Origin of the sequence: Streptomyces sp. NRRL S-646 (assembly GCF_000720765.1) — a bacterium.
Classification (GTDB): Bacteria; Actinomycetota; Actinomycetes; order Streptomycetales; family Streptomycetaceae; genus Streptomyces.
This window is the reverse complement of sequence record NZ_JODC01000010.1, coordinates 229,404-460,089: the sequence shown is the minus strand read 5'-3', so window position 1 is coordinate 460,089 and position 230,686 is coordinate 229,404. Positions and strand designations below refer to the sequence as shown.

The following is a 230,686-nucleotide window of genomic DNA, read 5'->3' as shown; positions in this document are numbered from 1 at the left end:
CATAGTCCGCTAGGCGGACCAAGTGAACTGCAATGTCGAAGCAATCTTGGCGTAACCCTTGATGCGGCGAATCCGCCCCCCTATGGTGCCGCTCATCGGTCCTTTTGATCCGCACTGTGGACCAAGTGATCGAGGGTCGCCGCCCGCACCTCCGTGGCGATGGCCCGGTACGCACGAGACCGTGTGCTCGCACCCCAGGGCTCCTCGCCGTCGCGTCGCGTCTGTCCCCACCGCAGCCATCCCGGCGGTCCCGCCCCGCGTGACTCTCACGTGGCCGGCGGCCACCGGTCCAGCCCATACAACGGAGTGTGTGAGATGAGCAGTACTCAGCAGGCGACCCAGGCCGGTGACGCCGGCCTGGCGAAGCGGGCGGCGATTGCGAGCTTCATGGGAGCTGTCGTCGACTGGTACGACTTCTTCCTCTACGGCATCGTCGCGGGCCTCTTCTTCCCCGACCTGTTCTTCCCCGGCTCCTCCCCGGCTGTGGGCACCCTGGCGGCCTGGGCCACCTTCGGCGTCGGCTTCCTCTTCCGTCCGCTGGGCGGCATCGTCTTCGGCCACTTCGGGGACCGGCTCGGCCGCAAGCGGATGCTGGTCCTCACCATGCTGATCATGGGTACGGCCAGCACCCTGATCGGCGTTCTGCCCACCTATGCGCAGGCCGGGGTCTGGGCGCCCGCGCTGCTCGTGCTGCTGCGCGCCACGCAGGGCTTCGCGGTCGGCGGCGAGTGGGGCGGCGCCGCGCTCATGGCGGTGGAGAACGCGCCCCGCAAGTGGCGCTCCCTCTACAGCAGCGGAGTCCAGGTCGGCGCGTCCGTCGGCCTGCTGCTCGCCACGCTGATCACCAAGGTCATGTCGGGCACTGTCTCGGACGCCGCCTTCCGCTCCTGGGGCTGGCGGGTGCCCTTCCTGGTCAGTGCCGCCCTGGTGATCGTCGGCCTGATCGTCCGGGCTAGGGTCGAGGAGTCTCCGGTCTTCACCGAGCGGGTCGCCACGATGGCGGAGACCGCGCGACCGCGCGTCCCGCTGCTCAGCGCGGTCCGCTCCCATCCGACCGGCTTCTTCGCGATCATCGGGCTGCGCCTCGTGGAGCTGTTCACTTTCTACGGCGTGACGACCTTCGGCCTCGCGTACGGCACCGGCGAACTCGGTCTGAACCGCGACAGCCTGCTCAACGTCAACCTGGCCGTCGGCGGGCTCGCCGTACTGACCATCCCGGCCTTCGCCTACCTCGCCGATCGTTTCGGCCGCCGCCGGGTCTACTGCTGGGGCGCCCTTGCGGGTGCCGTGAGCGCGGTGCCGTACTTCTGGGCGATGGAGTCCGGATCGATGGTGCTGATCGTCGCCTGCGCGGTGCTGCTGGTGAACGTCGCGCACGACATGGCGGTCTCCGTCCAGCAGTCCCTGTTCACCGACATGTTCGGCCCGGAGTACCGCTACAGCGGCGCCGGCGTGGGCTACCAGCTCGCCAGCGCGATCGGCGGCGGTTTCACCCCGTTCATCGCCAGCTCCCTGGTGATCTGGGCGGGCGGCGGCTGGGGTCTGGTCGCGGGATACATCGCTCTCGGCTGTGCGGTCTCCTTCGTCGTCGCGCTGCGCATGCGGGGCGACGACGTGGCCGCCGGTGCGCCGGAGGGCGTACGAGACCACGCGGCGGCGGACGCGACCGCCTGACCGTCAAAGGTGCCCCCAACTCTTGTTGGGGGCACCTTTCGCGCCGTAGGGTGACCGCACAGCGGAATATTTGAACCGTCTAGTGGACCGCTTGGAGTTCTGGTGAAAGCAGCTGTCCTCACCGCACCGGACCGGATTGAGATCGTCGACGACCAGCCGGAGCCCCACTGCGGACCGTACGACGTCGTCGTGGACATGGACGGTGTCGGGCTGTGCGGTACCGACCTCGCCGTCTTCCACGGCAGGCGGCGGCCGCCGGCGATGCCATGGGTCATGGGCCACGAGGGCTTCGGCAGGATCGCCGCCGTGGGCACCGAGGTGCGCGACCGTCAGGTGGGCCAGAGCGTGGTCATCGAACCCAACTACGCCTGTCTGAAGTGCGCCGACTGCCTCACCGGCCTGACCTCGGCCTGCCCGCACCGGGCCATCGTCGGACTGAACACCCCGGGCGTCCTCGCCGAACGCGTGGCCCTGCCCGCGCACTTCTCCCATCCCGTCCCCGACGGTCTGACCGGCGCCGACCTCGCCGCTACCGAGCCGTACACGGTGGCACTGGCCGCCGTACGGCGCAGCGGCGTCACGGCAGCGGACCGCTGCCTGGTCGTCGGCGCCGGCGCCCAGGGGCTGCTGGTCTGCCTGATTCTGTCCCGCCTCGGCATCGAGCCGGTCGTCACCGAACCGCATCCGCAACGGCTCGCCCACGCCGAGCGGTTGGGCGCGACACACGACGACGGCCGCACCGGGTTCACCTATGTCTTCGAGACCTCCGGCCACGGACCCGCGCTGGGCCCTGCCGTGGAGCGCGCCGCCCCCGGTGCCACCGTCGTCCTGATCGGCCTCAATGCCCAGCATCTGCCGCTGACCACCGACGACGTGGTCCGCCGGCAGCTGGTGATCCGGGGGTCGATGATCTACGACCACCCCGGCGACTTCACCACCGCGATCGCCGAGCTGTCCGTGGCCCGCCCCGGAGCCGTCGTCGAGGCGTGCTTCCCGCTCGACGAGGCCCAGCAGGCGTTCGCCGGCGCCGCCGAACGCGCCGGGAAGACGTGGATCACGATCAGGGGCGACCAGGATGCGTAAGTCCATCGCGACCGTTTGCCTGAGCGGTTCGCTGACCGAGAAGCTGACCGCGGCCGCCCGCGCGGGCTTCGACGGCGTCGAGATCTTCGAGAACGACCTGCTGGCGAGCCTGCTCAGCCCCGAGGAGGTCCGCGCCCGCACCGCTGACCTGGGACTGGGTATCGACCTCTACCAGCCGATGCGGGACGTGGAGGCCGTTCCCGAGGAGGACTTCGTACGGAACCTGCGCCGCGCCGAGCGCAAGTTCGACGTGATGCGCAGGCTCGGGACCGACACGCTCCTGGTGTGCTCCAACGTCTCCCCGCATGCTCTGGACGACGACACCCTGGCGGCCGATCAGCTTGGCCGACTGGCCGATCTGGCCCAGGAGTTCGGCATCCGAGTCGCCTACGAGGCGCTCGCCTGGGGACGGCACGTCAGCACGTACGACCACGGCTGGCGCATCGTCGAACAGGCGGACCACCCCGCGCTCGGCGTCTGCCTGGACAGCTTCCACATCCTCTCCCGCGGCTCGGAACCGAAGGATCTCGAAGGCGTCGAAAACATCCCCGGCGAGAAGATCTTCTTCCTCCAGCTCGCCGACGCCCCGCTGATGGCCATGGACGTCCTGCAGTGGAGCCGCCACTACCGCTGCTTCCCCGGCCAGGGCGGCCTCGACGTGACCTCCCTCGTCCGCCATGTCGTGAACGCCGGGTACCGCGGCCCGCTCTCGCTGGAGGTCTTCAACGACGTGTTCCGCCAGGCGGACGCGGGCAGCACCGCCGTCGACGCGCTGCGCTCGCTGATCGCCCTGGAGGAGAGCGCGGGCATTGCCCCCCTCCCCGCCCTCGTCGTCCCGTCCGGCGTCGCCTTCGCCGAACTCGCCACCGCCGACCCGCAACCGGTGACCGAACTGCTGGCCGGGCTGGGCTTCCAACGGACCGGACGGCACGCCGGAAAGCCGGTCGAGCTGTGGGAACAGGGCAACGCCCGCATCCTCCTGAACCACGGCACCGACACCCCCCACTCTCGGCTTCGCTCGAGCGGGGACACCCCCATCGACGGCACGGCGCTGGCCGCCATCGGTCTTGAGACCCCCGACCCCCGCTCCGCCGCCGACCGCGCCGAGTCCCTGCTCGCCCCGGTGCTGCCCCGCCGCCGCCGCGAAGCGGACATCTCCCTGGACGCCGTCGCCGCCCCCGACGGAACCGAACTGTTCTTCTGCGCCACCCGGCGTCCCGAACACCCCGACTGGACAAGCGATTTCACTCCCACCGTCGGCTCGGCGGACGGCATCGTCACCGGCGTCGACCACGTGGCCCTGACCCAGCCCTGGCACCACTTCGACGAGGCAGTCCTCTTCCACCGCACCGTCCTCGGGCTGCGCCCGCACGAGAGCGTCGACCTCGCCGACCCCTACGGCCTCTTCCGCAGCCGCGCCCTGTCCGACGAGACCGGCGCCTTCCGTCTCGTCCTCAACCTTGCCCCCAGCCCGGCGGCGGAGACCCGGACCAGGGCCCAGCACATCGCCCTCGCCACCGACGACATCACCTCCGCCGTACGCCGCATCCGGGCCGCCGGAGCGGAACTGCTGGCGATCCCCGCCAACTACTACGACGATCTCGACGCCCGCTACGTGTTCGCCCCCGGTGAGTTGGACATGTACCGGGAACTCGACATCCTCTACGACCGTGACGAACACGGAGGCGAGTTCCGGCACTGCTACACGGCCACCGTGGGCCGCGTCTTCTTCGAGATCGTCCAGCGCACCGGCGGCTACCGCGGTTACGGCGCCGTCAACGCCCCCGTACGTCTGGCCGCACAGCGCCGATGACCGTGGCCTGTTGGGAAATGTCCCTCATACGATCCACAGCAGGCATGAACGCGATCCGAGACGCACGACCGACGACCTGGTAGTCGCGCTGCCTGCGGAGAGACGAGAAGGACCGCGTGCTCGTCGAGACTCCGGGACGCGAGAATGACGCCGTGCTCGCGGGCAGACGCATGGAGACCGAGTACCTTTCCGGGGTGGTGCGCCGTCGGCGTACCGGTCAGGGCGCGGTGTTGGAGATCACCGGCGATCCCGGGATCGGTAAGACGAGCCTGCTGGGCCTGCTGGCCCGACGTGCCGCCGCGGGGGGGGGAGCCCGAGTGATGCGGGCTCAGGGCTCGCAGGGGGCGGAACCGGGCCAGGTCGTCAGGGAGGTACTGGACGCCTTGGAAGTGCCGCGGTCTCGGGTCGCGAACGCGGGCGTCCACACGGGAAGCAGGAGTTCACTCCTCAACAACCAGATGGCTGCGAAGGTTTGCCGGGGCACCCCGGCCTTGTGCAGTTCGACCGGATCGCCGCGGACCGGCCAGACGGGCGCGGTCCGGCTCTGAGCCGGCCGGCGTCGGCGTAGGCAGGAGGATCGGCACGTGACGCCCAGCCCGTCAACGCGGCCACAGCCACCCGTCTCGACATGTGACGGGCAAGAGGGCAGCCCGCCACCTCGTGATGACGGGCCTTGAACAACAAGTGGGTTGGGGCAGCCAGCCCCGCTGGAGGGGCCGCGTTGTCGTAGCCGTGCGCCAAGATGACCAGTCATGGCCATCCATGAAGAGGAACCCCCTGACGCAGCGGACGACGACCTCGAAATCGAGCCTTGGCACGAGTCGGATCTGCTCCGGGATCTGGCCGCCCTGCGGTCGGTCTCCAACACGCAGCGCCGCGGCTACAAGCTCGAATCACTGCTGGAGCGGATGTTTCGACGGGCTCACTACCAGGTCGTGCACAATCCGAGGATGGCGCGCCCCCGGCAGACCGACTTCGCAGTCATCTCCCACAGCCGCCACTATCTCGTTGAAGCGAAGTGGGAGAGCCGACGCTCCGGTAGCAAGGTCATCGGTGAGGTCCGCACCCGACTGCGCCATCTTGACGGCACTGTTGTGGGCTTGCTCTTCACTATGTCCGGGATCACCGGGGAAGCGGACGGGGAGATCGTCAGAGACCGCAGGGATGGACTGGTCCTCGTCTTCGACAAGGTCGACATCCTCAGGGTTCTGAGGGACCCGCAAGAGTTGGACCGCCTTCTTCGCCTGAAACACGATGAACTCGTTGTCCACGGGCGTGTCCATCGCGGCGAAAAGGAGCGTGAGGCCGAGAAGGCCGCCCGCAGTTCGCGCAAGACGGCAGGGAAGCTGCCTAGGAGCCGCTACAGGCTGCTCAACGGCAGCGGGGACACGGAGCCATGGTTTTACGGAGCAGGAGGGTTCAGCCCCGGGGTCTTCTGCCTCGACCTGCCCGATGTCGACTGGGTGCCGGCTGCGGGAAGCGGCGTGTGCCTGGATATGCCAGTCACCGCATGGGGCCAGCCTGACCTCCTCCGCCTCCTTGACGCGCTGAACGAACTGGGGTGGATGGGAGAGCGGAGTCAATGGAGCATCCAGCAGCATGGCCGGAACTGGCATGGCTGTGGCGCCGATGGCTTTGCCGAGGCCCTCAAGAACTGGGAAGAACGGACCAGTGAGCTTGAAGATCCCCACCACAGCGAGGAGTTCGTCTACTTCGAAGTCTGTGACGGCGGCTTCTACACCGTGTCAGGCAGCATCTCCGCAGAAGAAACACGCCACGTCATGCGCTGCAATGTCTCCTTCCAGCTCATCGGAATACCGCTGGACCCTGGCTCGCTGCAGCAGCTCTACCGGCAGTTCGACGTCCCCAGCCGCGGCTACTTCCGTCCGCTGGTCGAACGGTCAGTCACCCGACAGCGATTCGACGGCCGCCTCCCGCTGCACGTGCTCGGGTACATCATCGAGCCCGCCGATCAACGCGGGGACGAGGAAGACTGGGTCGTCGGCCTCCTGGCGGTGAATCCCTTCTACGGCACTGACCTCCAGCCCCCCGACGATCTGGCAAGTGACCTGGACCGCACTGGCGTGATCGTATGCAACCTGCGCTCGTACCATCCCCTCAGCAAGCCGCAGGAGCGCTACGAACTGTGGTCGTACGAGCGGGCCAGGACTTCAGACGCCCACGCGCTGCGCATTGTCGCCGAGTGGTGGGAGTCCGAGGACGGCGACGAGCAGCGACCGGCGGTTGGGCGGGACGTTCGGCTCTACGCTCAGGAACTGGCCAACCAGGCACCCCCACTCACCCCCGAGCAGCGGGACCGCGTGCAAGCCCTGCTCCGGCGCAAGCCGACCGAGTCGAAGCCAATCGCCGCCTAGAAACGGCCCCCACCACGCCGGTGTTCCAGCACCAGACCGACAGGGGCCAGCCCATCCAGCACATGCCGAAGGCCCGGCTTCTCGCTCGCCAGCGACCGGGCCCCAACAAAAACTGAAGCCGCGGGCCACGTGCTCGCCGGCCGCCGCGGGTGTCTCGGGGAGCAGGGAGCGCCGGGTCTCGCCGCTGATGCTCGTGCTGGATGCGGCCTCGCCGCCGAGGAGGACCTTCACGTCGTACGTGCCGGGCGGCACGTCGAAATGGCAGTCGCCGGCAGTGCAGTTCTCGATACCGAGGGGCCGGTGCCCCTCGTGGGCCTGGGCCGGTGCGGCCACAAGGCCGGCGCTCAGTGTCAGCGCTGCCAGCAGGGCGAGGTTGAAACGTCTCATTCGCGTGTCCCTCCGAGAAACGACCGGACGACAAGGCCTGGCGGCAGGGACCGTACCGCTCTCCGCAAGCGCTTTCTAGCTTCTGGACCGATTTCACAAGATTGCCAACCTCCTGCGCGCGAAAGCCCTTTCGCGAAATCGATTCAACTGTCACCCTCACAACCACTCGCACCATCCCCACATGGCTTCCGGAGGAGGCACCCCCCATGTCCGAAACCGCGAACAGACCGGTCGGCCGCCGCACCTTCGTCCTCGGTTCCGCCGCTGCCGCCGGGACGGCCGCCCTCGCCGGGCCGCTCGCCGTCCCGGCGTCGGCCGCGAGCTTCGGCTACTCCGACGACGGGTCGAACTACGTCGTCGACACCGGCGCGAGCCTGGTCTTCAAGGTCAGCAAGACCAACGGCGACCTGACCTCGCTGGTCTACAAAGGCACCGAGTACCAGGGCTACGGCGGCAAGAACTCGCACATCGAGTCCGGCCTCGGCACCTCCACGGTGACCGTCAAACAGTCCGGTTCAACGATCCTGATCTCCGTCACCTACGGCACCCTCAAGCACTACTACGCGGCCCGCAGCGGCGAGAACAACGTCTACCTGTGGACCAACAAGGCCGACGACTCGGTCAGCGCCACCCGCTACATCGTGCGCGTCAAGGCCGGCATGTTCCTCAACGACGAGCCCGACTCGTACACCTACGCGCCGACCACCGTCGAGGCCTCGGACGTCTTCGAGAAGTCCGACGGCCAGACCCGCTCCAAGCACTACTCGAAGCTGCGCGTCGTCGACTACGACTACATCGGCTGGTCGACGGGGAGCGTCGGCCTGTACGTGGTCCGCTCCAACCACGAGAAGGCCTCCGGCGGCCCCTTCTACCGCTCCCTCCTGCGCCACCAGAGCGCCGACGGCGGCGGCCTGTACGAGATCCTCTACTACGGAGAGAACCAGACGGAGGCCCAGCGCTTCGGCCTCCAGGGCCCGTACGTCATCGCCTTCACGGACGGCGGCGCGCCCTCCTCCGGGCTGTACCACGCGAACCTCACGACCTCGTGGGCGGACTCGCTCGGCATCTCGGGATACGTCGCGGCGAGCGGCCGCGGCAAGGTCGCCGGCGTCGGGATCACCGGGCGGAACACGGCGTTCCCGTACACCGTCGGGCTCGCCAACTCGGCCGCCCAGTACTGGGGGTCGGCCCGCTCCTCGGACGGCTACTTCTCCATCCCGGGCGTGCTGCCGGGGACGTACACCCTGACCGTCTTCAAGGGTGAACTGGCCGTCTACACCAGCTCGGTGACGGTCACCGCGGGCGGTACGACCACCCTCAACACCATCGCGATCCCGTCCTCCAACGACCCCGGCAACGCGAGCGCGATCTGGCGGATCGGGGACTGGAACGGCTCGCCGAGCGGGTTCAAGAACGCGGACCTGATGACGTACGCGCACCCGTCCGACAGCCGGGCCGCGTCCTGGACCGGCAACGTCGTCATCGGCAGCGGCACCGAGACCTCGGCCTTCCCCTGCTACCTCTGGAAGGACGTCAACAGCGGCCTCCTCGTCTACTTCAAGCTGACCGCCGCGCAGGCCGCCGCCGCGCACACCCTGCGCATCGGCGTGACGACGGCCTACGCGAACGGCCGACCGCAGATCTCCGTCAACGACTGGACGTCGTCGATCCCCTCGCCGCCCTCCCAGCCGAGCACCCGGTCGCTGACCGTGGGCTCCTACCGGGGCAACAACTACACGTTCACCTACAGCGTGCCGGCGAGTGCCTGGCTCACGGACACCAGCCAGTACAACGTGCTGAAGATCAACGTGGTGAGCGGCTCGGGGACGACCTCCTTCCTCAGTGCGGGAACGTCAATCGATGCGATCGATCTGCTGATCTGACGTCAGGTCCCGCGCGTCCACTGCTGGTTGGTACCGCCATTGCAGGTGTACGTGATGATCGCGGCGGAGTTGGCGGTGGACGCGCCGGACACGTCCAGGCACTCGCCGCTCGCGCGGGACTTGACGTTGACGTAGGAGCCCGAGGTGGTCAGCGACCACTGCTGGGTGGTGGCCGCGCTGCTGCAGTTCTCCTGGGTGACCGTGCTCGCGTTCTCCTGCACGCACAGGGAGCTGTTCCTGACCACCAGCTGGTAGTAGCCGCTGCCCAGGGACTTGAACCAGTACTTCTGGTTGGTGCCGCCGTTGCAGTCGTACTGCTTGATCTGGGCACCCTGCCACAGCGACTGGCTGGTCACGTCGGCGCACTTGCTGCTGTGCCGCGCGATCAGCGTGTTGTACGTGGCGCTGGTGCCGGTGACGGTCCCGGCGGCCGTGTCGACGGTGACCTCCGGGGACCAGGACATGGACATCGAGGTGGAGCTCGGGAAGGTCAGCGGCAGCCAGACGTACCGGGAGTCGTTGACCGTACCGCCGAAGGAGTTGCCCCAGCGGTCGCCCATGTAGAGGTACGAGGTGCCCGAAGTGCCCTGGACGGGCAGGACGTACGCGGTCTGCGAGCCGTAGGCGGTGGAGTCGCCGACGTTCGTCATCGAGGTCCACGGGCCGGAGAGGCTGGTCGCGGTGGCGTACTGCTGCTGGTTGGGGTTCCAGCCGGTGGCGGCCGAAGTCAGCATGAAGTAGACGCCGTTGCGCTTGAAGAGGGCCGGGGCCTCGCGGTGGCCGCCCGGCCACGGGTTGGCGACCAGACCGGCGATGCCGGTGTAGTCGGCGGTGAGCTTGTAGATGTGCAGGTCGTAGTTCTCGTTGGCGGCCGAGACCATGTAAGCGGTTCCGTCGGTGTCGACGAAGGTCGTGATGTCCCGGGACATGTACTGCCCGAGCGGCTGGAAGCTTCCCTGGTAGGTGTAGTTCCCGTCGACGGTGTCGGAGACGGCGACGGCCGCGCGGGCCTGGCTGTAGTCGACGCCGTTCTCCTTGTGCATCCACATCACGAACTTGCCGGTGGAGGCGTTGTAGATGACTTTCGGGCGCTCGATGTAGGCGGTGCCCAGCTCGGAGGCGGACGACTGGGTCAGGACGTGGTTCGTGAACTCCCAGTTCTTCAGGTCGGTGGAGCGGTAGGCGTCCACGTACTTGAAGGTGTTGTCGCTGTTCCGGTCCTCGCCGAACCAGTAGTAGTACGAGCCGACCTTGATGACGCCGCCGCCGTGGGCGTGGACGGCGTTGCCCGAAGTGTCCGTGAACTGGACGCCGTTGGGGACGGTCTGGGCGGCGGCCAGCGCCGGGCCGGCGGTCGCGAGGGCGCCGAACAGGCCCAGGCAGAGGGCGAGCAGTACCGCGTACGCACGTCTCATCTCACGCACTCTCTTTCGCGGAGCCGGCGACCGTGTCGGCCACGGGGATGCCGAAGTGGGGGGTGCCGTCCGGGTTCCAGCCCAGCTTCTGGATCCGGGTGTGGCGGTTGGGGTCGTTCAGGGGGTCGCCGGTGATCTCCTTGTACTGGCGGGCGTGGTAGACGAGGACGTCACTGCGGCCGTCCTCGGCGACCGTGAAGCAGTTGTGGCCGGGGCCGTACTGCTTGGTGGAGTCGTTGCTGGTGAAGACCGGGGTCGGCGACTTGGACCAGTTGGCGGGGTCCATCAGGTCGGCGTTCGCGTCGACGGTCAGCAGGCCCATGCAGTAGTGGTAGTCGGTGGCGCTGGCCGAGTAGGAGAGGAAGAGGCGGCCGTTGCGGGCGAGGACCGCGGGGCCCTCGTTGACCTTGTAGCCGACCGTCTCCCAGTCGAACTCCGGGGTCGAGAGCCGCACTTGAGGACCCGTCAGGGTCCATGGGTTCGCCATCTTCGACAGCCAGAGAGCGGTGTTGTTGTCCATGCCGGGCTCGTGCTGGGCCCAGACGAGATAGCGGGTGCCGCGGTGGCTGAAGGTGGTGGCGTCCAGGGAGAAGGTCTCCCAGGCGGTCTTCACCTGGCCCTTCTCCACCCAGGTTCCCCTGAAGGGATCGGCGTTGGCGTTCTCCAGGACCCAGATGCGGATGTCCCAGATGCTCTCGGCGGGCGCGGAGGCGAAGTAGATGTACCACTTGCCGCCGATGCGGTGGATCTCCGGCGCCCAGATGTGCGCGCCCATCACACCCGTGGCGTGCTTGGTCCAGATCACGGACTCGGCGGCGGTCGCAAGCCCGTTCAGGGTGCGGGAGCGGCGCAGGACGATGCGGTCGTACTCGGGGACGGTGGCCGTGAAGTAGTAGTGGCCGTCGGCGTGGCGGTGGATGTAGGGGTCGGCACGCTGACGGACGAGGGGGTTCACGAACGGGGCCGCCTTCGGGGTCGGCGCGGCGGTGGCCACGGCGGGGGTGGCCGCCAGGGCGCCCGCGGCGAGGGCGGCTCCCTTCAGCATCAGGCGACGGCTGGGGAGTTGGGGCAGGTCGTTGTTGCGGCTCATGCGGCTGCCTCTCGACGGGGGACGTTCGAGGTAGCGAACACCATCTGTCATTACGAACGCCGAAAAGGTAAGGGTGTGGAACGAGGAGGTCAACGGGTCTGACGCGACTGACAGAGAGCGCTTTCGCCATTTCCGCCGCACCGCGGATTTTCTGTTATCCGCAGCCCTCCGCAGCCGTCTCCTCCGACGTGCGCAGCCATACCCACCAGACAGCAGCCGTCGCCGGAGCCCTCGCGGCGGTCGCCGCCCTGCTCTCCACCGCTCCCCCCGCCGCGGCCGCCGGTCCCCGTGACGTCACCGCCGATGTGCTCGCCGACCGGGACGTGACGCTCACCGGCGACACCGTGGTCACCGTGCCGTCCGGGACGACGACGTACGACGGAGTGTTCCGCGGCGAGGGCGCGCTCACCGTGCGCGGCGGCGGGACGCTGGTCCTCACCAAGGACAGCGACTTCACGCTCCCCAGGTCCCGTCAGCGGCAGGTGGTGAAGACGCAGGGCGGCAACCACCCGTACGTCACCACGGCCGACGCCGACCCGCCCGCGATCACCGTCGAGCGGGGCGCGACCCTGCAGTACGGCACCGGCGGGACGACCGGGCTGATCGGGCACTTCCCGTACAACACCCCGGCGTTCCGGCTCAACCAGGACAACATCCGGGTCGACGGCACGCTACGGCTGTCGCTGACGAGCGCCTACAACCTGGGCACGATCAGCGGCTCGGGCCTGATCACGCAGCCCCGCTTCCTCTGGGGCACCTGGGACCTGTCGGGCACCCACACCTTCTCCGGAGTGATCGACAACGGCACGCAGATGAACGCCGGACGCCCGGAGTACGCCACATCGCTGCCGAACGTGCGCAAGATCCTCAACCAGGGCACGTACACGGTCGACACCCCGCTGGGCCAGACCGTGACCATGGGCATGGACTTCTACCAGCGCGAGTACGGCAGTGACATCAACATCCAGTCCCGGCCGGGCAGCAAGGTGGTCCTGACCGGCCAGTACAGCTGGTCGAACCAGGGCGGCGACACCAACCCCTCACTCAGCGACCCGTCCCTGAACTGGACGCCCGCGCACAAGAACGTCAACAAGCGCGGCACCAACATCAAGGGCGCGAACGTCCAGTGGGGCAACGGCACGACCGACAAGATCTTCATGCCGGGCACGGCAGAGACCGTTTACATCAACCTGCTCGCGGCACGCTCCCGTTCGCTGCTCACCTTCGACTACGACGGGCCGGTGACGCTGGGCGCCCCCATCGGCGGCGGCAGGTTCCACGACACGCTCGCCGCGCCCGGCGCCGGGGACATCGTCATCAAGGGGACGAAGGGCAACGACGTGACCTTCGCCGCCGTCCAGTACTACAACGGCTCGACGACGGTCGAGAAGGGCGCGGTACTGCGACTGGGCAGCGGCAAGCGGGGCGGGGACGGCGGGCTCTACACCAAGGGTGACCTCTACAAGGTGGTCGACAACGGCTCGCTGGTGCTCAACAACACGGGCAAGGCCCTGGCCCTGTCCCGGATCAGCAGCAGCGGGTCGCTGACGCAGACCGGGCCCGCCACGGCGACTCTGACGGGAAGCGGGGTGACGTACACCGGCACGACGACGGTCAAGAAGGGCACCCTGGCGCTGCACTCCGGCGCAACCCTCGCCCGCAGCAAGACGATCAGACTCGGCTCGACGGGCTCGCGGCTCGACCCCGGGCCGTCCGGACTGCGCGTGGCGACCACGCTCACCGGCAAGGGCACCGTGAAGGGGGCGGTGACCAACGACGGTGTCGTGGCGGGCGGGGTCACGGTCTCCGGGAGCTACACGCAGAGCGCGAAGGGCGAACTCGTCCTGGGCGCCGAGCCGTTGAAGGTGAAGGGATCGTCGGTCCGACTGGCCGGAGACCTCGACCTGTCGGCCGCCGGAGCGAAGCCCTCCCGTGCGATCACCGTCATCGAGCACTCGGGGAAGTCGAAGACCACCGGTGCCTTCAGGGGGCTGAAGGACGGCACACGGCTGAAGCTGGCCGACATCACGTACCGGATCAGTTACCGCGGCGGCGACGGCAATGACGTCACCCTGACCGCGACCCACGGGAGCCCCTCCCCGGCCGCCGCCCACCCGGACAGGGCATCGTCCGGGGCGGCGGCAGCCGGCACCGCGAACAGCGCGAGCAGCGGCCTCGGTTGGTGGCCGTACGTGCTCGCGGCGGGGCTGCTCGCCGGGCTCGTGGTGCCCGCGGTCAAGCGCGGGCGGGGTGGGCAGCGGAGGGGTGGACGGCATGCGGCGCACGGTTAGCCGCCGCTTCACCGCCTCACACGGACAGCGCGGACGTCTCCCCCGCCGGTTCCCGCTTCCGCCCCTGTAGCCACACGTACACCGGAATCCCCGCGAACAGGAACAGCACGCCCTGGTATACGGCCGCGTAACCGGCGCCCGCGATCAGCCAGAACGAGAACGCGAAGGACAGGGCGGCGACGATCAGGTCGCGGGCGAGTCCGGCCGGGCGGACGAGCTCGCGGGTGCCCTGGGCCAGCCAGTACAGCTGCGCTGCGGCGGACAGAAGGTAGGGCACGCAGCCGGTGAAGGTCGTGATCAGGACGAGGACGCGGAAGGTGGTGTCGGGGCCCGCCGTGTAGTTCAGGGCGATCAGGAGCGTGCCGAGGACGGTGACGGCCCAGACCCCGAAGCCGGGCACCCCGCCCTTGCCGACCTTGGCGAACGGTGCCGGGAAGAGGCCGTCGCGCGCGGCGGCGTACGGCATCTGCGCGGCCATCAGGATCCAGCCGTTGAGGCAACCGGTGATCGAGGCGACGGCGACCAGGGCGATGGCCGTGCCGCCCCAGGAGCCACCGGTGACCGCGTTCACGGCGTCGGCGAAGGGGGCACCGGAGTTCACCAGCTTGTCGTGCGGGACGAGACCGAAGACGGCGACCGTGCCGAGGAGGTAGACGAGGGCGGAGCCCAGGGTGCCGAGGACGCTCGCGCGGCCGACGTTGCGCTCCGGGTTCTCCACCTCGCCCGCGCTGACCGCGGCGGACTCGACGCCGAGGAAGCTGTAGAGGAGCAGGGCGGCCGCGGCGGCGAGCGCGCCGGGCGTGCTCTCGCCGGAGGCGTTGAACGGGCCGAAGTTGTCCGCGTCGACGAAGAAGAGCCCGATCGTGGAGACGAGCAGCAGCGGCACGAACTTCAGGATCGTCGACACCAGCTGGACCGCACCGACCCAGCGGGTCCCGGCGAAGTTCGCGGCCGCCGGCAGCCACAGCGCGGCGAGCGCTACTACCGCTTCGAGGGCGTGGTTGCCGTGCAGGGGGATCAGGACGTCGACGTAGCCGACGACCGCGACGGCGAGGGCGGCGATGCTGACCCAGCACATCGTCCAGTACGACCAGGCCGACAGGAACCCGGCGAACGGGCCGAACGCGTCGCGCGGGTACACGTACAGCCCGCCGGTGACCGGGCTGCGCCGGGCCAGCTTCCCGAAGAGCAGGGCGAGCAGCACCGCGGCGACCGACAGCACGACGAACGCCAGCAGACTCACCGTGCCGTACGGGGCGACGGCGGCCGGCAGGGCGAAGATGCCGCCGCCGATGATGTTGCCCATCACGAGCGCGGTGGCGGCGGCCAGGCCGAAGGTGCGGCGGGGAGTCGGCTTCGCCGCGGGTTCGGTGGGCCCGGACGGGTCCGTGGCCTCGGCGGGGCTGGGCGCGGTCATGGCGGTTCCAGGGGAGGAGCGGGGACGGGGAAGGGCGTGATCGTAACCCGGCATCCCACATGGTGGGCAACCAGTTCATTTACTGGACACAATCGGCCTCTCACGGGCACGTCGACTAGCGTCAAGTCATGACCAGCAACACCACTCTCGCCGAAGCCCTCGCCGCCGGAACCGTCGTGCTCGACGGCGGCATGTCCAACCAGCTCGAGTCCGCCGGGCACGACCTGAGCGACGAACTGTGGTCGGCGCGGCTGCTCGCCGAGCGGCCAGAGGCGATCACCGAGGCCCACCTCGCGTACTACGAGGCGGGTGCGGACGTGGCGATCACGTCGAGCTACCAGGCCACGTTCGAGGGGTTCGCGGGGCGCGGGATCGGGCGGGAGAGGGCGGCCGAACTGCTGTCCCTGAGCGTCGAGTTGGCCCGTGAGGCGGCGCTGCAGGCGCAGGCGAAGGGGGTTGCGCGGCCGCTGTGGGTGGCCGCTTCCGTCGGCCCGTACGGGGCGATGCTCGCGGACGGCTCCGAGTACCGGGGGCGGTACGGGCTGAGCGTCGAGGAGCTGGAGCGGTTCCACCGGCCGCGGCTGGAGGTGCTGGCCACTGCACGTCCCGACGTGCTGGCGCTGGAGACGGTGCCGGATTCCGACGAGGCGGCTGCACTGCTGCGGGCGGTTCGCGGGCTGGGGGTGCCCGCGTGGCTCTCCTACTCCGTCGAGGGCGGACGGACTCGGGCCGGCCAGCCGCTGGAGGAGGCCTTCGGCCTTGCCGCCGATGTGGACGAGGTGATCGCTGTCGGCGTCAACTGCTGCGCGCCGGAGGATGTGGACGGAGCGGTTGCGACCGCGGCGCGCGTTACCGGCAAGCCGGTTGTTGTCTATCCCAACAGTGGGGAGGCTTGGGACGCGCAGGCGCGTGCCTGGAGGGGGCGCTCCTCGTTCACCTCCGAGCAGGTGACGGGCTGGCGGGCGTCGGGGGCGCGGCTGATCGGCGGGTGCTGCAGGGTTGGGCCGGAGGCCATTGCGGGGATCGCCGGTGTGCTGCGCGGCGGCGCGGGCTGAGCGGTTCGCCTTCCCGCCGTGGGGGTTTTCTTGTCTTGCGGCTGCAGCTTCGTTGTGGTTGTTCGCGCCCACGCGGCGGAGCCGCATATTGACACAGCCCCGCGCCCCTGAAGGGGCGCTTTCCCTCGCCGGTGGCAACCGGTTGCCGTAGTGTTTCCGCTGTTGTCTACGGGTGGGGGGTCGGGTGACGAGGAAGAGTGAGGACGCTAGCCGGAGCACGATCCGGGACGTGGCGGCCCGGGCCGGGGTGTCCGCGTCGACCGTGTCGCGGGTGCTCGGTGGGGTCTACCCCGTGAGTTCGGCGACCCGCACGCGCGTGATGCGGGCCGTGCGGGAGATGGACTACGTCGCCGACGCGCGGGCCAAGGCGGTCGCCGGGGTCGGGACGCCCACCCTTGCCTTCGTACTCGAGGACATCACCGGGCCCTCGTTCGCACACATGGCGTACGGCGTGGAGCGCGAGGCGACCCGGCTCGGCCATCTGTGCCTGGTGTGCAGCACGGAGGGGGATGTGCAGCACGAACTGGAGTTCGTGGAGATGATGCGGGCCCAGCGTGCCGCCTCCGTGATCCTGGTGGGCGGCGCCGCCGACACGGCCGAGTACCGCGAGCGCACCCGCCGCATGGCCGACTCCCTGGCGTCGGCGGGGTCGCGGCTGGTGCTGTGCGGACGGCCGCCGCTCGGGCCCGGCGCGCCCGTCACGGTCATCGAGTACGACAACGAGGGCGGCGCCCACGCCCTGGTCGCCCATGTGCTCTCCCAGGGCCACCGGCGGATTCTGTTCCTCGGCGGCAAACCGGACCACACCACGGCTCAGGGGCGGGAGCGCGGCTATCTCGCCGCCCATCGCGCCCGCGGCCTGGAGCCCGACCCGGCGCTGCTCCTGCACGGCGACTTCACCCGTGACGCGGGCCACCGGCTGATGCGCGAAGCCCTCAAGGACGGGCTGGAGTTCACGGCCGTGGTCGCCGCCACCGACATGGTCGCGGCCGGCGCCCTGACCGCTCTGCACGAGGCGGACCTGGACGTCCCGGGCGATGTCTCCCTGGCCGGCTACGACGACATCCCGTTCGCCCGTGACCTGCATCCCGCCCTGACCACGGTGCACGTCCCGTACGAGGAACTGGGCCGCCTCGCCGTCCGTACCGCCCTGGGCCGCACCCCGGACGCTCCGGACGAGCATCTGCTGCTGGGGACGCATGTGGTGGTGCGGGACTCGGTGGCGGCAGTGGAGCCGTAGCCGCTCCTGGTGGTCACTGTCGGCGGACCGAGCCGGGCAGCCGCAGCCGACGTACGACGGACCGCAGTTCCGTGCTGCGCATGGGCGAGCCGTCGACCCGGACCGATGCGGGTGCGGATGGCGGAGGCCTGAGGGCGTCGGCGGTCCACAGCGCGATTTCGGCGTCCCGCGGCCCGAAGACCGTGCGGGGCTCGCCCGCGTCGAAGATCCGCACCGGATGCCTGGCGTCCCAGGGCTCCCAGCCGGGGTTCCCGTCGGCCGCGAACCGCACCCACGCCGCGTGCATGGTGTCGGCCAGCTCCTGAGGCGCGCCCTCGCCGGCCAGTTTGCGTGACTCCGGTACGTCGCCGGTGTCGAAGACGAAGCCGAGCTCCAGGGCGTGGCAGGCGCCGAGGTCGGGGAGGCTGGAAGGCCAGGCGAACTCGTACACGTACGAGGTGTCGGGGCGGGCGTCGGCCAGCCGGTGCATGGGGAGGCGCAGCAGGTGGTCGGTGACCATCTGGCCGACGATCTCGGCGGTGCCGGCCTCGGGGTGCAGGGTGCGGTAGCCGCGGGGTACCTCGGTGTTGCAGTGGCAGCGGGCCATGGCACCGGCGAGGGCGACCGCGCCGAGCCGGTCGACGCGTTCCACGAGGCCGCCGGGGACGAGCCAGAGGCGGTACTCGTCGCTGGTCCAGCCCATCATCAGATCGACGCCCCGGGCCGCGTCGCCGTCGACCAGGGCCTCCAGGGGGTCGCGCGGCACGATGTCGCCGTCGACGACGATGCCGAAGGAGGGGCCGCCGAGCACCGGACTGCTGAGTTTGCCCACGTCGGCCTGGGTGCGCAGGAGCAGTTCACGGTCGACGTCGGCGAAGGCCGCGGCGGTGGCGGGGATCTTCAGGCGGGTCGCCATGCGGCGCACCATGCGCCGCACCTTGTCCCGTTCGAACGCCTCGGGCGGCCCGCTCTGCAGGACCGCCCGCCGTGCCAGCCCCTGCGCCTGCGGGGCGGCCAGCAGGGCGCCGATGCTGATCGCCCCCGCGGACTGGCCGGCGAGGGTGATGCGGTCGGGGTCGCCGCCGAAGGCCTCGATCGACTCGTGCACCCACTGCAGGGCGGCGAGCTGGTCGCGCAGGCCGGGGTTGGCGGGGGCGTCCGGAAACAGTCCGTAGCCCTCGACGCCCAGTCGGTAGTTGACCGAGACGAGGACGACGCCGTCCCGGGCGAAGTTCCGCCCGTCGTACACGGGAACCGCGGATGATCCCCTGGTCAGGGCGCCGCCGTGCAGCCACACCAGAACCGGGAGCCGGGCCCCGGGGCCCGGCTCCGGCGTCCACACGTTCAGATTGAGGCAGTCGTCACCAGGGACGACGGGGTCGGACAGGTACTTCTCGAAGGCCTCGGAGTACGGCGGCTTCGGCGGCGTCGGCCCGAACGCGCCCGCGTCGCGCACGCCGTCCCAGGGCTCGGGCGGCACGGGCGGCCGGAACCGGCGGGGGCCGAAGGGAGGTGCGGCGTACGGGACGCCCCGGAACACCGCGATTCCGTGCTCGTACCGGCCTCGTACGGCCCCGTACGGCGTGCTGACCACCGGGTCTGCCTGGACTGCTGCCGTCATACGACCATCAGCCTCCTCACCGCGCTCCTGCACCGGTAACACCAGAGCACCACAGATCCGCCCGGTATTCCGGTGCAGTGCGCGATTCGGCGACTACTTGGCGTACATCAGCGTGCCGAAGCCGAGCTGGTCGTAGCCGCCGCTGGTGGAACCGTAGCCACCTCCTCCGCCCTCGGGGGCGACGAGGTCGTAGTACATGGCCGAGATGCACTTGTCGTCGAGGTGCAGGCGCCGGTTGTAGTGGAAGTGGAGCATGGCCCACACCGGGCGGATCCGGCCGCGGGAGCCGGAGGAGATCACCGTCCGGGAGGACTGGGCGCAGTTCTGTCCGGTGCCCCAGGTGTAGGTGGTGTAGGGCACGTCCTGGCTGGCCCATGCCCATCATGGTGTGGCCCTGGTCGCGGCCGGACTCCCGCCACTGGCCGAGGTCGTAGCCGTCGGAGTCGGTGTAGGGGTACGGCACCGCGTGCGCGATGGAGCCGTTGCCGGCGCCGGACTTGAAGTAGGTGACCGCCTGGTTGAGCGGGTAGAAGACGCCCACCATCATCTCCTGGAAGGCCGCCAGGTCGAACCCGGCGTAGCCCCGCATGAGCTCGGCCGCCCGGCAGAACTCCCAGCCGTAGGCTGACCGCCGCTGAACGCCGCCACGTTCGAAGTTTCGAAAGCTCGGGACCTCGAAGACCTGCGAAGTCCGGCCTCTTCCCCACCTGATCCGGTGAACCTAGGGTAGGAAGCGCTTACCATTTCGCGCTGGTCGAAACTTTTCATGGCCCTCGGGCGGGCCGGAGAGGTGGTTCCCGATGGTCCGTACGGGGAGTGCGAGCACTGCGGTCGGGCCGACTCTGGCCGTCGTGGCCCGTGAGGCGGGTGTTTCCGTGCCGACCGCGTCCAAGGTGGTCAACGGCCGCGAGGACGTGGCGCCGGAGACGCGCCGCCGGGTGACGGAGGCGCTGGACCGGCTCGGCTATGTCCGCAGACCCCGGTTCGACGCGGCGAAGGCGCCGGGGCTGGTCGACCTGGTCGTGCACTCGCTGGACAGTTCCTGGTCGGGGGCGGTGCTGCACGGGGTGGAGGCGGCGGCGCATGACGCGGGCCTCGAGGTCGTGGTCTCGGCGGGCCTGACCAGGACGCGGTGCGGGCGGCCGGAGCGCGGCTGGCTGGACAAGCTCATCGCGCGCGGCTCGTCCGGGGTGCTGTTCAACCTGGCCGAGCTGACGGCCTCGCAGTACGCCTGGCTGGACCAGCACCGGATTCCGTACGTCCTGATCGACCCGGTCCTGGAGCCGCCGCCGGGCGTGGTGTCGGTGGGCGCCGCGAACTGGCAGGGCGGTGTGACGGCGACCGAGCATCTGCTGTCCCTGGGACACGAGCGGATTGCCGTCATCGCCGGTCACCAGCGCAAGATGTGCAGCAGCGCGCGGGTCGCCGGGTACCGTTCGGCACTCGCGTCGGCCGGGGTGCGGCACCGTCCGGAGTACGTCCGCCATGCCGGATTCGACGAGGCGATCGCCAGGCGCCGGATGCTGGACCTGCTCGACCTGCGCGAGCCGCCGACCGCGGTGTTCGTCTGCTCGGACCGTATGACGCTGGGTGTGTACGGGGCGCTGACCGAGCGGGGGCTGTCCGTACCGGACGACATCAGCGTGGTCGGCTTCGACGACCTGCCCGAGTCCCGCTGGATCAACCCCGCGCTCACGACCGTCCGCCAGCCCCTCTCCGAAATGGCGGCGACGGCCCTCCACCTGCTGGTCCGCATGATGGACGGTGACCGCCCGGAGGGCACCCGCACGGAGCTGTCGACGCGGCTGGTGGAACGGGAGAGCACGGCGCCTCCGCGCGCGTAGGGCACGCGGAGGCGCCGGTGGTCGCCACACGCCTCGGGCCGAGGTGCGGGCTAGTCCTTCCTCGTGAAGGTGCCGAGACCGCTCGTGTCGAGGTTCTCGACCCGGACCTTGTCGGCGTGTCCGCCCGAGCCGACGGTGAAGGTCACGCCGGACAGGCCGACGGCCATTTCGCCGGTGGTGCTGTAGCTGAAGGTGTCACCGTTGTAGTGGTGCAGGACGAACCGTTCCTTCTTGGGCCCGAGTTGCATGACGAGCTTGCCGCCCTGGTCGCTGACGGTCATCGGGCCGTAGTAGTCATTGGCGTACGTTCCGGTGTAGGCGCTGTTCGCCCTGGCGGGTGCGGGCGAGGCCGGCGGCTTGCTGTAGTCGACCTTCGAGCGTTCCCCCTGCAGGGTCTGCTGGAAGACCGGCCCGAGGAACTTCAGCCAGTCGACGGTCGGCCCGCCCGTCTGCGCGGTGTCCAGGAACGTGGCGGAGATCGCCTCGGGTACGCCGATGGGCTCGCCGTTCGTCAGGACGACGATGCCGAGCTTCTCCGAGGGCAACAACGCGACGTTGGTGGCCGCTCCCAGCGCGAAGCCGCCGGAGTGGCCGAGTTTCAGCCTGCCCTGGTCGTCGTAGCTCACGTTCCAGCCGAGCCCGTAGAACCCGGCCCTGCCCGCGGGCGAGTGCGGCGGCGCGGAGAGCATGTACGGCAGGTGGGTCTGATCCAGCGCGGCGGCGTCGACGACCTGCCGCCCCTCGAACTTGCCGTTGGCCAGTTGCAGGCGCAGCCACTTCGTCATGTCCCGGGCCGTGGAGCTGGCCCCGCCCGCCGGGCTCTGGGCGTCCGGTTGGCGCACGTGCTCGGCGCTCCAGGTGTCCCCGGTCTTCACATGCAGGGCGGCCTTGTTGCCCGCTTTCTCGTAGTCGGCGAAGGAAGAGCTGGTGGAGTCCATGCCGAGCGGCCGGTACAGCTTCTCGTCGGACAGCTTCTCCCAGCTGGTCCCGGCTGCTCGCGCGGTGGCGACGGCGGCTTCGGTCAGCCCGAAGTTGGTGTACGCGTAGTGGGCACGGAAGGGAGCCAGCGGTTCGTAGCGGAGGTGGTCCAGGATGTACGAGCGGTCGTAGCCGAGGTCCTCCAGCTGGTCTCCGGCGTGGTCGGGCAGTCCGCTGCGATGCGAGAACAGGTCGGCCAGCGTGACATGGCTGGTGACCCACGGGTCCTTCAGCTTGAAGCCGGGGCTGTGCTCGACGACCGGGTCGTCCCAAGCGACGGTCTTGTCACCCACGGCCGCGGCGACCACGGTGGACGCGACGGGCTTGGAGACCGAGGCGAGCTGGAAGACGGTGTCCGGTCCGACCCCGTCCTTCGTGCCGGCCTTCCGCAGGCCGAACCCCTTCAGATACACCACCTTGTCGTCGTAGACCACTCCCACGGCGATTCCGGGCACACCGGTGCGGTGCATGGCGTCCTTTACGACGCCGTCGAGCTGGCTCACCGCGGTCTCGACCTTGGCCCGAGTGAGCTGTGCCGGTGGCTGGGCGGGTGGGACGGTGGGCAGCGGCGACGTCCCGACGGCCGCGCGCCCGGCGACGGCGGTGTCGTCGGCATCGGATCCGGTGCAGCCGACGGCCAGGACCGCTACCAGGCCCAGTGCCGTGGCAGAGCGAAGCGATCGGGGACATGCACTGTCGAGTCGGGGCATGTCTTCCATGGGAGTCCCTCCCCCGGCGCCTGTCGCGCCGTGCGGGCCGTTCGGGGGATCCGGCACGCGCCGTCACGCGCGCCCGTTCAGGCCCGTTCTTCCCCGACAGCTCGGCCGACCGGCCACTGGCCGGCACGACGTGCTGCCGGGCAGCACAGTTCAAGCCAGGCCCGCCGCCGCCCAGTTGATCCCGCCCAGCAGATGGACGCAGAAGCCGGCGTCGTCGTACGCCTGCGCGGCATGTCCCAGGGCCGTGTAGAACTCCCGCCCGCCGCTTCCCTGCTCACGGCACCAGGCCGGCGGGTGGTCCTCGCCCATGCCGCCTTCCCCGTACGACGACTCGTCGGCCCCGCACGAGAATCCGTACCGTGCCACGCGAATTGGTCCGGAAGTCGTACCACTCGTCGATGAACTCCCAGACGGGGCCGTACTACGGGGAGTTGCTGGGCGCACTCGTACTCCGTGCAGGCCGCCGCATGCACGCCGACGAACCCCCCGCCCGCCTCCAGGTACGCGGCGAGCCTGTGCAGGTGGCGGGCCAACTCCCGGTGCGGGTGGGCCAGTACGGGAGGCAGACCGGGCCCGCGGACGCAGGACTCGCCGCTCGGCCTGCCGCCGTCGGCTGTGCCGCCACGCTCGGCGCCGCGGTCGTGAGCGGCCGGGCGCAGGCACGGGCACGGCACGACCAGTGGCGCCGTCAGCACCGCCGCGACGCGTACGCCGGTTGTCTCAGCGCGCTCCACGACCGCGGCATCGCCGTGGACGCGGTCCTCGGAGCGCCGCGAGCGGACACCCCGACCTCGCCGTCGTCGCCGAGAGGACACATCGCTTCGTCACGCCGGCCCGCGAGGTCCACCGCGCCGCCGAGGTCGTCGTCCTCGAAGGACCGGCCGCCCTGGCGGAGGTCGCCGTGCGCGTCACCCACGCCTCCGCCGACCTCTCGCTCGTCATGCGGCGGACGGCCGACGATGCCCGCGCGGGCGACACCGGCCGCAGGGAGCCGAGGACTCCGCCCTCGCCGAGGAACAGGAGCGGATCCTCTACCGGACGGTCAGGGGCTTCCGTCTCGAGGCCCGCGAGGTTGTCGGGAACACGGACTGCCGAGCGCGGACGACCGGCGAAGGCTGCCGCACAGGTGTTCCATCGCGGGCTCGGCGCCGCGTAGTCTCGGCTGCGATGGACCTCATCCCCGCGCATCTGGACCACCTGGTCCTCGCGACGCCCGAACTGGCCGCGACGGTCGCCGACTTCACCCGGCGTACCGGTGTGGCGCCCGCGCCCGGTGGCGCGCATGTCGGGCTCGGTACGCGCAACTTCCTGGTGTCGCTGGGCGGTTCGAGCTACCTGGAGATCATCGGGCCGGACCCTGAGCAGTCGGAGCCGGACGGTCCCCGACCGTTCACGGTCGACGAGCTGCCCTCCGCGCGGACGGTGACCTGGGCCATCAGCCCGCCCGACCTCGACGCGGCGGTCGAGGCCGCCCGCGCCCGGGGCTACGACCCCGGCTCGATCCGCCCGATGAGCCGCCGCCGGCCCGACGGCACGCTGCTGGAGTGGCGGCTGACCGACGGCGACACCCAGCACCCCTCCGGTCTGGTGCCCTTCCTCATCGACTGGGGGGCGTCGGTCCATCCGACGGCGACCGGGCTGCCCGTCACCCCGCTGCTGGAGTTGTCCGCGAGTGCTCCCGATCCCGACGAGATCCGCCCCCTGCTCTCCGCCGTCGACGCAGAACTCGCCCTGTCCGAGGGGCCGTTGGGGCTCACCTTCACCGTGGACACTCCGCGCGGGCCCGTCACGTTCGGGTGAGCGGCAGAAGCATTCAAGGTGTGGCCCGTACCGCCATCAGCAGCCCGCTCGCCCACGCCGGACGCACGCTGTGGAAGTCCTTGTGTCCCTCCAGTTCGGCCAACAGGCGTGCTACGGAGGCCTCGTGGCCCTCGGGCCGGCCCGATTACGGGTCGAGGTCGTCGATCAGGCAGACACCGCCCGGAGCCACCAGGCCCAGGGCCTGTTCCAGGTGCGTGAACTCGCCCAGCCAGATGTCGGCGAAGACGAGGTCGAAGCGCTCCCCTCTCGTACTCCTCCAGCCGGCTGCCGCCGTCCCCGGACACGACGATGACCCGCGGTTCCTCACCCAACTGCCGTCGCCCGACGGCCTGTAGAGCGGAGTCGAGTTCCACGGTGACCAGACGGCCATCGCGGTCCATACCGCTGAGGAGCAAGGCCGTGCCCTTCCCCACGCCGGTACCGAGCTCCAGGATCCTGCCCCCGGCCGGGGTCGCGGCGAGGGCCGCCAGAAGGCTTCCCGTGCGCTCTTCGCAGGACATGATGAACCCCTCGGAGGCGGACAGGGCGGCCGGCAGGCGGCTCGGAGTGCCGTCCATCCGGTCAGGATGCGAGGCACGCGTCCACCCCGGCAACATCGTTTCCCGCCCGCGCCACGGCTCCCGCCCGCCCTGTCCGATTCCTTCAAGACCGGCCGCCGGGGTGCTGCCTACGGTGACGGCATGACTCCACGATTCACCGTGGTCGGCCTGGTCGTCTCCGACATGGCCGCCTCGCTCGCCTTCTACCGTCGTCTCGGGCTCGTCTTCCCCGAGGGCTCGGAGGACCAGCCGCATGTCGAGGCCGAACTGCCCGGCGGGCTGACCCTAGCCCTGGACCCCGAGGAAACCGTCCGTTCCTTCTCCCCCGGGTGGCAGCCGCCGTCCGGCGGCGGCCGGATCTCGCTCGCCTTCCGGTGCGGGTCGCCCGCCGAGGTCGACTCCGTCTACGAGGACCTCGTGGGCGCCGGGTACCACGGCGAGCTGAAGCCGTGGGACGCCTTCTGGGGGATGCGGTACGCCGTCGTGCACGACCCGGACGGCAACGGCGTCGACCTGTTCGCGCAGCTACCCGCGGCCGAGTAGCTGCCCGAGCCGCAGCCCCGCCAACTCCTTCACGTCCCGGGCCAGATGGGCCTGGTCGGCGAACCCGGCCCGGGCCGCCGTCTCCGCGAACGGCACCCCTTCCCGGGCCAGCCCCAGCGCCCGCTGCAGCCGCAGCACTCGGGCCAGCATCTTGGGCCCGTAGCCGAAGGCGGCCAGGGAACGGCGGTGCAACTGGCGGGCGCCGAGGCCGAGTTCGTCCGCGGTGGCCGCGACCGGGCGGCCCTCGTCGAGGGCGGTCACCAGGTGCCGTAGCAGCGGGTCGGGGGGTTCGGCGTCGGCGGCCAGGCGCAGCGCCAACTCCTCCAGCCCGCTTTCCGGTTCGGCGGCGGCGTTCACGCGCGCCGTGAGGCGGCGGACCTCCGCCGCCGGACGCAGTTCGTCGAGCGGGACGCGCCGGTCGCGCAGCTCGTGCGCGGGCACGCCCAGGAGGGCGGGCGCGGTGCCGGGGTAGAAGCGGACGCCCACCCACACTCCGGGCTCGCCCGCGGTGACGTACGCGTGCGTGTCGGGCCCCGCGACCAGCAGCCGGCCCTGGTGCCACAGCAGGTCCATGCAGCCGTCGGGGAGCACCCGTCCGGCTCCCGCCTCGGACGGGGTGTTCGTCCACACGACGGCCCCGGTCAGCCGGGACGCCCTCTCCGTGTACACGTACGGAAGGCTACGCCGTCCGCGTCCGGTGCTCCTGCGGGCTCACGCCGTACACCCGCTTGAAGGCGCTGGACAGTGCGAACGCGCTGCCGTAGCCGACCTGGCGGGCGATCGCCTCCAGGGTGTCGTCGGTGTCGCGCAGCCGGTCGGCGGCCAGGGCGAGGCGTCGGCCGGTCAGGTATGTCATCGGGGGCTCGCCCACGAGGCCGGTGAAGCGGCGGGCGAGGGCCGCCCGGGAGACTCCCGCCTTGGCCGCGAGCGTGGCGACCGTCCAGGGGTGGGCGGGGTCGTCGTGGAGCAGCCGGACGACCCGGCCCACCACGGGGTCCGCCAGCGCCTGGTACCAGGCCGGTGCAGCCGCCTCCGGGCGGGCGAACCAGGCCCTGAGCGCGGCGATCACCAGCAGGTCGAGGAGGCGGTCCAGGACGACCTCCTGGCCCGGCTCGTCCCGCACGATCTCCTCCATGAGGAGCGGGGTGAGCGGGCAGTCCCAGACCTCGGGGGTGAGGGACAGCAGCGGCGGCAGGGCGTCCAGCAGCCGCCCGCTGACCTCGCCCTGCCACAGGTAGGTGCCGATCAGCATGACGGCCGAGCCGTCGAGCCGGTCGCCCCAGGTGCGCACGCCGAGGTCCATCACGCCGTTGAGGGAACGCCCGTCGGGGTAGCGGCACTCGGCACCCGGCAGGATCAGCGCCTGCGGCTGCGTCTCGGGGTCGTCGGCGCAGGTGTACGGGTCCGGGCCGCGGGCGATGGCGAGGTCGCCGGGCCGCAGCAGCACCCGCTCCCCCGCGTCCGACATGATCCACGCCTCGCCTCGGGCCATCAGCATGACGGTGAGCGGGGCGCGGTCCTCGATGCGCACGCACCAGGGCGGTTCGAAACACGCCCGGATCATGAAGGCGCCCCGCGCACGGGGTCCGTCGAGGAGACCTGCAAGGGGGTCCATGCCGTGAGCGTAGACGCCCGCGCATGGGAATGAGCCGTTCAGCGATGGGGTCCTGGGGCGTGCGGCCCTTGACTGGAGGCATGGCGGACAACGCAGCGAACACACAGGACATGACGGTTGTGGTGACCGGTGCCTCGGGGCGCACCGGGAGCCGCGTGGCGCAGGCGGCACGGGCGGCAGGGCTCGCAGTGCGGGCCGCCTCCCGAGCCCACGGTTTCGACTGGGAGGACCCGACGACCTGGGCCGAGGCACTGCGGGGCGCCGCCGCGGCGTACCTCATGTACCCGTCCGACGTCGGCGCCCCCGCGGCGACGGCGGGCGTCGGGGCGCTCTCCCGGGAGGCGGTCGGGCTCGGGGTGCGGCGGCTGGTGCTGCTGTCGGCGCGCGGCGAGACGCAGGCGCTGGCTACGGAGGAGGCGCTGAAGGCATCGGGGGCGGACTGGACGGTGATACGGGCCGCGTGGTTCGCGCAGAACTTCAGCGAGGGGCCGCTGGTGGAGGAGTTGCGCAGGGGGGAGCTGGTGTTTCCGGCGGGTGAGGTGCGGGAGCCTTTCGTCGATGTGCGGGACATCGCGGACGTCGTCGCGGCGGCGCTGACGTCCGGGGAGCGGTTTGTCGGACGGACGGTTGAGGTGACGGGGCCGAGGCTGCTGTCCTTCCGGGAGGCGGTCGCGGAGATTTCCGAGGCGAGCGGCAGGGAGCTCAAGTACACGCCGGTTCCGGCGCGCGCCTATGGAGAAGCACTGCCCGGGTTCGGGGTGCCGCCCGAGGAGGCGGAGTTCCTGGTGGAGGTGTTTGAGGGGCTGCTCGACGGGCGGAATGCGCATCTCACGGATGGTGTGCGTCAGGTTCTCGGCCGTGCGCCGCGTGATTTCGGGGAGTTCGTGAGGGACGCTGCCGCGGCGGGGGCGTGGAACGCTTGGCGGGGCGCACCGTAGAGGTACGGACTTCTGCGGAGTGCGGCTTGTGTGTGGCTGGTCGCGCCCATGCGGCGGAGCCGCATATCGGCTGTGACATCAGCCGCTGCCGCGGCGGGGCCCCGCGCCCCTTCGGGGCGCTTCACTGACCGTCGTGTTTGTGGTGCGGGTGGGTGCTCTTGACGTGCGTCCGCAGCCTCGACGTCACGTCCTCCGGCGGCAGGAAGCGGGACCAGCGTTCCGGGAACTCGGAGGGCATGTCCGGGTCGCCCGGGTCGGTCTCGTGGCCGGCGGCCGCGCGGGCCACGTGCTCGGCCAGCTGGGCCTCGCGCAGCCGCTCGTTCGCGGCGCGGGCCGCAGCGGTCGCGGCAGCCGGCCAGACCCGGTCGATCGCGGCGTTGACCGCGGCCCCGACGAGCACGGCGAACGCGGACACACCGATCCACAGCAGCACGGCGACGGGCGCGGCCAGCGAGCCGTAGATGGTGGGGCCCTCGACCGTGCTGGTCAGGTAGATGCGCAGCAGGAAGCTGCCGAGCACCCACATCGCGAGGGCGACCAAGGCGCCGGGCACGTCCTCGATCCACGGGGAGCGGACCGGCACGGACACGTGGTACAGCGTGGTCAGGAAGACGATGGACAGGACGATGACGACGGGCCAGTACAGGACCTGTACGACGGTCGTCGACCACGGCACGACGTTCACCACCGCGTCCGGCCCGGCCACCATCAGGGGCAGCGCGATCGAGCCGATCAGCAGCGCCACGATGAACAGCACGAAGGACACCAGGCGGGTCTTGACGATGCCCCGGACGCCGTCGAGGCCGTACATCACGGTGATGGTGTCGATGAAGACGTTCACGGCGCGGGAGCCCGACCACAGGGCGAACAGGAAGCCGATGGAGATGACGTCGGGCCGGCCGCCCTTCATGACGTCGTGCAGGATCGGCTGGGCGATCTCCGACACTCCCTTGTCGGACAGGACGGTGCGGGACGCCTCCAGAAGGTTGTTCTCCAGGCTGGCGATGGAGTCGGCGCCGGTCCAGGCGTCGACGTAGCCCAGCAGACCGATCATGCTCAGCAGCAGCGGTGGCACGGACAGCAGCGTGAAGAACGCGGCCTCGGCCGCGAGGCCCAGGATGCGGTACTCCATGCACGAGTTGACGGTGTCCTTGAGCAGCAGCCAGGCAGTCCTGCGCTTCGAGACGTTCCGATAGAGGGCACGCGCCCGGTGGAGACGCCCGGAGGGGCTCTGCGGCGATTCACTTGCTGACTGCACGACCTAACGGTATCCGCCGTGGCCGAGTGCACTCATCCCCCGGCCCGGCGGCCACCGGAGGGATACACCCCATTTTTCTGTCATGTCCGCGTTGGCCGGACTGTTCGGTGCCCATCCCGGGCTCCCGTGTAAACGGCACACGTCGTCAGCCTGATCGGCAAATCCAAGGGGTCCCGATCCCACCAATGACCGAAACACCATTGGTGGGATCCACGTGGATCACGCCATGCTGCCCTGCGCCCCTTTCACGCGACCACCTCATACACTTCCGCAACATTCTGAACTCGAATTCCACTGTTTCCCAATGTCATTGAATTCCGCCCGGTCGTGAACAGCGGGCAGAGTTCCGCCGTATTGATCTCGGGGGAATTCTCATGCCTGCTCCGCAGCCATTGATGCGTACACCACCAAAGCCCACCGAGGCCGCGCGGGCCGTCCCTGATCGCCCGGCAGCGGAATGTCCGCTCCCGGCAACAGCCCGGTCGGCGCCGGAACCGGGCGAGCGGCAAAAGTCGTAAAGCCTGTAAAACCTGCACGGAGCGCCTATGGTGGGAAATATCGACACCGGCACCGAAAATGTCCTGGCCGAGGTTCTGTCGGGTGTCGTCAGCAAGGAACACATACCGGTCGACAGCCACTTCTTCGACGATCTCGGCGCCAATTCCCTGACCATGGCCCACTTCTGCGCCCGCGTCAGGAAGCACCCGGATCTTCCGTCGGTGTCGATGAAGGACGTGTACGGCCATCCGACGATCCGCAGGCCGGCGGCGGCCCTCGACACCGCACCGGCTCCCGCCCCCGCGTCGGCCGGGATCGAGGCGCCCGCGCCCCTGCCCGGCAGCACCCCGCGCTTTTTCCTGTGCGGCGCGCTGCAGTTTCTGGTCTTCGCCACCTACTGCGCGCTCGCCGGAATCGTCATGGGCCGGGGCTACGAGTGGATCTCGGCCGTGGACGGGGTCGCCGACGTCTATCTCCGGTCGCTGGTCTTCGGGGCCGCGGTCTTCGTCGGCGCCTGTCTCCTCCCGATCGCCGCCAAGTGGCTGCTGGTCGGCCGCTGGAAGGAGACCGACTTCCCGGTCTGGAGCCTCGCCTACATCCGCTTCTGGACCGTCAAGGCGCTGCTGCACGCCAACCCGCTGATCCTGTCCGCACGTCGAGCAGACCGGCTCGAACTTCGGCACGGAGGTCCAGCACGAGACACCGCACCTGGTGACCGTGGGCAGCGGCACGATGGTCGCCGACGGCCTGTCGATCGTGAACGCCGACTTCTCCGGTACGTCCTTCCGCGTCTCGCGCGCGACGATCGGACCGCACAACTTCCTCGGGAACAACATCGTCTACCCCAGCGGCGGCCGCACCGGCGAGAACGTCCTGCTGGCGACGAAGGTGATGGTCCCGCTGGACGGCCACCTCCGCGAGGGCGTGGGTCTGCTGGGCTCGCCCGCCTTCGAGATCCCGCGCTCGGTGGAGCGCGACAGCCGCTTCGACCATCTGCGCGAGGGCGCGGAACTGCACCGCCGGCTGGCGGCGAAGAACCGCTACAACCTGCGCTCGATGGGCCTGTTCCTGTTCGTGCGCTGGCTGCACTGGTTCGCCCTCAGCGTGATCGGCTTCGCCGCCTTCGACCTGTACGGCGGTGGCGGCACCGTCGGCGGTCTGCTGATCGGCGCGTCCCTGATCGTGGGCCTGGCGTTCAGCACCGGCTACTACGTGCTGGTGGAGCGGCTGATCACCCGCTTCCGGCCGCTCGAGCCGCGGCTGGTGTCGATCTACGACCCGCACTTCTGGTGGGTGGAGCGTCTGTGGAAGGTGCCCGACAACCACCTCGTGGTGTTCAACGGGACACCGTTCAAGAGCTTCGTCTGGCGGCTGCTGGGCGTCCGCATCGGGCGCCGGGTCTTCGACGACGGCTGCTACCTCACCGACCGCACACTCACGGCGATCGGCGACGACTGCACGCTCGCCGCCCACACCAAGGTGCAGGCCCACTCGCAGGAGGACGGCACCTTCAAGTCCGACCACATCACCATCGGCGCCGGCTGCACGCTCGGCACCGGACCACTCGTGCACTACGGCGTCTCGATGGGTGACGGCGCCGTCCTCGCGCCCGACTCCTTCCTGATGAAGGGCGAGGAGATGCCGCCCGGGGCGCACTGGGGCGGGAACCCGGCGGTCGCTCCGCGGCACGCATGACAGCAACAGGGGGAACCGAACTCATGGAAACGATCCCGCGATGGACGCTCGACCCGGTCCCCGGCCTCGCGGAACACCAAGTCCCGCTGCCGGAAGGCACATCGGTACAGCCGCCCGACCTGGCGGCCGCGCACGCCAGGGTGCTGGCCGCACTGACCGGCGAACATGCGCCCGCTGGTTCTGGCAGTGGCGGCGTCGGGTGCGCATCGTCGCCGTCGACAGTGTCGGCTCGGTGAGTTTCGGCGGGGCACCGGGGCGCCGGATGATCCCGGGGCTCGGGACGAGCGTGCCGCCGGCGCTGCTCGACGAGTCGTACGTGGACCACCTGGTCCGCGTCGAGGAGAGCGACGCCGTCCTCGCCTGCCGCCGACTGGCCGCCCGCGGCTTCATGTTCGGCGGCTCCACGGGCACCGTGATCAGCGGCGCCGGCCAGTGGCTCGCCGAACACGGCCACCAGGGCCTCACCTCGGTGGCCATCGCCCCGGACCTCGGCGAGCGCTGTCTGGACACGGTGTACCGGGAGGGCTGGCCGGCGGGCGCGATCGAACACGAGGCGACACCGGCGATGGCACGGCCGGCATAGCTTCTTCGACGCCGGTCGGTTCTTCTTTCACGCCAGGCGGTGTCCTTTCACGCCGGTCGGCGTAATTCAGCCCGTCCGGCGTTTGAGGACGAGGCCGTTCAGGCCGATGGGGGGGTCCAGGGGGCACAGCCCCCTGGTGGCCCAGTACCCCCGCCGGGGGTACTTTCGCCGCATGGCAGGCACCACGCACACCGTGTCCAACCAACCCCCACCCCTGGCCGACTACGACCTCTTCGGCGCCGACCGTGCCCTCACCGCAGCCGTCGAACGGCACCTGGCCCCCGAGCTCCTCGACGAGGCACACGGCGACCTTGCCGCGCTCGGCCGCGCCTCCGGTTCCGCACAGTTGCAGGAGTGGGCGGTCCAGGCCAACGAGAACCCGCCCCGGCTGCGGACACACGACCGCCACGGCCACCGCATCGACGAGGTCGACTTCCACCCCGCCTGGCACCGCCTGCTCGGCAAGGGTGTCGCCGCGGGGCTGACCGCGGCCTGGGCCCGCCCCGGCGGTCATGTCCGCAGAGCCGCCGCGTTCCTGGTGTGGACACAGGTCGAGGCCGGGAACCTCTGCCCCCTGTCGATGACCCACGCCGCCGTCCCCGCCCTGCGCACCGACCCTGACCTCGCCGCCGAGTGGGAGCCGCGGCTCACTTCCATGGTCTACGACCGCGAGCTGCGGCCCGCCCGCCTCAAGGCCGGGGCGCTGTTCGGGATGGGCATGACGGAGAAGCAGGGCGGCAGCGACGTACGCGCCAACACGACGGCCGCACGGCCCCTCGCCGAGGAGGGAACCTACGAGCTCACCGGGCACAAGTGGTTCTGCTCGGCCCCGATGTCCGACGGGTTCCTGGTGCTCGCCCAGGCTCCGGACGGTCTCACCTGCTTCCTCGTGCCGCGCGTACTGGAGGACGGCTCCCGCAACGTCTTCCTGATCCAGCGGCTCAAGGACAAGCTCGGCAACCGCTCCAACGCCTCCAGCGAGGTCGAGTTCGACGGCACCTGGGCCCGCCGGGTCGGCGAGGAGGGGCGCGGGGTGCGGACCATCATCGACATGGTGGCGGCGACCCGCCTTGACTGCGTGCTGGGCTCGGCCGGCCTGATGCGGCAGGCGGTCGCGCAGGCCGTGCACCACTGCACGTACCGGGAGGCGTTCGGCGCGAAGCTGGTCGACAAGCCGCTGATGCGCAACGTCCTGGCCGACCTGGCGCTGGAGTCCGAGGCGGCGACCACCCTCGCGCTGCGTCTCGCCGCCGCCTGCGACGACGGGAGCGAGCACGAGCGGGCGCTGCTGCGGATCGCCGTACCGGCCGCCAAGTACTGGGTGACCAAGCGCTGTACGCCGGTGGCGGTCGAGGCCGCCGAGTGCCTGGGCGGCAACGGGTACGTCGAGGAGTCGGGGCTGCCGCGGCTGCTGCGCGAGTCGCCGCTCAACTCGATCTGGGAGGGGGCGGGCAATGTCCAGGCGCTGGATGTGCTGCGTGCCCTGCAGCGGGAGCCGCAGGCGCTCAACGCCTACCTCCAGGAGGTCGGAAAGGCCCGCGGTGCCGACCACCGCCTGGACGGCGCGATCAAGGACCTGTTGACCGAGCTGTCCGACCTGGACGGGATCGAGGCGCGGGCCCGGCGGCTGACGGAGCGGCTCGCGCTGGTGCTCCAGGGTTCGCTGCTCGTCCGGTTCGCCCCACCGGAGGTGGCCGACGCCTTCTGCGCCTCGCGACTGGGCGGCGACGGGGGCGCGGCCTTCGGGACACTGCCCCACACCCTGGACCTGGCGTCGGTGGTGGAACGGGCCCGGCCGGTGTCCTGAACTGCGCTTATGTCGTACGGGGGTGGTGCTGCGCCGACACGGCACCACCCCCGCCCAACCGGCCCGTTCGAGGCCACGAACGCCGCTCGGGACGGCGTTGCTCAATATTCAATCAAGCAGGAGCCGGTCCACCAGGGTTGCAAGGGGTTGCAACTTGCTGCTGTCTGCGGCTGGACTGGACCCGTCCGCCGGGAACGGACGGCACTATGAGACGGACAGTGCGGACGACTCCGGCTCCGTGGCCGAAACGCGACGAGAAACCGGTTGTCCCGAGCCCTTCTTCCGGGAGGCCAAGTGGTGCACCCGCCGACGGACGTGACGCAGCTCGCCGTGGTCGACACGGCGCGCGCGGCGCGGGTACTCAGCGAGGTCCGCGCCGCCCGGCTCTCCGGGCAGCGCACCCCCGTCGCGCCCCGTCCGGTGATCGAGCAGTCCTGGGGGCGCATGCTGCGCAGCGGCATCGACCCCGAACGCGACCACCGTTCCGGGCTGCTGCCCGCCGACGAGGTGCGGCGCCGCCGGGCGTCCACGACGCTGCGGCACGTCCTGCCGGTGCTGCGGGAGGGGCTGCTGTCGGTCGCGGACGTCGCCCACCACATCATGGTGGTCGCCGACGAGGACGGCCGGGTGCTGTGGCGCGAGGGCAGTTCGGCCGTGCTGCGCAAGGCGGACGGGCTCGGCTTCGAACTGGGCGCCGACTGGCGCGAGGACGTCGTCGGGACGAACGGCATCGGCACCCCGGCGGTGGTGCGCCGGCCCGTGCAGGTCTTCGCCTCCGAGCACTTCGTGCGCTCGCAGACCTCCTGGACCTGTACCGGCGCGCCCATCACCGACCCGCGCGACGGCCGGCTGATCGGTGTCGTGGACGTCAGCGGACCGCTGGAGACGATGCACCCGGCCACGCTCGCCTGGGTGGACTCGGTGGCCAAGCTCGCCGAGGCCCGGCTGCGCGAGCTGCATCTGACCTCTCTGGAGCGGCTGCGCGCGGTGGCCGCACCGGTGCTGGCCCGGGTGGGCGGCCGAGCCCTCGCGGTGGACCGGAACGGCTGGACCGCCGCGGTGACCGGGATGCCCTACACCAGCCGGATCGCCCTGCCCAAGTCCCTGACGGCGGGCCGCCGGTGGCTGCCGCCGCTCGGCCTGTGCTCGGTGGAGCCGCTGGCCGAGGGCTGGCTGGTCCGGGCCACGGACGAGCCGGTGCCGCGCGGCGCCACGCGTGTCGTGCTGGACCTGACGCAGCCGCGCCGCTGGTCCGTCACGGTGTCCGGGTCCGCGGGCTCCTGGAGCCATGAACTGAGCCCCCGGCACGCCGAGTTGCTGTATCTGCTCGCCCTGCACCGCGGCGGCCGCAGCGCGGCGGGCCTGGCCGAGGAGATGTTCGGCGACGGAGCCCGGACGGTGACGGTGCGCGCCGAGATGTCCCGAGTACGGCGCTATCTCGGCGGGTTGCTGGAACACCGGCCGTACCGCTTCGCGGAGGACGCGGAGGTCGAGCTGCTCCTGCCGGCCGACCCGCGCGATCTGCTGCCGCAGTCGACGGCACCGGCGGTGATCAACCTACGGCAGCCGGCCGATCTGCCCTGAGCGTGTCCGACACATGCCCCTGAGTGACCACACGGCCGTATCTTCCGCATATTTGCACGGTCTTCGTGCCCTACCGTGCCGGACTGCCGTAGCATCCCTCTACGGGCCACCCCACCTGCTCCTTTGGTCAACACACGGACCAATGACCGCAGTTGGCCCGCCTCGGGAGGACGTATGAAGCAACGTGGCCGACACCGCAGGCAGAAGCGGGGTCGTGCGCTGCGCGCCTTCCTCGCCGGAACCGCCCTCGCACTCACCGCCGCCGCCACCATGATCAGCGCCTCGCAGGCCACGGTCGGTGACAGGCCGGGAGCCCTGAAGGCGCTCGCCGCGTCCGACCGGACGGCCGGACTGCGGCTCCAGGAGCGCCTGGTGCCGCAGAGCACCCTCGACCGGCTCGCCGCCGCCATGGGCAGGCCCGTCGGCGTGAGCACCGTCCTCGACGACGCCGACCACTCCCTGCTGGGCGCGGCCGACTGTACGACCACGGAGCGCACAGCACTGCCCGTGGCGCCCGCGGCCACACGCGCGTACTGCTGGGACGCCGCCGACACCCGCGGCTGGCGGGCCGGGGCTGTCACCACCTCCGGGGACGCCGACGACGACGGCCACTGGGGCGCCCGTCGCGTGATCCTCTCCGGCTGGACCCACCAGGCGGGCAGGTCGGGGAAGCCCGGCCTCGCCCGGGTCGCCCTCGTCGACGCGAGCGACCCCGACCGCCTCACCTACGCCTGGGCGACCCTCGCCGTCCCGGTCGACGGCGGCCGCGACTACCGCGGGCTGGCCTCCCCCGTCTCCGGCATGGTCTGGTACCAGGGCAAGCTCCTGGTCACCGCCGCCGACGGGCTGTACGTGTACGACATGCACCGCATCCAGCGGGCCACCGTCGACAGCGGCGCGGTCGGCAGGGTGCGCGGCGGCTGGGCGGCGCAGGGCGCGCGGTACGTCCTGCCGGCCGTCGGCTCGTACCGGGTCACCGGTGGGAGCGCGCGTCCGGCGGCAATCTCGCTCGACCGCAGCACCGCCCCCGACAGCCTGGTGGCGAGCGAATGGGTCCCCGCGGACAGCGGACGGCACACCCGGCTGTGGCGCTATGCGTTCAGCAGCGACCCGGCCCGCGCCGGCCTGCTGGCCACCGACGCCGCGGGACACGCGGTCGCGACCGAGGCGTACGAGACGAAGACAGCAGGCGTCGGCGGCGTCCTGTCGTACGGCTCACAGTGGTACCTGGCCCGCGCGGCGGACACCGCGGACGGCCACGGCACCCTGTGGCGGCAGAACGCGCACGCGGCGAAGGCCACGCGGTGCGGCTCGGACGGGACGAACCGCTGCTGGACCGGACCCTCCGGGTCCCTCTCCTACTGGGAGGAGACCGGTGAGGTCTGGTCGGAGTCCGGGCGGATGCTTTATACGCTGCCGCTGAGCTCGATCGACAGAGCCCTGAGCTAGGCGCACGGGCCCCGTGGGATCGGCCGACGATCGCCTGCGGCGTCATCGTGGCTGGTCGCGCAGTTCCCCGCGCCCCTATCGGGGCGCGGTCAGGTGGACGGCGATCGACACAGCCGCCGGACGGATGATTCCCTGACCGCCATGACCAACATTCCCGTGACCACCTGGTCCCTGGAGCAGACCGCACCGACCGACCTGCTTCCGGCCGCCGCGCCGGAGGGAGACGTGCGGACCGTCCGTTCCGAGGTCCCCTCGCCCGAGTTCAGCCGATTCCTGTACGCGTCCGTCGGCGGCGACATCCGCTGGATCGACCGGCTGGGCTGGACGTACGCGCAGTGGCAGGAGCACCTGGACCGGCCGGGCGTGGAGACCTGGGTCGCATACGACCGGGGAACGCCCGCGGGATACGTGGAGCTGGACCCGCAGGACGACGGGGTCGTGGAGATCGTCTACTTCGGTCTGGTGCCCGCCTTCCGGGGCCGGCGCATCGGCGGACACCTGCTGTCGTACGGCGCCGCCCGCGCCTGGGACCTGGCGGAGCGCTGGCCCGCACTGGCGCAGACGAAGCGGGTCTGGCTGCATACATGCAGCCTGGACGGGGAGCACGCCATGGACAACTATCTGCGCCGGGGCTTCAAGCTCTTCGACACCAAGGTCGAGGAGGAGGCGGAGGTGGCGGCGCCTGGCCCGTGGCCCGGGGCATACCGCGCCTGACCTGCACGGACAAGACCGGCGGCAGCCGATGTGATCGACGACACCCTTGTCCCACATTCCGGGACAAGGATGTCCGCATCATGGACGAAGCTGGACTGTGTCCAGATTGCCATGACACGCTTCCGTCATGTCTGGAACTGGAATTGCCTTGGTGAGTCGGCGGCACGTCGACCTCGGCCGCATGTCCAGCGCCATCTGTCCGGCAAGCTGACGTAGCCCATCAGCGGCCTCCGGCCGCGGGTGCAGCACAGCCGACATCTCTTCCTCAGTCCGATCGCGCAACGACGCGCACGTATGCCCATGCGCCCGAACGCGCAGGTCAGAGCCGCTTTCCCGCCTGTCCCGAAGGACGTAGAACCATGGCCGCCACCCCGCAGAACCCTGCAGCCGCAGCGCCCCGCCGCAAGGTGAGCCGTCACCGCGGTGAGGGCCAGTGGGCCGCGGGGCACCACACCCCGCTCAACGGCAACGAGCAGTTCAAGAAGGACGACGACGGTCTCAATGTGCGGACACGCATTGAGACGATCTACTCCAAGCGGGGCTTCGACTCGATCGACCCGAACGACCTGCGCGGACGTATGCGCTGGTGGGGTCTGTACACCCAGCGCAAGCCCGGGATCGACGGCGGCAAGACCGCGATCCTGGAGCCGGAGGAGCTGGACGACAAGTACTTCATGCTGCGGGTGCGCATCGACGGCGGCCGCCTGACCACCCAGCAGCTGCGCGTGATCGGCGAGATCTCGGAGGAGTTCGCGCGCGGCAGCGCGGACATCACCGACCGGCAGAACATCCAGCTGCACTGGATCCGCATCGAGGACGTCCCGGAGATCTGGAACCGGCTGGAGGCCGTCGGGCTGTCCACGACCGAGGCCTGCGGCGACACCCCCCGCGTCATCATCGGCTCGCCGGTCGCCGGGATCGCCGAGGACGAGATCATCGACGGCACCTGGGCGGTCGACGAGATCCACGAGCGCTACATCGGCAGCAAGGAGTTCTCCAACCTGCCCCGCAAGTTCAAGACGGCGATCTCCGGCTCCCCGCTGCTCGACGTGGTCCACGAGATCAACGACATCGCGTTCGTCGGCGTCGAGCACCCCGAGCACGGCCCCGGCTTCGACCTGTGGGTCGGCGGCGGTCTGTCCACCAACCCGAAGCTCGGCGTCCGCCTCGGCGCCTGGGTGCCGCTGGAGGAGGTCCCGGAGGTGTGGGCCGGCGTGGTCGGCATCTTCCGCGACTGGGGCTACCGGCGCCTGCGCACCCGCGCCCGTCTGAAGTTCCTGGTCGCCGACTGGGGCCCGGAGAAGTTCCGCCAGGTCCTGGAGGACGACTACCTCAAGCGCAAGCTGGTCGACGGTCCCGCGCCCGCCGAGCCCTCGGGCCGCTGGCGCGACCACGTCGGTGTGCACCGGCAGAAGGACGGCCGGTTCTACGTCGGTTTCGCCCCGCGCGTCGGCCGCGTCGACGGCGCCACCCTCACGAAGATCGCCGAGGTCGCCGAGGCCCACGGCTCTGGCCGGGTGCGTACGACCGTCGAGCAGAAGATGATCGTCCTCGATGTCGAGGAGGCGCAGGTCGAGCCGCTGGTCGAGGCCCTGGAGGCGCTCGACCTCACGGCCAAGCCGTCCCCCTTCCGGCGCGGCACCATGGCCTGCACCGGTATCGAGTACTGCAAGCTCGCCATCGTCGAGACCAAGCAGCGTGGTTCGTCCCTGATCGACGAACTGGAGCGCCGCATCCCGGAGTTCGACGAGCCCATCACCATCAACATCAACGGCTGCCCGAACGCCTGCGCCCGTATCCAGGTGGCGGACATCGGTCTCAAGGGCCAGCTCGTCCTCAACGACCAGGGCGAGCAGGTCGAGGGCTACCAGGTGCACCTCGGCGGTGCGCTGGGCCTGGAGGCCGGGTTCGGCCGCAAGGTCCGCGGCCTGAAGGTCACGTCCGAGGAGCTGCCCGACTACGTCGAGCGTGTCCTCAAGCGGTTCCAGGCCGAGCGCGAGGACGGCGAGCGGTTCGCCGCCTGGGCCTCCCGTGCGTCCGAGGAGGCCCTCTCATGAGCGAGCGGGCCGCCCCCTTCTACTGCCCCTACTGCGGCGACGAGGACCTCCGTCCGTCCGAGCAGGGCCATGGCGCGTGGGAATGCGCCGCTTGCAACCGGGCTTTTCAGCTGAAGTTCCTCGGGCTGCTCGCCCGGGGTCTTCAGCACTCCGAAGCAGGGGGAGACGAAATATGACCGCGGTGCAGGAAGAACGGACGACCGAGGACCTGAAGGCGCTCGCCGAGCAGGCCGGCCGCGACCTGGAGGACGCCTCCGCGCTGGAGATCCTCCAGTGGGCGGCCGAGACCTTCGGCAAGCGCTTCTGCGTGACCTCGTCCATGGAGGACGCCGTCGTCGCACACCTCGCCTCGCGCGCGATGCCCGGCGTGGACGTGGTATTCCTCGACACCGGCTACCACTTTCCCGAGACGATCGGCACGAGGGACGCAGTGGAGGCGGTGATGGACGTCAACGTCATCACGCTCACCCCGCGCCAGACGGTCGCCGAGCAGGACGCGGAGTACGGCCCCAAGCTGCACGACCGCGACCCCGACCTGTGCTGCAAGCTGCGCAAGGTCCAGCCGCTGGAACAGGGCCTGAAGAACTATGTGGCCTGGGCGACCGGTCTGCGCCGCGACGAGTCCCCGACCCGGGCGAACACCCCGGTCGTCGGCTGGGACGAGAAGCGCCAGAAGATCAAGATCTCCCCGATCGCCCGCTGGACCCAGGACGACGTGGACGCCTACGTCGCCGAACACGGCGTACTGACCAACCCGCTGCTGATGGACGGCTACGCGTCCGTCGGCTGCGCGCCCTGCACCCGCCGCGTCCTGGAGGGCGAGGACGCGCGCGCGGGCCGCTGGGCGGGCAGCGCCAAGACCGAGTGCGGGCTGCACGGATGACCACGACGATTCAGGAGACGAACGTGACGACCGGAGCCACCGTCTGGCTCACGGGTCTGCCGAGTGCCGGCAAGACCACCATCGCGTACGAGCTGGCCGGCCGGCTGCGCGAGGAGGGCCACCTCGTCGAGGTGCTCGACGGCGACGAGATCCGCGAGTTCATCTCCGCGGGCCTCGGCTTCAGCCGCGAGGACCGGCACACCAACGTGCAGCGCATCGGCTTTCTCGCCGAACTGCTCGCCCGCAACGGCGTCAAGGCGCTCGTCCCGGTGATCGCGCCGTACGCGGACAGCCGCGAGGCAGTGCGCAAGCGCCACCAGGAGGGCGGGGCGGCGTACATCGAGGTGCACGTGGCCACTCCGGTCGAGGTGTGCTCCGTACGTGATGTGAAGGGTCTGTACGCCAAGCAGGCGGCCGGCGAGCTGACGGGGCTGACGGGTGTGGACGACCCGTACGAGGAGCCCGAGTCTCCCGACCTGCGCATCGAGTCGCAGGACCAGACCGTCCAGGAGTCCGCGGCCGCGGTCCACGCGCTGCTCACCGAAAGGGGACTGGCATGACGACGACCGTCGCTGCTGTCGAGGAGGGTACGGCGGCCCCGTACACCCTCTCGCACCTGGACGCGCTGGAGTCCGAGGCGGTGCACATCTTCCGCGAGGTGGCGGGCGAGTTCGAGCGGCCGGTGATCCTGTTCTCCGGCGGCAAGGACTCCATCGTCATGCTGCACCTGGCGCTGAAGGCCTTCGCGCCGGCCGCGGTTCCCTTCTCGCTGCTGCACGTGGACACCGGGCACAACTTCCCCGAGGTCCTGGAGTACCGCGACCGGACGGTGGCGAAGCACGGGCTGCGGCTGCATGTCGCGTCGGTGCAGGACTACATCGACCGCGGTGTGCTCAAGGAGCGCCCGGACGGGACCCGCAACCCGCTGCAGACGCTGCCGCTGACGGAGAAGATCCAGGCGGAGAGGTTCGACGCGGTCTTCGGCGGCGGACGCCGCGACGAGGAGAAGGCCCGGGCCAAGGAGCGGGTGTTCTCCCTGCGGGACGAGTTCTCGCAGTGGGACCCGCGCCGCCAGCGCCCCGAGCTGTGGAACCTGTACAACGGCCGACACGCACCCGGCGAGCACGTCCGCGTCTTCCCGCTGTCCAACTGGACCGAGCTGGACGTGTGGCAGTACATCGCCCGTGAGGGCATCGAGCTGCCGGACATCTACTTCGCGCACGAGCGCGAGGTGTTCGCCCGCAGCGGCATGTGGCTGACCGCGGGCGAGTGGGGCGGGCCCAAGGACGGCGAGACCGTCGAGAAGCGGCTCGTCCGGTACCGGACCGTCGGTGACATGTCCTGCACGGGTGCCGTCGACTCGGACGCCGTGACGCTGGAGCAGGTCATCACGGAGATCGCCGCCTCCCGGCTCACCGAGCGCGGCGCCACCCGCGCCGACGACAAGATGTCCGAGGCCGCGATGGAAGACCGTAAGCGCGAGGGGTACTTCTAAGCATGAGCACCACCACGGAACTCACCGAGACCACCCTTCTGCGGTTCGCGACCGCCGGTTCGGTCGACGACGGCAAGTCCACGCTCGTCGGCCGGCTGCTGCACGACTCCAAGTCGGTCCTGGTCGACCAGCTGGAGGCCGTCGAACGCGCCTCCGCGAGCCGCGGCCAGGACGCCCCGGACCTCGCGCTGCTGACGGACGGTCTGCGCGCCGAGCGCGAGCAGGGCATCACGATCGACGTGGCGTACCGCTACTTCGCCACGCCCCAGCGGCGGTTCATCCTCGCCGACACCCCCGGCCATGTGCAGTACACCCGCAACATGGTGACGGGTGCCTCCACCGCCGAGCTGACCGTGATCCTGGTCGACGCCCGCAACGGCGTCGTCGAGCAGACCCGGCGGCACGCCGCGATCGCGGCCCTGCTCCGCGTCCCGCACGTGGTGCTGGCGGTCAACAAGATGGACCTGGTCGAGTACCAGGAGTCGGTCTTCGCAGCGATCGCCGAGGAGTTCACGGCGTACGCGCTCGAGCTGGGCGTCCCGGAGATCACCGCGATCCCGATCTCGGCGCTCGCCGGTGACAACGTGGTGGAGCCGTCCGCGAACATGGACTGGTACGGCGGCCCGACCTTCCTGGAGCACCTGGAGACGGTCCCGGTCACCCACGACCTGAGCCACTGCCACGCGCGCCTTCCCGTGCAGTACGTGATCCGCCCGCAGACCGCCGACCACCCGGACTACCGGGGTTACGCGGGCCAGATCGCGGCCGGGTCCTTCCACGTCGGCGAGGCCGTCACGGTGCTCCCCTCGGGCCGTGCCTCCCGCATCTCCGGCATCGACCTGCTCGGCGAGCCGGTCGACGTCGCCTGGACCACCCAGTCGGTGACGATCCTCCTGGAGGACGACATCGACATCTCGCGCGGCGACCTGATCGTGCCCAGCAAGGACGCCCCGGCGACCACGCAGGACATCGAGGCGACCGTCTGCCACGTGGCGGACCAGGCGCTGACCATCAACCACCGGGTGCTGCTCAAGCACGGCACCCGCACGGTCAAGGCCATCGTCAAGGACATCCCGTCCCGGCTCACGCTCGACGACCTGTCCCTGCACCCGCACCCGGGACAGCTCGTCGCCAACGACATCGGCCGCGTGAAGATCCGCACGGCGGAACCGCTGCCGGTGGACTCCTACGCCGACTCGCGCCGCACCGGCTCCTTCATCCTCATCGACCCGAACGACGGCACCACGCTCACCGCGGGCATGGTCGGCGAGTCGTTCGCGTCCCCGGAGCCGGTCAAGGACGAGGCCGAGGACGACGGGTGGGACTTCTGACATGAGCTCCACCGATTACTTCTCCACGTTCGCGAAGGAGGGCGGCCGCGTCGGCAGCGGCGCTCTGGGCAGCGGGCAGGGCGGAGTGGCGCGATGTGTGCGTTGACGTACGCGCACTGCCTGCGCGCCCCGTCCCCCCACCCGACGTCCCGGAAGCGACGAAGACCTGCCGACCTCCCGGCCACGACCTGAAAGACCGTGACCGCCGGGCCTCCGAGAGGAACACCTCCCGTGCCTGTCAACCGCTCAACGTTCCTTCGCCGCGGCATCGCCGTAGTGACCGCACTTCCGCTCCTCACACTCGCCGCTTGCAGCTACGGGTCCAAGTCCACGAGCGACAACGCCAAGGAGAAGGTCGCCGCGGGGTCGTCGAAGATCGACGGTCTCGGCTCCGTCAAGATCGGCTACTTCGGCAACCTGACCCACGGCACCGCGCTCGTCGCCCGTCAGCAGGGCCTCTTCCAGAAGGAACTGGGCGCCACCAAGGCGGACTACCAGATCTTCAACGCCGGCCCCTCGGAGATCGAGGCCCTCAACTCGGGCTCCATCGACATCGGTTGGATCGGCCCGTCCCCGGCGATCAACGGTTACGTCAAGTCCAACGGCAAGGGCCTGAAGATCATCGGCGGTTCGGCCTCCGGCGGCGTGAAGCTCGTCGTGAACCCGAAGAAGATCAAGTCCCTGAAGGACGTCAAGGGCAAGAAGATCGCGACCCCGCAGCTCGGCAACACCCAGGACGTGGCGTTCCTCAACTGGGTCGCCGACCAGGGCTGGAAGGTCGACGCGAACACCGGCAAGGGCGATGTGTCGGTGGTCCGCACCGACAACAAGATCACCCCGGATGCATACGCGTCCGGCGCCATCGACGGTGCCTGGGTGCCGGAGCCGACCGCGTCCAAGCTGGTCGCAGAGGGCGGCAAGGTGCTGCTCGACGAGGCCTCGCTGTGGCCCGACAAGAAGTTCGTGATCACGAACATCGTCGTGCGACAGGCATTCCTCAAGGAGCACCCGAAGGCCGTCGAGGCCGTGCTGAAGGCATCGGTCGAGGCCAACAAGTGGATCAACGCCAACCCTGACAAGGCGAAGGCGGTGGCGAACCAGCGGCTGGAGGCCGACTCCGGCAAGGCGCTCAAGGCGAAGGTTTTGGACCCGGCCTGGAAGTCGATCCAGTTCACCAACGACCCGCTGGCCTCCACCCTCAACACCGAGGCGGAGCACGCCGTCAAGGCCGGTCTGCTGGAGAACCCCAGCCTGAAGGGCATCTACGACCTCACGATCCTCAACAAGGTCCTCAAGGCCGAGGGCGAGAGCACGGTGGACGACGCCGGTCTCGGCGCCAGCTGATACCCGCCCGATGAGTTCCCAGGAGGTGACGACCATGGCAACGACCACGACGCTCGCCAAGGCCGAGGAGTCGGTGGAGTACGCCGCTCGCCTTGAGCATGTCTCGAAGTCCTTCGCAGGACCGGGCGGGCAGCAGCTCGTCCTGGACGACATCAGCATCGATGTCGCACCAGGTGAGTTCGTCACCCTCCTGGGGGCCTCGGGCTGCGGCAAGTCCACCCTGCTGAACCTGGTGGCGGGCCTGGACCGGCCGACCGTCGGCTCCATCGCGACGGACGGCCGCCCGGCTTTGATGTTCCAGGAGCACGCCCTCTTCCCGTGGCTGACCGCGGGCAAGAACATCGAACTCGCCCTCAAACTCAGGGGAGTTCAGAAGAACGAGCGGCGCGAGAAGGCCGAGGAGCTGCTCGAACTCGTACGGCTGAAGGGCGCGCACGGCAAGCGCGTGCACGAGCTGTCGGGCGGTATGCGCCAGCGCGTGGCGCTGGCCCGCGCGCTCGCCCAGGAGAGCAACCTGCTGCTGATGGACGAGCCGTTCGCGGCCCTCGACGCCATCACGCGGGATGTGCTGCACGACGAGCTGACCCGCATCTGGGCGGAGACCGGCGTGTCCGTCCTCTTCGTCACGCACAACGTGCGTGAGGCAGTACGGCTCGCGCAGCGGGTCATCCTGCTGTCGTCCCGGCCGGGCCGGATCGCGCGCGAGTGGACGGTCGGAATTCCGCAGCCGCGGCGCATCGAGGACGCGCCCGTGGCCGAACTGTCCCTTGAGATCACCGATGTACTGCGTGGGGAGATCCGCCGTCATGGCCAGCACTGATACGACGCCGGCCCAGGACGCCGGAAGCGTCGAGGCGGGCCTCGACGCGCTGGAGACCAGGGCCACCGGCCGTACGCCCTTCAGCCAGACCTTCAAGAACAAGATCCTGCCGCCCATCATCGCCATCGCCGTGGTGCTGGTGGCCTGGACCCTGCTCTACCCGGTCGTCGACAACCCGTCGAAGCTGCCCTCTCCCGGCGATGTGTGGGCCGAGGTCGAGGACCAGTGGCTCAAGGGGACCCTGCTCGACTACATATGGGGCAGTGTCTCCCGCGGTCTGCTGGGCTTCCTGCTCGCACTGGTCATCGGTACGCCGTTGGGCCTGGTGGTGGCGCGGGTGAGGTTCGTTCGCGCGGCGATCGGCCCGATCCTCTCCGGCCTGCAGTCGCTGCCCTCGGTGGCCTGGGTCGCGCCGGCGGTGATCTGGCTGGGCCTGAACAACTCCGTGATGTTCACGGTGATCCTGCTGGGCGCCGTCCCCTCGATCGCCAACGGCCTGGTGTCGGGCGTCGACCAGGTGCCCCCGCTGTTCCTGCGCGCGGGCCGCACCCTCGGGGCGACGGGCCTGCGTGGCACGTGGCACATCGTGATGCCGGCGGCGCTGCCCGGCTATGTGGCCGGCCTGAAGCAGGGCTGGGCGTTCTCCTGGCGCTCGCTGATGGCCGCCGAGATCATCGCCCAGTCCCCGGACATGGGCATGGGTCTGGGCCAGCTGCTGGAGGTGGGCCGCACCAACAGCAGCATGGCGACGGTCTTCCTCGCCATCCTGCTCATCCTGTTCGTCGGCATAGCCATCGACCTGCTGATCTTCAGCCCGCTGGAGCGGTGGGTGCTGCGCAGCCGCGGTCTGCTGGTGAAGAGCTGAGTCCCATGCACCCTTCGAAGCCCGTCCTCCTCGTCATCGCCCACGGCAGCCGCGACCCGCGGCACGCCGCGACGGTGCACACGCTCGTACGCCGGGTGCGCTCGCTGCGCCCGGACGTACGGGTGGAGACGGGCTTCCTGGACTTCAACGTCCCCTCGGTGCACGGGGTGCTGGAGTCCCTGGCGGCGGAGGGCGTTCGTGACGTCGTAGCCCTCCCCCTGCTCCTGACACGCGCGTTCCACGCCAAGGCGGACATCCCGGCGGTCCTGCGAGACGCGCCGCCGCAGCTGCGGATCCGGCAGGCGGACGTCCTCGGCCCGTCGCCGCTGTTGCTGTCCGCACTGGAACGCCGTCTGTACGAGGCAGGGCTGAGCCCCGCCGACAAGTCCTCGACCGGGGTCGTGCTGGCCTCGGCGGGGTCCACCGACCCGGAGGCGATCGCGGTGATCGCAGAAATCGCGCGGGAGTGGCGGCACACCGGTTGGTGCGCCGTGCGGCCCGCGTTCGCCTCCGCATCCCTGCCGCGCACCGAGGACGCCGTCCGCGAACTCCGGGCGCTGGGCTGCAAGCAGGTGGCCGTGGCGCCGTACGTCCTGGCACCCGGTTTCCTGCCGGACCGCATCGCACGGGGCGCGGCACAGGCGGATGTCCTCGCCGACGTGCTGGGAGCGGCGCCGGAAGTCGCACGGGTGCTTCTGCACAGGTACGACGAGGCGTCCGCTCGTGCGCTGCTGCCGGTGCCGGCGAGCGCCTGAGGGACGACGGGGGCTAGTCGAAGGACAACCCGCCCGTTCGGGTGCGCTTCAGCTCGAAGAAGTCGGGGTCCGTCGCCAACACCCGGAAGCTGTCGAAGAGTTCGGCCGCTCGCGCGCCGCGCGGAATGGCCCGCAGTACGGGCCCGAACCACACCGTTCCGTCGACATGGATGGTGGGCGTGCCCACATAGCCGCCCGATTCCGACTCGGTGCCCGCCTCGTGGCTGCGGCGTACGGCCTCGTCGTACGACGGGTCGTGCGCGGCGGACGCGAGATCCGCGGGGAGGCCGAGTTCGGCGAGGGAATCGGTGATCACCGCGTCGAAGTCGTCCGTCTTGCATTCGTGGATACGGGTGCCGAAAGCCGTGTACATGTCACGCAGGACCTTCTCGCCGTGCCGCTCGGCTGCGGCCACTGCGACCCGTACCGGACCGATCGACTTGTCGACCAACTCCCGGTACCAGTCGGGGAGTTCATTGCCGAGGTTGTGCAGGTAGAGGCTCATCGCGTGGAAGCGGAGGTCGAGCGGGCGCTCGCGCTCGACCTCCAGGAGCCAGCGGGAGGTGATCCAGGCGAAGGGGCAGGCGGGGTCGAACCAGAAGTCGACTCGGGTGGGAGGGGCGGCGGGCGAGGTGTTCGTCATGAAGCCGACGCTAGTGGTCAGGTGGTGCAGTGTCCCGGCCCAATCCCAGGCTTGTTCACTGGCCCAATTCCGGGTCCCGTCCACTGGCGGCGAGCGCCCGGTCGAACACGGGCGCGTCGTCCGGCACCGTCACCGGGTCGGCGAAGCCGTCGTACTGCCGGTAGAGCTCGCCGTGCTTCTCGACCACCCCGAGGACGAAGCGGGCCGCGTCGTCCGAGACGTGGAACTTCTGGCCGGTGGCGGTGGCGACGTCCCAGCCGTGCACCGCCATCTCCTTGATGACCATCGAGGCGATCTCAGCGGCAGGCATCTTCGCCATGCCGAGGTCGACCTCGCCCTCCCACACCGCGGGGTCGGCCCAGGCCGCGACGGCGCGGTCCAGCTGGGCGGCGTAGGCGGCGGGCCAGTCGGGGTCGGCGGTGAAGTCGCGGCCGGTCAGCTCCTCGGGGAGCTGCTTGCGCAGGGCGCGGTGCTCCAGGCCGTGGGAGGTGTAGAGGACCCAGTGGTTGACCAGGGCACGGACGTCCCAGTCGTCGCAGTGGGTGGAATTGCCGAGCCGGTCCGCCGGGACGCCGCGCGCAACGCGCGCCGCCTCGGCGGCACACTCGGTCATGAACGTGTGCAGGTGCTTCGGGTCGTCGTCGTACGTCATGCACCACACGTTAGGAAGGGGCCGCTCAGGCTTCTTGAACAAACGCGACAGCCTCGTCGGCGAGGCGGACGAGGTCGCCGATCGGCATCGATCCGGGGGCCCGGTGCTCGTGCGCGAAGGTGTTCGCGAGCTGCTGGAGGAGGTCGTTGAGCGGGGTGGGTACGCCGTGCAGGCGGCCGAGGAGTGCGATCTCGCCGTTGAGGTAGTCGGCCTCGATGGTGCCGGTGCCGCGGGCTAGGGACTGCCAGGTGGAGCCGCCGCCACGTGGGGCGCCCTCCAGCGGGACCAGGTCCACCTTGTGGCCGCGCACCGCCTGCTGCTCCTCGACACTCGCGTACGCAATCCCGGCGGCGTCGAGCACGGCCTCGCCCTCGGCGCGCACGCGCGTCCGCAGCGCCGTCGCGGCCTCGGTGCCGTCGGCCGGCCCGCTCACCGCCATGACGGTGTTGTTGAGGTTGGTCAGCAGCTTGGCGTACTGCCAGCGCGCCACGTCCGGCACGACCGGTGCCTCGAAGAACCCCGTCTTCTCCAGGTCGGCGGCGACCAGCCGGGCTGTCTCGTCGGTGCCGTGCGGATGGCGGCCGAGGTGCAGGATGCCGGTGAGGGGAGCACAGGCCGCGAAGACGTGTCCCGGTTCGACGAAGGTCGCGGGCAGCCAGACGCAGACGCCGTACACCCGCCGGAAGACCCGCAGGGCGAGACGCTGGCCCTCCACCCCGTTCTGCGCACAGAACAACGGCAGCCGCTCGGCCGCCGTGCCGCCGCCTGCGACCGGTGCCGGACCCCAGGCATGCAGCGCGGTCACGGTGTCCTGGGTCTTCACGGCGAGGACGAGCACGTCGTCGGCCCTCAACTCGCCCAGTTCGCCCGGCCCTTCGACGGCCGGCAGCCGGTAGGTGTACGCGCCGTCCGGCACCTTCAGCCGCAGCCCGCCGTCCCGCAGCGCCGCGTGGTGCGCGCCCCGCGCGACCAGAACCACCTCGTGCCCCGCCTGCGCGAGACGCCCGCCGATCGAACCGCCGACAGCCCCTGCTCCGATAATGATGTAGCGCATGGGACGAGCCTCGCACAGTCGTGTGTACCAGCCATGAAGGGCCAGGGCGCGCGGTCACTCCGCGGTGAGCTCCACCAGTTTCATGACGGTGTTCCAGTTGCGGCTCGTGGCGATCAGGCCTTTGTTGATGCGGGGTTTGGCGAGGTGGACGGCGAGCTGGGAGCGGCCGAGGCCGTCCGGCGCGTACAGGTACAGCGCGCGGTCGCCGAGCCGGAACTCCTCCGGGAGGTACGCCTCACGGTCGATCTCCGCGAACCGTTCGGCGTCGACCGGCGCGGAGAAGTAGGTGACGTGGAGCTGTTTGGCCTCCAGTTCGGCCGCCGGGAACGGGCAGGCCTCGGCGACCGCCTTGAGGTAGGCGTGGTCGCGCACGATCACATCCACGGCGAAGCCGAAGTGCTTCTGGATCGCCTGCGCGAGTTCGGCGGCCAACGACTCCTCGTCACCGTGATCGCTGGCGAACACGGCCTGGCCGCTCTGCAGATGGGTGCGTACGCCGTCGTAGCCGAGGCCGTCCATCAGCTGCCGGAGTTCGGCCATCGGGAGCTTCTTCTTGCCGCCCACGTTGATCCCGCGCAGCAGCGCCGCATACGTCGTCGTCATGGCGCACACCATAAAGCGGCCGTCGTGCCCCGTGGGGGTGGGCACGACGGCCGCCGCGTCCGCGCGGGGCGGACTGCCCGAAACTCTGTCCGAACCCGGGGTCCGGATCAACCGATACACGCACCTGTGACTTGTTCAACAAGGTTTCGCAATAACCAGCAATGACAAAGAGGAGCGATGCCGACGGACCGGACACGGTCCTTGTCCCCGATCTTCATCCCTGATCTTCATCCCCGAGAACTCCCGATAGATGTAAGGGGCCGACGTCCTCCCCAGCGATGAGACAGCGGCGTACGAGGGGAGGACCCGCTCCCGCCGCACTTCACCGGGCAGCACGACGAGACGCTCTTATCCGGCGCATACCTTCGAAGCGAAAGGTGGCGGCAGGGGGCCGCGACCGTATACGAGGGGGCAAGCCCGTCATGGGGAACGGAGATTCACGGGTGCGGGGCATCGCCGCCCGGGCCGGCGGCTGGAGCGCCCGGCACCGATGGGCTGCCGTCGGCATCTGGGTGCTGTTCGTCGTCCTGGCGATGGGGCTCGGTTCGGCTGCCGGCCGGGTCGACGTCAAGGAGAGCGACCAGCTCAAGGGCGAGACACACACCGCCGCCAAGATCATCGAAGATGCGGGGATCAAGGAGCCGGCGAGCGAGACGGTCCTGATCCAGGCGAAGGGCGGCCGGCTCAAGGCCACCGACGCCGAGTTCAAGTCCGCCGTCGACGCAGTCGTGAAGGCCGTCGACGGGACCGGCAAGGTCACGGACGTGAAGTCGCCGTACGTCACGAACACGATCTCCAAGGACGGGCGCAGCGCGCTGGTGCAGTTCGACATGCGCGGCGACTCCGAGACCGCGTACGAGCGCGTGGAGCCGGTGCTGAAGGCCGTCGCGGGGGCGCAGAAGGAGCACGGGACGCTGCGGATCGAGGAGATCGGCAGCGCCAGCATGAACAAGACGTTCAAGGACGCGTTCGGCGACGACTTCAAGAAGGCCGAGCTCTCCGCGGTGCCGGTGGCTCTCGGCATTCTGCTCATCGCCTTCGGTGCGCTGGTGGCCGCGCTGCTGCCGGTGGCGCTGGCGATCACCGCGATCATGGCGACGATGGGTCTGATGGGTGTCGTCAGCCATGTGATGCCGATGAGCGACACCGCCAACTCCGTAATGCTGCTGGTCGGTCTGGCGGTCGGCGTCGACTACTGCCTGTTCTATCTGCGCCGTGAGCGCGAGGAGCGCGCGGCCGGGAGGGACGCGCAGACCGCTCTGCAGATCGCCGCCGCCACCAGCGGCCGGGCGATCGTCGTCTCCGGCATCACCGTGTGCGTGGCGATGGCGGGCATGCTGTTCACCGGGCTCGTCACGTTCCAGGGGATGGGTCTGGCCTCGCTGATCGTCGTGGCGGTCGCCATGGTCGGGTCGGTGACGGTGCTGCCCGCGCTGCTCTCGCTGCTGGGCGAGCGGGTCGAGAAGGGGCGGATTCCCTTCCTGCGCAAGGCGATGGAGCGTCGGGCCGCCCGCACGGGCGGGGAGAGCCGGTTCTGGACCGCGGTCCTGCGCGGTGTGCTCGCCAAGCCGCTGGTCTCCGTGCTCGTCGCGGCCGGTGCACTGCTGGCCATCGCGGCTCCGGCACTCGGCATGAAGACCCAGAACCTCACGCTGGACCAGGAGTTCGGCGACTCGCTGCCGATCGTGCAGACGTACAACCGGGTCAACGACGCCTTCCCGGGCGGCTCCGACCCGGCCGAGGTCGTCGTCAAGGCGAAGGACATCAACGCGCCCGAGGTGAAGTCCGCGCTCGCCGACTTCAAGGCGCGGGCGATCAGTTCGGGTGCCTCGCGCGGCCCGGTCGAGATCAAGCTGCACGATGCACAGAACATCGCCTACGTCTACGTCCCGCTGGTCGGCGGCTCCGACCTGGACAAGGCGGGCGCCAGCCTGGAGAAGCTGCGCGACGAGGTGCGGCCGGCCACGCTCGGCAAGGTCGACGGCGTCCAGGCGCCGATCACCGGACAGGTCGCCGGCTCGCAGGACTTCAACGACCAGCTCGGCGGCGCCGTGCTCCCGGTGTTCGCGTTCGTCGTGGTCTTCGCCTTCCTGCTGATGCTCCTGTCGTTCCGCTCGCTGACGGTCGCGATCACGTCGATCCTGCTCAACCTGCTGTCGGTGGGCGCGGCCTACGGCATCCTCGTCGCCGTATTCCAGCACGGCTGGGGTGCCTCGCTGGTGGGCGCGGAGGGTGTCGGCGCGATCATCACCTGGCTGCCGCTGTTCCTGTTCGTGATCCTGTTCGGGCTGAGCATGGACTACCACGTGTTCGTGGTCTCCCGGATCCGCGAGGCCCGGCTGCGCGGCCGTACGACCAGGGACGCGATCCAGCACGGTGTGGTCACCACGGCCGGTGTCGTCACCAGCGCCGCGGTCATCATGGTCGCCGTGTTCGCGATCTTCGGCACGCTGTCCATGCAGTCCATGAAGCAGATGGGCGTCGGCCTCGCGGCCGCGGTGCTCATCGACGCGACGATCATCCGGGGTGTGCTGCTCCCGGCGGTGATGGCGCTGCTGGGCGAGCGCAACTGGTATCTGCCGAGGTGGCTGCACCGGCTGCCGGACCTGACGCACGACGAGTCGGCGGAGGTCATCACGCACTCGGTGCGGCGCGACGAGGGTGAGCGACTGGGCGTCTGACCCCTACCGACCGAGGGCCCGCCGGCCACAGGGGAGCCGGCGGGCCCTCGCTCATGCCCGCTGCGCGTTCAGCTCGGCCTCGATCAGATCGGCCGCCCGCCGGGTGCCGCCCTCCTTCGCCATGTCGGCCTGGATCTCCTTCAGCCTGCGGGCGACCTCGGGATCGTCGACCAGAGCGAGGGCGGTCCTGCGCAGGGTGTCTGCGGTGGCCTCCACCGTGGGGACGTGTCGGGCGACGCCGAGGGCCTGCAGCATGTCCGCGTTGCCGAACTGGTCGACGGCCTGCGGTACGGCGATCATCGGTGTGGCGGTGGCCAGACCCTCCTGGCTGCCGCCCGCCCCGGCGTGGGTGACGAACAGGTCGGCCTGCCGAAGTACCGCCAACTGCGGCACCCAGGAACGCACTTCCACGTTCGCCGGTACGTCCCCGAGCGCCTCGGGGTCCACGCGCCTGCCGATCTGCAGGACGAGGTGCCAGTCGGGCAGGCCGCCGAACGCCTCGACACACTCCCGGTAGAAGCCGGGCCGGTCGGTGAAGGTCGAGCCCAACGACACCAGCGCCACCTTCTCGGCTCCGGCCGGCCGCTGCCAGTCGCCCTCCGCGGTGCGGTCGCCCTGGCAGGCGCCGACGAAGGTGTACCGGGTCTCGTCGACCCGGTCGGCGTTGGGCTGAAGCGCCTTGGGGATCAGGACGAGCGAGCGGTCGGGGTGGCCCGCGAAGTGGTCCGGGTGCTGTGTGATCCCGTTCTCCTCCAGCCAGGCCCGGAAGCGCGCGTAGTACGCCCGCCCCCGCTCGGTCCGCTTCGGCTCCGCCCACATCGGCTCGGCGACTTCCTTCTCGTACCCCTCCCAGGCGACGAGGTTCGGCGAGAGCGAGATCGCGGGGACGCCCCAGCGGTGGGCGAGGACGCGGGCCGGATACGCCGTGATGTCGTGCAGCACGAGGTCCGGTACGTCCCCGTCGTACGCCTCGGCCAGCTGCGGCAGCGCCTGGATCGCGTCTTCGAGGAACAGCTCGACGTGGTCCAGCAGTTCGCTCCCCCACGCCGCCGGGTCCGCGTCGGGCCCGGGCAGCGTGGAGTGCCACAGCTTCGGCTCGGCGCCGGTCTCGGCGACCTTCTCCGCGAACGCGGGCGGGATCGCATACGTGACTCGGTGTCCGCGGGCGACGAGCTCGCGGATCACCTCGAGGCTGGGGTTCACATGACCGTGGGCGGCGACGGAGAACATGGCGATGTGGGCGGGACGGGGTGTGCGGGTGGGAGTCGGGGTAGGCATGTCGCCGAAGGTAGACGAGACGATACGTCTCGTCCAATCATTTTGAAGGTCACCCGGCCAGCACCTCGTGCAGCCTCAGCCACCGCCCCGGTGCCACTTCCCCGACCAGCACCCGGGGATCCAGATCCGCCGCCCGGAAGGCGGCGTCCACCCGGCGCCTCGGATGTGCACGTCGCAACGAGGCGTGCAGCGAGCCGCCGATCCCCGAGAAACCCAGCTCGACGAGGCACCGCCAGCTGTCGTACGCGGCGGGTTCGAGCAGCGGGGTGCGGCGCCGTTCGATGCGTACGATCCCTGCGTCGACGCGGGGTACGGGCCTGAACCGTGTCCGGGCGACCCGGCCGACCAGCCGCCACTCGTGGCGGGGCCAGCTGCGGACGGTGAGCAAGGTCCAACTCCCGTAGTCGCCGGTGCGTTTGCGGGCGTACTCGAGCTGGGTGAGCAGGGTGGCATCGGTGAGAGCATGGGCCCGCAGGCACCATTCGACGATGGCGGCGGTGCGGGAGAAGGGCACGTTTCCGGCGACGGAGAACGGGGTGCGCGGGGGCCGCGCGGCGAGGAAGTCCCCGCCGATCACCCGCACATGGGCGGTGCCGGAGAACCGGGTACGCAGGACGGGGAGGAGCCGTCGGTCGATCTCGTACGCGCGCAGCTCACGGCAGCGCGGGGCCAGCCGTTCGGTCAACGCGCCTTTTCCTGCACCGACTTCGAGCAGCAGGGGTGCAGGTGCCTGCCGCCCGTGCGGGACGGCGAGCCGGGCGATGTGTTCGGCGGTGGCGCGGTCGGCGAGAAAGTTCTGCGAGAGCGCGCGGGAAACGGGGGTGGGGCGGGCCATGGCCTGCGGTCCTTGTCTTCCGTGAAGGGGGAGAGGGCAGCCGAAGGCCCTGACCGGAAGGCAAGAAAGGAAGAGAAAGAACGGGGGCGGATCGCACCGCGTGTGATCAGCGGGTGGGGCTCCCCGGGCCGGTCAGGGCTCCGAGGCCACGACGCATCCGGATGGAGTACGTGCAGCCCCGGCCGAGACCGGAGTTGATGATCGCGTTGTTCGCTGCCACGAACGGCACGCTAGGCGGACGGCCGTACGCCGGGCAACGGGTTTTCCGTGGCGGCCGCCCCGGCGGCTGTCAGCGCTGGTAGCGGGCGAGCACCAGGTTGCCGTCCTGCTCCAGCCGTCTGCGCAGTTCGTCGAGGCCGATCGCCCCGCTGTAGTACTCCTGGAACGCGGGCGTCGCCACCTTGTCCTTCCACTCGGGGTAGCCGCGGACGGACTGGGCGGGCGCCGGGCGGAGGTGGGCGGCCAGGGCGGTGCCGGTCGCCCAGCCGTTCTTGGCCGCGTGCAGGGCGGGGTCCTCGAGCGCCTGGGTGCCCGTCGGCAGCATCCAGTCCCCCAGCGCCAGCCGCACCATGTTCTTCGGCCGGAGCAGGTAGTCGACGAACTCGGCGGCCTCCTTCTTGTGCGGGCTGTCGTCGGCGATGGACAGGGTCTGCGGGCTGACGCCCTGGGTGAGTCCGTCGGTGCCGGCCGGGGCGGGCAGCACCTGCCAGTCGAAGCCCTTCGGCGCCTGCTGGACGATCTGCTGGCGGTAGGAGAAGCCGAGCGGCACCATCGCGTACTTGCCGCCGAAGAAGCCGGGCAGGGTGTCCGAGCCGCCGCTGCCCAGGGTGGTGGGCGAGGCGCTGCGGTCGGTGTTCGCCTGGTCGTGGATCGTCCGCGGCACCACCTGGTCGGCCGCCTCGAAGCGGACCGTGACCTTGCCGTCCGTACCCCGGTGGAAGAGCTGGCCGCCCGTCGACAGGGACAGGTTCAGAGTGGCTGAGACGGGCTCCTTGAGCGGCCAGGCGACACCGTATTTCCCGTCGCCGCTCAGCCTCTTCGTCACATTCCGGAACTCCGCCCAGCTCCATGGCCGTTCGGGCGTCGGTATCCGTACCCCCGACTTCTTCAGCCAGGTCGCGTTGGCGATGAGGACACGCGGCTCCTGGAGGAAGGGCACGCCGTAGATGCCGTCGCCGAAGGTCGCCGCCTGCCAGCTCCGCTGTGGGATGTCCGACTTGAGCCGCTGGGGCAGCAGGTCGGTCAGATCGGCGAGGTAGCCGCCGTAGGCGAAGTCCGCGAGGTCGTCCGAGGCGTCGTGGATGATGTCGGGTGCCTCGCCACCCTCGAAGGAGGTGAGGAGCTGGTCATGGACGCTGTCCCAACTCCCCTGCACATACTCGACCTTGATGTCCGAATGACTCGCGTTCCACTCCTTCACCAGCTCCTTGTTGGCCTCGACGGACTCCTGCTGCCAGGCCAGGGACTGGAAGCGGAGGGTGATCCGTCCGTTCGCCGGGCCTCCGCTGCCGCCGCTGCTGCAACCGGCCAGCAGCAGCGTGAGGACGAGGGCCAGAACACCTCCTGCGCGTCCCCTGAATCCGGTTCGGCTGCGCATCAGTTCTTCACCGCCCCGGTGAGCATGCCGCCCGTGATCCGCCGCTGGATGACCGCGAAGACGACCAGTGAGGGAAGGGTGGCGAGGAACGCGGCAGCGGCCAGCGGGCCTAGATCCGCGACGCCTTCTGCTCCGATGAAGTGGCTGAGCACGACCGGCAGGGTCTGTCTGTCCGGCGTTTTCAGCAGGACCAGCGCGAAGAAGAACTCGTTCCACGCGGTGACGAACGCGAACAGCCCCGTCGCCGCGATCCCGGGCGCGAGCAGCGGCGCCACCACCGACACCAGCGTCCGCACCCGCCCCGCCCCGTCGACCGCGGCCGCCTCCTCGACCTCGGCCGGCACCGCCCTGACATACCCGGCCAGCATCCACAGCGCGAACGGCAGCGCCCAGACCACGTACACCAGCGTCAGCCCCGCCGGCGAGTTGATCAGGCGCAGGTTCTTCAGCACGAGGAACAGCGGGATGATCACCAGGACCAGCGGAAACGCCTGGCTGACGACCACCCAGCCGGTGGCGGCCCGGGTCAGCGGAGTGCGGTGCCGGGCCATGACGTATGCCAGCGGGGTCGCGATCAGTACGGCGATCAGCGCCGCCCCGGCCGCCGCGAGCAGGGAGTTGAGCGCGGCGTGCAGCAGTGGCTGCTCGTCGAAGGCCTGGCGAAAGTTGTCCAGGGTGGGGTGCCGGGGGATCCAGGTGGGGTGCAGGCTCCCCAGCTCGCGCGGCGACTTGAAGGCGGTGGAGACCAGCCAGAGGAAGGGGAACGTGAGGAAGACGAGATAGGCGAGCAGGGCGGCGTACTGGCCGACGCGGGTGCCGGTCCTGGTCCTCATGTGTCGTCCCCTCCCCTGAGCCGGCCGGCCAGGAAGACGGCGAGGAGCACCGAGATCAAGGCGACCATGACGCATCCCATCGCCGCCGCGTACCCGAACTGCCCGTAGCGGAAGGCCTCTTCGTAGGCGAACAGCATGGGCAGCCGGGTGCGGCCGCCGGGCCCGCCGCCCGTCAGCACGTAGACCAGGGCGAAGGAGTTGAAGTTCCAGATCAGGTTGAGCGCGGTGATGGCGAGGGCGACCGGTCTGAGGGCGGGCCAGGTGACCGTGCGGAAGCGCCGCCAGGCACCCGCCCCGTCGACCGCCGCCGCCTCGTGCAGTTCCCGCGGGGTGTTCTGCAGCCCGGCCAGCAGCGCCACCGTGGTCTGCGGCATGCCCGCCCAGATGCCGACGACGATCACCGCGGGCAGGGCGGACCCGAGGCTGCTGAGCCAGTCCCGCCCGCCGCCGAGGCCGAGGTCGTGCAGGGTCTCGTTGAGGACGCCCGCGTCCGGGTTGTAGACCAGCCGCCACATGATGCCGACCACGACCTCGGGCATGGCCCACGGGACGATCGCGAGGGCCCGGGCGAGCCAGCGCAGCCGCAGGTCCTGGTTGAGCAGCAGGGCGAGGCCGAGCGCGAGCAGGAACTGCGGCACGGTCACACCGACCGCCCACACCAGCCCGATCCGGAACGACTCCCAGAACAGCGTGTCGTGCAGCAGGTCCTGGAAATTGAGACCCCCGATCCACTGGGTGGACCGGGTGCGGCCCGACTGGGCGTCGGTGAAGGCCAGCAGGATCCCGTAGAGCAGTGGTCCGACGCTCAGCACGAGGATCGGGAGCAGCGCGGGCAGCACCAGGAACCAGGCCCCGCGGTCGGGGAGCCGTCGGTCCCCGGCGGTGCGTGGCACGCCCTGCGCCGACCGCCTCGTCGCGGTCACCAATGTCACGTGATCGGCTCCTTTGCGCGGCTCGTGACGTTCGGACCCGGTGGGCCTTGGTCATGGTCGTGAAGGGGGTATGCACCGTCAAGGCAGTAGGCACACTGTCCGACCTGTGCGAATGCGAGACTGGGCCGGTGGGTGGCGCGATCTCGACGCCGTTCACCGATGCATACGCGGACGTGGGAGGAAGGCGATGGACGAGTCACGGGCGCGGGACGTACTGGCCGCGGCGCGGGTACTGCCCGGCCCGGCGCGGGACGCGCGGCTCCTCGCCCTGGGCGAGAACGCGGTGTTCGCCTCCGGCGACCTGGTCGTCAAGGTGGGCCGTGACGCCGAACTCCTGGACCGGGCGCGCCGCGAGCTGGACATCGCATTGTGGCTCGCCGAGGCGGGCGTGCCCGCGGTGCGGCCGGCGGAGCCCAAGCCACTGCTGGTCGAGGGGCACCCGGTGACGGTGTGGCACCGGATCCCGGATGCCGTACGGCCGGCCGAGCCCCGGGATTTGGCCGAACTGCTACGGGTCGTCCACGCACTGCCCACTCCCCCTGTCGATGCCTTCGAGCTGCCGCCCCGCGAGTTGCTGGGCGGTGTGGAACGCTGGCTGCGGCTCGCGGGCGACGCGATCGACCCCGCGGACGCGGCGTATCTGCGCGAGCGCCGCGACGGTTTTGCGGCGGCCGCCGCCGCGCTCACCCCTCATCTGCCGCCTGGGCCCATCCACGGCGATGCGCTGCCGCGCAATGTCCATGTCGGGCCGGACGGGCCCGTCCTGGTCGACCTGGAGACCTTCTCCGCGGACCTGCGCGAGCACGACCTGGTCGTCATGGCGCTCTCCCGCGACCGGTATGGCATGCCGGCCGAGGCCTACGACTCCTTCACCGAGGCGTACGGGTGGGATGTGCGGGAGTGGGAGGGCTGCGGTGTGCTGCGCGGTGCGCGCGAGACGGCGAGCTGTGCGTGGGTGGCTCAGCATGCGCCGAGCAACCCCGCGGCGCTCGCCGAGTTCGAGCGGCGGGTGGCGTCGTTGCGGGACGGGGACGAGACGGTGCGGTGGTATTCGTTCTGAGCGCCTAGTGGGCAGGGGCTTGTTGTTGTCGGGCGACTGCAGGCCCTATGTGGCTGGTCGCGCCCACGCGGCGGAGCCGCAAATCGACACGGCCCCGCGCCCCTTTGGGGCGCCTCCGGCGCCCGGCGGTCAGACCGGCTCGTCCGTCAGCTCCCGCAAAGGCCACGTCCCGTCCACCACCGCCGTCGCGTCCCCCTTGCCGCGCAGGAACTTCTGGAAGTCCGCCGCCCACTCCGCGTACCACTCGATCTGGCGGCGGTGCAGTTCCGCCGGGCCGAGGACTGCGATCTTGGGGTGGCGGGTGGCTATTGCGCAGGCCAGGCCGGCTGCGGCCAGGGCGTCGGCGGAGGCGTTGTGGGCGGCGTCGAGGGTGACGCCGTATTCCGTGCAGACCGCTTCGAGGTTGCGCTTGCCGCGGCGGTAGCGGTCGACCCAGCGGTCGATGGTGTACGGGTCGATGACCGGGGCGGGGTCGAGGCCGCCCAGTCGGTCGCGCAGGGACGGCAGTCCGTATCTGCGCAGTTCCGCGGAGAGCAGGCTCAGGTCGAAGGCCGCGTTGTAGGCGACGACCGGGACGCCCGTCTTCCAGAACGCCGCAAGGACGTCCGCGATGGCGTCCGCCACCTCGTCGGCCGGGCGGCCCTCGGCGGCCGCGCGTTCGTTGCTGATCCCGTGGACCGCCACGGCGTCCGCCGGGATCTCCACGCCCGGATCCGCCAGCCACTCCCGGCGCCCAAGGGGCTGTCCGCCCCTGACCTCGATCACGGCTCCCGTGACGATGCGCGCCTCACGCGGATCGGTCCCGGTCGTCTCCAGGTCGAAGCCGATCAGCAGCTCCCGGTGCCAGCCCATGCGTGGCCCCCCTTCTCGGTGGTGCTTTCCCCCAGTGGTCTCCACCTTCCCATGGGCCACTGACAATCCGAGGACCGCATTCCGCTTGGCCCCGGCGACAGTTCAGGACACAGGTCGCGAATCCGCCCAGGAGGTTTCGAACTCCTCGCGGTATGTCGGGAAGAGCCCGCTCTCGACTCCCTTGTCCATGTCGTCCGGCTTGACCACTCGGCTGCCGTTGCGCAGGACCAGCACCGGAGCCTCCATGCCGCGCGAGCGCCGCAGATAGGACTGGAGGACGGCGACGCCGTCCGAGCCGTCGCCGTCGACGAGGTAGGCGGTGAAGCGCGGGGTCTCGTCGTAGACCTGGATCTGGAAGGCGGCCGGGTCGCGCAGCCTGGACCGGACGCGACGCATGTGCAGGATGTTCATCTCGACCGCGCGGCTCAACTCGCCGCGCTTCATGCCGAGTTCGCGCTCGCGCCGTTTGACGGCGCTGGAGGCCGGGTTGAGGAACAGCAGCCGGACGCGGCAGCCCGCCTCGGCCAGACGCACCAGCCGGCGCCCGGAGAAGTTCTGCACGAGCAGGTTGAGGCCGATGCCGACGGCGTCGAGGCGGCGGGCGCCGCCGAAGATGTCCTCGGCCGGGAACTGGCGCAGCAGCCGCACCCGGTCGGGGTGCACGGCGACCACGTCCGCGTACCGGTCGCCGACCATTTCCTCCACCGCGTCCACGGGCAGCCGTCGGGCCGACGGCACGTCCCCGGCCGCGCCGAGGACGTCCAGCAGCTTCGCCGAGGCCCGCTCGGCCTGGCCCAGGACGGCCTCGGAAAGGGCCCGGTTGCGGGAGACGACGTTGCGGGTGACCTCGAGCTCGTCCAGGGCGAGTTCGACGTCGCGGCGGTCGTCGACGTACGGCTCGAAGCAGGGCCAGTGCTGCACCATCAGCTCGCGCAGCTGGGGCAGGGTGAGGAAGCTGAGCACGTTGTCGTCGGCCGGGTCGAGCAAGTAACCCTTGCGGCGGCTGACTTCGCGTACGGCGACCGCGCGCTGCACCCATTCCTGGCCGGCCGGACCGGCCGCGGCGACCACCCAGTCGTCGCCGTGGACGGGTTCGTAGATGGGCCGCAGAACAGCGGCCACGACCGCGCGCAGCCGCTGTTCGACGAGGTTCAGCCAGATGTAGGCCCGGCCGGCTCGCTGGGCGCGCGTACGCACCTCGCGCCAGGCGTCGGCATCCCAGTCCAGCTCCGGCCCGATGGAACTCGTCGCCATCGGCCGGGCCAGGGACACCGTGCCGGGCGGGACATCTGTGGAGTTCCCCTCGTGACCCTCGTCACCAGGGGGCAACTCCAGCCCTCCCGACCCCACCCGCGCACCGCCTTCCGCTCCCCCGAGCATCCCCGTGTCAACGATCAAGGAAGGGTACTCCGGGAGCAGTCAGCGGTGCAGCCGGATGGACAGGTCGATTCTCAACTGCCCTAGTGCCAGTGCCCGTTCTGACCGGCCAGGGCGGCCGGAGTGAGCGGATTCATAGCCGTGACGTCGCGCGGGGCGATGGAGAAGCCCTGCCAGTGGACCGGCATCGGCTGCTGGTCCTCGTCCCGGGCTATGTGGTGGAAGCCCACATTCACCCAGACTATGGGGTGGGTGAGAGTCTGCCCGTTGACCCATGTGTCGACGGACTTGCCGTGCCCGGCACCGCAGTTGAGCGGGTTGCCGCTGGCGTACTGCTCGCACTTGTTGTACTCGGTGAAGTACACGTCGTGCTTGGTGAAGCCGTGGCCCGGGTACTTCGCGGTCGGGCCCTGGACGATCTCGTACGAGCGCGGGTGGTCGTCCTTGTTCTTGCCGGCCGTGCTCACCACGCGCCACCAGCGCATGTCCTTGGTGTCGCCCGCGAGTTCCTTGGTGACCTTGGTGAGGGTCGTCTTGTTGGTCGGCGCCTGCTGGCCGTTGACCGGGGCGCTGACCTTCGAGTCGTACTGCTCGACCTTGGTCTTGGAGGAGCCGTCGAGGCCGAAGTCGAGCCGCCAGAAGACGTTGTGGCTGTGGCTGGTGGCATAGGCCTTGGCGCCCTTGCCGAGGGGCCAGCCGCGGCCGTCGCCGGCGTCGTAGTCGTCGGGCGAGAGGCTGCCGGTGGCGCCGGCGTTCATGCTCATCGTGCCGTCGTCCTGGAAGCGCCACTCGGTGATGTACTCGTACCAGCCGACCTTGTTGACCGTGTAGAGGAGCAGGTCCTTGCCCTGCGCCTGGTAGGTCTTGTTGGTGTCGGACAGCAGGTGGTAGGCGTGGCCGCGGGAACGGGTCGTGGCGCACAGGCCCTTGACGTTCTGCGACTCCGAGTAGAAGGGTTCGGCGACCTTGACCGACTTGATGGTGCCGCCCGGACACTCGGCGGGCGTGAGGTTCAGCAGGCCGTTGCCGAAGTTGTAGTCCGTGACGTCGTTGTACTCGACACTTCCGTCGTCGTACGGCACGTCGATCTGGGCGAGTTTGGCGCTGTTGAGGACCTTGATCGGCTGGGACTCGCCGGGCGGCTGGTAGGAGATGTCGTCCAGGATGACCCCGGACCTGCTCTCGAAGCGCCAGCACATCCGCCAGGTGGTGCCGGTGGAGAGCTTCTGCTCGATCTGGTAGGCCGCGCTGCACTGGGGGGCCGCGGCGGCGGTCGCCTCCTTGTGCTGGGCGAAGGCCGGTGCCGCTGCCGTGCCGCCGAGGGCGAGCCCGACCGCGAGCGGGCCCACCATGGCCCGCCTGCGCAGCGCGCTACGGCGGGCACGGCTGTCTCTGTTGACGTGCATGACGAAGTGACTCCCTTACAGGAGGAGCAAGTGTGAAAAGTGAACGGAGCCCGGTTCAGCCGAGCTTGACGACCTTGCGGGCGCTCAGGTCGATCACGAAGTCCCGGGTGTCGATCCAGGCGCCGTTCTTGACCTTCGGGAACAGCCGGGTGCAGCGGTGTTCGCCGCACTTGCCGAGCTCGGCCGGCTGCACGCCCGGGGTCGCCCGGAACACCATGCTGGTGAGCGTCAGCTGGTCAGGGGAGGTGAGCTCCTTGCCCGTGGCGTCCTTGTAGTCCGCCTTCAGGCCCGCGCCCAGCGGGTCGGCGATCAGCAGCCGGGCCGCCTCGGTCTGCTCGGCGACGCCGAGCGGCGGCTGGACGTCGTGCTGGGTGCTCGTCTCCTCGACCTTGCCGGTGTCCAGGTTGACGGTCTTGGTGACGACGCTGTCGTTCCGGTAGTCGTAGAACGTCACATCCGCGCGCCGGGGCGCGTTCGCGCTGTCCGGCTGGTCGGTGTCCGGCTCGGTCAGCTCCACGGTGAGGCGCTGCGGTCCGCGGGCGCCCTTGACGTTCTCACCGGTGTTCAGCAGTTGCTGGTTCAGCGCGATCTTCTCGACGCGCTTCGTCTCGTCGTCGGTCAGCGGGTCGAGACCCTTGCCCTTCTCGCCCTCGGCCGGCGCCTGCTCGACGACACCCGGAGCGGGCGTGCCGTTCGCCTGAGCCGCCTGCTGGGCCGCCTGCCCTCCCTTGGTTCCTCCCGAATCGTCGGCTCCCGCCGTCCCCGGCAGCGTGATCCCGACCATCACGGCAGTTCCGGCGACCGCTATGGCCGCACCGGCCACCATCTTGCCCAGATGGCGGTGCACTATCTTGCGCACATTTGCCCCCTACTCCCCCTTCATCCCCGGGAGTACTTTTCTGCCCCACTGATTGGCATACGGCGTTGACATACGGCGTATGCACAGGTCGATCGGTAAGAGGGACGTAAGTCATAGGTGGTTCCATCACTTTCGGGGACACTCGACGCCAAGGCGCCCCCTGGGGCGCGCTCCACCTGAAAGAGTCGTGTCCATGCAGGTCTGGCCTGGCGAGGCGTATCCGCTCGGTGCCACGTACGACGGCGCCGGCACCAATTTCGCGGTCTTCACGGAGGCCGCGGACCGAGTAGAGCTGTGTCTGCTGCACGACGACGGCTCGGAGACGGCGGTGGAACTGCGCGAGAGCGACGCATTCGTACGGCACGCGTACGTGCCCGGCATCATGCCGGGACAGCGCTACGGCTTCCGGGTGCACGGCCCGTACGCCCCAGAGCGCGGCCTGCGCTGCAACTCGGCGAAGCTGCTGCTCGACCCGTACGCGCGCGCGATCAGCGGCTCCATCCGCTGGGGCGAGGAGGTCTACGGCTACCACTTCGACGCGCCCGACAGGCGCAACGACCTGGACTCGGCGCCGCACACGATGACGTCGGTCGTGGTCAACCCGTACTTCGACTGGGGCGACGACCGGCGGCCGCGGCGCGGATACCACGAGACGGTGATCTACGAGGCTCATGTCAAGGGCCTCACCATGCAGCACCCGGGGCTGCCGGAAGAGCTGCGCGGCACCTACGCGGCGCTCGCGCACCCGGTGATCATCGAGCATCTGGTGGAGCTCGGCGTGACGACGCTGGAGCTGATGCCGGTGCACCAGTTCGTCAACGACCACCGGCTGGTCGACATGGGCCTGAACAACTACTGGGGCTACAACACGATCGGCTTCTTCGCCCCGCACAACGCGTTCGCCTCCTGGGGCGACCGCGGCCAGCAGGTCCTGGAGTTCAAGTCGGCGGTCCGGGCGCTGCACGAGGCGGGCATCGAGGTCATCCTGGATGTCGTCTACAACCACACGGCCGAGGGCAACCACCTGGGCCCGACGCTGTCCTTCAAGGGCATCGACAACCCGCAGTACTACCGGCTCACCGACGACCCGCGCTACTACATGGACACCACGGGCACCGGGAACTCGCTGCTCATGCGGTCCCCGCACGTCCTGCAGCTGATCATGGACTCGCTGCGCTACTGGGTCACCGAGATGCACGTCGACGGCTTCCGCTTCGACCTCGCAGCCACCCTGGCCCGGCAGTTCCACGAGGTGGACCGGCTGTCGTCGTTCTTCGACCTGGTGCAGCAGGACCCGGTGGTCTCCCAGGTGAAGCTGATCGCCGAGCCGTGGGATGTCGGCGAGGGCGGCTACCAGGTGGGCAACTTCCCACCGCTGTGGACCGAGTGGAACGGCAAGTACCGCGACACCGTACGGGACATGTGGCGCGGCGAGCAGCGCGCGCTCGCGGAGTTCGCGTCCCGGCTGACGGGCTCCTCGGACCTCTACCAGGACGACGGGCGGCGCCCGCTCGCCTCGATCAACTTCGTCACCTGCCACGACGGTTTCACCCTGCACGACCTCGTCTCGTACAACCAGAAGCACAACAAGGGCAACGGCGAGGAAAACCGGGACGGCGAGAGCCACAACCGGTCCTGGAACTGCGGGGAGGAGGGCGAGACCGACAACGCCGAGGTGCTGAAGCTGCGGGCGCGCCAGATGCGGAACTTCGTCGCCACGCTGATGCTCTCCCAGGGCGTGCCGATGATCAGCCACGGCGACGAGTTCGCGCGCACCCAGCGCGGCAACAACAACGCCTACTGCCAGGACAACGAGCTGGCCTGGGTGAAATGGCCGGCCCCCGGGGCGGAGGAGGACGGGGCCGAGAGCGAGCTGCTGGCCTTCACGCGCGCGATGGTGTGGCTGCGCAAGGACCATCCGGTCTTCCGCAGGCGCCGCTTCTTCCACGGGCGGCCGGTGGAGGGCACCCACGACGAACTGTCGGACATCGCCTGGTTCACGCCGGAGGGCAAGGAGATGGCCCAGCGCGACTGGGACTCGGCGCCGGCCTCGGCACTGACGGTGTTCCTCAACGGCAACGCGATCTCCGAGCCGGGTACGCGCGGGGAGCGGATCACCGACGACTCGTTCCTGCTGATGTTCAACGCCTCGCCCAGGCCGCTCGACTTCGTGGTGCCCGTCAACCACGGCCGCCAGTGGGAAGTGGTGGTCGACACCGCCCGCTCGGACGGGGTGCCGCCGCACACCGGCCCGAAGGTGCAGGCGGGCGACCGGCTGACGCTGGTGGACCGGAGCCTGACGGTGCTGCAGCGGCCGGTCTAGGTCTGCTCCAGGTCCTGTTCGTGCGTCGGTGTGGTCGGCTGCCGGCCGGGTACGCGCGCGTGCTGGGCCGGTTCGGTGGTGGGCCCGGTGTACGAGGACGGGCGCGCCGTCAGGGCGATGGCGCAGGCGAGTGCGGCAGCCGTGCTCGCCGCGGCGAAGGCGGCCGCGGGGTCGTACGACTCGGCGGGGCGGCCGGTGACGGCGACCGCGAGGGCCTGGCCGCCGACGATCGCGCTCGTCGCGAACGCCATCGCCTCGGCCGGCCGGGTGGGCGGCACCGCGCGCTCGGTGAGGCCGAACACCGTCACCAGGTGCGGGGCGTAGGCGACACCGGGGACGGTGACGACCGCATAGAGGCCGCCCATGCTCCGTGTCCGCAGCAGGGGCAGGGCGAGCAGGAACGCGGCCGCGGCCGCCGCCCGTCAGCGAGCCGTGAGGGGGATGCGTGCGGGCACGGCGGTCATGGAAAGGCCCGCCACCGCACTCATCACCCCCATGGCGGCGTACACGAGACCGGCCTGCTGCTCCTGTCCCAGCCGCTCGGTGAGTGCTGTGACGCCGGCCTGACAGGCTCCGAACATCGCTCCCTGGAGGGCCAGGGCGGCGCGGAGGGGGAGGACGGAGCGGGGCGGGCGGGGTGCGCGGGCACGGCGGCCGGGCCCACCAGGGCCGGGCCCAGGACGAAGGAGATCTCGTCGAGGGTGCTCTCGAAGGAGAGCGCCGCGCCGACCGTGGACTCGGGGGCTGCGGACCGGCGCCACCAGGCGGGCGCGGCCCAGGGGGCCGATCAGCGGTACGGTCGCGCCCGCCACCGCCCCGAGGAGTGCCGGCGAGGGGACGGACAGGCCGTCGAGCGCCCCGGCGACGAGGGCGGCGATCGCGGCGGCGTTGGCGAGGGAGAAGGCGAGCACGACCGTCCGCCGGCCGTGCCGGTCCGCGAGCTGCCCCACCAGCGGACCGCAGGCCACCTGCCCGGCCGGCGCCCCGCCCGTCAGCCCCGCAGCGGCCGGCGACCCGCTGGTCCGGGCGACCAGCAGCACGCTGCCGAACTGGATCGTGGCCGTCGGCAGCCGTCACAGGAAGGACGCCACCGGCAGCAGCGGCCCTGTCAGGCCGATGACGTCCCTGTACGTTCGCCCGGTGCTCCCCATCGCTCGACGCCGGCCACGCGCGCGTGCACCCGTGGAGGGGACGATGACACGAAGGGCGGCAGGGCGGGTACGTAGGTTTGCATGACACCTGAGCGACCCGACCCCCTGGTGCCCACGGCCACCTACCGACTGCAGCTGCAGCCCGAGTTCCCGTTCGCGGCCGCGGCCGACGCCGTGCCCTACCTGGCCTCGCTCGGCGTCTCGCACCTGCACCTGTCCCCCGTGCTGGAGGCCGTACCGGGCTCGGCGCACGGCTACGACGTCGTCGACCACGCGCGCGTGCGGGGGGAACTGGGCGGCGAGGAGGGGCTGCGTGCGCTGGCGCGCACCGCGCGGGAGCACGGTCTCGGCCTGGTGGTGGACATCGTGCCGAACCACATGGCGATGGCTCCGCGCCACAACCACGCCCTGTGGGAGGTGCTGCGGGAGGGCCCCAAGTCGCCGTACGCGCGCTGGTTCGACATCGACTGGGAGGCGCAGGGCGGCCAGATGCTGCTGCCGGTGCTGGGCGGCCCGCTCGGCTCGGTCATCGGTGAGCTGCGGGTCGACGGGGACGTGCTGCGCTACTACGACCATGTGTTCCCGCTGCGCGAGGGCACCGAGAAGCTGCCGCTGCCGCAGCTCCTGGACGCGCAGTGGTACCGGCCGGTGTGGTGGCGGCTGGCCCGCACCGAGCTCAACTACCGGCGTTTCTTCAGCATTTCGGAGCTCATCGGGGTGCGGGTCGAGGACCCGGAGGTGTTCGAGGCCACGCACGCGAAGATCCTGCAGCTGCTGCACGAGGACGTGGTCGACGGGCTGCGTGTCGACCATCCCGACGGGCTCGCCGACCCCGACGCGTATCTGCAGCGGCTGCACGAGGCGACCGGAGGCCGCTGGACGGTCGTGGAGAAGATCCTGTCGGACGGGGAGCCCCTGCCGGCTTCCTGGCCCGTGGCGGGCACCACCGGTTACGACGCCCTGCGGCACATCGACGGCCTTTTCACGGACCCAGCAGGGTTCGGGGAACTCCTCGGCCAGTACCGGCGGTTCGCGGCCCCGCAGACCGACCGCGGCGGCGACTGGGCGGCGACGGTACGGCGGGCCGCGTACAAGGTGCTCACGCACGAGCTCGCCACCGAGATCGACCGGCTGACCCGGGTGGCCGGCAGACTGTGCGCCGCCGCACCGGACCCCGCGCTGCGCGACCGCGCTCCCTGGGCGCTGCGCACGGCGCTGCAGGAGCTTCTGGTGCGCCTGGACGTCTACCGGCCGTACGCCTCCGGGGACGCGGCCTTGGTGGTCACCGAGGAGGCCGCCGCCGAGGCCCGGCTCGCCTTCGTCGTCCCGGAGGAGTCCGGCGCGGTCGACGTCGTAAGGAATCTGGTCCTCGGGCGCCACGGCGACGGACCCGACCACGTGGAGTTCCGGGCACGGTTCGCACAGACCGCCTCCGCGCTGCGCGCCAAGTCCGTGGAGGACACGGCCTTCTACCGCTACGTACCCCTGCTGTCGGCGACCGAGGTGGGCGGCAACCCGGGGAGCCCGGCGGTGTCCCCGGAGGACTTTCACGCCTACTGCGGGCGCGTGCAGCGCGACTGGCCCGCGACCGGGACCGTCGCGTCGACGCACGACACGAAGCGCAGTGCCGACGTAAGGGCGGCGCTGGCCGTGCTCACCGAGTGCCCGCAGCGCTGGGCGGACGTGCTGGCGGAGGTGACGCGGGCGGATGAGGGCGTGCCGGACGCCCAGGTGGCGTGGGCGGCGTGGCAGACGGTGTTCGGGCTCGGCGCAGCGGCCGAGGAGCGCGTTCAGCAGGCCCTGTTGAAGCATGTGCGCGAGGCGGGGCTGCTGACGAGCTGGACGGAGCAGGAGCCCGCCTACGAGGAGGCGGTGGCGGCGTTCGTCTCGGCGGGGCCGTGCGGGGCTCCGGGCGAGCACGTGGTGGCCCTCCGCGGTGCGCTGGAGCCCCACATCCGGGCGAACGTGCTGGGCACCGCGCTGGTCCATCTGACGATGCCGGGCGTGCCGGACGTCTACCAGGGCACCGAGGGTGAGTACTTGGCGCTGGTGGACCCGGACAACCGGCGTCCTGTGCGGTTTCCGCCCTCGGCGGACCCCGGCGAGAAGGGCGAGGTGACCGCGGCGGCGCTGCGGCTGCGCGCGCGGCGGCCCGGCGCCTTCGGGGACGCGGCGACGTACGCGCCGCTGACCGCCGAGGGCCCGGCGGCGGCCCACTGCGTGGCGTTCGCGCGCTCCGGAGAGGTCGTCACGGCCGTGACGCGGCTGTCGCTGCGGCTGGCGGAGGCGGGCGGCTGGCGGGACACCGTGCTGCCGCTGCCGGCCGGGCGCTGGTCCGATGTGCTGTCTCCCGGGCGGGAGTTCGTGGGACACGCGCGCGTGGAGGAACTTTTCGCGCGGCTTCCGGTGGTGTTGCTGGAGCGGGTTGACGCGGACTGAGCCTCCGCGGGCTGTGTCACTTTGCGGCTCCGCCGCGGGGGGGGCGATTGAGCGTCGATCGTCTGCGGGCCCGTCGTGGCTGGTCGCGCAGTTCCCGCGCCCCTTTGGGGCGCTGCCGGTCCCGGTGGGCCTTGCTCACCCTGTTTGGGCTGCCAGGGAGGTCGACGTTCCCGGCGTCGGCCATGACGACCTCAGAAGCTCTACGAAGGCCTCTGCCGCGCCCGTTGGTGGGACGCGGGCGAAGACGGTCATGGGGCGGCGCCAGGACGGGGCGTGGGAGAGGACCGTGCAGTCCTCGCCCACCGCTCCGCGCACGATGTGCGAGGGTGCGACGCAGACGCCGACTCCGGCCGCGGCCATCCGTACGGCCGTCGACGTGTGCTCGGTCCACACGGCCGTGCGCGGGGCGAAACCGGCCAGTCCGCAAGCCCAGTCGAGGAAGCGTTCGCCGTGTACGACGGGTTCCATGGCGCAGCGGATCCAGTGGCGGTCGGTGAGTTCGGGCAGGGTCACCGTCGTGCGGCCCGCGAAGCGGTCGTCGAAAGGGACCACGAGGACGGCCTCCTCCTCGCCGACCGGCACGACGGTGCCGGGCCAGTCGGCGGGTGCGGGACCGACGGCGAGGTCCGCGGTGCCGCGCTCGACCTCCTCCTCCAGTGCCTGGGAGGTGGCGTACTCGTGCAGGTGAAGCACCACGTGGGGGTGGGCGGCGCGCCAGCGGGCGAACACGTCCGGCAGGACGCCGACCGCGACGGAGTGGACGGCGGCGATATGCAGTTCGCCGCCCTCGGCGCCGGCGGCGGCACGCGCCGCGCGGCGGGCCTGCGCGGCGCTGCGCACGGCACGTTCGGCGTGCGGCCGGAAGGCGCGGCCCATCGGCGTGAGGCGCACTCCACGCGGCATACGCTCCAGAAGGGCGCCGCCGACCGATCGCTCCAGGGCCTTGATCTGGTGCGAGAGCGCCGGCTGCGAGACGTGCAGGACCTCGGCCGCGCGCGTGAAGGACGCCTCGTCGACGACCGCCAGGAAGTACTCCATCTGCCGCAGACTCATGACCCACCCCTCATAAACATTCTGCATCGGTTCCACAAGAACATTGCCTTGGACTTATGGCAAGAGGTGGACGGAGGCTGGGGGCATGGACGACACACGGGATCTGAGCACTGCGGATGTCATCGTCATCGGCGGCGGCACCGGCGGATACAGCACCGCCCTGCGCGCCGCCGCCCTCGGGCTCGATGTCGTGCTCGCCGAGCGCGACAAGATCGGGGGGACCTGCCTGCACCGCGGCTGCATCCCCAGCAAGGCGATGCTGCACGCCGCCGAACTCGTCGACGGCATCGCCGAGGCGCGCGAGCGCTGGGGGGTGAAGGCGAGCCTGGACGCCGTCGACTGGCCGGCGCTGGTCGCCACGCGCGACGACATCGTGACGCGCAACCACCGTGGCGTGGAGGCGCATCTCGCACAGGCCGGCGTACGGGTCGTGCGGGGCAGCGCCCGGCTGACGGGGCCGCGCACCGTACATGTGCAGGGGCCGGACGGGGAACGCGCGCCGGGTGTACGGGGCTTCGCCGCACGCCGTGGGATCGTCCTGGCCACCGGCTCACGGCCGCGCACGCTCCCGGGGCTCGAGCCGGACGGCCGGCGCGTGGTGACGAGCGACGACGCGCTCTTCGCGCCGGGTCTGCCGGGGTCCGTCCTGGTGCTCGGCGGTGGCGCGATCGGCGTGGAGTACGCCTCGTTCCACCGCTCGATGGGTGCGGAGGTCACCCTCGTGGAGGCCGCCGACCGGCTCGTACCGCTCGAGGACGCGGACGTGAGCCGTCACCTGACGCGCGGTCTCAAGAAGCGCGGCATCGACGTGCAGGCGGGCGCCCGGCTGCTGGACGCCGAGCTGCTCGAGGACGGCGTACGCGCGCGCGTGCGCACCGCCCGCGGCGAGACCCGTACCGTCGAGGTGGAGCGGCTCCTGGTGGCGGTCGGCCGGGCCCCGGTCACCGACGGCCTGGACCTGGCCGCGGCGGGGCTCGCGGCGGACGCGCGCGGCTTCGTCGAACCGGCCGACTGGAGCCGGCTGGAGACGCCGGTGGGCGGCGTTCACGTCGTCGGTGACCTGCTGCCACCGCCGTCACTCGGCCTGGCGCACGCCTCGTTCGCGGAGGGCCTGCTGGTGGCCGAGACGCTGGCCGGCGTGGCGGCCGTGCCGGTCGACTACGCGGCCGTGCCCCGGGTGACCTACTCGTCGCCGCAGACCGCGGCCGTGGGCCTCAGCGAGGCGGAGGCACGCGCGCGTGGGTACGAGGTGGCCGTCAACACCATGCCCCTGACGGCGGTCGCGAAGGGCCTGGTGCACGGGCAGGGCGGGATGGTGAAGGTCGTCGCAGAGGCAGACGGCGGACCAGTGCTCGGTGTGCACCTGGTGGGCCCGCACGTGTCCGAGATGATCGCGGAGAGCCAGCTGATCGTCGGCTGGGACGCGTACCCCTCGGACGTGGCCCGCCACATCCACCCGCACCCGACGCTGTCGGAGGCGGTCGGCGAGACCTTCCTGACGCTGGCCGGACGCGGGCTGCACCAGCAGTGAGCGCCGGTGTCCGCGCCCCCATCGGCAGCAATGCCCCTCGTCGTCGGCGGTGAATGCATCTGGGCGCCCCCTGGAGCCTCCCCCTAGGCGTTATTGACAGTTCACCTAGAGCGTGGGGTACTGCGGATTGCGAAGCCGGGCGGACGTGACGGGGGTGAGTCTCCTGCCGCAGCTGCGCTACCCCACCCTGACCCAACTCGTCGCGTCCGCATGCGCGTTGGCCGCTCACAGGCCCGGTCTGTGCACACTGAGGCAGATCGGCGTCTCCCGGGCGGGCAGACCCCTGCACCTACTGTCCGTGGGCCACGCGCGGCGTGCCGTGCTCGTCGTCGCGGGCGCCCACGCCAATGAGCCGACCGGCGGTCCCACGCTGCTCGCGCTCGCCGAACGTGTACTGTCCGAGCGGCAGTTGCGTGCGGACACGTCCTGGCACTTCCTGCTGTGCGCCGACCCCGACGGGGCGAGCCTGCACCGCACCCCGGCGCCGCGCAGCCTGTTCGACTACCACCTCGGGTTCTTCCGGCCGGCGGCCGAGGAGCAGCCGGAGTGGTCGCCGTCGGTGCTGCCGCCGCACCGGCTGCCGCCCGAGACGCGCGCGCTGACCCGGGTCATCGACGAGCTGCGCCCCTACCTCCAGGCGACCCTGCACGGGACCGACCTGGGCGGCAGCTGGGTCCAGTTGACCAAGGACATACCGGGTCTCGCCGAGCCGTTCGCGAAGTCCGCGGCCGAGCTGCACATCCCGGTGGAGACGGGCGCCTCGGACGCCGCGGGCTGGGCCGCGTCCGGGCCCGGGGTGCATGTGATGCCCTCCCCCGGTGCGGGCGCCGCATATCCGAGCATGCCGGACGACGCGCGCCACAGCACCTGGTACGCCCCCCACCGCCACGGCGGTCTGACGGCGGTGGTCGAGGTGCCGATGTGGGCGAGCGACCTGGTGGACGACCCCGCTCCGCATCCCGCTCCGGCCGCGGCGATGCGACGGCTGGCGCGCCGGCTGCTGCGGGACGCGCTGGAGGTGGAGCGGGTGCTCGCCGAGGCGCTGCCGCGTCTGGAGGGCCTCGACGGTCCGCTGCTGCGGGCCGCCAAGTGGGCGCTGGAGCTGGTTCCGGGCCTGGCCGCGGACTGGATGCACACGCCGCCCGCCGACAACACGATGGCGTACGTCGGCAGCGTCGACGCGTTCGGCCGCCGCCTGCCGCTGCGGGCGGCGGCCATGCTGCTGCGTGTCCTGCAGGAGACCGACGACCGGGCGGCCCCGGGCCTGGAGCGGCTGGTGGCGACCTGGAGCGACGCCTTCGCGGAGCGCTTCCGCGCGCGCTGGGTGCCTTTGGAGCACCAGGTCGAGCACCAGTCCCGCACGGTCGTCGCGGCAGCGCTGCACGCGCGCGACCGGGCGGCCTGACCTGCGCGAAGCGCTCCGCTGGAGGTGCAGACGGACGAGCCGTCAGTCGTCTGCGGCACCGTCGTGGCTGGTCCCGCCCGCGCGGCGGAGCCGCATATGGACCTTGCCCCGCGCCCCGTCAGGGCGCGGGCCGGCGCAGCGGACTTCGCCCGGCCTGCTCTGCCACGCGCGGAGCAGGCCGCCGCAGTGCCGCTGTCAGGCGTCCAGTGCGAACACCGATCCCGTACGTCCGGCCATGACGCAGGCGCTGGAGAAGGTCTGTGTGTACTCGACCCGCCGGCCGTTCCACTCCCCGCGCGCGTGGACCGTCACCGGCGCGTAGATCATCGGGCAGAAGATGTTCTTCTTCGAGGGGATGCGGGCGATGTCGCCGTCCGCCGCTGCCAGCTCCGTACACGCGTCGGCCGCTCGCGCGTGCCCCTGGGGCGGGTCGCACAGCAGCAGGGTGTCGCGCGTGTGCGGGGACCGGGCGTCGCCCTTGGTGACCGTGAGGTAGAGCCAGTCGGTCGGCGGGAAGCCCGGGGAGGCAGCCTGTGCCGGGGCCGCGCCGGCGAGGAGGGCGGCCGCCAGCAGCGAGCCCCGTACCGCTTTCACTGTGGTGCTGATCGTCATTCCCGATGCATCGGCACGGCGGCCTGGGAACCCCACCCCGACTCACCCGAACGGGAGCATGCGGGCGTGTACCGCAGGGCGAGTTCGAACGCGGCGAGCACCACGCGCGACTGGTACTCCACCTGGCGCGCGACCGGTATCCAGCGCGCCCCCATGCCGTCGCGGTAGTCGGTGCACCAGTCGTCGATGAGACGGTCGAGGTCCGGCAGCACGCCGGCCGGGTCGCGGCCGGCGCGGGTCACGAGCTGGTGCAGCAGCCCCGCCGTGCGCAGCGCCAGACGCCGTCCGGCGATGCGCAGGGCGGCCAGGTGGGCGGTGCTGAGCGGCGGGAGGGGGCGCGCACCGCCGGCGACGTCGGGATCCCATGCGTCGGCGAGCCCGGGGCAGACCAGTAAATAGTCGTCCACCGGAGCGAGCAGGCGGGCCGCGTCCGGCACACCTGCGAGATGGGGCCGCAGCCGCGCGAGGAGCACCTCCAGGAGCCGTGCGTCGTGGCGCAGCGTGTGGCTGACGGTCCGCAGCACGGCGGCCGCGTCGGCGGGCACGGAGCCGTCCTCCACGGCCGCCACGCCCCACATGGGGGCCTCGACGACCGCCGTGACCGTGCCGTGCCGGTAGGGATGGAACCACGTCGACTCGACGGCTGCCTCGGTGATGGCCGCGGCCAGGTCGCCGATGCGGGGCGGCGGGATGCGGTAGACGGCGGGTCCCAGGCTCGGCCAGTACAGGGTGTCGTAGGGCCCGAGTTCGCGCGGGATGCCGAGGCGGGCGGCGGTGTGCGCGACGCGCCCCGCGAGGCCCGGCAGGTCGCGGGTGAGCTCGACGAAGCCGCCGCCGACGTCGACGCCGTGCAGGGAGCACTGCAGGAAGGGCCGCAGTTCGTCCTGGAGGTCGATCAGGGTGCGGGTCTCCGGCAGGGCGGCGCCGGCCGCGCCGTCGGGCAGCCATTCGGGCTGTTCCAGGAAGCCGGGCCGGAAGAAGTTCCGGAAGTACCGGCCGAGGGAGTACGGGCCCGGCAGCCAGCCCTCGTTGCGGCGCAGACCGTCGGGGTCGAGGCTCAGCAGCAGGTTCCAGGTGGCGTCGGCACCCTCGGTGAACCTGGGGTCGGCGAGGGCGCGTTCGGCCAGGCGCAGCACGGTGGCCCCGCCGACGGGTTCGTTGGCGTGGGGCCCTGCGACGACGAGGGCCTGGCGGCTGCCGTGACCGACGGAAAGCAGCCACATGGGGTTACCCGCGCGCGAGGTGCCGACGCGGCGCAGACGGGCGTCGCTCGGACGCCGGGAGACGAGTGCTGCCGCCCGCGCGCCGAGCTCGTCGACGGTCGGGTAGCGGAGGAGGGGCGGCAGGGCACACCTCCACAATGTGGTGCCGTCGGTTCACCTGATGTGCATGGTGTACGCACAGTCAGTCACGACTTGAGGGGTACGTCAACACCATGGAAGGGAAAGCGATTTGCGCCATCACCGCACGTCAACGCGGTGTCATGCTCAGGCCAAAGCTAAGGCGTGACTCAGTCGGGGCTCAGTCGACGGCGAGCCGGAACGCCATCCGCCCGAAGCCCACCTGATCGCCTTCGCGCACGACGGCGGCTCCGATGACCCGCCGGCCGTTCACCGTCGTGCCGTTGGTCGAGCCGAGGTCGCGCAGCACCCACATGCCGCCCTGGCGGCTGAGCTCGGCGTGCACACGGGACACGGTTTCATGCGTGAGGCGCAGTCCGTTGGCCGGATCGCGTCCTATGCGCAGCGGGTAGCCGCTCGCCGGGTGGGGCAGCAGCAGCTTCGGGAGGCGCTCGGCCTGCCAGGCCCTGCGCAGCCGTACGGTGAAGCCGGAGACCGCCTCCACGGTGCCGAACACCAGGCGCGCGACACGGCTTTCCTGCGGGAGGTCGGCGGTGAGTGCGGCGAGCTCCTCGGAGCGCCGGGCAGTGAGGGCCAGCTCCATGCGGCGGATGAACGTGTCGTGCGACAACCGTCCCATGGCGACGCCGTCACGCAGCACCTTCAGCGCCTTGTCGCGCTCCACGTCGGACAGCCGCGCGGGGTACGTGTTGAACTCGAAAGACGACGTCACGTTGGTGATTGTCGGTCAGTGAACCCCGGGTGTCCAGAAAACGAGAAAACGGCCGCCACGCGCGCGTACCTGACGACACCCGCCGTAAAAGGGGTGATTCAAAAGCGGATTGATCTCGTTTGAAGCACCATGGACGGGCTACATCACGGTGAGCAGACGAAGGGGAACCGTCCGTGCAGTTCCAGGTGTGGGCACCACAGGCCGGCCGAGTGACGCTCCAGTGCGACGGCGCCACGCGCGCGTTGGAGCGTGATCCGGACCGGGAGGGCTGGTGGCGGACGGAGGCCGCGGCGCGGGACGGCTCGCGGTACGGGTTCGCGGTGGACGACGGCCCCGTACTGCCCGACCCGCGTTCGCGCCGGCAGCCGGACGGCCCGGACGGGCTGAGCGCGGTCGTCGAGCACGAGCGGTACACCTGGCGCACCGAGTGGGCCGGGCGCCCGCTGCCGGGTTCGGTGCTGTACGAGCTCCATGTGGGCACGTACACCAGTGAAGGCACCCTGGACGCGGCCGCCGAGCGGCTCGGGCATCTGGTCGAACTGGGCATCACCCACGTCGAGTTGATGCCGCTGTGCCCCTTCCCGGGCCGGCACGGCTGGGGCTACGAGGGCGTATCGCTGTGGGCCGTGCACGAGCCGTACGGCGGCCCCGAGGCGCTGAAACGGTTCGTCGACCGGGCGCACGAACTCGGCCTGGGCGTGATCCTGGACGTGGTGCACAACCACCTCGGTCCGTCGGGCAACTACCTGCCCGCCTTCGGCCCGTACTTCACGGACACGCACCACACGCCCTGGGGTTCCGCGGTCAACCTGGACGCCCCCGGCTCGGACGAGGTGCGGGCGTTCCTGCTGGGCAGCGCACTGGCGTGGCTGCGTGACTACCGGATCGACGGGCTGCGCCTGGACGCGGTGCACGCGCTGGCGGACACGCGCGCGTGCCACTTCCTCGAAGAACTGTCGACGGCCGTGGACGCCCTCGCGGCCGGCCTGGGCCGACCGCTGTTCCTGATCGCCGAGTCCGACCTCAACGACCCGCGGCTCATCACGCCCCGCGCGCAGGGCGGGTTCGGGCTGCAGGCCCAGTGGAACGACGACTTCCATCACGCCCTGCACACCGCGCTGACCGGCGAGTCCCAGGGCTACTACGCGGACTTCGGCCGCGCGCCACTCGCCGCCGTGGCCCGGACCCTCACCCGCGGCTACTTCCACGACGGCACGTACTCCAGCTTCCGCGGCCGGCGCCACGGGCGGCCCCTGGACAACACGCGGGTGGCCGCCCACCGGCTGCTGGGCTACAGCCAGACCCACGACCAGGTGGGCAACCGCGCCCAGGGCGACCGCCTTTCGGCAGTCCTCTCCCCCGGCCTGCTCGCCTGCGCGGCCGCCCTCACGCTCACCGCGCCCTTCACCCCGATGCTGTTCATGGGCGAGGAATGGGCGGCCGGTACGCCCTGGCAGTTCTTCACCGACCACACCGATCCGGAACTCGCCGAGGCCGTACGGCGGGGCAGGCGGCGGGAGTTCGCGGCGCACGGCTGGGCCGAGGAGGACGTGCCCGACCCGCAGGACCCGGCGACCCGCGACCGCTCCTGCCTCGACTGGGCGGAGCTCGCGGACGAGCCCCACGCGCGCGTGCTGGACTGGTACCGCAGGCTCATCGCCCTGCGGCACGAGCAGGCCGACCTGACCGATCCCGACCTCGCCGACACCAAGGTGGCGTTCGACGAACGGGAGCGCTGGCTGGCCTTCCGCCGCGGGGACGTCCGCGTGGCCGTGAACCTCGCCAAGGAGCCGGCGGCGATCCCCCTGGGCCCCCGTCACGCGCGCGTGCTCGCCGCATGGGAGCCCGTCGAGGCGCCAGGGGCGGACGGGGTGCTGCATGTGCCCGCGGAGTCGGCCGTGGTGCTGCTGCAGGCGTGAAACGGCTGCTGGGCGCTCCGCGGACTGCGCCGCGATCGGCCGTCTGCCGTCTGCGGGTCCGTCGTGGCTGGTCGTGCCCGCGCGGCGAAGCCACATCTGGATACTGCCCCACGCGAACCGCACCGGACTTCGCCGAGGCCGGCCGCCTAGACCTCGTCGTCCACGTCCTCGTCCCGGAACTCCGTCACCCTCTCCAGCAGGATCGCCTCCCAGGCGCGCCGGAGCTGGAGCCTGAGGAGGGGCAGGGGGCCGGTGTCATGGCCTCCGAGGTGTTCGGCCAGGCGTACGACGGTGTCGCAGCGGGCCAGCCAGAGGCCGCGGAGGCAGGGGCGGGCTGCGTAGCCGGCGAGTGTGGCGGCGCGGACGGCGGCGGGTGAGCCGACCGCGATCGCGAGTCCTGCGATGTCCTCGGCGGGGTCGCCGACGGCCGCGCCGGTCCAGTCGAGGATGCCGCGCACCCGGCCGTCGGCGCTGACCACGAGGTGCTCGCCCCTGAGGTCGTGGTGGACGAGGACCGCGGTGCCGGGCTGCGCGGCGAGCTGTACGGCGGCCTGCGGGGTGAGCTGGTGGAGGCGGACGGGGTCGAACTCGTCGGCCGCGGCGAGGCGATCGGCGGCCCGCCCGGCGGCCCGGCGCAGCGCCTCCAGGGAGCGCGGGGCGGTGCGCGGGACGCCGAGCGTCTCGGCCTGCCGTGCGGGCACCTCGCGCAGCCCGGTGAGCAGCCCCGCGAGGTCGGTCTCGCCGACGGCGGAGACGTCGTGCTGCTCCGCCGTCCCGCCGGGCACCTTGGTGTCGAGCGTGTACGTCAGCCCGGGTGCCCACTCGCCGTGCGCCACGCTGGTCGGCACGGCGACCGGCAGATGCGGGCGTACAAGGTCGCGCAGGCGCAGTTCGCGGCGCTGGCGCAGGGCGGCCTCACGGTCGGGGGCGAGGCGCAGCACATGGCGGGCGCCGACCCACCAGGTGGAGTGCTCGCCGCCCTCGGCGACGGGCCGCACCTCGAGTCCGGTGCCCGCGCCGTCCTTCAGCAGGGAACTGACCAGTCGGCGGACGGTGTCCGCGGTGGGTGTCGGTGCCTGGGTCATGGTCGCGCCGTAGTCACTCGAAGGTGTGCTGGGGCTCCTGGGGTCGCTCAGTCCACTATGACCATCTCGCGGTCGGTGTCGTTGAGGCGGCGGCCGCCGTCCTCGGTGACCGTGACGATGTCCTCGATGCGCACGCCGAAGCGGCCGGGCAGATAGATCCCGGGCTCCACGGAGAAGCACATGCCGGGCACGAGGGGCTGCCGCTCGCCCTCGATCATGTACGGCGGCTCGTGCGTGGTGACGCCGATGCCGTGCCCGGTGCGGTGGATGAAGTACTCGCCGTACCCGGCCTCCGCGATGACCGCCCGGGCCGCGCGGTCGACCTCCTGGCAGGCGACGCCGGGCCGGACCGCCCGGAAGCCCGCCTCCTGGGCCTCGCGCACCAGGTCGTGCACCCGGCGCTCCTCGTCGGTGGGGTCGCCGACGTGGACGGTGCGGGAGGTGTCGGAGCCGTAGCCGTCCTTGAGTCCGCCGAAGTCGAGGACGACCATGTCGCCGCGTTCGATGACGCGCTCGCCGACCTCGTGGTGCGGGTTGGCGCCGTTCGGGCCGGAGGCGACGATGGTGAAGTCGACCTGCGAATGGCCGAACTGCCGCAGCAGGTCGGCGAGGTCCGCGCCCACGTCGGACTCCCTGCGGCCGGCGAAGGGAACCTTGCGGATCTCCTCGAACGTTGCATCTGCGGCCGCGCCCGCGGCCGCCATCAGTTCCAGTTCCGCCGGGTCCTTGACGGCGCGGAGCATCGGCAGGGCGTCGGTGAGGGAGGCGTATTCGGTGTCGGGCAGCGCCCGCTGCAGCCCGAGCAGGTGCATCGCCCAGGCGTTGTCGCTGATGCCGAAGCGGCCGGTGCCGGCGAGCAGGGCGGCGGTCGCGGCGTAGGGGTCCTTGCCGTCGGTCCAGTCGCGCAGGGCCAGGGCGGGCGCGCCGACGGCCTGTGCGGCGTCCGGGGCCTCCAGGGTGGGGACGACCAGGACGGGGGTGCGTCCCTGGACGAGGACCAGCAGGGTGAGCCGTTCGGTGACCGCGGTGGGCGCATAGCCGGTCAGCCACACCAGGTCCGGGCCCGGTGCCACCAGCAGCCCGGCGAGACCGGCGTCGGCGGCGGCCCGCGCGGCGCGGTCCATCCGGGCCCGGTAGTCGTCGGCGGTGAAGGGCGCGCGCGTGCTGCCGGTCATCCGGGCCTCCCTGGGCGGGTGAAGGGACCACAAAGGACTACGGGCAGCATCCTGCCCGTACAGAGGGGGCAGCGCGACCGGTCTGCGGGTGTTTCGGGTGCTCCATGGGCCATGGCGTCAGCTTTCCAGGGCGAGGTGGGCACCGAGGAGCAGCAGCACGCCCCCGGAGACCTGCTCCAGGCGCCGGCGCACCCCGGCACGGGACAGGACGGCCCGCATCCGGCCGACGAACCACACGTACAGACCGTAGTAGCCGACCTCGTAGACCGCCCAGAGCGCGGCGAGACCCAGCATCGCGGGCAGGTGTGGGGCGCCCCGCGGCACGAACCATGTGCCGGCCGACTACGGCCGGCTCGTCACCCACTTCCGGGTGGTCACGTGACGACCCCCGGGATCGCCGTCAACTGCTGGTACCCGCCGCTTCGGTGACGGACCGTCAGCGTGATCCCGACACCTGGGCGGGCCCGAGCGACGGCGCGTGCGAGGTCGGCGGCCGAGTCGATGCGGGTCCTGCCGAACGCGAGGAGTACGTCTCCCCGGACAAGGCCCGCCGCATAGCCCGGGCCGGGCACATGGACGCCGACGACCAGGGCGCCCGCCTTGTACGCGTCCACGGCCTCCAGGCCCAGGGTCGCTGCGGCGGGTGCCGGGGACGCAGGCGCTGTCGGGGACGACGGACTGGGGTGCGCCGTGGCCGACGGGCTGGCCTGCGCCTGGCGTTGCAGGTCGGCGAGTTTGCTCATGCCGATCACCGTGGCGCCGACCGTGCCGAGGCCGACCCCGGACAGCACCAGGACCGTTCCGACGAGCAGGCCGAACAGCGCGGCCCTGAGCCGTCGGCCGCGCCGGCGCGCGGCGTGCGGGCGCCGGGCCGTGCCGGGTTCGGTGCCGCCGCCGGGCTCCCCACCGGGCATCGGCTTGGGACGCAACGCAGTCTGTTCCATGGATCGCCTCCGGCTGGAGCTCTACCCGGAGCCCCGGCGCCCGACGAGCCACGAACGAGTGAGACTGAGCGGCTCACGCCCGGTCCTCCAGCACCCCCGCCAGCGTCGCTGCCGCTCCGGCGAGTGAGCCCGTGTGCAGCAGTTCGGTGCGGTGCACCACGCGCGGGTGTGCGAGGGGGACGGAGACCGTGCCCGGCACGTCCGTGGCCACCGAGCCCGGCAGCAGGGTCAGGCCGTGGCCGGCGGCGGCGAGGGCGGTGAGGGTACGGACGTCGGTGCCCTCGTAGCGCAGGGCGGGGCGGAAGCCGTGGCCGCCGTTCGCGGCGCGGAGGTGGGCCAGCGGCAGGCCGGCGTCGGGGGCGTCCAACCAGCGGGCGTCGGCGAGGTCCCCGAGGCGCAGGCCGCGACGGCGGGCCAGCGGGTGCGTGGCCGGCAGGAGGACGCACACCGGTTCCTCCGCCACGCCGTGCGTGATCAAAGGAGCCACGTCGGGCAGCCGCAGAGGGTCGCTGGGGGCGGCCAGGCCGTCGACCAGGCCGAGATCCGTCGTGCCGGTGGCGACGGCGGCCGGGATCTCGTCGCGGGGCAGCACGCGCACGGTCACGCCCGCGGCCGGGAGCACGGCGACGGCCCGCGGGACGAGCGCGGTGGGGGCCGCGGCGAGCGTCAGGCCGTGTGCGGGTGCGGCCGCCATCCGCAGGACGTCCGCGCGGGCCGCGTCCAGGCGCAGCAGCAGCGGATCCGCGTGTTCCAGGAGCCTCTCGCCGGCCGGGGTCGGTGCGACGGGGCGGCGGGTGAGGAGCGGCGTACCGAGGTCCTGTTCCAGTGCGGCGATGTGCTGGGACACCGCCGACTGGGTGTAGCCCAGTTCACGCGCGGCCTCGGAGAAGGAGGCGAGACGGACGACGGTGACGTAGGTGCGCAGGAGGTGCGGGTCCATGCACCCCAGGGTCGCATCAGATCTCCTTATCGCGGGTGCAGAAATCATCGTTGGACGCGATCCGGCGGCCGCACTCAGGATGAGGACATGACGAACACCGCAGCTCGGACCGCCCGGGTCGCCCTCGTCGGCGACCGCTCCCCCAATGTCGTGGCGCACACGCGCATCCCTCGTCTGCTCGACGCCCTCGCCGAGCGCGAGCGGCTCGTCCTCGACGCCTACTGGACCCCTTCCGAGGACGCCGAGGCCGCGGACGCCGTGCACGGATTCGACGCGGTGTGGGTGGTGCCGGGCAGCCCCTACCGCAGCCAGGCGGGCGTCCTCACGGCCATCCGCACCGCGCGCGAGGAGGGCATCCCCTTCCTCGGAACGTGCGGAGGATTCCAGCACGCCCTGCTGGAGTTCGCCCGCAACGTGTGCGGACTGACCCGGGTGGCCCACGCGGAGAGCGACCCGGAGGCCGAGGACCTTCTCATCGAGCCGCTGGCCTGCTCACTCGTGGGCCATGAGGGCACGGTCGTGCTCGAGGCGGGCTCCCTCGCCCAGTCCGTGCTCGGTTCAGAGCGGACGGTCGAGCGCTACTTCTGCAAGTACGGGCCCGGTCGGCACCTCGACACACTGCGCGCACACGGCATGCGTTTCTCCGGCGTGGACGAGGACGGCCACGTCCGTATGGCCGAACTCCCCGGCCACCCCTTCTTTCTGGCCTCTCTCTTCCAGCCGGAGCTGGCCGGCGACGGCTCGCGCCCGCACACGATGGTCCGGGCGCTGGCGCGAGCCGCGGTTGCGCACGCGACGCAGGCCGAGGGTCAGCCCGTGTGACCCCGCTGGCCGCCGTGCGCGCCGTGATGCCCGGGCTCAGCGGGATGCCTCCCGGGTGTGCGGCACGGAGCGCCGCCCCGAGGTGGCGCCGAACACCGACCCGGTGGACTTCCTCGGCATCGACCTGGGCATCGTCAACATCGCCACCACCAGCGACGGCGAGATCATGGCCGGACGTGAAATCAACCGCATCCGGGCCCGGGAACGCGGCCTGCGTCGCAAGCTCCAGAAGAAGAACACCCCGTCCGCCAAGCGCCGGCTGAAGAAGCGGCGACGTAAGGAGGCGCGGCGGGCGAAGGACATCAACCACAAGATCGCGAAACATGTAGTGGCCGAGGCAGAACGCACGGGTCGCGGAATCGCCCTGGAAGACCTCACTGGCATCCGCGAACGGGTACGGCTTGCAAAGCCTGGGGGCACCTCCCACGCCCTTAAGGCAGTGGGGGAGGGCCACCCACTCCAGCTGGTCCTTCGCCCAGCTGGGGCAGTTCATCGCGTACAAGGCCCGCAGGGCGGGAGTGCCGGTGGTGCATGTCGATCCGGCGTACACCTCCCGCACCTGCGCCGAATGCGGACACGTAGACAAGGCGAACCGGGTCTCCCAGGCCTGGTTCGCGTGCCGGAACTGCGGATTCGTTGATCACGCAGACCGATGGGGGCACCTCCCGCTCGAGCGAAGCCGAGAGTGGGGGAGGCTCCCGCAACACCCGCGCCAGAGCGTGGGAGTTGTGGTGATGCGGGGCCCCGTCAACGGCCCCTGCCCCACCACCGGAGCACAAGCGCCGGGGCGGGGCTGGACGCAGACGCAGACGCAGCATCACACCCAGTGATGCCCGTTGTGCAAGCCCGGCGCCTTAGCGCCCGGGTAGTTGACGAAGCTCCACTGCTCGTAGGAGCCCTCGGCGATGGTGAACCCGAGGCCGTCGTTGAACATCCGGGACGTGCGCCGATACGTCTTCGTCATGCCGTCCGCTCCGGGACGTACGACGAGCGGCACGGGTAACGGCGCGACATACGGCGCCAGTTCGTCCGGAGTCGGCGCCGTCTCCCCCGTGCCGCCCTCGGTGATCCTCTCGATGATTTCGGTCAAGGCTCGAACACCACCGTGTTCTGTGGTCTGTTCCCCTTACCTCAGAAGACTCTCGACGCCCCTCGCCCAAGTTCCCTGAATGTCCCGTTCCGCACGAAAAAGTTCAACGCGCGGTCATGACGGCAGGCCGGTCCGGAAGGAAGCCGTGAGTGCGGCGGGCCAGATGGTCCGGCTTGTAACGGTCCACTCCCCGGTGCCAGTTGAGGATGCCCGCCATCCAGTTCTGCAGGTCCTTCACATAGCCGTCCATCGCCTCGCGCGCCTCGCCGGAGAGGTTGAAGTCGTCGTAGACGACGGGCAGTTCGTGTGCGGCGATGTGTTCGAACTGCTGCATGCGCTGGGTCATCAGGTCGTGGACGACGGAGAGTGCGGTCGGGTAGTCGATGCCGAAGAAGTTCTGCACGACGAGGATCGCGTTGTGGATCTCGCCCTCGTACTCGATCTCCTTCTGGTACGAGAAGACGTCGTTGATGAGGCACCCGTAGTCGATGGCGGCGTTCTCCAGGGCGCGCACGGTGCCGCTGCGGTAGATCTCGGGCGGGACCGCGGGGCCGTGACCCATCCGGCACATGCTCAGGGTGAGGTCGGAGCCGAAGGTGGCGCGGCGCATCTCCAGATAGTCGACCGGGTCGGGGATGCGGTTCTGCAGCTGGTTGGACAGCTCCCACACCCAGCTCTCGGTCATGACGTTGACCGAGTCCTTGAGGGTGCGCCGCTGGTCGGGGGTCATCTGCGCCGTGGTGCGCGCCCACAGGTCGATGAGGCCGCGCTCCATGCCGTTGAGCGGGGCGGGGGCCTCCTCGCCGTCGACGGGCATGCAGTCCGAAAGGCGCCGGGTGGTCAGCCGGGCGGCGGCCAGGTCGTGGCGGCGGCCGTACACGAGCGGGTAGTAGTCGTCGCCGTATGTGCCCCAGGCGAGCCACTGCGAGCTGAGCTCGAGGGCCTCGGGTGTCGCGTCGGGGTCGAGGCCCGCGGAGCACAGGGGAAGGTCGGCGGCAGCGAGCCTGTCCTCGTCCCAGACGCCCTCTTGGAGCATGCCCATGGCGTGCATCCAGTCGGTCAGGCGGTGCCGGGCGCGGTCCAGGTGGGGGCTGAGTTCGACCTCGAAGGGCATGTGGAAGTCGGGCAGCAGGGAGGGGCCGACCTTCTGGTACGGCACATGCGTGTAGGCGCGCAGGCGCTCGGCGCCGGCCGCCGCGAGCAGGGCACCGACATCGGCGGCGGAGGTGCCGGGGCCGGTCAGGCCGTGCCACGGATGCGTGGCCTGTGCGCGGGCGTTCATGTAGCGGCTGGAGCGCATGTGCCATTCGTGGCCGCCGGACTGCCAGTCCTGCAGGCCCTGGGTGTACTTGGCGACGGCGGCGACCTGGTCCGGGGTCAGGCCCTTGTCCAGGGCCAGTGCGGGCACTTCGGTGAGGGCGGTGTGCTCGAACTGGTGGAGGCGGGAGGTGAGGACGTCGTTGACGGTGTCGGCGGCTTCCTGGGTGGTGCAGTCGAAGAAGGTCTCCAGGACGAGCACGCCGTTGCTGTTCTCACCCTCGTCCTCGACTTCCCGCTGGTAGGAGAACAGGTCGTTGCGCAGGTGGACGGCGTCCGAGAACGTCTCCATCAGCACCCTGAGCGGCCTCGAACCGGCAACGCACGCGGGGACCTCGGCGGTCGCGTACTCCACGAGCCCGGCGGACCAGGGGGCGCCGCCCACCTTGCGGCGCATCTCGATGTACTCGACGGGGTTGGCGATCCGCCCCTCGTTGATGTTGGACAGCTCCCACAGGGACTCGTTGAGAAGGTGTTCGGTCGCCACGGCGAAGCGGCGGCGCCAGTCCACCGACATCGACGGAACGGTGCGTGCCCACAAGTCGGCGAGCCCGGCCTCGACCGGGTTCTGCGGCTCCGGTACGGGAGTTGCGAGGTCGAGGGGCATGAACAGGGGCAGCCGGTCCAGGTACGCCTTGCCGCCGACGCGGTCCTGGCTGCGTTTGAAGGTCTCCAGGAAGTGGTCGTCGAAGAAGAAGACCCACACGTACCAGTCGGTGATCAGGGAGAGGGCGGGGCCGTCGCATTCGGGGTGGGCATAGGCGCAGAGCAGGCCGTAGTCGTGTGCGTCGAGGTCGGCCTGCTCCCAGATCCCGGACCCCTCCAGCATGCCCATCCCCCGCGCCCACTCGGTCGAATGGGCACGCGCCTCGTCGACATGCGGGTTCAGCCGCGCGGGGTACGGCATGTAGAAGTGCGGGAGGTCGAAGGGCTGCTGCGTCATGGCCGGGCTCTACCCGTGCCCCTCCGGCACCATCCGCGGGCCGGGACATGATCACACCATCGCGTGAATCGGGGGCGAACCGGGAACAGGGCGGCCCTAGGAACCCCGCACGGCCCGTCCCACCTCCGCCCGCAGCGCCACGAACCCGGGCAGGCTCCGGGTGGCGATCTGGTCGCGCTTTCCGGGGAGTTCGACGGGCAGGTCGAGGACGATGTGGGAGGCGGGGGCCGGGGAGAGGACGACGACGCGGTCGCCGACGTAGACGCTCTCGTCGATGTCATGGGTGACGAACACGATGGTCGTGCCCTCGGTGCGGTGGACCTCCAGCAGAAGGTCCTCGAGGTCCTCGCGGGTCTGTGCGTCCAGGGAGCCGAAGGGTTCGTCCATGAGCAGCAGGGAGGGGCGGCACACCAGGGCGCGGGCGATGGCGACGCGTTGCTGCATGCCGCCGGACAGCTGCCAGGGGTGGCGGCGGGCGACGCCGTGGAGGCCGACGCGTTCCAGGATCCGCTCGGCCTCGGCGCGGCGTTCGGCCAGGGATGTGACACGGGCTCTGAGGCCTCGGCGGCGCAGCGGGAGGGCGACGTTGTCGCGCACGGTGAGCCAGGGGAAGAGGGAGCGGCCGTAGTCCTGGAAGACGACGGCCAGCTGGTCGGGTACGCCGGTGACCGGGGTTCCGTCGACGGTGACGGTGCCCTCGTGGGCGGGCTGCAGTCCCGCGACGGTGCGCAGGAGCGTGGACTTGCCGCATCCGGACGGGCCCACGACGCACAGGAGTTGGCCGTCGGGCACGGTGAGGGTGATGTCGTGCAGGACGCGCTGGTCGCCGTAGCGCTGGCCGAGGGAGTCGAGGCGGAGCGTCATGCCGTGCTCCTTCCCCGTCCGAGGAACCGTTTCTCGACCGCCAGCAGCGCGGCGTTGAGGAGGTACCCGAGGACCCCGAGGAGGAGCAGGACGGCCCATACGGTGAGCAGGTCGGAGCGGGACTGGGCGTCGGTGAGGGTGTAGCCGATGCCGTTGGCGGTGCCCGGCAGCAGTTCGGAGAACACCATGAGGATGAGCGAGAGCGAGAGGCTGAGGCGCAGGCCCGCGAAGATGCGGGGCAGTGCGGAGGGCAGGATCAGGAAGCGGAGCCGTTCGACGGGGTTCAGGCGCAGCACGGCGGCGACGTCGAGGCGCAGCGGGTCGGTGTTGCGTGCCCCTTCCGCCGTGTTGACCAGCACCGGCCAGACGGCGCTGAAGGCGATCGACGCAACCTGCATCGGCGTGCCGAAGTCGAGGACGACGACGAAGACGGGCACCAGCGCGGGCGGCGGCACGGCCCGCGCGAACTGCAGGACGGGATTGCAGAGTGCGTACGCCCGGCGCGAGCGTCCGACCGCGACCCCCGCCCCGATCCCGGCGACGGCGGCGATACCGAACCCGGCCGCCATCCGTCCGAGGCTCGGCAGTACGTCCCCCACGGCGGCCTCGGTGAGAAACGCGCGCCGGACGGGCCCCGAGAACCACAACTCGTGGGCGCGGTGCGCGATGCGGCCCGGGGGCGGGAAGTAGACGCTGCCGTGGGCCTGCGCGGCCGTCTGCCACAGTGCGAGGGCGAGGAGGAGGACCAGGACGCGCAGGAGGACGTGGCGGAGGGACGTCCTCCGGGCGGGGTTCCTCGATCCCGGGCGCGCCGCGTTTCCGTCCCGCCGCATCACCTGCCTCACGACCGCACCCCGCGCCCGTCCGCCCGCCGCTCCGGTGTCCACGGGAACAACCGGCGTTCGCCCTGGACCAGGACGCCGTTGATGACCAGCCCGAGGGCGCCCGCCCACACCACGCCGGCCAGGACGTCCCGGGTGCCGTCGGTGGACAGGCTCGCCTGGGCGATGAAGATGCCGAGGCCCTCGCCGAAGCCGGAGAGGAGCTCGGTGGCCACGGCGAGGATGAGGGCGACGGCCGCCGAGATACGGATGCCGGCGGCGATGAACGGGGCCGTGCCGGGCAGTTCGACCCGCAGCAGGACCGACAGCCGGCCGAAGCCGAAGGCCCGCAGGGTGTCCTTGGCGAGCGGGTCGGTCTCGCCGAGGCCGTAGATCGTGTTGAAGAGGACGGGCCAGACCGACGCATAGGTGATCAGCGCGACCTTGGTCTCGGTGCCGGTGCCGAGGAGCAGCGAGACCAGGGGGATCAGCGCGACCGACGGCAGTGGCCGCAGGAACTCCACGATCATGCGTACGGCGGAGTCGACGACCGGCACGCTGCCGAGCAGCAGCCCGAGCGGCACGGCGATCGCAACGGCGAGGCCGAGCCCGAGCGCCCAGGCCCGCAGGGTGGCGCCGATCCCGTCCAGGAAGGTGCCGTCACCCGCCAACTCGACGGCACGGGCGAGGACTTCGGATGCGGGCGGAAGGTAGCTGCGCCGGACGATGCCCGCCCTGCCCACCGCCTCGCAGACCGCGAAGGCCAGCAGCACCCCGAGCAGGCCGAGCCACAGCTCCTGATGCCGGGCAAGCCGTTCCGGCCGTTTCAGTCGCTTCACCTGGGCGTCACTTGACCAGCAGCGTCGACGGGTCGACGGCCTTCTTCAACAGGCCCTGTTTCGCCATGAGTTCGGTCAGCCGCCGCAGCTGTGCCGCATCGGTGGAGGCCGGATACGTCGGCAGCCCGATCGACCTGGACTGGTCAGCGGTCACCTTGGTGTACTTCGGGAGCTCTTCCCGTACGGCGCCCGGGTCCTGCGCCGCGATCTTCGAGGCAGCCTCGATGGCACGCTGAAAGGCCGCGGCCTCCTTGGGGTGCCCGGTGGCGAACTTCTGTGTGGTGACATACCCGCTGATGGGCAGCGACTGGACGGGCGCCGAGCCGCCGTCCAGCAGCACCTTCGCCTTCAGCTCCCCCTGGATCGCGCTGTCGAAGGGCTCCACGGCGTGCACGGCGTCCACCTGCCCCCGTTCCAGGGCCGGCCCCATCTGCGGGAAGGCGATCTGCCGGTAGACGGGCCGGCCGACGCCCTTCGCGTCGAGGATCGCATTGAGAGTGAGCGACTGGATGTTGTTGAGGATGTTGACGGCGACCTTCTTGCCCGCGAGGTCGGCGACGCTCTTGATGCCCGAGTCCTTCGGTACCAGGACGTCCATCATGTGCGGCGCGACCCGTACGCCCTCGGCGAGGATGCGGAGGTCGAGGGTGCCCTTCTCGTCGGCCTGCAGGAACGTCACGTAGTTCGCGCTCGCGATCACGTCGACCTGCCCCTTGGCCAGGGCGGGCAGTGCCTGGATGCTCTGCTGGACGGGCTGGATCCTGACGTCCAGCCCCTCCTTGGTGAACAGCCCGCGGTCCCGTGCGAGGTAGAGCGCCGCGGAGTCCGTCAGCGGCAGGGCGGCCACGGTGATCTTCGTGCGTCCACCGGCGGAGGTGGAGCCCCCGCCGTCGTCGCAAGCCGCGAGGAGCAGTGTCAGGGCGGCCGCGACAGCCACCGTTTTCCCGATTCCCGTCCGCAATCCCCGTAACGCCATGCGCCATGACTACCCGATTATTGTCATGATCACCACAGGTGCTGCACATCCCGCGACACGCTTCGTGTCCCCTTGCCGAAGCCCCGCAGGGAACCTCACCGTGGTCGCATGAATGTGCGCGAGGCCCCACCGGTCCCGGACGTCTTCGATCCGCGGCAGTACGCCGCCGGGGTGCCCCACGCCGCCTACCGCGTGCTGCGCGACCACCACCCCGTGGCCTGGCAGAACGAGCCCGAGGTGCTGGGCTGGCCGGCCGGGCCCGGGTTCTGGGCGGTGACCCGGCACGCGGACGTCGTACGCGTCCTCAAGGACTCGGCGACATATTCCTCGCGCCTCGGCGCGACCCAGATCCGCGATCCCGACCCGGCCGACCTCCCCTTCATTCGCCGCATGATGCTCAATCAGGACCCGCCGCAGCACGGGCGGTTGCGGCGACTGGTCAGCCGCGCCTTCACCCCGGGCCGCATCGACCGCTTCACGACGGTGGCGCAGGAGCGGGCCCGGGCCCTGTTCGCGCAGGCGCTGGAGGCGGCCCGTGCAACCGACGGCACCGTCGACCTCGTCGCCGCCGTGACCGACGACTACGCCCTGCTCAACCTCGCCGACCTGCTCGGCGTCCCGGACGGCGACCGCGGCCTGCTGCTGCACTGGACGCAGCGGGTCATCGGTTACCAGGACCCGGACGAGGCCGGCACCCCCGTGCTCGACGCGGCGGGCAAACCGGTCAACCCGCGCTCCCCCGCGATGCTCCGGGACATGTTCGCCTACGCCCAGCAGCTCGCCGCGCACAAGCGCCGCCATCCCGCCGACGACGTGATGACGACGCTCGCGCATGACCCCGAACTCGGCGACGCCGAACTGGAGATGTTCTTCTTCCTGCTCACCGTCGCGGGCAACGACACCGTCCGCAGCGCGGCCCCCGGCGGGCTGCTGGCCCTGGCCGAGCACCCGGAGGCGTACCAGCTGCTACGCGCCGGAAAGGCCGAACTGCATCTCGCGGTGGAGGAGTTGCTCCGACGGCATCCGCCCGTCCTCACCTTCCGCCGGACCGCCGCCCGCGACACCGAGCTGGCGGGGCGGCGCATCCGTGCGGGCGACAAGGTGGTCGTCTTCCATGCCTCCGCGAACCACGACGAAAGGGTCTTCGCCGCGCCGGACCGCCTCGACCTGTCCCGTACGCCGAACCCGCACGTCTCCTTCGGGGACGGTCCGCACGTCTGCCTGGGCGCGCACTTCGCCCGGTTGCAGCTGCGGGTGCTGTACGGGGAGGCACTGCGCGCCCTGCCGGTCCTGCGCACTGCGGGGCCGGCCAGGCGGCTGACGTCCAACTTCATCAATGGGCTCAAGTCACTGCCGATGCAGGTGACTTGAGGTTCAAGGGCGAAGCCTTCAGGTCCGCACCTGGATCAGTGCGTGGGTGCCGCCCGTCCGCCACCGCTGGTCCTCGGCCGCCACGAGCGCGGCCTCGGTGTCCAGGTCCAGGCCGGTGATCACATCGGACTTCAGGGTGCGCAGGGCGGCGACCGGGCCGGGGAAGTGGGCTGTGACGTCCGCGAAGGGTGTGGTCGGGGCCCACAGCCGATCGCCCACCAGGCGACGGTAGTTGAGGTCGCCCTTCACGACGGTCAGCGCGGCCGTGGCGAGTTCCGCGCGCAGGTCGCCCGGCATGTCCGCGTACGGCAGCGGTCCGGCGGAGAACGGGTGGGCGCGGAGGCTGAGGCGGCCGTCGGTCATCGCCGCCCACAGGATACGGCCGTACTCGAGGGCTGCGCCCTGCGCCCCGGTCAGTCTCCTGAGCGCGTCGAGCACGTCGGCCGTCGTCGCGTCGGAGACGTAGTAGGGGTACGGCTTGATGTGCAGGACGGCGCGCCCGATGCGCCCGCGTTCGAGGAGGTGGGCGATGAGGAGCAGGTCGGGGACGAGTTCACGGCCCGCGTTGTCGGCGATGAGGCAGAGCGTGCCCGCGCCGGTCGGCGGGAGCAGCGACCAGAAGGCCTCGCTGTCGTCGGCGACCAGGCCCGGGGCGGTCTCCGCGGTGCCGGCGCCGACGGCGGAGAGGCGGAAGCCGAGGTCGGCGCGGTTGCCCCAGAGGGAGCCGTGCAGCAGGGCGCGGTCCTGGTCGTCGGCGGACAGGGCGTCGAGGGCGGCCAGTTCCTCGTCCGTCTCCGGGGAGTCGAGTTCGGCCAGCTTGAAGGGACGGAACGGGTCGATGCCCTGCCAGGGGCCGGATCCGAAGTAGCCGACGGCGTCGAGTAGTTGGCGGTAGAAGTAGCTCTCCGACCAGAGCCAGGGGATGTCGTACCAGGAACGCCCGGCGTAGTCGGCCATGCCCCACGCCTCCCAGCGGGCCCGGTCGTGCGCGTCGGCGGGGAGCGGTTCGACCACGCCCTTGGTGCAGCTCGCGAGGAGCGCGTCGAGAGCGCGGTGCTGTGCCGGGCCGTACGGGAAGGCCTCCCGTACCTGCCGGATGATCGCGGGGTGCCGCTCGGCGAGCACGCTGTGGGGGAACGACCCCGGCTCGTTGCCGAGGATCACGGGCGCGGACGGGGCGTGAGGCATGCGCCCACCCTAATCGGACCGAGCCAAACCGCTCCGGCTCGGCAGCGCCCCTGGCCGAGCGAAGTCCGCACCGGTTCGAAAGCGTCCCTATCTGGGTGCGGGGCTGTGTCGATCTGCGGCTCCGCCGCGCGGGCGCGACCAGCCACAACGGCGCCGCAGACAAACAACAACCCCTCGCGCCCTCAAGCGGAGCGCTCCCGCTCCAGCCGGGCGGCGAGGCTCACATAGCGGGCACGGCGGGTCACCGGGACCAGGCCGCGGATCGTGAGGTGCCACATCTCGGCCAGTCTGCGGGGCTGGTGGGCGACGGGCTCGAGGGAGCGGCCCACGACGCGGGTGCCTACGAAGAAGCTGACGAGGGAGTGGGCGACGGCGTCGACGTCGATGTCCGGGTGGACGTCGGACTCCTTGACGGCGCCGAGGAGTTTGCGAGTGGCGATGTCCCGCCACTCGGTGAAGGGGTGCTGGAGCGGTGGCCGCACGGCGACTTCCCCGGTGGCGAGCCGGAGCCCGGCCCGTGGGATGGGGCCCTCGACGGAGAGGCGGGCGATGCCGAAGGTGATGCGCATCAGGGTTTCGAGCGAGGAGTAACCCCGGCCGTCCACCTCGTCGGTCACCTCGCGCGAGGCCTTGGACTGCAGCTCCATGATGGCGTGGGCGAGGTCCTCCTTGGCCGCGAAGTGGAAGTAGAGCGCGCCCTTGGTGACCTGGGCGTGTTCGACGATGTCGCTCAGACTGGTCGATTCGTAGCCGCGGCGGTCGAACAGGTCTGCTGCGGCCGTGATGATCGTCGCGCGGGTCTGCTCGGCGCGTAACTGCCTCGCCATCGACTGAACACTCCTGGGGCTGGAAACGGGCCGTACTGTTTGTTTTTCTCACTCCCAGTGAACGATATCTCACCGTGCGGCGGCGCCGACGGCGCACTCGAACACGGACGACTCGCCCTGGAATCCGCGGGTCTCCAGACCCGTCCCGGTCGCGTCGGGCACCTCGATCCAGGTGGGTCTGTCCAGCTCAGCATACTGAGGGCAGGCCGCACGGAAGGACCCACCCCCCGCCGGACCGGCGGCCCGGACGCGGGCGGCCTGCCGGGCCGCCTCCAGGAGCAGCATGCCGGAGATGTGATCGGGTGGATGATCGAAGAAAACGGGATGGGCGGTATCTACTCGCAGCTGCCGACGGCCGGGTCGGTCCGGTGGGGCCGGCACGACGTCCACGGGCAGGGCACGGTCCACGGCGGCGGCCGGCAGGGCGGGCGGGAATGGCAGCGCGGTGACGGTGGCCGCGGTGCGGCCGCCCCGCAGTCGGCGGTGGACGGACTCGCCGGTCCAGCTGACGGCGATGTGCGCGGTGGCGACGCGTTCGCCGACGAGGCGTACGTCGGTGTCGTGGCGAAGTGCGGTGGGGCGGCCGGCGCGATGGCGGACGTCGGACACGGTGCCGTGCAGAAGGGGTTCGACGGGCACGGCGGCGACGGCGAGGTACTCGGGAACCGTGGTGAGCTGCAGCTTTTTCAGCACGAGGCAGTGGTCGAACGGGGCGTCGTACTCGGCGTGTGCGAGGAGCGCTCCGCGCCGGCGGACGGTCTCCGCGACGCGCAGTGGCTCGTACGGCGACCGGTCCGGCGACACGTGTAACCGATGTGCTCGCGGCCGCTGTGCAAACAGCGTGAACCGGTCGGGACCGGTGTGCTCCCAGTCGCTGAGAATCGTTTCCGCTACGGCGGCACGGTGGACGAGCCGACGAGGCACGGTGGCCGTCAAGGCCGGTCGAGGCATGGTCGGTTGGAGCATGTCCCTCCCTCGGTCCCGCCGGAAACGGATGACAGACCAGACGGCGAGGTGCCCGTGCCGGCGACCGCCAGAGTACGAGGCAACCGGTTGGTTTTCAATGTGACCCCGGTGGGTCCGGGGGCGTACGAAGCAGGTGAACGGTCAAGGTTCAAGGAGCTGTTCGCTCCGGACCACTCCCGAAGCGTCACGCGCTGAACGCGCGGGGCCGGTCGCCCGTACTTCACGGGAGCACATCGTTCCACGCCGGCCGAGGAGACGTTCCGGATGCCCCGGATGACCGCACACCGCACCGCCCTGGCGGCCGCCCTCGTGACCCCGTTCCTGCTGCCTCTGTGGGCGGCGGGCCCCGCGCAGGCGCACGGCGCGCCCACGGATCCGGTCAGCAGGGCCTACGCCTGCTCGCCCGACGGCGGCAGCAACGCGCAGTCGGCGGCCTGCAAGGCGGCCGTCGCCGCGAACGGCGCCCCCTTCACGTTCTGGGACAACCTGCGGGTCGCGGACGTGGGCGGCAGGGACCGGCAGGTCATTCCCGACGGAAAGCTGTGCAGCGGCGGCCTGCCCGCCTACAAGGGCCTCGACCTCGCCCGCTCCGACTGGCCGTCGACGACCCTGAAGCCGGGCGCGACCCTGGCGATGAAATACGCCTCGACGATCCCGCACACCGGCACGTTCAAGCTCTACCTCACCAAGCCCGGTTACGACCCGAAGAAGCCGCTAACCTGGGCCGAGCTGCCGGACAGACCGTTCGCCTCGGTCAAGGACCCGGCGCTGACGAACGGCGCGTACCGCATCACCGCGAAGCTGCCGTCCGACCGGACCGGGCACCACGTGCTCTTCACCATCTGGCAGAACAGCAGCACGACGGACACGTACTACTCGTGCTCCGACGTGGTGTTCGGGACTGCCGGGAGCAGCAAGAGCGGCGGTGCGGCTGCATCGGCGTCGACGTCCGCGGGCGGTGGCAGGAAGAGCGTGAGCAGCAGCCCCACGGCCACGCCCGAACCCCGTACGCCCCCTTCCCGTACGGCCGGGGCGGCCGCGAGTCCACGACAGGAGTCCACCGGCCCCGACAGCACCCCGGTGGCCTCGACCTCCGCCGCGGGCTCGGGACCGTCCGCGCCCATGCTTGCGGGCGGCGCCGCTGCGGTGCTGGTGCTCACCGGCGGCGCCGCCCTGGCGCTGCGTCTGCGTCGACGCTGAACTACGCCTACTTGAACGTCAGTTGACGTACACGGTCGCGCCGTTGTCGGTCACCGGGGCGTACTTGGCGGTGAAGTAGCCGCTGCTGAAGCAGAGCGACGAGCCGGACGTCTTGGTGAACTGCTGGTTGGTGAAGTTGATGCTGGCGTCGCTGTTGCTGGTCGTGCCGGTCAGGCTGGGGGCCTGGTAGACGCAGTTGATGGAACCCAGCAGGGTCTTCAGCTTGACCGTGGTCTGGATGGTGGAGCCGCTCGCCGGGGTCACGGTCAGCCCGCCACCGGAAGCCACGGTGGTGGTGTACGGCAGGTTGTCGACCGTGATGCTGGTGACACCCGTCACGCCGAGGACGTTGCTGGTGCAGCTGCTGCTGTCGAAGGTCTGCGCGCCGACGGACTCGGTGGCCGTGCCCGGCGCGGCCGGGTTGTCCGTGACCGTGGCGGTGAACGTCGAGGAGGTGCAGCTCACGCCGCTGGTGCCGGTCGCGCTGGAGTAGAGCGTGGCGCTGGTGCCGCTGGCCAGCGGTGCGGAAAGGACGTCGCCGACCGCGACGGCGGTGCCGCCGGCCGAACCGGTGGTGAGGACGGGGGTGTCGGCCGCCGAGGCCGGGACGGCAGCGGGGAGCGAGAGGGCGGCAACGGTGCCGACGAGGGTGAGGAGGGTGCGAGTGCGCATGCGGACGTACCTCTTTCTGGTGCGGGGGTCGAGGGTTGGGGGCTTCCGATGTGGCGCGAGGATGGCGGGGGGACGCGGTCGGCGTCCGCCGTTGCCGGTCCGTGACGCCTTCTCCGTACGCCACGGACCGGCAACGACGACCGGCCGGTGACCGGCCGCAGACCCGGGGGGTGGGCCTCCGGCCGGGCCGGGCGGAAGCGACGGCCTGGCATGGACCAGGGGGGAAGGGCCCGTACCGGACCGTCTGGGGGATCTCGAGCTGTGAAGGGCCCGTGCGGACAGGAGGGGTCCGGGAGACGCGGACAGGGCCGCGTGGCTGGATCCGGCGCCACGGATCTGGGGGAAGCCAGGGGCAGTTGTAGACCTGAGTGTCAGTCAACGTCAAGGCGGAGCAAGGGAGTTGACGATCATTCAAGAACCTGGTGCGACCTGCCCGACCTGCTGAGCCACAGGTGGGGCACAACCAACACCCTTTTTTCACAACTCCCTTGACCCTTGAAAGTAACCACGGGTAACTTCCTCGCTGGCTACTGCGGAGTACGAGAAAGCCCTTCCACCCGCCGGGAGTTTGGGAGGAGGCGTGCGCCTGCAGCCGCTGTCCGCGCCAGGACAACGCGCCGATGATGCCCAACCCGCACTGACTATGCACATGGGAGCAGAAATGGCCTCGTCCGCCGAACTCACCACCGGGAACCCAGAAAGCGGTTCCTCGCCCGCCCCCGCGAGACGCGGGCGGGTCCGGCTGCGCCGCGCCGCTGTGATGGCGGTCCCGGCCGTCGCGGTCGCGGCCGGCCTCGCGATCATGACCGCCGAGGGGGCGCTGGGGGTCTCGTTCTCGATCTCCGGAATGCCCTTCACGGTGACCGCCAAGTCGCTCGACGGCACCGGCTTCGAGCAGTTCGGCGGGCTCGACAGCATGATCGACAACAGCCCCAACGCGGGCGACACGGGCGGTCAGGTGCTGATCGTCACCTCCGCCATCAAGAGCGCAACGCTGGACAGTCTGTGCCAGAGCGTCGACCTGGGCGGCACCAACCTGCTGATCAAGGCGGGCAGCGGCTCGTCGAAGGTGCAGGCGACCGACCTGACCACGGACTCGACCGAGCTGACCGGCGACGCCGCCTTCAAGAACATTGAGATCGGCAACGACGCGAGCACGCTCAACAAGGCCGGCGTCAAGGGACCGGCAGGCGTCTTCAGCCAGCAGGCCGACACGGTGCACATCGACAACCTGCGGCAGACCAACTATGCGACGACGGCCGGGGTGTTCAAGCTGCCGGGCCTGAAACTCAGCTTCAGCGACTCGGGTTGCTGATGTCGGACATTCCGAAGCAAGGCGCGCGGCCCGCTTTTCGTGAGTGGCGGGCCCGCCGTCCGTTCTGGGGCGGGCTGCTGCTCGCCCTGGGCGGGGCGGAGATCCTGCTCACCGAGAAGGCCTCTGTGAAGGTCATGATGCACGCCGCCACGCAGAACCTGGCCGGCTACCTCCTGCCCACCGTGATGTTGTTGTGCGGGCTGCTGATCCTCTTCAACCCCACGCAGCGCCTGTTCTACTCGATCATCGGCGTCCTGGCCTCCCTGGGCACCTGGCTCACCTCCAACCTGGGCGGCTTCTTCGTCGGTCTGCTCCTGGGAGCCGTCGGCAGTTGCCTCGCCTTCGGCTGGCTGCCCGAACAGGAGCCGCGCGTCAGCCGGCGCCGGCGCAGGAAGCAGGTGCGGGCGGCGGAGGCGGCGCAGTTGTAGGGCGTCGGCAGGGCGGGGGTTCCCGTCCCTTGCGGAGCAGGCCGCCCTCTCCCTGTCCCCTCGATGGCGCAGTGCCGCCCCGGTGGGGAGCGCGGGCCCACCGGGGCGGTGCGGGGCGCGGTGTCAGGCGAGTTGGACGAGGGCGAAGGTCACGCCTGCCGGGTCCCGGAGCACGGCGACGCGTCCGACGCCGGGCAGTTCGGTGGGCGGGGTCAGGACGGTGCCGCCGAGTGCGGCCGCCGCGACCGCCGTGCCGTCGATGTCCTCGACACCGAAGTGCAGGGTCCAGCCGGCCGCACCCTCGGGCCCGCCGGTGATGCCGGCGAACTCCGCCCTGCCGCCGACGAAGGTCAGGTGGGCGGCCGCGCCCCCGGCCGGCGCTGCAGCGGCCGTCCAGCCGAAGACCTGACCGTAGAAGGCCTTGGCGCCCTCGGTGTCCGGGGTGCTCAGCCCGAACCAGGACGGCGTGCCGGGCTCGCGCACCAGACCGGAGCCGACATGCTTGTCCGGCTCCCAGGCGCCGAACAGGGCGCCGTCGGGGGCCCGGTAGACGGCGGCGCTGCCGGCGACGGACACCTTGGTGGGCGGGCTGACGACGCGTCCGCCGGCGGCCTCGACGGCCTTGGAGGTCGCGCTCAGGTCGTCGGACATGAAGTAGACACTCCAGCCGGCCGAGTGCTCCTGCCCCTCCCGGAGCCGGACCGCTCCCACGATCTTCTCCCCACTGAGTGTGAAGTTGACGTATCCGGTGGGGAGTTGGAGGGCCTCCCAACCGAAGAGGGAGCCGTAGAACTCGCGGGCGGAGTCGACGTCGGGGGTGTCGAGGTCCGCCCAGCAGGGGGCGCCGGCCGGGTGGCGAGAGATCTTCATCGGTTCTCCTCGGGTCGCAAGCGGTCGATCTTCGTCCAGCGTGGCGGCACCCTCCCGACCGCTCCAGCCGGCGCCGGCAACTCGCGGATTCCTTCCAGGCACGCGGCCCTTCATGGTGAATTCGTCCACCGCGATCGCCTCGGCCACCTCTTCGGGCGTATGGCCGTCGGTCGCCACGACGGCCGTCGCGACCTCCTCGTACAGGTGCCGGCGGGCCTGGGCCAGCTCGCGCCACCGGCGGCGCGCATCGGCGGCGAGCAGGGGCCGTTCGGCGGTCAACCCGGGCCGCCGTACGGCCTCTTCGACGCCCATCGTGAGGTGTATGACATGCCGTCCGGCCAGGAGGGCGCGGGTGCCGGCGTCGAGGACGGAGCCGCCGCCGAGGGCGAGGACGCCGTTGTGCTCGGCCAGCGCGCGGCGCACGGCCCGTTTCTCGGCCGCCCGGAACGCTGCCTCGCCGAAGTCGCGGAAGAGCTCGGCGACGGACCGCCCCTCGGCCGCCACGATGTCGTCGTCGGTGTCCCGGAACCGGACGCCGAGCCGCTCGGCCAGCAGCCGCCCGACCGTCGACTTGCCCACGCCCATCGGCCCGACCAGGACGACCAGCGGGCCGTTCGACGGATCGCTCATCGGATGACCGAGTGGTCCAGATACGACCGCACGTTGCGGCGGGTCTCGATGACGCTGTCGCCGCCGAACTTCTCCGCCACCGCGTCCGCAAGGACGAGCGCGACCATCGCCTCGGCGACGATCCCGGCGGCCGGCACCGCGCACACGTCGGAGCGCTGGTGGTGGGCGACGGCGGGTTCCCCGGTGGCCACGTCGACCGTCTGCAGGGCGCGCGGCACGGTGGCGATCGGCTTCATCGCCGCCCGCACCCGCAGCAACTCCCCTGTGGTGAGGCCCCCTTCGGTGCCGCCGGAGCGTCCGGAGGACCGCCGGATGCCTTCGTCGGTGTTCACCATCTCGTCGTGCGCCCGCGAACCCGGTACCCGCGCCAGCTCGAACCCGTCGCCGATCTCCACACCCTTGATCGCCTGGATGCCCATCAGCGCGCCCGCGAGCCGGGCGTCCAGCCTCCGGTCCCAGTGCACGTGCGAACCCAGTCCGACCGGCACGCCGTACGCCAGCACCTCGACCACACCACCGAGCGTGTCGCCGTCCTTGTGGGCCTGGTCGATCTCCGCGACCATCGCCTTCGACGCGTCCGCGTCCCGGCAGCGCACCGGATCGGCATCCAGCTTCTCCCGTGCCGACGCGCGCTCCAGGATCGGCCGGGCCTCGTCGAAGCCGTACTTCTGCATGCCCGCCAGATCCGCGTGACCGGGACGCGGACGGGTCAGCGGGACGTTACGGGCCAGCCCGGCGAGGATCTCCGGGTCGACCGGGTCGGCCGCCATGACCTGCTCCCACTTGGGCCACTCGGTGTTGCCCACCATGATCGCAACCGGGGAGCCGAGCGTGAGACCGTGCCGGACGCCGCCGAGGAAGGTGATCTCGTCCGGCACACCGGCGGGAAGACCCTCCAGCGTCGCCACGAGTGCGGGACCGTGGGACTCCCCCGCGGTCAGCCAGCGCAACCTGCTCAACGGTGCTCCTCGGGCGAGGCGGGCAGGCGCAGCCCGCGGTGGATGTCCATGGCGGCCGAGGAGTGGTTGAGGGTGATGTAGTGCAGGCCGGGGGCGCCCTCGTCGAGGAGGCGCTGGGCGAGGGCGGTCGCGTGGTCCACGCCGATGCGGTGGGACTCGGCCGGGTCGTACTGCGCGGTCCGCAGGCGCAGGGCGAGGTCGTCGGGGAAGGCCGCGTTGCTGAGGCGGGCGAAGCGGGCGATCTGCTCGTAACGGGTGGCGGGCATGATGCCGGGGATGACGGGGGTGTGGCAGCCTGAGGCGGCGAGACGGTCGCGCAGGCGGAGGTAGTCCTCGGCACGGAAGAACATCTGGGTGATGGCGTAGTCGGCGCCGGCCCGGCACTTGGCGGCGAAGTGGCGGATGTCGCTGTCCCAGTCGGGTGAGCGCGGGTGTCGTTCCGGGAAGGCGGCCACTCCGATGGAGAACGCGCCACAGGAACGGATGAGTTCGACGAGTTCTGCCGCGTGACGCAGGCCGTGGGGGTGCGGGATCCAGGGGCCCTGCGGGTCGCCGGGCGGGTCGCCGCGCAGGGCGAGGACGTCGCGGATGCCCGCGTCGGCGTAGCGGCCGATTATCCCGCGGAGTTGGGCCGTGGAGTGTTCGACGGCGGTGAGGTGGGCGACCGGGCGCAGGGTGGTGTCCTCGGCGATGCTGCGGGTGAGCTCGGTGGTGCGTTCGCGGGAGGTGCCTCCGGCGCCGTAAGTGACCGACACGAAGGAGGGGTTGAGGGTTTCGACGCGGCGCAGTGCGCTCCACAGGGCCCGCTGTCCCTTGCCGGTCTTGGGCGGGAAGAACTCGAAGGAGTACGAGCGCCGGCCTGCCGCGATCAGTTCGGCGGGGCCCCGGCGGGGGCGGGTGGCCTCGAGTGCGGGTGCTGCCGTCATGTCAGGTCGCCTCCTGGCGCGGTGTAGGTCTGGGTGCCGATGTGGGACAGGGCGAGGGTGGCCAGGGCCGCACCCCACTGCGCGCGGCGGGCGGTGTCGTGACCGGCGGCCAGGGCGGCGAGGTATCCGGCGCGGAAGGCGTCGCCCACGCCGGTCGGGTCGACGGCGTCGTCGGCGGGGACGGCGGGGACGTCCAGCGGGGGCTCACCGGCGCGCTCGACGCGGCTGCCCTTCTCACCGAGGGTGGTGATCCAGGTGCCGACCCGCTGCAGGACGTCGGCGTGACTCCAGCCCGTCTTGGTGAGCAGCAGGGCGTGTTCGTACTCGTTGGTGAACAAGTGGTCGGCACCGTCGACGAGTTCGCGGATCTGCGCGCCGTCGAGACGGGCCAGCTGCTGGGCGGGATCGGCGGCGAAGGGGATGCCGTGGGTGCGGCACGCGCGTGTGTGCCGGAGCATCGCGGCCGGGTCGTCGGCGCCGACGAGGACGAGATCGGCGCCGCCCTGGCGGCGGAGAGCCACGGTGAGATCGATGTCGGCTGCTTCGCTCATCGCGCCCGGGTAGAAGGAGGCGATCTGGTTGCCGTCCTGGTCGGTGGTGCACAGGAAGCGGGCGGTGTGCCGGGTGCGGGAGACATGGACGCCCGAGACGTCCACGCCGAGCGCCGCGAGCCGTTCTCCGTACGGGGTGAAGTCCGCGCCCACCGCCCCCAACAACAGGGGCCTGTGGCCGAGTTGGGCCAGGCCGTAGGCGATGTTGGCGGCCACTCCCCCGTCGCGGATCTCCAGAGTGTCGACCAGGAAGGACAGCGAGACATGGTCGAGGCGGTCGGCGAGGAGCTGGTCGGCGATGCGGCCGGGGAAGGTCATCAGGTGGTCGGTGGCGATGGAGCCGGTGACGGCGATCCGCATGTCAGGCCCCTGCCACCAGCCGCAGTGCGTCGACGCGGTCGGTCTTCTCCCAGGTGAAGTCGGCCAGTTCGCGGCCGAAGTGACCGTAGGCGGCCGTCTGGGCGTAGATCGGGCGGAGCAGGTCGAGGTCGCGGATGATCGCGGCCGGGCGCAGGTCGAAGACCTGACGGATGGCCTGTTCGATCGCCGTCCGCGCTACGGCGGCGGTGCCGAAGGTCTCCACGAACAGGCCGACGGGCTCCGCCTTGCCGATGGCGTAGGCGACCTGGACCTCGCAGCGGCGGGCCAGGCCCGCGGCGACGACGTTCTTGGCGACCCAGCGCATCGCGTACGCCGCCGAACGGTCCACCTTGGAGGGGTCCTTGCCGGAGAAGGCGCCGCCGCCGTGGCGGGCCATGCCGCCGTAGGTGTCGATGATGATCTTCCGCCCGGTGAGGCCTGCGTCGCCCATCGGGCCGCCGATCTCGAAACGGCCGGTGGGGTTGACCAGGAGGCGGTAGTCCTCGGTGTCGAGCTTGATGCCGTCGTCGGCGAGGCGGGCCAGTTCGTGTTCGACGACGTGGGTGTGGATGTCGGGGGCGAGGAGGCCGTCGAGGTCCACGTCGGCGGCGTGCTGGGTGGAGACGACGACCGTGTCCAGGCGGGCCGCCCGGCTGCCGAGGTACTCGATGGTGACCTGGGTCTTGCCGTCCGGGCGGAGGTAAGGGGTGACGCCCTGCTTGCGGACCTGGGAGAGGCGGTGGGACAGGCGGTGCGCCAACTGGATGGGCAGGGGCATCAGTTCGGGGGTTTCGTCGCAGGCGTAGCCGAACATCAGGCCCTGGTCGCCCGCGCCGCCGGTGTCGACGCCCTGCGCAATGTCCGGGGACTGGGCGCCGATCGACACGGACACCCCGCAGGAGCGGCCGTCGAAGCCCTTCTGGGAGGCGTCGTAGCCGATGTCGAGGACGGCGCTCCGGACCAGGGCGGGGATGTCCGCGTACGCCGTGGTCGTGACCTCTCCGGCGATGTGCACCTGGCCGGTGGTGATCAGTGTCTCGACGGCGACGCGCGAGCGGGGATCCTCGCTGAGCAGGGCGTCGAGGACCGTGTCGCTGATCCGGTCGGCGATCTTGTCGGGGTGTCCCTCGGTGACGGACTCCGAGGTGAACAGGCGGCGGGACATGGCTCTCCCTGGGTCGCAGCGGCTGCTGACTGATGAAGGGCGGTGCGAAGGGTGTGAGATGGGGCCGGAGAGCTCCTCGGGGGACGTGGAAGCTCTCCGGCCCGGCTGGGGGGTCAGGGGGCGGCGGTCGCCAGCGCCCTGGCAACGCGCACCACTCGCTCGGCCTGGACGCGGGCCGCGTTGCGGGTGACGTCGCCGACCGGGAGAGTGCCGCCCGCGTCATGGTGCGCGGTGCCGTACGGGTTACCGTCGGCGAACTTGTCGGGATGGGTGAATCCGGGCGCGACGACGATGCCGCCGAAGTGGTGGAAGGAGTGCATGAGGGCGAGCAGTGTGGACTCGTTTCCGCCGTGCGGGCTGCCCGTGGAGGTGAAGGCGCTGTAGACCTTGTCGGCCAGTTCGCCCTTCTTCCAGACTCCGCCCAGGGTGTCGAGGAACTGCTTGAGCTGGGCGGCGACGTTGCCGAACCGGGTCGGGGAGCCGAACAGCACGGCGTCGGCCCAGACGACGTCCCCGACGGCGGCGAGGGGGATGTCGGCGGTCGCCGCCTCGTTGGCGGCCCAGGCCGGCTGGGACTCGACGGCCTCGCGCGGCGCCAGTTCGGCGACCCTGCGCAGGCGGACCTCGGCACCCGACTTCTCGGCGGTGTCGGCGAGTTCGCGGGCGATGTCGGCGACGTGGCCGGTGGCGGAGTAGTAGACGACGGCCACCCGCACGGCGTCCCTGTCCGTCCCGGGGCTCACCAGTCCGCCAGGTGGAGCGAGGCGAGCGGATCCGGTACCTCGAGGACGGAGGCCGGATGGGTGAACGTCCGGTCGTAATAGAGGAGCGGGGTGCGGTCGTCGTCGACGTACGTGTCCAGGACGCGGCCGACGAGGATGCTGTGGTCGCCGCCGTCGAGGACCTCGTGCAGGCTGCAGGCGACGCGGGCGCAGGCGTCCGGCGAGCCGGGCAGGCCCAGTTCGCAGGGCCGCATGTCCCCCTCGGCGAAGCGGTCGACGCCGGAGCGGGCGAAGCGCCGGGCCACCTGCTCCTGGCCGTGCGCCAGGAGGTTGACCAGGAAGCGGTCGGTGGTCGTGAACGCGACGTGCGTGCTGGCGGTCTTGTTGAGGCAGACCAGGACGAGGGGCGGGTCCAGGGACAGGGAGGCGAAGGAGGTCGCGGTGAACCCCCGGCGCCGTCCGGTGCCGTCGACGGTCGTCACGACGGTCACCGGTCCGGGCACCCTGGACATGGCGCGGGTCAGGGCCTTGCCGCTTGCGGCAGACATGGGTTGCTCACTCTCCGGTGTCGTGGCGGTCAGGGCTGGAGGCGGCTCGAGTGCCAGCCGCGGTCGCGGCGGTCGTAGCGCAGCCTGCGGTGCAGTCGGTCGGAGTCGGCGGCCCAGAACTCCACGGCGACCGGCGCGAGCAGGTAGCCGACAAAGCGTGCGGGGCGCGGCAGCGGGGTGCCGGGGGCGGCGAGGCGGTCGGCCTCGGCGCGCAGGGCGGTCGGGTCGCGCAGGGGTTCGCTCTGCCGGGAGGCCGCGGACATGGGGTGCATGGGGATCGGGCGGCCGGACCAGAGGGCGTCGGAGTCGGTCTCACTCAACCGGGACACGGGACCGGACAGGATGAGCTGCTGGCCGGTCTCGCGCCAGTAGAGCAGGCCCGACGCCCAGCCGCTGGCGGCCATCTCGCGGCCCTTCTGGCTGGTGGAGTGGCTGGCGAACACCAGCCCGCGGGAGTTGATGTCGGTGACGGAGATGATGCGGTTGGAGGCGCGTCCCCGGCTGTCGGCGGTGGCGAGGGCCAGAGCGCGCGGCTCGCGCACCCCGCGGGCAGTCGCCTCGGCGATCCACTGGTGGACGAGGCCCATCGGCTCGGCCGGCGGGTCGTCGTACTCGGGGAAGTCCAGGTCGACTTCGCCGGTGAGGCTTTCGAATCGGCTGCTGTTCACGAGTTCCTCACGGAGGTTGAACGCGGGTTCAGACGCGGAGGGTGCCGTGCGCGGCGACGACGCCGTGGCCGCCGACCTCGACCGAGCGGACCGTGTCGCCGGTGCCCTCCGCGGTGGCGAGCATGAGGGAGGGACGGCCCATCTCGACGCCCTGGAGGACCTCCAACTGCCGCCCGTACTCGGCCAGTCGGTGCCGGGCCAGGTGGATGGCGAGGGGGCCGGCTGCCGAGCCCGTCGCGGCGTCCTCGACCACGCCGTAGGCGGGCGAGAACATACGGGCCCGCCAGTGGGTGCCCGAACCGGCGAAACAGTTCGCGGCCATGTCCGGGAAGGCGCTCAGGGCGCGGTGGTCGGGCCGGAGGGCGGACAGCGCGGCCACGCTCCCGACGCCCACGAAGACGTGCCGGGGCCCGTTGCGGTAGATCTCGACGGGCGCGATCGTCTCCTCGACCCCGAGCGCCGCGAGGAGCTCGTCACGGTGTTCGTACGGCTCCCAGGTGGGCACGGGCTGTTGCATGCGTACGGTCGACGCGTCCTCGTCGTGGGCGAGTTCGAAGGGGATGACGCCCATGGCGGTCTCCAGCCGCAGCCGGTCCTCCTTGAGCGTGCGGCCCAGCGCCACCGCCGTGCCGAGCAGCGGATGGCCCGCGAACGGCAGCTCGTTGACCGGCGTGAAGATGCGGATACGGGCGTCACCGCCCTGCTCGGCCGGCAGGACGAAGGTCACCTCGGAGAGGTTCATCTCCCGGGCGATGCGCTGCATCAGCTCGGCGCTCAGGTCGGCGGCGTCGAAGAACACCGCCACCGGGTTGCCTTCGAGCGGGGTGCGCGCGAAGGCGTCGACGACTATGTATTCGTGCACGGTTGCTCAACCCCCCGAGTAGCTGCCGTTGCCTGGACGTCGAAGCGGCCGCGGTGCGTGGGCGGGCCGCCGATCAGCTGCGCGGCCCGGTTGGGCGGCAGCTCGTCCGGGCGGTCCGCCTCCCACAGCATCACCGCGCCCCACCGGTTGGACTCCCGGTCCGCCAGCCACAGCTTCAGCCGCAGCCCCGGTACGTCCTTCCACTCGGCGACCGCTCCGTCGCCGAGGTCCGCGCGCAGCGAGTCGATGGTCTGCCCGGTGCCGTCGAGGTCCCACCAGGCGATGTCAACCCGCACGGCCGAGCACCTCCCGGATGATGCCGCCGACGATGCGCGGTCCGTCGACGGTGAGCACCGATTCGGCGTGGAACTGCATCGAGGCGAAGCCCGGCCCGCGCAGAGCGTGCACCTCCCGGGTCACCGGGTCCCGGCTGACTTCCACGAGCCCGGTCCCCAGGAGGTCCAGCTTGTCCTCGGCGCTGCGGGCGGCGAACGTGTTGTAGAAGCCGACGCGTTCCCGGCTGCCGAACAGGTCGATCTCCTGCTGCACCCCCTGGTTCGGCACGTCCCGGCGCACCAGTTCGAGGCCGAGGCTCAGGCTGAGCACCTGGTGACTGAGGCATACGGCGACGAACGGCCGGCGTTCGGCCAGGAGTTGACCGATCGCCGTGCGGAGATGGTCGATCTTGGGCTCGTCGGCCGCCCGGGGGTCGCCGGGGCCCGGGCCCATGACGACGAGGTCATGGCCGTCGAAGGCGTACGGCTCGTCGAAGCGACGTACCGTCACCTCCAGGCCCAGCGCGCGGAGCTGGTGTCCGATCATCGCGGTGAAGGTGTCCTCCGCGTCGACGACCAGGGCGCTCAGTCCCGTCAACTCCGGTATGGCGTGGCGTGGTCGGCGGTTGTTCTTCAGCCAGAACTCCGCGATGCCGTCGTTGCGGCGGTCCAGGGCGGCACGGACGTCCGGATGGCTGCCGTAGCGGACGCCCCGGCCGGACTCCAGGGCGCCGAGCAGGCCGGCCGCCTTGGCGCGGGTCTCGGCGACCTCCGAGTGCGGGTCGGAGTGCCGTACCAGAGTGGCGCCCACACCGATGCGGACGCGACCGGTGGTGTCGATGTCGGCCGTGCGGATGAGGATGGCCGAGTCGAGAGCGCGCTCGCCGCCTCGGTCGTGGCCGATCAGCGCGGCCACACCGCTGTAGTAGCCGCGGCCCTCCGGCTCGTACTTGGCGATGACGCGGGCGGCGCTCTCCAGCGGACTGCCGGTGACGGTCGGGGCGAACAGGGTCTCGCGCAGGATGTCGCGCACGTCGCGGTCGGTGCGGCCCTCGATGAAGTACTCGGTGTGGGCGAGGCGGGCCATCTCCTTGAGGTAGGGGCCGAGGACCCGGCCGCCGCCCTCGCAGATGCGGGCCATCATCTTCAGTTCCTCGTCGACGACCATGTACAGCTCGTCGGTCTCCTTGGGGTCGGCGAGGAACTCGGTGACCCCCTGGAGGGTGGGGCCGGCCGGCGGGTAGCGGTAGGTGCCGCTGATCGGGTTCATCACCGCGCTCCCGCCGCTCACCGAGATGTGCCGCTCGGGCGTGGCCCCGACGAAGGTGCGTTCGCCGGTGTGGATGACGAACGTCCAGTACACGCCCTGCTCGCGCTCCAGCAGCCGGCGGAAGAACACCAGCGCGTCCCGGAGCGAGTAGTCGCCGATGTCGGCCAGGAAGGACCGCTTGACGACGAAGTTGGCGCCCTCGCCGGTGCCGATCTCGTCGGCGACGACCCGGCGCACGGTCTCGGCGTACCGCTCGTCGTCGACGTCGAAGCCGTGCGCGGTCACGGACGTCGGTGTGTCCGGGAGCCGCAGCAGGAGTTCGGGCAGGGGCACCCGGTCCTGCGCGGTGACGGACAGCGCGACGAGGGGAGCGCTGTCGTCGGGGGCGGTGAACCCGCGCTCGGTGAGCTGCCGGTAGGGCACCACGACCAGGACGTCGTGCTCGGTGTCGTCGGCGCCGGAGTTCGCGGTGAGGGGGATGCCGGCCAGTGTCCGGGGCAGCGTCACATCGCCGACGAGGATGTCGACGGTGTCCGGGACGCCGGTCTCGGGCCGGTGCAGGAGGGCGAAGGCGGGGACCTGGAGGTCCAGTACCCGGCCCAGGAGATCGCCGTGCGGTGCACTCATGCGAACACCTCCGCGGACGGGAGGACCACCGCGCAGCGCTGGGCCGCGTAGTCCAGGGCGAGCCGGTGGTGGTCCTCGGAGAAGTCGCCGAGCGCGTCGGCGGCGAGGAAGGCCTGGATGTCGTTGGTGTAGGCCTCCAGGGCGGTGGCGAGGACGCCGACGTGCGCGTACACCCCGCACAGGACGAGCTGATCGCGGCCCGCCGCGCGCATACGGTCGAGGAGGTCGGAGCGGAAGAAGGCGCTGTAGCGCCACTTGGTGAGCACCCAGTCCTCCTCGGCGGGCGCCAGCTTTCCGGTCACCTCACGGTCGGCGGGGTCGGTGCGCATGCCCGGGCCCCAGAAGTCCCTCAGCAGGCCGCGCTGTTCGTCGGTCATCCGGCCGGGCTGCGCGGTGTAGGCCACGGGGACGCCGAGGGCGGCGGCCCGTCCGCGCAACATGGCAGCGTTGTCAATGAGTTCGGTTCGGAGCGGGTCGGGCAGGGCGCGCAGGAAGTAGCGCTGCATGTCGTGGACCAGCAGGACGGCGCGGTCCGGGTCCGGGGTCCAGTCCGCCACGTTCTGCGGCAGGCTCGCCGGGGTGGGCAGGTGGTACGGCGCGATGGGCGGTAGGCCGGGCATGGGGGGAGCTCCTTTCACAGGGCGTCGGCCCAGGCCGTGACCAGGGAGACGGCCTGCCGGGAGTTGAGGCGCGGGTCGCAGAAGGTGGTGTGCCGCTCGCCGATCCGGCCGAGTGCCGAGGCGTCGGCTGCGCACTCGGCCACGTCGTCCGGGGTGGTCTCCAGGTGGAGCCCGCCCGCGACGCCGCCGGCCGCCGCGACCGCGTGGCCGAAGCCCTGGACCTCGCGGGCCATGGTGGTCAGCAGCCGGGTCTTCTTGCCGCCGGGCGCGGTGATGGTGTTGCCGTGCATAGGGTCGCACAGCCAGATCACCGGGTGGCCCGCGGAGCGGACCGCCGCCACCAGCGACGGCAGCCGCTCGCCGACCGTGTCGGCGCCCATGCGGGAGATCAGGGTGAGCCGGCCGGGTTCGCGCAGCGGGTCGAGACGCTCGCACAGCGAGGTGATCTCCTCGACCGTCATGGAGGGGCCGACCTTGCAGGCGACCGGGTTCACCACATCCGCGAGCAGGTCGACGTGGGCGCCGTCGAGCTGACGGGTGCGCTCGCCGATCCACGGCCAGTGGGTGGACCCCAACCAGCGGGTGGAGTCGCCGAGTTCGCGGATCATCGGCACCTCGTAGTCGAGCAGGAGCGCCTCGTGGCTCGTCCACACCAGGGGCTCGATGCCGGGCCAGGCGCGCAGTGCGGGGGCGCGCCAGCCGAGGTGTTCGACGATGTCGCCGGCCGCCATGTAGCCGGTGAGGATGCGCAGCGGGTCGGGGCGGCGGCTCTCGGGGTCGGGCTCGGGGCTGTTGACCATGTGCCCGCGGTAGACGGGCAGGGCCTGTTCGCCGATCTGCTCGTAGTTGTTGGAGCGGGGCTTGGCGAACTGGCCGGCCATCCGTCCCACCCGCAGGACGGGCTTGCCGGTGAGCATCTTCAGGGTGCTGGCCAGCAGGTCGAGCACCGCGGTCTTACGGCGTACGTGCTCGGCCGTGCACTCCTCCGGGTCCTCGGCGCAGTCGCCCGCCTGGACCACGAGCGCCTCGCCCGTGGTGACGGACGCGAGCAGCGAGCGCAGAGTGCGGACGTCGTCGAAGCGGACCAGCGGAGGCCGGGAGCCGAGGATCTCCCGCACCCGCTGGACCTGGGCGGGGTCGGGCCACTCGGGCTGTTGCAGGGCCTTGGCCCGCTGGATTTCGGCCCTGTGCATTTCGGACAGTGCTTGTCCCACAACAATTCCCCCGTGGACGGAGAGGGTTTACGTTCGGGTTATGACGGGCCGCCTGTGCGGGGCGCCGCGTCAGGTCGGGATTCCTTCACGCTGGACGCGCGGGACGTCGATTCCCAGAGCCTTGAACTGCTGGCAGGGATTCATGAACTCGCGCTGCTGCCTGATTTTTCCTTCCTCGAAGAGGAAGGAGTGCAGGAAGTGATTCCGGTAGTACCCGTCCGGATATCCGGGGAAGAGAATCTTTCCCTCGCCGTCGCATTCGACCCAGAAGCGGTTCGGGTCCTGGGTGTCGAAGATCTCGATGTTGGTCCAGGCCCAGTCGGGGAAGCACTTGAGCGACCAGACGGCGTGCTCGCCCAGCCGGTCCCGGCCGCGGATGACGATCGGTTCGCCGCTCTCCGTGGTCCACAGGCCGCCCGTGCCGTCCTCGGTGAACAGCAGGTGGCGACGGAGCCGGTCCTCGCCACGGGTGTTCATGTACTGCTCGACGATCGCCCGGTTGTGGGCGCGCAGTTCGGTCTGGTCGGTGGGTATTCGACTGTCAGACATGCGTGTCCTTAACGGTGGGGGGTTTGAGGTGCGGGTTCAGACGATGAAGCTGATGTCGCGCGGGTCGCCGCCGACGAGGGCGCGGCCGTAGACCTGCTCGGGGATGCCCATGCCGAAGCCGGCGTGGCGGCTGCCGACGTTGATGTCGCGCCACAGCCGCTGCAGCGGGTTGGACTCGTTGAACGCGGAGGAGCCGTGGGCGGTGAGCAGGGTGTCGACGGCCTCCCGGCACAACCGGCCGACCTGCGCGGACTCCAGGCGGTTGCGGGCGCGGACGGTGAGGTCGGCGTTGACACCGGCCCGGGCGAGCTCGTCGACGGTGTCCGCGATGCGGGCGGCGACGAGCTTGGCGGTGTCGATCTTCGAGGTGGCCTCGGCGAGGTCGAGCTGGAAGGTCGGGGACTGCGTCTGGTCGCGGTAGGTGCTGCCGGCCACGGGCCGGGTGGGGCCCTTGGCGCGGACGAAGTCGAGGGCGGCCTCGGCACCGCCGATCAGCGCGCCGATCAGTCCGATGGCGAACAGTCCGGTCAGGCTGTTGCGGTAGGGCAGGGCCGGGTCGACGACGCCGTCGGTCTCGCCGTTGAGGATCGGCAGGTAGGGCACGAGCCGGTGGTCGGGCACGAAGATCCGGTCGGCGACGACGGTGTTGGAGCCGGTGCCGCGCATCCCGGCGAAGTACCAGGTGTCCTTCACGGCGACCTCGTCGGCCGGCAGCAGGGCGAACCGCACGTCGGGGCGGCCCCCGTCGGTCGGTACGGCGATCAGGGCGCTGACCCACTGGGCGTGCAGACAGCCGGAGACGTACGCCCACTCGCCGCTGACGATCAGGCCGCCGTCCACCGGCTCCACGGCGGGCGAGGGCAGGCCGAGGACCAGTGCGCAGCGGGCGTCGGGGTCGTCGCCCCAGACCTCGTCGCCGGCGGCGGCCGGGAACAGGGCGGCCATGAAGTTGCCGGCGTTCAGGACGCCCGCGATCCAGGCGGCGGACGGGCAGCCCCGGCCGAGCGCCGTGGCGACGTCCAGGAGGGTGCGCATGTCCGTCTCGTAGCCGCCGAGACGGCGCGGGGTCTGCAGGCGCAGCAGCCCGGCCTCCGTCATGGCGGTGACGACCCGGTCGGAAATCCGACGCTCGCGCTCGCACTCGACGGCGTCGTCCCACAGCAGGCCCCGCAGGCTTTCGGCCCGTGCGACGAGTTCCGCACGGTCGGGAATCCGTACGTCGACAGGGATCACGGAATTTGTCATTCCGAATCATTCCTTTCGAATTTCTCGGACGATCGGCACGCTATGGGTCCGAAAACCCGGAAGTCAAGTACTCACTTTTTACTTCACCGGGAATTCAGAATGCCGAAAATTGGCAGGTTTCAGCCACGCGGCGCGTTTTACGGACCGCGTTTTACGGGTGCATTGTCAGGGGCGTCGGAGCAGGTTCCCGAGCACCACCCGGCCGACAGTGACGGGGTTGAGCAGGATCAGGGGGGACGCCAGGAGCGAGCTGACCTTGACGAACTCCTGGGTGAGCGCCGGGTCCCGCTCGGCGGCGGTCAGCAGCCGCTCGAAGTAGGCGTTGGTCAGGCGAACCGGGAGCGGCCGGGGTCCGGCGACCTCGGGGAGCGCCAGGTCGCTGCCGACGGCCATCTGCCAGGCCACCTCGATACGGCGGGCGGCCGCCCGGAAGAAGCGGTGGGCGAGCCGGTCCGGCCCGCCGGCGAGACACTCGCGCAGGACCTCGGCCTGGAGGGCGGCGGCCGACATGCCCTGCCCGTAGACGGGGTTGAAGCTGCAGATCGCGTCGCCGAAGACGAGCAGCCCTTCGGGGAAGCGGTCGAGGCGTTCGTAGCGGCGGCGGACGCTCGCCGGGTAGCGGTGGGCCACCAGATCGTCGAGCGGCTGGGCGGCACACAGCGCCTCGAAGACGTCCGAGGGGAGGATGGGCTTGGCGAACTCGAGGAAGTCGCTGGGATCGGTCGGCGGGTGGTGGCCGCCGTAGCCGATCAGGGTGAGCATCCAGTGGTCCTCGCCGTGTTGGAGGAAGGTGGCGCCGGTGGGGCGTTGCGGTTCGGCGCCGACAATCACGACCTTCCGGCGGCCGAGGGCGCCGGGTGCCAGGCGCAGGTTCCGGCTGACGTACTTGATGTCGACGGCGAGCTTGTCCTCGCGGGGCGGTGTGTAGCCGAGGTCGGCGAGCCAGCGGGTGGTGCGGCCGCCGCGGCCGGTCGCGTCGACGACGAGGTCGGCGGCCAGCTCCCGCTCCGTGCCCTCGTCCCGCCGCACCAGGCGTACGCCGGTGACGCGGGTGCCGTCCGGGGTGCTGAGCAGTCCCGCCGCCTCGCACCGGTCGATGATCTCGACCCCGGGCAACTTCCCCACCCGGAGCCGGACTTGGCGCTCCAGTTGGGGCCGGGTCGGCTGGTAGGTGGGGGTGGGGTCGGCGTAACGGCCTTCCTGGCACAGGAGATGGCCGCCGGGTGCGAAGTGCATCTCGGTGGGTTCGCGCACCACGGGGACGCCCGCCGCCTCCAGTTCCTCGAGCAGGCCGGGGAACATCTCCTGCAGCCCCCGGGTGCCGGCGGGCAGGATCGCGTGGGCGTGCCGGCCCTGCGGCACTCCACGGCGGTTGTCGTCCACCGCCGGCAGCTCGTCCCGGTCGACCACCGTGACCCGGCCGAACGTGCCGGACAGCACCCGGGCCGCGAAGAGACCGGCGATGCTCGCCCCGAGGACCACGCAGTGCCCGCTGCTGCGGGCGCGCGGCTCCTTGGGGCCGTGCGGGCGTGCGGTGTCGTCAGACATGGGAATCCTTCCGGAAAAGAGAGGTGTCGGGCAATATCGGAAACCCTTCACCGGCAGACGCCATAACCCGCGGCGAAGTTGCCTCGATTAACGGTGAGATGAACCTCACGGAAAGACGTCGCGCGCCGTCGAACGCGACTCTTTCCCCTTTCGTCACCTCCGGCAAACCCGAGGCGTACGATCCGTCTCGGCCAATCGCCGGAAAAGTTTCCGCACGGTGGCGGAAAACAAGTCCCCGGCGATGAAGCCGACACCGGAATATCGAATTCCGAATTTCTCGGCCAGGGGCCGTCGAGTTCCGGTCAGTCCGCAGGACCGGTGAGTGTCGCCGTGGTCAGCCAGCACGCCGGCAGGGGCGCGACCGTGCGCCCGTGGCCGATGCGCGGGTCGTCACCGGCGTACACCCTGGCCTGCCAGCCGTGGCCGCCGAGCCACTGCTCGAGGTCGTCGCGCGCGGACAGCCAGGTGGCTCCCTGCTCCTCCACCCGCTCGCGCACCGGCCTGCCCTCCTCCTGGAGCATGGCCGCCTTGAGGTGCTCCAGCATGAGCCTGCTGCCCGGCGCGGACAGCCCGCTCACACCGGCCAGGAGCGCCTCGCCGGCCTCGTCGGTGAGGTACATGAGCAGTCCCTCGATCAGCCAGACGGTCGGCTGCGCCGGATCGAAACCCGCAGCTCGCAGCGCCGATTGCCAGTCCTCGCGCAGGTCCGCGGCGACTCCGTGGCGCTCACACGCCAGTGGCAGTCCGGAGCGCTCGATGAGGGCGTCCTTGAACTCCGTCATCTCCGGCAGCTCGACCTCGAACCAGCGGGTTCCGGACGGCAGGTCCAGCCGTACGGTACGTCCGTCGACGCCGGCGGCGAGCGTGACGACCTGGCGGATCCCGGTGCGGACCCCGGCGAGGATCTCGTCGTCGAAGAAGCGCGTGCGGACCGCGAAGTAGGTGGGGAAGCCCGCCGCACTGGTGTGGGTCTGCTTGATCACCGCGGCGACGTCGGCCAGGACGGGGTCCTCGGCCAGCGCCGCGAGCATCGCTGCGGCGAGCGGATCCCGGAACAACGGATCCGGACGCTCGCTTTCCAGTTGCCGCATCCAGGCGATGAACAGCGCGGTCTGCCCGACCCCGACGGAAGGCGTCTTCAGCTCCATCATAAAATCCTCCCCAAGACGAGTTCAATTCAACGGAAAGGCGCGATCTGCGCAGGCGGATCATCAAGGATGCAAGAATCCGCCAAAAGTGCCGAATCTTTTCCTGGCGGCTGAAGCGTTAAAGTCCGCTCATCTCCGCACCGAGCACTGAACCAGGTGAACTGATGGAATTCTGTGGGGCCTTGCGGCTGCGATGGTAGCGTGCTCTGCGTTATCTTCAACTTTATTCCACGGAGCAGGCCCCCACTGAAGGATGTGTGCATGCTGGACGACCTGGACCGTGCCCTGATCCACGCGCTGCACATCGACGGCCGCGCACCTTTCAGTCAGATCGCCGACGCGCTGGACGTGTCGCCGCAGACCGTCGCGCGCCGCTATCGACGGCTGCGCACGGAGGCGTCCCTGCGGGTCGTGGGGCTGTCGGACCCCCATCAGGCGGGGCAGACGCAGTGGATCGTCCGGCTCACCGCGGCAGCGAGTTCCGCGCAGGATCTGGCCCATGCGCTCGTACGCCGGCAGGACACCTCATGGGTGAAACTCACGTCCGGCGGTACGGAGATCGTGGCGATCATCCACACACCGACGGACGCTGCGGCGCACAACTCGCTCCTCCTGCGCGACATTCCACGCACGAACAACATCACCGCAGTGTCCGCGCACTGCCTGCTGCACACGTACCTCGGGGGTCCGACGAACTGGCGCCGCAGCGCCAACACGCTGGCCGAGCATCAACAGGCCGTCCTGCGGGAGCACGAGGCGGCCGACACCTCGTACGTGCCCGTGCCGCGCCAACTCGCCGAGGGCGACGCCGACTTGCTGGTCGCGCTGCAGAAGGACGGGCGGGCCACGCACGCGGAGCTCGCGCAGGCGACGGGCTGGTCTCCGGTGACCGTCGCGCGCCGGCTCGCGGATCTGCAGGCGGGCGGCGCGATCTTCTTCGATGTCGAGGTCGACACGGGCCATTTCGGCGCCAACACACGGGCGCTGCTGTGGATGTCGGTGAGCCCGGCCCACCTGGAACACGTCGCGACGACGCTGGCGGGCCACGACGAACTGGCCTTCGTGGCAGCGACGACCGGCCCCACGAACCTGGTCGCCCAGGCGCTGTGCCGCGACCCGGCCGACCTCCACCACTACCTGGCCCGCCGCCTGGGATCGCTGGACGCGATCCACACCCTGGAAACCAGCCCGGTCCTGCAGAACCTCAAGGCGGCAAGCCCGATCATCACGGACCTGTCCCGCACAAGACGCTCCGCGACACCGCCGCGCAGTCGTGGCTGACGGTGCCTGAGTTCAGCCCCTCCGGCGTTTGAGGAGCGGGGGTCCGGGGGCGGAGCCCCCGGGGACGGGACGGGACGGGACGGGTAGGGGCGGCGGGGGCGAGGAAGCAGTGGCCGGCCACGAGCCGACGTACACGCCGAAGCGGCGACCCGAAGGCCGCCGCCGTTTCCCGCACTTGCTCGCCGTTGCCGTAGGCATTCCGTCCCGAAGGGTCCGGCTAGTGTCCCGCCCCCGCGTCCGCGACCGCGTTCTTGTCGATCATCATCCGGCTCGTCACGAAGCTCACGACGATCAGCGCGACCGCGACCCAGAACGCCAGCTGCACGGCGTGCAGTGCCGACGCCCCGTCACCGGAGTGCGCGCTGCCCAGGTAGACACTGCCGAGGACCGCCACCCCGAGCGTCGCACCCAGCTGCTGCACCGCGTTGAGCAGCCCGGCGGCCGAGCCGATCTCCTGCGGCTGGAGCGGCTTCAGGGCGATCGTGAAGAACGCGGGACTGAACAGGCCCACGCCGAGCCCGACGACTCCCAGCGCGAACAGCAGCAGCGTGGGATATGCGTCCGGGTCCGCCTCGTGGTAGACCGCGATGGCGGCCAGTGCGCCCACCAGCAGCACCGCCAGGCCGAGGGACATCATGCGGTGCCCGTAGCGCCTGACCAGGTGCGCACCGGCGATCCAGGACGCGACGGCCAGCCCCACCGACCACGGCGCCAGCGTCAGGCCCGCCTTCAGCACGTCCGTCCCCAGGCCCAGCTGGAGCTGCAGCACGATGACCATCATCAGACCGTTGGTGACGGCGAAGAAGGCCGTCGAGGTCACCAGCGCGGCCGGGAACCCGCGGTGGGCGAACAGGCTCCGCTCCACCAACGGGCTGCGCCCGTTGATCGCCACCCCGCGCTGGTGCACCGAGAACACCACCATCAGGAACAGCCCGGCCGCGATGGCACCCCAGCTCCACCCCGACAGCGCCGCGAGGTCCGCACCGATCAGCGGGTAGACGACGAGCCCGATCCCGGCCATGGCCAGCAGCGTGCCGGCCACGTCGAGGGTGGGCCGCCTGGGCGCCCGGTTCTCCATCAGCTTGGGCGAGATCGCGAGCACGACGAGCGAGACGGGCACGTTCACCAGGAACGCCGCACGCCACGACGAGCCGAACAGGTCGGCGTGCGTCAGTACACCGCCGAGCACCGGGCCGCAGACGGCGGCCAGACCCATCACGGGGCCGATGCTGCCGAGAGCCTTGGACATCTCGGGCCCGGCGAACATCGTCTTGATCAGACCGATGGTCTGGGGAATGATCACGGCCGCCGCCGCTCCCTGCACCACCCGGAAGGCGATCAGCAGCCCCACCGAGGGCGCCACGGCGCACGCGGCGGACGCGAGCATGAATCCGGTGACACCGATCACGAACAGCCGCTTCCGGCCGGCGATGTCCCCCAGCCGGCCACCGGTGATCAGCAGCACCGCGAACGGCAGGGTGTAAGCGGTCGTGAACCACTGGATGTCGGACACCGACCCACCCAGGTCGGCGTGGATCGCCGGTGCGGCGACCTGCACGATGGTCGCGTCCAGCAGGTTCATCGCCTCACCGAGGAGCAGGGCGGTGAGCGCCAGCCACCGCCATCGGTACGCCGTGGGAGTCGGCGTCAGCACACGCTCAGCAGTCATCGGGGTTCCTCTCCACCGTTGTCGACACGCCGGCCCGGCCCCCGTGAGCGGGGCACGCCGGCCGACCACGACCCAGCGTGGAGGCGGGGCAAGGAGGTCCTCCAGCCAACGCCGGGAGATGGAGGATTCCTTCCATCGCCGCCGTCCGCGATGACGATTTCCCACAGCCCGCCCCGGTGCGCGTACGTCGTCGCCGCAACCACGGACCGGGCGGCCGCCTCCGCGCACGGTGTCAGGTTCCTTCAGCGGGACGCCCCGGATGGAAGAAATGCTCCAGTCCGAGGCCGCGACTGGAGCGGACGGCCCGGATCGCTTCACGCTGGAGTCCCTCGGTCACCCCCTGTGCTCCGGGGGTTCACTCCCTCACGTCCATCCCGTTCAGGAGCGTGCATGGCAGTCCTGCCCGCCACCCAGAGAGAAGTCCGTCTGCTGGCCAAGCCGACCGGGCTGCCCCGGCCGGAGCACTTCGGCGTCGTGGAGACACCCGTAGTGCCGCCCGGAGAGGGCGAGGTACTGGTGCGCAACCTCTTCTTCCATGTCTTCGCCACCCTGCGCATCCTCATCGCGGGGGCGACCCGGGACACCCCGTTCCCGGTGCTGAACCCCGGCGACACCCTCGTCGGGACGGCGATCGGCGAGGTCGTCCAGGCCCCCGAGGACGGCGGCCTGATGCCCGGCGACCTGGTCCAGCACTGGCAGGGCTGGCGCGAGTACGCCGTCGTGCCGGCCGCCGAGTGCCGTCGAATCGACCGTACGGTGCTGCCGGACCCGGCCGCCCATCTCCAGCAGGGCTGGACGGCGTACGCGGCACTCACCCGCGGCGTCGAACTCCGGCCCGGGGACACGGTGTTCGTGTCCGCCGGCGGCAGTGGGATCGGCTCGATGGCCGGGCTGATCGCTCGGCGGCTGGGGGCCGGGCGGGTCATCGCCAGCGCAGGCTCCCGGGAGAAGGCCGAGCGGCTGCGCGCCGAACTCGGCTACGACGACGTGGTGGTCCGCGGTGCGGGCCCCCTTGCCGAGCAGCTGGCCAAGGCGGCACCCGAAGGCATCGACGTCTGCTTCGACAACGTCGGCGGCGAGCAGCTGCGGGCGGCGGTCGACGCGGCCCGGCCCGGTGCCCGGTTCGTGCTGATCGGCGCGCTGTCCGGGCAGTTGGCCGAGAACGGCACCGGGACGACGGCGCCCGTGGAGCTCGACTCACTGCCGCTGATCCACAAGCGGATCGAGATGCGCGGCTTCAGCTCGGACGACTTCGCGGACAAGGACGAGTGGACCGAGCGGTTCGGCGCCTGGCTCAGGGCGGGGGAGATCATCTTTCCCCATGTGCGGGTGAAGGGCATCGAGAACGCGCCCCGGACCCTGCTGGAGGTGATCGAGGGGCGGCACATCGGTGCCGTCGTCGTCGAGCTGTAGCTCCGTAACCGCCGTGTACCTCAACCAAGTTCAGGAGTTCCCAGTGTCGCGAGCCGCCACCGAGATCCTCGACCTTCCACTCGACGTCCGGCCCGAGCCGGACGAGCTGATCCGTGCCGCCATGGAATGGCATTTCGGCCCCGGGACGGGATCGCCGTTCTGGCTGGAGCGGGCCAGGAGCCTGCCCTTCGACCCGCTGACCGACATCAGGACGCACGAGGACCTGACGCTCTTCCCCAATGTGACGGCCGAGCTGCGGGACGTGCCGGTGCGGGATCTCATACCGCGCGGGTACGGCCGGTCCCCGGACGTGGTCGGGGTGTTCGAGAGCGGCGGGACCACCGGAGCCCCGAAGCGGGTCGTACTGCTGCGGGACTGGCTTGAGCGGATGCTCCACTGGAGCAACCGCAACCTCGACGCCCACGGCTTCCCGCGCGGCGCCGACTGGCTCGGCCTCGTGCCGACCGGCCCGCACATCGTGGGCGAGTACTTCCGCCGGTCCGCGGCCACCCACGGGCGGCACGGCTTCACCGTCGACCTGGATCCGCGGTGGGTGAAGAAGCTGATCGCCTCCGGCCGCGGCGCCGACGCCGACGCGTACGCCGAACACCTCGTCGACCAGGCCGCGTTCGTGCTGCGCACCCAGGACATCGGCGTCCTGACGATCACTCCCCCGCTGCTCGAACGCATCGCCAGGCGTGACGACCTGGCCGGACTCGTCAACGAGAAGGTGCAGGCGATCCGTTGGGGCGGCACCCAGCTGGACGCCGACTCCCGGTACCTGTACAAGACGGAGGTCTTCCCGGACACCGTGCTGTGCGGGAACTACGGCAGCACGATGATCCTCGGCTTCGCCGGCGAGCGCCCGGGCCTGCCCGACGACGCCGGCTGCGTCTTCGACCCGTACAGCCCGTATGTGACGTTCTCCGTCGTCGATCCCGAGACGCTGCACCGGGTCGGATACGGGGAGCGAGGGCGCGTGCTCGTGCATCACGTCAGCAAGTCCTTCTTCCTGCCCAACAACCTCGAGCGGGACACGGCGACGCGGATCGAGCCCCTCGACGGACAGGCCGGGGACGCGGTTGCGGACATCGCCCCGGTGGCCACCTTCGACAACGAGACCGTGATCGAGGGGGTGTACTGATGGCGGGGACGCACACGGAGGTGGTCGCGCTCGACGCCCTGGGCGCCCAGGGGCCCTACCGTGCCCGCAATCGCCTCACCGTGACCGACGTCGCGGGCCGGGAGAGCGCCGAACTCAGCCTCGTACCACCGCTGTTCGTCGACCGGACGCTCAAGGCCCTGCACCGGGCCGGCTCCCCCGCCCCCGACGAGCGGATCGGCATGATCGGCCGGGCCGCGGATCTCTTCGCCACCGCCGTCCTGAACGGGCTGACACCCGAGGAGTACGCCTACCGGGTCAGCCGGGTCGGCGGGACGCCGATCAGTGTGGTGCGAGCGACCCTCGCAGCGATCGCGGCCCGGCTGCGCAAGGCCCATCACAGTGTGGACAACGCCCGGCCGACCGGCGCGGTGAACCGATGGGACGATCCGCTGACCCGTACCGGGCGCGCGGTGTGGGTGCGGCGGGGGAACGTGTTCGCCGTGCACTCCGCCGGCAACCACCCCGGCCCGCACAGCCTGTGGCCGGAGGCGCTGGTGCTCGGCTATCGCGTCGCCGTACGACCGTCCCGGCGCGAGCCGTTCACCCCGCACCGACTGGTCACCGCGCTGCGGGCGGCGGGCTTCGACGACGATCAGGTGGCGCTGCTGCCCACCGACCACAGCACCGCGGACGCGCTGCTGCGGGGTGCGGATCTCGGGCTGGTGTACGGCGGCGAGGACGTGGTGCGCAAGTACGCCGGGGATCCGTCGGTGCTGCCGCAGGGGCCGGGCCGGTCGAAGATCCTGCTGACCCGGGAGGCCGACTGGCGGGGGCACCTCGACACGATCGTCGACTCGGTGAGCGGCCACGGCGGCACGGGGTGCGTCAACACGACGGCCGTCTTCGTGGAGGGTGATCCGGCCGAGCTGTGCGCCGCGCTCGCCGAGCGGCTGGCGGCGGTGCCGAGTCTGCCGCCCGAGGATCCGGCGGCGGTCTTCCCCGTCCAGCCGCTCGCCACGGCCAAGGCGCTCGAGGCCCATCTCCTGCACCGGGCGGCCGGCACCCGGCCGTGGCTCGGCGGCGACGGCATCCTCGGCGACCTGGGCGACGGCAGCGCCGTACTGCGCGCCGCAGTGCACCAGTTGGCAGCCCCCGAAGCACCGCAGGCCGCCGTGGAACTGCCGTTCCCCTGCGTGTGGGTGGCGCCCTGGAGCCGCGAGGCCGGCCTGGAGCCGCTCAGGAACAGCCTGGTCCTCACTGCGATCACGGACGACGACGGGCTGGTGGCCGAGCTGGTGCAGGAGCCGTCCATCGGCAACGTGTACGTGGGGGGCCGGCCGACCCACCGGATGGAGCCGGGACTGCCGCACGACGGCCACCTCGCCGATTTCCTGATGTGCTGCAAGTCGGTGATCAGGGACTGACCGAGTGCCGTTGTCCACGGCGGTGCCCGACCACCGCCTCCGCCGACGGGGAGATCCTGCGGGAGGGTCCTTCCCGTCGGCGGCCGTGTCCGCGCCCTGCAGACAGGGCGCCCGAAGGATGGTGTGCGCATGCTCGACGACATCGACCGCGCCCTGATCCACGCCCTGCACATCGACGGACGCGCCTCCTTCACCCAGCTGGGCGCCGTGCTGGCAGTCTCCCCGCAGACGGTCTCCCGCCGCTACGAACGGCTGCGCGAGCAGGCGGCCCTGCGCGTGGTCGGGCTGCCCGACCCACAGCTCACAGGGCACGAGCAGTGGCTGCTGCGGCTGACCGCCGGGCCCGAGACCGCCGTCGACCTCGCGCACGCCCTCGTCCGCCGCCCGGACACCTCGTGGGTGTATCTGACCGGCGGCGGCACCGAGATCGTGGCCGTGCTGGAGACCCCGCTGGGCATGGCGCACGGCCACTCGCTGCTGTTGCACGAACTGCCGCCCAGCGTCGGCCTCACCGCCGTCTCCGCCCACCATCTGCTGCACACCTACCTGGGCTGGCGCACCCCGTGGCGGATGAGCGCCAACGCGCTGACCGCACGGCAGCAACGGATGCTGGGCGCACTGAGGTCCGACGGGCACGGCGGGCCACCGCACCCGGGCCACCGCTGCCAGTTGCACCTCACCCCCGCCGACCACGCCCTGATGGAGGCGCTACGGCAGGACGGACGCGCCGCCGTCGGTGAACTCGCCGCCGGTACCGGCTGGTCGCCGGCGACGGTCTCACGCCGCCTCGACCATCTGCGCGACTGCGGGGCGATCTTCTTCGACATCGAGCTCGACCCCGGCCTGCTGGGCGGCAGCGCCAAGACTCTGCTGTGGATGGCGGTGGCCCCGGCCCACCTCGACGAGGTCGCCACCACCCTGTCCCACCACGACGAGCTGGCCTTTGTCGCCCACACCACCGGCCCCACCAACCTGGTGGCGCACGCGCTGTGCAGGGACACCACGGCCCTGTACCACTACCTCACGCACGGCCTGGGCGCCGTCAAGGCGATCCGCACCCTGGAGACCGCCCCGGTGCTGCGGACGCTGAAGGCGGTGGGAACGATCACGCCCGCACGACCCCTGGCCCGCCAGGGGTGAGCAGGTGACAGATGTGGGCCAAGTGGTTTGCGCGGCCTACGAGTTGACGAAGTTGGTTGTCGAGGTTTCGTGGGGATCGACGACGTTACGGGAGGGGCCCGCCGTGCCCGAGGACAGCGCCCGGCCGATCGGCCGCATCGACACAAGAACGGCGCACGCCGCGCGGATCTACGACTACATCCTGGGCGGAAAGGACTACTACCCCGCGGACCAGGAGGCGGGCGACGCCATGTGCCGGGAGTGGCCCGCCCTGCCGGTTCACATGCGGGCCAACCGCGACTGGATGAACCGTGCCGTGCGGTGGCTGGCCGCGGAGGCGGGGGTACGGCAGTTCCTCGACATCGGCACCGGCATTCCGACCTCACCCAACATCCATGAGATCGCCCAGTCGGCGGCCCCCTCCTCCCGGGTCGTGTACGTCGACAACGACCCGCTCGTCCTCGCCCTCTCCCAGGGGCTGCTCAACAGCACGCCGGAGGGCAGGACCTCGTATGTCGAGGCGGACATGCGGGATCCGCAGGCCATCCTCGGCAGTGCCGCCTTCCGTGACACCCTGGACCTGGGTGAGCCGGTCGCCCTGACCGTCGTCGCGATCGTGCACTTCCTCCTCGACGAGCACGACGCCGTCGGCATCGTCCGCCGCCTCCTCGAACCCCTCCCCTCGGGCAGCCATCTCGCGATGTCCATCGGTACGGCCGAGTTCGCACCGGAGGAGGTCGGCCGGGTCGCCCGTGAGTACGCGGCCCGCGACATGCCGATGCGGCTGCGCACCTTCGCGGAGGCCGAGGAGTTCTTCGAGGGCCTCGAACTCGTCGCGCCGGGCATCGTCCAGGTCCACAAGTGGCATCCGGACGGGACGGACGGCGAAGTGATCCGCGACGAGGACATCGCCATGTACGGGGCGGTGGCCCGTAAGCCATGACGAGGTCCGCCGCGGCCCGCAGGCCGTGGATACCCCCTGCCGGCCGGAATGCATCATCACGATGCGGCAGCAACAACTCACTCAATGTTGCTGATCACTTGACTACCGGCGGTCCCACGCGATTGGCTCCGGCCAGCGAGAGTCATCCGGACGGTGTACGACGTGTCGGACGCCGTTCGGGGACTCCTCTCGCCGTTCCGCTTGCTCGGCCGCACAGCGAGGTGCCGCACCCTCATGAACACTCCTCCCCCACCCCCCGCTTCCCACAGATCCGCGCGCGTCGCCGCCCTGGTCGCGGCCGTGTGCCTGCTTGCGGCCGGCTGCTCCGCGGCCGACGCCACGTCCGACTCCGCCAAGGGCGGCGTCGGCAGGGCGGGCACCGCCCGTCTCAAGGTCGCCCTCGTCACACACGCCTCGCCGGGCGACACCTTCTGGGACCTGGTGAAGAAGGGCGCCGAGGACGCCGCGGCGAAGGACAACATCGACCTGACCTACGCCAATGACTCCGACGCGGCGGGGCAGGCCGAACTGGTGCGGGACGCGGTCCGCCAGAAGGTCGACGGCATCGCGGTGACGCTCGCCAAGCCGCAAGCGATGAAGGGCCCGATAGCGGCGGCCAAGGCCGCCGACACACCCGTGGTCGGCCTCAACTCCGGCATCGACTCCTGGCAGTCCGAGGGGGTGCTGGAGTTCTTCGGCCAGGACGAGAGCCTCGCCGGGCGGGCCGTCGGCGACAAGCTGGACGCCCTCAAGGCCAAGCACGCCCTGTGCGTGATCCACGAGCGCGGCAACGTGGCCCTGGAGGCCCGCTGCGCCGGCGTGAAGAAGACCTTCGACGGCAGGACCGACATGCTCTACGTCGAGGGCACCGACACGAACGCGACCGCCGCCGCGATCACCGCGAAGCTGCGGCAGGACCCGACGATCGACGAAGTGGTCACCCTGGGCGCCCAGTTCGCGCTCACGGCGGTGAAGTCGGTGCAGCAGTCGGGCAGCAGGGCCCATGTCGCGACCTTCGATCTCAACCAGGACCTGGTGAGGGCCGTCCAGAGCGGTGCCGTGCAGTTCGCGGTGGATCAACAGCCGTATCTGCAGGGCTATCTCGCGGTGGACGCACTGTGGCTGTACAGGACCAACGGCAACACCAGCGGGGGTGGGGTGTCCCCCGTGCTCACCGGCCCCGCCTTCGTGACCAAGGGGAACGTGGCCTCCGTCGCCAGGTACGCGGCGCGCGGCACACGCTGAGCCGTACGCCGCGCGACACTTCGTACCTCAATGTCGCGAAAGTTTCGGAGACCTGTGGCACGTGCGGTCACTTGTACGGATAGCATCCTGTGCACCCCCTTCTCTCCCCGCTCACGGCCACCCCCGTGTTTCACCCTCCGCCCCTTCCGCTCCGCTGACCGCCTAGGACGACGATGTCTCCACGGACAGGTGCCCGGCGCCGTCTCGGCTCCATACGTCTCTCCCTGATCCTGCTGGCCCTGGTGCCCAGCGTCACCCTCGCCGCGATGTGGGCCCTGACGACGACGCAGATGTTCAACGAGGGGCTGCGGCTGCGGGGGCAGACGGAACTGAGCCGGTCCACCGGGGCCATGGGCACGGAAGCGACGCTCGCGCTGCAGCGCGAGCGCAGCCTGTCGGCGGCCTGGCTGGCCGGCGACCCGCGCGGCTCCCGCACCGCGCTGGTCGCCCAGCGCAAGGAGACGGACAAGGCGGTCGCGAAGCTGGTCGGCCGGTCCGACGCGATCAAGAAGGCGCCCGGGCGCATCTCGGACCGGCTGTACTCGGTGCTCGGTTCGGTGGGCAGTCTGGAGTACTACCGGAGCCAGGTGGACGACCCCACCGACATCACCTCGTCGCAGGCGCTGGACCAGTACAGCTCGATCATCGACGACCAGATACACGCCTTCCAGGAGCTCTCCCAGGTCGACGACGGCGACCTCACCTCGCAGGCCGGACCGCTGGTCGCACTGGAGCATGCAGCGGAGCTGGTCGCACAGGAGGACGCACAGCTCACGCTGGCCTGGCCGTCGGGGCGGCTGAGCGACAAGTCGTGGGCCGCGTTCACACAGCTGGTCGACACCCGGCGCTGGCTGGTCGAGGACCAGATCGTGCCCTCGCTGCAGGGCGGCGCGAAGACGCAGACCGAGCGGATCCTGCAGAGCCCCGAGTGGCAGGCCGTCCAGGAGATCGAGGACAAGGTGCTCGCGGCCCGGCCGGGTGCGGACGGGAAGGTGACGCTGCCCGACGCACGGAACCAGTGGGCGGCCGCCTTCGCCAAGGTCGGCGACGAGTACGGGCAGATGATCCGGGCCCAGACGTCCGGACTGCTCGACCGCAGCGCCGACAAGGCCGACAGCCTGCTGCTCACCGCCGCCTCGCTGAGCGCGGGCGGCCTGATCGCACTGCTGCTGTGCGTGGGCATGTCCTGGCGGATCACCCGCTCCCTGTCGCGGCGGCTGCGCGGCCTCAGGGAGGCCACCCTGAGCCTGGCCGAGGAACGGCTGCCGGACGTCGTGGCCCGCCTCGACCGGGGCGAGAAGGTCGACGCGGACCTGGCGACCCCGCCGCTGGACTACGGCGGGGACGAACTCGGCCAGGTGGCACGGGCGTTCAACAAGGCGCAGCGCACGGCGGTGCACACCGCGGTGGAACTCGCCGACACCCGGCGCGGCTTCCAGAAGGTCATCCTCGGCATCGCCCGGCAGAGCCAGAACCTGGTCAACCTGCAGCTCACCAAGCTGGACGCGCTGGAGCGCAGCCACTCCGACCCGGACGTCCTCAAGGGCCTGTACGAACTGGATTCCACCGCCAGCCAGTTGCGCCGCTACGAGGAGAACCTGGTCATCATCAGCGGCGAGCAGCCGCGGCGCAGCTGGCGGGAGCCGGTCGCGCTGATCGACATCCTGCGCAGTGCCGTCGGCGAGGTCGCGGAGTACCAGCGGGTCGAGGTGCACACCGACGAGGACGTGTGCATCGCGCCGCCCGCGGTGGCCGACGTGATCCATCTGCTGGCCGAGCTGATCGACAACGCGACGGCGTACTCGCCCGCTCCGGCGCCGGTCGACGTGCGGGCCGCGATGGTGGCCAGGGGTCTGGCCGTGGAGGTGGAGGACCGCGGTCTCGGTCTGTCGGAGGAGGACTACGCCTCCTTCAACGCGCAGTTGGCGGTTCAGCCGCAGTTCGACGTGGTGGCGCTGGCCGACGACCTCCGGCTCGGCATGTTCGTGATCGCCCGCCTAGCCACCCGGCACGGCATCGCGGTCACCCTGCGCCCGTCGCCGTACGGCGGAACGACGGCGATCGTGCTGCTGCCGCACGAGATCGTCGTAAGGGAGCCGATCCCGGCCCCCGCCGAGGACACCCCCGCCAAGGAGGAGCCGGCCCCTGCGGAGGAGCCCGCTCAGCCCGTACGGGATCCCCGCCCCGCCACCCCGGCACGCACCGCCCCCGCCGCCGCTGCGACCTCCACCCGGCGATGGGGGTCCCCCCGCTCGAGCGCAGCCGAGAGTGGGGGAGGCCTCGCCCCGCTGCCGCGCCGTGTCCCCCAGACCAGCCTGGCCGCCGAGCTGCGCGAGGAGGCGCCCGGCGACGAACAGGAAGGCCACGCCGAGGAGTTCACCGCCGAGCGGGCCGCCTCCTCGCTCGCCGGTTTCCAGCGCGGCACGCTCCAGGCACGTGACGACGACACAGAGACGCAGTACGACCAGGGTCAGGAGGACGCACCCGTAACTCGGGAACCGGGTGCGCACCTGGCCGAAGAAGGCACCACCGTCCCCTCGACTCCGCCCGCCGACCGCTGACGAAGGAACACCGCCATGACACGCCCCATCCCAGCCACCCATACCCAGCTCGACCAGCTGCTGACCGGACTCGTGGAGCGGGTCGCCGAGGTGAACCACGCCGTGGTGCTCTCCGAGGACGGGCTGGTCGTCAGCAAGTCCACCGGGTTCCTGCGCGACGACGCCGAGCGGCTGGCGGCGACCGCGTCCGGTCTGATGAGCCTGAGCAAGGGCGTCAGCATGGACTTCCGTGGCGGCCCGGTGCGGCAGGCGCTGATCGAGATGGCCCACAGCTATCTGATACTGACCTCGGCGGGCCCAGGCGCTCACCTCGTCGTCCTCACCAGTCAGGGCGCGGACGTCGGCGTGGTGGCGTACCAGATGAACATGCTGGTGAAGAAGATCGGCGAGCATCTCAGCGCGGCACCGCGGGCGGGTCTCGGCCCGACCGCCGAGTCCGGCGCGTGAGGTGAGCGGAGGCGACACGGACGGCCGCCTGGTACGGCTGTTCGCGCTCACCGGAGGACGGACCCGGCCCAGCCGTGCCGACTTCACGCTCATCACGACGGTGACCGCGGTGGACCCGCCGCCGACCTGGGCCACCCGACCGCAGCCCGAGCACCAGCGCATCCTGCGCCGCTGCGCCGAGCCGGTCGCCGTCGCGGAACTCGCCGCGCTGCTCGATCTGCCGGTGAGCGTGGTCGTGATCATGCTCTGCGATCTGTTGGAGAGCGGCCGGATCACCGCCCGCCCCCCGCACCCCGTCTCCTGCCAACCGGAAGACCTGGACCTGCTGCAGAAAGTGAGGGACGGCCTTGGCCGGCTCTGACGTCATCACCCGGGCGGCGCCCGACACGGTGAAGATCCTGATCGCCGGGGGCTTCGGCGTCGGCAAGACCACCATGGTCGGCTCGGTGAGCGAGATCGCCCCGCTGCGCACCGAGGAGCCGCTGACGGCCGCCGGCCTCGGCGTGGACGACCTGGACGGCATCGAGGAGAAGAAGGCCACCACCGTGGCCCTGGACTTCGGCCGCATCAGCATCGGCAGCGACCTCGTCCTCTATCTCTTCGGAACGCCCGGCCAGCAGCGCTTCTGGTTCATGTGGAACGACCTCGCCCTGGGCGCCCTGGGCGCGGTCGTCCTCATCGACGTCCGCCGCCCGGAGACCAGCTTCGCCGCCATCGACTTCTTCGAACGCCGGCGCATCCCCTTCGTGGTGGGCGTCAACGGCTTCTACGGCGACCACCCGTACCCGCCAGAGGAGATCCGCGAGGCACTCGCCCTCCCGGACCACGTCCAGGTGCTGCTGTGCGACGCACGTGAGCGGGAGTCGTCCCGGGACGTACTGATCGCCCTGATCGACCAGTTGATCGCGACGGCGGTCCACACAGGTGGTCCAGGGCCGACGGAAAAGTGAACGGCGAAAATCAGCCAAGCACGACCGTTTCATTGACGCACACGCGCCACCTCCTTACCTTCTGATCGATTTACCGAACCTAGTTCGAGATATCGACCAGCAGGCCGCTGTGTCGGGCACCCCCGCACGCCCCCATGGAGCACGCATGAACGCGACGCCGCACCCCGAGCACCCCCACCCCTCCCGCCGCTCCTTCCTCGGCATGGCGGCGACCGTCCCCCTCGCCGCCTCCGGTGCGCTGGCCCTCGGCGCGGGAACCGCGCGGGCCGCCACCAACTCGGCCTTCGTCATGTGCTACTTCACCGAGTCGCCGGACATGCTGGCCGCCAACTACGGCCTGCACCTGGCCGTCAGCCCCGACGGCCTGCAGTGGACCCCGCTGAACCAGAACAACCCCGTCGCCACCCCCACCGCGGGTTCCCTCGGCCTGCGCGACCCGTTCATCCTGCGCAAGCAGGACGGCACGTTCGTCGTCCTCGCCACCGACCTCAAGGGCACCGACTGGACGTACGTCAGCCAGTACATCCACGTCTGGGACTCCACCGACCTGCGCACCTTCACCGGCTACCGGCGGATGAAGCTGCACGACATGAACACCCACAGCTGGGCGCCCGAGGCCTACTGGGACGCGAGCCGCGGCACGTACGGCGTGATCTACTCGGCCGTGAACTCCAGCGGCCACAACGTGATCATGGTGAACTACACCAGCGACTTCGTGACCGCGGGCAGCCCGCAGGTCTTCTTCGACCCCGGCTACGACATCATCGACGGTGACCTCGCGATCGGCGTGAACGGCGTCAACTACCTCTACTTCAAGAAGAACTCGACCCTGGTCGGCGCGCGCTCCACCTCACTGGACCCCGGCAGTTTCACCCCGTTCAGCACCGCCGTCTCGCACGGCGGCACCGAGGCCCCGACCCTGGTCAAGTCCCTCACGTCGAGCAGCACCTGGTACCTGTGGGGCGACACATGGTCGCCGAACGGCGTCTTCTACGCCTGGCAGACCAGCGATCTGGCCGCCGGCACCTGGACGGCCCTCGACCAGAAGACCTACACCCAGCCGCTCAACTCCAAGCACTGCGGCATCCAGCCGATCACCTCGACCGAGTACAACAACCTGCTCGCCAAGTGGGGCACCCCCGCCTGGAACCGGCTGAAGTCCTACAACTACCCGGCCCGTTACGTCCGCCACGCCGACTACGTCGGCCGGATCGACCCGTACGCCTTCGACCCGTACACCGACTCCCAGTGGAAGCTGGTGCCGGGCCTCGCCGACAGCGCGGGGGTGTCCTTCCAGTCGGTCAACTACCCGACCCGCTACCTGCGGCACTACAACTACGCGCTCCAGCTCGACGTGAACGACGGCACGTCGACGTTCGCCGCGGACGCCACGTTCTACAGGACCGCCGGGCTGGCCGACTCCTCCTGGTCGTCCTTCCGCTCGTACAACAACCCGACCCGGTACATCCGCCACTACGACTACGTCCTGCGCATCGACCCGGTCTCGACCGCCACCGAGAAGCAGGACGCGACCTTCTACGTCGGCTACTGAGCCGGTCCACGCATACGACGCGGGCGCCCCCGGAGAGGGGACGCCCGCGTCGCAGTCGTTCGAGGGTCAGCCCAGGCCGACCGACTTCAGCCAGGCCTTGGCGACGTCCAGCGGGTCCTTGTTGTCGAGCTGGACCTGCAAGTCCAGCTCCAGCAGGGCCTTGGTGTCGAGCTTCGCCGAGACCGCGTTGAGCGCGGCGGTGCCCGCCGAGGACAGGCCGCTCTTGTAGACGAGCGGCTGCACGTTCTCGAAGCCGAAGAGGTTCTTCGGGTCCTGGAGGACGACGTGCTTCTCCTTGACGATGGACGGGTCGGTGGTGAAGAGGTCCGCGACCTGCACCGTGTTCTTCTTCAGCGCCGCCTGGGTCAGCGGGCCGCCCGCGTCCAGCGCCTTGAAGGACTCGAACTCCAGGCCGTACACCGACTTCAGGCCCACCAGGCCCTGCTGCCGGGTCTGGAACTCCGGCGAGGCGCCGATGGTCAGTTCCTTCGCGATGTCCTTGAGGTCCGCGATGCTGGACTGGGACGTCAGCTTGTACTTGTCGGCGGTGGCCTTGTTGACCGTGACCGAGTCCTTGTCCTGCGCGGCGGCGGGGTCGAGGAGCGTCAGCTTGGAGTCCAGCTTGGCCTCGATCGCGGCGGTGGTCGCCTCGACGGTCTTCGGTGCGGCCTTCGGGTCGAGGTAGGCCAGCAGCGCGCCGTTGTACTCCGGCAGCACGGTGATGGAGCCGTTCTTCAGCAGCCCGTACGTCGTCTCGCGGCTGCCGATGTTCGGCTTGTAGGTGACCTTGACACCCTTGGCCTTCAGTGCCTCGCCGTAGATGTCGGCGAGCAGGGTGCTCTCGACGAAGTTGTTCGAGCCGACGACGACGCTCTTGCCGTCGGACCCCCCGTCCTGGAGCGGATCGGAGGACTTGTTGCCGTCGGAGGAGCCACATCCCGCCAGCAGGGCCGTGGTCGCGGCAAGCGCGACGGCCGCCGCGGGGTAGCTCCTGATGGACCTGCTGCGTGGGGCGTTGGAAGTCACGATTCCCGTTCCGGACCTTGGGGATTGATGAGAAGCAAGCTCTGGAACTGATCCAATCCAGCCTGTTTTACTCAGTCAAGAGCAGCCGGGTCACCAATTGGCGTCGATGCGTGATCAGTTGTAAATGCTGTGTAAACAGACGGGGGCGGAATCGGAGGCTCTTTGTAATGGATTCTTGACTAAGGGCAACGTGCTTGATCGTTCAATGGGACGGTAGTCTCCACGCAGTTGGCGATCAGAATCGGTCAAAAGGAGGCCCGGTGGCCGGCATACGGGGCTTCGCCGACCGGTGGTCGTTCCGGCGCAAGCTCAACCTCCTGGTCGGTGTACCGCTGGCGGTCGTGGCCGCCCTGCTCTCCTATCTCATCGCCGGCCAGGTGGGCCAGGCGCGGGCCGCGGCGTCCGCGGCGGACCTCGTGCGCCACAGCGAGCAGGTGGCCTCGCTGGTCAAGGACCTGGAGAGCGAGCACCAGCTGGCGATCCTGCTCTCCGTGCGCTACGAGGCCGGAGGCCGCGGCGTCCAGTCCACGCTCACCGCCTACCGCAAGGCGCAGGACGCGGTCGACGCGCAGATCGCGAAGGTGCGCGCGTCCTTCGGCGGCGGGCTGCCGGACAGCGAGGCGCAGGCACTCAAGGAGGTCGAGGGCCTCACCAGCCTGCGCGGGACGGTCGAGCAGAGCTATCTGCCCGCGAGCAACATCGACCCCGCGTACGACAACGCCGCAAGGACCGTGATCGACGGTCTGGGCCTCGACCGCAACGCGGGGCTGGCGACCACCTTCACCGGCAACCTGCTGGACTCGCTGCTGCGTGCCGACGCCGCGCACGGCTCCTTCGAGACCGGCGTGTTCTCCGCGACGACCGGTGACACGAACGCGCAGATCGAGTTCACGACCGCGGTCGGCGCGTACCAGCTCTACACCAACCAGGCCGAACGCTTCTCCCGGTTCGCCACCGAGCAGCAGGCCGACGAGCTCTCCGGCATCGAGCACACCGCCGCCCAGCAGGACATCGCCCTGACGTATGCCGAGCTCCAGGTGGCCCCCGGCGCCCTGCAGGCCGCCACACCGGCGGAGATCAAGGCGACGTTCCAGACCGCCCTGCGCGACTATCCCGCCTACCCGGAGCAGGCCGCGGCCCGGCTGAAGATCACCTCGTCGCTCATCGGCCAGATCGCCGACGGCGCGGACCACGCCTCCACCAAGGCCTGGTGGCGCGCGGGTCTGCTGCTGGCCGGGGCCCTGCTCGGCTTCGTCCTGTGGCTCGCCTTCTCGGTGCTGGTGCGCCGCTCGGTGGTCGGGCCCGTGCAGGCCCTCACCGGCGCCGCGCGGGAGGTCGCCGACGTGGCGGGCCGGGAACTGGCCCGGGTGGCCGACGACGACGCCGAGGACGACAGCCCGCCGAAGCTGCGCGAGATGCCGGTCACCGCGGACGACGAGATCGGCGAGCTGGCCGAGGTGATCAACCGCGTGCAGACCACCGCGATCGCGCTCCTTGAACGGCAGGTGCTGAGCCGTCGCAACGTCGCCGAGATGTTCGGCAACGTCGGCCGCCGCGTCAGCAACCTGACGACCCGCCAGTTGGCGTTGATCGACGCGGTGGAACGAGGCGAGACGGACCCCGCCCTCCTGGAACGCCTCTACTCCATCGACCACATCGCGGTCCGTCTGCGCCGCAACGCGGACAGCCTGATGCTGCTGGCCGGCATCCGTGAGACGGTCCTCGACTCCGGGCCCACCGCCCTCACCAACGTCGTACGCGCCGCGCTCGGACAGATCGAGGGCTTCCAGCGGGTACGGCTGCATGCGCGCACCGAGGTCATGGTGGAGCCCGACATCATCGGCGACCTGACGCTGATGGTGGCAGAACTGCTCGAGAACGCCGTGTCGTTCTCGCCCGCGGACAGCCCGGTCGAGGTGTACGTACGGAACACCTCCGGCGAGGAAGCAGCCCTCACGGGCGGTGCCTCCATCGTCATCTCCGACCACGGCCTCGGCATGAGCGCCGAGCGGCTCGCCGAGGAGAACGCCCGCCTGATCCGTCGCGAGCGACTGGACGTGGTGCCGACGAAGGTGCTCGGCCTGTTCGTGGTGGGCACCCTGGCGCGCCGCTGGGACGTCAGTGTGCTGCTGTCCCGCACACCGGGCGGCGGCATGACGGCGGAGGTGACGGTCCCCTCGTCACTGCTGCTGACGATGAGCCCGGTCGCCACCACGGTGGACCGGCCGGCCGCCGAACTGCCCGTGTCCGGCACCGCCTCCGGCCCGCGCCGGCCCACCGCGGCAGCCGAAGCCGCGGGAGCATCGAACGACGCCACACACGCCGGCCACCCGGGTCCGCTCCCGCGCCGCGTGCCCCGCCGGGAGCCGGCCCCTGCCGAAACTCCGAGCACGACCGCACCGGAAACGGCGGCGGACACGACAACCACCGCACCCGCATCGGACGTAACACCGACCCCACCCGCCACGGGGGCGACGCCGGACGCGACACCGAACGCACCCGCGCCGGGCACGGCAGCGGACATAGCACCGACCCCACCCGCCGCGGACACGACACCGAGCGCACCGAACGCACCCGCGCGAGGCACGGCTGCGGACGCGACACCGAGCGCACCCGTCCCGGTGCCGTCGGCAGGTGCCGGGGCTGTTCTTCGCTCGCCGTCCGGGTCCGGACAGGTCCCCCAAGCCCGTGTCGATGCGTCCGGCGGTGTGAGCCACTCGCGGACCGAGGACGTAACCCCCGGACGCGCTTCGGGGGTTGGCCCGGAGGTATCGTCTTCCCAGGTCGTCCCGGGCGCGCCAACGCTGTCCGCTCAGGGCGGGACCGGCCGGGCGCCCGTGGGCGACGGCTCCTCGCGGCCTCTGCGGCGCCGTGTCCGCGGTGCCACTCTCCGTACGACCGCCGACACCACTGCCCAGCAGGCGGCGCGGCAGGCCCCGCGGCTCGCCGATGCGGACGCCGTGCGGGACGCACTCGACGAGTTCGAGGCGGCCGTGGAGCGCGCGCACCGCGACAGCGCCGCCACCGGCCGGCCCGCGACCACCGACCCGCACGACCAGAAGCACCTCCCGGAAGGAGCCGAGCAGTGAGTACGCCGACTGGCGCCACCCCCGCCGAACTGCAGGCCGCCGCAGCCGACTTCACCTGGCTGCTCAACCGTTTTGCGACGGAGACCGCGGGCGTCGTCGACGCCATCGCGGTGTCGTCCGACGGGCTGCTCATCGCCGTGTCCGAACTGCGCGAACCCGCAGACTCCGAGCGGCTGGCCGCGATCGTCTCCGGAATCACCAGCCTGGCCGCCGGCGCATCCGGCAACTACGGCCTGGGCGGCCTCAACAAGGTCATCATCGACCTGGAGGGCGGCCATGTCCTGGTCTCCGCGATCGGCAGCGGCGCCGTGCTCGGCGTCGTCACCGACAAGGAGGCCAAGCTGGGCAACATCGCCTACGAAATGACGCTGTTCGCCAACCGGGCCGGCAGCGCGCTCAGCCCGCAGCTCGTGCTCCAGCTCAAGAACAGCGTCGGCTCCGCGTCGGCACGGTAACGCTCCGCTGGACGTGCCGCGAGGGGTGGTTGTTCAACTGCGGCGGAGCCGTAAATGCCACCGCCCCGCGCCCCTTTCAGGGACGCGGCAGAACCGGTCGAGGAGGAAGAAGACCCATGGCGGACGGCTCCCCACCTCCGGGCCCGGACCCGGTCGGTCCGGCCCCCGCCGTACGGCCCTTCCTGGTCACCGCCGGCCGGGTGGCGCCGACGGCGTCCGGCCGCCCGATGCCGGTCGAGACCCAGGTGGTGGCCACCGTCGAGGGCCTCGCCGTCCTCGACGGGCTCTCCTTCGAGCAGCACGACATCGTCGCCGCCTGCCGGCTGCCGCAGTCCGTCGCGGAACTGGCGGCCCGGCTGCGGCTGCACCTCAACGTCGTGCGGGTTCTCGCCGAGGACCTGCGCGCCGCCGGGCATCTGACGGTGTACGTGCCCGACGTCGACGTCACCCACGACGCATCCGTCCTGCGCAGAGTGATCGATGGCCTCCGTGCCATCCCGAACTCCCGAGGGGTACTGCGTGACACCGACTGAACCGGCCACCCTCGCCCCGGCCGACCAGGGGGCCGCCGTACGACCGCCGCTGCCGGTCAAGATGGTGATCGCGGGCGGTTTCGGCGTGGGCAAGACCACCGCCGTGGGTGCGATCTCCGAGATCGAGCCGCTGACCACCGAGGCCGCCATCACGGAGGTCGCGGCGGGCGTGGACGACCTCAGCCACACCCCGCGCAAGACCACGACCACGGTGGCGATGGACTTCGGGTGCATCACCATCGATCCGACGCTGAAGCTGTACCTGTTCGGCACGCCCGGACAGGAGCGGTTCGGGTTCATGTGGGACGACATCGTCGAGGGCGCCGTCGGCGGCCTGGTCATCGTGGACACCCGCCGCCTCGACGACTGCTACGCCGCCGTGGACTACTTCGAGCACCGCCAGATCCCGTTCGCCGTCGCCGTCAACGCCTTCGACGGCAAGGTCGAGCACACCCTGGACGAGGTCCGCTGGGCGCTCGACGTGTCCGAGCGGGTCCCGGTGATCGTGTTCGACGCCCGCGAGCGCGGCTCGGTGCGGGACGCGCTGCTGGTCGTACTGGAGCTGGCGCTGGCACGCACCGAAGGCTGACCTCCGCCGGAGGGGTGAACACGGCCGAGCGGCTCGCGGGCCCCGGAACCCTTCTCTTCCACGACATGCACGAGCTTCCCGGCCTGCTGGGCGAGGCGGTCCTGCCGGCCGGGGTCAGTTGCCGCGCCGCACGCCCGGGGACACCGTGAACCGCGCCACCGCCCAGAAGAACCCGAGCGTGACCAGGGCCAGGACGGCCACCAGGGTCGCGCCGCCCACCACCTTCTCGTAGTTGCGCTGGTAGAGGCCGTCCACGATGTACCGGCCGAGGCCGCCGAGCGCGACGTACGCGGCGATGGTGGCAGTCGAGACGATCTGGATGGCCGCCGAGCGCAGGCCGCTGAGGATCAGTGGGAGCGCGACCGGGAGTTCGACCTGGAAGAGGATGCGCGGCTCGGCCATGCCCATGCCGCGGGCCGCGTCCACCGGGGACGGGTCGACGGAGCGCACCGCCTCGTACGTGGTGACGAGGATCGGCGGGACGGCGAGGACGACCAGCGGGATCATCACCGGCGTCAGGCCGAGCCCGAGCAGCACGAACATCAGCACCAGCAGGCCGAAGCTGGGCAGGGCCCGGCCCGCGGTGGCGATGAACGCCACGGTGTTGCCGCCGCGGCCGGTGTGGCCGGTGAGCAGTCCGACCGGCAGACCGATCGCGGCGGCGATGGCGAGCGCGGTCAGCGAGTACTGGAGGTGCTCGCGCAGCCGGGTGGGGATGCCGTCGTAGCCGTGCCAGTGGGCGCTGTCGCTGAAGAAGGCGTTGATGAAGTGGAGGACGTTCATCGGGCGGCGTCCTCCAGTGCGGCCTGCATCGGTTCGGGTTCGTCGACGGGACGGGGTCTGCGAGTGCCGCGCGGCATCCAGGGGGTCACGAGGACGCGTACGAGGACGAGCAGGGCGTCCGCGAGGATGGCGAGGACGGCCGTACCGACGACGGACAGCCAGACCAGGCGCGGCTGGTGGTAGATCATGCCGTCGTTGAGCAGATTGCCCAGGCCGCCCTGGTTGCCGATCAGCATGCCGACGCTGACCAGGGAGATGCTGGAGACGGTCGCCACCCGGAGTCCCGCGATGATCGCGGGCGCCGCGATCGGCAACTGGACCTGGAAATAGCGGCGTACGGGCCCCAGGCCCATCGCCGTGGCCGCGTCGAGGGTCTCCTGCGGCACGGACCGGACGCCGTCCACGATCGCCGGGACGAACACCACCAGGCTGTAGACGCCCAGCGGGATCATCACCGTCGTCTCGGTCTGGCCGGTGTAGTCGATGAGGACGACGAAGAAGGCGAGCGACGGGATCGCGTACAGGATCGTCGTCACCCACAGCACGGGCGGGTACAGCCAGCGCAGCCGCACGCACAGCTGGGCGATGGGCAGCGCCACGGCCAGTCCGGCCACGACGGGGATCAGTGCCTCGCGCAGATGCAGCCCGACCAGACCCCAGTACGTGTTCTGCAGGTCGCTCGGGATGTCGAAGAAGCCGCCGCTCATCCCACGACCTCTGCGTCGTCCGCGTCGTCCGCGCCGCTGCGGCCCTCGGCGTGGGCGGTGCGGATCGCCTCGCCGATGGTCTGCTGTGAGACGACGCCGGCGACCCGGCCGTCGGCGCCCACCGCGACGGCCCACCCGGTGGGCGAGAGCACGGCGCAGTCGAGTGCGGCGCGCAGCGAGTCCTTGCCGTGCTCGAAGGGGCGCCCGTGGGCGAGCAGCCGGGCGGGGTCGATGGCCCCCGCGGTCAGGGCGCCCGGCTCGCTCCAGCCGAGCGGCTTGCCGTCCACATCGGTGACCAGCAGGTACGGCGCGCCCTTCGCACTGCGCTCGGCGATCTGCTCGGCGGTGGCGTCGACGGCCACGATGGGGGTGGTCAGCAGGTCGAGTCCGGCGGAGGAGAAGAACGACAGCCGCCGGATGCCGCGGTCCGCACCGAGGAAGTCCTCGACGAACGCGTCCGCGGGATTGGACAGCAGCTCGGCGGGCGGCGCGAACTGGGCGAGGTGACCGCCGGTACGCATCACGGCGACCATGGTGCCGATCTTGACGGCCTCGTCGATGTCGTGAGTGACGAAGACGATGGTCTTGCCCAACTCCTCCTGTATTCGGAGCAGTTCGTCCTGCAGCCCCTTGCGCACCACCGGGTCGACGGCCGAGAACGGCTCGTCCATCAGCAGCACCGGCGGATCCGCGGCGAGCGCCCGCGCCACGCCGACGCGCTGCTGCTGGCCTCCGGACAGCTGGTACGGGTAGCGCTTGGCGAGCGCGCCGTCCAGTCCGACCCGCTCCATCAGCTCCCGGGCCCGCGCCCGCGCCTTGTCCTTGCTCCAGCCGAGCAGCCGGGGCACGGTGGCGATGTTGTCGACGATCGTCCGGTGCTGGAAGAGGCCGGCGTTCTGGATGACGTATCCCATGGACCGCCGGAGCGTGTTGACCGGCTGCTGGGTGACGTCCTTGCCGTCGAGGGTGATCGTGCCCTCGCTCGGCTCGATCATCCGGTTGATCATGCGCAGGGTCGTCGTCTTGCCGCAGCCCGACGGTCCGACGAAGACGGTGATGGAGCGGTCGAGTATCTCCAGCGAGAGGTTGTCGACCGCGACCGTACCGTCGGGGTAGCGCTTGGTGACTGAATCTATGCGTATCAAGACGCCGAACACCCTTCGGTCTGGGCAGTTGCAGGCAGAGTCTAGACCTCCTGTGTTTCGCGTTTCCTTCGGGAGTTTGGCCAGATCCGGCCCCAGCCTCGGTATCCGCCCTCACCCGGCTGTGCCCAACCTGTGAGTCCGCTGATTCTCACCCTTCGCTCAGAACGCGCTCAGTGATCCCACAGGCGGGGCCCCGATGGTCATGGCCATGAACGAGACGACCCTCGCCCCGCCTCCCGCGCCCGCCCAGGAGGGCAGGCACCGGGCCGCCGCCCCGCCCGTCGCGTCCCGTGCGAGAAGGCTGTTCGCCGGCGCCCCCGAGGACCCGCGCTGGGCCCGCCCCGCCCTGTGGGCGATCCTGGTCCTGGCCACGGCCCTGTACGCCTGGAACCTTGTCCTCGATCACCGGCAACACCTTCTACAACGCGGCCGTCTACTCCGGCACCAAGAGCTGGAAGGCGTTCTTCTTCGGCGCGCTGGACTCCGGCAGCTTCATCACGGTCGACAAACCGCCGTTCGCGCTGTGGGTGATGGGCCTGTCGGCCCGCGTCTTCGGATACGGCACCTGGCAGTTGATGCTGCCGATGGTGGCGGTCGGCACGGGCTCGGTGGCACTTCTGTACCGGCTGGTCAAGCGGGACTTCGGAGTCGTGGCCGGCGCGATCGCCGCGCTCACGCTCACCCTCACGCCCATCACGGTCGCCATCAACCGTGACACCAACCCGGACCCGATCCTCGTCTTCCTGATGCTGCTCGGCGCCGCCGCCCTGCTGAAGGCCGTGCGCTCCGGCCGGCTGATGCCGCTGGTGTGGTCCGGCGTCGCGATCGGCTTCGCCTTCAACACGAAGATGATGCAGGCGTACGTCGTGCTGCCCGCGTTCTTCCTGGTGTATCTGTGGGCCGCGAACATCTCGCTGGGGCGCCGGGTGCGCAACCTGGCCGTCGGCACGGTGGCGTTGATCGCCTCCAGCGCCTGGTGGATGGTGATCGTCGACCTGATTCCGGCTGCGGACCGGCCCTACATCGGCGGCTCGACGGACAACACCGTCTGGGACCTCGTCATCGGCTACAACGGCTTCGGCCGTATCTTCGGGGCGAGTTCGTCGGTCGGCTCGCAGGGCAACGGTGCGAGCTTCGGTGGCAGCGCGAGCACCTACCGGATGTTCAACGACATCATGGGCGGCCAGATCTCCTGGCTGATCCCCTTCGCCGCGATCGCCCTCGTCGGCGGGCTGGTGCTGCGCGGCCGGGCCCCGCGTACGGACGCCAGGCGGGCGGCGCTCATGCTCTGGGGCGGCTGGTTCGTCCTGCACTACCTGACGTTCTCCCTGGCCGAGGGCACCTTCCACCCGTACTACGTCACCGCCATGGCCCCCGGTATCGCGGCGCTGGCCGGTGCGGGCGGGGTCATGCTGTACCGCGCCTTCAAGGAAGGCTCGGCGGCGGTGGGGGTCCCCCCGCGCGAGCGGATTCGAGCGTGGGGGAGGGCCTGGGTGCTGCCGGCCGCGGTCGCGGTCAGCTCGGTCTGGGCGGTCGTCCTGCTCCAGCGGGTCTCCGGCTCCGGCACGATCTACACGGTCGCGGAGATCGTCGTCGGCCTCGCGGGGGCGGCAGCCGTGCTCGGTCTACTGGTCGGACGGTTCATGCGGCGGCAGAAGCTGGTCGGCTTCGCGGCGCTGGCCGCGATCGTGGCCCTGCTCGCCGGGCCCTCCGCGTACTCCGCCTCCGCAGCGACCACCGCGAGCAGCAACGGCACCAACCCGACGGCCGGGCCAGGCACCGGGGGCGGTATGGGCGGCGGTCCGAGCGGCAGCAAGGGCGGTGCGCCGAGCATGAGCGGCAGCAAGCCCAGTGGGAACGCCCCAAGTGGCTCCGGAAGCTCCGGTGGACAGTCCATGGGGCAGCCGCCCTCCGGTACGGGAAGCACCGGCACCAAGGCAAGCAGCGAGTCGCAGACCGGTCGTACCGCCGGAGGCATGGGCGGCGGCATGGGCGGTCAGGTCAGCTCCGCGATGGTCACGTACCTGAAGAAGCACCAGGACGGCGCCACCTGGCTTGTGGCGGTGGCCACCGACCAGACCGCGTCCTCGATCATCCTGGAGTCCGGTCAGCCGGTGATCTCCATGGGCGGCTGGTCCGGCAGCGACAACGCGATGACGCTAACCAAGCTCAAGGGCCTGGTGAAGTCGGGCAAGCTGCACTACATCGTCGTCAGCAGTCAGGGCGGCCAGGGCACCAACTCCGAGATCTCGACCTGGGTCAAAAAGCACGGCGCGGCCGTGAGCGCCTACAGCGGCCTGTACCGCCTGGACGCCTCCGACGTCAGCTGACCTCCATCCCCCCCAACGGGCGGGCCGCCGGACTCCCCTACCGGCGGCCCGCCCTTTCCCATGCCCGGGTTTCAGTGGGTCCGGCTCGCTGAAACCGCAGTGAAGCCGTCCTGAATCCGGTGTCCCGCACGCTCTGCGGCATGAACCCGACGACACCACCGGCCATCGAGGCCACCGGCCTCCGCAAGGCGTACGGCGACAAGGTCGTCCTCGACGGCATCGACCTGCACGTCCCGCGCGGCACGGTCTTCGCGCTGCTCGGTCCGAACGGAGCCGGCAAGACCACCACCGTCCAGATCCTCTCCACCCTGATCCGCGCCGACGGCGGCGAGGCCCGGGTCGCCGGGCACGGTGTCGCCGCCGCACCGCAGGCCGTACGGGCCGCGATCGGCGTCACCGGCCAGTTCTCCGCCGTCGACAACCTGATCACCGGCGAGGAGAACATGGCGCTCATGGCGGACCTGCACCACCTCCCCCGCCCGGAGGGCAGGCGCGTCACCGCCGAACTCCTGGAGCGCTTCGACCTGTTGGAGGCCGCGCAGAAGCCCGCCGCCACCTACTCGGGCGGTATGCGGCGGCGCCTCGACATCGCGATGACACTCGTCGGCTCCCCCGAGGTGATCTTCCTCGACGAGCCGACCACCGGTCTCGACCCGCGCTCCCGGCACACCATGTGGCAGATCATCCGCGATCTCGTCGACGGCGGAGTCACCGTCTTCCTCACCACGCAGTACCTGGAGGAGGCCGACCAGCTCGCCGACCGCATCGCGGTGCTCAGCGGCGGCCGGATCGTCGCCGAGGGCACACCGGACGAGCTCAAGCGTCTGGTCCCCGGCGGCCACGTCCGGCTCCGGTTCCTCGACCCCGCTCAACTCGACCGCGGCGCCGAGGTGCTGGGCCTCGGACTGCGCGACGACGAGGCGCTGACCCTCCAGGTCCCCGGCGACGGCAGCGTGCGCACCCTGCGCGCCCTGCTCGACGTCCTCGACAGCGCCCGCGTCGACGTCGACTCCCTGACCGTGCACACCCCCGACCTCGACGACGTCTTCTTCGCGGTCACCGACCGCCCCGGCCACGAGAAGGTGCAGGCCCGATGACCACCGCCGCCCCGCCCGCCCCGCACGTCCGCGACTCGCTCACCATGCTGCGGCGCAATCTGCTGCACGCCCGCCGCTACCCCTCGATGACGCTCCAGGTCGCGCTCATCCCCGTCTTCCTGCTGCTCCTGTTCGTGTACGTCTTCGGTTCGGCGCTCGGCGCCGGAATCGGCCAGGGCGGCGGCCGCACCGCGTACCTGGCCTACCTCGTCCCCGGCATCCTGCTGATGACCGCGGGCACCGGGAGCGTGCCGACGGCGGTCGCCGTGTGCACGGACATGACCGAGGGCATCGTCACCCGCTTCCGCACGATGGCGATCTCCCGGGCGTCGATCCTGGTCGGCCATGTCGTCGGCAGTGTCATCCAGTCGGTGTTCAACCTGGTCCTGGTGACCGCCGTCGCCCTCGCCATCGGCTTCCGTCCCGACGCGAGCCCCTTGGAGTGGCTGGCGGCCGGCGGGCTGCTCCTGCTCTTCGTCTTCGGCCTGACCTGGCTGTCGGTCGCCCTCGGGCTGATCAGCAGGACGCCGGAGGGGGCCAGCAACGCCCCGCTGCCGATCTCGTTCCTGCTGCCCTTCGTCAGCAGCACCTTCGTACCGGTCGGCTCGATGCCGTCCTGGATCCGCTGGTTCGCCGAGTACCAGCCGTTCACCACGGTCATCGAGACCCTGCGGGGACTGCTGACCGGAACAGGGATCGGGCACAACGGCTGGATGGCGGTGGCGTGGAGCGTGGGGATCGCGGTCCTCGGGTTCGTATGGTCGCTCCGCCTGTTCGACCGCGACCCCAGCTGACTCCTCGTCAACTACTGGAAGCTGCCCCCTCTTCGACTACTGGAAAAGGCAACCGACATGACCACCACTGCCGTCCATCTCACCCCCGAACTCGTCGAGAACCCCGTCGGCGCCTACGCCGCCCTGCGCACCCGGCCCGGCCTCGGCCACGTCGTCCTCCCCGGCCTGGACACCGCCGTACGGCTCGTCACCCGCCACGAGGACGTGAAGGCCGCGCTCACCGAACCGCGTCTGGTCCGGGACCGCTCGACGATCCCGGACTCCGAAATGCCTGATCCGCAGGCCGAGTTGCTGGCCCAGGGGACAGACGGCCTCCCGCCCGAGTACGCGCAGTACCTCTCGGGCCACCTGGCGCTCTTCGACGGCGACGAGCACACCAGACGCCGCAACCCGCTCACCCGCGCCTTCACCGCCCGCCGGGTCGCCGCACTGCGCCCCTTCGTGGAGAAGACCGCACAGGAGCTGATCGAGACCCTCGCCGGGCGCGAACAGGCCGATCTGCTGGGCGAGTTCGCCTACCCGCTGAGCACCGCCGTCATCTGCGCGCTCGTCGGCGTGGACGCGGCCGACCAGGACAAGGTCTGCGGATGGATCCGGGACTTCGCGTACGGCGACGGCAGCCGCGTCCTCGAAGGGCTCGGCGGTGTCGTGCAGTACACCAAGGACCTGGTGGCCCGGCGGCGTGCGGAGCCCGCGGACGACCTGGTGTCGGCGCTGCTGGCGGACGGCGGGATGACCGACGACGAGATCGTCACCGTCTTCTTCCTGCTGATCAACACCGGGATCACCCCGCCCGCCCTGTTCCTCGCCCACGCCGTCCTGGCACTCCTCGACCACCCGGACCAGCTGGAGCGGCTGCGCGCCGAGCCCGAGCTGCTGGGCCGGGCGGTTCCCGAACTCCTGCGGTACGTCACCCTGGTGCGCATGGGCGCCACGCTGTACGCCACCGAGGACTTCGTGTTCGCCGGCACCCGGCTGAGGATGGGCGAGGCGGTGACGGTCGCGCTGTTCGCCGCGGACCACGACCCGGCCGCGTACGACGCCCCCGAACACCTCGACGTGACGAGGGAGTTCGGCCGCGGGGACGGGCACCTGGCGTTCGGCCACGGCCCGCACTACTGCATCGGCGCGGCGCTCGGCCGACTCGTGACGGGCGTGGTGTTCGAGGAACTGCTGGTACGGCGGTCAGCGGCACCGGAGCTGGCCGTGGACCGCGCGGACGTGCAGTTCGGGCACTGGCCCGGCGACGGGTTCCATCTGCTGAACCTGCCCGTCAGGCTGTGAGCCCGGCCCGCACCAGGCCGAGTGCGACCTCGCGCAACCCGTCCCCGTCCAGGGCGGCGTACGTGGACTCCGCGTCCTCGTACGCCGCCTTGTCGGCGTTCTGGGCGGCCTCGCGGGCGTGCTCCGAGGACATCGTGGGCTGGAAGTTGCGCAGGGCGCGGAAGCGTTCGGCGAGGGCGGTCAGCCGCGCCCCGCGCCCGCTCTCGCCTGCCGCGAGGGCGACCGTGGCCAGGGCGAGCAGCATGGCGCCGCACACCGGGTACTCGGCGGTGACATGCTGCGGGGCCGGCCTGGGACGGGTCAGCAGGGTGGTGAGGCGGCCGGGCAGCGCCGCGGCCAGGGGAGCCACCAGGTCGGTGCGACCGTGCCGGGCGTGTGCGACGAGGGCGACCGACTGGAGCTCCAGCACCCAGCCCTCCATGAGGAGTTCGTCGCCGAAGACCGGGGCCGCGCGGCCGTTCTCCAGCCGTTCCAGGGCCCGGCGCCACAGGCCGAGCCCGGTCTCGACGTCGCCGCGGGCGAGGGCCATCTCGGCCCGGGCGCCCAGGTCGGGGGTGAAGGCGTCGGAGCCGGCGCCCTCCGGCTGGTGCCGCAGCGCCTCCTCCAGCCAGTGCTCGGCGGCGTCGAGGTCGCCGGTCTGCAGATGGGCGAGCATCAGGCCCCACCGCATGCCGATCGCGTCGTTCCACTCGCCGAGGCTCTCCAGGGCGTCCAGTGCCGCCCGCAGGTGGACCAGGGCCTCGGCGCCGCGCTCGGTCTGCAGGCAGAGTTCGGCGAGCCGGGAGGCGGGCCAGATCCGCAGCAGCGGGATGTCCCGGTCGCCGAGCAGTTCGACCATGCGGCGGGCGGCGGCGAGGGCGAGGTCCGGCCGGTGCTCGCCCTCCCACACGTAACTGGCGACGCAGCCGGCGACGCCCGCGAGCAGCGGCTGCTCGGCGGCGCACAGTTCGGCCAGCGCGTCCCGGTCCGTGAGCACCTGTGGGAAGGCCCGCAGCACCGCCGCGACGGCCCGCACCAGGGTGTCCGGCTCGGCGGGCGGCAGGCGGCGCAGGGTGACCAGGGTGCGGGCGGCACCCGGCCCGACGCCCAGGAACAGGTTGGCGGCCAGCAGAGCGGCGGCGGTGCGGGTCGGCTCTACGTATGCGGGGCCGGGCCGGTAGTGGGACAGCGGCCGGGCGCAGTCCTCGGTGAGGGCGATCAGCCGGGGGTAGTGGGCCTCCGTGGTCCACAGGCCGGCGAGTACGGCGGAGATCGCGGCGACGGTGTCGAGGTCCTCGCGGGCCAGCGCAAGCCGGAGCGCGTGGACGAGGTTGTCCTGCTCGGCGCGGATCAGCTGCCAGGAGGCGAAGGGACGGGCGCCGAAGGGGGCGTCGTGGTGGGCGACCCCGAAGTCCCTGGCCCAGCCGAGGAACCGCTCCGTGACGGCGGCCTCCTCGCCGGCCCGCTCCCGGTGGGCGGCGGCGAACTCCCGTACTGTCTCCAGCATCCGGAAGCGGGTGCCGTGCGCGGTGTCGGCCACCTTGAGCAGCGACTGGTCGACGAGATCCGCCAGGACCTCCAACGCGTCGAAGCCGTCGGCGAGTTGCTCCGCGGCGTCGGCGGTGAAGCCGTCCGGGAAGACGGACAGGGAGCGCAGGGCGCACTGTCCCTCCTCGTCGAGGAGGTTCCAGCTCCAGTCGACGACGGCGTGCAGGGTGCGGTGGCGCTGGGGGGTGTCGCGGGGGCCGCCGCGCAGCAGCGCGAAGCGGTCCTCCAGACGGCGGGCGATCTCGGCGACCGACATCACCCGCACGCGGGCGGCGGCGAGTTCGGCGGCCAGGGGCAGGCCGTCGAGGCGGCGGCAGAGGGCGGCCACGGTGTCGGCGGGCAGGTCGGCGTCGGGCCGGGCGGCACGGGCACGCTGCTCGAACAGCTCGACTGTGGTGGCGAGGTCCAGCTCGGGCAGCGGGTAGACGGTCTCGGAGGTCAGGCCGAGCGGGGCGCGGCTGGTGGTGAGGACGCGCAGGTCCCTGGTCCGCGACACCAGGGCCTGCACGAGGTCGGCGACCCCTCGGACCACCTGTTCGCAGTTGTCCAGGACGAGCAGGGCGGGCCCGGAGCCCAGGGCACCCACGATCCCGGCGACCGCCTCGCCGCCCGCGGCGGCCCGCAGGCTCTCGCCGACGCCCAGTGCGGAGGCGACCTCGGCGGCGACATCGGAGTCCTGGCGGACACCGGCGAGCGGCACCAGGTGCACGACGCGCTGCTCGGCGTCCCGGGCGACGGCGCTCGCCAGGCGGGTCTTGCCGAGGCCGCCGGGTCCGACGACCGAGGTCACGCGGGCGCTGTGCAGCAGCCGGGTGACGGCGGCGACATCGGCGTCCCGGCCGAGGAGGGGGTTGGGCTCGTGCGGTACCCCCCGCCGTACGACGGGGGCCTCGCCACGCAGCAGTTCCTGGTGGAGTTCCTGGAGGGCGGGCCCGGGGTCGGTGCCGAGTTCGTCGCGCAGGCGGCGGCGGTGGGCGTCGTACGTGGCCAGGGCGGCGGCAGGTCCCGCGACGGCCGCCCGGCAGCGCATCAGTTCGAGGAGCAGTTCCTCGTCGTGGGGCCGTTCGGCGGCCAGTTCGGTGAGCGGGCCGACGGCTTCGTCCCGGCGGCCGGTGCGGGCGAGGGAGAGTGCGCGGCAGCGGACGAGCGCGCGGTGGGTCACGGCTCGCTCGGCGCGCAGCTCGCCGACGGGATCACCGAAGCCGCCCGCTTCCTCGACCGGGGCGCCGTCCCACAGCCCGAGCCCCTCCTCCGCCTCGGCGAGGGCACCCGCGTGGTCCCCCGCACGCGCCTTCTCGGCGCAGGCGGCGGCGAACAGCAGGACGGCGGAGGTGTCGACCTGGTCCTCGCGCAGGGCGAGCCGGTAGCCGGTGGGGGTGCTGGCGATGACCTCGGCGCCGAGCTGACGGCGGGCCCTGGACACCAGGATCTGCAACGCCTTGACCGGGTTCTCGGGCTGCTCGTCCGGCCACAGCCCGTCGACGAGCCACCCGGCACCGCACCCCGCCCGCAACTCCCCCGCCAGCAGCGCGAGCAGTCCCCGCAGCCGGGGTGCGGTGATCTCCTGCCCCCGGTGGGCGACGGACGGCAGCAGCGTCAACTCGATGGTCACCGCGCCAGGTTAGTCAGTCTTGCAGCCCGTCCGGCGTTTGAGGACGAGGCCGTTCAGGCCGAAGCGGGGGTCTGGGGGGGCGCAGCCCCCAGGGTCGGGACGGGAAGGGGCGGCGGGGGCGAAAAACCAATGGAGGGCGGCTGTCGGTCACGCCGCCGCCGAGGCCTCCCCCGCGACCGGAAACCCCTCCGTCCGCAGCACCTGCCCCCCGGCGTCCACGGCGAACACCTCGCAGCCCGGCAGCAAGGCGGCCCACTCGATGCCCTGCACGCCCATCGCGAACGCCGCCGTCGCAACCGAGTCGGCCTCGGTCAGGGTGGCGGCCACGACGGTCAGGCTGAGCAGCCCGGTCGCCGGGAGTCCCGTACGGCCGTCGATGATGTGGTCGCCGCGTTCGTAGCGCGCGGAGGTCGCGACCGCCCCGTCGGTGAGCTCGAGGACGGTGCACAGCTTGTCGGCGTGTTCGGGGTGGCGTACGCCGACCCGCCAGGGGCCGCCGGCGGCGACCACGTCACCGCCGGCGTTCAGGACGAACCTCTTCGCGCCGGCCGCCTTCAGCAGCTCCGCCGCCCGCTGCACCGACCAGCCCTTGACCACCGCACAGGGGTCTAGCCCGCGGCCGGGCAGCCGTACGTCGAAGGCTCCGCCCGTCGCGATCCGGTAGTGCTCGCACAGGTCGAGGACCTCGACGAGGTCGTCGCTGAGCTCGTGGGAGGCCAGCTCGCCCCGGCCGTGGCGGGACACCTCGCTGTCGGGCTTGAACGGGCTGAACCGGGCGTCGACCTCGCGCAGCCACGCGAAGACCGCGTCGGCGGCCGACTCCGGGACGTCCTCGTCGTCGACCCGGAGCGAGACGGGGAAGCTCATGACGTGTTCGACGCGGTGCATCGGATCAGCCCTTCGCGTCGATCGCGGCCTGGAGTGACTTCTTGTAGGCCTCGCTGGTGATCGTCGCACCCGACACCGTGTCGATGTCCGCGCTCTGCGCCTTCAGCGTCTCCGCCACCAGCTTCGGCACCGCGGCCGCGGTCTGCGGATGGTTCGGCTGCTGCAGCATCTTCACAGCCGTGATCTCATCGCCGGAGAACGTCACCTGGACCTGCACGGGGCCCTTGTCGGTGTTCAGCAGCGAACCCGACACCGTCTGCGCGGCGGAGGCGGAAGAGGCGGAGGCCGAGGGAGACGCGGACGTCTTCGCGCTCGCACCGTTCGAGTCGATCGCGGCCTGGAGGGACTTCTTGTAGGCCTCGCTGGTGATCGTCGCGCCGGACACGGTGTCGATGTCCGCGCTCTGCGCCTTCAGCGTCTCCGCGACCAGCTTCGGCACCGCGGCCGTGGTCTGCGGATGGTTCGGCTGCTGCAGCATCTTCACAGCCGTGATCTTGTCGCCGGAGAAGGTCACCTGGACCTGCACAGGCCCCTTCTCCGTGTTGATCGTCGTGCCCTTGACGATCGTGCCGGAGGAGGATCCGGACGATGTCGACGCCGACTCGGCCGTGGACGTGGTACCGCCGACGGACGGCTCGTAGCGCCAGACCGGGACCAGGCCCGCGATGCTGAGGACGACGACAGGTATGGCTCGCTTCACGATGTCTTTCCCGTCTTCCTCATCCGGCCAGGCTGAAGCGCTCGAAGTGGATCTGCTGCTTGGGCACGCCCAGGTCGTCCAGGCTGCGCAGCACCGCGTTCATCATCGGCGGCGGCCCGCACAGGAAGACGTCCCGCTCGCCGATGTCCGGCACCAGCCGGGCCAGCTCGCGCGGCGCCAGCTTGTCGGGGAGGGCCGGTCCGGTCACCAGGTGCAGCTCGGCGCCTTTGGCGAGGGCGAGTTCACGCAGCTCGTCGTAGAGGACGGCGTCGCGGTCCGAGGCCACGCGGTAGATGACGACCGCATGGCCCTCGATGTCCTCCAGGATGGCCCGGATGGGGGTGACACCGACACCGCCCGCGATCAGCAGGGACTCGGGCTTCGTGCGGTGCAGCGTGGTGAAGGCGCCGTAGGGCCCCTCGGCGAACACGCGCGTGCCGACCTTCACATGCCGCAGGGCCGCGCTGCCGTCGCCCGCAGCCTTGGCGGTGAGGCGCAGGGTGCGGCCGTCGGGGGCGGCCGAGAGGGAGAAGGGGTTCGCCTGCCACCAGCGGTCGCGGGTCAGGAACCGCCACAGGAAGAACTGGCCGGCCTGCGCGGGCATCCGGTCCAGGTCGCGCCCGGTCATGTAGATCGAGACGACGTTGTCGGACTCGTGGACGACCGCGGAGACACGCAGCTGGTGGCGCAGGTTCCGCCACAGCGGCAGCACGAGGCGGCCGAGGACCACCGCGCCGAGGGCCACGCCCCACACGCCGTACCAGTACGTCTTGGCGGCGGACGACGCGGTGAACGTCGTACCGACCGCGACCTGGTGCGTGAACGCGAGCACCACGGCGACGTAGGTGTAGAGGTGGATGAAGTGCCAGGTCTCGTAGGCGAGGCGGCGGCGGGCGTAGCGGGCCGAGACGGCGCCGACCACGAGGATGATGCCGAGCGCGACGATCGTGCGGAGCACGCCCTCCGTCGTCTCGGCGAGGTCCACGAGCTCGCTGATCGGGCCGACGCCCGCGCCGTCGGCGTAGCCGAAGCTGATGAAGACGGCGTGCGCCAGCAGCGTCCACAGCAGGGCGAAGCCGGTCCAGCGGTGCCAGGAGGTCAGCCGGTCCATGCCGATCCGGCGGTCGAGCCAGGGCAGTCGGGCCACCAGCACCAGCTGGAAGGCCATGACGAGGGCGCCGTACAGGCCGGCAAGGCGGCCGATGACGATCAGGGCGTTGGAGGCGAAGCCCGCCTGGGCGAAGAAGTAGGCGACCACGGCCGCGTTCGCGGCGAGCACGGCGTACAGGCCCGCGCGGGCCACCACCCTGGGGCGTATCGCCGTGGGGGGCGCAGGGGCTGATTGGACGGTCGTCACGGGACGGCAGCTCCTTGATCGGATCCTGGGGTACCGAGCTTGGCTGGCGGGAGCTGTCGATAACCTGTCGTACAACTTACAAGTACTTATCGATGTGCCGGCTGTGTGCCCGACCACATGGCCAGGCCGGTCGCGTACCGCACTATGAGCGGGTGGAAAAAGTACGCCTCCTGGTCGTGGACGACGACCCGCCCATCGCCGATCTCGTCGCGACCGTGGCCCGTTACGAGGGCTGGGACGCGGTCACCGCGAACTCCGGTGAGGAGGCGCTGCGGCTGGCCGGGGAGTTCCGCCCGGACATAGTGGTGCTCGACCTGATGCTGCCCGACGTGGACGGCTTCGGCGTCCTGGACCGGCTGCGCGGCTCGGGCACGATGGTGCCCGTGGTGTTCCTGACCGCTCGGGACGGCGTCGCCGACCGGGTGGCGGGCCTGACCCGGGGCGGTGACGACTACCTGGTCAAGCCGTTCGCGGTGGAGGAGCTGATGGCCCGGCTGCGCACGGTGCTGCGGCGCAGCGCCGGACCCGGTTTCCAGCGGTCCGTCCTCCAGGTCGCGGACCTGACGATGGACGAGGACACCCGTGAGGTGCGGCGCGCCGACAAGCTGCTCACGCTCACCCCCACCGAGTACGAGGTGCTGCGCTTCCTGATGCGCAAGTCGCCGACCGTGATGACCAAGGCGCAGATCCTCGACCATGTGTGGGAGTACGGCTTCGGGGGCCGCTCGAACGTCGTCGAGCTGGTCGTCAGCCGGCTGCGCCGCAAGCTCGACGACACGGGGGAGCCGCTGATCCAGACGGTACGGGGCTTCGGGTACGTGATCCGGCAGGCGGCCGAGTGATCCGCCGGTTCCTGCAGTCGTACCGGAGGCTGCGGCTCGGCACCCGGCTGGCGCTGGGACTCGGGGTGCTGGCGCTTGTGGTGTTCGCCGTCGTCGGCACGGCCCTGACGACGTATATGCGGGACTACCTGTCGAACCAGCTCGACGACCAGCTGGGGCTCGCCCAGGTCGCGCAGTCCAGGAGCATCGCGGAGACCGGCACGCTCGCGGGCAAGAAGTACTGGGGCTGGTACTACGCGGTGTACGACGTGTCGCACGGCTCCCCCGTGCTCCGCAAGCCAGAGGAGCCGAGCGACCTGCCCAAGGACGTCGCCGGCCTCACCGCCGTGGCCAAGGCGCAGATCTCCGCGGACACGGAGGTGCTGCGCACCGAGGACATCGCGGGCCAGGGCGAGTACCGGCTGCGCAGCTGCGAGGTCAAGCCCGGCCTGATCCTGGTCAGCGGGGCTCCGACGGACGACATCGACGACACGGTACGGCGGCTGGTCACGGTCCAGGTGGTCGCCTTCGGGCTGGCCCTGCTGGCGCTGGTGCTGGCGGGCCGGCGGATGCTGCGGCGGGGCCTGAACCCGCTGAGCGACATGGCCCACACCGCCCACGGCATCGCCTCCCACGACTTCACCGAGTCGGCGGCCCGGCTGCCGCTGCGCGCCGACAAGCGGGGCGGCGGCCCGGAGGTCGAGGAGCTGCGCACCGCCTTCAACACCATGCTGGAGCACATCGACGACTCCCTCGCGGTCCGCGCGGAGGCGGAACAACGCCTGCGCCGTTTCGTCGCGGACGCCTCGCACGAGCTGCGCACGCCCCTGATGTCCGTACGGGGCTACGCGGACCTCTTCCAGTACGCCGCCGCCAACGCCCCCGAGGAACGGGACAAGCACCTGGCCCGGCTGCGCGCCGAGGCGGCCCGGATGGGCGTTCTGCTGGACGATCTGCTGCTGCTCGCGCGCCTGGACGCGGCGGAGGTGGACGCGCCGCTGCGGATGCAGGACACGGATCTGGTGGAGCTGGTGGACGAGGCGGCCGCGGCTTTCCGGGCGAGCCATCCGCAGCGCCCCCTGAAGGTGACGTCAGGCCCGCCCTCGCTGAAGCTGCGTCTGGACCCGCACCGCATCCGCCAGGTCCTGGACAACCTGCTCACCAACGCGGCCGTGCACACGCCGGCCGGTACGCCGGTGTCGATGGCGGTCGAGGTGGCCGGAGACCAGGCCGTCGTACGGGTCGAGGACGCCGGCCCCGGCATTCCGGCCGCCGACCAGGAGCGGGTCTTCGACCGCTTCTACCGCGTCGACAAGGCCCGCACCCGGGACCGCGGCGGCAGCGGGCTCGGGCTGTCGGTCGCCCGTTCCCTGGTCCGCGCCCACGGCGGCACGATCGAGCTGCGCAGTGAACCGGGGTCGACGGTGTTCACGGTGTCACTGCCGGCGCGCGGCTAGCTGCGGGGGGCGCGGAGGTCTTACGGACCCGTGACGTCCCGGGCGCGGCCCACGTGTCCCGCCTGTTCACGGCCCTAGCGTGGCCGCATGCGAGTACTGGTCACCGGCGGTGCCGGGTTCATCGGGTCCCAAGTCGTGCGGGCACTGGAGGCACACGGGCACGAGCCCGTCGTGTACGACGTCCGGGCCGATCCCGCCTCGGACGTACGCAGCCCCACGGCCGCCCGCCGCGCCCTCACCGGTGTCGATGCCGTGTGCCACCAGGCGGCGATGGTCGGGCTCGGCACCGGCTTCGCGGACGCGGCCGACTACGTCTCCCACAACGACCTCGGCACCGCCGTCCTGCTCACCGCCATGGCCGAGGCGGGCGTACGGCGGCTTGTGCTCGCCGGGTCGATGGTGGTCTACGGCGAGGGACGGTACGGCTGCCCGCGGCACGGGGTGGTACGGCCGGGCCCGCGCACCGTGGCCGACCTGGACGCGGGCCGCTTCGAACCGCCGTGCCCGGTGTGCGGCGCCGAACTGTCGCCCGGCCTGGTCGTGGAGGACGCCCCGGTCGACCCGCGCAATGTGTACGCGACGACCAAGCTCACCCAGGAGCATCTGGCGGCGGCGTGGGCACGCGCCACGGGCGGTTCGGCGGTGTCGCTGCGCTACCACAACGTGTACGGGCCGGGGATGCCCCGCGACACCCCGTACGCGGGCGTCGCCTCCTTCTTCCGCTCGGCGCTGGCCCGCGGCGAGTCCCCGCGGGTCTTCGAGGACGGCCGTCAGCGGCGGGACTTCGTGCATGTGCGGGACGTGGCCGCGGCCAACGTGGCGGCACTGGAGGCGGGTTCCCGCGAGGGGGCTCTGACCGCGTACAACACGGGCAGCGGCGAGGTGCACACGGTCGGCGAGATGGCCCGTGCGCTGGCCGCGGCGTACGGCGGCCCGGAGCCGGTCGTCACCGGGGAGTACCGGCTGGGCGACGTACGGCACATCACGGCGGACTCGGCGCGGCTGCGGGCCGAGCTGGGCTGGAAGGCCGAGGTGGGCTTCGAGGAGGGCATGCGGGAGTTCGCGCGGGCCGGAATGCGTGACACGTAGGCCCTGGACGGACCCCCCGATGGACCGGTGGTGCTGCCCGCATTCACGAAGCGGCAGCGGGCAGCACCACCACAAACGGGGCCGCCGGGGATGCCGGAGTTCACGCGGACGCACTGAGCGTGTCCACGCCTGGACGACGTCGTTGTCGTCGATCATGGCGCTGTTCGGCACAAATCAGTTGAAAGGACCGCAGAATGCTCCGGCGTACTCTCAAGCCCTCCCGCACCCGGATCGCCGCACTGCTCACCGCACCGGTGGCCGGCGTGTTCCTCCTCGCCCCGTCGGCGTTCGCGGACACGCCGCCGCCCGGCGAGAAGATCGACAGCAGCGAAGTCATCGACAGGGCCTGCAAGCACGCGAGCGAGGACTCCGAGGACGGCGCGGGTCCGTCCTGCGAGAAGCTCATCGCACCGCTCCTCTCGCATGCCATCGGCCCCGGGAGCGGGCTCACCTGCCGCAGCGTGTCGCCGACCGACATCGAGTGCCGCCCCGAAAGGTGACCTTTCACGCCTCCGCGACCGGCAGGGTCACCTCGAACCGGCAGCCGCCCGGGATGTTGCGGACGCTCGCCCGTCCCTGGTGCGCCTCCACGATGCCCCGCACGATGGCGAGGCCGAGTCCCGCGCCCGCAGGGGGAGTCCGGGCATGCGTGCCCCGCCATCCGGTGTCGAAGACGCGGGGCAGGTCATCCTCCGGGATGCCGCCGCAGGCGTCCGTCACGGACACGACCACACCGTCCGGCGTGCGCTCCGCGGCGATCGCCACCGTGCCGTCGGCCGGAGTCCGCCGGATGGCGTTGACCAGCAGATTGCCCAGCACCCGGCTCATCTCCCTGCCGTCCACCTCGACCGGTAGTGGCTCGACCCGGGTGCCGACCAGCCGTACGCCGTGCTCGCGGGCCAGGGGGTCGGCGCCCGCGAGTGCGTCGCCGACGAGGTCGTAGAGGGAGATCCGGCTGGGGCTGAGCGCCAGTGTGCCCGCGTGGATGCGGGAGAGTTCGAAGAGGTCGCCGACCATGTCGTTGAGCCGCTCGACCTCGGTGCGGATCTGTTTGAGGTAGCGGCCGGGGTCGGCGGCGACGCCGTCCTCCAGGGCCTCGGACATGGCGCGCAGTCCGGCAAGGGGGGTGCGCAGGTCGTGGGAGATCCAGGCGACCAGTTCGCGGCGGGAGGACTCCAGGGCGCGTTCGCGTTCCCGGGACTCGGCGAGTTTGGCGCTGGTGGCCTCCAACTCCCGGCTGAGGGCGGCGAGTTCGGCGGTGGCGGGACCGACGGGCGAGGTGAAGTCGCCGCCGTCGCCGAAGGAGCGGGCGGCGAGGGTGAGGGCGCGGCTGCGCGCGGCGACCCAGCGGCCGAGCAGCAGGGCGGTGGCCAGGGACACCACGGCGGCCATCGCGACGACGGTCGTGACGACCTTCAGGTCGTGCCCGGACAGGAACATGGCCTGCGCGACGGCGAGGGTGCCCGCGAACATCGCGGTGACGGCGACGGCGGCGACCACACCGAGGTGCAGGGCGAGCGAACGCCGCCGGATCAGCAGCAGCACACAGGCGCCGAGCAGTCCGGCCGCGGCGGCGCCGAGGAAGGCGAACAGGGCGATGAGGAGGTTGTCGTGCATGGTCACGCCTCCGCTCGGGAGACGTCTTCAGAGGCGCCTTGGGAGCCGTCGAAGCGGTAGCCGACGCCCCACACGGTCTGGATCAGCCGGGGCCTGGCCGGGTCGTCCTCGACCTTGCCGCGCAACCGTCGCACATGGACGGTGACGGTCGACAGGTCGCCGAAGTCCCAGCCCCACACCTCGTGCATCAGGTCCTCGCGGCTGTAGACCCGGCCGGGGTGCCGCAGGAAGAAGGCGAGGAGGTCGAACTCCCGGATGGTGAGGGCGAGTTCGGCGCCGTTCTTGAGGGCACGGCGGGACGCCGGGTCGACGCAGAGCCCGGCCGCCCGCAGCAGGCCCGAAGGCTGGGAGGGCCGGGTGCGGCGCAGCACGGACTCGACGCGCAGGACCAGCTCGCGGGGGCTGAACGGCTTGGTGACGTAGTCGTCGGCGCCGACCTCCAGACCCAGGATGCGGTCGTCCTCGTCGCCGCGCGCGGTGAGCATGATGACCGGCACCGGTCCGTGCCCCCGCATCCGCCGGCACACCTCCAGGCCGTCCATGCCGGGCAGCATCAGATCGAGGACGACGAGGTCCGGCCAGTGGGCGGCGGCGCGGGCGAGCGCGTCGGGCCCGTCGCCGGCCCGGTCCACGACATACCCGGCGCGGTCGAGGTACCCGGTGACGACCTCGGCGACGGTGGGGTCGTCGTCCACGACGAGCACCCGGGCGCCGCCGCCCTGTCCGTACTGCTGCTGCTCCATGGAGCCAGCCTCGCACCGCGCACGCGCATACGCCGCCGTCCGGACCTGACGTCCGTGTTTCGTAAGGAGCCGAAGTCCGGTTTGCCCGATTCTCATTCGTAGGGTGAGTGCCGTGACGCCCCCTACCGACAAAGACGTATCCGACGTACGAGACGTACGAGAACCGGGCGCGACGTCCGTGGACGTCGTACTCCCCTGCCTCGACGAGGCCGCGGCCCTGCCCTGGGTGCTGGACCGCATCCCGCCCGGCTGGCGTGCGGTCGTCGTGGACAACGGTTCCACCGACGGCTCGGCGGACATCGCCCGCGCGCTCGGCGCGAGTGTCGTGCACGAGGCGCGGCGCGGCTTCGGTGCCGCCTGCCATGCGGGGCTGACGGCGGCCACGGCGGACGTCGTCTGCTTCTGCGACTGCGACGCCTCGCTGGACCCGGCCGACCTGGTGCCGTTCGCGAAGCGGATCCGGGCCGGTGAGGCCGACCTGGTGCTGGGCCGGCGCCGGCCGCGGACGCGTGGCGCCTGGCCGCTGCACGCCCGCGCGGGCAACCTCGCCCTCGCGCGTCTGCTGCGCCGCCGCACAGGTCTGCGGCTGCACGACCTGGGGCCGCTGCGGGCCGCCCGCCGGGAGCCGCTGCTTTCCCTGGACCTCACGGACCGCCGCAGCGGCTACCCCCTGCAGATGGTCGTGCGCGCCGCCGACGCGGGCTGGCGGATCGCCGAGTACGACGTTCCGTACCGCCCGCGCGCGGGTGCCTCCAAGGTGACCGGCACCTGGCGCGGCACCTGGCAGGCGGTGCGGGACATGAGCCGGGTCCTGGCCGAGCCGCCGGTGGAACCGCAGGTGCGCGAAGGAGTCCGCCCATGACCTCCCTGCCCACGCTCCTGGTCATCGCGAAGGAACCGAGGCCCGGGCGGGTGAAGACCCGGCTGACACCGCCCTTCACCCCTCGGGAGGCGGCCGCGCTCGCCGAAGCGGCGCTGGCGGACACGCTGGACACCGTCGCACGGGCCCCGGCCCACCGCCGGGTCCTGGTGCTGGAGGGTGAACCGGGCCCCTGGCTGCCGCCCGGCTTCGAGGTCGTGCGGCAGTGCCCGGGCGGCCTCGACGAACGCCTGGCCGCGGCGTTCGCGGGCTGCGAAGGGCCTGCCCTCCTGATCGGCATGGACACGCCTCAGGTGACCCCGGAGCTGCTGAACGTGGACTTCGCCGACTGCGACGCGTACTTCGGGCCCGCGGAGGACGGCGGCTTCTGGGCCCTGGGCCTGGCCGACCCGGACCCGGCGCTCCTTCTCGGCGTCCCGATGTCGACACCCCACACGGGCGCCGTCCAGCGCGCCCGGCTGGAAGGACTTCGAGTACGGGACCTGCCGCGCCTGCGGGACGTCGATACGGCCCACGACGCCGAACGGGTCGCCAAGACCGCACCCACCGGCCGCTTCGCGGCCCAGCTGGCACACCTCGCGGCGGCGGACCGATGAGCGGCGCCCCAGAGCTGACGACACGGATCGGACGCCAGCCGGGCACCGGCACAGCACACTCCCGACCGGCCCAGCAGACGGCCGGCTCCCCATCGGAGACGCGACCGCCGAACGCAGGCGCCGACGCCGACGCAGCGAGCGGCCCCATGGCCCTCCGAAGCCCGGCCGCGGAGGCCGACAGCTCCGGCATCGACGCCCCGTTGCGTCACGCACCGGGCCCCTCCACAGTCCGCCGGCGCCCCGGCGCCGTCCCTCCGGCGCCACTCGCCCCCGCGGACGACGGCACCTGGTCCGCCGACCCTTATGCCTACGCCCTGCGGACCGGCCGCGGCCCGCTGTTCCTGCGCCGTGCCGACGGCTGGCTGCTACTGCTGGAGGTCGAGCGGTGGTGTGCGGAGGCCGATGCCGTCGATCTGGAGGTGCTGCGGCGGTGTGAGGGCGCCGTGCTCGACGTGGGGTGCGGGCCCGGGCGGCTGGTCGTCGCCCTGGGCGCGCGGGGGCTGCCGGTACTCGGTATCGACGTGAGTGAGGCGGCCGTCGCCCGGACGGTCGCCCTCGGCGGACAGGCGCTGCGCCGCTCCGCCTTCGAGCCGCTGCCCGCCGAGGGCCGGTGGGGGACCGCACTCCTGCTCGACGGCAATGTCGGCATCGGCGGCGACCCGCGCACCCTGCTCGACCGCATGGCCCAACTACTCGCCCCCGGCGGCCTGTTGATCGCCGAGACGGTCCCGGACCCGGACGTCGACGAGCGGGTCCGGGTGCATGTCACCGACGCGCGAGGCGCCGCCGGCAGCCCCTTCCCGTGGGCCCGGCTCGGCACGCCGGCCCTGCTGCGGCACGCGCGCCGCGCGGGCTGGCATGCCGCCGACCAGTGGACAGCCGGCGGCCGCTGCTTCGTCGCCCTGCGCAGCCGCAGCACACACAACACCGCCGTCACCGGCACCCGGCGGCCGAAAAAATAGCCACCGGCGGACAGGCCTGCGGCCGCGGAACACTTCGCCCCGCCAATGCCGACCGTCGACGATCGCCTCCGGTACCGGAGGCAGTGGCAGCCCGGTCTGCCCTTCGCCGACGGCGTCACCCATCATCACGCCTGAATCGTCGCGCTGGACGCTGCCCCACTCGAACTGGAAAACAGGCCGCCCCCCTGCAACACCCACACCACGACGGCACCCATGCCACCGATCAGTCGACAGCCGGCGGCCGCTGCCTCGGCGCCCTGCGCACCCGCAGCACGAACAACACCGCCGAGCCGCCGAAGAGTACGGCCGTCAGCAGTAGCCAGCGGGACAGGAAACGGTCCGCGGACAGGCCGGTGGCGGACGCGTAGCGCGCCGTCACCTGGCCGCTGATCAGCGGGAACCAGACCAGCAGAAGCAGCAGTGACAGCGCGGCCGGCACCCGGACGTACCCCACCCACCTGCGCCGCGGACCCGCCGCCAGCACGAGGGCGCGGTCCGCCGCCGCGTACAGCGGCAGCAGCACCAGGTCGTGCAGCAGCGCCGCCCCCACGAACCACAGCGCGACGCCGAACCAGTCCCCCGCGAGCAGTTGCACCCCCGCGTAGGCGGCGAGTGCGAACGAGCAGGCCAGCAGCAGGATCTGGAGCGGGCTGCCGAGCGGCAGCGCGAACCGGGGGCGCCTCATCACAGGTCTCCGAACGTCATCCGCGCCACCCACTTGGTGTTGAGCACACCGGGCGCTGCGGGCACGATGACCCGTGCCGGATGGCCGTGGTCGGGGGTCAGTTCCTCGCCGTTGACGAACAGGGCGAGCAGGGAACGCGGGTCGGCGACCTGGTTGGCGCGCAGGGCGGCCCGCCGGAACGCGCCGTGCCGTTGCAGCGACTCCACGAAGACGTCCGGGGGATCGCCGTCGTACCCCACGAGGGCCGCCAGGTCCCGCAGCCGCACGCCGCGCCACCACTGGTCGGAGGTCGACCAGCCCTCGACGCAGGCGATGGGCAACGCCGAGCTGTGGAGGGGCAGTCGGAGCAGTTCGGCGCGGCTGAGGCGGACGGTGCCCGTGCGCCCGGCGACGGTCAGCCGCCACGCCTCCTCGCTCCGCTCCGCCGCACTGATGCCGGCGTACGCGGCGGTCTTGTTGATCTGGAAGCCGCCCGGCCCGCTGCCAGGATCAGCGCCGTGCGGGGCGAGCACGGCGGACCACCGCAGCCCGTCGAAACCCTGCCCGACCGTAGTGCCGAACAGCAGCAGCGAGCCGCCTCCGACCAGCCCGAGGGCACCCCGCCGGGAGACGGTCGGCGGATCGGGGTCGGGGGACACCAACTCGCTTTCCTCCTCTGCCACTTGAGGTGGTTGACGCATACCGCGCAGATTGCGCAGGGCCGCCGGGGTCTTCAGCACCGCATGGGCGACGAACGCGGCGAAGAAGACCCAGGCGCCGTAGAAGTGCAGCGGGTAGAAGGAGCCGGGGAAGACGTAGTCGAGCTGGACGTTCAGCACACCGGTGACGAACTCGAACAGGCCGCCGCCGACCAGCAGCAGCAACGAGATCCGCTCCAGGGCGTGCGCGAGGGAGCGGGCGGGCGGCAGCGTGAACAGCTTCGGCACCACCGACCACAGCTTGGCCAGCAGGACGGGGATCAGGGTGATCCCGAGGGTGACGTGGACGCCCTGGGTGAGCCGGTACAGCCAGTGCGGATCGGTCGGCCAGGAGAAGAGATAGAAGCCGAGGATCCCCTTGTCGGGGGTCTTGTCGTTCACCCGCGCCAGGTCCGGGTTGTAGGCCGCGTACGACAGCAGTCCCGTCACGAACAGCACCGTGATGCCGCCGAGCAGGACGATGCCGAGGACCGAGGTGAACCAGGGGCCGCGAAGAGGGCTGCGCCAGAAGGAGGGCGAGAAGGGAGTCCGTCTCATGCCCCGACCGTAGGTCCGGACCGGCCCCGGAACGGCTCCGCGAACCATGACGAAACTCTGACGTCTGTGCATGTCAGCCGTCCGGGGGAGGCCCCGCGGCCTAGCGTGTGCGCCGTGAACCGCGACCTCCGCCGAGACCTGTACGCCGCCGCCGCAGCAGCGCTGCTCGTTGTGACCGCCGCGGTCGTCGGCACCGGCATCGAGCACCGCAACGGCTCACTCCGCGTCGGCTGGCCCCCGCTTCTGGCGACCTGGGAGCCGCACGTCGGCCCCGGCACCCCGGCGGCGATCGCCGTCGCGGTGGCCGTCGTGGCGTACGGCCCCGCCCTCGCCGCCCGCCTCCCCTGGCGCCCCCTGCTCCTCGCGACCTGGGGGACGGCACTGGCCTGGACGTGGTCCCTCGCCCTGGTCGACGGCTGGTACCGCGGCATCGCCGAACAGCTGACGACGCGATACGAATACCTGCGGGTCATCGACCGCTTCCACGACATCCCCGCCACCCTGCGGGACTTCACCCACCACATCATCGGCGGCCTCCCCGGCAGCTGGCCCGCGCACGTGGCCGGCCATCCCCCTGGAGCCACCGTCACCTTCGTCCTCCTCGACCACATCGGGCTGCGCGGCGGTGGCTGGGCGGGCGCCTTCGTCATCACCGTCGGTACGACCGCGACGGTGGCGGTCCTGGTCGCCGTACGGACACTGACCGACGACCACCTCGCCCGGCGCGCGGCCCCCTTCCTCGCCCTGGCCCCGGCGGCGGTGTGGGTGGGCACCTCCGCCGACGGTTACTTCACGGCGGTCGCCGCCTGGGCGGTCGCGTTCCTGGCTCTGGCGGTGACGGGCCACCACCCCCGCTGGACGGGCCTCGCCTCGGGCCTCCTCTTCGGCCTGACCGCCTATCTCTCCTACGGCCTCACCCTCTTCGCCCTGATCGCCGCCGCCGTCCTCCTCGGCAGCCTCCCCCACTCTCGGCTCCGCTCGAGCGGGGGGACCCCCATCCCCCGTCCCCTCCCCTTCCTCCTCGCCGGACTGGCAGTCGTCCCGGCCGTGTTCACGGCGCTGGGCTTCGACTGGTGGGAGGCCTACCACCTGCTGGTCACCCGCTACTACCAGGGCGCGGGCGGCGTCCGCCCGTACGGCTACTGGGTGTGGGCGAACCTCGCCTGCACGGTGTTCATCGTCGGCCCGGCCACCGCCGCAGGCCTGCGCCGCACGGCCACAACCCTCACCCACCGCACCCAGGCCCCCGCCTTCCGCCTCGCCGTCCTGGTGGCCGCCACCCTCCTCGCCCTCCTGATCGCCGACGCCTCCGGCATGAGCAAGGCGGAAACGGAGCGCATCTGGCTCCCCTTCGCAATGTGGCTACTGCCGAGCTGCGCATTCCTGACCGGGGCACGCGGCTGGCTCGCGGCACAGGGAGTACTCGCGCTGCTCGTCAATCACCTGCTGTTGACGGGCTGGTGACCATGCGGCCCTGGCGAGCTCCGGTGCGGTAACGCGCCCCAAAGGGGCGCGGGGCTGCATCGATATGCAGCCCCGCCGCGTGGGCGCGACAAGCCCCCACCGGCCCGCGGTATCAAGGCAACGACTGCTCTGTCCAAATCACCTTGCCGTAAGGCGTATACCGAGTCCCCCACCTCTCAGTGAGCTGAGCAACCAGGAACAACCCACGCCCGCCCTCGTCCTCCGTAAGAGCACGCCGCAGCCGCGGCGACGTACTGCTCCCGTCGGAGACCTCGCAGAGCAGCGCACGGTCACGCAGAAGACGGAGCTGCACGGGCCCGGTGGCATGACGGATGGCGTTGGTGACGAGTTCGCTGGCGACCAGTTCGGTGGTGAAGGCCAGTTCGTCCAGCCCCCAGGCGGCGAGCTGTCCGGTGACCGCGGTGCGGGCGCGGGAGACGACCGCCGGGTCGCTGGGCAGGACCCACTCGGCCACCCGTTCCCGGCCGAGAACGTGGGTGCGGGCGACCAGCAGAGCCACGTCGTCGCTCGGCCGCTCCGGCAGCAGCGCGTCGAGGACGGCCTCGCAGGTGTCCTCCGGGGCCCGGCCGGGCACGCCCAGGACGCTACGGAGCCGGTCCATGCCGGAGTCCATGTCGCGCAGCCGGTCCTCGACCAACCCGTCGGTGTACAGCACGAGTTGGCTGCCCTCGGCGAGTTCCAGCTCGACGGTCTCGAAGGGCATGCCGCCGAGGCCCAGGGGCTGGCCGGGGGGCAGGTCGACGAACTCGACGGTGCCGTCCGGTGCGACGACCGCGGGCAGGGGGTGCCCGGCGCGGGTGAGGGTGCAGCGCCGGGACACCGGATCGTAGACGGCGTAGAGGCAGGTCGCTCCGACGATGCCGGAGTCGGCCTGGGTGCTCTCCACCGCCCAGCCCTCGCCCCGGTCCAGGCGCCCCACCAGGTCGTCGAGGTGAGTGAGGAGGTCGTCGGGCGGCAGGTCCAGGGAGCAGAAGTTGTGCACGGCGGTGCGCAGCCGGCCCATCGTGGCCGCGGCGTGCAGGCCGTGGCCGACGACATCCCCGACCACCAGGGCGACACGGGCGCCGGACAGCGGGATGACGTCGAACCAGTCGCCGCCGACGCCGGCCTGCGCGGGCAGATAGCGGTAGGCGACCTCGACGGCGCTCTGCTCGGGGCGGCCCTTGGGCAGCAGGCTGCGCTGCAGGGCGAGTGCGGTGTTGTGCTCGCGGGTGTAGCGGCGGGCGTTGTCGATGCAGGTCGCGGCGCGCAGGACCAGCTCCTGGGCGAGGGAGAGGTCGTCGTCCTCGAAGGGGGCGGGCCGCTCGGAGCGGTAGAAGCTGACCACGCCGAGCGTGGTGCCGCGGGCTCGCAGCGGCACGGTGATCAGGGAGTGGACGCCCGCCGCGAGCACCCGCCCCATCCGCTCGGGATCCTGTGCGAGCCAGCCGCCCGCCTGAGCCAGGACGGGTTCCATGACGGACTGCGTGAGTTCGAGGCAGCGGGCCTGCGGCGTGGACGGGACGTATTCGACGGTGTCGCCGACGTCGTACAGATTGGCGGGCTGCTTGCGTACGGCGCGGATGGCGACACGGCGCAGTGGCGTCCGGCCGTCGAGCGCCACCGGCTCCTCGCCGCGCAGCACCGCGTCGGGCAGGTCGACGGCGACGAAGTCGGCGAACCGGGGCACGGTCACCTCGGCCAGTTCCTCCGCGGTACGGGTGACGTCGAGGGTGGTGCCGATCCGCAATCCGGCGTCATGCAGCAACTCCAGCCGCCTGCGCGCGAGTACGGCGAGCCGGCCGACGCCGGGTTCCCCCACGAGCAGCAGCCGGCTCTCTGCACCGTCGAGGATGTCGCCGACGGTTTCGGCGGGCTGTAGTGCCGGGGCCTGGGGCGGGGGCGCGACGGCTCGTACGACGACGGCGGGTGGGGCCGCCGTCGGGGCCGTCGCCTCGCGCGCGGTCACCGGCGGCCCGCTCGCCCCCGGGGTCGCCACCGGCACCGGCCCGGCGACCGGTGGCGACGTCGGCAGTCCGAGCCCGCTCAGCCGCGGCCCGCCCAGGATGCGCGCCTCCACCGCGACGCCCGTCTCCCCGGCCGCGCCCATGACCTGACGCCGCAGCAGCGTGGCGATACGGCCGCCCGACAGCGGAACCTCGTCGAGGGTGCGGCCCGGCGAGGCGATGAGTTCCTCGGCCCGCTCGCGCAGTACGGCGAGGTCGATCCGGCCGAGGCCGTCGCCGTCGTGTCCGTCGCCGTCGCCCGGCGCCGGACGGTCGGTCGGCCGTGCTGCCCCGCGCACGTCGAGGGCGGCCCGCCGGTAGGCGGCGAGGAGTGCGCGTTCTCGTTCCGTTGCCTGTTCGAGGAGGCGGCCCTCGATGTCCCGGGCGGCCGCCCGGACCAGCCGCAGCATGGTGGGGTCGCCGTCGTCGCGCAGGCAGGTGAGGTCCAGGACGGCCTCGATCCGGCCGCTCAGCGGATTGCGGACGGGCGAGCCCGCGCAGGCGAAGGGCTGCAGGCAGTCGGCGAAGTGCTCACGGCCGACGACATAGATCGGGCCGCGCTCGGCGAGTGCGGTGCCGACGCCGTTGGTGCCGACCACCGGCTCGGAGGCGTCGAACCCCGGGGCGAAGTTCACCTCGTCCAGCCGGTCGCGCAGCCGCAGATCGCCGTCGAGGCGCCGCACCATGCGGCCCCGCGCGTCGCACAGCGCGATCGACATGCCCATTTCCGCCAGGGAGGCGCTCAGTTTCCTCAGCACCGGGTCGGCCGCGCGCAGGAACCGTTCGTCCAGCGTCAGGCCCTGCTCGTAGGGGACGAGCAGATGGTTGGGTTCCAGCCCCGCGGAGCGGCAGCGCTTCCAGGATTCGAGCACCGAACCCCGGACGTCCGCCTCGACCCGCGCACCTGCCAGGAAACGTTCGTGGGCATCGACGAGTCCGCCGATGTCGTCCCAGGCGACGGACACCGAGATCACTTCCTCACCTGGAGCAGGCCCGGTCGCGCGCCGCCGATCGGTACGCCCGGGCGTGGTCCTCCAAGCGCTTTCACCCTAGCTCTGCTGTGACCCACACCACAACGTCAGGCACGTTGCACTCGGCGCCCTGCACGCCCTCCACGAAGAGATCGACACAGCAGCGGACCGGTGCCCCATTGAATGATGCATTCAGCATCTCTAGCATCTTGCGGCGGATAGATTCACCATTGGCTCAGGAGAATACATGTTCCCAGCCAGACGTCCGTGGTGCCTTGCGGCCGCCACCCTCGTACTCGCCGCCGGCCTCACCGCCCCGGCCATCACCTCGGCGACGGCGGCCACGACAGCCACACAGGCCCGGATATGGCCGACTCCCCGGCAGATCGAGACCAGACCCGGTCAACTCACCGTTCCGACAAGGGTGGTGGAGGTCGTGGGCTCCGGCACCGACCGGTCCGCCCGCCGCCTCGTGGAGTCCGTGCTGCGCGCAGCGGGCGCCAGGCACATCATCGAAGTCGGCGCCGACGACAGACCTCCGAGGGCCGACCTCACCGTCTTTCTCGGTGGCCCCTCCGAAAACCCGGCCACCACGGATGCGTTGAAGAAGCTGCACGCCAAGTCCCCGGCGGGCCTCCCCTCCGGCGGCTACACCCTGGCCTCGGGCCGCCGACTTCTCGCCCTGTCCGGCGTCGACACCACCGGCACCTTCTACGCCGCCCAGACCCTGCGCCAACTGGTGGCCGGGCGGCACGAGTTGCCCCAGGTCACCGTCCGCGACTGGCCCACGGCCGCCCTGCGCGGAGTCGTCGAGGGCTTCTACGGCACCCCCTGGACCCACACCGAGCGCCTCAACCAGCTCGACTTCTACGGCCGTACGAAACAGAACGTCTACGTCTACTCCCCCAAGGACGATGTCTACCTGCGTGCCCGCTGGCGCGACGAGTACCCGGCCGCCGAGCTGGCCCGGCTGGGGGAACTGGTCGACCGCGCCGACGCCAACCACGTCCGCTTCACCTACGCCCTCTCCCCCGGCTTGTCGGTCTGCTACTCCTCCGCGTCCGACATCGCCGCCCTCACCCGCAAGTTCGACTCGCTGTACGACATCGGCGTGCGGTCGTTCGCGATCCCGCTGGACGACATCAGCTACACGAAGTGGAACTGCGACGCCGACGAGAAGGAGTTCGGCACGGGAGGGGGTGCGGCGGGCGCGGCCCAGGCCTACCTCCTCAACCAGGCGTGGAAGAACTTCTCCGCCCAGCACACCGGCCTCCGGCCCCTGGAGATGGTCCCCACGGAGTACTCCGACCTCGCCGACTCCCCGTACAAGAAGGCTCTGCGCGAGAAGCTGGACCGGTCCGTCGTCGTGGAGTGGACCGGTGTCGGCGTGATCGCACCGACCATCACCACCGAGCAGCTGAAGCAGGCCCGCACGGTCTACGGTCACCCGATCCTGGTCTGGGACAACTATCCGGTGAACGACTACGTCACCAGCCGTCTCCTGCTCGGCCCCTACACCGGCCGCGAACCCGGTGTGGCGAGCGAGGCGGTCGGCGTGACCGCCAACCCGATGATCCAGGGCGAGGCCAGCCGCCTGGCCCTGTTCACCTCCGCCGCGTACCTCTGGAACCCGCACGCCTACGACCCTCGCGCGGCCTTCCTCGCCTCCGTCCGCGACCTGGCCGGGCCCTCGGCCGCGAAATCGCTGCGCATCTTCGCCGAGAACAACTACTCCTCCCAGCTGGACCCGACCGAATCACCCACGCTCACCAAGCTCATCTCAACCTTCCGCAAGGCCTACGCCGACGACGACGGTCTCGACCGGGCGGCCGCCGCACTGACGGCGTACTTCACCGACATGGCCGCCACGCCCGCCGAGCTGCGCGCCCACCTCTCCAACTCGGCCTTCCTGGAGAAGACTTCGGCCTGGCTGGACAAGCTCGGCCGCTACGGCACCGCGGGCCGGACCGCCGTGGCCCTGCTGCTGGCCGACAAGAAGGGCGACACCGGCGCCGTCACCACGTACTGGAACCGGCTGAGGGCCGAGCGCAAGGAACTCGACGCGATCCCCCAGCAGGTCTCGCCGGGCGTGATGGACCAGTTCCTCTATACGACGATGCTGGACACGGCACCCGACCCCGGCGTCGACGCGTCCTTCACCCCGGGTTCGCTGAGCCTCGAGCCGGGCGCGACCGGCACGGTAACGCTCAACCTCTCCGACAAACGCTCCACCACCTCCCGCACGGTCTCCTGGAAGCTCGCCGTGCCCGACGGCGTCACCGCCTCGCCCACCGAGGGCAGTGCCACCGTCCCGGCCGGGGGCAGCGCCTCGGCGACCGTCACGGTCACCGCCGGGACGGCCCGGGGAGTCCGCTCACTCGTCGTATCCGGCACCGGAATCCTCAGCCGGGCACTCCCGGTCCGGGTCGCCGACGGGACGGGAACGCCCAGGGCGCTGACAGCCAACTTCAGTGGTGCTTCGGTGAGTTCGATCGACCTCTCCTCCGGGAAGAGCACCGACATCGGCGTGGGCGCCAACCCCGGTGAGGTGGTCGTGAGCACCGACGGACGCACCGCCTACGCCGCCGATCAGGGTTCGAACACGGTCAGCGTGATCGACGTGACCACCGGCAAGGTCACCGCGACGGTCTCCGTGGGCCGCGTCCCGGCCGGGCTCGCCCTCACCCCTGACGGCCGTACGCTCTGGGTCGCCAACTACACGGACGGCACGGTCCAGCCCGTGGACACGACCACCCTGACAGCAGGGACACCCGTCCCGGTCGGTTCCGGACCGGAGAACATGGCGATCACACCCGACGGCAGGACCCTGTACGTCGCCGACATCCACGACAACACGGTCTCGCCCGTCGACCTCACCACCGGCAAGGCCGAGCCCCCCGTCCCGGTCGGCCCGAGCCCCTTCAACGTGGTCGCCTCGCCCGACGGGAGGACGGTGTACGTGTCCGACTCCGGCGGCTCCACGGTCACCCCGATCGACACCGCCACGAACGACACCGAACCGACCCTGCTCGTCTCAGGCCAGGCCTACGGCCTCGCCCTCTCCCCGGACGGCCGCACACTCTGGGTCAGCCCCAGCAACGGCAACTCCGTAACCCCCGTGGACACGGTCACGGGCGCCCCCGGCAAACAGATCCAGGTCGGCAAGTCGGCCTTCGACATAGCCCTGAACTGGAACGGCACCAAGGCCTATGTCACAACAGCCGACGAAAACACCCTGGTACCGATCGACGTGGCGGAACGGAAGGTAGAGGCCTCCTTCACTACCGGCGCCTACCCACTGGCGGTAACAGTGACGCCATAAGGGGCGCGGGGCTGTGTCGATCTGCGGCTCCGCCGTGTGGGCGCGACCAGCCCCCACCGGACCGCAGACAACTCACTGCCCAACCGACGGAGTCAACTCGCGGTACGCCGAATCCTCCCGGCGTACCGCTTCTCCAATTCAAGGTTGCCCTCGAACCCACCGGGCACGTTCGCCGAAACATAGACGGGCGGCCGCTCACCGGAGTCGAGCAGCAACCTCGACGCCTCGGCCACCGCCATCTGCACCAGCATCACCCCGGTCAGCGTCGACAACGCACAGACAGACCCCCCGCCGGGAAGCTCCAGCAGCGCATCCCCGCGCGGAGCGCGATTGTCGAGTACGACATCAGCCAGATCGGCCAGCTTCTCCCCGCTCGGATGTCCCGCAGGGACGGCCCGCGTATGAGTGAGGGAGGTGATGGCAAGAACCCGATGCCCCCGTTCCTTGGCCTGCAGCGCCATCTCGACGATCACGTTGTTGACACCCGAGTTGGAGATGATCACGAAGAGGTCCTGCGGGCTCGGCCCGGCGAGGCGATAGAGCCGCTCGGCCACCCCTTCGCTGCGCTCCAGGAGCGGGTCGTCGAGGACACTCGGGTCGTCGCCGCCGTAAAGAACGAGGTCGGCGATGCTCAGCCGATTCGTCGGCACCAGCCCGCCTGCCCGGCCCGCGAGTTCGAGGACGATGGCCTGGGAGTGTCCGGTGCCGAAGGCCTGGATCACGCCGTCCGAGCGGACGCAGTCGGCGATCAGTCCGGCGGCGCCCGTCACCTCTTCGCGGGCGGATTCGGTGATGTTCGCCAGGACGGCCAGGCTCTCCTGTGCGAAGCCTTCGGCGCTCACAGACTCGACGGACACACGACACTCCCCACCGGTGGATTGAACCACCCCATCCGACTCCACAGGTGAATCAATAAATCACATGGGTCATGCAGCGAGCAATGCAACGGCCCAACGTGCGAACATCGCTCACCTCTGCGGTACTGGTATTCAATCCGCCCCCTGACGGGTGGCTGGTACCTTCTCCTCATGCCCTCGACGGACGTCACCACACTGATCCGCACGGAGCTTCCCCGGCTGGCCGGATCCCTCCGCAAGGTCGGCGACCTGATCCTTGAGGATCCGGCCGCCGTGACCCACTGTTCGGCCGCCGAACTGGGCCGCCGCACCGGCACCTCGCAGGCGACCGTGACCCGCTTCTGCCGCGCCATCGGGCTCGACTCCTACCAGCATCTGCTGATCGAACTGGCCCAGGAGCGCGGCCGCGGCGAGGTCTCCGACTGGGGTTCCGCCGAGATCGGGCCGGACATCTCGCCGGACGACAGCCTGGAGCGGGTCGTCCAGGTCGTCGGCAGCGCCGACCTGCGCGCGATCCAGCAGACCATCGACCGGATCGACCTCGACGCGGTCGAGCGTGCGGCCCAGGCGCTGGCCAAGGCCCGGCGGATCGATGTGTACGGCGTCGGCGGCAGCGGCACGGTGGCGCAGGAGACCGAGACCCGCCTGTTCCGCATCGGCTGCGCGGTCCGCGGCTGGACCGAGGTGCACGGGGCGGCCACCTCCGCGGCGCTGCTCACCCCGGCGGACGTGGCCATCGGCATCTCCCACTCCGGCGCCACCCGCGAGACCCTCGAACCCTTCGAGATGGCCAAGGAGCGCGGCGCCACCACCGTCGCCATCACCACCGACCCGCGCTCGCCGCTCGCCCGGGCCGCCGACATCCGGCTCATCTCGGCCACCTCGGAGACCAGCTTCCGCACGGGCAGCATCGGCGGCCGCCACTCGGTCCTGATGATCGTCGACTGCCTCTACGTCCGGGTCGGCCAGCTCTCCTACCAGCGCGCCAGCGCCTCGCTCGCCCTCACGGACCACATCGCACCGCAGCATGCGGTGAAGTCGCGCCGGACGAGGTGAAACCGGACGCGATTGCATGGATGAACCACCGAGAATGCGTGAGGGTGGTTGTTTGAATCATCCCGGCGATGCCAGGATGGGGCTCCCCCGAGCATCCTCGTAGGAGACCCATGCGCGTCACCTCTGCCGAGTCGACCGAGCTCTTCGTCGGGACGAGCGAGCATCCGCACCAGGTGATGGCCGTCGAGCTGAGCCACGCGCCGGGCCGCACGGTCCGCATCGTCGTCGCCGGCCCGGGCGTCTCCGGGACGACGGTCGCGACCACGGGCGACGACGGCAAGGTCCGCGCCGAGATACCCGTGACGACCGACCTCGCGCCCGGCGACGGCACCCATGTCACGGTCACCGCCGAGGACGCCGTGGACCCCGAGCAGACCGGTGCGCTCACGGTCGCCTTCACGGCCGCCGAGCCCGGCTGGACCATGTTCATGGTCAGCCACTTCCACTACGACCCCGTGTGGTGGAACACCCAGGCCGCCTACACCGAGACCTGGGACGTCGCCGACGACCCTGCCTCCACCGGACTGCCCGCCCGCACCTTCGACTCGCGCGGCCAGTCCGGGATGAGCCTGGTCCGCGCCCACTGCGACCTGGCCCGCCGCGACCCGGCTTACACCTTCGTGCTCGCCGAGGTCGACTACCTGAAGCCGTACTGGGACTCCTTCCCGGAGGAGCGCGCCTTCCTGCGCGAGCTGATGCGCACCGGCCGCGTCGAGATCATGGGCGGTACCTACAACGAGCCCAACACCAACCTCACCGGCGCCGAGGCGACCGTACGCAACGCTCTGTACGGCGACGGGTTCCAGCGCGGGATCATGGGCGGGTCGCCGGAGACGGCCTGGCAGCTGGACGCCTTCGGGCACGATCCGCAGTTCCCGGGGCTGATGGCGGACGCGGGGATCAGCTCCAGTTCGTGGGCGCGCGGGCCGTTCCACCAGTGGGGGCCCACTCTCTCCGTCTTCGGCGAGGAGCCGCGCGATCCCGGACGCATGCAGTTCCCGGCCGAGTTCAGCTGGATCGCCCCCTCCGGGCGCGGGCTGCTGACGGCCTACATGGTCAACCACTACGGCGCCGGCTGGGCGATCGACAACGCACCCACCCTGCCGGCGGCGGAGGCGGCCGCCCTCAAGCTGTTCCGGGGCTTGAGGTCGGTCGCCCTCACGCGCAACGTCCTGCTCCCGGTCGGCGGCGACTACGCGCCCCCGTGCCGCTGGGTGATGGACATCCACCGGGACTGGAACGCCCGTTACGTCTGGCCGCGCTTCATCAGCGGCACCCCGCGCGACTTCTTCGCCGCCGTGCGCGCGCAGCTGGACGCGGAGGGCCGCAAGGCGTCCCCGCAGACACGGGACATGAACCCCGTCTACACCGGTAAGGACGTCTCCTACATCGACACCAAGCAGGCCCAGCGGTACGGCGAGACGCTGCTCGCCGACGCGGAGGCCTGGGCGACGCTCGCCTCGCTGGTCACCGGGCACCCGTACCCGGACGCGGCGCTCGACAAGGCCTGGCGGCAGCTGATCTACGGCGCCCACCACGACGCCATCACGGGCTCCGAGTCCGACCAGGTCTACATCGACCTGATGACCGGCTGGCGCGAGCTGGCCGACCTGGCCGAGACCGTGCACGCCGACGCCACGCAGGCACTGGCCGACCAGGTCACCCCGGGCGACGGCGCCGACCTGGTCGTCTTCAACTCCGCGACCTGGCAGCGACGGGACGTGCTGACGGTCGACGACCCGGGACTCGTCCCCCTCGGCCTCCCAGCCGTCCGCGAGAACGGTCAACTCCACGTCGTAGTACCGGAGTTGCCCGGCATGGGACTCAAGGCCCTCCCCCTGGCCGAGGGCACCGTCCCCGAGTGGGCACCCGGCGAGGGCGCCACCATCCGCAACGAGTTCTACGAGGTGACGGTCGACCCCGCGCGCGGTGGCGGCGTCAGCAGCCTCCGCGCGCTCACCGAGGGCGGCCGGGAGCTGCTGCGCGCCGGGGACATCGGCAACGAGCTCGTCGTGCAGGAGGAGTACCCCAGGCACCCGCGCTTCGGCGAGGGCCCCTGGCACCTCACGCCGACGGGCACCACCGCCGCCCGCAGCCGTGACGTGGTCGCGGAGTCCGAGGTCGAGCACTCCCCCGCCGGCGCACGGATCACCGTCCGCGCCGACCTCGGGCTGTTCCGGTACACACAGCGTCTGACGCTGTGGAGCGGCGTTCCGCGCGTCGACGTGACGACGACCATCGACGGCTACGACGGCGCCGACCGGCTGATCCGCGTCCGCTGGCCCTCCGACGTGCAGGGCGGGCTGCCGGTGCACGAGGTGGCGGACGCGGTGATCGGGCGCGGGTTCGGCTTCGTCGACGTGGACAGCGAGCAGTTCCCGTGGACGCTGGACAACCCGGCCAACACCTGGTTCGGGCTCGGGTCCACGGCACGGGTCGAACTGCGCGACGACACGGGCGCGTTGCTCGGCCGGCGGTCGATCGGGGTCGCCGAGCTGGTGTACGCCTCCTGGGACGAGGCCGGTGAGCTGGGGACGCCGCTCGCGGCCGCCCTGGTGCGTGCCGGGGTCACGGCGACCTCGACGATCGCCGACGGTCCGCGCTACGGCGACCTGGAGGTCGACTCCAACCTGCCCGACATCCGGATCGCCGTCGGCGGCCCGGACCGCAATTCCCTCGTCGCCGAGGCGCTGGGCTGGGATCCGGCCGCCGGGCGCGAACTGCAGCGGCAGCTCGCCGAGGGCGGCGTGGCCGCCGTCTGGGTCGCGCCGCGCGCCTCGCTGCGCGAGGAGTGGGTGCCCGGGGCCGACCTGCGCGACCTCGAACGGCTGCCGCTGCTGGTGGTGGCGGGTGCCGACTCCGAGGGTGATGCGAAGGCGGTCGACGCGCTGATCGCCGACCTGGACGACGCGACCGTCACGGCCACGGCAGCCGGCGGCGGCGAGGCCCTCCCACCGGGTGACGCCTGGGACGGGAGCGGCTTCGCCGTACTCAACCGCGGCACGCCGGGCTGTGTCGTCACCTCCTCCGGGGACCTCTACATGTCCCTGATGCGCTCCTGCACGGGCTGGCCGTCCGGCATCTGGGTCGACCCGCCCCGCCGCACGGCCCCCGACGGCTCGGGGTTCCAGCTCCAGCGCTGGTCCCACACCTTCGAGTACGCGGTGGTCGGCGGCGAAGGCGACTGGCGGGAGCAGCAACTGCCCCGCGTCGGCCATGAGTTCAACCACCCGCTGAGCGCCCGAGTACGACAGACGTCGGAAGTGGCCTGCCTGCCAAGGGAGTTGAGCCTGCTGCGGCTCGAACCTGCGGGCGAAGTCCTGCTCGACGCCTTCAAGCCGGCCGGTTCACCGCTCGCCCGCGGGAGCATGGCGCCGGCGGATCCGGAGCGCGGGGTCGTCGTGCGGATGCACGAGGTCAACGGACGTCCGGTACGGGCGCGAGTGCACGGCCCACGCGCCTGGGCACGGGGCGCCCGCACGGACGTACTGGAAAAACCCGGGGAGCAACTGGCGCCGGACGACCAGGGAGTGCTCTCCATCGGCCTGACCGGGTTCGAGGTCACGACGGTCCTGGCCACGCCCACCGAGGGCCCCCGGAGCTCGTACGACCCCGGCATCGCCGCCCACGAGCCCGCGCAGCCGGTCCACACCCGCTACTGGCTCCACAACTCCGGCCCCGCACCCCGCGGCAACATGCCGGTGGCCGTGTACATCTCACCGACGACGCTCACCGCCTCCGGCGGCCCCTTCAACGTGACCGTCCGGATCTCCTCGGAGCTCACCGACGCACCCGTCTCGGGCACGGTGACCGTCGAGGCACCCCCCGGCTGGTCCACCGAGCCCGCCGCCCTCCCGTACGCACTGGGCCCCGGCGGCTTCACCCTCACCGAGCTCACGGTGACGCCCCCGCCCGACGCGACACCTGGCCGACACTGGCTGGCGGCACGGCTGTCGTACGAGGGGCAGACATACGAGGACGTCGTGGCCGTCGACGTACCGGGCGAGCCGTCCGGGCCAACTCTGCTGACAGATCTGGGAGTTGACCGGATCACGGTCAGGAGCGGCGATCACGTCCGCGTCCCGGTGACCCTGCACAACACCACCCGTGGCCCTGTCAACGGCACCCTGTGGGCGGTGTCCTCCTGGGGCACCTGGCCTGGGGTCGCCCCGGGCTGCCAGGGCTTCACGATCGCAGCCGGGCAGCAACTGGACTGCACCATCGACGTGGACGGCGTGGCGATCCCACCGGGCTCGTACTGGCTGATGGCGAAGATCGCCTGGCATGGGCGGGTCGCGTACACGAAGGCCGTGGAGCTGGAGGTAAGGCGATGACGGACCACGCAGCCGTCGTACAGGGTGAACCGGTCCCAAAAAACCGCGTCGACGCCTTTCTACAGACCGTGCCGGAGCGCCCCTCCAGGGGCGCGGGGAACTGCGCGACAAGCCACGTCGGCGCGGCAGGCAACCACCGACATGACGCGGCACTATCTGCTCCGGCACGAGCCGAACGGCAGCGAAGGCGCTGGGCCACCCAGGTGGTCGTAGCCGACGAACTGGCCCGGCGGGCATGCGCAGAACGGGGGCTGGCCCCGGTGGCAGAGGTGTCGCCCACACTTCTCCTGACCGTGGCCGAAAAAGACGTCGCAGACCTCGGCAGCATCATCGCCGCAGCCCTCGCCCACTCCCCCGCCGCCCGTACCCTCCTCGCCGAACTGGAGGCCGAGCAGGACGTCCCCGAGGAAGCCGTACGCGACTACTACGACCGCAACCGGGACCGCTTCCTCACCCCGGACGCGCTACGGCGCGGAGTCGACCCGTTCGGACCGGCGGCACCTACAGACTTCCTGCCGTACGAACAGGCCCGCGAGCGCATCGCACAGGAACTCAGGCGCGCGGCGGGCCGACGCGCCTTCTTCGCCTGGTTCGACCGGGCGCGGGCCGACGTGGTGTACGCCGCGGGGCACGAGCACCCCGGCGACCCCTCGCACCCGGACCACGAGCACCGCCACTGACTCAGGGGCGGAACCGAAACGCAACACGGCAAACCATTGACCTCCGATGAATTCTGGTCCACCTTTTCATCAATCGGAGTCGAAGTTGGTTGATTGAACCAGCCTCTCGGCTGGTCCCAGGAGGGTGGACATGCGCGCTGGAAGACTCACCGCATCCGTGGCGGGAATCATCGCCCTGACGCTGACGGCGGCCGGCTGCGGCCTGTCCGGCGGCTCCGGCGGCGGGGACGGCACCGCCGGGGGCTGCAAGGTGGACAAGGGCAACGTCGGCTCGGGCAGGCTGACGGGTGACGTCAAGGGACAGATCACCTTCCAGACGACGAACCTGAAGAAAGACTTCGGGGGCTTCTTCAACGGAGTGATCAAGTCCTTCGAGAAGGCCCACCCCGGCGCCGAGGTCAAGTGGATCGACGACCCGGGCGACAACACCTTCACCCAGCGCACCGTCGCCGACGCCCAGGCCTGTACGTTGCCGGACGTCATCAACGTCAACGCCCCGACCGCGACCGCCCTCACCAAGGCCGGCTACCTGCTCGACCTGAGCGTGAAGGACCCGCAGGTCGCGAAGCCGTTCGTCCCGTCGTTCTGGAAGTCCGCCACCTTCAAGGACGCCTCCGGGAAGGCCCTCCACACCACCCTCCCCTGGTACACCGGCGGCGTCCTGCTGACGTACAACAAGGCCCTGCTGAACAAGGCGGGCATCGACCCGGCGAAGCCGCCGACGACGCTCTTCGGACTGTTCGCCGACTACGAGAAGATCGCCAAGGCGGGCAAGGGCAAGTTCTACGCGACGATGGCCAACCCGATCTGGCGGATCCCGGCGGACTTCGACCAGATGAACATCAAGACGCTGTCCGCGGACGGCAAATCCGCGGTCTTCGCCAATGATCCGAGGACTACCCAGTGGGTGGCCTGGATGGCGAAGCTGTACAAGGAGGGCGCGATGCCGAAGGACTCGCTGTCCTCCAGCAACGACCCGTCGACGCTGTACAGCCAGGGCAAGGTCGCCTACGGCTCGACGAACCCGAGTTTCGTGCGCTTCGTGAAGCAGAACAGCCCCTCGATCTACGACAGGACGGCTGTCGGCCAGCAGCCCTATGACGCGCTCGGCCGCGCCTCCGCCGGCGCCCCCCAGTACATATCGGTCGCCGCGACCAGCAAGCACGCACCCGTGGCGCTCGCCTTCGCCGAGTACCTGACCAACGCCGAGAACCAGACGGCCTGGTGCAAGGACCCGAACGTGGTGATCTTCCCGACGACCACGGACTCGCTGAACGACCCGTTCTTCCAGAACGTCACCGGGAGCGACCCGTTCTCCCAGGCCCGCAAGCTCGTCGCCGACCAGCTCAAGACGGCCGACACCAACCAGACGAACCTCTCCCCGGCCGTGCAGAACGCGATCGTGGCGCAGGTGCAGCTGGCCATGCAGGGCAAGAAGAGCCCCGAGCAGGCCGTCAAGGACGCCCAGGCGAAGGCCGACGACCTGCTGAAGCAGGCGGGCTGAGCGTGGCGACCGAGACCGCTGAGCCGGTGATCGTGCCTGGTACGGAGCGCACTGCCGCCGTGCCGGGCACGGCCCCGTCCCGTATCCGCCGCCTCGTCCGGGCCGTGCTGCCCGGCCCCGTGCCGGGCGCCAACGGCGCGGCGCTGTACCGCCGTTGGTGGCTGCCCTGGCTGTGGACCGCGCCAGCGATCGTGTGCGCGGTGGTGTTCGGGGTGTTCCCGTTCCTCAACACCGTCATCCTGTCGTTCACGAACGCCAAGCCGCTCGGCGGCGCCGCAAGCTTCGTCGGGCTGGACAACTACACCCGGATGCTGGACGACTCGGACTTCTGGCTGGCCACTCGCAACAGCGTCCTGTACGCCGTCATCGTCGTCCCGCTGATGGTGCTGCTGCCGCTGATGCTGGCCGTGCTGGTGGAGAGGAACCTGCCCGGCATCGGCTTCTTCCGCTCCGCCTTCTACACGCCCGTCCTCGCCTCCAGCGTGGTCGTGGGCCTGAGCTGGCAGTGGCTGCTGGCCGACGACGGGCTGGTCAACACCTGGCTGCAGAAGGCCCACTTGATCAGGTCCGCCGTCCCCTTTCTCTCCGACTCCTGGCTCATCCTCTTCTCCGCGATGGGCCTGACGCTGTGGAAGGGACTCGGCTGGTACATGATCTTCTACCTGGCCGCGCTCGGGAACGTGCCGAAGGAGCTCCACGAGGCGGCGCAGATGGACGGCGCCGGCGCGGTCCGCCGCTTCTGGCACATCACCGTGCCGGGCGTGCGCCAGGCGATGATGCTGGTCGGCACGCTCACCGGCATCGGCTGCCTGAGGGTGTTCACCGAGATCTTCATGCTGGGCAGCTCCACCGGCGGCCCCGGCGGCGCCGACCGCACCCTGCCCTTCTACATCCGCGACGTCGGTCTGGACCCGATCACCGGCAACGCCGGCTACGGCTCCGCGGTCAGCGTCGCCCTGTTCGTACTCACCCTCGGCCTGACCCTGCTCGCGCAGCGCCTGACGAAGGAGGACGAGGCATGACGACCGCCGTCGACAAGCCCCGGCGGCTGATGCCGCGCTGGCGGGAGTACGGCCGCCCCCGCGAACTGGTCGTCCGCTACCTGCTGCTGCTCCTCGTGCTGGGCATCACGGTCGGCCCGCTGGTCTGGCAGTTCCTGGCCTCGCTCAAGGGCGTCGGGGAGGACGTCTTCGGCGCGGACGCCTCGCTGCTGCCGCACCACCCGACCCTGCGGGCCTACCGCGAGGTCTTCGACCAGGTGCCGGTCGCCACGTACATCCGCAACAGCCTGATCGTGGTCGTCCTGTCCGTCACCAGCCAGCTGGTGTTCTCCACCACGGCCGGCTACATGCTCTCCAAGCCCGGCTGGAAGGGCCGCAAGGCGGTCTGGGTGGTGCTGGTCGCCTCCATGATGTTCCCCTTCGAGTCGATCATGGTGTCGCTGTTCCTGAGCATCCGCGACCTGGGCCTGGTCGACAACCTGGCGGGCGTGTGGCTGCCCGGGTTCGTCGGCGCCATCAACGTCCTGCTGATGCGCGGCGCGTTCCTGGCCGTACCGCGCGAGATCGAGGACTCGGCGATGCTCGACGGCGCGAACGAGTGGCAGCGGTTCAGGTACCTGTATCTGCCGTCCGCGTGGGGCGCGATCATGGTGGTCACCATCAACACCTTCATCAGCGCCTGGGACGACTTCCTCTGGCCGCTGATCGTGCTCCGCTCGGAGAGCCACATGACGCTGACGCTGGGCCTGTCCCGGCTGCAGAGCTCGTCGTTCGGCTACGACCAGCGGGTGGTCATGGCCGGTTCGGTGATCTCCGTCATCCCGGTGCTTGTGCTGTTCGTGATCACCCAGCGCTGGTTCTACAAGGGCGTCTCGGCGGGAGCCGTCAAGCTCTGACGTCCAGTACGGCGGGTACGGCGGTGAGCGCGGCCCGCGCGGACTCGGCGACCCGGATCTCCACGGTCCTGGTCCCGGCGAGTCGGTCCCTGTCGAGCGGCAAGGTGACCGAACGGCACTCGCCGGGCACCAGGTCGACACCCTCGAACGCGAACAGTTCGAGGGTGCGCGGCCAGGTGGACGTGATCAGGCGCCGCAGATAGACCTGCACGACGGTACGGCCCTGCCGCGCACCGGTGTTGGTGACGTCGACCGTGACGGTGTGCCCGTCCGTGCGCGGCGGGCCGTACGCGAAGCTCGTGTACGACAGCCCGTGCCCGAAGGAGTACAGCGGCTCGGCGCTCTCGTCCACGTAGCCGCCGTACTCGGTGTCCTTGTGGTTGTAGTGGACGGGGAGCTGGGCCGCCGAGCGGGGCATCGAGACGGGGAGCCGGCCGACGGGTGCCGCGTGTCCGAGCAGTACCTCGGCGATCGCGTCGCCGCCCCAGGGGCCCGGGTACCAGGCGGTGAGCAGGGCGGCCGCGGTCTCGGGCACGATGTGCGGGCGGCCCTGGACGAGGACGACGACGGTCGGTGTGCCCGTCGCCACGACGGCGCCCAGGAGGACGTACTGCGCCCTGCCCAGCCGCAGTCCGGCGAGGTCGACGCCTTCGCCACAGGTCATCTCCGAAACGGCCGTGAGTGCGGCCCCGTTGGCGGCGAAGTCCGTCTCGGGGCTGCGGGCGCTGCTGCCGCCCAGCACCAGCACGGCGACGTCGGAGGCGGCGGCCGCGGCGACCGCCTCGGGGATGCCGGAGAGGTCGCCTCCGGTGAGCGCGCAGCCGCGGGCGTGCCGGATGTCGGTGCCGGGCGGTGCGAGCTTGCGAAGCCCGTCGAGGACGCTGCTGCCGGTGCGCTGCGGGGCGGTGTAGTCGCCCGACTGGTGGGCGGAGGTGGCGGACTGGGGTCCCAGGACGGCGATACGGGAGACGGTGGCCGGGATCGGGAGGGCGCCGCCGTTGTCGTGGAGGAGGGTGACCGAGGCACGCGCGAGGGCGGTGCTCAGGGCGCGGCCCTGCTGGGCGGACGGCAACTCGCCCCCGCCGTAGGGGCGTTCGAAGAGTCCGAGGCGGAACTTCAGGCGCAGCACGCGGGCGACGGCGGCGTCGAGGCCGGACTCCTCGACGAGTCCCTTCTCCACTGCCTCCTCCAGATGCGTGAAGCCCTCGTCCCACAGGCTCAGGTCGACCCCGGCGTTGAGGGCGAGGGCGCCGGCGGAGACCTTGTCGCCGGTGATGCGGGCCAGCCGGTCCACGGCCAGCCCGTCGGCCATGACCAGCCCGTCGAACCCCCAGCTCTCCCGCAGCAGACCGGTGAGCAGGGCGCGGTTGCCGGAGCACGGCATCCCGTCGACCTCGTTGTACGCGGCCATGACGGCGGCGGCTCCGGCGCGGACGCCCGCGCGGGCGGCAAGGAGGTGGATCTCGTCCAGCTCCCTCCATCCGAGCTCCGACTCGGCGGAGTTGCGGCCGCCGACGGTGGCTCCCTGCCCGGCGAAGTGCTTGAGGACGACGGGTGCGCTGTCGTCGGCGAAGAACTCGGCGGGCTCCCCCTGCATGCCGCGCACAAGTGCCTCCGTCAGCCTGGCGGCGAGGTACGGGTCCTCGCCGAAGCACTCCTCGGTGCGGCCCCAGCGGGGATCGCGCGCGATGTCGAGCGCCGAGACCAGGGCCAAGTGGCCACCACGGGCGCGGAGTTCGGCGGCGGCGTGGGCGGCGGCGCGCTCGTACAGCTCGGGGTCCCAGGTGGCGCCGACCGCCAGGTTGACGGGCAGGACGGTGCCGTCCAGGGCCATGTGGCCGTGCGGCACCTCCTCGACGAACAAGGCGGGTATGCCGAGCCGGCTGCGCTCGAGAACGTGCCGCTGCACCAGCTCCGCGAGGGCGGCGCTGTCCTGGCCGCCGGGCCCACTGCCGTGGTCGACACCGGACCAGGCGTCGGCACGCATCAGCCCGTAGAGAGCACCGAGCCCTTCGAAACGGTCGGTCTCGGCGTACAGGGCGTCGGTGAGTTCGTAGCCACCGTCGGGCGTACGGCGGTAGGCGTCCCAGCCGTACATCCGCTGGTTGAGCTGACCGGCCTTCTCGCGGAGGGTCATACGGGCGAGGAGGTCATGGACGCGGGCGTCGAGGGGGGCCGTCGGATCGCGGTAGAGGGGGCGGTCCCGGTGGCTGCGTTCGGCACGGTCGGCCGCTGGTTCCGGAGTCGGCATGCGGCCGTTCCTTTCGTTTGGGCAGTCGGACGAGGAGGTCGCGTGGGCAGTCAGACGAGGAGGCGGGCGAGGGCCACGGCGCCCCCGCAGCCGTCAGCCACCCAGTCGAGGGTGAGTCCGAGGTGGTTCCGGAGCGCGGCGGTCAGGGGTGCCGTCAGGGGGCCGTCGGGGCCGAGCAGACCACCGGTGGCGACGACACGTTCCCCGGGACGGGGCTCCAACGCCCTGATGGTGTCGGTCAGCCGCGCCACCGCCTCGACGAGGATCGCCTCCGCCACGGGGTCCTTCTCCCGGGCCGACTCGGCGACCAGCGGGGCGAGCCGGGCGAGCCGGGTCGGGGGTTCGGCCATGACGGCGGGGAGCAGACGCATGCGGTAGGCCTCGCGGCGGGCGCGGGACCAGTCGGGGGCGCCTTCGTACGACTTCTCGGGAGCCCCGGAGCCGCCGTACGGCAGCACCTCGCCCGGTAGCCCCAGTGCCCGGCCCACCGTCACCGCCAGCGCCGTCGCCCCGCCCCGACCGTCCGCCATCCGCAGGGCGGCCCTGACCGCCTCCCGGCCGATCCAGAAGCCGCTGCCGTCGTCGCCGAGGAGCCAGCCGTCGCCGTCGACGGTGGCCGTGCAGCGGCGGCCGGTGATGCGCATGGCGACCGCTCCCGTGCCGGCGACCAGGGCGAGGCCGTCGGCCGGGGCGCCGGGGGCGGAGGCGAAGGCCGCCTCGATGTCGCTGCTGATGCCGATCGAGCCGGTGGCGATGCCGACCCGGCGGAGGGCGGCGGTCAGGGCGGTGAGCGCATTGAGGCGGCCCGGGTCGTCCTCCGTCGCCCCCGTGGCGCCCGCGAAACCGCCGGCCACCGCCGCGACACGGCCTCGCGCGGACGCCGGCACCGCCTGGGCGACGGCCTCGGCGAGGTGGTCGGTGAGCCGGGGCAGCGGGACGGTGAGGGCGTTGCCCGGACCGGCGGAGCCCTCGCCGAGCACGCGGCCGTCCGCCGCGGCGGCGAGGACCGCTCGGGTGCGGGTGCCGCCGGCGTCGAGGCCTACCACCAGTTCCGGTTCACCGGAGTTCCGATTACCGCCGGACTCCTGGTTGAAATCGTTATTCATCATCGACCATGGTGGTTGATACATTCAGCGAGGACAAGCCCCCGACCCCGGAGGGTCGGCGACCCGAGGAGGATCCCATCCCTACGCTCCGCTTCGGCGTCAACTACACGCCCCGCCGTGGCTGGTTCCACGCCTGGCACGACTTCGACCCGCAGCACGCCCGCGAGGACCTGGCCCAGATCGCCGGGCTGGGCCTCGACCACATCCGCGTCTTTCACCTCTGGCCGCTGCTCCAGCCCAACCGCACCCTCATCCGCACCGCCGCCGTCGACCAGCTGGCACAACTCGTCGACCTGGCGGCCGAGGCGGGCCTCGACGTCATGGTGGACGGCGTACAGGGCCATCTGTCCGGCTTCGACTTCTACCCGGAGTGGACCCGCAGCTGGCACCACCGCAACGTCTTCACCGACCCGGAGGCCGTCCAGGCCCAGGCGGAGCTGCTGCGCACGCTCGCCCGCGCCCTCGCCGGCCGCCCGAACCTCATCGGCCTCCAGCTCGGCAACGAACTCAACAACCTGGTCGAGCACAACCCGGTGACGGCGACCGAGGTCGACCACTACCTCGACACGCTGCTGGCGGCCGCTCGCGAGGGCCTGCGCCCCGGGCAGCTGGCCACGCACTCCGCGTACGACGCCGCCTGGTACGGCGACGACCACCCGTTCACGCCCGAGGCCTCGGCCCGCAAGGGCGACGTGACGACCGTCCACCCCTGGGTGTTCTCCGCCGACTGCGCCCGCCGCTACGGGCCCGGCTCCTTCGAGGTGCAGCACCTCGCCGAGTACGGCACGGAACTCGCGAAGGCCTACGCCGACGATCCGTCCCGCCCCGTCTGGGTCCAGGAGACGGGCGCCCCCGAACCGCACATCCCGGCGGCCGACGCCCCGGACTTCGCCCGCGCCACGGTCCTCAACGCGGCCGACTGTGAAGGCCTTTGGGGAGTGACCTGGTGGTGCTCCCACGACGTGGACCGCTCACTGTCCGACTATCCGGAGCTGGAGTACACCCTGGGTCTCTTCGACTCCACGGGCCGCCCCAAGCCGATCGCCACCGCCCTCGCCGACACGATCGCCGAACTGCGCGCGAATCCTGTCTCCCCCCGACCGCGCACCACCGGCCTGGTGTTGGACTGCACGCCCTCGACCCGCTCCATCTCCGGCCCGGGCGGCACGTACTTCGATGCGTGGATGCGCCTGCGCATGCAGGGCGAGCGCCCAGCGGCACTACTGGCCGAACGGGCCGACGACCAGGCGTACTTGGCGACGCGGGGAATCACGCAGACCGTACAACTGCCGTAGGCCGCTGCGCCCCAAAGGGGCTCGGGGCTGTGTCGATATGCGGCTCCGCCGCGTGGGCGCGACCGGCCACAACGGCGCCGCAGACAACCAACGCCCCATCCCGGCACTCACAGCGAAGCGCTGAGCACCTCCGCCACCGCCCGCAGATTGACCCGCCCCCGACCGAACGAGCACAGATCGCCGCCCTCCGGCAGCCCGGTGTCCACGCGTACCGCGTCCGGACGCCGGGCCAGCAGGGCGTCACGGAAGCTCGCCTGCCAGGGATGGATCCCCGCGTCACACGTGGCGACAACCAGCGGCGAATCCGCGGCCAGGCGCAGGATGCCGTCGACCAGGGCACTCTGATCGCAGGGCTCCCCGCTCACCGCCGTACCGCTCGCCGTGGGGTCGAGGGGGCGCAGCTCGGTCAGGAGGTCCTCGCCACCCCAGTTGAGGGCGGGATGCGGGGGCGGGAAGAGGTCGACGACGTGGGCGCCGCGCACGGCACGCGGCAGGGCCCTGCTGCGCACGGCGCGCCGCGCCGCCTCCAGACCGGCCCCGGCGTCCCAGGCGGCCACCACCCCGGCGGGGGTCGCATACCGCTGGGCGAGCCGCCGCACCCGCCCGGCCGCCTCCCATATCCGCTCCTCGGACAGCCGGCCGGAGTCCACCGCGTCGAGCACCGCGTCCCGGCAGCCCAGCGTGACCTCCAGGTCCGGCACGGCGACGATCACCTGGTCCGCGCCCGCGGCGAGGGCTATGCGCGCCCCTGCCGCCTCGCCGTAGCGGTCGGCGATGGCCTTCATCTCCAGGGCGTCGCTGACCAGCACACCGTCGAAGCCGATCTCGTGGCGGAGCAGGTCGCCGAGGATGCGGCGGCTGAGGGTGGCGGGGCGGTTGGCGTCCAGTGCCGGATAGACGACGTGCGCGCTCATCAGCATGGGCACGCCCGCGGCGACGGCCGCGCGGAAGGGTTCCAGGTCGGCACGGAGTTCGTCGGACGGCCGCGGGTCGACGGCGAGGTCGTGGTGGCTGTCGGTCTCGGTGCCGCCGTGGCCGGGGAAGTGCTTGGCGCAGGAGGCAATGCCGCGGGCCTCGGTGGCGGTGATCCAGGCGTGCAGATGGCGGGCGGCGAGCCCGGGGTCGGCGCCGAAGGAGCGGGTGCGCACGATCGGGTTGTCCGCCCTGCGCTGGAGGTCGGCGACGGGTGCGTACGAGGCGGTGATGCCGAGGGTGGCGAGGTGACCGGCGAGGGCGTCGGCGCAGCGGGCCGTCAGGTTCGGGTCGTCGGCGACGCCGAGGGCGTACGAGCCGGGGACCTCGGGGGCGCCCGCGCCGACCAGGTGACCGATACCGCCGCCCTCGTTGTCGATGGCGACCAGCAGATCGGGGCGGATCGCCCGCAGTGCGTCGGTGAGCTCACGGACCTGCTCCGCGTCGCGCACGTTCCGGGTGAACAGGATGACGCCGCCCAGACCGCGGTCGATGAGCCGCTTGAGGGTGCCGGGGAAGGCCGTCGTGCCCTCGAAGCCGGCGACGAGACAGCGGTGGACCGCCTCGTCCAGGTCGGAGGAGACGGAGGACAGGGCCGGGCCCACGGACAGCTGCTCGGAGGTCACCCAATGGATTGTTCTGGCTTATTGATCCTGAAGTCAACACTTCATTGGATGAATGATTCATCGTCAGAGGACCGGGAGGGTGGCCGTCGCCCGCCCGCCCGCGCCCCGTAGGCTCCCGGACACCATGGCGTCACACCCGGCGGGAACGGTTCCGCCGTGTCCCTGCTCCCGCTCGACGACGCCCCCGGCCGGCTCCCCACCGGCCGCTCCCTCACCCCGCCCCCTGTCCGCTTCCGCGCCCGCGCCCCCCGCCTGCTCCGCAGCGCCCTGGTCACGCTCCCCCTGCTCCTGATCGGTGTGTGGGCGGCGGTCGACTGGCAGACCGCGTACAACGGCACCACACGGCTGGGTTCCGCCGACCCCTGGTGGCTGCTGGTCGCGCTGTTCTTCACCTGCCTGGGCTGGCTGTCCGCCCCTTGCATCCGCCAGGGCGCGCTGCCGGAACGACTCCCGGCCGGGCTGCTGATCGCCTCGCAGTTCGCCGCGGGCGCCGCCAACCACGTACTGCCGGCGAGTATCGGCGCCCACGCCGTCACCCTGCGCTTCCTGCAGGGCCGCGGCATACCCCTGGCCCGGGCCACCGCCTCGCTCGCCCTGTACTCGGCGGTCAAGCCGATCGCGAGGACGCTGGTGCTCCTCGTCTTCCTGGTGGCCTTCCCCGACCTGCTGCTCACCGGCAGACTCGTGCCGGACCAGCGGACGGCACTCCTGGTCGCCGGAGCCGTGACCCTCGCCCTCGCCGGCACGGCCGTGCTCGTGACGACCGTGCGACCGCTGCGCCGCCCCCTCCTCGACGCACTGCGCTGCGCCCTCACCGACGTACGGGTACTGCACACCCGGCCCGCGCGGATCCTCGCCCTGTGGGGCGGGGCGGCCGCCGCCCCGCTGATCCAGGCGAGCGTGCTCTTCGCGGTCGGGGCGGCGCTCGGTCTGTCGCTGTCCTGGGTGCAGGTCGCCTTCGCGTTCCTGGCCGCGAGTACGGCGGTCGGGGCCGTGCCCGCACCGGGCGGCATCGGGCCGGTGGACGCGGCGGTCGTGTTCGCCATGGTCGCGCTCGGCGCACCCATGGACCTGTCGGCGACCGCCGTCATCGGCTACCGCGTCCTGACGGTCTGGCTGCCGCTACTGCCGGGGGCGCTGGTGCTGTCGGCACTGGTGCAGCGGAAGGTGCTGTGAGGAGAGCGTCGGACTTCGGCCGTTCTGGCCGTTACGCGCGCCCGTCCGACCGGTCGGACGGGCGGGGTGGCAGCGCGGGCAAGCGTGTATCCGGCCGACCTGCAGGCGGGCGTCCGACCTGCACGGTTGCCTGCGAGGCGCTTCCCGAGGCCGGCGCGCCAAGCAGGGGCCGTACCGCCAGATGAGAAGGCAACGACGGCTTCCGGCCGGATCGGGCTGGCGCAATGCCGTCCACAGGCGACGACCGAAGTGACATCGAATGGTAACTCTGCGCTTCTGTATGTGTCAGATCCGTGCACGAAGCGTGCAGAAGATTCGTGCCCCTGCCCGTCCGCCGATTCCGCCCTGGAAGGACCTGACCATCAAGACCCGTCGCCCCTCCCCTGTGATCGCGTTCTTCGACGTGGACGAGACACTGCTCACCACCCCCGCCCGGTACGACTTCCTCCGCTACCGATTCGGCGAGACGCAATACGCCTACGAAGTGGACCAGTTGGGCGCCATGGCCGCACTCGGCATCGACCCTTCCGACCTGCTGCGGGCGTACTACCGTCTCTATGCGGGAACCTCGTCGGCCGAGCTGATGGAACAGGGGCGGCGCTGGTACGAGGAGGTCCGCCAGGGACGCCGAACAGGCCCGCCGTTCATCGCCCGGGCCCTGACCGCGCTCCGCGCCCACCAGGACGCCGGGCACCTCACCGCCCTGGTCTCCGAGGCGTTCACGCCCTGCCTGGCCCCGCTGCGCGAGGATCTCGGCGCCGACCTCGTCCTGTGCACCGAACCCGTCGTGGACAGCGAGGGGTGCCTGACCGGCGAGGTACGCCACCCGATGACGGCGGCGGCCAAGACCCGGGCCGTGGTCCGCGCCGCGGCCGAGCACGGCGCGGCACCCCTGGACTGCTTCGGCTACGGCACCCGCACCGACGGCCTCGGCCTGCTCGCCTCCGTCGGCAACCCCACCGTCGTCGACGCCCGTACGGCCCTCGTGTCCCTCGTCTAGGGCCTGGCTTCCGGCCCCGGACAGGCAACCCACAGCGCCGAGCCCCCCTCTACAGGGATGACCAGGCCCTAGGGGGAGGACGGAACGTGGGGAAGCGGAAGACGGTGACAGCCGTGCCCGGGGACGGGGCACGGATCGGCCGTATCGGCCGCTATCCGGTGCGCTGGCACAACGCCCTGCTGGCGCTGTGGACGACCGTCTGGTTCTTCGTGGCCGAACGCCACGGAGCCGTGTCCTGGCACTATCTGCGGGAAGGGCAGCAACTGCTCTTCCACCAGGTCCCCGGCGGCGGCCTCGCCCTCTACGCCAACCACCCGGATCTGCAGATCGGCCCGATCAGCTTCCTGGTCGCCGGGCTTTTCGCACCCTTCCCCGCCGAACTCGGCGAGAAGCTCGCCGACGCGTTCATGTCCGGCCTGGGCCTGTACATGCTGGTGCTGGTCGGACGCGCCGCCGCCGACCACTACCGGGGCACCGGACTCAACCACAAACGCCTCCAGCAGCGCGTACTGATCGCCGGAGCGGCCTTCATCCCCATGTGGGTGGAGGTCGCAGTGCGGTTCGCGCATCTGGACGACGTCCTGGCGCTGTTCTTCACCACCCTCGCCGTTCGTGCTCTGGTTCGCGGCAAGGCCACGGCCGTGGGCGTCTTCCTGGCCCTCGCGGTGGACTCCAAACCCTGGGCGGTCGGCTTCCTGCCCCTGCTGCTGGCGCTGCCGCGCCCCGCCCGCCTGCGCTCCGCCGCCTGGACCGTGGGCCTGGTGGCCGCCGCGTGGCTGCCCTTCTACCTCACCCACCTGGACACCCTCGCCGCCGCCCGCTTCACCATCCCGAACCAGCCCGCCTCGGCCCTGCGCTGGTTCGGCGTGCACGACGCCGCCACCCCCTGGTGGGACCGCCCCGCCCAGATGGCCCTCGGTATCGCCCTCGGCGCTCTCGCCGTCCGCCGGCAACGCTGGCCGGCCGTCGTGCTGCTCGCCGCCGACGCCCGCATCGTCCTGGACCCGAGCGTGTACACGTACTACAACGCCTCGGTCCTCCTCGGCACCCTGATCTGGGACTCGATCGGCCAGCGCCGTCTGGTCCCCTGGGTCAGCTGGCTCGCCCTCATCTCCCTGTACGGCAGCGCCCTGCTCGTCCCCTCGGACTCCGTCCAGGGCCTCATCCGCCTGGCTTTCGCGGCCGGTTCCGCCGCCTACGTCCTCTGGTGGCCCCAACGCCCGCCCCGCAGCAGACGCCATGGGCGCAGGGCACAGGGCCGCCCACACCCCGTGATCCCGCAAAGCCGTCGTGCGGAGTCGGACGCACCACAGAGCTGTTGACACGGTACCGCTGAACGGAAGCGGTGAGTCCGCGCCGCGGGCGGGCAGAACTCCCCCGAGGCGGACACCGACGCCTCAACACCGTGACGGGGGTGCTGACTTGACGGTCATCGTCGGCCTGGTCAATCGCAAGCGAGTACATCTGGCCGGAGACTCCGCAGGCAGTGACGGATATCGGCTCACCATCTGCCGCGACCCCAAGGTGTTCACCAACGGCCCCTACGTCCTCGGATACACCACCTCCTTCCGCATGGGGCAGTTGCTGCAGTACGCCCTCGATGCCCCGCACCCGGAAGGTGCCCTCTACCGCTTCATGGCCACGACCTTCGTCAACGCGGTCCGCACCTGCCTCAAGGACGGCGGCTGGGCGCGCAAGGAGTCCGAGCAGGAACAGGCCGGCAGCTTCCTCGTGGGCATCCACGGCCGGCTCTTCGCCATCCACGGCGACTACCAGGTCAGCGAGTCCGCCGACGGGTACGCCGCGGTCGGCTGTGGCGACGAGTACGCCCTCGGCGCCCTCCACGCCACCGCCGGCCTCGGCATGAAACCACGCGAACGCCTCACCACCGCCCTGCGTGCGGCCGACCACCACAGCGGCGCCGTCGCCGCCCCCTACACGTACGCCAAGACGGCGGACTAGGACGGTCAGCCCTCGTCAGCGGCCAGACGCAGGGAAATGGAGTTGATGCAGTACCGCTGGTCCGTGGGCGTCTGATACCCCTCGCCCTCGAAGACGTGCCCGAGATGCGACCCGCACCGCGCGCACCGCACCTCGGTCCGCACCATGCCGTGCGAGCGGTCCTCGATCAGCTCGACCGCGTCGGTGTCCTTCGGGTCGTAGAAGGACGGCCAGCAGGTCTTCAAACACCCGGCGGCGGCCGCCTAGGCGCAAGGTCAGCGGCTCCTCCTGCGCCGCATGGGCACGGGAACCGTAAGCGCCATCATCCGGTACGAGGTCCTCGAGCGTCGCGATCTGACGCTCGAGTGCTTGACGTTCTCCACGTTGTTGACGGGGCGATCCGCTGGACGGTGACAGCCAGAGGATCGGCAACGAGAACCGCCTTCCGCTCACGCAGCACTTCTACGACTACGGCCTGGAGCAATCCAAGCCGCTGATAGCGGATGTCTAGGTCGGTGCGATCCGGCTCTCCGAGTTCCGACCGGAGGTAGGCCTAGATGAGGACGGTTGGAGTCTGAGCGGCTCCCGGGACCGTACCGTCCTATGGGATCCAGCTCGCTCCCGCGTGACCGGGCAGACGGCCGGACCGGCCTTTGGTCGCCAGTTGGAACGCCGACTTGTACGACAGGGCACCCCACGCATCGGTGATCAGATTGTGCCAGCAGCTCACGGTCGTCTCCGTTCCAGGGACGAGGGCGGCGCAGCCCGAGGCTCAGGGGTGACGCCGGGAGATGCCGCATACGCCTCCGCGCCGGGTGAGATGCTGGTGATCTCGATCGCGATCGTCCAGGGGAGGGACCTGATCCGTGCAGCGCATCGGCCTGTACTACCCGTACATCCACTGCCGCGACGAACAGTGAGTCAAGCTGACCGCCCTGTACTGGCCGCACCTCGCCCGGGTAGTCCCGGCGGGCTATCCGGTCGCCGACTCAGACACCGCGGCGGCCCTCAACGACAAACTCGACTTCATGATCACTACTCGGCCGGACGCCGCGGCCAGGGCGATAGCGCCGCTCTTCCTGGATCTACTCCGGGAACACGGAGCCGCACTCGAGGCTGAGCACGGCATCCAGCAGGCCGCCGAAGACAGCGAGTTCAGTGTCACGGCCGAGCCCGGCCCTGACTGGGAGCCTGGAGAGACCATCGGCGTTCTGCCGCGGAGCAGCCTCGCCGGACTCCACGAGGACGAGGTCGCGCCCGAGCTGAGGAATGCTCTCGTCGACGCCGGCCTTGCACTGAACACCGAGCGAAGCCGGTTCGCCCAGCAGTTCTTGGTCCACAGAACACTCGCTCAGAACTCCTGGACCCATGCAACATCCGAGATCAGGTGGATCGCCATGCGACCCACCCTTGCGTGGATCTACAAGTGCGTCCTGACGGAGGAGCTGGCCGGACGCAGCCGCTACATCCCGCTCACCGACCAGGCTGCTTCCCATGGCATCTACGGCTGGGACTCCGATCGTCTTGCTCAGGCCCTGCTGGATCCGCGCTCCTCCGTGCCGACCGCGGATGAGGACCTCACCGAGGCGATCGGTCTGATGTCGATATGTCTCGTAGTGCCAGACAACCTCGACGCCGTACCGGTGAAGAAGATCATCCAGCTACGCGAGGGGCACAAAGCCGAGTTCCAAGCCTTCGCCAACGCGGTAAGCACCGCGGCTGCGGAATTCCGTGACTCCTTCGGGGCCATCGAGGATCCCGACGCCCGCCAGAAGTACCTGAGCCTCAAGGTAGCCGAGACGTTCGAGACGCCACTGGAGGAACTCCGCAAGGCCATGCGCGGACTGAAGATGGACACAGCCTTCAGCGCCATGAGCTCGAAATTCGAGCTGGGCACCGCGGCCACCGTTGCTCTCGGCAGCATCCCGGCCGGTCAGCCGCTTGTGACGGCAGGTGCGGTGGCTCTCGGCCTGACCGCGCTCCGCCCCAACGCCGCCCAGGTACGTGACGCCCAGATGCGTACGACACCGGGCGCGTATCTGCTTCGGGCGGAGCGCGATCTTCAGCCACAAGAACTCCATCAGCGCGTGATGCGTGGTATCGGCAGGTTTGTTGGGTGTTCGACGTGAAGGTGATCGGCGGTCTGCTGATGTCTTGCCCGAGGCCTTCGCGGTGTCGATCGCCGCGACCCGTTCCACCAGGTCTTCAGCTCTGCTGATCTCTTCGGGTTCCGCCAACGGTCCCACCCCACTTCCACGATCATGCCGACGGGCGGCGGCTGCCCGTGGAGCGGGAGGGGACACGAGATTCTGAACGGCGTGCTCACAGCAACAGGGCACAGCCCCTCAAGCCAGCTCCGGCATCAGACTGTTTCGCGGGATCGACCCCCCAAGGCACTACCGACGTCGACGGGCAGCCGCCAACCCGATTTTCACGCCTGCAAGGCGTCACCAGGGGTGATACGTGGACTGTTTCCGTAGGGCGACGCAGCCCCGTTGCCGGGGCTCACGGGTCAGGTGGCGGGTCGTCACGGTAGCGGAAGGCCGCCGAGACAGGCTGGTCGCCCCGATAGAGGAACTGGCAGAGGTCCAGCCAGAGCGCGCGTTCGGCCGCGAGGTCGGCGGGGAATGCAAGGCCAAATTCTTGCAACACCCGACGGCGGTGCAGGTCGAAAGCCGATTTGAGCTGGTCGGAGAAGGCCAGCGCAGCCTCCCGGGCACCCGCGTGGACGATAGAGGTGAGCCCGGCGAGGCCGGCCAGCAGCGTGACCGCTACGGCCGTGCGCAGCAGGGAGGAAGCCAAGCCGGTCGGGGGGCCAGTCAGGCTTGCGAGGAGGGCCGGGATGGCCAGGACGAGCACGCTGACAGCCGCGGCAGGACGGGGGCGGCCTAGCCGGGGCAGGGCAGCGCCTGTGAGCAGCGCCGCAATGAACGTTGCCCAGGCCAGAGCGTTTCCGTCGAGGCGGGCGTTCACTGCAGCGAGGAGCGCGATCGGGGCGCCAACGGCCGGCAGGTAGACGGTCAAGGTGAGCATCAGGTCAAGGGCGGCCTTAGCATCCTTGAGCGAGGCAGCAAAAGCGTCTGGTAGCAGCGGCTGAAGGCGGGACCAGACAACGACCGGGTCCAGCCCATAGCGCAGACGCGGATGCTGCTCGGCGGCCAGGAGGATGTTGCCGATCCGGGTGGGAGCCACCTCGACAGGGTCGGCGGGATAGAGCACGAACAACCGCTGCTGGACCGACGCCCTTCGGGAGCGAACGTCCTGGAGGCGGCGCTCGGTGAGTTCTGTGGCAAAGGCCACCAGCCGAGGGAAGCGCGGGTCGTCCAGGACAGGGTCGCCGCTGCCGGCCAGGTCGGCCAGCCGGATGCTCAGGCCGGGCAGGACGTCGGCCGCGGCGTCCGCCGAGAGAGGGGCAGCGCTGGACCAGGCGGTCTCGGCGTCGGACAGTTCGGCGGTCGGGTCGCCAGGGAAGGGGCGGACCGGTCCACCGGGGCGAGGCAGCGACTCGGCGGCGGTCAGCAGGGCCGCTTCGATCCTTTCGAGGCGCTCGTCCTCGGTGCTGTCGCAGGTCCGTTCCGTGCGGAGCCGGGCGGTGCGGCGGCGGACCAGCGCGGCAGCGGAGACGGAATTGCCCCAGCGGCCCTGGAAGAGCTGGTCCAGTAGGGGGCGCAGGTTGGCCAGGGCGAACGACCATAGCGCGACCGCGACGAGGAAGCCTGCGATCGCGACGGCCTGGACCGTGCCGGGCAGGCCGCCCCAGGTATGTGCAACGACTTTTGCGTCCTGGGACGCCAGTACGGCAGCCAGGACGAGCGAGCCAGCGGCAACCAAAGTCGGCAGGAACGTCGACAGCAGGGCACGCCGGTCGAAGTACCCGGTGATCTCTTTCAGGACGGTGGCGAACAACGGAACCGTCAGCCTCCTTCGAGCTCCATCGGGCCATGGGACCAGACCAAACCGCACACCGGCGGGCCAGCCGTGGTGGAGCGGGGCAGGCGGCGGGAGGGCGGGGCGCAGCGACGGCAGATGTAGCGTCGAGACTGGACGTTGGGGGCGTTTCCGAGGCGGGTGGCGCTCTCGTCGAGCAGCTCCAAGGGCAGCGCCGCAGCGGTGTCGGCCCTTGTCAGAACGCCGCCCGGGGCGCCGTCGCGCTCAACGAGGGCTCCTGGCACCTCCGGCAGGAGGCCGAACAAGTCGGCGAGTTCCAACAACACGGCCTCCTCGATACGGTCGTCGTCCAATTCGACGGTGACCAGCGGAGGAAGGCGGGTGAGGAGGTCGCTGGGTGGCGTGGCGGCCAGCGGTTCCAGGATGTCCCGGGGGACGATCGAGATGACCTTGTCCTCGAGCGTCACAGCGACGAGGAAGGGGCCGGGGCGGGGCGGGAGGCCTTCGGCCGGCGCGAGGACGGCGCCGTCGGGGAAGGTGCTGATCCGTACGGCGATCATCCAGTCCGCCAATCTCCGACAAGCATGAAGGCCGCCCAGTGGTACGGGTCAGCGAAGGGACGGCGCCCGTAGTCGACGGTCTCCGGGGCCTCCGCCTTCAGCCTCAGCAGCCGTAGACGGCGCCGGATCAGATCAGTAGGGGTGTCGGGTGCCGTGAGGAGCGTCTCGTAGCTTTCGATCGCGGCGGTGAGGTCTCCGGCGCGGGCACGCAGCCGAGACGTCTCCAGCAGGGCTGCGGTGTGGTCCGTGCCGGAAACAGCCTCGGCGTCAATCCTGCCGATGGCATCAGCACACGTCAGATCCCTGATCGTCAGCTGCGCTGCGGCAAGCGCCCGCGCAGGGGCGGTGCCCTCGCCACGCCAGCGCCGGTAGAACTCCGACATGAGCAGGGCCGTAGACAAGTCGTCGACGGGCCAGAGGCTGACGACGAGCGCGGCGGCGCCCGCGCGGAGGAACGCCCGGACCAGCCCCATCAGCTCGTCGCCAGGGCGATTGTCGGCGAGGCCGCTCTCGCAGGCGCTGAGTACGACGAGCCCAGCATTCAACCGGAGGTCGTAGACATCCTCGACTGTGAGCCGCCCGGCGCCGAGCAGAATGCCGGACTGCTCGGGGTGGTCCTTATCGAAGGCGGCGTGGCAAGCAATGTGGACGACGTCGTAGACGTCGGTCAGGAGATTCCGGGTGGCAGCGGCGCCGAGGTGAGGGCGGGTGCCGAGCAGCCGCGCGACGGTCGTCGCCTCGACCCTGGCGTTCGGCAGGTCATTGCGGGAGTCGCCGAGGACGATGGCCGTGAAGGAGCGCGGCTGCCGGTGGGGGCGGCGCGCACGGCCGTGCGCGAGCACCGAGGCGCTCGGCAGGTAACAGACGGGGTTGCGGTCGATCAGTGAGGTGTGCAGGGGCCGGTGGTGAAGCGGGCCGGAGGGCACGAGGCAGATCAGGTCGTCCGGGCGGCTGTTCTCGCGCAGGTGGACAAGGCCCTCGTCCGGGGTCTCGGCCGGGCGCCAGGTGGTGACGGCAGAGGTGACCAGAAGCAGACCGGAGGTGGTGAACTCGGCCAGCAGGACGCCGGGCTCCAGCAGCGCGCGGATCTCGGCGGCCGTGCTGACCGGTCCGGCCAGGGATTCGCGGGCACCGAGCGTGGCCTGGAGCAGCCGCTGCTCCAGTCGGCGAAGCGCCGGACCCTCCTGGGAGATCTCCTCGGCGATCCGCTCGCCGGGGACGGGGAGGTCGGCGCCCAGGTTGGTTCCGAGCACGCGGAGTCGCTCGACGGTCGCTGCAGCCGTGTCAGCGCCAGGATCGGCGGCTAGGTCCAGCAGGAGGCGGCGTCGCTCGCGGGCGGCGGCGACCGGAGCTTCCAAATCTTCGGCCTCTGGTCCGCGCGGGACTGGACCAAGCGCGAGTCCGTCGACGAACGCTCTGGCTCTGGCGCGTTCGGCGAGTTCAAGGGCCGTGTCAAGGCGGCCCGCAGCGACCGCAACGGATTCGGCGTCGGCGAACAGCGGCAGATTGCGGACCTGCCAGCCGATCCGGTCGTCCTCGGCGCGGAACCGGCCCCGTACCTGGTCCCGCAGGTCGAGGGCAGTGAGCAGGTCGGCGAGGGCCTCTTCGGGGCGGCCGAGCGCCTTGAGTACCCAGCCACGCTCTTGATGCCAGCTGGCCCTGGCCTGAGCTTGGGCGTCGGCAGGTGGCGGATGGCCGTCCAGCGTGCGCAGCGCGGCGAGCGCGTCGCCGCCTGCCCGCAGGGCGTCGGCGAGGTTGGCCGCCGCGAGCATACGGTGGCTGGCGTCGAGCTGCGGGTCGTCGAGGATTCTGCGCTGGATGCGTACCGCGCCGGTCAGGTCGCCCTGAAGCCGGAGGATCGTGGCCTCGATGTTGGCGGCCTCGGAGTCGTTCGCTGTGTCCCCCAGGATTGCGAGGGCGTCGTCGCAACGTCGGGTATCGCGGAGCAGCCGCGCGGTAAGCAGGCGCCTGGTGCGGGTGAGGTGCTCGGGCGGGCCTTCCCACGGGGGCCGCGCCGTCAGCAGCGCGAGCGCGCCGGGCACATCGCCGAGCCGGGCCTGGATGTCGGCTCCGATCAGGTCGATGTACTTCTGCAGGAAGCCGAGGGCGGTCATCATCACTTCGATGTGGTCGAAATCGAAGACCATGTGCGTTCGGCCCAGGTGGTGGCTCTGCGCCACTGCAGCCTGGGTCTCCTCGGAGTTCAGGCTGGGCAGGTACTCGGCGTTCGGTATCTCTCCCAGCGAGGCGACAACGGCTTCGGCAGCCGCCAGATGGTCCATCGCGGCCTGTACCTCAGAGCGGCGCAGCAGGACGTCGGCGTGCAGTAGGTCAAGTTGGGCGGCGAGCTGCGGCAGGCCCAGTGCTGCCGCCTCGGCGCGGGCAAAGCCGAGCTGTTCGTCGCTCTCGGTGAGAGCCTGGGCTGGGCTCAGGGCGTACTCGAAGAGAATGAGCCGGTGGACGACCGTCTCCAGCCCGGGCAGGGCGGCGAGGATCCGGTCATACGGCTCGGCCTCCTTGCCGAGAAGGACAAGCAGGCCGTCCCGGAGGTCGGGGATCGCCAGTGAGAGCTGCAACAGCCAGCGCAGGGCGTTCAGGGGGCGCCTCTCGCCGGCCGGGGCAGCCTCGACGGAGTCGACCAGGTCCTTGAGAGCTGCCATGACGCTCGCGCCGCTCAGCGACTCGGTCCAGCCGGGCTCGCTGTGGGTGACCTGAGCCATGCCATGTAGCAGCAGCCCGTACCAGTCGCCCGGTTTCAGGCTCAGCAAGATGTCCAGGTGTGTGAGGGCGGCCTGCGGGCGGTGGCGGGCGATGAGGACATCGGCCAGGAGCCGCCGGACACCTGGTGCATCGGGGTGCCGGATAGCCAACAGGTTCAGCAGGCCCGGCATCGCGTCGTAGGACTCAAGGTCGTAAGGCTCCAGACGCATCCTTTCCAGCACCTCAAGCGCCCTGTCCACCTCGTCCAGCACGATCAGGCAACGGGCCAGCGTGAGCCGCAGTGGCCCCTCCTCGGCACCCGCGGCGATTCGGGTGGTCAGCCGGTCGCGGATCACGGCGGCGCCGTCGCCAGCCAAGGCCGTCAAAGCGTCTCGGAGCCGCTCGAAACGGCGCAGCCGCGGGTCGGCGAGGGCCTCATGCAGGCAGAGCACGGCGTCGGCTGGACGGTCCAACTCCTCCAGCAGGGCGATCCGGAGTCCCACCGCTCTTTCGACCAAGTCCTCGGTCGGGAGGGTGTCGAGGTAAGGCAGATCGGCGTCAGGATCCGCGGCCAGCACAGCGGCTTCGGCCGCGGCTAGGTCGACGCAGATGTTGAGGTCCGGCAGAGCCTCAGCAGGACGGTCGGCGTCAGCGAGGAGCTGCGCCCGCGTAAGCCTGTAGCGCGGCTGATCGGGATCGTGCAGCACGGCGGCCCCGATCGCCTCGACCGCCTCAGCTTTGCGGCCCAAGTCTGACAGCACCACCGCCTTGCCCTCGTGGGAACCCATACGTTCGGGGTGGGCGGCGATGAACCGGTCGAAGAACTCCAGCGACCGCTCCAGACGGCCCAGGCGGTGGGCACCGTAGGAGGCGGCGAACAGGGCGAACGGCTGGTCCGGCTTCAGGGCGAGTGCCAGGTCGGCCAGCTCGGCGGCGCACTCGTACTCGCCCGCGTGGTAGGCCTCGCGGGCGGTCTGGCCGAGCCAGGCGCCCCACTCCTCGGCCGCCTCTTCCAAGCCCCCCTTGCCCGGCCACAACGTGAGCAGCTCGCGTCCACGGGTGACAGCCGTGGCGAAGTCCCCCGCCCAGCCATCGACCAGAGCAAGCCTGGCCAGGGCGAACATCTCGCCCTCGAGGCGGCCGGCCGTCCCCGCCCGGACGCGCAGCCAGATCAGGAGCCGCCGGAGACCAGCCAGATCGCCGAGTTCATTGATGACGCCGTCAAGGACCTCACCAAGGCGAACAAACGCCTTGTACCGGGCGTCGTTCCAGCCATCGCCCGCTGTGTCTACTCGGGTCAGTCCGCGCCACAGCAGTTCCTCTGCCTCCTCCAGTCGATCCAACTCGGCAAGCCGCCGGGCTCGTTCCGCCCATCGGTCCGCCCAACAGAACGACCCCCTGAGTCCCGGTAGCCGCATCAAGGCCCGCCCGCGTCCGTAACCGCCGTTGAGGACTTGGCCGACGGCGAACCCCACTGCAAATCCGAGTATGGCTGCGGCACCAGCCCGCGCCGCCAAACGCACCGATCTCATGCCCACGCTCCGGGCGGATTGGCGAGCTTCTGGCGAGCATCCATATCAAGGCGGAACCGGCCACAGTGGGTTGATGCGCCGTAGAACAGCGGCGACAGTCGACGCTGGTCCTTGGTAGCCAGGAGCCGGGGCAAGGGCTCGACGAGGACTTGCTGCAGCAGGACGGTGTTGATGTGGACCGGCCCTGCATTGATTTGTCCCTCCACAGAAGCACCCTCCCCCGTAGTCCGCGCTCTTCCCCATGAGCAGAGGGTGTGCGAGGACTCATCCCGCCGATATGCACAAATCGTTCCAGGGACACCCCTTCCGCGCAGTACGTTTGGCGCAATCAGCCCGGCAGACCCGGTCCGGACGGCTAAGCGCAGCGCAAACCCACTCACCAGGGGGACCGGCCTGGTCATCCCGCACCGCCGGGAACCCGGCCAGAGCGAACTCGAGGCTAAGAGGAGCACAGCACCTCCCACCGCAAGATCCGCGCCCGCGTCGAGCACGCCTTCGCCCGGAGGAAGACCCAGAAGATCCTCCGCGACTGCCGCCTCAAGGGCGACGGCGTCCACCACGCCATGCTCGGCATCGCCCGCCTGCACAACCTCACCCTCGCCGGGTGACGACGAACAGGCAGGTCAACGAAACACATCATAGATCATTTATGGGACAACGCTTAGGGCTCGCAGAGAATTAACTTGCGGGTTCCGGGACTTGACTTCCCAGCTCAACGCGCTGCTCACGCGCAGGTTGTTCTTCTGCGAGCCCTTAGCTTGATTCTGAAGCTCGTATAGATCGTCAAGTGGCTGGAGATGTCTATGGTGCGCTGGTGAGGTGGCGGTAGACCTCTCGCGCGACGAAACGCTTAAGGCACCTGACGATCTATAGGAGCTTCAGAATCAAGTTAAGGCTCCTGATTTCCAGTTTGATTGCCGGGCCGCCAGCTGTGCCGAACCGGGTCATGCCTCCTTGGCGGCGACCTCGTCGGCCTTGCGCCACAGGTCGTTCCACTCGATGCCGATCTGGACGATGGTGACGATGGCGAGCCCGACGTCGACCAACTCGCCGAAGGGGAGCGGTCCGTCCGCGGCGGCGAGGGCCAGCGCGGCGGCGCCCCGGATCGCGAAACGTTCGGCGACCACCCGCCAGAAGTGCCGCCACAGCGCCCGCTTCACGACCTCCCGCGCCACGACCCCGGCGCCCACCGCCGCCCCGAAGGCCACGGCGGCCTTCCGGCGCCTCGCCTCCTCCTCCAGCCGCTTCCGCTCCTTCTCGCGTTCCTCCTGAGGGACGGGCACGGGAGGCGGGGTGAGGACGGTGTAGCCGAGCAGACCGGCGCCGAACCAGTCGGTCTTGATCAGCAGGGGACCGGCCACGATCAGCTTCCCCGGGTACACCGTCGGCAGCATGGGGGACACCACCGTGATGTTCTGGCTCGCCCGCCAGGCCTTCTGCTGGTCGTCCTGGGCGTTGCCCTGGTCGATGTAGCGCAGGAGTTGTTCCTCGCCGTCGACGAGGCATTCCGGCGAGGCCGGCTTGACCTCGGCCACCGACAGCACCCCGGAGGTGTTCTGCCGAGCCAGATCGGGAATGCCCGCCCCGGCCCGTCCGCCGATCGACTGGCCCGGGATGACCGGGCTGTCCTTGCCGCACAGCCCGCCGGTGCGCAGCGGGCCGGCCGACCCGCCCGGGATCCGCACGCGCCGTGCTCCGGCCACCTGGCACTCGAAGTCCAGCAGGATGATCTCGTGCACCAAGCTCCCGCTGAGCTTGACCGCGCTGCCCACCAGCTCCGCGATCGCCTCCACGCAGTGCCGGCGGATCCGCGGTCGCGGGTCGCGTTCGTGCTGGACGACATGCGCCAGCTCATGAGCGAGCAGCCGCCTCCCACTGGGCGTGTGCGGCTGGTAGGCACCCGCGCCGAACAGGATCTCGTGGCCCACCGTGACGGCGTCCGCGCCCAGGTCGCGGGCGAACTCCGCGGCCTCGGAGTCCGTATGGAGCCGTACCTGACCGAAGTCCTGGCCGAAGGCACGCGCGAACGGTTCCGGAACGGACGGCGACGGCGCGTGAGGAGCGTCGCCGAGCCGTTCCAGAGCCTCATCGGCATGCCGGTCGGCGGCCACCTCATCGGGGTCACGCGGCCTGCTGACCGACCAGGTGAACATCGCCGTCATCCCCTCGTACCGTCGGTGCGCGCGACGCCCAGCCCGCGGACGTTCACGCCCGGATCGCGCAGCAGCCTGTCGTCGGCGCCACGGGCCCGCCCGCTGAGATCGGTGACGCGCAGCGCGGGAGTGGCCGCCAGTCCGGTCGAGGAGAGGCTGAACGGCTGGGTGATGCCGATGGACTCGCCCACCGTCATCCAGGTGCCCCGCCCCTCGTCCAGGGCCTCCAGACGGTAGGCACGCAGATCGCCGTCCCGTCGTACGAAGACGGTGATATCGGGGCCGCCGTCGCCCGCCAGGACCACCTGGCCCTTGAAACCGACAGTGACACTTCCGCCGGCGCCCAGCGCCAGGGCAGTCGCGCGGCCCTTGTGGATGACGCTGCCCAGCACGTCGTCGACCCGGGGTACGCGCTCCTTGTCGATCACGCGGCCGGGAGTGAACGACACCACCTGGTCCGGAAAGGTCAGTTGCTCCGGCAATGGGAACCTGGACGGTGCTACGACAGCGTCCTCGCCGAACTGGAACCCCACCTCGATCCCGTCGACGACATCGGGATCGAAGCTGGCGGGGCAGGTGTAGGTCCCGTCGAGGTTGCTGTCCAGTTCGCCGAAATCACCGTGGCCGAGCGGTTCGAGCCAGGTCGCCGTCTGCGGATCGACGAGCAGTACGTTGCCGTACTCGTCGCGCGGGATGAGGGTGACCATGGCCTTGCCCCGCCTGCCGTACTGGACCTCGACGTGGCTGAACTCGGGGTTCGGGCGGACCAGTACGGTGGTCTGCGCGGCCCCCTCGCGACGGAAGGCCCCGCCGTCGCTGAGGCCCAGCGCGGTCACCGTGAACGCGTAGTTCCCGGGGACGGTGTTCCCGGCGAGGGTGGCCTGGTAGACGCCGGTACCGTCCACGTCGGTCATCGGCACGTCGTTGGTGAACCGACCGCCCGGGTAGGGCAGTTGGGCCAGCCTCGCACCGTACTGCTTCACCAGGACGGGCGTGACGTCCTTGCCGCTCAGCAGCTCGGCGGCACGGTTCAGCGAATCCTGCGGGATCTGCACGGTGGCGAGCCAGTTGGCCAGCGCCGTGGCCGGCGAGTCGATGCCCAGGGTGACCGAGGCGCCGAGGACGGGCCCGCCCGCGGCGGTCAGCCGGGCGGAGACGGTGATCGGCTCGCCGGCGTAGTAGGTGGGCCGGTCCAGTTCGATCGACAGCCGCAGACTCGTCTCGGTCAGTACGTCGTAGACGTAGTCCTCCGGGCCGTTACCGGTGACGGTGAGCGTCCAGGTGCCGTGCCTGCCGCGGAGGAAGTCCCGGTCGACCAGGTACATGTGCGAGCGGTCACCGAGCCTCATCTCCACCCCGGGCGGAGTGAAGTCCGCGGAGACCTCCTCGCCCGCCGGGGTCAGCAACGCGAGGCTGAGCCGTCCCGCCTCGGACGTGTTCCAGCTGATCACGAAGGCCACCTTGCCGTCGTACTGGGTGAGCAGGGCCTCGTGCCGCACCTCGCCCTGGCCGGGATAGGCGCCCCGTGGATCGCGTGGCGCGGCTGTCGGGGTCAGCCCGGCCTTGAGGGCGTCCCGCAGCGCGACCGCCAGCTCGGCTGCTGTCGTACCCTCCTCGTCCACATTGCGCACCTTGCCGCCGCCCAGCGACCCGGTGGCGAGCGTCTTCATCAGGACGTGGTCCACGTCGCTGTGACCGTCGATGCCGTACGCGACGGCGAACAGGTGGACCTTGAGATCGGCGAGGGACGTGCCGGGCGGGGCCGTACCCGGGCTGCCGATGAACTCGATCGGGTTGTGGGTGCCGGAGTTGTGCGCGCCGTCGCTGAGCAGGATCAGCCAGCGCCGGTCCACCGCACGACTGAGCTGGTCCGTGCCGAAGTAGCTGGTGGCCGGGGACAGGACGCGATCGAACCCGTCCCCCATGGGGGTGCCTCCGGCCGGAGTGATCGCGGCCACGGCGTTCTGGGCGGCGCTCATCGCGCCGGGGATGTCGGTCATCGGCACGATGTCGAAGGTGGCCGGATTGAGCTCGTCGGCGGCGGGGAAACGGGCGATGCCGAACCGGCCGCGCTTCTCCCCGAAGTGCGCCAGCATGTCCAGAAACTGGTTCACCGCCGACGTCAGTTCGCCCCATCGCGACCCCGCCTTGTTGGCGGGATCCTGGCCGAGCGCGTCCCACGCCATGCTGCCCGAGTCGTCGAGAAGCAGCACGACCTCCAGCCGCTGTGTCGTCGTGGACAGCGTCACCTGCTGGTTGTGTTCCGGGCTCGTTCCCGCGGTGGTGTCGGCCGGGTCGGCCGTCAGCAGCGCCGAGGCCGATGATGCTCCGAGCGGGGGTGGCGGACTGGCCGGGGAGGTGAAGGTGATCTCCAACTGGGCGCTGCCGGTTGGAGGGATGGACAGCGGCAGCGTCGAGGTGATGGTGAAGCCGCTCGGCAGGGTCGGGCCGGGCGCGGTGAAATTGAGCGGACCGGTGCCCTTGTTGGCCACCGTGAGGCGCTGCGGGACGGTCTCGTTGACGAGCGCGTGATAGGCCAGCAGCCCGCCGCCGACCGAGATCCACGGCTGGGCCGTCTCCGCCTCCGACTCGGCGGCCACGGCGGTGACCTGGATGGCGGCGACGCCGTTGTTCCGGACCCTGAGCTCCCAGGACTCCACGGCGTCGACGTCGATGAACCCCATACGGAGCCGCTGGACGTTGTTCGCGTCGCCCAGCAGCCTCACGTCCCCGACATAGTCGGCCGTCGGGTCGGGTCCGCGCAGCACGCCCGTGGGCAGCGACTTGGCCTCCACGGGAGCGCCGTTGCCCGCCTTCAGGAACAGGGTGGGCGTAGTGCCGCCGCCGTTCGCGGCCACTCGGATGAACATCATCTTGGTGTAGCTGCCGGCCGGTACGGCGGTGCCGGTGAGCTGGTTGATCGAGATCGCCTCGGTGGCGCTCGGTGCCACCGTCCGGGGAGCCGTCTGCGGGTCGGGATACACGTGGAAGGTCATGGCGGACAGCCCCTATTCGGTGACGCTGAACTCGTTGACGCTGGTGATGGACCCGTGGCCGGTGGTCACGGTGATGCGGACCTTGGTCACTCCGCCGACGGGCACGGTGATCGTGGACGGCACGGCGGCGACGATGTCGGTGGCCGACTGGCTGGAGAGAGTCGCGGGCTGGTCCCCGAAGAGCACCTTCGGCGAGAAGTCGAGGTTGCTGCCGGTGATGTGCACGGGGTCCCCCTTCGCGCCGCTGCGCGGGGTGAACTCGGTCCCGGTGAACGCGGGCAGCAGCAGCGCCTGCTCCACCACCGACAGGCGCCGCTCGATGTCCGCGACCGTGAGCCGGGTGCGCCGCTGGTCCTTGATCATGTCTGCCTCGATGGTCGCCTTGCCCTTCTTGCGCTTGAGCAGTGCCAGTGCGCAGCGGGCGTGCCCGGCGGCGGCCGGGGGCACGGTCACGCCCTCCGCCACCCGCACCACCCAGACGGGCTTGAGCCGTACCGATGTCTGCATCCCGACGTCGTGCTCATTACGGAGATCGGTGTCCCCGGTGGCCCCGACGGAGTCCACCTCGACCACCGTGACGTCGAGGTAGACCACGTCGGTACGATCGTCGGCGGGCGTGGTGAGAACTCCCACCTGCTGGCTGCTGTACCTGATCGCCGCGGGCAGGCTCACCTGGATGCCGCCGACCATGCAGCTTCCCGGGAAGTGCCCGCCGTCGGCGGTGATCTGGAAGTCCTGGCTGGTCTGCCCGGCGGGCAGCGCGGAGACCAGGAAACCGGACGCGTCAGCGTGCGTGCCGTCGCCGATGAAGCGGGCGGCGATGCTCCGCACCGTGGCCGTGATCAGATCGTGCAGGAGGTTGAGATCGCGGTCGAGGATCGGCACCCCCTGCTCGATGTGCAGGCCGATATAGCCGTGCTCAGGTGCCGTCGCCGCCGCCAGCATCTGGTCCGGCGGCACCGAGTAGTCGGCCATCGTTCCTCCTCGGTCAGCTGATGATCACGGGTCGGCAGGTCAGCGGGAGCACGTCGCGCAGCACTTCGGCGAGCCGCTCGGACACCTCGGCGACCTGCTCGGCGGGCTCGTCGGCGCCCGGGGTGAGGAACACCCCGACGGTGTTGCGGGCAAAGCGGCCGTCTGGTGTGTAGGTCTGGAAGTCATCGGCGCTCCCCTGCAGCGCCAGCTTGGCGGTCGCCCTTGTGTCGACCGTGGTGGTGCCGGGCTCGCCCTGGTGGGACCGGTGGGCCAGCAGCACCTGGTTCGGCGGAAGGGGCAGTGCCAGCGGCCCGCGATGGTTGTACGGTCCGCCCTCGACCGTGCCGGTGAGGCTCCACGTGGTGCCGGCCAGAGTGGCCCGGTCGACCGACCAGGCACCGTGCCGTGCGGTCGACCAGAACAACTCGATGCCGTTGCCACTCGGCAGCGCCGCGGGCTGCCGGTCGTGGTCGGTCGGGGCGGCCTTGGGCAAGGTCCGGACGGGTGACCAGTCCGCGGCTGCCGGATCGAGGCTCTGCTTGGTGCGGTACGCCACGGTCCACCGCTCTTGCCGGGACGCCCACAGCACCCACAGCCGGGGCGCGACCGGGTGGTGCAGGACGAAGACGTCGTCGTGGACCGGCGGTTCACCCGCGGGTACTGTTCCGCGCCGCCACTCGTTCCCGTCGTTGCGCGCCCACCGCAGCTCACCGCTCTCCAGCCAGAACAGCCACACCCCGCCGGAGCCGTCGGCCACGGCGGCCGGCTGCGTCCGCTCGACCTCGTCGTCGAACAGCGGGGCAGGCGAGGCCAGTTGACCGCCGGTGCGCGTGGTGGACCACAGCCGCCACCGGCCGAGCCGGGGGTCGTACCGCTGCCAGAACAACCACAGTCGGTCTCCCTGCCGGGCGGCGGCCGGGTGTTTGTCGCTGCCGCTTGCGCTGACCACGGGCCGACTGGCCTGCCACCCGTCGGCCGTCCACTGTTTGGTCCAGATCTCCCAGCCGTGGCCGGGGTCGGTGTGGTAGAAGATCTCAGCCGTTCCGTCCGGCAGGACGATCCCGGCCGGCCGCCCGTCATACGCGTGGTCGCTCGACGTGAACACCGGCTCGGACCACTGGCCCGCCCCGTCCCGCAGCCGCGACCACAGGACGAGCCGCTCCGGCTGGTTGGTGCGCGCCACGTTGTGGACGAACTCCCTGTTCCGGCTGGGCCATTGCGTGAGCCGCGCGGTCGTCGCACCCAGCGCGGGCAGGGTGCCGACGCTCTGGTAGAGCCTGGGCGCCGCGCGGATCTCGGTCCGCTGCGCGGCGACCGGCACCGTGTAGTCCGTCCGCCAGCCGATCCAGTCGGCCAGCAGCGGCAGCAACCGGCCGTCCACCCGGCCGGGATCGGTCAGCGCCAGCGAGGCGGTGGCGAGGCTGTACAGCCGGTCCAGCTCGTCACCGGGCAACTCCAGGAAGCGGCGCAGCTGTTCGCGGTCGGTGTCGTAGCGTCGATAGAGCGCCGGGAGCGAGCCGTACAGCCGCTCGGCGAAGCCATACGGCTCGGTGGGCATCGCGCTCAGCAGGTGGTACGGGTCGGGGGCCGTGTCGGCGGGCAGGGTGTTCTTGAACGGGAACAGCGCGTAGTAGTGGACGGTCTCGCCGGGCAGGCCCGTGTCGGCGGCCGTGGTGAGTCCCCTTCCCTCGGCCACGATCACGCCGTCATCGGGTCGTACCGGATGGGTGCCGATGCGCCGTACAACCCGAATGTCCGGGAAGCCTTCCGGGTCGGGGTTGGTCCAGGAGAGGTCGACGCGGTTGGTCCCGGCGCCGGCCGCGAGATGTCCGAGCCGCATGTGTCACCGCCTCCCTCGGTCGATGACACTCAGGGCGATCCCCCCTGGATGCTCGCTGTCGTCGGCCGGTACGGGCAGCTCGAACTGCTCGAACTCCAGCTTTCCGGAGGGCTCGAACACCGGGTCCGCCGGACCGCGGCGGAACTCGGTGATGTTGGCGTACCGGACCCCCGGAGTGTTCTGGATCTCCTCGTAGAACCGGCTCAGATAGACGGTCTGGCCGAAATCTGTCCGGTCGAAGGCCAGCAGTTCCCTGGTTGTCTGCCGGACGCGTTCCTGCACATCGTCCCTCGGGTACCGGGGCTCCACCCCGATCTGGGCGGTGAGCAACACGGGGATGTACAGCACACCTTCGACACCCACGATCTGGCCGAGCATCCGTTTGTCCTCCAGGTAGGAGAGCAGCCCGCTGCGCAGCACATCGCTGACGTGGCCGCCACCCTCGGGGGCGACATGGAGCGTGATGTCGTTCCACACCCCGGCGGTCGCCCGTACCTTGGCGACGCCCTTGAAGCTGAGCGCGAGCGCCTCGTAGTCGGCGGCGGTGACGGCGCGGTGCTGCGAGCGGAACACCGCTGGCGCCTGCCGTACGGCATGGGCGGGGTCCTCGCGGGCGGCCCCGCCGGTGCCCGCGTCCTGGTTGAAGACGGTCGCGCCGAGCTGGGCGAGCGGTGGACAGTCGAGGATCGTGGTGATCTCCCGTGCGCCGACGTTGCCCCCCGGTCCGCCGCCCACCCGGTAGGTCGCGCGCAGCCGGCCGGTGGGGATGCGGCCGAAGACGCCGTCGCCGAAGACGACGGTCGCGTGGTCGTCGGCGTCGACCTCCACGACGAAGTGGGGCTGTCCGCCCTGGCTGAGCGCCAGACTGTCGCGTCGCTCCCAGGCAAGCTGCGGCGGCTCGGCCGTGATCTGGACGTCCGCGATCACTCCGGGCCGAAGGATCACGCCGGTGTGGCCGAGTGGGAAGCGCTGGTCCGCGCGGCCGTCCGAACTGCCCAGCACCTCGCCCTCGATGAGCCGTCCCTCCTCGACCGGGATGCCCTTCTCGCTCACCTTGCGCCCGGTCTTGAGATCGGGCTCGACGGTGGCGAAGTCGATGGTCAGCGGGGCCGGGTCGGTGTACTCGAAACGCACGCTCGGCGCTCCCCGGCGGCTCCTGGTGGAGAACGCGTTGCCACGGGTGACGGTGATGGCGCCGTCGACGTTCCCGGGGACGCTGACGAACAGTTCGACGGCGGCGGGTACGGCGGTGCCCAACTCGTAGCCGATCAGCCGTAGATGCTGGATGACGGCGGCGCGCGTACGGGCCGTACCCAGGAACGACTCGTTGGCCACCCGGTCCTGGTAGTAGCTGAGGATGTCGCCCATGTAGGCGAACAGCTCCAGCAGCACATTGCCGAAGTCCGCCTCGTTGGCGTAGTCGGTCCACTCGCCCAGCCGGTCCGGGATCCTGGCCCGCATGGCGTCCAGCAGGCGTTGGTAGTCCCGCGCGGTGTAGTCGATCTCGTCGCTCATCGGAAACTCACCCGTACCGCGCGCTGGACCCGACCACGGCGGCTCACATAGGCGACCTCGACCGTGATGGTCCCGTCGTCGGCGGCCACGTCGACGCCGGTCACGATCAGTTCGTCGCCCAGCCAGCGGGTCAGTGCCTGGCCGATGGTGAACTCGGTGGCGGCGGCCAGGATGCTGTTGTCCGGGTCGAAGACCAGGTTGAACAGCCCACAGCCGAACTCCGGCTGGTTGACCCGCTCGCCCGGCGCGGTGAACAGCACCTGGACGATGCGCCCGCGCAGGTCGTCGGCGGCGTCGGGATCCGGCGCGATGGTGCCCGCCGCGCTGACGCCGAAGGGAAAGCCGAACCCGGTTGCCACTGCCGCTCCTTACTCTGCGCAGGTCACGAAGGACTGTCCGGCGGCGGTCACCGTGGAGTGGCCGCCGCAGCTGTCGATGGGGTCGCCGTCCAGCAGCACGGGAGTGCCGCCGATCGTCACGAACGCGCTGCCCGCATCGGCGGCGGGGGAGCCGCTGCCGAGCGGCGTGTCGACGATGCTGAGGCTCAACACGTTGGGCCCTGCGGGATCGAAGTCCGTGCCCTTCGGGCCGGAGTGGCCGCCGCCCGGTGCGCTCTCGCCGGGATCGAGCGAGCTCCGACTGCTTGTAAGCGCCACCGGGTGACCGCCGACGCGCACGAAGTCGCTGAGACCGTCCGTCATCGAGCCGGTGTACGTGAAGCTGCCCTTCCCGGTGTACGGCGAGCCGTCCGGCAGCGTCCCGGTGACCTTGTGGGTGTCCGTGCCCTCGACGGGGTCGCGGTGGACGACGATCAGCACGGCGGTCACCCCTTCTCCACGTCGAGGGCGGAGCAGACGATCCTGACCGGTTGGCCTTCCGCCCGGAGGGTGAGTGGGACCTTGGCGGTCAGCGTCATGGCGTCGGCGGTCATCTCGATCGCGTTCCCCGTGGCGTCGGAGATGACGATCCGCTCGCCGCCGTCGGCGTCCTCCAGCTCGATCGTGTGGCCCTTCAACGTCCTGATGATCTTCCGGGTGGGGCGTTGCTGCGGATCACCCGGCAGCTCGGACTCCTCCCCGGGACTGCACCAGAAAGCGCCCGTCCAGATCGGGAACTCCAGGTCGCCCTCCTCGAACTCCACCCAGACCCTGGCCTCGCGCTCGGGGACGAACAGGAAGCCCTGCTGCGCGGCCCCGCCGTACGGGGCGCAGGGGGTCGCCCAGCCGGTGACCACGTCCGGACCCAGGACGCTGGGGACGCTGAGTTTGAGGCGGCCGAGCAGGGCCGGGTCCTCGTTGTCGACGACCGTGCCCCGGTACTTGCCGTAGAAGCGGTGCTCGGCCCGTTCCAGGAGCTTGGCCACCACCCGTTCGAGCGCGCTCATCCGAAGTCCTCCTCGCCGGTCGGCTGCGTGGCGTTGCGCCGGACCCGGAACCGCTGCCGGTAACCGGCCGGAGTGAAGACATGGGTGACGTGGGTGACCTCGTAGACTCCGCTGTGGGTCGCACCGATCCCCTTGATCGGGACGAGGGCGTGCGGGACGAGGACCGCGGGGTAGGCGTTGCCCAGCACCTCGCCCTCGCCCGTCACGAACCACTGGCCCTCGTCGTACAGGCTCTGGCAGAGCGCCGACATCTCCTGCTCGCCCGTGCTGACCGTCTGCCCGACCTGGAGCGTGCCCAGGTCGTCCGGGGGGCGACTGCCCAGGGCTCGCTGCAGTTCGGCGCGGCCCTCGGCGCGGAGGACGTCCCCGGTGAGCCGGTCGGTCTGGGTCATCGTCACGTCGGTCGGCGTGAACGCGTTGACCTCCAGCGTGAACCGTTCGACGTTGGTTCGCGGACCGAACTGCACGGCCATGGGCGGCAGTTGGCCGCCCTCCAGGCGGGGCGGGCCGAAGTACGCGGTGTCGCCGTCGACGTAGCAGCTGAAGCCGTTGCGGAACGCGAGGCGGCGCAGCAGCCGGATGTCGCTCTCCCGCTGGACGACGGTCGACACCCGCTCGTCGTGCACCACGTCGGTGCCGGTCACCTCCGGCGTCAGCCCGTAGGAGCGCAGCACCTCGGTGGCGATGTCGCTGTCGGTCTTGTTGGGCCAGGCCCTGAGCCGGTCGGCCCGGTCCATCAGTACGGTGGCGTCCAGGCCCCAGACCTCCAGCCGGCAGCGGTCGAGGTCGGGGCCGAAATCAGGGCGCAGATGAGTGACATAGCCGATGATCAGCTGCCGGGTTCCGTCCTGCGGACCCCCGATGATGTCCACCCTGCGCCACAGCGCGAAGCGGTCGTCGTCGAGATACGGCCAGGAGCCGTCCGGCTGCATGCGCAGGGCCAGGGTCAGCCGGAACATTCCGGCCAGCTGGTCGTCGAGCTCGACCTCCAGTCCGAGCAGATCGGCGGTCAGTCCGGTCGGCTCGTCCCCGTCGACCTCGATCCGCAGCTGGTCGTGGACCATCACCGGCCTCCCCCCGTAGCAGGAGGAATGACGATCGACGCGCCGATCCGGCCGCGTTCCTGGGGCAGCCCGGTCACAAATCCCGCCGCTTCGATCGCCTTCCGGACCGCGACCGTATCGGCGTTGAGGATGTTGTGGTCCACCACGACACCGCCGTCGGCCGGTTTGACCGCCAGGACTCCGAACTGCCGCGCGAGGGCGGTCAGCAGCTTGGGCTCCGGCCGTTCGACGGGGAAGAAGGTGGTGCGGACCGGTTCGTCGTCGACGAGCGCGAGGGGGGAGAGGATCTCGGGGTTGGCGTCGCAGATGCGCCAATAGGCCTGGGGGTCGCCGTAGTAGGTGTAGGCGAGGTGATCCAGCCGCTCGCCCTCGGCGAGGATGTGCCGGAACTCGCCGTCGGTCACCGGCAGGCGCCGCAGCTCGGAGCCGGGTACGGACTGGTAGCGGGACGGCATGGCGCATCACCCCGGGATGACCACGTTGGCGACGTCGGTGACGTTGGCGAGGTTGAGCGCCGACATCACCTCCGTGGCGGCCTTGGAGTACAGGTACGGCACACTGCGCCCCTCGATGACGGTGAGGCTGACCGCCGCGGTGGCCCGGATCGGGTTGAGATCGGCGCTGAACTCGGTCTCGGTGATGTTCAGCGCGTTGATGTTCACGGGCAGGACGCGTTTGCGGCCGAAGATGAACAGCACCAACGGCGGGTTCGCACTCCGCGTGAAGCTGAAGCCCTTCGGCTTGCCGCCCAGCCCGAGCAGCTTGTCGGCGACCAGCCCGAGCATGCTCTCGCTCTTGGGCTGCACCATCAGCTCCAGGGTGGCCAGTTGCGGGCCTACCCCAAACTGCTTGGCCAGGACCTCACCGTCGCCCAGGCCGTCAGTGGCGTCGAGCCGGATGTCGAAGGCGACGGTCTGTTCCTGCACCGACACGACCTGCTGCTTCTGCAGGTCCAGCAGATTGTCCACGGTCGCGTGGTAGTCGCGCAGCGACGAGCCCGCCCCGTCGGCCCGCGCGCCCGGGAAGGTGACGGACAGCGACCGGTTGCGAGTCAGCTGCAGCGGGTTGAACTGGAAGACCACCAGCAGTGGCGGCAGGCTCAGCCCGAACTCCACGAACGCACCTCGCAGGATCTTCGGCCGCCCCGGGAATCCGTCGGTCATGACGCCCTCCGCTCCGGCCAGAGCCGGCCGATTTTGTCGTATTCCCAGCGGGTACCGCGCACCAGATGCCCCTGGCGGATGACGCCCCCGTCGGCGGCGGCGAGGAACGCGGCGTTGAGTACGATCGTGTGGATGCTGCCGCCGCTCACCGGGAAGTCCCTGGCCAGCACTCCGAGATCGAGGTCTGGGGCGACGGGTGCCTGGACCGGGAAGTGGGCGTGCCAGATCCGCAGTCTGCTGTCGGCCTCGGGGAACGGGAACTCCACGGTGAATCGGATACGGCGGGTGAAGGCCTCGTCGAGGTTTTGCCGCAGGTTGGTCGCGAGGATCACCGGGCCGTCGTGATCCTCCAGCTTCTGCAGCAGATAGCTGGTCTCGATGTTGGCGTAGCGGTCGTGCGCGTCCGACACCTCGGTGCGCTTGCCGAACAGGGCGTCGGCCTCGTCGAAGAACAGGATCGCGTCGGCCGCGGCGGCCTCGGCGAACAGCCGGGCGAGATTCTTCTCGGTCTCACCGATGTACTTGCTGACCACGCCGGACAGATCCACCTTGTACAGGTCGAGACCGAGGTCGCCGGCCAGCACCTCGGCGGCCATCGTCTTGCCGGTCCCGGACGGACCGCTGAACAGGGCGCTGAGCCCTTGTTTCGTGCGCTCGCCGAAGCCCCAGTCCGTGTGGACGCGGTGATGGTGGCGGATCTGGTTCCGAATGTCGGCGAGCAGTTCCAGCCGGTCCGCGGGAAGGACAAGATCGTCCCAGCCGACCCGAGGCGTCACCTTGGCCGCGAGCGGGCCGAGCCGGTGCTGCGACTCGGCCCGGCAGGCCTCCGTCAGGTCCGCCAGGGTCGGCTCGCCGGGATCGCCCGCCATGATCCGCCGCTGCTCGGCCAGTTGTGCGGCCGCCCTGATGCGCGAGGGCGGCAGCCGGAACCGCCCGGCCAGCTCGTCCGCCCACTCCTCGTGGCCGCCCAGTGCCGCGCGCCACGCGGCCGCCCGGTGCGCGGGATCCGGCGCCGGTACGGTCACCCGGTGCACCACTACCCCGGGCAACTCGCCCAGGTCGCCGTCCGTGAGGAACACCAGCCACCCGAAGTCCGCCACGGCCGTACGCAGCAGATGTGCGGGCCCGGCCCCGCTCAGGTGGACCCCGCCCCGCTGCAACAGCCCCTCGCGTACGGCCGCCCGCACCAGGTCGGTCCGTTCCTCGAGGTCCACCTCCAGCAGCGGAACGCCCAGCCGGGCACAGACCTCCCCGGCGAGGCCGGCCGTTCCCTCCGCACCGCGGAGTTCGAAGACCAGGGTCGGCCGTTCATCCCCCGACCAGTGGTGGTCGATCAGCCGCAGCAGCCCGTCGACCAGCCGCGGATCGGTGTCGAGGCCGTCCGGGGAGTGCCGGCGGACCGAGCCGCGCAGCCGGGCGTCGATGCCCGGGGAGCCCAGCAGGAAACGGCGGATCCGCGGGTCGAGCGCCCACGCCCCGCGCTCGTCCTGCCCCAGTACCTCCATCCGGAGCAGCGGCGCCGAGTCGTCGAGCAGGTCCCGGCCGACCCACCGGGCGCGCTCGTCCGGCCAGAGCAGCTGCAACAGCGCCGCCGGGCCGGGCCGTTCGTACCCGTCCCGCAGGTCGGGGGCGAGGCAGGCCACGACGGCGAGCAGTTCCACCGAACCGAGCCCGAACAGCCTGCCCAGCAGCGGCAGCCCGAGCCACACGCCCTCCGCGAGCCCGTGATCCACCCTCGTCTCGATCTTGGCGGAGAGCTCGTCGAACCCGGCCATGTCCCGCTCGCCCAGCAGGTCCAACCGGCGAAGTTCGTCGGCCAGATGCTCGGCATTGTCCCGGTACCCGCCGCTCATGACGTCACCTCGAACAGGAACGTACGGCGAAAGATCCCGGACACGTCTACCCTCACCTCGTACAGCCCCGGCCCCAGATCGCCTGCCGGCTGTGCCGTGAACCGGTCCTCGCCCAGCAGTTGCTCGGACACCACCGGATGACCGCCCACCCAGACCCGGGCACGCCATCCCGCGAGGTGCTTCCCGGTGAACGTCAGCGGGGTCCCGGCCGTTGCGGAGACAGGGCTCATCTCCGTGACCACCGGCGGATCCAGCGGCGCCCGCACATCGGGCACACCGATCCGTCGTACCCGCTGGGGCATCGGCCGCTGCGCCGCCTGAGACACATCGAGCTGAACGGGCGAAACCTGGTACGCCACCGACAGCCGGAACGGCTCGTCCAGGGACGACCACAGCCGCCCCACACCGTCGGGGTCCAGGTTCTCGCCGACGATCTGCAGTTTCTCCTTCGCCCCCAGAAGCCCTGTGTCCAGATACTCCTCGGGGATCTCCGGATGCTCGTGGAAGACCCGCATCGCCTCGCCGAGCAGCTGGTGCGCGGCGGCATTCCCGGTCTGCGGATCATTGGGGGCGTACGCCGTCAGCAGGTACGACAGGGACAGCGACAGCGGAGGCCGGGTGAGGTGCGGCGGAGTTCCCGGCCTGATCTCCCAGTCCTGGTTCCTGAAGAACGGGTGCTCCACCACGCGGAACAGAAACAGATTGAGCCGCCGTGCACCGCCGGTCTCGTCGGGGGACAGCACGGTGACGTCGGGTGGCGGAGTGATCCCCAGTTCATGCGTCAACAGGGTCCGCAGCGAAGAGCTGACCATGCCAAGAGCCGTTGCTTCGCTCATCGCAGGATCCTTCCGCGCTGGCGCCCCAGATACCGCCGTTCCCAGAACGCCACGGGCAGTTCCGCGTCGTCGTCCGCGTCGACGGGGTTCGACGTGCGGCGCCGGGCCTCAGGTCTTACGGGTTCGGGATCCTGAGTGGGTTCCGGGGGCCTGTGTTCCTCCGGCGGGGCCGTCACGAAGACCTCTTCGGCGAAGTCGAGTGCGGCTGGTCCGGGGGGTGGTGCGTGCTCCTCGTCGGGGCTCGCCGTGACCGCGGGGTCCGGCCCTTGCCATGACTTGGGGAGAGGCACCGGCCGGGCCGCGACGTCCCCGGTGGCGTTGCGCGGAGTCTCGCTGCCCGATCCGGTAGGGGCGCGCGGAATGTCTCGGCTTGAGTCCGTCTCGGCGTGCGGCACCTCCCAGCTCGAACTGGCAGCGGTGGGCGTCCTGTCCGGTGCCGATCCGGGGTGCACGCCGTCCGAGCTCGGCATTTGCCGGGACGGGGTGGGGGCAGGTGCCGTTGAGGACATACGGGTGCCGCCGTTGCGATCCCGGGTGTTCGGGCCGCTGTCGTCCAGGATGAGCCAGGACTCGACGTGTGGCGGAGCGCTGTCGGCGGGGTGAGCGGAGGAACGGGCGAGTTCGCCGGTCGGCGCGGCACGCGGCATGCCGGGGGAGGAGGGCCGAGCCTCTTCGCGCTCGGAGTCGAAGGCCGCGAGGCCGGGGCCCGGCGGCTCCGGGCGTGTCGGCCGGTCCGGGGCCGGGGAACGCTGTGGCTCGGTGCTCACTGCTGGTGCCGTACCCGGCTCGCCGGGCGTCAGCTGCGAAGTCCCCTTTCGCGGGCGGAAGTTGGTCTGCGGCACCCGCCCTGAGGCAACGGGGCCGCTTGGGGGCGGGGGCGGGGCCGGCAAGTCGACTGGGGGTGCCGACTGTTGAATGCGGGCGTGGCCGGCGTACGGCGTCTGCCACGCGGTGAGGGGATCCTGCAGCGTGAGGGAGGTGTGGAGGTAGCGGAACAGCGGGGGCGCCAGGGGACCGGCGAAGGTGATGTGGGGGACGTCGTCGTCCGGGAGGCCCAGCAGGGCGCGGACGGTGGCGCGGTGGCGGAAGGTGTCAGGTGCCATCGTTCATCGCCCCGATCGTCTCGGCGATCGCGTCGATGTAGACGCGGCGGCGATCACGCGGCATGTCCAGGACGTCCCGTTCGCTCCAGTGGTAGTGGAACGCGAGGTAGTGGACCTCCTGGTAGAGGAGCCGGGCGTCGGTACGCAGATCACCGAAGAGGAAACGGTGGATGTCGAATGGCGCGATCAACGCGCGGCCGCATTCGGGGCACGTCGTCTCCAGCGTCTGCTCGACCCGCGGAGCCACGTCGTGCATGCGCCGCTCGATCTCGGCGCGGGTGGCGGAGGGGAGAGCCGTGATCTGCTCCGAGGCGGGCGAGTGAACGGTGCCCAGGCGGAGCAGACAGCGGGTCAGCAGCCCGGTCAGCGCGCGTGCCTCGTTCCGGTCGACCTCGTCGGCCAGCGCCTCCTGGTCGGCGCCGGTCGGCAGGCGGAACTCGGCCTCGCCGACGCAAGGGTCGCCGAGCGCGACCGTGTACGTGGCGGCAGGGGAGGCGGAGCGGACGACCGGAACGTCGTCGACGGAGAAGGCGAGCGAGATGCGCCGACCGCACTCGGGCCACGGGCAGATCAGACTGGCGTTGACGGCGTCACCGAAGGTCGCCCGGCGCAGCCGCAGCAGCAGGTAAAGGCGATCGGCCACCAGGAGATCCTCGGCCACCTCCGCCGGAACCGGACTGATGGTGCCCAGACGGCGGACGCAGCGGCTCAGCACGGTGGAGACCAGGGCGGCACCATCCACGCCCGCGAGCAGCTCCTCGTCGTAGCCGGTGAGCGGGGAGAGCTCGAACGTGCGGTGCAGTTGACCGGCCGCGTCCCAGTAGCCGCCCGGCAGCTCGTCCTCCATCGGTCAGGTCTCCTTCGGCTCGGCCACCGAGACGTCGCGGACCCAGCCTTCGTTCTCCAGCTTGATCGAGGTGATCATCACGGCGTTGCCGCCCGCGTCGAGTTGGGGCAGCGCCTGGTATTCCGACACCCAGCAGCGGTAGACGAGGTAGGCCAGCACCTTCTGCCCCGCCGGGTTGTAGACCTCGATGCTGATGTCCTTGCGGAACCCGGCCAGCGACATCGCCGCCTCGCCCTGGAAGTTGTTGACCTTGTTCGCCCACAGCTCGAACGTCGTGTCGTGGGTGACCCCGGCCTCCAGGGTGATCGGGTCGTACTTGGTCTTGCCCGGAATCTGCCGCGGCGCGCTCGGGTCGCCCGCCTCGTACCAGGGCGTGACCTCCGTGGTCCGCTTGAGCGCGCTGCACTTGTTGAGCGCCGCCACGTACTGCCCGTCGATCATGATCTTGAACTTGTACCCCAGGTACGGGTCGAACCGGGTGCTGTTGACGGTGAACCTGGCCATCGGCCGCCCTCCTCGGACTCCTGGGAGCTAGCCGGCGGCCAGCCCGGCCTGCTGGCTGATCCGTACGACGACGAACTCGGCCGGTTTCAGTGGTGCGAAGCCCACCAGCACGTTGACGATCCCGGCGTCGATGTCCGCCTGGGTGGTGCTCTCGCCGTCGCACTTGACGAAGAACGCCTCCGACGGAGTCGCTCCCTGGAACGCCTGCCGCCTGAACAGCGTCATCATGAACGCTCCGATACTCAGCCGTAGTTGGGACCAGAGGGGCTCGTCGTTGGGTTCGAACACCGCCCACTGGATGCCCTGGTAGATGCTGGTCCGCAGCATGATCGCGGTGCGCCGTACCGGGACGTACCGCCAGGCGGGATCGGCGGAGACCGTACGGGCACCGAAGGCGACCACGCCTGCGGTGGGGAAACGTCGGATGACGTTGACGCCGATCAGGTTCAGGGTGCCGTGCTCCACGTCGCTGAGTTCGACGGCCAGACCGACAGTGCCGTTCAGCGACGCTTCGGTTCCCGCGGGAGCCTTCCACACGCCGCGCGAGGCATCGATCCGGGCGTAGAGACCGGCGACGTACCCCGACGGTGGCAGAAGGACCGGGCTGTTGCTCGCGCCGGCCGGGTCGATGGCCTTCACCCATGGGAAGTACAGCGCGCCATAGGAGTTGGCCACGGTCAGGCTCTTGCGGAAGTTCTCGGCCTCCTCCCTGGCGTCGTCGTGGGAGAAGGTCTCACCGATGAAGAACATGTCCTGCAGCGGCCTGTTGGCGCAGTAGGACATGCCCTGGCTGGTGAGGGCCGCTCCGCTCACGCCAGGTACGGCCAGCAGGCTCGCGTCCGTGACCGTGTCGAGTCGGGCGAACGCATCCGTGAACAGGGCGTCCGTGATGGGACTTGTGCCGTCGCCGCCCGGCGCGGCGGCGCCGACGACACCGCCGGTTACGGCGTCGCCGACCTGGATGGCGTCCGCGACGGCCGGCCGCCGTACTCCGATCCCGTCCTGCGACTGGCCGCCTCCGGACGAGCCGAGCTTGAGCAGCATCGTCGCGTCTTTCTGCGCGGCGGGCTGGATCCGTACGGACGAGGTCGCGGAGGTGGTGCCGGACCGCAGGACCAGCCGGGTCGACTCCACGGCACAGGTGAAACCGGAGAAGGCCGCGTCGGGTGTGGACTGGTGTTTCTTTGTCAGTGCCCGTACGGCAGTCTGGATCGCCGCCGCCACCTGGTCCGCGGTCGCGGTCGCGGCGCCGGCCGCGGCGGGCAGCTGGATGGTCTGGAAGCCGTCGTCGTCCAGGCTGATCCGGATGTTGAGTTTGTCGTTCAGAGGCAGTGACGGGGGGCCGCCCGCCGTCTGACGGCCGCGGGCGAGCGCGACGTCGGCCGCGTCCAGGGCAGCGTCAAGCAGGGCCGAACCATCGGCGAGCACGGTCGCGGCGAAGCGGGGCGAGGCCGGGTCGACGCTCAGATTGTCGAAGTCCTCCAGCAACGGGAGAGTGTCGAGCGCCTCCGGGACCGTGCCGGGGTCGCGCTGGCGCCGGATCCGCAGCCGGAACTCCCGGCCCGGTTCCAGCGTTCCGTCCTGGATCTGCAGCAGCAGCGAGTTGCCCCACACGCCTTTGCTCCGTGCCGTGAACGTCACTCCGGCCGTCGGGGTGTCGGCCCGGTTGACGACCGTCACCGATGCCAGGGCCGCGTCGGCCCTGGCGACCCGGACGACGTAGCATTGCCGGCCGCCGTTGTTGAAGTACTGGAACACGCTGTGCGCCAGGTACCCCTCGCCGATGAACGACCCGTAGTTACGCTGGAACTGGGTCCAGCTGGTGACCAGGGTTGCCTCGTCCGGGCCACGCTCCGCGAGCCCGACGAAGGCGGCGGTGGAGGTGGAGGCGACGTCCAAAGGGCGCACCCCGCCCGCCGTCTCCGCCACGTACACGCCCGGATAGCTCGGCGTCACCATGGTGGTCACCCACTCCCCGTCGTCTTCGGCGACCTTGTGCGCCTTGTCGGCTTCCCTACGATCTCGTCGGCTTCCCGTTCGGTTGCGTCGGCTTCCGACACGGTCTCGACCTTGATCAGGCCGCGCTCGCGCAGCTTGGTCACCTTCGCACTGCCGGTCACTTCGACCTCGGGCAGGTCCGCCGACTCCTCGCCCGGCGACAGCCGCACGGTCTCCCCGCTGACCAGGGGCACTGTGACGGGTCCCGACACCAGCAGGCTGCTGATCCTGACGGCCATGCCGACCCTCCCGACGCTGGGGAAACCATCCGCACGTCATCGTCGGCCGGTGCCGTCACCGCCGCGTCACTGGCGCGTCGCGGACCAGCTCGGCCAGATCCGGCGCGAGCCGTACCCCCAGTTCACGGTCCAGTAGTTCGGCGTACAGGTGCAGGCAGCGACGTGTCTCCACCCAGTTGCCCGCGGCCAGATGTGCCTCGGCCAGGACCCGCTGTGCGCTCTCCCGCAGGGGCTCAGCGCCGACCGCTACGATCGCGGCTTCGATGGCCTCGGCGTGCAGTCCGAGGGTGGACAGCTGACGGCTCTGCGCCTCCAGGGCATGCAGCAGCCGCTGTCGCAGGCGTTCCCGCTCGATCAGCGCCCAGTCGTCGTACCAGCCCGGCAGCAGCTCCAGCGCGGCCAGGTTGTCGGGTACGGTCCGCAGCTCGGGCAGCGTGGCGCTGCCGTCGATGACGCGACTCGCCCAGGCGCTGACGGTGTGAGTGTCGACGACGACCTCGTGGCGCATGAGGAAGCCGTTCCTGTCACTGTCGAGCAGCGGGACGTCCATCCGGTTGAGCCGCCAGAGCGCCGACCGCAGATTGCCGCCGGCCCGGGCCTCGTCCTTGACCGGCCAGAGCGTCCCGGCCACATGGGTACGTCCCACCCGGCACCGTCTCAGCGCCACGAAGACCACCAGCCGCTGGCAGCTGCGCGGCACTTCCAGGGTCCGGAGCCCAAGGGTCACACAGGGCTCACCGAAGAGGTGCAGTACGGGCGGGGGTTCATCACCCCCGATCGGGACGAGATTCGCTGGAAAGACCATCGGGTTCGCCGGGCCCGCTGGGAAAACGACCATCCTGCCCTCCCTCTAAAGGGGGCAATTCGCGTGAGCGGAGGGTTGGTTCCGGCAACAGAGGGTAGTTCCGGCGCGTCACCGATCCGTCACCAGCCCTCTCAGTCGGGATTTATCAGCGAGGTGGGGTGTCGGCAATGAATGTCTGCAGGAATTCACGCACAAGAGTGACAGCGGCCTCGGTATCAGTGGTGGTGGCCTTGGCGGTCAGGGCCTGCCCAAGGTCAGGCTTCACCCGCACCGTGATCAGCGGACCGTAGGGCTGGGCCTCCACCCGCACCACACACACTCCGACTCTCTTCTGTTCGGGAGGCATGCACGCAGTTTTCTCCCCCATCTGTCACCACGGCGTTACGACAGGCACTTCGCCGGGAGGCATGGGTCAAGTGAGGCGCCCGAGGCTATGCGTCTTTGTGATTCTAGACGGATATGCAATTCATGGCTCTCGGACCACAGCACCAACGGCGACTGCTCGGACGAGCCAGACGCGCTCGCCCCCATTGATCGCCTTCAGCAGGAGTCCAACGGTTACAGCGATCGCAAGGCAGCCGCAGACGGCAGCCCCGCCTTGCGAGCAGCTTGCAGCAGAGGATCAGATTCCTCCACAGCCTCCTGTGCGAAAGTGTCCCGCCGTACGGCGACTGCCCCCTCATCCGTGATGACCGGCTCATCGCTACACCGTTTCCGGCTGTTACCAGGGCTTCGGTGAAGGTGGCGCCGCGGACGTCGTGCAGGGCCTCAACCGTTCAGTGGTCGCGGACGAGTTGGGCGAGCCGGGCCCCCGAGCTGCGCGGCCTAGCCGTGGACGGTGGGTTTGCACCGTATCCGTCGAGCACTAGTGACCTGAGTCGCTGATGCGTCGTTTGATATGCATGGGGCGTCCGGGGCCGCAATTGGCCGAGTTGGTGTTGTCGGAGCATGAGCGTGAGGTGCTCGGTGGGTGGGTCCGGCTCAATCCACGCCGCAGGCACTGGCGTTGAGGGCAAGGATCGTGCTGGCGTGTGCCGAAATCGAGCCGGACGGGCTGCCGCGGTCGGCCAGTTCGGTGGCCCGGCAGGTCGGGGTGACCACCGAGACGGTCTCCAAGTGGCGGGCCCGGTTCGTCACCCACCGGCTGGACGGACTCGGGGACGCGCCCCCGGCCCGGCCGGGGGCGCACGGTCACCGACGAGCACGTCGCTGAACTGCTGCGGCTCACCCTCGAGACGAAGCCGAAGAACGCCACCCACTGGTCAACCGGATCGATGGTCCGCAGGGCCGGGATGTCGCAGTCGACGGTGTCGAGGATCTGGCGGGCGTTCGGCCTCAAGCCACACCGCACTGAGTCGTCCAAGCTGTCCACCGATCCGTTCTTCGTGGACGGGGTGCACGACGTGGTGGGTCTGTACCTCGATCCGCCGGAGCGGGCGCTAGTGCTGTGTGTGGATGAGAAGTCGCAGATCCAGGCGCTGGACCGGTCGCAGCCGGTGCTGCCGATGATGCCCGGGGTGCCCGAGCGCCGCAGCCACGACTACCTGCGCGCGGGCGCCACCACCCTGTTCGCCGCGTTGGATGCGGCGAGCGGGAAGGTGATCGGCTCGCTCCACCGCCGCCACCGCACCGCGGAGTTCAACAAGTTCCTCGCCAAGCTCGACCGGGAGGTCCCGGCCAGCCTGGACGTGCACCTGATCGTGGACAACTACGGCACCCACAAGACCGAGCCAGTCCGGCGGTGGCTGCTGTCTCATCCCCGCTTCCACCTGCACTTCACCCCGACCGGCTCGTCCTGGCTGAACCTGGTCGAGCGGTGGTTCGCCGAATTGACCTGCAAGAAGCTCCAGCGCAGCGTCCACCGCTCCGTCCCCGCCCTCGAACGCGACATCCGCGCGTGGATCAAGGACTGGAACACCAACCCCCGCCCGTACGTATGGCACAAGACCGCCAACCAGATCCTCGACAGCCTCGCCGGTTACTGCCGACGCATCAACGACTCAGGTCACTAGAAGATCACTGAAAATGTTGCGGGTTCTGGCTCCGGATCATGCGGTCCGGGGCCAGTCTCGTGGGTATGCAGGGCGAGTGGACCGGGGAGCCGGTCGGGCCTGATGTATGGGAGACCTGCCGAGAGTTGATCCCGCCGGGCAGTGTCTTCGCGTTCCTGGCCGAGCACCGTGAGGTGCTCTTCCCGCCGGAGATGTTCGCGGACATGTATCCGTCGGCCAACGGGCGCCCGTCAATGCCACCGCAGGTGCTGGCCGCGGCGGTGATACTGCAGAGCCTGTACCGGCGCTCGGACTTCGAGGCGGTGCTGGAACTGCGCTGCGAACTGCGGTGGAAAGCGGCCTGCGGGCCGGGGCTGCTCGACACCGCCTTCGACCCGTCGTTGCTGACCTACTTCCGGCGTCGGCTTCAGCACTCGCGAGACCCGAACCGGCTGTTCGCGAAGGTCAAGGAGGCCATCATGGCGACCGGTGCGCTCAAGGGAAGGCAGCGCCGGGCGCTGGACTCCACCGTCTTCGACGACGCGGTGGCCACCCAGGACACCATCACTCAGCTCATCGCCGCTACCCGTGCGGTGCTCCACGAAGTCCCCGGGGCCGACCGGGTCGTCGCCGCGTACTGCACTGCGCACGACTACACCGACCCAGGCAAACCCACGATTGCCTGGAACGACGAGGCTGCCCGCGCGGCTTTGGTGGACGCGCTGGTCACCGACGCGCTCAACGTGCTGGGGCACTCACCCGACCAGCAGCTCGGCGAGGCCGGCGCGAACGCGGTCGGCATCCTGGCCCTGGTGGCCGGGCAGGACATGGAACCCGCCGAGGGTTCCGACGGCGGCACCGGCCGGTGGCGGATCGCCCGCCGCACCGCCCGCGACCGGATCGTGTCCACCGTCGATCCCGCCTCCCGGCACATCCACAAGAACCGCACCCATCACCAGGACGGCTTCAAGGGGCATGCGTCCTTCGAGCCGGAAACGGGCCTGTTCACCGCGGTCGCCCTCATCGGTGGCGGCGGCGCGGACCACCATGAGGCCGCCGTGGCAGCCCAGTTGCTGGCCGAGGAGAGCGGCACTCTGACGGTGCTGGGCGATTCCGCCTACGGAACCGGCGATCTGCGTGCTCACCTGGACGAACGGGGCCACCGGGCGGTCATCAAACCGGCTGCGAAACGGCAGGCCGTCCCCGGCGGTTTCACCGTCGACGACTTCGTCATCGACGCGGCCGCGGGCAAGGCCGTCTGCCCGGCCGGACAGACGGCCAACCTCGGCCGCCCACACACTGACGGCGCCCGCACCGCCCAGTTCAAGAGCGTCTGCGGCCCCTGTCCGCTGCGGGAACGCTGCACCACGTGTAAGACCGGACGGCTGATCAACATCCATCCCCGGCACGCGGAGCTGGCCGCCGCCCGCCGCCAGGCCGCCACCGATGCCGCCTGGCAGGCCGAGTACAAGCGTTGGCGGCCCCCGGTCGAGCGGGCGATCGCCTGGCTGGTCGCGGGCGGCAACCGCAGAGTGCCCTACCGGGGAGTGATCAAGAACGACACCTGGCTCCATCACCGGGCCGCCGCCCTCAACCTCCGCCGACTGATCAACCTCGGACTCACCCGCACCGCGGACACCTGGACGATCAAGGTGGCGAATCCCTGACTCGGGGGCGCACCCCGCCCTCAAATCCCAGCTGACCTGGCAAGATTTTCAGTGATCTTCTAGACGAATAGTTCCGATATGGCTCAGTGGTCGTAGGCGATCAGTGACCTGGTGATGGGGGCGCCGATGGTGCGGTTGTGCCAGATCGCGCAGTCATCGCCAGGATCCGCTGGGCCACCCGGACGCCGACACCTTCGATGGTGCGGCCTCCGTGCTGTTCGAGGTCGAGCTGGCCCTTGAGGGTGTCGTTGACCAACTCGATCAGCTGCCGCACGGTCTTGAGCAGGGCTGCTGGTCGGCCCTGCGACCTTCTGCGCGTGGCCCCGCCGGGGACTCGCACCTGCGGCCAACCGCGCCACCCCCATGCCCGGCGCCCCGCACACGGCCACCACGGGCGGCGGCAGCCCCGCTGGCACTGCCCCCGGCCCCCGCCATGCGAGCCCCGAAACCCTCGCCCCACACGGGCACGACGCCACCTCGCCGCACATACCGGCTTGCTGACTCTTCGTTCAGCCCACCCCAGCCAGAATCCAGCCGCCGTACAGAGAACGACGGATGACGACAAATGACAATCCGTCAGTTCATCCAGCCAACATCCAGCCGCGGGTACGCCAACGGGGCCGACCTGGAATCGGATCGACCCCGCCTGATCTGCATATTTGTCTAGTTCGCCAGGTCCATGCTAATGCGTGGCCTATACATTGAAGCGGAACTCCACCACGTTCAGAACAACACTCCTCGGCACACCTGTCGGCATGAACGGCACGGACTACCGCCCAGCCGGATGCTCTCGAATCACCGAGTCACCGCCCCCGACCAGCGGATCTACTCATTCCGGTGCTCCATACCCCCGCCGGGTGCGGCCGCTCAGAAGTCGAACCTGCAGCCTAGGACCCCCGGGACGCCCCTAAAAAATCCCGGTCGCCGAACCTCCGCCCCACGAGCCCACGCCGCCGCCTTCAACAGGCGACGATGCACAAGCACGTCTATTCTTCGTCGGGGATCAAGCGCATCGAGATCGAGTTGATGCAATACCGCTGGTCGGTAGGCGTCTGATAACCCTCACCCTCAAAGACGTGCCCAAGGTGAGAGCCGCACTTGGCGCACCGCACCTCGGTCCGCACCATCCCGTGTGAATGGTCGGACACCAGTTCCACCGCATCCGAGTCGCGTGCATCGTAGAAGCTCGGCCAGCCGCAGTGCGACTCGAACTTCGTGGTGGAGGTGAACAGTTCGGCGCCGCAGGCGCGGCACGAGTACACGCCCGCGGTCTTGGTGTCGGTGTACTCACCCGTGAAGGCGGGCTCGGTCGCGGCCTGGCGCAACACGGCGTACTCGGCCGGGGTCAGCTCCGCACGCCACTGCTCGTCCGGCTTTTCGACGTCGTACGACATGAAGCTCAGCCCCTTACTTCGCGAGATGGTCCAGGATGCGCGGTCCGAGGTCGGTGACATCGCCCGCGCCCATGGTGAGAACGAGATCACCCGCCTTCGCCATTCCCGCCACGACCTCGGGCACCTCCGCCTTGTCGTGGACGGGCGTCACGTCCGCGCCCGCGGCCCGCGCCGCCTCGATGATCAGCTCGCTCGTCACCCCGGGGATCGGGTCCTCGCGGGCGGGATAGATGTCGAGGACCACCGACGCGTCCGCCAGGGCCAGCGACTGCCCCATCTCCTTGCCGAGCTCCTGCGTCCGGGAGAACAGGTGCGGCTGGAAGACGACCAGGATCCGCGCCTCGCCGGCCGCGGCGCGCATGGCCTCCAGGTCGGCCGTCATCTCCGTCGGGTGGTGGGCGTAGGAGTCGATGACCTGGACTCCGGCCGCCTCGCCCTTCAGCTGCAGTCGGCGCTTCACACCGGTGTACGCGGCCAGGGCCGGGGCCAGCTCGGCGGCGGGGACGCCCAGCGCGACGCCCGCCGCGAGCGCGGCCACGGCGTTGTGCGCGTAGTGCCGGCCGGGCACGGAGACGGCGAAGGTGAGCTCCTGTCCGTCCAGCAGGACCGTGACCTCGCTCTTCAGCCCCTGCGGGACCACGGACAGGACACGTACGTCGGCGTCCTCGGCGTCTCCGTACGTCACCGTCCTCACCGAACCGGCCAGCCGACGGGTCAGCTCCCGCGCACCCTCGTGATCGGCGTTGATCACCAGCGTTCCGCCCGGCACGATCCGTCCGGCGAACGTCTCGAAGGACTCGTAGATCTCGTCCATGGACGCGTAGTTGGCGTGGTGGTCGAGCTCGACGTTGAGGACGATCGCGACCTCGGGCGCGTACTTGTGGAAGCTGCGGTCCGATTCGTCGGCCTCGGCGACGAAGATCTCGCCCTCGCCGTGCAGGGCGTTGGAGCCGGGCGCGTCCAGGTCGCCGCCGATCGCGTACGAGGGCTTCAGCCCCAGCTCGCTCAGCGAGACGGCCAGCATCGACGTCGTGGTCGTCTTCCCGTGCGTACCGGCGACCGCGATCGGCCGCAGGCCGTCCATCAGCGCGGCGAGGGCGTCGGACCGGTGCACCACCGGAATCCCGAGCTCGGCCGCGCGGGCCAGCTCCGGGTTGTCCTTGCGGATCGCCGACGACACGACCACACAGCTGGCGTCGTCGGCAAGATGCTCCGCCGCATGCCCGACATGCACGGTCGCACCCAGCTCCCGCAGCGCCGCCGCGGTCTCCGACTCCTTGGCATCACTCCCGGCCACCTTGGCCCCACGCTGCGCAAGAATCTTCGCAATCCCCGACATTCCGGCGCCGCCGATCCCGATGAAGTGCGGTCGGTCCATGGCGGGGGGAAGGCCGGGTGCCATGTGTTGTCTCCCTGTGCGTGCGGTACGGCGAACTTTCAGCGGCCAGCCTATTCGGTACGAGGTCCCACGCAGACCATCAGGCGCCGGGCCCTGCACTCCCCCAGGAGCGCCGGGTTGTATCAATTTGCGGCTCCGCCGCGTGGGCGCGACCAGCCACAACGAACCCGCACCCGCAAACGCACCGCACCCCCCACGGCGACTAGGCCTTACTGTGCGAGAACAGCTTCAGCACCGGCACCCCCACCTTGTGCCGCGCCCGAGACGCCCAGTCCCGATGAAAGAACTCCTCCACGTAGTGGGGATCGGTCAGCACGATCACCTCATCGGCGTCGACCTCGTCCACGAGGGCCTTGAGCGCATCCAACGGATGATCCTCGATCAGCCGCCCCTCGGCCCCACTGCCCGCAACCTGCAACGCCTGCAGCGACACCTCCAACGCCCGCTCCCCGAAGGGCCTCGCGGCCTCTCCCTCGGGGACGTCCCGCTCGCGCGCGACCTCGTCCAGCTCGCCGAGCGCGACGTCGTCGATGGCCCGCAGCAGGCGGTCCGCCTGGTCGCCGCGGGGCTGGAGCAGCACATGGAAGGAGACCTCCTCGTCCCCGTGCAAGCTGGTGACGAACTCCACGTCTGCGGACGTCAGGGCCTTCTCGATCATCAATACGCTTGTGAACACCGGGCGCCCCTTCTGCGGAAACCATCCTGCCCCGTGATGTCACGGGGACTGCGAGATTCAGTGTGCCCGCCCCGAGCAAAGCGGAACGGTAGGTTCCGCCGTTTTCGGGACCGGCGGTACCGCTGAACGATTGTCAGGGCCGCTGGTAGCGGGTGAAGAGAAAACCCTCCTCCTCCAGCAGCGAGGCGAGGACGAAGCGTTGCGGAACCGCGACCGACGGCCCGCCCGCGATGCGCTGTGCGTCGCCGGCGGTGAGCATCGGGGAGACGGCGAGGCAGAGCTCGTCGAGCACTCCGGCGGCCACCAGCTGGCCGAGCAGCCGGGGGCCGCCCTCGGTCAGCAGCCGGGTGTACCCGAGATCGCCCAGGGCCCGTACGGCGCGGGCGGGCTCCACGCCGACGCCGTCACCGGCGATCACCACCCGGGCGCCGGCCTTCTCGGCGGCGGCGACCCGGTCCGGGGCCGCCGCGGCGCCCGTGAGGACCAGGGTCGGCACCACCGGCGAGGTGAACAGCGGAAGGGAGAAGTCCAGGTCCAGGCTGGCGCTGACCACCGCGATCGCCGGCGCCGGCGGCTGCCCGGCCGCCTGCCGCAGCTCCGCGAACTCCGCACGCGCGCGTGCGGGCCGGTACCCCTCCTGACGTACCGTTTCCGCACCGACGACCACGACGTCCGCGAGCCCGCGCAGGGTGCCGAAGATCCGCATGTCGGCCGCGCTGGAGATCGGCTGCGACCGCCCGTCGTGCTGGGCGGCTCCGTCGAGTGTGGACACCATGTTCGCGCGCAGCCACGGGACGGGCCGTCCGCCGGCGGTGGGCTCGGGGTAGGCATAGGCGGCGGCGAGCTCGGCGAGGCTCCACTCGCGGTCGGCCGGGACTTCGGGAACACCGGCCCCAGCTGTCACACCCTCCTCGCCGGGAGTTGCAGAGGCTTTCGGCACTGTCTCGTCGGTCACAGGGAACAGGCGTCGCATGTCGTGCAGTGTGGCACGGCCCTTAGCATGGGGAACCGTGTCGTCCTCCCCTTCCGCCCCCGGCCTCAGCCCGATAGCCGACGCGGCCCCGCTGTCCCTGTGCGCCCGTGCACCGCACGTCCCCGCGGACCGCCTGGTCGCCGAGATGGTGCCGCCGCCGCGCTTCGACTCGGTCCGCTTCAGCACCTACATTCCGGACCCGAACCAGCCCAGCCAGACCGAGGCCGTCCGGGTCCTCGAGGGCTTCGCGGGCGGCCTCGGCGGAGCGCACGCCGTCGGCGGCGGAAAGCGCGGCTTCTTCGGATTCGGGAAGCCCAAGGCGCCGAAGATCCCGGCCGGCCCCCGCGGCGTCTACCTCGACGGCGGTTACGGCGTCGGCAAGACCCACCTCCTCGCCTCCCTCTGGCACGCCACCCCGGCGGAGCCCGCGCTCAAGGCGTTCGGCACGTTCGTCGAGCTCACCAATCTGGTCGGCGCCCTCGGCTTCCAGCAGACCGTGCAGACCCTGGGCGGCCACCGCCTGCTGTGCATCGACGAGTTCGAGCTCGACGACCCCGGCGACACGGTCCTCGTATCGACCCTGCTCGGCAGGCTCGTCGACGCCGGAGTGGCCCTCGCCGCCACCTCCAACACCCTCCCCGGCAAGCTCGGCGAGGGCCGTTTCGCGGCGGCCGACTTCCTGCGCGAGATCCAGGGCCTGTCCGCCCACTTCCGCGCTCTGCGCATCGACGGTGAGGACTACCGCCACCGCGGCCTGCCCGAGGCGCCGGCGCCCTTCTCGGACGAGCAGGTGACGAAGGCGGCGTACGCCACCCCGGGGGCCTCGCTCGACGACTTCCCGCGCCTCCTGGACCACCTCGCCAAGGTCCACCCCAGCAGGTACGGCGCGCTGACCGACGGCCTGAAGGCGGTCTGCCTCACCGACGTCCGCCCCGTCCCCGACCAGTCGACCGCTCTGCGGCTCGTGGTGCTCGCGGACCGGCTCTACGACCGCGAGGTGCCGGTGCTGGCCTCCGGGCTGCCCTTCGACCGGCTGTTCAGCGAGGAGATGCTGAACGGCGGCTACCGCAAGAAGTACTTCCGGGCGATCTCCCGGCTCACCGCGCTGGCGCGGGATGGCAAGGGACTCGCCGAGAGCGACTAGTTCACGCCACCCCACCAGCGCATTTCAGGCTCTCTTCAGCTGGAAACGTTAAGTTAACCCTGCAAACAACTTTGCAGGGTTAACGTGTTTCTTGACCGGTGATTGACCATTCCTTGGTCGATGCAAGAGGCGTGAGTGGCAGGAAGGGGGGCGCATGTTCCGAGGTACGACGACCCGTACGGTCCTGGCTCTGCTCGCCGCCGCCCTGCTCGCCTTCACCTTCTTCGCGCCCACCACGTCCTTCGCAGCCGCGCACACGGTCCGTCATGCCGTAGCCAAGGATCTGCCCGGAACCAAGCTCTCGGGCAAGGCACTGCGTGACGAGGCCGCGACGTTCCGCGACTGCGGAGTCTCCGGGGCCCCGACCGGCCCCCTGCGCCCTCGAGAGCGTCATGTGAACCCCGGATGCACGCCGGAGGAGCCCGAGCGCCCACTGCCGGCGCAGGACCCGGCCTCCGTCCACATGCCGGTCGCGAACCGCGCCCATCACCTGTCGAGACCCTCGACATCCCACTCTCCGGCGGCACTTCAGGTCTTCCGCTGCTGAGGGAGAAGCAGAACAGCGCAGTTCCCCACACCTGTCCTGCCCACACCGACGCGCCGTCGCGGCGCGCCAGGAGGAGTCACCACATCATGCAGCCCCTCATCGACAACGCCCGTACGTTCGGACAACGCCCTGAGGAGTTCGCCAAACTCGCCGAAGGCCAGTCCCCGCAGGTGCTGTTCATCACCTGCTCCGACTCCAGGGTCGTCCCGGCCCTGATCACCGGCGCCCGCCCGGGCGAGCTCTTCGAGCTGCGCACCGCGGGCAACATCGTCCCGCCGTTCGCCTCCGAGCACCCCACCAGCGAGGCGGCCACCATCGAGTACGCGGTGGAGGTGCTCGGGGTCGACGACATCGTCGTCTGCGGTCACTCGCACTGCGGCGCCGTCGGCGCCCTCGTACGCGGCGACGACCTGACCGCCGTCCCCGCCGTGCGCGACTGGCTCGCGCACGCCACCCCGCGCCCGGCAGGCGCGGTCGAGGACCCGGCCGTCACCGAGGGCGTGCAGAGCCACGTCCTGACGCAGCTTCTGCGGCTGCGCTCCTACCCGTTCATCGAGAAGAAACTGAAGGACCGTCAACTGACCCTGCACGCCTGGTACTACGAGGTCCACACCGGCGCCGTCCTGGCGCACGACACCGCCTCCGACGTCTTCAAGGCCCTGTGAGCGCCATGATGACCGCGATATCGAGGAACCCTCATCTGCGGCAGGACTTCGCCGCCTCCCTGGTCGTCTTCCTGGTCGCGCTCCCGCTGTGCGTGGGCGTGGCCGTCGCCTCCGGTGTCCCGGCCGAACTCGGCCTGGTCACCGGGATCGTGGGCGGCATCGTCACGGGCCTGATGCGCGGCAGCAGCCTCCAGGTCTCCGGGCCCGCGGCGGGTCTGACCGTGCTGGTCTTCGAGGCCGTGCAGGAGTTCGGGCTGCCGGCCCTCGGCGTGATCGTCCTCGCCACCGGCGTCCTCCAGATCCTCATGGGCGCCCTGAAGCTGGGGCGCTACTTCCGGGCCATCTCGGTCTCGGTCGTCGAGGGCATGCTGGCCGGCATCGGACTCGTGCTGATCGCCGGGCAGCTCTACTCGATGGCGGACGCCAAGGCGCCCGCCTCCGGCCTGGCGAAGATAGCCGAGCTCCCCGGCGCGCTCTTCGACGCCGTCGGGAAGACGGACGCCCTCGCCTCGCTCCTGCTCGGCGCCGGCACCATCGCCGTACTCGTGCTGTGGAAGCGGATGCCGAAGCAGGTGCGCACGGTCCCCGGTCCGCTCGCCGCGGTCGGACTCGCGACCGTCGTCGCCCTGGTGTTCTCGCTGCCGGTCGCCACCGTGGAGGTACAGGGTCTGCTGGGCTCCATCCAGCCGCCCCCGCTGAGCGCCTTCGGCGACCTCGCGAGCATCGGTCTGCTCGGCACGATCGTCGCCTTCACCCTGATCGCGTCCGCCGAGTCGCTGTTCAGCGCGGCGGCCGTGGACCGGCTGCACGACGGGCCGCGTACCGAGTACGACAGGGAACTGGTCGCGCAGGGCGCGGGCAACGCGCTGTGCGGTGTGCTCGGCGCGCTGCCGATGACCGCGGTGATCGTGCGCAGCGCGGCGAACGTCCAGGCGGGCGCG

190 protein-coding genes and 14 pseudogenes (1 of these 204 running past the window's edge) are annotated in these 230,686 nt (G+C 70.8%); 91 read left to right on the top strand and 113 right to left on the bottom strand.

From position 1 onward, the window contains the following. The first annotated feature begins 315 nt into the window (after positions 1-315). The 5 genes from shiA (at position 316) to IH68_RS0127900 (ending at position 6,945) form a co-directional block, all read left to right on the top strand. Positions 316-1,674, top strand: coding sequence for a shikimate transporter (gene shiA / locus IH68_RS0127920; protein WP_030940269.1), 1,359 nt, complete (start codon positions 316-318; stop codon positions 1,672-1,674). A gap of 102 nt (positions 1,675-1,776) precedes the next feature. Further along, positions 1,777-2,757, top strand: a complete 981-nt coding sequence (locus tag IH68_RS0127915; protein ID WP_030940267.1) for a zinc-dependent alcohol dehydrogenase — start codon at positions 1,777-1,779, stop codon at positions 2,755-2,757. Further along, complete coding sequence (locus IH68_RS0127910) at positions 2,750-4,570, top strand: bifunctional sugar phosphate isomerase/epimerase/4-hydroxyphenylpyruvate dioxygenase family protein (RefSeq protein ID WP_030940265.1); 1,821 nt, start codon at positions 2,750-2,752, stop codon at positions 4,568-4,570. The genes IH68_RS0127915 and IH68_RS0127910 overlap by 8 nt, the downstream gene beginning before the upstream one ends. 116 nt (positions 4,571-4,686) lie before the next feature. After that, complete coding sequence (locus IH68_RS0127905; protein WP_030940262.1) at positions 4,687-5,118, top strand: AAA family ATPase; 432 nt, start codon at positions 4,687-4,689, stop codon at positions 5,116-5,118. A gap of 204 nt (positions 5,119-5,322) precedes the next feature. Continuing rightward, positions 5,323-6,945, top strand: coding sequence for a restriction endonuclease (locus tag IH68_RS0127900; protein ID WP_051833760.1), 1,623 nt, complete (start codon positions 5,323-5,325; stop codon positions 6,943-6,945). Positions 6,946-6,999: 54 nt separating this feature from the next. Here the strand turns inward: IH68_RS0127900 and IH68_RS58330 are convergent. Beyond that, positions 7,000-7,332, bottom strand: a pseudogene (locus IH68_RS58330) (carbohydrate esterase); the annotation flags it as partial. 206 nt (positions 7,333-7,538) lie between these two features. Between IH68_RS58330 and IH68_RS0127895 the strand changes: the two are divergent. Further along, positions 7,539-9,215, top strand: coding sequence for a rhamnogalacturonan lyase B N-terminal domain-containing protein (locus IH68_RS0127895; protein ID WP_030940258.1), 1,677 nt, complete (start codon positions 7,539-7,541; stop codon positions 9,213-9,215). 2 nt (positions 9,216-9,217) lie between these two features. Here IH68_RS0127895 and IH68_RS0127890 read toward each other — a convergent pair whose 3' ends face one another. Next, positions 9,218-10,630, bottom strand: coding sequence for an RICIN domain-containing protein (locus IH68_RS0127890; protein WP_030940256.1), 1,413 nt, complete (start codon positions 10,628-10,630; stop codon positions 9,218-9,220). A gap of 1 nt (position 10,631) precedes the next feature. Beyond that, positions 10,632-11,720, bottom strand: a complete 1,089-nt coding sequence (locus IH68_RS0127885; RefSeq protein ID WP_030940254.1) for a family 43 glycosylhydrolase — start codon at positions 11,718-11,720, stop codon at positions 10,632-10,634. Between the two features lie 188 nt (positions 11,721-11,908). Here IH68_RS0127885 and IH68_RS0127880 point away from each other — a divergent pair, with 188 nt between their 5' ends. Continuing rightward, entirely contained in the window at positions 11,909-14,011 is a 2,103-nt protein-coding gene (locus tag IH68_RS0127880) for a hypothetical protein (RefSeq protein WP_030940252.1), read from the top strand. A 16-nt stretch (positions 14,012-14,027) separates the two neighbouring features. Here IH68_RS0127880 and IH68_RS0127875 read toward each other — a convergent pair whose 3' ends face one another. Further along, positions 14,028-15,428 (bottom strand): amino acid permease, encoded by a 1,401-nt coding sequence (locus IH68_RS0127875; protein ID WP_030940250.1) that lies wholly within the window; start codon positions 15,426-15,428, stop codon positions 14,028-14,030. Positions 15,429-15,556: 128 nt separating this feature from the next. Here IH68_RS0127875 and mmuM point away from each other — a divergent pair, with 128 nt between their 5' ends. Next, positions 15,557-16,483 carry a homocysteine S-methyltransferase gene (gene mmuM, locus IH68_RS0127870; protein WP_030940248.1) on the top strand — a complete coding sequence of 309 codons (927 nt, stop codon included), beginning with the start codon at positions 15,557-15,559 and terminating at the stop codon, positions 16,481-16,483. Positions 16,484-16,667: 184 nt separating this feature from the next. Continuing rightward, positions 16,668-17,723 carry a LacI family DNA-binding transcriptional regulator gene (locus tag IH68_RS0127865; RefSeq protein WP_030940246.1) on the top strand — a complete coding sequence of 352 codons (1,056 nt, stop codon included), beginning with the start codon at positions 16,668-16,670 and terminating at the stop codon, positions 17,721-17,723. 13 nt (positions 17,724-17,736) lie between these two features. Here IH68_RS0127865 and IH68_RS0127860 read toward each other — a convergent pair whose 3' ends face one another. Both IH68_RS0127860 and IH68_RS53605 read right to left on the bottom strand, forming a co-directional pair. Then, positions 17,737-19,323 (bottom strand): carboxylesterase/lipase family protein, encoded by a 1,587-nt coding sequence (locus tag IH68_RS0127860; RefSeq protein ID WP_030940244.1) that lies wholly within the window; start codon positions 19,321-19,323, stop codon positions 17,737-17,739. 93 nt (positions 19,324-19,416) lie between these two features. Further along, positions 19,417-19,945, bottom strand: a pseudogene (locus tag IH68_RS53605) (cell wall anchor protein); the annotation flags it as partial. A gap of 178 nt (positions 19,946-20,123) precedes the next feature. Between IH68_RS53605 and IH68_RS0127850 the strand changes: the two are divergent. After that, complete coding sequence (locus IH68_RS0127850; RefSeq protein WP_030940243.1) at positions 20,124-21,167, top strand: LacI family DNA-binding transcriptional regulator; 1,044 nt, start codon at positions 20,124-20,126, stop codon at positions 21,165-21,167. Between the two features lie 50 nt (positions 21,168-21,217). Here the strand turns inward: IH68_RS0127850 and IH68_RS0127845 are convergent, their stop codons facing one another. From IH68_RS0127845 to IH68_RS56510, 3 genes and pseudogenes are all read right to left on the bottom strand, one after another. Then, positions 21,218-22,855, bottom strand: coding sequence for a serine hydrolase (locus IH68_RS0127845; protein WP_420719011.1), 1,638 nt, complete (start codon positions 22,853-22,855; stop codon positions 21,218-21,220). A gap of 159 nt (positions 22,856-23,014) precedes the next feature. Further along, positions 23,015-23,379 (bottom strand): annotated as a pseudogene (locus tag IH68_RS59875) (ThuA domain-containing protein); the annotation flags it as partial. Between the two features lie 173 nt (positions 23,380-23,552). After that, positions 23,553-23,780 carry a hypothetical protein gene (locus IH68_RS56510; RefSeq protein WP_030940239.1) on the bottom strand — a complete coding sequence of 76 codons (228 nt, stop codon included), beginning with the start codon at positions 23,778-23,780 and terminating at the stop codon, positions 23,553-23,555. Positions 23,781-24,031: 251 nt separating this feature from the next. Here IH68_RS56510 and IH68_RS0127830 point away from each other — a divergent pair, with 251 nt between their 5' ends. Beyond that, a complete protein-coding gene (locus tag IH68_RS0127830; protein ID WP_030940238.1) occupies positions 24,032-24,664 on the top strand; it encodes a VOC family protein in 633 nt (210 codons plus the stop codon). Positions 24,665-24,809: 145 nt separating this feature from the next. Here IH68_RS0127830 and IH68_RS58325 read toward each other — a convergent pair whose 3' ends face one another. Beyond that, entirely contained in the window at positions 24,810-25,055 is a 246-nt protein-coding gene (locus IH68_RS58325; RefSeq protein WP_234341616.1) for a hypothetical protein, read from the bottom strand. Further along, positions 25,009-25,185: pseudogene (locus IH68_RS58320) on the bottom strand (SAM-dependent methyltransferase); the annotation flags it as partial. The gene IH68_RS58325 and the pseudogene IH68_RS58320, both read right to left, overlap by 47 nt. 180 nt (positions 25,186-25,365) lie before the next feature. Here IH68_RS58320 and IH68_RS0127820 point away from each other — a divergent pair. Further along, positions 25,366-25,767 (top strand): VOC family protein, encoded by a 402-nt coding sequence (locus IH68_RS0127820; RefSeq protein WP_030940237.1) that lies wholly within the window; start codon positions 25,366-25,368, stop codon positions 25,765-25,767. On the opposite strand, the gene IH68_RS0127815 is transcribed toward IH68_RS0127820, so the two are convergent. Both IH68_RS0127815 and IH68_RS0127810 read right to left on the bottom strand, forming a co-directional pair. After that, the gene (locus tag IH68_RS0127815) at positions 25,750-26,436 is read right to left on the bottom strand and encodes a DUF6597 domain-containing transcriptional factor (RefSeq protein WP_030940236.1); all 687 of its coding nucleotides are present in this window, start codon (positions 26,434-26,436) and stop codon (positions 25,750-25,752) included. The two genes, IH68_RS0127820 and IH68_RS0127815, sit on opposite strands and share 18 nt — an antisense overlap. Positions 26,437-26,446: 10 nt before the next feature. Then, a complete protein-coding gene (locus IH68_RS0127810) occupies positions 26,447-27,382 on the bottom strand; it encodes an AraC family transcriptional regulator (protein WP_030940235.1) in 936 nt (311 codons plus the stop codon). A gap of 80 nt (positions 27,383-27,462) precedes the next feature. Between IH68_RS0127810 and IH68_RS0127805 the strand changes: the two genes are divergently transcribed. After that, positions 27,463-28,320 (top strand): NmrA family NAD(P)-binding protein, encoded by an 858-nt coding sequence (locus IH68_RS0127805; RefSeq protein WP_037885347.1) that lies wholly within the window; start codon positions 27,463-27,465, stop codon positions 28,318-28,320. A 121-nt stretch (positions 28,321-28,441) separates the two neighbouring features. Here IH68_RS0127805 and IH68_RS0127800 read toward each other — a convergent pair whose 3' ends face one another. Next, positions 28,442-29,578, bottom strand: a complete 1,137-nt coding sequence (locus IH68_RS0127800; protein ID WP_030940233.1) for a YihY/virulence factor BrkB family protein — start codon at positions 29,576-29,578, stop codon at positions 28,442-28,444. A 545-nt stretch (positions 29,579-30,123) separates the two neighbouring features. On the opposite strand from IH68_RS0127800, the pseudogene IH68_RS50220 reads away from it, so the two are divergent. From IH68_RS50220 to IH68_RS0127715, 17 genes and pseudogenes are all read left to right on the top strand, one after another. Continuing rightward, positions 30,124-31,771: pseudogene (locus tag IH68_RS50220) on the top strand (phosphopantetheine-binding protein). A 139-nt stretch (positions 31,772-31,910) separates the two neighbouring features. Next, positions 31,911-32,354 (top strand): annotated as a pseudogene (locus IH68_RS50215) (pyridoxal-phosphate dependent enzyme); the annotation flags it as partial. 172 nt (positions 32,355-32,526) lie between these two features. Then, positions 32,527-34,161 (top strand): acyl-CoA dehydrogenase family protein, encoded by a 1,635-nt coding sequence (locus IH68_RS0127785; protein WP_030940232.1) that lies wholly within the window; start codon positions 32,527-32,529, stop codon positions 34,159-34,161. A 294-nt stretch (positions 34,162-34,455) separates the two neighbouring features. Next, positions 34,456-35,745, top strand: coding sequence for a GAF domain-containing protein (locus IH68_RS0127780; protein ID WP_030940231.1), 1,290 nt, complete (start codon positions 34,456-34,458; stop codon positions 35,743-35,745). A gap of 174 nt (positions 35,746-35,919) precedes the next feature. Continuing rightward, positions 35,920-37,194: a hypothetical protein gene (locus IH68_RS0127775; RefSeq protein ID WP_030940230.1), complete on the top strand. Its 1,275-nt coding sequence runs from the start codon at positions 35,920-35,922 to the stop codon at positions 37,192-37,194. A gap of 141 nt (positions 37,195-37,335) precedes the next feature. Next, entirely contained in the window at positions 37,336-37,908 is a 573-nt protein-coding gene (locus IH68_RS0127770) for a GNAT family N-acetyltransferase (RefSeq protein WP_030940229.1), read from the top strand. A gap of 127 nt (positions 37,909-38,035) precedes the next feature. Next, the gene (locus IH68_RS59480) at positions 38,036-38,119 is read left to right on the top strand and encodes a putative leader peptide (RefSeq protein WP_309486338.1); all 84 of its coding nucleotides are present in this window, start codon (positions 38,036-38,038) and stop codon (positions 38,117-38,119) included. 148 nt (positions 38,120-38,267) lie between these two features. After that, complete coding sequence (locus IH68_RS0127765) at positions 38,268-39,965, top strand: nitrite/sulfite reductase (protein WP_030940228.1); 1,698 nt, start codon at positions 38,268-38,270, stop codon at positions 39,963-39,965. Continuing rightward, positions 39,962-40,141, top strand: a complete 180-nt coding sequence (locus IH68_RS58315; RefSeq protein WP_030940226.1) for a hypothetical protein — start codon at positions 39,962-39,964, stop codon at positions 40,139-40,141. The genes IH68_RS0127765 and IH68_RS58315 overlap by 4 nt, the downstream gene beginning before the upstream one ends. Then, positions 40,138-40,848, top strand: a complete 711-nt coding sequence (locus tag IH68_RS0127755) for a phosphoadenylyl-sulfate reductase (protein WP_030940224.1) — start codon at positions 40,138-40,140, stop codon at positions 40,846-40,848. Before IH68_RS58315 ends, IH68_RS0127755 begins: the two co-directional genes overlap by 4 nt. Positions 40,849-40,871: 23 nt before the next feature. Next, positions 40,872-41,408 carry an adenylyl-sulfate kinase gene (cysC, locus tag IH68_RS0127750; RefSeq protein ID WP_030940222.1) on the top strand — a complete coding sequence of 179 codons (537 nt, stop codon included), beginning with the start codon at positions 40,872-40,874 and terminating at the stop codon, positions 41,406-41,408. Further along, positions 41,405-42,343: a sulfate adenylyltransferase subunit CysD gene (cysD, locus tag IH68_RS0127745; RefSeq protein ID WP_030940219.1), complete on the top strand. Its 939-nt coding sequence runs from the start codon at positions 41,405-41,407 to the stop codon at positions 42,341-42,343. The genes cysC and cysD overlap by 4 nt, the downstream gene beginning before the upstream one ends. Before the next feature lie 2 nt (positions 42,344-42,345). Next, positions 42,346-43,674: a sulfate adenylyltransferase subunit 1 gene (locus IH68_RS0127740; protein ID WP_030940217.1), complete on the top strand. Its 1,329-nt coding sequence runs from the start codon at positions 42,346-42,348 to the stop codon at positions 43,672-43,674. A 231-nt stretch (positions 43,675-43,905) separates the two neighbouring features. Further along, positions 43,906-45,018 carry an aliphatic sulfonate ABC transporter substrate-binding protein gene (locus tag IH68_RS0127730; protein WP_030940213.1) on the top strand — a complete coding sequence of 371 codons (1,113 nt, stop codon included), beginning with the start codon at positions 43,906-43,908 and terminating at the stop codon, positions 45,016-45,018. A gap of 10 nt (positions 45,019-45,028) precedes the next feature. After that, on the top strand, positions 45,029-45,838 hold the full coding sequence (locus IH68_RS0127725) for an ABC transporter ATP-binding protein (protein ID WP_199931933.1): 810 nt from the start codon (positions 45,029-45,031) through the stop codon (positions 45,836-45,838). Then, positions 45,825-46,703, top strand: coding sequence for an ABC transporter permease (locus tag IH68_RS0127720; RefSeq protein WP_030940209.1), 879 nt, complete (start codon positions 45,825-45,827; stop codon positions 46,701-46,703). The genes IH68_RS0127725 and IH68_RS0127720 overlap by 14 nt, the downstream gene beginning before the upstream one ends. A 5-nt stretch (positions 46,704-46,708) precedes the next feature. Next, entirely contained in the window at positions 46,709-47,458 is a 750-nt protein-coding gene (locus tag IH68_RS0127715; RefSeq protein ID WP_030940207.1) for a sirohydrochlorin chelatase, read from the top strand. Positions 47,459-47,471: 13 nt separating this feature from the next. Here the strand turns inward: IH68_RS0127715 and IH68_RS0127710 are convergent, their stop codons facing one another. From IH68_RS0127710 to IH68_RS0127695, 4 genes are read right to left on the bottom strand one after another with little or no spacing between them, the layout of a single operon-like run. Next, entirely contained in the window at positions 47,472-48,101 is a 630-nt protein-coding gene (locus IH68_RS0127710) for a DsbA family protein (protein ID WP_030940205.1), read from the bottom strand. 55 nt (positions 48,102-48,156) lie between these two features. After that, entirely contained in the window at positions 48,157-48,753 is a 597-nt protein-coding gene (locus IH68_RS0127705) for a TIGR03086 family metal-binding protein (protein WP_030940203.1), read from the bottom strand. 25 nt (positions 48,754-48,778) lie between these two features. Then, positions 48,779-49,807, bottom strand: a complete 1,029-nt coding sequence (locus tag IH68_RS0127700) for a ketopantoate reductase family protein (RefSeq protein WP_030940201.1) — start codon at positions 49,805-49,807, stop codon at positions 48,779-48,781. Positions 49,808-49,861: 54 nt separating this feature from the next. Beyond that, positions 49,862-50,410, bottom strand: coding sequence for a DUF1697 domain-containing protein (locus IH68_RS0127695; protein WP_030940199.1), 549 nt, complete (start codon positions 50,408-50,410; stop codon positions 49,862-49,864). Between the two features lie 422 nt (positions 50,411-50,832). On the opposite strand from IH68_RS0127695, the gene IH68_RS0127690 reads away from it, so the two are divergent. Beyond that, positions 50,833-53,091, top strand: coding sequence for an MMPL family transporter (locus IH68_RS0127690; protein ID WP_030940198.1), 2,259 nt, complete (start codon positions 50,833-50,835; stop codon positions 53,089-53,091). Between the two features lie 51 nt (positions 53,092-53,142). Here IH68_RS0127690 and mgt read toward each other — a convergent pair whose 3' ends face one another. From mgt to IH68_RS0127660, 5 genes are all read right to left on the bottom strand, one after another. Then, positions 53,143-54,369 (bottom strand): macrolide-inactivating glycosyltransferase, encoded by a 1,227-nt coding sequence (mgt, locus tag IH68_RS0127685; RefSeq protein WP_030940196.1) that lies wholly within the window; start codon positions 54,367-54,369, stop codon positions 53,143-53,145. Positions 54,370-54,418: 49 nt separating this feature from the next. Continuing rightward, positions 54,419-55,204: an ErmE/ErmH/ErmO/ErmR family 23S rRNA (adenine(2058)-N(6))-methyltransferase gene (erm, locus tag IH68_RS0127680; RefSeq protein ID WP_030940194.1), complete on the bottom strand. Its 786-nt coding sequence runs from the start codon at positions 55,202-55,204 to the stop codon at positions 54,419-54,421. Positions 55,205-55,493: 289 nt separating this feature from the next. Beyond that, positions 55,494-56,801 (bottom strand): ABC transporter substrate-binding protein, encoded by a 1,308-nt coding sequence (locus tag IH68_RS0127670; protein WP_051833758.1) that lies wholly within the window; start codon positions 56,799-56,801, stop codon positions 55,494-55,496. Next, complete coding sequence (locus IH68_RS0127665; protein ID WP_030940190.1) at positions 56,801-57,634, bottom strand: carbohydrate ABC transporter permease; 834 nt, start codon at positions 57,632-57,634, stop codon at positions 56,801-56,803. The genes IH68_RS0127670 and IH68_RS0127665 overlap by 1 nt, the downstream gene beginning before the upstream one ends. After that, complete coding sequence (locus tag IH68_RS0127660) at positions 57,631-58,566, bottom strand: carbohydrate ABC transporter permease (RefSeq protein ID WP_030940189.1); 936 nt, start codon at positions 58,564-58,566, stop codon at positions 57,631-57,633. Before IH68_RS0127660 ends, IH68_RS0127665 begins: the two co-directional genes overlap by 4 nt. Positions 58,567-58,753: 187 nt before the next feature. Here IH68_RS0127660 and IH68_RS0127655 point away from each other — a divergent pair, with 187 nt between their 5' ends. After that, entirely contained in the window at positions 58,754-59,626 is an 873-nt protein-coding gene (locus IH68_RS0127655; RefSeq protein ID WP_030940187.1) for a phosphotransferase enzyme family protein, read from the top strand. Between the two features lie 129 nt (positions 59,627-59,755). On the opposite strand, the gene IH68_RS0127650 is transcribed toward IH68_RS0127655, so the two are convergent. The 4 genes from IH68_RS0127650 to IH68_RS0127635 form a co-directional block, all read right to left on the bottom strand. After that, positions 59,756-60,478 (bottom strand): 3'-5' exonuclease, encoded by a 723-nt coding sequence (locus IH68_RS0127650; protein WP_030940185.1) that lies wholly within the window; start codon positions 60,476-60,478, stop codon positions 59,756-59,758. A gap of 102 nt (positions 60,479-60,580) precedes the next feature. Further along, on the bottom strand, positions 60,581-61,858 hold the full coding sequence (locus IH68_RS0127645; RefSeq protein ID WP_030940183.1) for an SAV2148 family HEPN domain-containing protein: 1,278 nt from the start codon (positions 61,856-61,858) through the stop codon (positions 60,581-60,583). An 80-nt stretch (positions 61,859-61,938) separates the two neighbouring features. After that, positions 61,939-63,261, bottom strand: a complete 1,323-nt coding sequence (locus tag IH68_RS0127640; protein WP_030940181.1) for a copper amine oxidase — start codon at positions 63,259-63,261, stop codon at positions 61,939-61,941. Between the two features lie 55 nt (positions 63,262-63,316). Then, a complete protein-coding gene (locus IH68_RS0127635) occupies positions 63,317-64,120 on the bottom strand; it encodes a hypothetical protein (protein WP_030940179.1) in 804 nt (267 codons plus the stop codon). 193 nt (positions 64,121-64,313) lie between these two features. Here IH68_RS0127635 and glgX point away from each other — a divergent pair, with 193 nt between their 5' ends. Further along, positions 64,314-66,443 carry a glycogen debranching protein GlgX gene (gene glgX, locus IH68_RS0127630; RefSeq protein ID WP_030940177.1) on the top strand — a complete coding sequence of 710 codons (2,130 nt, stop codon included), beginning with the start codon at positions 64,314-64,316 and terminating at the stop codon, positions 66,441-66,443. Here the strand turns inward: glgX and IH68_RS59475 are convergent. Next, on the bottom strand, positions 66,440-66,808 hold the full coding sequence (locus IH68_RS59475) for a hypothetical protein (protein ID WP_063763550.1): 369 nt from the start codon (positions 66,806-66,808) through the stop codon (positions 66,440-66,442). The genes glgX and IH68_RS59475 overlap by 4 nt on opposite strands. Before the next feature lie 57 nt (positions 66,809-66,865). Then, positions 66,866-67,483 (bottom strand): hypothetical protein, encoded by a 618-nt coding sequence (locus tag IH68_RS59470; protein WP_063763549.1) that lies wholly within the window; start codon positions 67,481-67,483, stop codon positions 66,866-66,868. A gap of 192 nt (positions 67,484-67,675) precedes the next feature. On the opposite strand from IH68_RS59470, the gene treY reads away from it, so the two are divergent. Further along, a complete protein-coding gene (gene treY, locus IH68_RS0127620) occupies positions 67,676-70,033 on the top strand; it encodes a malto-oligosyltrehalose synthase (protein WP_030940176.1) in 2,358 nt (785 codons plus the stop codon). Positions 70,034-70,168: 135 nt separating this feature from the next. Here the strand turns inward: treY and IH68_RS0127615 are convergent, their stop codons facing one another. Next, positions 70,169-71,086, bottom strand: coding sequence for a LysR family transcriptional regulator (locus IH68_RS0127615; protein ID WP_030940174.1), 918 nt, complete (start codon positions 71,084-71,086; stop codon positions 70,169-70,171). Positions 71,087-71,171: 85 nt separating this feature from the next. On the opposite strand from IH68_RS0127615, the gene lpdA reads away from it, so the two are divergent. Continuing rightward, on the top strand, positions 71,172-72,617 hold the full coding sequence (gene lpdA, locus IH68_RS0127610) for a dihydrolipoyl dehydrogenase (RefSeq protein ID WP_030940172.1): 1,446 nt from the start codon (positions 71,172-71,174) through the stop codon (positions 72,615-72,617). A gap of 154 nt (positions 72,618-72,771) precedes the next feature. Next, entirely contained in the window at positions 72,772-74,022 is a 1,251-nt protein-coding gene (locus IH68_RS0127605) for a M14 family zinc carboxypeptidase (RefSeq protein WP_030940170.1), read from the top strand. A gap of 195 nt (positions 74,023-74,217) precedes the next feature. On the opposite strand, the gene IH68_RS0127600 is transcribed toward IH68_RS0127605, so the two are convergent. The 3 genes from IH68_RS0127600 to IH68_RS0127590 form a co-directional block, all read right to left on the bottom strand. Next, positions 74,218-74,634 carry an SSI family serine proteinase inhibitor gene (locus IH68_RS0127600; protein ID WP_030940168.1) on the bottom strand — a complete coding sequence of 139 codons (417 nt, stop codon included), beginning with the start codon at positions 74,632-74,634 and terminating at the stop codon, positions 74,218-74,220. Beyond that, complete coding sequence (locus IH68_RS0127595) at positions 74,631-75,995, bottom strand: M14 family zinc carboxypeptidase (RefSeq protein WP_030940167.1); 1,365 nt, start codon at positions 75,993-75,995, stop codon at positions 74,631-74,633. The genes IH68_RS0127600 and IH68_RS0127595 overlap by 4 nt, the downstream gene beginning before the upstream one ends. A gap of 160 nt (positions 75,996-76,155) precedes the next feature. Then, complete coding sequence (locus tag IH68_RS0127590; RefSeq protein WP_030940165.1) at positions 76,156-76,707, bottom strand: DUF1707 and FHA domain-containing protein; 552 nt, start codon at positions 76,705-76,707, stop codon at positions 76,156-76,158. 173 nt (positions 76,708-76,880) lie between these two features. Here IH68_RS0127590 and treZ point away from each other — a divergent pair, with 173 nt between their 5' ends. Then, positions 76,881-78,626 (top strand): malto-oligosyltrehalose trehalohydrolase, encoded by a 1,746-nt coding sequence (gene treZ, locus IH68_RS0127585; RefSeq protein ID WP_030940163.1) that lies wholly within the window; start codon positions 76,881-76,883, stop codon positions 78,624-78,626. A gap of 146 nt (positions 78,627-78,772) precedes the next feature. Here treZ and IH68_RS0127580 read toward each other — a convergent pair whose 3' ends face one another. The 5 genes and pseudogenes from IH68_RS0127580 to IH68_RS0127560 form a co-directional block, all read right to left on the bottom strand. Beyond that, positions 78,773-79,711, bottom strand: coding sequence for a phosphotransferase family protein (locus IH68_RS0127580; RefSeq protein ID WP_030940161.1), 939 nt, complete (start codon positions 79,709-79,711; stop codon positions 78,773-78,775). 47 nt (positions 79,712-79,758) lie between these two features. Further along, a complete protein-coding gene (locus tag IH68_RS0127575) occupies positions 79,759-80,886 on the bottom strand; it encodes an aminopeptidase P family protein (RefSeq protein ID WP_030940159.1) in 1,128 nt (375 codons plus the stop codon). A gap of 117 nt (positions 80,887-81,003) precedes the next feature. After that, a pseudogene (locus tag IH68_RS53585) lies at positions 81,004-81,213 on the bottom strand (LysE family translocator); the annotation flags it as partial. A 47-nt stretch (positions 81,214-81,260) separates the two neighbouring features. Beyond that, a complete protein-coding gene (locus tag IH68_RS0127565; RefSeq protein WP_030940157.1) occupies positions 81,261-81,830 on the bottom strand; it encodes a PDZ domain-containing protein in 570 nt (189 codons plus the stop codon). Positions 81,831-81,903: 73 nt separating this feature from the next. Continuing rightward, the gene (locus IH68_RS0127560; protein WP_030940154.1) at positions 81,904-82,770 is read right to left on the bottom strand and encodes a LysR family transcriptional regulator; all 867 of its coding nucleotides are present in this window, start codon (positions 82,768-82,770) and stop codon (positions 81,904-81,906) included. Between the two features lie 87 nt (positions 82,771-82,857). Here IH68_RS0127560 and IH68_RS0127555 point away from each other — a divergent pair, with 87 nt between their 5' ends. Continuing rightward, entirely contained in the window at positions 82,858-83,592 is a 735-nt protein-coding gene (locus IH68_RS0127555; protein ID WP_030940152.1) for a glutamine amidotransferase-related protein, read from the top strand. Positions 83,593-83,668: 76 nt separating this feature from the next. Then, a pseudogene (locus IH68_RS53580) lies at positions 83,669-84,450 on the top strand (RNA-guided endonuclease InsQ/TnpB family protein); the annotation flags it as partial. On the opposite strand, the gene IH68_RS0127545 reads toward IH68_RS53580, so the two are convergent. The 6 genes from IH68_RS0127545 to IH68_RS0127520 all read right to left on the bottom strand — a co-directional run bounded on the left by IH68_RS0127545 (position 84,410) and on the right by IH68_RS0127520 (position 90,403). Then, positions 84,410-84,682 (bottom strand): hypothetical protein, encoded by a 273-nt coding sequence (locus IH68_RS0127545; protein WP_030940148.1) that lies wholly within the window; start codon positions 84,680-84,682, stop codon positions 84,410-84,412. The pseudogene IH68_RS53580 and the gene IH68_RS0127545 sit on opposite strands and share 41 nt — an antisense overlap. Before the next feature lie 103 nt (positions 84,683-84,785). Next, entirely contained in the window at positions 84,786-86,942 is a 2,157-nt protein-coding gene (gene cyc2, locus IH68_RS0127540; RefSeq protein WP_030940146.1) for a germacradienol/geosmin synthase Cyc2, read from the bottom strand. 96 nt (positions 86,943-87,038) lie between these two features. Next, positions 87,039-87,806 (bottom strand): ABC transporter ATP-binding protein, encoded by a 768-nt coding sequence (locus IH68_RS0127535; protein ID WP_030940143.1) that lies wholly within the window; start codon positions 87,804-87,806, stop codon positions 87,039-87,041. Next, a complete protein-coding gene (locus tag IH68_RS0127530) occupies positions 87,803-88,651 on the bottom strand; it encodes an ABC transporter permease (protein WP_234341615.1) in 849 nt (282 codons plus the stop codon). The genes IH68_RS0127535 and IH68_RS0127530 overlap by 4 nt, the downstream gene beginning before the upstream one ends. Beyond that, positions 88,648-89,466, bottom strand: a complete 819-nt coding sequence (locus tag IH68_RS0127525; RefSeq protein ID WP_030940139.1) for an ABC transporter permease — start codon at positions 89,464-89,466, stop codon at positions 88,648-88,650. The genes IH68_RS0127530 and IH68_RS0127525 overlap by 4 nt, the downstream gene beginning before the upstream one ends. A gap of 7 nt (positions 89,467-89,473) precedes the next feature. Further along, positions 89,474-90,403, bottom strand: coding sequence for an ABC transporter substrate-binding protein (locus tag IH68_RS0127520; protein ID WP_030940137.1), 930 nt, complete (start codon positions 90,401-90,403; stop codon positions 89,474-89,476). A 147-nt stretch (positions 90,404-90,550) separates the two neighbouring features. Here IH68_RS0127520 and IH68_RS0127515 point away from each other — a divergent pair, with 147 nt between their 5' ends. After that, positions 90,551-91,813: a cytochrome P450 gene (locus IH68_RS0127515; protein WP_030940136.1), complete on the top strand. Its 1,263-nt coding sequence runs from the start codon at positions 90,551-90,553 to the stop codon at positions 91,811-91,813. An 18-nt stretch (positions 91,814-91,831) separates the two neighbouring features. Here IH68_RS0127515 and IH68_RS0127510 read toward each other — a convergent pair whose 3' ends face one another. The 3 genes from IH68_RS0127510 to IH68_RS0127500 form a co-directional block, all read right to left on the bottom strand. Further along, positions 91,832-93,001, bottom strand: a complete 1,170-nt coding sequence (locus IH68_RS0127510; RefSeq protein WP_030940134.1) for a damage-control phosphatase ARMT1 family protein — start codon at positions 92,999-93,001, stop codon at positions 91,832-91,834. 182 nt (positions 93,002-93,183) lie between these two features. Further along, positions 93,184-93,828: a ScbR family autoregulator-binding transcription factor gene (locus IH68_RS0127505; protein WP_030940132.1), complete on the bottom strand. Its 645-nt coding sequence runs from the start codon at positions 93,826-93,828 to the stop codon at positions 93,184-93,186. A 69-nt stretch (positions 93,829-93,897) separates the two neighbouring features. After that, complete coding sequence (locus IH68_RS0127500; RefSeq protein ID WP_030940121.1) at positions 93,898-94,779, bottom strand: ScbA/BarX family gamma-butyrolactone biosynthesis protein; 882 nt, start codon at positions 94,777-94,779, stop codon at positions 93,898-93,900. Between the two features lie 279 nt (positions 94,780-95,058). On the opposite strand from IH68_RS0127500, the gene IH68_RS0127495 reads away from it, so the two are divergent. After that, positions 95,059-95,994 carry a lytic polysaccharide monooxygenase auxiliary activity family 9 protein gene (locus IH68_RS0127495; RefSeq protein WP_030940119.1) on the top strand — a complete coding sequence of 312 codons (936 nt, stop codon included), beginning with the start codon at positions 95,059-95,061 and terminating at the stop codon, positions 95,992-95,994. A gap of 18 nt (positions 95,995-96,012) precedes the next feature. Here IH68_RS0127495 and IH68_RS0127490 read toward each other — a convergent pair whose 3' ends face one another. Beyond that, positions 96,013-96,666 carry a hypothetical protein gene (locus IH68_RS0127490; RefSeq protein WP_030940117.1) on the bottom strand — a complete coding sequence of 218 codons (654 nt, stop codon included), beginning with the start codon at positions 96,664-96,666 and terminating at the stop codon, positions 96,013-96,015. A 661-nt stretch (positions 96,667-97,327) separates the two neighbouring features. Between IH68_RS0127490 and IH68_RS0127485 the strand changes: the two genes are divergently transcribed. Then, positions 97,328-97,981 carry a DUF6230 family protein gene (locus IH68_RS0127485; RefSeq protein WP_234341614.1) on the top strand — a complete coding sequence of 218 codons (654 nt, stop codon included), beginning with the start codon at positions 97,328-97,330 and terminating at the stop codon, positions 97,979-97,981. Further along, on the top strand, positions 97,981-98,409 hold the full coding sequence (locus IH68_RS0127480; protein ID WP_030940114.1) for a DUF6114 domain-containing protein: 429 nt from the start codon (positions 97,981-97,983) through the stop codon (positions 98,407-98,409). The genes IH68_RS0127485 and IH68_RS0127480 overlap by 1 nt, the downstream gene beginning before the upstream one ends. A 123-nt stretch (positions 98,410-98,532) precedes the next feature. Here the strand turns inward: IH68_RS0127480 and IH68_RS58305 are convergent, their stop codons facing one another. The 18 genes and pseudogenes from IH68_RS58305 to IH68_RS0127395 form a co-directional block, all read right to left on the bottom strand. Continuing rightward, positions 98,533-99,279, bottom strand: a complete 747-nt coding sequence (locus tag IH68_RS58305; RefSeq protein ID WP_234341649.1) for a VOC family protein — start codon at positions 99,277-99,279, stop codon at positions 98,533-98,535. A gap of 108 nt (positions 99,280-99,387) precedes the next feature. Further along, positions 99,388-99,909, bottom strand: a pseudogene (locus IH68_RS58300) (shikimate kinase); the annotation flags it as partial. Beyond that, on the bottom strand, positions 99,906-100,868 hold the full coding sequence (gene aroC / locus IH68_RS0127470; RefSeq protein ID WP_030940111.1) for a chorismate synthase: 963 nt from the start codon (positions 100,866-100,868) through the stop codon (positions 99,906-99,908). The pseudogene IH68_RS58300 and the gene aroC, both read right to left, overlap by 4 nt. Next, the gene (gene metF, locus IH68_RS0127465; RefSeq protein WP_078912627.1) at positions 100,865-101,794 is read right to left on the bottom strand and encodes a methylenetetrahydrofolate reductase [NAD(P)H]; all 930 of its coding nucleotides are present in this window, start codon (positions 101,792-101,794) and stop codon (positions 100,865-100,867) included. The genes aroC and metF overlap by 4 nt, the downstream gene beginning before the upstream one ends. After that, positions 101,791-102,705, bottom strand: a complete 915-nt coding sequence (locus tag IH68_RS0127460) for a carbohydrate kinase family protein (RefSeq protein WP_051833756.1) — start codon at positions 102,703-102,705, stop codon at positions 101,791-101,793. Before IH68_RS0127460 ends, metF begins: the two co-directional genes overlap by 4 nt. A 1-nt stretch (position 102,706) precedes the next feature. Continuing rightward, a complete protein-coding gene (gene metK, locus IH68_RS0127455) occupies positions 102,707-103,870 on the bottom strand; it encodes a methionine adenosyltransferase (protein ID WP_030940107.1) in 1,164 nt (387 codons plus the stop codon). A gap of 113 nt (positions 103,871-103,983) precedes the next feature. Further along, positions 103,984-104,613 (bottom strand): NAD(P)H:quinone oxidoreductase, encoded by a 630-nt coding sequence (gene wrbA / locus IH68_RS0127450; protein ID WP_051833755.1) that lies wholly within the window; start codon positions 104,611-104,613, stop codon positions 103,984-103,986. After that, positions 104,610-105,140, bottom strand: coding sequence for a flavin reductase family protein (locus IH68_RS0127445; RefSeq protein ID WP_037885256.1), 531 nt, complete (start codon positions 105,138-105,140; stop codon positions 104,610-104,612). Before IH68_RS0127445 ends, wrbA begins: the two co-directional genes overlap by 4 nt. Positions 105,141-105,169: 29 nt before the next feature. Continuing rightward, the gene (phzG, locus tag IH68_RS0127440) at positions 105,170-105,808 is read right to left on the bottom strand and encodes a phenazine biosynthesis FMN-dependent oxidase PhzG (protein ID WP_030940099.1); all 639 of its coding nucleotides are present in this window, start codon (positions 105,806-105,808) and stop codon (positions 105,170-105,172) included. A gap of 28 nt (positions 105,809-105,836) precedes the next feature. Then, positions 105,837-106,670: a PhzF family phenazine biosynthesis protein gene (locus IH68_RS0127435; RefSeq protein WP_030940097.1), complete on the bottom strand. Its 834-nt coding sequence runs from the start codon at positions 106,668-106,670 to the stop codon at positions 105,837-105,839. Beyond that, positions 106,655-106,966, bottom strand: coding sequence for a hypothetical protein (locus IH68_RS0127430; protein WP_030940093.1), 312 nt, complete (start codon positions 106,964-106,966; stop codon positions 106,655-106,657). The genes IH68_RS0127435 and IH68_RS0127430 overlap by 16 nt, the downstream gene beginning before the upstream one ends. Then, positions 106,956-108,842 (bottom strand): anthranilate synthase family protein, encoded by a 1,887-nt coding sequence (locus IH68_RS0127425; protein ID WP_030940091.1) that lies wholly within the window; start codon positions 108,840-108,842, stop codon positions 106,956-106,958. The genes IH68_RS0127430 and IH68_RS0127425 overlap by 11 nt, the downstream gene beginning before the upstream one ends. Then, positions 108,839-109,462, bottom strand: coding sequence for an isochorismatase family protein (locus tag IH68_RS0127420; protein ID WP_030940089.1), 624 nt, complete (start codon positions 109,460-109,462; stop codon positions 108,839-108,841). The genes IH68_RS0127425 and IH68_RS0127420 overlap by 4 nt, the downstream gene beginning before the upstream one ends. A 14-nt stretch (positions 109,463-109,476) precedes the next feature. Further along, positions 109,477-110,655, bottom strand: coding sequence for a 3-deoxy-7-phosphoheptulonate synthase (locus IH68_RS0127415; protein ID WP_030940087.1), 1,179 nt, complete (start codon positions 110,653-110,655; stop codon positions 109,477-109,479). 90 nt (positions 110,656-110,745) lie between these two features. After that, on the bottom strand, positions 110,746-111,225 hold the full coding sequence (locus IH68_RS0127410) for a PhzA/PhzB family protein (RefSeq protein ID WP_030940085.1): 480 nt from the start codon (positions 111,223-111,225) through the stop codon (positions 110,746-110,748). A 36-nt stretch (positions 111,226-111,261) separates the two neighbouring features. Beyond that, positions 111,262-112,470 (bottom strand): acyl-CoA dehydrogenase family protein, encoded by a 1,209-nt coding sequence (locus tag IH68_RS0127405; RefSeq protein WP_030940083.1) that lies wholly within the window; start codon positions 112,468-112,470, stop codon positions 111,262-111,264. A gap of 165 nt (positions 112,471-112,635) precedes the next feature. Next, complete coding sequence (locus IH68_RS0127400; protein ID WP_051833754.1) at positions 112,636-114,018, bottom strand: FAD-dependent oxidoreductase; 1,383 nt, start codon at positions 114,016-114,018, stop codon at positions 112,636-112,638. 302 nt (positions 114,019-114,320) lie between these two features. Next, positions 114,321-115,169 (bottom strand): SAM-dependent methyltransferase, encoded by an 849-nt coding sequence (locus IH68_RS0127395; protein WP_030940079.1) that lies wholly within the window; start codon positions 115,167-115,169, stop codon positions 114,321-114,323. A 258-nt stretch (positions 115,170-115,427) separates the two neighbouring features. Here IH68_RS0127395 and IH68_RS0127390 point away from each other — a divergent pair, with 258 nt between their 5' ends. Beyond that, positions 115,428-116,447, top strand: coding sequence for an Lrp/AsnC family transcriptional regulator (locus IH68_RS0127390; RefSeq protein WP_030940077.1), 1,020 nt, complete (start codon positions 115,428-115,430; stop codon positions 116,445-116,447). A 217-nt stretch (positions 116,448-116,664) separates the two neighbouring features. On the opposite strand, the gene IH68_RS0127385 is transcribed toward IH68_RS0127390, so the two are convergent. Then, the gene (locus tag IH68_RS0127385) at positions 116,665-118,116 is read right to left on the bottom strand and encodes an MFS transporter (RefSeq protein WP_030940075.1); all 1,452 of its coding nucleotides are present in this window, start codon (positions 118,114-118,116) and stop codon (positions 116,665-116,667) included. A 390-nt stretch (positions 118,117-118,506) separates the two neighbouring features. Between IH68_RS0127385 and IH68_RS0127380 the strand changes: the two genes are divergently transcribed. From IH68_RS0127380 to IH68_RS0127330, 11 genes are all read left to right on the top strand, one after another. Further along, on the top strand, positions 118,507-119,529 hold the full coding sequence (locus tag IH68_RS0127380; protein ID WP_030940073.1) for an MDR family NADP-dependent oxidoreductase: 1,023 nt from the start codon (positions 118,507-118,509) through the stop codon (positions 119,527-119,529). Between the two features lie 43 nt (positions 119,530-119,572). Further along, positions 119,573-120,673, top strand: a complete 1,101-nt coding sequence (locus tag IH68_RS0127375; RefSeq protein ID WP_030940070.1) for a phenazine antibiotic biosynthesis protein — start codon at positions 119,573-119,575, stop codon at positions 120,671-120,673. Next, positions 120,673-122,058, top strand: coding sequence for an aldehyde dehydrogenase family protein (locus IH68_RS0127370; RefSeq protein ID WP_030940068.1), 1,386 nt, complete (start codon positions 120,673-120,675; stop codon positions 122,056-122,058). The genes IH68_RS0127375 and IH68_RS0127370 overlap by 1 nt, the downstream gene beginning before the upstream one ends. A 129-nt stretch (positions 122,059-122,187) precedes the next feature. Beyond that, positions 122,188-123,198: an Lrp/AsnC family transcriptional regulator gene (locus tag IH68_RS0127365; protein WP_030940066.1), complete on the top strand. Its 1,011-nt coding sequence runs from the start codon at positions 122,188-122,190 to the stop codon at positions 123,196-123,198. 103 nt (positions 123,199-123,301) lie between these two features. After that, positions 123,302-124,120, top strand: coding sequence for an SAM-dependent methyltransferase (locus IH68_RS0127360; protein ID WP_030940063.1), 819 nt, complete (start codon positions 123,302-123,304; stop codon positions 124,118-124,120). A 234-nt stretch (positions 124,121-124,354) separates the two neighbouring features. Next, positions 124,355-125,365: a substrate-binding domain-containing protein gene (locus IH68_RS0127355; RefSeq protein ID WP_030940060.1), complete on the top strand. Its 1,011-nt coding sequence runs from the start codon at positions 124,355-124,357 to the stop codon at positions 125,363-125,365. A gap of 173 nt (positions 125,366-125,538) precedes the next feature. Further along, on the top strand, positions 125,539-127,926 hold the full coding sequence (locus tag IH68_RS0127350) for a nitrate- and nitrite sensing domain-containing protein (protein ID WP_030940057.1): 2,388 nt from the start codon (positions 125,539-125,541) through the stop codon (positions 127,924-127,926). A gap of 15 nt (positions 127,927-127,941) precedes the next feature. Beyond that, positions 127,942-128,373 (top strand): roadblock/LC7 domain-containing protein, encoded by a 432-nt coding sequence (locus IH68_RS0127345; protein WP_030940055.1) that lies wholly within the window; start codon positions 127,942-127,944, stop codon positions 128,371-128,373. Position 128,374: 1 nt separating this feature from the next. Next, positions 128,375-128,734 (top strand): DUF742 domain-containing protein, encoded by a 360-nt coding sequence (locus IH68_RS0127340; RefSeq protein WP_030940053.1) that lies wholly within the window; start codon positions 128,375-128,377, stop codon positions 128,732-128,734. Continuing rightward, positions 128,721-129,323: a GTP-binding protein gene (locus IH68_RS0127335; RefSeq protein ID WP_030940051.1), complete on the top strand. Its 603-nt coding sequence runs from the start codon at positions 128,721-128,723 to the stop codon at positions 129,321-129,323. The genes IH68_RS0127340 and IH68_RS0127335 overlap by 14 nt, the downstream gene beginning before the upstream one ends. Before the next feature lie 145 nt (positions 129,324-129,468). Beyond that, positions 129,469-130,875 (top strand): glycoside hydrolase family 43 protein, encoded by a 1,407-nt coding sequence (locus IH68_RS0127330; protein ID WP_030940048.1) that lies wholly within the window; start codon positions 129,469-129,471, stop codon positions 130,873-130,875. A gap of 66 nt (positions 130,876-130,941) precedes the next feature. On the opposite strand, the gene IH68_RS0127325 is transcribed toward IH68_RS0127330, so the two are convergent. Beyond that, entirely contained in the window at positions 130,942-131,901 is a 960-nt protein-coding gene (locus IH68_RS0127325) for an ABC transporter substrate-binding protein (protein WP_030940046.1), read from the bottom strand. Between the two features lie 260 nt (positions 131,902-132,161). Between IH68_RS0127325 and IH68_RS0127320 the strand changes: the two genes are divergently transcribed. From IH68_RS0127320 to IH68_RS0127305, 4 genes are all read left to right on the top strand, one after another. After that, positions 132,162-134,990, top strand: coding sequence for an ATP-binding protein (locus IH68_RS0127320; RefSeq protein ID WP_051833753.1), 2,829 nt, complete (start codon positions 132,162-132,164; stop codon positions 134,988-134,990). After that, on the top strand, positions 134,987-135,445 hold the full coding sequence (locus tag IH68_RS0127315; protein WP_030940042.1) for a roadblock/LC7 domain-containing protein: 459 nt from the start codon (positions 134,987-134,989) through the stop codon (positions 135,443-135,445). Before IH68_RS0127320 ends, IH68_RS0127315 begins: the two co-directional genes overlap by 4 nt. A gap of 116 nt (positions 135,446-135,561) precedes the next feature. Further along, a complete protein-coding gene (locus tag IH68_RS0127310; RefSeq protein WP_030940041.1) occupies positions 135,562-135,978 on the top strand; it encodes a DUF742 domain-containing protein in 417 nt (138 codons plus the stop codon). Continuing rightward, the gene (locus IH68_RS0127305) at positions 135,965-136,567 is read left to right on the top strand and encodes an ATP/GTP-binding protein (protein ID WP_030940040.1); all 603 of its coding nucleotides are present in this window, start codon (positions 135,965-135,967) and stop codon (positions 136,565-136,567) included. The genes IH68_RS0127310 and IH68_RS0127305 overlap by 14 nt, the downstream gene beginning before the upstream one ends. Positions 136,568-136,681: 114 nt before the next feature. Here the strand turns inward: IH68_RS0127305 and IH68_RS0127300 are convergent, their stop codons facing one another. Genes IH68_RS0127300 through IH68_RS0127290 form a run of 3 tightly spaced genes read right to left on the bottom strand, consistent with a single transcriptional unit; the run spans position 136,682 to position 139,202 of the window. Continuing rightward, positions 136,682-137,350: an ABC transporter permease gene (locus IH68_RS0127300; protein WP_030940039.1), complete on the bottom strand. Its 669-nt coding sequence runs from the start codon at positions 137,348-137,350 to the stop codon at positions 136,682-136,684. Next, on the bottom strand, positions 137,347-138,057 hold the full coding sequence (locus IH68_RS0127295; RefSeq protein WP_030940037.1) for an ABC transporter permease: 711 nt from the start codon (positions 138,055-138,057) through the stop codon (positions 137,347-137,349). Before IH68_RS0127295 ends, IH68_RS0127300 begins: the two co-directional genes overlap by 4 nt. Then, complete coding sequence (locus IH68_RS0127290; protein WP_030940035.1) at positions 138,054-139,202, bottom strand: ABC transporter ATP-binding protein; 1,149 nt, start codon at positions 139,200-139,202, stop codon at positions 138,054-138,056. The genes IH68_RS0127295 and IH68_RS0127290 overlap by 4 nt, the downstream gene beginning before the upstream one ends. Positions 139,203-139,410: 208 nt before the next feature. On the opposite strand from IH68_RS0127290, the pseudogene IH68_RS50205 reads away from it, so the two are divergent. The 4 genes and pseudogenes from IH68_RS50205 to IH68_RS0127270 all read left to right on the top strand — a co-directional run bounded on the left by IH68_RS50205 (position 139,411) and on the right by IH68_RS0127270 (position 144,707). Next, positions 139,411-141,532 (top strand): annotated as a pseudogene (locus IH68_RS50205) (ArnT family glycosyltransferase). A 140-nt stretch (positions 141,533-141,672) separates the two neighbouring features. Beyond that, positions 141,673-142,629: a daunorubicin resistance protein DrrA family ABC transporter ATP-binding protein gene (locus tag IH68_RS0127280; protein ID WP_030940033.1), complete on the top strand. Its 957-nt coding sequence runs from the start codon at positions 141,673-141,675 to the stop codon at positions 142,627-142,629. Beyond that, positions 142,626-143,423: an ABC transporter permease gene (locus tag IH68_RS0127275; RefSeq protein WP_030940031.1), complete on the top strand. Its 798-nt coding sequence runs from the start codon at positions 142,626-142,628 to the stop codon at positions 143,421-143,423. The genes IH68_RS0127280 and IH68_RS0127275 overlap by 4 nt, the downstream gene beginning before the upstream one ends. Positions 143,424-143,480: 57 nt before the next feature. Continuing rightward, positions 143,481-144,707, top strand: a complete 1,227-nt coding sequence (locus IH68_RS0127270) for a cytochrome P450 (RefSeq protein ID WP_030940029.1) — start codon at positions 143,481-143,483, stop codon at positions 144,705-144,707. On the opposite strand, the gene IH68_RS0127265 is transcribed toward IH68_RS0127270, so the two are convergent. The 4 genes from IH68_RS0127265 to IH68_RS0127250 all read right to left on the bottom strand — a co-directional run bounded on the left by IH68_RS0127265 (position 144,697) and on the right by IH68_RS0127250 (position 150,791). After that, positions 144,697-147,846, bottom strand: a complete 3,150-nt coding sequence (locus IH68_RS0127265) for an ATP-binding protein (protein WP_030940027.1) — start codon at positions 147,844-147,846, stop codon at positions 144,697-144,699. The genes IH68_RS0127270 and IH68_RS0127265 overlap by 11 nt on opposite strands. Before the next feature lie 147 nt (positions 147,847-147,993). Beyond that, on the bottom strand, positions 147,994-148,734 hold the full coding sequence (locus tag IH68_RS0127260; protein ID WP_030940025.1) for an FAD:protein FMN transferase: 741 nt from the start codon (positions 148,732-148,734) through the stop codon (positions 147,994-147,996). A 4-nt stretch (positions 148,735-148,738) separates the two neighbouring features. Beyond that, positions 148,739-149,434, bottom strand: a complete 696-nt coding sequence (locus tag IH68_RS0127255) for an FMN-binding protein (RefSeq protein ID WP_030940023.1) — start codon at positions 149,432-149,434, stop codon at positions 148,739-148,741. Between the two features lie 19 nt (positions 149,435-149,453). Continuing rightward, on the bottom strand, positions 149,454-150,791 hold the full coding sequence (locus IH68_RS0127250) for a ferric reductase-like transmembrane domain-containing protein (protein WP_030940021.1): 1,338 nt from the start codon (positions 150,789-150,791) through the stop codon (positions 149,454-149,456). Between the two features lie 152 nt (positions 150,792-150,943). Between IH68_RS0127250 and IH68_RS0127245 the strand changes: the two genes are divergently transcribed. The 4 genes from IH68_RS0127245 (at position 150,944) to IH68_RS0127230 (ending at position 154,658) form a co-directional block, all read left to right on the top strand. Then, a complete protein-coding gene (locus IH68_RS0127245) occupies positions 150,944-151,633 on the top strand; it encodes a response regulator transcription factor (protein ID WP_030940019.1) in 690 nt (229 codons plus the stop codon). Further along, positions 151,630-153,069 (top strand): sensor histidine kinase, encoded by a 1,440-nt coding sequence (locus IH68_RS0127240; RefSeq protein ID WP_030940018.1) that lies wholly within the window; start codon positions 151,630-151,632, stop codon positions 153,067-153,069. Before IH68_RS0127245 ends, IH68_RS0127240 begins: the two co-directional genes overlap by 4 nt. Positions 153,070-153,156: 87 nt before the next feature. Then, positions 153,157-154,158 carry an NAD-dependent epimerase/dehydratase family protein gene (locus tag IH68_RS0127235; RefSeq protein ID WP_030940016.1) on the top strand — a complete coding sequence of 334 codons (1,002 nt, stop codon included), beginning with the start codon at positions 153,157-153,159 and terminating at the stop codon, positions 154,156-154,158. A 194-nt stretch (positions 154,159-154,352) separates the two neighbouring features. Then, on the top strand, positions 154,353-154,658 hold the full coding sequence (locus IH68_RS0127230; RefSeq protein ID WP_030940014.1) for a hypothetical protein: 306 nt from the start codon (positions 154,353-154,355) through the stop codon (positions 154,656-154,658). Positions 154,659-154,662: 4 nt separating this feature from the next. Here IH68_RS0127230 and IH68_RS0127225 read toward each other — a convergent pair whose 3' ends face one another. After that, positions 154,663-155,775, bottom strand: coding sequence for a sensor histidine kinase (locus IH68_RS0127225; protein WP_030940012.1), 1,113 nt, complete (start codon positions 155,773-155,775; stop codon positions 154,663-154,665). Between the two features lie 2 nt (positions 155,776-155,777). Continuing rightward, complete coding sequence (locus IH68_RS0127220) at positions 155,778-156,518, bottom strand: response regulator transcription factor (RefSeq protein ID WP_037885252.1); 741 nt, start codon at positions 156,516-156,518, stop codon at positions 155,778-155,780. Between the two features lie 112 nt (positions 156,519-156,630). On the opposite strand from IH68_RS0127220, the gene IH68_RS0127215 reads away from it, so the two are divergent. The 3 genes from IH68_RS0127215 to IH68_RS0127205 all read left to right on the top strand — a co-directional run bounded on the left by IH68_RS0127215 (position 156,631) and on the right by IH68_RS0127205 (position 158,956). Continuing rightward, on the top strand, positions 156,631-157,380 hold the full coding sequence (locus tag IH68_RS0127215) for a glycosyltransferase family 2 protein (RefSeq protein WP_078912640.1): 750 nt from the start codon (positions 156,631-156,633) through the stop codon (positions 157,378-157,380). Positions 157,381-157,385: 5 nt separating this feature from the next. Next, positions 157,386-157,994 (top strand): TIGR04282 family arsenosugar biosynthesis glycosyltransferase, encoded by a 609-nt coding sequence (locus tag IH68_RS0127210; protein ID WP_420719013.1) that lies wholly within the window; start codon positions 157,386-157,388, stop codon positions 157,992-157,994. A 146-nt stretch (positions 157,995-158,140) separates the two neighbouring features. Beyond that, complete coding sequence (locus IH68_RS0127205; protein ID WP_199931932.1) at positions 158,141-158,956, top strand: class I SAM-dependent methyltransferase; 816 nt, start codon at positions 158,141-158,143, stop codon at positions 158,954-158,956. Positions 158,957-159,179: 223 nt separating this feature from the next. Here IH68_RS0127205 and IH68_RS0127195 read toward each other — a convergent pair whose 3' ends face one another. Both IH68_RS0127195 and IH68_RS0127190 read right to left on the bottom strand, forming a co-directional pair. Then, positions 159,180-159,641, bottom strand: coding sequence for a hypothetical protein (locus IH68_RS0127195; RefSeq protein WP_030940001.1), 462 nt, complete (start codon positions 159,639-159,641; stop codon positions 159,180-159,182). Continuing rightward, positions 159,641-160,876, bottom strand: coding sequence for a molybdopterin-dependent oxidoreductase (locus IH68_RS0127190; protein ID WP_030939999.1), 1,236 nt, complete (start codon positions 160,874-160,876; stop codon positions 159,641-159,643). The genes IH68_RS0127195 and IH68_RS0127190 overlap by 1 nt, the downstream gene beginning before the upstream one ends. A 114-nt stretch (positions 160,877-160,990) precedes the next feature. On the opposite strand from IH68_RS0127190, the gene IH68_RS0127185 reads away from it, so the two are divergent. Then, positions 160,991-162,340, top strand: a complete 1,350-nt coding sequence (locus IH68_RS0127185; protein ID WP_030939996.1) for a hypothetical protein — start codon at positions 160,991-160,993, stop codon at positions 162,338-162,340. A gap of 112 nt (positions 162,341-162,452) precedes the next feature. Here the strand turns inward: IH68_RS0127185 and IH68_RS0127180 are convergent, their stop codons facing one another. Continuing rightward, complete coding sequence (locus IH68_RS0127180; RefSeq protein WP_030939994.1) at positions 162,453-165,320, bottom strand: SpoIIE family protein phosphatase; 2,868 nt, start codon at positions 165,318-165,320, stop codon at positions 162,453-162,455. A gap of 244 nt (positions 165,321-165,564) precedes the next feature. On the opposite strand from IH68_RS0127180, the gene IH68_RS0127175 reads away from it, so the two are divergent. Then, a complete protein-coding gene (locus tag IH68_RS0127175) occupies positions 165,565-168,639 on the top strand; it encodes a beta-N-acetylglucosaminidase domain-containing protein (RefSeq protein WP_030939991.1) in 3,075 nt (1,024 codons plus the stop codon). A 92-nt stretch (positions 168,640-168,731) separates the two neighbouring features. Here IH68_RS0127175 and IH68_RS0127170 read toward each other — a convergent pair whose 3' ends face one another. Next, positions 168,732-169,496: a sugar isomerase domain-containing protein gene (locus IH68_RS0127170; RefSeq protein ID WP_030939988.1), complete on the bottom strand. Its 765-nt coding sequence runs from the start codon at positions 169,494-169,496 to the stop codon at positions 168,732-168,734. A gap of 171 nt (positions 169,497-169,667) precedes the next feature. Here IH68_RS0127170 and IH68_RS0127165 point away from each other — a divergent pair, with 171 nt between their 5' ends. From IH68_RS0127165 to IH68_RS0127140, 6 genes are all read left to right on the top strand, one after another. Then, complete coding sequence (locus IH68_RS0127165) at positions 169,668-170,552, top strand: MurR/RpiR family transcriptional regulator (RefSeq protein WP_030939986.1); 885 nt, start codon at positions 169,668-169,670, stop codon at positions 170,550-170,552. 110 nt (positions 170,553-170,662) lie between these two features. Beyond that, positions 170,663-174,886, top strand: coding sequence for an NEW3 domain-containing protein (locus tag IH68_RS0127160; protein WP_030939984.1), 4,224 nt, complete (start codon positions 170,663-170,665; stop codon positions 174,884-174,886). Continuing rightward, complete coding sequence (locus IH68_RS0127155) at positions 174,883-175,566, top strand: malonyl CoA-ACP transacylase (protein ID WP_030939982.1); 684 nt, start codon at positions 174,883-174,885, stop codon at positions 175,564-175,566. Before IH68_RS0127160 ends, IH68_RS0127155 begins: the two co-directional genes overlap by 4 nt. A 130-nt stretch (positions 175,567-175,696) precedes the next feature. After that, entirely contained in the window at positions 175,697-177,070 is a 1,374-nt protein-coding gene (locus IH68_RS0127150) for an extracellular solute-binding protein (protein WP_030939980.1), read from the top strand. A 2-nt stretch (positions 177,071-177,072) separates the two neighbouring features. Next, a complete protein-coding gene (locus IH68_RS0127145) occupies positions 177,073-178,092 on the top strand; it encodes a carbohydrate ABC transporter permease (RefSeq protein WP_030939977.1) in 1,020 nt (339 codons plus the stop codon). After that, entirely contained in the window at positions 178,089-178,967 is an 879-nt protein-coding gene (locus IH68_RS0127140; protein ID WP_030939976.1) for a carbohydrate ABC transporter permease, read from the top strand. Before IH68_RS0127145 ends, IH68_RS0127140 begins: the two co-directional genes overlap by 4 nt. Here the strand turns inward: IH68_RS0127140 and IH68_RS0127135 are convergent. Continuing rightward, the gene (locus IH68_RS0127135) at positions 178,957-181,218 is read right to left on the bottom strand and encodes a glycoside hydrolase family 3 N-terminal domain-containing protein (protein WP_107057538.1); all 2,262 of its coding nucleotides are present in this window, start codon (positions 181,216-181,218) and stop codon (positions 178,957-178,959) included. The genes IH68_RS0127140 and IH68_RS0127135 overlap by 11 nt on opposite strands. A gap of 50 nt (positions 181,219-181,268) precedes the next feature. After that, positions 181,269-182,324: an N-acetylglucosamine kinase gene (locus IH68_RS0127130; RefSeq protein WP_051833774.1), complete on the bottom strand. Its 1,056-nt coding sequence runs from the start codon at positions 182,322-182,324 to the stop codon at positions 181,269-181,271. A gap of 8 nt (positions 182,325-182,332) precedes the next feature. Between IH68_RS0127130 and IH68_RS0127125 the strand changes: the two genes are divergently transcribed. After that, positions 182,333-183,619: a glycoside hydrolase 5 family protein gene (locus IH68_RS0127125; protein ID WP_030939970.1), complete on the top strand. Its 1,287-nt coding sequence runs from the start codon at positions 182,333-182,335 to the stop codon at positions 183,617-183,619. Positions 183,620-183,726: 107 nt separating this feature from the next. On the opposite strand, the gene nagZ is transcribed toward IH68_RS0127125, so the two are convergent. Beyond that, positions 183,727-185,217 carry a beta-N-acetylhexosaminidase gene (nagZ, locus tag IH68_RS0127120; protein WP_234341611.1) on the bottom strand — a complete coding sequence of 497 codons (1,491 nt, stop codon included), beginning with the start codon at positions 185,215-185,217 and terminating at the stop codon, positions 183,727-183,729. Positions 185,218-185,373: 156 nt separating this feature from the next. Between nagZ and IH68_RS0127115 the strand changes: the two genes are divergently transcribed. From IH68_RS0127115 to IH68_RS0127100, 4 genes are all read left to right on the top strand, one after another. Next, on the top strand, positions 185,374-186,393 hold the full coding sequence (locus tag IH68_RS0127115) for a lysylphosphatidylglycerol synthase transmembrane domain-containing protein (RefSeq protein WP_030939967.1): 1,020 nt from the start codon (positions 185,374-185,376) through the stop codon (positions 186,391-186,393). Positions 186,394-186,697: 304 nt separating this feature from the next. Further along, on the top strand, positions 186,698-187,393 hold the full coding sequence (locus IH68_RS50200; protein WP_159403730.1) for an HAD family hydrolase: 696 nt from the start codon (positions 186,698-186,700) through the stop codon (positions 187,391-187,393). Between the two features lie 86 nt (positions 187,394-187,479). Continuing rightward, complete coding sequence (locus IH68_RS0127105) at positions 187,480-188,715, top strand: hypothetical protein (RefSeq protein ID WP_420719010.1); 1,236 nt, start codon at positions 187,480-187,482, stop codon at positions 188,713-188,715. A 100-nt stretch (positions 188,716-188,815) separates the two neighbouring features. Next, complete coding sequence (locus tag IH68_RS0127100; RefSeq protein ID WP_030939963.1) at positions 188,816-189,355, top strand: hypothetical protein; 540 nt, start codon at positions 188,816-188,818, stop codon at positions 189,353-189,355. A gap of 5 nt (positions 189,356-189,360) precedes the next feature. On the opposite strand, the pseudogene IH68_RS0127095 reads toward IH68_RS0127100, so the two are convergent. Then, positions 189,361-189,567: pseudogene (locus tag IH68_RS0127095) on the bottom strand (peptide-methionine (R)-S-oxide reductase); the annotation flags it as partial. A 693-nt stretch (positions 189,568-190,260) separates the two neighbouring features. On the opposite strand from IH68_RS0127095, the gene IH68_RS0127090 reads away from it, so the two are divergent. Continuing rightward, complete coding sequence (locus IH68_RS0127090) at positions 190,261-191,463, top strand: DUF6236 family protein (RefSeq protein ID WP_324607686.1); 1,203 nt, start codon at positions 190,261-190,263, stop codon at positions 191,461-191,463. A 376-nt stretch (positions 191,464-191,839) separates the two neighbouring features. Here the strand turns inward: IH68_RS0127090 and IH68_RS0127085 are convergent, their stop codons facing one another. The 3 genes from IH68_RS0127085 to IH68_RS0127075 are packed head-to-tail and all read right to left on the bottom strand — an operon-like array spanning position 191,840 to position 197,825. Continuing rightward, a complete protein-coding gene (locus IH68_RS0127085) occupies positions 191,840-193,240 on the bottom strand; it encodes a hypothetical protein (RefSeq protein ID WP_030939959.1) in 1,401 nt (466 codons plus the stop codon). Positions 193,241-193,248: 8 nt separating this feature from the next. Next, positions 193,249-193,794, bottom strand: a complete 546-nt coding sequence (locus IH68_RS0127080; RefSeq protein ID WP_159403729.1) for a hypothetical protein — start codon at positions 193,792-193,794, stop codon at positions 193,249-193,251. Next, positions 193,779-197,825 (bottom strand): CHAT domain-containing protein, encoded by a 4,047-nt coding sequence (locus IH68_RS0127075; RefSeq protein WP_030939955.1) that lies wholly within the window; start codon positions 197,823-197,825, stop codon positions 193,779-193,781. The genes IH68_RS0127080 and IH68_RS0127075 overlap by 16 nt, the downstream gene beginning before the upstream one ends. Before the next feature lie 573 nt (positions 197,826-198,398). Between IH68_RS0127075 and IH68_RS53575 the strand changes: the two are divergent. Further along, positions 198,399-198,622: pseudogene (locus IH68_RS53575) on the top strand (IS5/IS1182 family transposase); the annotation flags it as partial. Positions 198,623-198,958: 336 nt separating this feature from the next. On the opposite strand, the gene IH68_RS57285 reads toward IH68_RS53575, so the two are convergent. The 20 genes from IH68_RS57285 to IH68_RS56500 all read right to left on the bottom strand — a co-directional run bounded on the left by IH68_RS57285 (position 198,959) and on the right by IH68_RS56500 (position 219,635). Continuing rightward, positions 198,959-200,176 carry a DUF4157 domain-containing protein gene (locus tag IH68_RS57285; RefSeq protein WP_030939950.1) on the bottom strand — a complete coding sequence of 406 codons (1,218 nt, stop codon included), beginning with the start codon at positions 200,174-200,176 and terminating at the stop codon, positions 198,959-198,961. Then, on the bottom strand, positions 200,173-203,163 hold the full coding sequence (locus IH68_RS0127060) for a vWA domain-containing protein (RefSeq protein ID WP_030939948.1): 2,991 nt from the start codon (positions 203,161-203,163) through the stop codon (positions 200,173-200,175). Before IH68_RS0127060 ends, IH68_RS57285 begins: the two co-directional genes overlap by 4 nt. A gap of 12 nt (positions 203,164-203,175) precedes the next feature. Then, positions 203,176-204,138, bottom strand: a complete 963-nt coding sequence (locus tag IH68_RS0127055; RefSeq protein WP_030939945.1) for an IPT/TIG domain-containing protein — start codon at positions 204,136-204,138, stop codon at positions 203,176-203,178. Between the two features lie 13 nt (positions 204,139-204,151). Beyond that, positions 204,152-205,978 (bottom strand): phage tail protein, encoded by a 1,827-nt coding sequence (locus IH68_RS0127050; RefSeq protein WP_030939942.1) that lies wholly within the window; start codon positions 205,976-205,978, stop codon positions 204,152-204,154. Positions 205,979-205,981: 3 nt separating this feature from the next. Beyond that, positions 205,982-207,493, bottom strand: coding sequence for a baseplate J/gp47 family protein (locus IH68_RS0127045; protein WP_030939939.1), 1,512 nt, complete (start codon positions 207,491-207,493; stop codon positions 205,982-205,984). Beyond that, positions 207,490-207,852 carry a GPW/gp25 family protein gene (locus IH68_RS0127040; RefSeq protein ID WP_030939936.1) on the bottom strand — a complete coding sequence of 121 codons (363 nt, stop codon included), beginning with the start codon at positions 207,850-207,852 and terminating at the stop codon, positions 207,490-207,492. The genes IH68_RS0127045 and IH68_RS0127040 overlap by 4 nt, the downstream gene beginning before the upstream one ends. 9 nt (positions 207,853-207,861) lie before the next feature. Then, a complete protein-coding gene (locus tag IH68_RS0127035) occupies positions 207,862-208,320 on the bottom strand; it encodes a hypothetical protein (RefSeq protein WP_030939933.1) in 459 nt (152 codons plus the stop codon). Further along, the gene (locus IH68_RS0127030; protein ID WP_051833751.1) at positions 208,317-208,877 is read right to left on the bottom strand and encodes a phage baseplate assembly protein V; all 561 of its coding nucleotides are present in this window, start codon (positions 208,875-208,877) and stop codon (positions 208,317-208,319) included. The genes IH68_RS0127035 and IH68_RS0127030 overlap by 4 nt, the downstream gene beginning before the upstream one ends. Beyond that, the gene (locus tag IH68_RS0127025) at positions 208,874-209,941 is read right to left on the bottom strand and encodes a phage late control D family protein (RefSeq protein ID WP_030939928.1); all 1,068 of its coding nucleotides are present in this window, start codon (positions 209,939-209,941) and stop codon (positions 208,874-208,876) included. Before IH68_RS0127025 ends, IH68_RS0127030 begins: the two co-directional genes overlap by 4 nt. After that, positions 209,941-210,396 (bottom strand): tail protein X, encoded by a 456-nt coding sequence (locus IH68_RS51885; RefSeq protein ID WP_051833750.1) that lies wholly within the window; start codon positions 210,394-210,396, stop codon positions 209,941-209,943. The genes IH68_RS0127025 and IH68_RS51885 overlap by 1 nt, the downstream gene beginning before the upstream one ends. Positions 210,397-210,402: 6 nt before the next feature. After that, positions 210,403-211,104, bottom strand: coding sequence for a hypothetical protein (locus IH68_RS0127015; RefSeq protein ID WP_030939925.1), 702 nt, complete (start codon positions 211,102-211,104; stop codon positions 210,403-210,405). Beyond that, positions 211,101-212,957 carry an ATP-binding protein gene (locus IH68_RS51880; protein ID WP_051833749.1) on the bottom strand — a complete coding sequence of 619 codons (1,857 nt, stop codon included), beginning with the start codon at positions 212,955-212,957 and terminating at the stop codon, positions 211,101-211,103. The genes IH68_RS0127015 and IH68_RS51880 overlap by 4 nt, the downstream gene beginning before the upstream one ends. Next, positions 212,954-213,793 carry a Pvc16 family protein gene (locus IH68_RS0127005; protein WP_078912624.1) on the bottom strand — a complete coding sequence of 280 codons (840 nt, stop codon included), beginning with the start codon at positions 213,791-213,793 and terminating at the stop codon, positions 212,954-212,956. Before IH68_RS0127005 ends, IH68_RS51880 begins: the two co-directional genes overlap by 4 nt. Beyond that, a complete protein-coding gene (locus IH68_RS0127000; RefSeq protein WP_030939918.1) occupies positions 213,790-214,896 on the bottom strand; it encodes a hypothetical protein in 1,107 nt (368 codons plus the stop codon). The genes IH68_RS0127005 and IH68_RS0127000 overlap by 4 nt, the downstream gene beginning before the upstream one ends. After that, entirely contained in the window at positions 214,886-215,743 is an 858-nt protein-coding gene (locus tag IH68_RS0126995) for a DUF6760 family protein (RefSeq protein ID WP_030939916.1), read from the bottom strand. The genes IH68_RS0127000 and IH68_RS0126995 overlap by 11 nt, the downstream gene beginning before the upstream one ends. Before the next feature lie 3 nt (positions 215,744-215,746). Further along, positions 215,747-216,247 carry a phage tail protein gene (locus tag IH68_RS0126990; RefSeq protein ID WP_030939914.1) on the bottom strand — a complete coding sequence of 167 codons (501 nt, stop codon included), beginning with the start codon at positions 216,245-216,247 and terminating at the stop codon, positions 215,747-215,749. Positions 216,248-216,274: 27 nt separating this feature from the next. Further along, positions 216,275-218,206 (bottom strand): phage tail sheath family protein, encoded by a 1,932-nt coding sequence (locus IH68_RS0126985; protein ID WP_234341637.1) that lies wholly within the window; start codon positions 218,204-218,206, stop codon positions 216,275-216,277. Positions 218,207-218,211: 5 nt separating this feature from the next. Further along, a complete protein-coding gene (locus IH68_RS56505; RefSeq protein ID WP_030939908.1) occupies positions 218,212-218,484 on the bottom strand; it encodes a hypothetical protein in 273 nt (90 codons plus the stop codon). 55 nt (positions 218,485-218,539) lie between these two features. Next, positions 218,540-219,211, bottom strand: coding sequence for an AfsR/SARP family transcriptional regulator (locus IH68_RS0126975; RefSeq protein WP_159403728.1), 672 nt, complete (start codon positions 219,209-219,211; stop codon positions 218,540-218,542). 223 nt (positions 219,212-219,434) lie between these two features. Continuing rightward, a complete protein-coding gene (locus tag IH68_RS56500) occupies positions 219,435-219,635 on the bottom strand; it encodes a hypothetical protein (protein WP_159403727.1) in 201 nt (66 codons plus the stop codon). Positions 219,636-220,173: 538 nt separating this feature from the next. Here IH68_RS56500 and IH68_RS50185 point away from each other — a divergent pair. Next, positions 220,174-221,301 (top strand): annotated as a pseudogene (locus tag IH68_RS50185) (IS630 family transposase). Positions 221,302-221,366: 65 nt separating this feature from the next. After that, positions 221,367-222,947 carry an IS1182 family transposase gene (locus tag IH68_RS0126960; protein ID WP_078912621.1) on the top strand — a complete coding sequence of 527 codons (1,581 nt, stop codon included), beginning with the start codon at positions 221,367-221,369 and terminating at the stop codon, positions 222,945-222,947. Positions 222,948-223,030: 83 nt separating this feature from the next. Here the strand turns inward: IH68_RS0126960 and IH68_RS58295 are convergent. The 5 genes and pseudogenes from IH68_RS58295 to IH68_RS0126940 form a co-directional block, all read right to left on the bottom strand. Next, positions 223,031-223,221: pseudogene (locus IH68_RS58295) on the bottom strand (IS982 family transposase); the annotation flags it as partial. 712 nt (positions 223,222-223,933) lie between these two features. Beyond that, the gene (gene msrB / locus IH68_RS0126955) at positions 223,934-224,341 is read right to left on the bottom strand and encodes a peptide-methionine (R)-S-oxide reductase MsrB (RefSeq protein ID WP_030939902.1); all 408 of its coding nucleotides are present in this window, start codon (positions 224,339-224,341) and stop codon (positions 223,934-223,936) included. Between the two features lie 13 nt (positions 224,342-224,354). After that, entirely contained in the window at positions 224,355-225,743 is a 1,389-nt protein-coding gene (gene murC, locus IH68_RS0126950) for a UDP-N-acetylmuramate--L-alanine ligase (RefSeq protein ID WP_030939900.1), read from the bottom strand. 199 nt (positions 225,744-225,942) lie between these two features. Next, on the bottom strand, positions 225,943-226,416 hold the full coding sequence (locus IH68_RS0126945; protein ID WP_030939898.1) for a hypothetical protein: 474 nt from the start codon (positions 226,414-226,416) through the stop codon (positions 225,943-225,945). A 133-nt stretch (positions 226,417-226,549) separates the two neighbouring features. Further along, entirely contained in the window at positions 226,550-227,389 is an 840-nt protein-coding gene (locus IH68_RS0126940) for a pyrimidine reductase family protein (RefSeq protein WP_030939896.1), read from the bottom strand. 37 nt (positions 227,390-227,426) lie between these two features. Between IH68_RS0126940 and zapE the strand changes: the two genes are divergently transcribed. The 4 genes from zapE to IH68_RS0126920 all read left to right on the top strand — a co-directional run. Beyond that, positions 227,427-228,533, top strand: a complete 1,107-nt coding sequence (gene zapE, locus IH68_RS0126935; RefSeq protein WP_030939894.1) for a cell division protein ZapE — start codon at positions 227,427-227,429, stop codon at positions 228,531-228,533. Positions 228,534-228,687: 154 nt separating this feature from the next. Then, the gene (locus IH68_RS0126930; protein WP_030939892.1) at positions 228,688-229,080 is read left to right on the top strand and encodes a hypothetical protein; all 393 of its coding nucleotides are present in this window, start codon (positions 228,688-228,690) and stop codon (positions 229,078-229,080) included. 86 nt (positions 229,081-229,166) lie between these two features. After that, positions 229,167-229,745, top strand: a complete 579-nt coding sequence (locus IH68_RS0126925) for a carbonic anhydrase (RefSeq protein WP_030939890.1) — start codon at positions 229,167-229,169, stop codon at positions 229,743-229,745. A 5-nt stretch (positions 229,746-229,750) separates the two neighbouring features. Continuing rightward, positions 229,751-230,686, top strand: partial view of a SulP family inorganic anion transporter gene (locus IH68_RS0126920; protein WP_030939887.1) — the 5' portion only. 531 nt of this gene lie beyond the right edge of the window; only the first 936 of its 1,467 coding nucleotides appear in the window; the start codon lies at positions 229,751-229,753; its stop codon lies beyond the right edge, outside the window.

Coding starts and splice junctions, on each gene's coding strand:
- shiA (WP_030940269.1), top strand. CDS start 316: ATGAGCAGTACTCAGCAGGCGACCCAGGCCGGTGACGCCGGCCTGGCG.
- IH68_RS0127910 (WP_030940265.1), top strand. CDS start 2,750: ATGCGTAAGTCCATCGCGACCGTTTGCCTGAGCGGTTCGCTGACCGAG.
- IH68_RS0127900 (WP_051833760.1), top strand. CDS start 5,323: ATGGCCATCCATGAAGAGGAACCCCCTGACGCAGCGGACGACGACCTC.
- IH68_RS0127895 (WP_030940258.1), top strand. CDS start 7,539: ATGTCCGAAACCGCGAACAGACCGGTCGGCCGCCGCACCTTCGTCCTC.
- IH68_RS0127890 (WP_030940256.1), bottom strand. CDS start 10,630: ATGAGACGTGCGTACGCGGTACTGCTCGCCCTCTGCCTGGGCCTGTTC.
- IH68_RS0127885 (WP_030940254.1), bottom strand. CDS start 11,720: ATGAGCCGCAACAACGACCTGCCCCAACTCCCCAGCCGTCGCCTGATG.
- IH68_RS0127875 (WP_030940250.1), bottom strand. CDS start 15,428: ATGACCGCGCCCAGCCCCGCCGAGGCCACGGACCCGTCCGGGCCCACC.
- mmuM (WP_030940248.1), top strand. CDS start 15,557: ATGACCAGCAACACCACTCTCGCCGAAGCCCTCGCCGCCGGAACCGTC.
- IH68_RS0127860 (WP_030940244.1), bottom strand. CDS start 19,323: ATGACGGCAGCAGTCCAGGCAGACCCGGTGGTCAGCACGCCGTACGGG.
- IH68_RS0127850 (WP_030940243.1), top strand. CDS start 20,124: ATGGTCCGTACGGGGAGTGCGAGCACTGCGGTCGGGCCGACTCTGGCC.
- IH68_RS0127845 (WP_420719011.1), bottom strand. CDS start 22,855: ATGCCCCGACTCGACAGTGCATGTCCCCGATCGCTTCGCTCTGCCACG.
- IH68_RS0127830 (WP_030940238.1), top strand. CDS start 24,032: ATGGACCTCATCCCCGCGCATCTGGACCACCTGGTCCTCGCGACGCCC.
- IH68_RS58325 (WP_234341616.1), bottom strand. CDS start 25,055: ATGGCCGTCTGGTCACCGTGGAACTCGACTCCGCTCTACAGGCCGTCG.
- IH68_RS0127820 (WP_030940237.1), top strand. CDS start 25,366: ATGACTCCACGATTCACCGTGGTCGGCCTGGTCGTCTCCGACATGGCC.
- IH68_RS0127810 (WP_030940235.1), bottom strand. CDS start 27,382: ATGGACCCCCTTGCAGGTCTCCTCGACGGACCCCGTGCGCGGGGCGCC.
- IH68_RS0127805 (WP_037885347.1), top strand. CDS start 27,463: ATGGCGGACAACGCAGCGAACACACAGGACATGACGGTTGTGGTGACC.
- IH68_RS0127785 (WP_030940232.1), top strand. CDS start 32,527: ATGGCAGGCACCACGCACACCGTGTCCAACCAACCCCCACCCCTGGCC.
- IH68_RS0127775 (WP_030940230.1), top strand. CDS start 35,920: ATGAAGCAACGTGGCCGACACCGCAGGCAGAAGCGGGGTCGTGCGCTG.
- IH68_RS0127770 (WP_030940229.1), top strand. CDS start 37,336: ATGACCAACATTCCCGTGACCACCTGGTCCCTGGAGCAGACCGCACCG.
- IH68_RS59480 (WP_309486338.1), top strand. CDS start 38,036: ATGTCTGGAACTGGAATTGCCTTGGTGAGTCGGCGGCACGTCGACCTC.
- IH68_RS0127765 (WP_030940228.1), top strand. CDS start 38,268: ATGGCCGCCACCCCGCAGAACCCTGCAGCCGCAGCGCCCCGCCGCAAG.
- IH68_RS58315 (WP_030940226.1), top strand. CDS start 39,962: ATGAGCGAGCGGGCCGCCCCCTTCTACTGCCCCTACTGCGGCGACGAG.
- IH68_RS0127755 (WP_030940224.1), top strand. CDS start 40,138: ATGACCGCGGTGCAGGAAGAACGGACGACCGAGGACCTGAAGGCGCTC.
- cysD (WP_030940219.1), top strand. CDS start 41,405: ATGACGACGACCGTCGCTGCTGTCGAGGAGGGTACGGCGGCCCCGTAC.
- IH68_RS0127740 (WP_030940217.1), top strand. CDS start 42,346: ATGAGCACCACCACGGAACTCACCGAGACCACCCTTCTGCGGTTCGCG.
- IH68_RS0127725 (WP_199931933.1), top strand. CDS start 45,029: ATGAGTTCCCAGGAGGTGACGACCATGGCAACGACCACGACGCTCGCC.
- IH68_RS0127720 (WP_030940209.1), top strand. CDS start 45,825: ATGGCCAGCACTGATACGACGCCGGCCCAGGACGCCGGAAGCGTCGAG.
- IH68_RS0127715 (WP_030940207.1), top strand. CDS start 46,709: ATGCACCCTTCGAAGCCCGTCCTCCTCGTCATCGCCCACGGCAGCCGC.
- IH68_RS0127710 (WP_030940205.1), bottom strand. CDS start 48,101: ATGACGAACACCTCGCCCGCCGCCCCTCCCACCCGAGTCGACTTCTGG.
- IH68_RS0127705 (WP_030940203.1), bottom strand. CDS start 48,753: ATGACGTACGACGACGACCCGAAGCACCTGCACACGTTCATGACCGAG.
- IH68_RS0127700 (WP_030940201.1), bottom strand. CDS start 49,807: ATGCGCTACATCATTATCGGAGCAGGGGCTGTCGGCGGTTCGATCGGC.
- IH68_RS0127695 (WP_030940199.1), bottom strand. CDS start 50,410: ATGACGACGACGTATGCGGCGCTGCTGCGCGGGATCAACGTGGGCGGC.
- IH68_RS0127690 (WP_030940198.1), top strand. CDS start 50,833: ATGGGGAACGGAGATTCACGGGTGCGGGGCATCGCCGCCCGGGCCGGC.
- mgt (WP_030940196.1), bottom strand. CDS start 54,369: ATGCCTACCCCGACTCCCACCCGCACACCCCGTCCCGCCCACATCGCC.
- erm (WP_030940194.1), bottom strand. CDS start 55,204: ATGGCCCGCCCCACCCCCGTTTCCCGCGCGCTCTCGCAGAACTTTCTC.
- IH68_RS0127670 (WP_051833758.1), bottom strand. CDS start 56,801: ATGCGCAGCCGAACCGGATTCAGGGGACGCGCAGGAGGTGTTCTGGCC.
- IH68_RS0127665 (WP_030940190.1), bottom strand. CDS start 57,634: ATGAGGACCAGGACCGGCACCCGCGTCGGCCAGTACGCCGCCCTGCTC.
- IH68_RS0127655 (WP_030940187.1), top strand. CDS start 58,754: ATGGACGAGTCACGGGCGCGGGACGTACTGGCCGCGGCGCGGGTACTG.
- IH68_RS0127650 (WP_030940185.1), bottom strand. CDS start 60,478: ATGGGCTGGCACCGGGAGCTGCTGATCGGCTTCGACCTGGAGACGACC.
- IH68_RS0127645 (WP_030940183.1), bottom strand. CDS start 61,858: ATGCTCGGGGGAGCGGAAGGCGGTGCGCGGGTGGGGTCGGGAGGGCTG.
- IH68_RS0127640 (WP_030940181.1), bottom strand. CDS start 63,261: ATGCACGTCAACAGAGACAGCCGTGCCCGCCGTAGCGCGCTGCGCAGG.
- glgX (WP_030940177.1), top strand. CDS start 64,314: ATGCAGGTCTGGCCTGGCGAGGCGTATCCGCTCGGTGCCACGTACGAC.
- IH68_RS59475 (WP_063763550.1), bottom strand. CDS start 66,808: ATGGGCGGCCTCTATGCGGTCGTCACCGTCCCCGGTGTCGCCTACGCC.
- treY (WP_030940176.1), top strand. CDS start 67,676: ATGACACCTGAGCGACCCGACCCCCTGGTGCCCACGGCCACCTACCGA.
- IH68_RS0127615 (WP_030940174.1), bottom strand. CDS start 71,086: ATGAGTCTGCGGCAGATGGAGTACTTCCTGGCGGTCGTCGACGAGGCG.
- lpdA (WP_030940172.1), top strand. CDS start 71,172: ATGGACGACACACGGGATCTGAGCACTGCGGATGTCATCGTCATCGGC.
- IH68_RS0127600 (WP_030940168.1), bottom strand. CDS start 74,634: ATGACGATCAGCACCACAGTGAAAGCGGTACGGGGCTCGCTGCTGGCG.
- IH68_RS0127580 (WP_030940161.1), bottom strand. CDS start 79,711: ATGACCCAGGCACCGACACCCACCGCGGACACCGTCCGCCGACTGGTC.
- IH68_RS0127575 (WP_030940159.1), bottom strand. CDS start 80,886: ATGACCGGCAGCACGCGCGCGCCCTTCACCGCCGACGACTACCGGGCC.
- IH68_RS0127565 (WP_030940157.1), bottom strand. CDS start 81,830: ATGGAACAGACTGCGTTGCGTCCCAAGCCGATGCCCGGTGGGGAGCCC.
- IH68_RS0127560 (WP_030940154.1), bottom strand. CDS start 82,770: ATGGACCCGCACCTCCTGCGCACCTACGTCACCGTCGTCCGTCTCGCC.
- IH68_RS0127555 (WP_030940152.1), top strand. CDS start 82,858: ATGACGAACACCGCAGCTCGGACCGCCCGGGTCGCCCTCGTCGGCGAC.
- cyc2 (WP_030940146.1), bottom strand. CDS start 86,942: ATGACGCAGCAGCCCTTCGACCTCCCGCACTTCTACATGCCGTACCCC.
- IH68_RS0127535 (WP_030940143.1), bottom strand. CDS start 87,806: ATGACGCTCCGCCTCGACTCCCTCGGCCAGCGCTACGGCGACCAGCGC.
- IH68_RS0127515 (WP_030940136.1), top strand. CDS start 90,551: ATGAATGTGCGCGAGGCCCCACCGGTCCCGGACGTCTTCGATCCGCGG.
- IH68_RS0127510 (WP_030940134.1), bottom strand. CDS start 93,001: ATGCCTCACGCCCCGTCCGCGCCCGTGATCCTCGGCAACGAGCCGGGG.
- IH68_RS0127505 (WP_030940132.1), bottom strand. CDS start 93,828: ATGGCGAGGCAGTTACGCGCCGAGCAGACCCGCGCGACGATCATCACG.
- IH68_RS0127500 (WP_030940121.1), bottom strand. CDS start 94,779: ATGCCTCGACCGGCCTTGACGGCCACCGTGCCTCGTCGGCTCGTCCAC.
- IH68_RS0127495 (WP_030940119.1), top strand. CDS start 95,059: ATGCCCCGGATGACCGCACACCGCACCGCCCTGGCGGCCGCCCTCGTG.
- IH68_RS0127490 (WP_030940117.1), bottom strand. CDS start 96,666: ATGCGCACTCGCACCCTCCTCACCCTCGTCGGCACCGTTGCCGCCCTC.
- IH68_RS0127485 (WP_234341614.1), top strand. CDS start 97,328: ATGGCCTCGTCCGCCGAACTCACCACCGGGAACCCAGAAAGCGGTTCC.
- IH68_RS0127480 (WP_030940114.1), top strand. CDS start 97,981: ATGTCGGACATTCCGAAGCAAGGCGCGCGGCCCGCTTTTCGTGAGTGG.
- IH68_RS58305 (WP_234341649.1), bottom strand. CDS start 99,279: ATGAAGATCTCTCGCCACCCGGCCGGCGCCCCCTGCTGGGCGGACCTC.
- metF (WP_078912627.1), bottom strand. CDS start 101,794: ATGACGGCAGCACCCGCACTCGAGGCCACCCGCCCCCGCCGGGGCCCC.
- IH68_RS0127460 (WP_051833756.1), bottom strand. CDS start 102,705: ATGCGGATCGCCGTCACCGGCTCCATCGCCACCGACCACCTGATGACC.
- metK (WP_030940107.1), bottom strand. CDS start 103,870: ATGTCCCGCCGCCTGTTCACCTCGGAGTCCGTCACCGAGGGACACCCC.
- IH68_RS0127445 (WP_037885256.1), bottom strand. CDS start 105,140: ATGTCTGCCGCAAGCGGCAAGGCCCTGACCCGCGCCATGTCCAGGGTG.
- IH68_RS0127425 (WP_030940091.1), bottom strand. CDS start 108,842: ATGAGTGCACCGCACGGCGATCTCCTGGGCCGGGTACTGGACCTCCAG.
- IH68_RS0127420 (WP_030940089.1), bottom strand. CDS start 109,462: ATGCCCGGCCTACCGCCCATCGCGCCGTACCACCTGCCCACCCCGGCG.
- IH68_RS0127415 (WP_030940087.1), bottom strand. CDS start 110,655: ATGCACAGGGCCGAAATCCAGCGGGCCAAGGCCCTGCAACAGCCCGAG.
- IH68_RS0127410 (WP_030940085.1), bottom strand. CDS start 111,225: ATGTCTGACAGTCGAATACCCACCGACCAGACCGAACTGCGCGCCCAC.
- IH68_RS0127405 (WP_030940083.1), bottom strand. CDS start 112,470: ATGACAAATTCCGTGATCCCTGTCGACGTACGGATTCCCGACCGTGCG.
- IH68_RS0127400 (WP_051833754.1), bottom strand. CDS start 114,018: ATGTCTGACGACACCGCACGCCCGCACGGCCCCAAGGAGCCGCGCGCC.
- IH68_RS0127395 (WP_030940079.1), bottom strand. CDS start 115,169: ATGATGGAGCTGAAGACGCCTTCCGTCGGGGTCGGGCAGACCGCGCTG.
- IH68_RS0127390 (WP_030940077.1), top strand. CDS start 115,428: ATGCTGGACGACCTGGACCGTGCCCTGATCCACGCGCTGCACATCGAC.
- IH68_RS0127385 (WP_030940075.1), bottom strand. CDS start 118,116: ATGACTGCTGAGCGTGTGCTGACGCCGACTCCCACGGCGTACCGATGG.
- IH68_RS0127380 (WP_030940073.1), top strand. CDS start 118,507: ATGGCAGTCCTGCCCGCCACCCAGAGAGAAGTCCGTCTGCTGGCCAAG.
- IH68_RS0127370 (WP_030940068.1), top strand. CDS start 120,673: ATGGCGGGGACGCACACGGAGGTGGTCGCGCTCGACGCCCTGGGCGCC.
- IH68_RS0127365 (WP_030940066.1), top strand. CDS start 122,188: ATGCTCGACGACATCGACCGCGCCCTGATCCACGCCCTGCACATCGAC.
- IH68_RS0127355 (WP_030940060.1), top strand. CDS start 124,355: ATGAACACTCCTCCCCCACCCCCCGCTTCCCACAGATCCGCGCGCGTC.
- IH68_RS0127350 (WP_030940057.1), top strand. CDS start 125,539: ATGTCTCCACGGACAGGTGCCCGGCGCCGTCTCGGCTCCATACGTCTC.
- IH68_RS0127345 (WP_030940055.1), top strand. CDS start 127,942: ATGACACGCCCCATCCCAGCCACCCATACCCAGCTCGACCAGCTGCTG.
- IH68_RS0127330 (WP_030940048.1), top strand. CDS start 129,469: ATGAACGCGACGCCGCACCCCGAGCACCCCCACCCCTCCCGCCGCTCC.
- IH68_RS0127310 (WP_030940041.1), top strand. CDS start 135,562: ATGGCGGACGGCTCCCCACCTCCGGGCCCGGACCCGGTCGGTCCGGCC.
- IH68_RS0127300 (WP_030940039.1), bottom strand. CDS start 137,350: ATGAACGTCCTCCACTTCATCAACGCCTTCTTCAGCGACAGCGCCCAC.
- IH68_RS0127295 (WP_030940037.1), bottom strand. CDS start 138,057: ATGAGCGGCGGCTTCTTCGACATCCCGAGCGACCTGCAGAACACGTAC.
- IH68_RS0127280 (WP_030940033.1), top strand. CDS start 141,673: ATGAACCCGACGACACCACCGGCCATCGAGGCCACCGGCCTCCGCAAG.
- IH68_RS0127275 (WP_030940031.1), top strand. CDS start 142,626: ATGACCACCGCCGCCCCGCCCGCCCCGCACGTCCGCGACTCGCTCACC.
- IH68_RS0127270 (WP_030940029.1), top strand. CDS start 143,481: ATGACCACCACTGCCGTCCATCTCACCCCCGAACTCGTCGAGAACCCC.
- IH68_RS0127260 (WP_030940025.1), bottom strand. CDS start 148,734: ATGCACCGCGTCGAACACGTCATGAGCTTCCCCGTCTCGCTCCGGGTC.
- IH68_RS0127235 (WP_030940016.1), top strand. CDS start 153,157: ATGCGAGTACTGGTCACCGGCGGTGCCGGGTTCATCGGGTCCCAAGTC.
- IH68_RS0127230 (WP_030940014.1), top strand. CDS start 154,353: ATGCTCCGGCGTACTCTCAAGCCCTCCCGCACCCGGATCGCCGCACTG.
- IH68_RS0127225 (WP_030940012.1), bottom strand. CDS start 155,775: ATGCACGACAACCTCCTCATCGCCCTGTTCGCCTTCCTCGGCGCCGCC.
- IH68_RS0127220 (WP_037885252.1), bottom strand. CDS start 156,518: ATGGAGCAGCAGCAGTACGGACAGGGCGGCGGCGCCCGGGTGCTCGTC.
- IH68_RS0127205 (WP_199931932.1), top strand. CDS start 158,141: ATGGCCCTCCGAAGCCCGGCCGCGGAGGCCGACAGCTCCGGCATCGAC.
- IH68_RS0127195 (WP_030940001.1), bottom strand. CDS start 159,641: ATGAGGCGCCCCCGGTTCGCGCTGCCGCTCGGCAGCCCGCTCCAGATC.
- IH68_RS0127190 (WP_030939999.1), bottom strand. CDS start 160,876: ATGAGACGGACTCCCTTCTCGCCCTCCTTCTGGCGCAGCCCTCTTCGC.
- IH68_RS0127175 (WP_030939991.1), top strand. CDS start 165,565: ATGTTCCCAGCCAGACGTCCGTGGTGCCTTGCGGCCGCCACCCTCGTA.
- IH68_RS0127165 (WP_030939986.1), top strand. CDS start 169,668: ATGCCCTCGACGGACGTCACCACACTGATCCGCACGGAGCTTCCCCGG.
- IH68_RS0127160 (WP_030939984.1), top strand. CDS start 170,663: ATGCGCGTCACCTCTGCCGAGTCGACCGAGCTCTTCGTCGGGACGAGC.
- IH68_RS0127155 (WP_030939982.1), top strand. CDS start 174,883: ATGACGGACCACGCAGCCGTCGTACAGGGTGAACCGGTCCCAAAAAAC.
- IH68_RS0127150 (WP_030939980.1), top strand. CDS start 175,697: ATGCGCGCTGGAAGACTCACCGCATCCGTGGCGGGAATCATCGCCCTG.
- IH68_RS0127140 (WP_030939976.1), top strand. CDS start 178,089: ATGACGACCGCCGTCGACAAGCCCCGGCGGCTGATGCCGCGCTGGCGG.
- IH68_RS0127135 (WP_107057538.1), bottom strand. CDS start 181,218: ATGCCGACTCCGGAACCAGCGGCCGACCGTGCCGAACGCAGCCACCGG.
- IH68_RS0127130 (WP_051833774.1), bottom strand. CDS start 182,324: ATGAATAACGATTTCAACCAGGAGTCCGGCGGTAATCGGAACTCCGGT.
- IH68_RS0127125 (WP_030939970.1), top strand. CDS start 182,333: ATGGTGGTTGATACATTCAGCGAGGACAAGCCCCCGACCCCGGAGGGT.
- IH68_RS57285 (WP_030939950.1), bottom strand. CDS start 200,176: ATGACGGCGATGTTCACCTGGTCGGTCAGCAGGCCGCGTGACCCCGAT.
- IH68_RS0127060 (WP_030939948.1), bottom strand. CDS start 203,163: ATGACCTTCCACGTGTATCCCGACCCGCAGACGGCTCCCCGGACGGTG.
- IH68_RS0127055 (WP_030939945.1), bottom strand. CDS start 204,138: ATGGCCGACTACTCGGTGCCGCCGGACCAGATGCTGGCGGCGGCGACG.
- IH68_RS0127050 (WP_030939942.1), bottom strand. CDS start 205,978: ATGCGGCTCGGACATCTCGCGGCCGGCGCCGGGACCAACCGCGTCGAC.
- IH68_RS0127045 (WP_030939939.1), bottom strand. CDS start 207,493: ATGAGCGACGAGATCGACTACACCGCGCGGGACTACCAACGCCTGCTG.
- IH68_RS0127030 (WP_051833751.1), bottom strand. CDS start 208,877: ATGAGCGCGCTCGAACGGGTGGTGGCCAAGCTCCTGGAACGGGCCGAG.
- IH68_RS0127025 (WP_030939928.1), bottom strand. CDS start 209,941: ATGGTCCACGACCAGCTGCGGATCGAGGTCGACGGGGACGAGCCGACC.
- IH68_RS51885 (WP_051833750.1), bottom strand. CDS start 210,396: ATGCCGTCCCGCTACCAGTCCGTACCCGGCTCCGAGCTGCGGCGCCTG.
- IH68_RS0127015 (WP_030939925.1), bottom strand. CDS start 211,104: ATGACCGACGGATTCCCGGGGCGGCCGAAGATCCTGCGAGGTGCGTTC.
- IH68_RS51880 (WP_051833749.1), bottom strand. CDS start 212,957: ATGAGCGGCGGGTACCGGGACAATGCCGAGCATCTGGCCGACGAACTT.
- IH68_RS0127005 (WP_078912624.1), bottom strand. CDS start 213,793: ATGAGCGAAGCAACGGCTCTTGGCATGGTCAGCTCTTCGCTGCGGACC.
- IH68_RS0127000 (WP_030939918.1), bottom strand. CDS start 214,896: ATGGCACCTGACACCTTCCGCCACCGCGCCACCGTCCGCGCCCTGCTG.
- IH68_RS0126995 (WP_030939916.1), bottom strand. CDS start 215,743: ATGGAGGACGAGCTGCCGGGCGGCTACTGGGACGCGGCCGGTCAACTG.
- IH68_RS0126990 (WP_030939914.1), bottom strand. CDS start 216,247: ATGGCCAGGTTCACCGTCAACAGCACCCGGTTCGACCCGTACCTGGGG.
- IH68_RS0126985 (WP_234341637.1), bottom strand. CDS start 218,206: ATGGTGACGCCGAGCTATCCGGGCGTGTACGTGGCGGAGACGGCGGGC.
- IH68_RS56505 (WP_030939908.1), bottom strand. CDS start 218,484: ATGGCCGTCAGGATCAGCAGCCTGCTGGTGTCGGGACCCGTCACAGTG.
- IH68_RS56500 (WP_159403727.1), bottom strand. CDS start 219,635: ATGCCTCCCGAACAGAAGAGAGTCGGAGTGTGTGTGGTGCGGGTGGAG.
- IH68_RS0126960 (WP_078912621.1), top strand. CDS start 221,367: ATGCAGGGCGAGTGGACCGGGGAGCCGGTCGGGCCTGATGTATGGGAG.
- msrB (WP_030939902.1), bottom strand. CDS start 224,341: ATGTCGTACGACGTCGAAAAGCCGGACGAGCAGTGGCGTGCGGAGCTG.
- murC (WP_030939900.1), bottom strand. CDS start 225,743: ATGGCACCCGGCCTTCCCCCCGCCATGGACCGACCGCACTTCATCGGG.
- IH68_RS0126940 (WP_030939896.1), bottom strand. CDS start 227,389: ATGCGACGCCTGTTCCCTGTGACCGACGAGACAGTGCCGAAAGCCTCT.
- IH68_RS0126930 (WP_030939892.1), top strand. CDS start 228,688: ATGTTCCGAGGTACGACGACCCGTACGGTCCTGGCTCTGCTCGCCGCC.
- IH68_RS0126925 (WP_030939890.1), top strand. CDS start 229,167: ATGCAGCCCCTCATCGACAACGCCCGTACGTTCGGACAACGCCCTGAG.